180 protein-coding genes, 2 tRNA genes and 3 pseudogenes (1 of these 185 cut by a window edge) are annotated in these 199620 nt (G+C 65.7%); 77 read left to right on the top strand and 108 right to left on the bottom strand.

Going from position 1 to position 199620, the window contains the following annotated elements; translation table 11 throughout:
* The 7 genes from QX126_RS02880 to QX126_RS02910 all read right to left on the bottom strand — a co-directional run.
* Window positions 1-1007: the 5' portion of a CobW family GTP-binding protein gene (locus QX126_RS02880; protein ID WP_409999065.1), read on the bottom strand. Its footprint begins 31 nt before the window's first position; only the first 1007 of its 1038 coding nucleotides appear in the window; the start codon lies at window positions 1005-1007; its stop codon lies off the left edge, out of view.
* Between the two features lie 70 nt (window positions 1008-1077).
* A complete protein-coding gene (locus tag QX126_RS02885) occupies window positions 1078-1953 on the bottom strand; it encodes a metal ABC transporter substrate-binding protein (RefSeq protein ID WP_315779195.1) in 876 nt (291 codons plus the stop codon).
* An 11-nt stretch (window positions 1954-1964) separates the two neighbouring features.
* Window positions 1965-2837 carry a metal ABC transporter permease gene (locus tag QX126_RS02890; protein WP_409997648.1) on the bottom strand — a complete coding sequence of 291 codons (873 nt, stop codon included), beginning with the start codon at window positions 2835-2837 and terminating at the stop codon, window positions 1965-1967.
* A complete protein-coding gene (locus QX126_RS02895; RefSeq protein ID WP_315779196.1) occupies window positions 2834-3595 on the bottom strand; it encodes an ABC transporter ATP-binding protein in 762 nt (253 codons plus the stop codon). Before QX126_RS02895 ends, QX126_RS02890 begins: the two co-directional genes overlap by 4 nt.
* Entirely contained in the window at window positions 3595-3789 is a 195-nt protein-coding gene (locus tag QX126_RS02900) for a hypothetical protein (RefSeq protein WP_315779198.1), read from the bottom strand. Before QX126_RS02900 ends, QX126_RS02895 begins: the two co-directional genes overlap by 1 nt.
* A 159-nt stretch (window positions 3790-3948) precedes the next feature.
* Window positions 3949-4335, bottom strand: coding sequence for a fluoride efflux transporter CrcB (crcB, locus tag QX126_RS02905; protein WP_315736440.1), 387 nt, complete (start codon window positions 4333-4335; stop codon window positions 3949-3951).
* A gap of 174 nt (window positions 4336-4509) precedes the next feature.
* Complete coding sequence (locus QX126_RS02910; protein ID WP_015669496.1) at window positions 4510-5109, bottom strand: superoxide dismutase; 600 nt, start codon at window positions 5107-5109, stop codon at window positions 4510-4512.
* A gap of 105 nt (window positions 5110-5214) precedes the next feature.
* Here QX126_RS02910 and QX126_RS02915 point away from each other — a divergent pair, with 105 nt between their 5' ends.
* Both QX126_RS02915 and QX126_RS02920 read left to right on the top strand, forming a co-directional pair.
* Window positions 5215-5748: a GNAT family N-acetyltransferase gene (locus tag QX126_RS02915; protein ID WP_315736439.1), complete on the top strand. Its 534-nt coding sequence runs from the start codon at window positions 5215-5217 to the stop codon at window positions 5746-5748.
* Between the two features lie 1037 nt (window positions 5749-6785).
* Window positions 6786-7220: a DUF2147 domain-containing protein gene (locus QX126_RS02920; RefSeq protein WP_315779200.1), complete on the top strand. Its 435-nt coding sequence runs from the start codon at window positions 6786-6788 to the stop codon at window positions 7218-7220.
* Window positions 7221-7227: 7 nt separating this feature from the next.
* Here QX126_RS02920 and QX126_RS02925 read toward each other — a convergent pair whose 3' ends face one another.
* Window positions 7228-8376 (bottom strand): DUF3095 domain-containing protein, encoded by a 1149-nt coding sequence (locus QX126_RS02925; RefSeq protein ID WP_315779201.1) that lies wholly within the window; start codon window positions 8374-8376, stop codon window positions 7228-7230.
* Window positions 8377-8528: 152 nt separating this feature from the next.
* On the opposite strand from QX126_RS02925, the gene QX126_RS02930 reads away from it, so the two are divergent.
* Window positions 8529-9329 carry an RMD1 family protein gene (locus QX126_RS02930; protein WP_409999066.1) on the top strand — a complete coding sequence of 267 codons (801 nt, stop codon included), beginning with the start codon at window positions 8529-8531 and terminating at the stop codon, window positions 9327-9329.
* Window positions 9330-9542: 213 nt separating this feature from the next.
* Here the strand turns inward: QX126_RS02930 and QX126_RS02935 are convergent, their stop codons facing one another.
* A complete protein-coding gene (locus QX126_RS02935; RefSeq protein ID WP_315736435.1) occupies window positions 9543-10259 on the bottom strand; it encodes an MgtC/SapB family protein in 717 nt (238 codons plus the stop codon).
* A 156-nt stretch (window positions 10260-10415) separates the two neighbouring features.
* On the opposite strand from QX126_RS02935, the gene QX126_RS02940 reads away from it, so the two are divergent.
* On the top strand, window positions 10416-10823 hold the full coding sequence (locus QX126_RS02940; RefSeq protein ID WP_315736434.1) for a hypothetical protein: 408 nt from the start codon (window positions 10416-10418) through the stop codon (window positions 10821-10823).
* Window positions 10824-10833: 10 nt separating this feature from the next.
* Here the strand turns inward: QX126_RS02940 and QX126_RS02945 are convergent, their stop codons facing one another.
* The 5 genes from QX126_RS02945 to QX126_RS02965 all read right to left on the bottom strand — a co-directional run bounded on the left by QX126_RS02945 (window position 10834) and on the right by QX126_RS02965 (window position 17505).
* Entirely contained in the window at window positions 10834-13128 is a 2295-nt protein-coding gene (locus QX126_RS02945) for a heavy metal translocating P-type ATPase (RefSeq protein ID WP_315779202.1), read from the bottom strand.
* A gap of 99 nt (window positions 13129-13227) precedes the next feature.
* Entirely contained in the window at window positions 13228-13959 is a 732-nt protein-coding gene (locus tag QX126_RS02950) for an SDR family NAD(P)-dependent oxidoreductase (protein ID WP_315736432.1), read from the bottom strand.
* Window positions 13952-15340, bottom strand: a complete 1389-nt coding sequence (locus QX126_RS02955; protein WP_315779204.1) for an AMP-binding protein — start codon at window positions 15338-15340, stop codon at window positions 13952-13954. Before QX126_RS02955 ends, QX126_RS02950 begins: the two co-directional genes overlap by 8 nt.
* Window positions 15327-15572 (bottom strand): acyl carrier protein, encoded by a 246-nt coding sequence (locus QX126_RS02960; protein ID WP_315716519.1) that lies wholly within the window; start codon window positions 15570-15572, stop codon window positions 15327-15329. Before QX126_RS02960 ends, QX126_RS02955 begins: the two co-directional genes overlap by 14 nt.
* A 127-nt stretch (window positions 15573-15699) precedes the next feature.
* The gene (locus QX126_RS02965; protein ID WP_315779206.1) at window positions 15700-17505 is read right to left on the bottom strand and encodes a long-chain-acyl-CoA synthetase; all 1806 of its coding nucleotides are present in this window, start codon (window positions 17503-17505) and stop codon (window positions 15700-15702) included.
* A 176-nt stretch (window positions 17506-17681) separates the two neighbouring features.
* On the opposite strand from QX126_RS02965, the gene QX126_RS02970 reads away from it, so the two are divergent.
* Window positions 17682-18668, top strand: coding sequence for a tripartite tricarboxylate transporter substrate binding protein (locus QX126_RS02970; protein WP_315779208.1), 987 nt, complete (start codon window positions 17682-17684; stop codon window positions 18666-18668).
* 26 nt (window positions 18669-18694) lie between these two features.
* On the opposite strand, the gene htpG is transcribed toward QX126_RS02970, so the two are convergent.
* Window positions 18695-20566 (bottom strand): molecular chaperone HtpG, encoded by a 1872-nt coding sequence (gene htpG / locus QX126_RS02975; protein ID WP_315779210.1) that lies wholly within the window; start codon window positions 20564-20566, stop codon window positions 18695-18697.
* Window positions 20567-20634: 68 nt separating this feature from the next.
* Complete coding sequence (locus QX126_RS02980; protein WP_315736427.1) at window positions 20635-21153, bottom strand: MarR family winged helix-turn-helix transcriptional regulator; 519 nt, start codon at window positions 21151-21153, stop codon at window positions 20635-20637.
* Between the two features lie 135 nt (window positions 21154-21288).
* Between QX126_RS02980 and QX126_RS02985 the strand changes: the two genes are divergently transcribed.
* The 5 genes from QX126_RS02985 to QX126_RS03005 all read left to right on the top strand — a co-directional run bounded on the left by QX126_RS02985 (window position 21289) and on the right by QX126_RS03005 (window position 25146).
* Window positions 21289-21831, top strand: a complete 543-nt coding sequence (locus QX126_RS02985) for a VOC family protein (protein ID WP_315736426.1) — start codon at window positions 21289-21291, stop codon at window positions 21829-21831.
* Between the two features lie 51 nt (window positions 21832-21882).
* Window positions 21883-23520, top strand: a complete 1638-nt coding sequence (locus QX126_RS02990; protein WP_315779212.1) for an FAD-dependent oxidoreductase — start codon at window positions 21883-21885, stop codon at window positions 23518-23520.
* The gene (locus tag QX126_RS02995) at window positions 23517-23711 is read left to right on the top strand and encodes a DUF2783 domain-containing protein (protein ID WP_315736424.1); all 195 of its coding nucleotides are present in this window, start codon (window positions 23517-23519) and stop codon (window positions 23709-23711) included. The genes QX126_RS02990 and QX126_RS02995 overlap by 4 nt, the downstream gene beginning before the upstream one ends.
* Window positions 23712-23958: 247 nt before the next feature.
* Complete coding sequence (locus tag QX126_RS03000; protein WP_315777682.1) at window positions 23959-24609, top strand: Mpo1-like protein; 651 nt, start codon at window positions 23959-23961, stop codon at window positions 24607-24609.
* 126 nt (window positions 24610-24735) lie between these two features.
* Window positions 24736-25146 (top strand): hypothetical protein, encoded by a 411-nt coding sequence (locus QX126_RS03005; RefSeq protein WP_315736422.1) that lies wholly within the window; start codon window positions 24736-24738, stop codon window positions 25144-25146.
* 716 nt (window positions 25147-25862) lie between these two features.
* Here QX126_RS03005 and QX126_RS03010 read toward each other — a convergent pair.
* The 3 genes from QX126_RS03010 to QX126_RS03020 all read right to left on the bottom strand — a co-directional run bounded on the left by QX126_RS03010 (window position 25863) and on the right by QX126_RS03020 (window position 28753).
* Window positions 25863-26036: a hypothetical protein gene (locus QX126_RS03010; protein ID WP_315736421.1), complete on the bottom strand. Its 174-nt coding sequence runs from the start codon at window positions 26034-26036 to the stop codon at window positions 25863-25865.
* A gap of 86 nt (window positions 26037-26122) precedes the next feature.
* Window positions 26123-27823, bottom strand: coding sequence for a hypothetical protein (locus QX126_RS03015; protein ID WP_315779213.1), 1701 nt, complete (start codon window positions 27821-27823; stop codon window positions 26123-26125).
* A 126-nt stretch (window positions 27824-27949) separates the two neighbouring features.
* Window positions 27950-28753 (bottom strand): MBL fold metallo-hydrolase, encoded by an 804-nt coding sequence (locus QX126_RS03020; protein WP_315736419.1) that lies wholly within the window; start codon window positions 28751-28753, stop codon window positions 27950-27952.
* A 118-nt stretch (window positions 28754-28871) separates the two neighbouring features.
* On the opposite strand from QX126_RS03020, the gene QX126_RS03025 reads away from it, so the two are divergent.
* The 6 genes from QX126_RS03025 to QX126_RS03050 all read left to right on the top strand — a co-directional run bounded on the left by QX126_RS03025 (window position 28872) and on the right by QX126_RS03050 (window position 37072).
* A complete protein-coding gene (locus tag QX126_RS03025; protein ID WP_315779215.1) occupies window positions 28872-29990 on the top strand; it encodes a ring-opening amidohydrolase in 1119 nt (372 codons plus the stop codon).
* Between the two features lie 460 nt (window positions 29991-30450).
* Window positions 30451-32982 (top strand): TonB-dependent receptor, encoded by a 2532-nt coding sequence (locus tag QX126_RS03030; RefSeq protein WP_315779217.1) that lies wholly within the window; start codon window positions 30451-30453, stop codon window positions 32980-32982.
* A 43-nt stretch (window positions 32983-33025) separates the two neighbouring features.
* Complete coding sequence (locus tag QX126_RS03035) at window positions 33026-33715, top strand: Fe2+-dependent dioxygenase (RefSeq protein ID WP_315779219.1); 690 nt, start codon at window positions 33026-33028, stop codon at window positions 33713-33715.
* Between the two features lie 1054 nt (window positions 33716-34769).
* Window positions 34770-35804: a tonB-system energizer ExbB gene (gene exbB / locus QX126_RS03040; protein ID WP_315779221.1), complete on the top strand. Its 1035-nt coding sequence runs from the start codon at window positions 34770-34772 to the stop codon at window positions 35802-35804.
* 3 nt (window positions 35805-35807) lie between these two features.
* Window positions 35808-36257 carry a TonB system transport protein ExbD gene (gene exbD / locus QX126_RS03045; protein WP_315779223.1) on the top strand — a complete coding sequence of 150 codons (450 nt, stop codon included), beginning with the start codon at window positions 35808-35810 and terminating at the stop codon, window positions 36255-36257.
* A 26-nt stretch (window positions 36258-36283) separates the two neighbouring features.
* Window positions 36284-37072 (top strand): TonB family protein, encoded by a 789-nt coding sequence (locus QX126_RS03050; RefSeq protein WP_315779225.1) that lies wholly within the window; start codon window positions 36284-36286, stop codon window positions 37070-37072.
* 274 nt (window positions 37073-37346) lie between these two features.
* Here the strand turns inward: QX126_RS03050 and QX126_RS03055 are convergent, their stop codons facing one another.
* From QX126_RS03055 to QX126_RS03090, 8 genes are all read right to left on the bottom strand, one after another.
* On the bottom strand, window positions 37347-39203 hold the full coding sequence (locus tag QX126_RS03055) for an outer membrane beta-barrel protein (RefSeq protein ID WP_315779227.1): 1857 nt from the start codon (window positions 39201-39203) through the stop codon (window positions 37347-37349).
* Window positions 39204-39299: 96 nt separating this feature from the next.
* A complete protein-coding gene (locus QX126_RS03060; protein ID WP_315736411.1) occupies window positions 39300-39641 on the bottom strand; it encodes a cupredoxin domain-containing protein in 342 nt (113 codons plus the stop codon).
* 625 nt (window positions 39642-40266) lie between these two features.
* Window positions 40267-41040: a cytochrome b/b6 domain-containing protein gene (locus QX126_RS03065; RefSeq protein WP_315772417.1), complete on the bottom strand. Its 774-nt coding sequence runs from the start codon at window positions 41038-41040 to the stop codon at window positions 40267-40269.
* A gap of 10 nt (window positions 41041-41050) precedes the next feature.
* Window positions 41051-41329: a PepSY domain-containing protein gene (locus QX126_RS03070; RefSeq protein WP_315736410.1), complete on the bottom strand. Its 279-nt coding sequence runs from the start codon at window positions 41327-41329 to the stop codon at window positions 41051-41053.
* A gap of 592 nt (window positions 41330-41921) precedes the next feature.
* Complete coding sequence (locus tag QX126_RS03075) at window positions 41922-42152, bottom strand: hypothetical protein (protein ID WP_315777693.1); 231 nt, start codon at window positions 42150-42152, stop codon at window positions 41922-41924.
* Between the two features lie 173 nt (window positions 42153-42325).
* Window positions 42326-42934 (bottom strand): DUF4399 domain-containing protein, encoded by a 609-nt coding sequence (locus tag QX126_RS03080; RefSeq protein ID WP_315736408.1) that lies wholly within the window; start codon window positions 42932-42934, stop codon window positions 42326-42328.
* Between the two features lie 9 nt (window positions 42935-42943).
* The gene (locus tag QX126_RS03085; protein ID WP_315779229.1) at window positions 42944-44419 is read right to left on the bottom strand and encodes a formylglycine-generating enzyme family protein; all 1476 of its coding nucleotides are present in this window, start codon (window positions 44417-44419) and stop codon (window positions 42944-42946) included.
* A gap of 32 nt (window positions 44420-44451) precedes the next feature.
* Window positions 44452-49746, bottom strand: coding sequence for an AAA family ATPase (locus QX126_RS03090; protein WP_315779230.1), 5295 nt, complete (start codon window positions 49744-49746; stop codon window positions 44452-44454).
* Between the two features lie 742 nt (window positions 49747-50488).
* Between QX126_RS03090 and QX126_RS03095 the strand changes: the two genes are divergently transcribed.
* The 3 genes from QX126_RS03095 to QX126_RS03105 all read left to right on the top strand — a co-directional run bounded on the left by QX126_RS03095 (window position 50489) and on the right by QX126_RS03105 (window position 55733).
* Window positions 50489-51496 carry an efflux RND transporter periplasmic adaptor subunit gene (locus tag QX126_RS03095; protein WP_409999067.1) on the top strand — a complete coding sequence of 336 codons (1008 nt, stop codon included), beginning with the start codon at window positions 50489-50491 and terminating at the stop codon, window positions 51494-51496.
* Window positions 51489-54641 (top strand): efflux RND transporter permease subunit, encoded by a 3153-nt coding sequence (locus QX126_RS03100; RefSeq protein WP_315779234.1) that lies wholly within the window; start codon window positions 51489-51491, stop codon window positions 54639-54641. Before QX126_RS03095 ends, QX126_RS03100 begins: the two co-directional genes overlap by 8 nt.
* Before the next feature lie 321 nt (window positions 54642-54962).
* Window positions 54963-55733, top strand: coding sequence for a hypothetical protein (locus QX126_RS03105; RefSeq protein ID WP_315779237.1), 771 nt, complete (start codon window positions 54963-54965; stop codon window positions 55731-55733).
* 1101 nt (window positions 55734-56834) lie between these two features.
* On the opposite strand, the gene QX126_RS03110 is transcribed toward QX126_RS03105, so the two are convergent.
* The 3 genes from QX126_RS03110 to QX126_RS03120 all read right to left on the bottom strand — a co-directional run bounded on the left by QX126_RS03110 (window position 56835) and on the right by QX126_RS03120 (window position 62753).
* Window positions 56835-58082, bottom strand: a complete 1248-nt coding sequence (locus tag QX126_RS03110; protein ID WP_315779239.1) for an amidohydrolase family protein — start codon at window positions 58080-58082, stop codon at window positions 56835-56837.
* A 119-nt stretch (window positions 58083-58201) separates the two neighbouring features.
* Window positions 58202-61855, bottom strand: a complete 3654-nt coding sequence (gene putA, locus QX126_RS03115; protein ID WP_315779242.1) for a trifunctional transcriptional regulator/proline dehydrogenase/L-glutamate gamma-semialdehyde dehydrogenase — start codon at window positions 61853-61855, stop codon at window positions 58202-58204.
* Between the two features lie 79 nt (window positions 61856-61934).
* Window positions 61935-62753 carry a lytic murein transglycosylase gene (locus tag QX126_RS03120; protein ID WP_315779244.1) on the bottom strand — a complete coding sequence of 273 codons (819 nt, stop codon included), beginning with the start codon at window positions 62751-62753 and terminating at the stop codon, window positions 61935-61937.
* A gap of 277 nt (window positions 62754-63030) precedes the next feature.
* Here QX126_RS03120 and QX126_RS03125 point away from each other — a divergent pair, with 277 nt between their 5' ends.
* Window positions 63031-63543: a hypothetical protein gene (locus tag QX126_RS03125; protein ID WP_315777704.1), complete on the top strand. Its 513-nt coding sequence runs from the start codon at window positions 63031-63033 to the stop codon at window positions 63541-63543.
* Between the two features lie 399 nt (window positions 63544-63942).
* Window positions 63943-64263, top strand: a complete 321-nt coding sequence (locus QX126_RS03130) for a hypothetical protein (RefSeq protein ID WP_315736399.1) — start codon at window positions 63943-63945, stop codon at window positions 64261-64263.
* 97 nt (window positions 64264-64360) lie between these two features.
* On the opposite strand, the gene QX126_RS03135 is transcribed toward QX126_RS03130, so the two are convergent.
* A complete protein-coding gene (locus tag QX126_RS03135; RefSeq protein ID WP_315779389.1) occupies window positions 64361-64735 on the bottom strand; it encodes a thiol-disulfide oxidoreductase DCC family protein in 375 nt (124 codons plus the stop codon).
* Window positions 64736-64954: 219 nt separating this feature from the next.
* On the opposite strand from QX126_RS03135, the gene QX126_RS03140 reads away from it, so the two are divergent.
* Window positions 64955-65191 carry a hypothetical protein gene (locus QX126_RS03140; protein ID WP_008963614.1) on the top strand — a complete coding sequence of 79 codons (237 nt, stop codon included), beginning with the start codon at window positions 64955-64957 and terminating at the stop codon, window positions 65189-65191.
* A 146-nt stretch (window positions 65192-65337) separates the two neighbouring features.
* Here QX126_RS03140 and QX126_RS03145 read toward each other — a convergent pair whose 3' ends face one another.
* The 6 genes from QX126_RS03145 to QX126_RS03170 form a co-directional block, all read right to left on the bottom strand.
* On the bottom strand, window positions 65338-66273 hold the full coding sequence (locus tag QX126_RS03145; RefSeq protein WP_315779246.1) for a DUF817 domain-containing protein: 936 nt from the start codon (window positions 66271-66273) through the stop codon (window positions 65338-65340).
* A gap of 288 nt (window positions 66274-66561) precedes the next feature.
* Complete coding sequence (locus tag QX126_RS03150; protein WP_315779248.1) at window positions 66562-66795, bottom strand: hypothetical protein; 234 nt, start codon at window positions 66793-66795, stop codon at window positions 66562-66564.
* Window positions 66796-66925: 130 nt separating this feature from the next.
* The gene (gene rpoD / locus QX126_RS03155; RefSeq protein ID WP_315736396.1) at window positions 66926-69034 is read right to left on the bottom strand and encodes an RNA polymerase sigma factor RpoD; all 2109 of its coding nucleotides are present in this window, start codon (window positions 69032-69034) and stop codon (window positions 66926-66928) included.
* 412 nt (window positions 69035-69446) lie between these two features.
* Window positions 69447-71453, bottom strand: a complete 2007-nt coding sequence (dnaG, locus tag QX126_RS03160) for a DNA primase (protein ID WP_315779250.1) — start codon at window positions 71451-71453, stop codon at window positions 69447-69449.
* Between the two features lie 165 nt (window positions 71454-71618).
* Window positions 71619-72017 (bottom strand): gamma-glutamylcyclotransferase family protein, encoded by a 399-nt coding sequence (locus tag QX126_RS03165; protein ID WP_315777709.1) that lies wholly within the window; start codon window positions 72015-72017, stop codon window positions 71619-71621.
* A 59-nt stretch (window positions 72018-72076) separates the two neighbouring features.
* Window positions 72077-72889 carry a transglutaminase family protein gene (locus tag QX126_RS03170; protein ID WP_315736393.1) on the bottom strand — a complete coding sequence of 271 codons (813 nt, stop codon included), beginning with the start codon at window positions 72887-72889 and terminating at the stop codon, window positions 72077-72079.
* 203 nt (window positions 72890-73092) lie between these two features.
* Here QX126_RS03170 and QX126_RS03175 point away from each other — a divergent pair, with 203 nt between their 5' ends.
* On the top strand, window positions 73093-73896 hold the full coding sequence (locus tag QX126_RS03175; RefSeq protein ID WP_315777710.1) for an N-formylglutamate amidohydrolase: 804 nt from the start codon (window positions 73093-73095) through the stop codon (window positions 73894-73896).
* A gap of 4 nt (window positions 73897-73900) precedes the next feature.
* Here the strand turns inward: QX126_RS03175 and QX126_RS03180 are convergent, their stop codons facing one another.
* Window positions 73901-75310 (bottom strand): PLP-dependent aminotransferase family protein, encoded by a 1410-nt coding sequence (locus tag QX126_RS03180; protein WP_315779252.1) that lies wholly within the window; start codon window positions 75308-75310, stop codon window positions 73901-73903.
* A gap of 86 nt (window positions 75311-75396) precedes the next feature.
* Between QX126_RS03180 and QX126_RS03185 the strand changes: the two genes are divergently transcribed.
* Both QX126_RS03185 and QX126_RS03190 read left to right on the top strand, forming a co-directional pair.
* A complete protein-coding gene (locus tag QX126_RS03185; RefSeq protein ID WP_315737087.1) occupies window positions 75397-75540 on the top strand; it encodes a hypothetical protein in 144 nt (47 codons plus the stop codon).
* Between the two features lie 25 nt (window positions 75541-75565).
* On the top strand, window positions 75566-76402 hold the full coding sequence (locus QX126_RS03190) for a PhzF family phenazine biosynthesis protein (RefSeq protein WP_315779253.1): 837 nt from the start codon (window positions 75566-75568) through the stop codon (window positions 76400-76402).
* Window positions 76403-76630: 228 nt separating this feature from the next.
* Here the strand turns inward: QX126_RS03190 and QX126_RS03195 are convergent, their stop codons facing one another.
* On the bottom strand, window positions 76631-77251 hold the full coding sequence (locus QX126_RS03195; protein ID WP_315736389.1) for a LysE family translocator: 621 nt from the start codon (window positions 77249-77251) through the stop codon (window positions 76631-76633).
* Between the two features lie 131 nt (window positions 77252-77382).
* Between QX126_RS03195 and QX126_RS03200 the strand changes: the two genes are divergently transcribed.
* Genes QX126_RS03200 through QX126_RS03210 form a run of 3 tightly spaced genes read left to right on the top strand, consistent with a single transcriptional unit; the run spans window position 77383 to window position 78667 of the window.
* Window positions 77383-77697: a helix-turn-helix domain-containing protein gene (locus QX126_RS03200; RefSeq protein ID WP_315717502.1), complete on the top strand. Its 315-nt coding sequence runs from the start codon at window positions 77383-77385 to the stop codon at window positions 77695-77697.
* A complete protein-coding gene (locus QX126_RS03205) occupies window positions 77690-78151 on the top strand; it encodes an SRPBCC family protein (protein WP_315736388.1) in 462 nt (153 codons plus the stop codon). Before QX126_RS03200 ends, QX126_RS03205 begins: the two co-directional genes overlap by 8 nt.
* 3 nt (window positions 78152-78154) lie before the next feature.
* On the top strand, window positions 78155-78667 hold the full coding sequence (locus tag QX126_RS03210; RefSeq protein WP_315779255.1) for an SRPBCC family protein: 513 nt from the start codon (window positions 78155-78157) through the stop codon (window positions 78665-78667).
* Window positions 78668-78680: 13 nt separating this feature from the next.
* Here QX126_RS03210 and QX126_RS03215 read toward each other — a convergent pair.
* The 4 genes and pseudogenes from QX126_RS03215 to QX126_RS03230 all read right to left on the bottom strand — a co-directional run bounded on the left by QX126_RS03215 (window position 78681) and on the right by QX126_RS03230 (window position 82487).
* Window positions 78681-79104 (bottom strand): annotated as a pseudogene (locus tag QX126_RS03215) (hypothetical protein).
* Window positions 79105-79190: 86 nt separating this feature from the next.
* Window positions 79191-79967: a DUF2189 domain-containing protein gene (locus QX126_RS03220; RefSeq protein ID WP_315736385.1), complete on the bottom strand. Its 777-nt coding sequence runs from the start codon at window positions 79965-79967 to the stop codon at window positions 79191-79193.
* A gap of 285 nt (window positions 79968-80252) precedes the next feature.
* Complete coding sequence (locus tag QX126_RS03225) at window positions 80253-81860, bottom strand: acyl-CoA synthetase (RefSeq protein WP_315736384.1); 1608 nt, start codon at window positions 81858-81860, stop codon at window positions 80253-80255.
* 171 nt (window positions 81861-82031) lie between these two features.
* Window positions 82032-82487, bottom strand: coding sequence for a GatB/YqeY domain-containing protein (locus QX126_RS03230; protein ID WP_315736383.1), 456 nt, complete (start codon window positions 82485-82487; stop codon window positions 82032-82034).
* 181 nt (window positions 82488-82668) lie between these two features.
* Between QX126_RS03230 and carA the strand changes: the two genes are divergently transcribed.
* The 3 genes from carA (at window position 82669) to QX126_RS03245 (ending at window position 85114) form a co-directional block, all read left to right on the top strand.
* Window positions 82669-83865 carry a glutamine-hydrolyzing carbamoyl-phosphate synthase small subunit gene (gene carA / locus QX126_RS03235; RefSeq protein WP_315779257.1) on the top strand — a complete coding sequence of 399 codons (1197 nt, stop codon included), beginning with the start codon at window positions 82669-82671 and terminating at the stop codon, window positions 83863-83865.
* 147 nt (window positions 83866-84012) lie between these two features.
* A complete protein-coding gene (locus QX126_RS03240; RefSeq protein ID WP_315779259.1) occupies window positions 84013-84504 on the top strand; it encodes a PaaI family thioesterase in 492 nt (163 codons plus the stop codon).
* Window positions 84505-84571: 67 nt separating this feature from the next.
* A complete protein-coding gene (locus tag QX126_RS03245) occupies window positions 84572-85114 on the top strand; it encodes a cupin domain-containing protein (protein ID WP_315779261.1) in 543 nt (180 codons plus the stop codon).
* Here the strand turns inward: QX126_RS03245 and QX126_RS03250 are convergent, their stop codons facing one another.
* On the bottom strand, window positions 85115-85441 hold the full coding sequence (locus QX126_RS03250) for a metalloregulator ArsR/SmtB family transcription factor (RefSeq protein WP_315737046.1): 327 nt from the start codon (window positions 85439-85441) through the stop codon (window positions 85115-85117).
* Window positions 85442-85530: 89 nt separating this feature from the next.
* On the opposite strand from QX126_RS03250, the gene QX126_RS03255 reads away from it, so the two are divergent.
* From QX126_RS03255 to QX126_RS03270, 4 genes are all read left to right on the top strand, one after another.
* On the top strand, window positions 85531-85953 hold the full coding sequence (locus QX126_RS03255; RefSeq protein ID WP_315736379.1) for a YeeE/YedE family protein: 423 nt from the start codon (window positions 85531-85533) through the stop codon (window positions 85951-85953).
* A gap of 6 nt (window positions 85954-85959) precedes the next feature.
* Entirely contained in the window at window positions 85960-86412 is a 453-nt protein-coding gene (locus QX126_RS03260; protein WP_315779263.1) for a DUF6691 family protein, read from the top strand.
* Window positions 86413-86423: 11 nt separating this feature from the next.
* A complete protein-coding gene (locus tag QX126_RS03265) occupies window positions 86424-87317 on the top strand; it encodes an MBL fold metallo-hydrolase (protein WP_315736377.1) in 894 nt (297 codons plus the stop codon).
* A 107-nt stretch (window positions 87318-87424) separates the two neighbouring features.
* Window positions 87425-88219 (top strand): sulfite exporter TauE/SafE family protein, encoded by a 795-nt coding sequence (locus QX126_RS03270; RefSeq protein WP_315736376.1) that lies wholly within the window; start codon window positions 87425-87427, stop codon window positions 88217-88219.
* Between the two features lie 94 nt (window positions 88220-88313).
* Here the strand turns inward: QX126_RS03270 and QX126_RS03275 are convergent, their stop codons facing one another.
* Window positions 88314-88841, bottom strand: coding sequence for a DNA starvation/stationary phase protection protein (locus QX126_RS03275; protein ID WP_315717516.1), 528 nt, complete (start codon window positions 88839-88841; stop codon window positions 88314-88316).
* Between the two features lie 108 nt (window positions 88842-88949).
* On the opposite strand from QX126_RS03275, the gene QX126_RS03280 reads away from it, so the two are divergent.
* From QX126_RS03280 to QX126_RS03300, 5 genes are all read left to right on the top strand, one after another.
* Window positions 88950-89654: a class I SAM-dependent methyltransferase gene (locus tag QX126_RS03280; protein ID WP_315772343.1), complete on the top strand. Its 705-nt coding sequence runs from the start codon at window positions 88950-88952 to the stop codon at window positions 89652-89654.
* Window positions 89655-89762: 108 nt separating this feature from the next.
* A tRNA-OTHER gene (locus QX126_RS03285) sits at window positions 89763-89839 on the top strand.
* A 235-nt stretch (window positions 89840-90074) separates the two neighbouring features.
* Window positions 90075-93539 carry a carbamoyl-phosphate synthase large subunit gene (carB, locus tag QX126_RS03290; protein WP_315779264.1) on the top strand — a complete coding sequence of 1155 codons (3465 nt, stop codon included), beginning with the start codon at window positions 90075-90077 and terminating at the stop codon, window positions 93537-93539.
* Between the two features lie 207 nt (window positions 93540-93746).
* Window positions 93747-94223: a transcription elongation factor GreA gene (gene greA / locus QX126_RS03295; protein ID WP_315736372.1), complete on the top strand. Its 477-nt coding sequence runs from the start codon at window positions 93747-93749 to the stop codon at window positions 94221-94223.
* 256 nt (window positions 94224-94479) lie between these two features.
* Complete coding sequence (locus QX126_RS03300; protein ID WP_315777725.1) at window positions 94480-94878, top strand: DoxX family protein; 399 nt, start codon at window positions 94480-94482, stop codon at window positions 94876-94878.
* An 82-nt stretch (window positions 94879-94960) separates the two neighbouring features.
* Here QX126_RS03300 and QX126_RS03305 read toward each other — a convergent pair whose 3' ends face one another.
* Entirely contained in the window at window positions 94961-95440 is a 480-nt protein-coding gene (locus QX126_RS03305; protein WP_015664493.1) for an Lrp/AsnC family transcriptional regulator, read from the bottom strand.
* A gap of 289 nt (window positions 95441-95729) precedes the next feature.
* On the opposite strand from QX126_RS03305, the gene trxB reads away from it, so the two are divergent.
* The 4 genes from trxB (at window position 95730) to QX126_RS03325 (ending at window position 99326) form a co-directional block, all read left to right on the top strand.
* The gene (gene trxB, locus QX126_RS03310) at window positions 95730-96695 is read left to right on the top strand and encodes a thioredoxin-disulfide reductase (RefSeq protein ID WP_315779266.1); all 966 of its coding nucleotides are present in this window, start codon (window positions 95730-95732) and stop codon (window positions 96693-96695) included.
* Between the two features lie 7 nt (window positions 96696-96702).
* Entirely contained in the window at window positions 96703-97626 is a 924-nt protein-coding gene (locus tag QX126_RS03315; protein ID WP_315717522.1) for a LysR family transcriptional regulator, read from the top strand.
* Between the two features lie 445 nt (window positions 97627-98071).
* A complete protein-coding gene (locus tag QX126_RS03320; RefSeq protein ID WP_315779268.1) occupies window positions 98072-98995 on the top strand; it encodes a 4-hydroxy-tetrahydrodipicolinate synthase in 924 nt (307 codons plus the stop codon).
* A 160-nt stretch (window positions 98996-99155) separates the two neighbouring features.
* Window positions 99156-99326: a hypothetical protein gene (locus tag QX126_RS03325; protein WP_315777727.1), complete on the top strand. Its 171-nt coding sequence runs from the start codon at window positions 99156-99158 to the stop codon at window positions 99324-99326.
* Window positions 99327-99437: 111 nt separating this feature from the next.
* On the opposite strand, the gene QX126_RS03330 is transcribed toward QX126_RS03325, so the two are convergent.
* From QX126_RS03330 to QX126_RS03350, 5 genes and pseudogenes are all read right to left on the bottom strand, one after another.
* Entirely contained in the window at window positions 99438-100115 is a 678-nt protein-coding gene (locus QX126_RS03330) for a ParA family protein (protein WP_315736367.1), read from the bottom strand.
* 274 nt (window positions 100116-100389) lie between these two features.
* Window positions 100390-100740 carry a hypothetical protein gene (locus QX126_RS03335; RefSeq protein WP_315736366.1) on the bottom strand — a complete coding sequence of 117 codons (351 nt, stop codon included), beginning with the start codon at window positions 100738-100740 and terminating at the stop codon, window positions 100390-100392.
* A gap of 297 nt (window positions 100741-101037) precedes the next feature.
* Window positions 101038-101114: transfer RNA gene (locus tag QX126_RS03340), tRNA-His, on the bottom strand.
* A 260-nt stretch (window positions 101115-101374) separates the two neighbouring features.
* Entirely contained in the window at window positions 101375-101809 is a 435-nt protein-coding gene (locus QX126_RS03345) for a phasin (protein ID WP_315736365.1), read from the bottom strand.
* 205 nt (window positions 101810-102014) lie between these two features.
* Window positions 102015-102290, bottom strand: a pseudogene (locus QX126_RS03350) (phasin family protein); the annotation flags it as partial.
* 224 nt (window positions 102291-102514) lie between these two features.
* Between QX126_RS03350 and QX126_RS03355 the strand changes: the two are divergent.
* Window positions 102515-105862: a PAS domain-containing sensor histidine kinase gene (locus tag QX126_RS03355; RefSeq protein WP_315779270.1), complete on the top strand. Its 3348-nt coding sequence runs from the start codon at window positions 102515-102517 to the stop codon at window positions 105860-105862.
* Here QX126_RS03355 and QX126_RS03360 read toward each other — a convergent pair.
* A complete protein-coding gene (locus QX126_RS03360; protein ID WP_315779272.1) occupies window positions 105847-107058 on the bottom strand; it encodes an NnrS family protein in 1212 nt (403 codons plus the stop codon). The two genes, QX126_RS03355 and QX126_RS03360, sit on opposite strands and share 16 nt — an antisense overlap.
* A 170-nt stretch (window positions 107059-107228) precedes the next feature.
* Here QX126_RS03360 and QX126_RS03365 point away from each other — a divergent pair, with 170 nt between their 5' ends.
* Window positions 107229-107945 carry a Crp/Fnr family transcriptional regulator gene (locus QX126_RS03365; RefSeq protein ID WP_315779274.1) on the top strand — a complete coding sequence of 239 codons (717 nt, stop codon included), beginning with the start codon at window positions 107229-107231 and terminating at the stop codon, window positions 107943-107945.
* Here QX126_RS03365 and QX126_RS03370 read toward each other — a convergent pair whose 3' ends face one another.
* Together QX126_RS03370 and hemN are read right to left on the bottom strand one after the other, a co-directional pair.
* Window positions 107946-108149 carry a DUF1858 domain-containing protein gene (locus QX126_RS03370; RefSeq protein WP_409997646.1) on the bottom strand — a complete coding sequence of 68 codons (204 nt, stop codon included), beginning with the start codon at window positions 108147-108149 and terminating at the stop codon, window positions 107946-107948.
* A 72-nt stretch (window positions 108150-108221) separates the two neighbouring features.
* The gene (gene hemN, locus QX126_RS03375) at window positions 108222-109574 is read right to left on the bottom strand and encodes an oxygen-independent coproporphyrinogen III oxidase (protein WP_315779276.1); all 1353 of its coding nucleotides are present in this window, start codon (window positions 109572-109574) and stop codon (window positions 108222-108224) included.
* A gap of 214 nt (window positions 109575-109788) precedes the next feature.
* Between hemN and QX126_RS03380 the strand changes: the two genes are divergently transcribed.
* The 4 genes from QX126_RS03380 to QX126_RS03395 all read left to right on the top strand — a co-directional run bounded on the left by QX126_RS03380 (window position 109789) and on the right by QX126_RS03395 (window position 114294).
* Window positions 109789-109998, top strand: a complete 210-nt coding sequence (locus QX126_RS03380) for a hypothetical protein (RefSeq protein ID WP_315777734.1) — start codon at window positions 109789-109791, stop codon at window positions 109996-109998.
* A gap of 346 nt (window positions 109999-110344) precedes the next feature.
* Window positions 110345-111439: a copper-containing nitrite reductase gene (gene nirK, locus QX126_RS03385; protein ID WP_315736359.1), complete on the top strand. Its 1095-nt coding sequence runs from the start codon at window positions 110345-110347 to the stop codon at window positions 111437-111439.
* A gap of 51 nt (window positions 111440-111490) precedes the next feature.
* Window positions 111491-112372: a formylglycine-generating enzyme family protein gene (locus QX126_RS03390; protein ID WP_315779278.1), complete on the top strand. Its 882-nt coding sequence runs from the start codon at window positions 111491-111493 to the stop codon at window positions 112370-112372.
* Window positions 112373-112572: 200 nt separating this feature from the next.
* Window positions 112573-114294 carry a hypothetical protein gene (locus QX126_RS03395; protein ID WP_315779279.1) on the top strand — a complete coding sequence of 574 codons (1722 nt, stop codon included), beginning with the start codon at window positions 112573-112575 and terminating at the stop codon, window positions 114292-114294.
* 8 nt (window positions 114295-114302) lie between these two features.
* On the opposite strand, the gene QX126_RS03400 is transcribed toward QX126_RS03395, so the two are convergent.
* Both QX126_RS03400 and QX126_RS03405 read right to left on the bottom strand, forming a co-directional pair.
* Complete coding sequence (locus QX126_RS03400; protein WP_315736356.1) at window positions 114303-114953, bottom strand: CoA transferase subunit B; 651 nt, start codon at window positions 114951-114953, stop codon at window positions 114303-114305.
* Window positions 114953-115681 carry a CoA transferase subunit A gene (locus QX126_RS03405; RefSeq protein WP_315736355.1) on the bottom strand — a complete coding sequence of 243 codons (729 nt, stop codon included), beginning with the start codon at window positions 115679-115681 and terminating at the stop codon, window positions 114953-114955. Before QX126_RS03405 ends, QX126_RS03400 begins: the two co-directional genes overlap by 1 nt.
* A 310-nt stretch (window positions 115682-115991) precedes the next feature.
* Between QX126_RS03405 and QX126_RS03410 the strand changes: the two genes are divergently transcribed.
* The 5 genes from QX126_RS03410 to QX126_RS03430 all read left to right on the top strand — a co-directional run bounded on the left by QX126_RS03410 (window position 115992) and on the right by QX126_RS03430 (window position 122289).
* Window positions 115992-117941: an AsmA family protein gene (locus QX126_RS03410; protein ID WP_315779391.1), complete on the top strand. Its 1950-nt coding sequence runs from the start codon at window positions 115992-115994 to the stop codon at window positions 117939-117941.
* 142 nt (window positions 117942-118083) lie between these two features.
* Complete coding sequence (locus QX126_RS03415) at window positions 118084-119466, top strand: ABC transporter substrate-binding protein (protein ID WP_315717541.1); 1383 nt, start codon at window positions 118084-118086, stop codon at window positions 119464-119466.
* Window positions 119467-119568: 102 nt separating this feature from the next.
* Complete coding sequence (locus QX126_RS03420) at window positions 119569-120444, top strand: sugar ABC transporter permease (RefSeq protein WP_315736354.1); 876 nt, start codon at window positions 119569-119571, stop codon at window positions 120442-120444.
* Complete coding sequence (locus tag QX126_RS03425) at window positions 120441-121292, top strand: carbohydrate ABC transporter permease (protein WP_172109925.1); 852 nt, start codon at window positions 120441-120443, stop codon at window positions 121290-121292. Before QX126_RS03420 ends, QX126_RS03425 begins: the two co-directional genes overlap by 4 nt.
* 7 nt (window positions 121293-121299) lie before the next feature.
* Window positions 121300-122289: an alpha/beta hydrolase family protein gene (locus QX126_RS03430; RefSeq protein ID WP_315779281.1), complete on the top strand. Its 990-nt coding sequence runs from the start codon at window positions 121300-121302 to the stop codon at window positions 122287-122289.
* Window positions 122290-122316: 27 nt separating this feature from the next.
* Here the strand turns inward: QX126_RS03430 and QX126_RS03435 are convergent, their stop codons facing one another.
* From QX126_RS03435 to QX126_RS03455, 5 genes are all read right to left on the bottom strand, one after another.
* Entirely contained in the window at window positions 122317-123129 is an 813-nt protein-coding gene (locus QX126_RS03435) for an ABC transporter permease (protein ID WP_315779282.1), read from the bottom strand.
* A 171-nt stretch (window positions 123130-123300) separates the two neighbouring features.
* The gene (locus tag QX126_RS03440; protein ID WP_315779284.1) at window positions 123301-124215 is read right to left on the bottom strand and encodes an ABC transporter permease; all 915 of its coding nucleotides are present in this window, start codon (window positions 124213-124215) and stop codon (window positions 123301-123303) included.
* Window positions 124212-125384 carry an ABC transporter ATP-binding protein gene (locus tag QX126_RS03445; protein ID WP_315779286.1) on the bottom strand — a complete coding sequence of 391 codons (1173 nt, stop codon included), beginning with the start codon at window positions 125382-125384 and terminating at the stop codon, window positions 124212-124214. The genes QX126_RS03440 and QX126_RS03445 overlap by 4 nt, the downstream gene beginning before the upstream one ends.
* Before the next feature lie 50 nt (window positions 125385-125434).
* Window positions 125435-126985 carry a glycerol-3-phosphate dehydrogenase gene (locus QX126_RS03450; RefSeq protein ID WP_315779287.1) on the bottom strand — a complete coding sequence of 517 codons (1551 nt, stop codon included), beginning with the start codon at window positions 126983-126985 and terminating at the stop codon, window positions 125435-125437.
* A 131-nt stretch (window positions 126986-127116) separates the two neighbouring features.
* Complete coding sequence (locus QX126_RS03455; RefSeq protein WP_315779289.1) at window positions 127117-129822, bottom strand: EAL domain-containing protein; 2706 nt, start codon at window positions 129820-129822, stop codon at window positions 127117-127119.
* Window positions 129823-130034: 212 nt separating this feature from the next.
* Here QX126_RS03455 and QX126_RS03460 point away from each other — a divergent pair, with 212 nt between their 5' ends.
* Complete coding sequence (locus tag QX126_RS03460; RefSeq protein ID WP_315779290.1) at window positions 130035-131138, top strand: NAD(P)/FAD-dependent oxidoreductase; 1104 nt, start codon at window positions 130035-130037, stop codon at window positions 131136-131138.
* Window positions 131139-131339: 201 nt separating this feature from the next.
* Here QX126_RS03460 and QX126_RS03465 read toward each other — a convergent pair whose 3' ends face one another.
* The gene (locus QX126_RS03465; protein WP_315736346.1) at window positions 131340-131525 is read right to left on the bottom strand and encodes a YdcH family protein; all 186 of its coding nucleotides are present in this window, start codon (window positions 131523-131525) and stop codon (window positions 131340-131342) included.
* Between the two features lie 290 nt (window positions 131526-131815).
* Between QX126_RS03465 and QX126_RS03470 the strand changes: the two genes are divergently transcribed.
* From QX126_RS03470 to QX126_RS03480, 3 genes are all read left to right on the top strand, one after another.
* A complete protein-coding gene (locus QX126_RS03470) occupies window positions 131816-132022 on the top strand; it encodes a YdcH family protein (RefSeq protein ID WP_009028242.1) in 207 nt (68 codons plus the stop codon).
* 142 nt (window positions 132023-132164) lie between these two features.
* Window positions 132165-132377, top strand: a complete 213-nt coding sequence (locus QX126_RS03475) for a hypothetical protein (RefSeq protein ID WP_315736345.1) — start codon at window positions 132165-132167, stop codon at window positions 132375-132377.
* Between the two features lie 81 nt (window positions 132378-132458).
* Window positions 132459-132710 carry a hypothetical protein gene (locus QX126_RS03480; protein ID WP_315736344.1) on the top strand — a complete coding sequence of 84 codons (252 nt, stop codon included), beginning with the start codon at window positions 132459-132461 and terminating at the stop codon, window positions 132708-132710.
* 78 nt (window positions 132711-132788) lie between these two features.
* Here the strand turns inward: QX126_RS03480 and QX126_RS03485 are convergent, their stop codons facing one another.
* Window positions 132789-133520 (bottom strand): GGDEF domain-containing protein, encoded by a 732-nt coding sequence (locus tag QX126_RS03485; RefSeq protein WP_315779292.1) that lies wholly within the window; start codon window positions 133518-133520, stop codon window positions 132789-132791.
* Window positions 133521-133607: 87 nt separating this feature from the next.
* Here QX126_RS03485 and purE point away from each other — a divergent pair, with 87 nt between their 5' ends.
* From purE to rpsU, 3 genes are all read left to right on the top strand, one after another.
* Window positions 133608-134096, top strand: coding sequence for a 5-(carboxyamino)imidazole ribonucleotide mutase (gene purE, locus QX126_RS03490; protein WP_315736342.1), 489 nt, complete (start codon window positions 133608-133610; stop codon window positions 134094-134096).
* Entirely contained in the window at window positions 134093-135202 is a 1110-nt protein-coding gene (locus QX126_RS03495; protein ID WP_315756070.1) for a 5-(carboxyamino)imidazole ribonucleotide synthase, read from the top strand. Before purE ends, QX126_RS03495 begins: the two co-directional genes overlap by 4 nt.
* Window positions 135203-135368: 166 nt before the next feature.
* Window positions 135369-135671, top strand: coding sequence for a 30S ribosomal protein S21 (gene rpsU, locus QX126_RS03500; protein WP_011924350.1), 303 nt, complete (start codon window positions 135369-135371; stop codon window positions 135669-135671).
* A gap of 224 nt (window positions 135672-135895) precedes the next feature.
* On the opposite strand, the gene QX126_RS03505 is transcribed toward rpsU, so the two are convergent.
* From QX126_RS03505 to QX126_RS03560, 12 genes and pseudogenes are all read right to left on the bottom strand, one after another.
* The gene (locus QX126_RS03505) at window positions 135896-136804 is read right to left on the bottom strand and encodes a hypothetical protein (protein ID WP_315779293.1); all 909 of its coding nucleotides are present in this window, start codon (window positions 136802-136804) and stop codon (window positions 135896-135898) included.
* 238 nt (window positions 136805-137042) lie between these two features.
* Entirely contained in the window at window positions 137043-137327 is a 285-nt protein-coding gene (locus QX126_RS03510; protein ID WP_315717559.1) for a cupin domain-containing protein, read from the bottom strand.
* Between the two features lie 15 nt (window positions 137328-137342).
* Window positions 137343-138439: pseudogene (locus tag QX126_RS03515) on the bottom strand (calcium:proton antiporter).
* Window positions 138440-138554: 115 nt separating this feature from the next.
* Window positions 138555-139892 carry a sodium:proton antiporter gene (locus QX126_RS03520; RefSeq protein WP_315779295.1) on the bottom strand — a complete coding sequence of 446 codons (1338 nt, stop codon included), beginning with the start codon at window positions 139890-139892 and terminating at the stop codon, window positions 138555-138557.
* A gap of 94 nt (window positions 139893-139986) precedes the next feature.
* Window positions 139987-140787, bottom strand: coding sequence for an alpha/beta hydrolase (locus QX126_RS03525; RefSeq protein ID WP_315779296.1), 801 nt, complete (start codon window positions 140785-140787; stop codon window positions 139987-139989).
* Between the two features lie 18 nt (window positions 140788-140805).
* Window positions 140806-142203, bottom strand: a complete 1398-nt coding sequence (locus QX126_RS03530; RefSeq protein WP_315777751.1) for an NAD(P)(+) transhydrogenase (Re/Si-specific) subunit beta — start codon at window positions 142201-142203, stop codon at window positions 140806-140808.
* Window positions 142204-142248: 45 nt separating this feature from the next.
* Window positions 142249-142566, bottom strand: coding sequence for a proton-translocating transhydrogenase family protein (locus QX126_RS03535; RefSeq protein WP_284420324.1), 318 nt, complete (start codon window positions 142564-142566; stop codon window positions 142249-142251).
* Between the two features lie 11 nt (window positions 142567-142577).
* Window positions 142578-143705 carry a Re/Si-specific NAD(P)(+) transhydrogenase subunit alpha gene (locus QX126_RS03540; protein WP_315779298.1) on the bottom strand — a complete coding sequence of 376 codons (1128 nt, stop codon included), beginning with the start codon at window positions 143703-143705 and terminating at the stop codon, window positions 142578-142580.
* A gap of 140 nt (window positions 143706-143845) precedes the next feature.
* Window positions 143846-143998, bottom strand: coding sequence for an aa3-type cytochrome c oxidase subunit IV (locus QX126_RS03545; protein WP_315779300.1), 153 nt, complete (start codon window positions 143996-143998; stop codon window positions 143846-143848).
* Window positions 143999-144103: 105 nt separating this feature from the next.
* Window positions 144104-144499 (bottom strand): type II toxin-antitoxin system death-on-curing family toxin, encoded by a 396-nt coding sequence (locus tag QX126_RS03550; protein ID WP_315736333.1) that lies wholly within the window; start codon window positions 144497-144499, stop codon window positions 144104-144106.
* Complete coding sequence (locus QX126_RS03555; RefSeq protein ID WP_315779303.1) at window positions 144496-144720, bottom strand: AbrB family transcriptional regulator; 225 nt, start codon at window positions 144718-144720, stop codon at window positions 144496-144498. The genes QX126_RS03550 and QX126_RS03555 overlap by 4 nt, the downstream gene beginning before the upstream one ends.
* Window positions 144721-144801: 81 nt before the next feature.
* The gene (locus QX126_RS03560; RefSeq protein ID WP_315779305.1) at window positions 144802-146781 is read right to left on the bottom strand and encodes a M3 family oligoendopeptidase; all 1980 of its coding nucleotides are present in this window, start codon (window positions 146779-146781) and stop codon (window positions 144802-144804) included.
* Window positions 146782-146901: 120 nt separating this feature from the next.
* Here QX126_RS03560 and QX126_RS03565 point away from each other — a divergent pair, with 120 nt between their 5' ends.
* The 3 genes from QX126_RS03565 (at window position 146902) to QX126_RS03575 (ending at window position 152768) form a co-directional block, all read left to right on the top strand.
* Window positions 146902-148395 (top strand): sigma-54 dependent transcriptional regulator, encoded by a 1494-nt coding sequence (locus QX126_RS03565; protein ID WP_315779306.1) that lies wholly within the window; start codon window positions 146902-146904, stop codon window positions 148393-148395.
* Between the two features lie 386 nt (window positions 148396-148781).
* On the top strand, window positions 148782-150842 hold the full coding sequence (locus QX126_RS03570; RefSeq protein WP_315779393.1) for a murein L,D-transpeptidase: 2061 nt from the start codon (window positions 148782-148784) through the stop codon (window positions 150840-150842).
* Between the two features lie 270 nt (window positions 150843-151112).
* A complete protein-coding gene (locus tag QX126_RS03575) occupies window positions 151113-152768 on the top strand; it encodes a DUF882 domain-containing protein (protein WP_315779308.1) in 1656 nt (551 codons plus the stop codon).
* Window positions 152769-152916: 148 nt separating this feature from the next.
* On the opposite strand, the gene QX126_RS03580 is transcribed toward QX126_RS03575, so the two are convergent.
* Together QX126_RS03580 and QX126_RS03585 are read right to left on the bottom strand one after the other, a co-directional pair.
* On the bottom strand, window positions 152917-153192 hold the full coding sequence (locus QX126_RS03580; RefSeq protein WP_008961835.1) for a DUF2312 domain-containing protein: 276 nt from the start codon (window positions 153190-153192) through the stop codon (window positions 152917-152919).
* A 290-nt stretch (window positions 153193-153482) separates the two neighbouring features.
* The gene (locus QX126_RS03585; protein ID WP_315736329.1) at window positions 153483-153779 is read right to left on the bottom strand and encodes a DUF1244 domain-containing protein; all 297 of its coding nucleotides are present in this window, start codon (window positions 153777-153779) and stop codon (window positions 153483-153485) included.
* Between the two features lie 200 nt (window positions 153780-153979).
* Here QX126_RS03585 and QX126_RS03590 point away from each other — a divergent pair, with 200 nt between their 5' ends.
* The gene (locus QX126_RS03590) at window positions 153980-154576 is read left to right on the top strand and encodes a DUF1036 domain-containing protein (RefSeq protein WP_315736328.1); all 597 of its coding nucleotides are present in this window, start codon (window positions 153980-153982) and stop codon (window positions 154574-154576) included.
* Window positions 154573-156009, top strand: a complete 1437-nt coding sequence (gene pyk, locus QX126_RS03595; RefSeq protein ID WP_315736327.1) for a pyruvate kinase — start codon at window positions 154573-154575, stop codon at window positions 156007-156009. Before QX126_RS03590 ends, pyk begins: the two co-directional genes overlap by 4 nt.
* A gap of 6 nt (window positions 156010-156015) precedes the next feature.
* Here pyk and QX126_RS03600 read toward each other — a convergent pair whose 3' ends face one another.
* The 3 genes from QX126_RS03600 to QX126_RS03610 form a co-directional block, all read right to left on the bottom strand.
* Window positions 156016-157629 (bottom strand): glycosyltransferase family 87 protein, encoded by a 1614-nt coding sequence (locus QX126_RS03600; protein WP_315779310.1) that lies wholly within the window; start codon window positions 157627-157629, stop codon window positions 156016-156018.
* 131 nt (window positions 157630-157760) lie between these two features.
* Window positions 157761-158435, bottom strand: a complete 675-nt coding sequence (locus tag QX126_RS03605; RefSeq protein WP_315717573.1) for a helix-turn-helix domain-containing protein — start codon at window positions 158433-158435, stop codon at window positions 157761-157763.
* Window positions 158436-158593: 158 nt separating this feature from the next.
* Window positions 158594-159820: a glycosyltransferase family 87 protein gene (locus tag QX126_RS03610; protein ID WP_315779395.1), complete on the bottom strand. Its 1227-nt coding sequence runs from the start codon at window positions 159818-159820 to the stop codon at window positions 158594-158596.
* Between the two features lie 178 nt (window positions 159821-159998).
* Here QX126_RS03610 and QX126_RS03615 point away from each other — a divergent pair, with 178 nt between their 5' ends.
* On the top strand, window positions 159999-161204 hold the full coding sequence (locus QX126_RS03615) for an alpha/beta hydrolase family protein (RefSeq protein WP_315779311.1): 1206 nt from the start codon (window positions 159999-160001) through the stop codon (window positions 161202-161204).
* Between the two features lie 209 nt (window positions 161205-161413).
* On the opposite strand, the gene ftsH is transcribed toward QX126_RS03615, so the two are convergent.
* The 17 genes from ftsH to QX126_RS03700 form a co-directional block, all read right to left on the bottom strand.
* Window positions 161414-163330, bottom strand: a complete 1917-nt coding sequence (gene ftsH, locus QX126_RS03620; RefSeq protein WP_315777758.1) for an ATP-dependent zinc metalloprotease FtsH — start codon at window positions 163328-163330, stop codon at window positions 161414-161416.
* A 234-nt stretch (window positions 163331-163564) separates the two neighbouring features.
* The gene (tilS, locus tag QX126_RS03625; RefSeq protein WP_315779313.1) at window positions 163565-164638 is read right to left on the bottom strand and encodes a tRNA lysidine(34) synthetase TilS; all 1074 of its coding nucleotides are present in this window, start codon (window positions 164636-164638) and stop codon (window positions 163565-163567) included.
* Between the two features lie 62 nt (window positions 164639-164700).
* Entirely contained in the window at window positions 164701-165747 is a 1047-nt protein-coding gene (ybgF, locus tag QX126_RS03630) for a tol-pal system protein YbgF (RefSeq protein ID WP_315779315.1), read from the bottom strand.
* A 202-nt stretch (window positions 165748-165949) separates the two neighbouring features.
* The gene (pal, locus tag QX126_RS03635; protein ID WP_315736319.1) at window positions 165950-166444 is read right to left on the bottom strand and encodes a peptidoglycan-associated lipoprotein Pal; all 495 of its coding nucleotides are present in this window, start codon (window positions 166442-166444) and stop codon (window positions 165950-165952) included.
* 278 nt (window positions 166445-166722) lie between these two features.
* Window positions 166723-167445, bottom strand: coding sequence for an N-acyl amino acid synthase FeeM domain-containing protein (locus QX126_RS03640; RefSeq protein WP_315779316.1), 723 nt, complete (start codon window positions 167443-167445; stop codon window positions 166723-166725).
* Window positions 167446-167807: 362 nt separating this feature from the next.
* Window positions 167808-170147 (bottom strand): putative bifunctional diguanylate cyclase/phosphodiesterase, encoded by a 2340-nt coding sequence (locus QX126_RS03645; RefSeq protein ID WP_315736317.1) that lies wholly within the window; start codon window positions 170145-170147, stop codon window positions 167808-167810.
* A gap of 248 nt (window positions 170148-170395) precedes the next feature.
* The gene (gene tolB / locus QX126_RS03650) at window positions 170396-171676 is read right to left on the bottom strand and encodes a Tol-Pal system beta propeller repeat protein TolB (protein ID WP_315779397.1); all 1281 of its coding nucleotides are present in this window, start codon (window positions 171674-171676) and stop codon (window positions 170396-170398) included.
* Between the two features lie 68 nt (window positions 171677-171744).
* Window positions 171745-172776: a protein TolA gene (locus tag QX126_RS03655; protein ID WP_315779318.1), complete on the bottom strand. Its 1032-nt coding sequence runs from the start codon at window positions 172774-172776 to the stop codon at window positions 171745-171747.
* Complete coding sequence (locus tag QX126_RS03660) at window positions 172773-173252, bottom strand: biopolymer transporter ExbD (protein ID WP_315736315.1); 480 nt, start codon at window positions 173250-173252, stop codon at window positions 172773-172775. The genes QX126_RS03655 and QX126_RS03660 overlap by 4 nt, the downstream gene beginning before the upstream one ends.
* A 39-nt stretch (window positions 173253-173291) precedes the next feature.
* Window positions 173292-173975 (bottom strand): protein TolQ, encoded by a 684-nt coding sequence (gene tolQ / locus QX126_RS03665; protein WP_315717584.1) that lies wholly within the window; start codon window positions 173973-173975, stop codon window positions 173292-173294.
* Window positions 173976-174432: 457 nt separating this feature from the next.
* On the bottom strand, window positions 174433-174918 hold the full coding sequence (locus QX126_RS03670; protein ID WP_315736314.1) for a DUF2852 domain-containing protein: 486 nt from the start codon (window positions 174916-174918) through the stop codon (window positions 174433-174435).
* Between the two features lie 129 nt (window positions 174919-175047).
* Window positions 175048-175773 (bottom strand): TetR/AcrR family transcriptional regulator, encoded by a 726-nt coding sequence (locus tag QX126_RS03675; RefSeq protein WP_315779320.1) that lies wholly within the window; start codon window positions 175771-175773, stop codon window positions 175048-175050.
* Between the two features lie 258 nt (window positions 175774-176031).
* On the bottom strand, window positions 176032-176400 hold the full coding sequence (locus QX126_RS03680; RefSeq protein ID WP_315772332.1) for a hypothetical protein: 369 nt from the start codon (window positions 176398-176400) through the stop codon (window positions 176032-176034).
* A 33-nt stretch (window positions 176401-176433) separates the two neighbouring features.
* Entirely contained in the window at window positions 176434-176850 is a 417-nt protein-coding gene (locus QX126_RS03685) for a YciI family protein (RefSeq protein ID WP_315779322.1), read from the bottom strand.
* A gap of 30 nt (window positions 176851-176880) precedes the next feature.
* Window positions 176881-177294: a YciI family protein gene (locus QX126_RS03690; protein ID WP_315772328.1), complete on the bottom strand. Its 414-nt coding sequence runs from the start codon at window positions 177292-177294 to the stop codon at window positions 176881-176883.
* A gap of 112 nt (window positions 177295-177406) precedes the next feature.
* The gene (locus tag QX126_RS03695; protein ID WP_315779324.1) at window positions 177407-178057 is read right to left on the bottom strand and encodes a glutathione S-transferase family protein; all 651 of its coding nucleotides are present in this window, start codon (window positions 178055-178057) and stop codon (window positions 177407-177409) included.
* Between the two features lie 187 nt (window positions 178058-178244).
* Complete coding sequence (locus tag QX126_RS03700) at window positions 178245-178796, bottom strand: dihydrofolate reductase family protein (protein WP_315779326.1); 552 nt, start codon at window positions 178794-178796, stop codon at window positions 178245-178247.
* Between the two features lie 106 nt (window positions 178797-178902).
* Between QX126_RS03700 and QX126_RS03705 the strand changes: the two genes are divergently transcribed.
* Complete coding sequence (locus QX126_RS03705) at window positions 178903-179421, top strand: helix-turn-helix domain-containing protein (RefSeq protein WP_315736307.1); 519 nt, start codon at window positions 178903-178905, stop codon at window positions 179419-179421.
* A 46-nt stretch (window positions 179422-179467) separates the two neighbouring features.
* Here QX126_RS03705 and QX126_RS03710 read toward each other — a convergent pair whose 3' ends face one another.
* Window positions 179468-180676 (bottom strand): hypothetical protein, encoded by a 1209-nt coding sequence (locus QX126_RS03710; RefSeq protein WP_315779328.1) that lies wholly within the window; start codon window positions 180674-180676, stop codon window positions 179468-179470.
* A 931-nt stretch (window positions 180677-181607) separates the two neighbouring features.
* Here QX126_RS03710 and QX126_RS03715 point away from each other — a divergent pair.
* Both QX126_RS03715 and QX126_RS03720 read left to right on the top strand, forming a co-directional pair.
* Window positions 181608-182408, top strand: a complete 801-nt coding sequence (locus QX126_RS03715; RefSeq protein ID WP_315779330.1) for an SDR family oxidoreductase — start codon at window positions 181608-181610, stop codon at window positions 182406-182408.
* Between the two features lie 4 nt (window positions 182409-182412).
* Window positions 182413-182859, top strand: coding sequence for a hypothetical protein (locus QX126_RS03720; RefSeq protein ID WP_315779331.1), 447 nt, complete (start codon window positions 182413-182415; stop codon window positions 182857-182859).
* 5 nt (window positions 182860-182864) lie between these two features.
* Here the strand turns inward: QX126_RS03720 and QX126_RS03725 are convergent, their stop codons facing one another.
* The 5 genes from QX126_RS03725 to QX126_RS03745 all read right to left on the bottom strand — a co-directional run bounded on the left by QX126_RS03725 (window position 182865) and on the right by QX126_RS03745 (window position 185868).
* Window positions 182865-183284, bottom strand: coding sequence for a VOC family protein (locus tag QX126_RS03725; RefSeq protein ID WP_315779333.1), 420 nt, complete (start codon window positions 183282-183284; stop codon window positions 182865-182867).
* 31 nt (window positions 183285-183315) lie between these two features.
* Entirely contained in the window at window positions 183316-183729 is a 414-nt protein-coding gene (locus QX126_RS03730) for a DoxX family protein (protein WP_315779334.1), read from the bottom strand.
* Between the two features lie 97 nt (window positions 183730-183826).
* Window positions 183827-185098, bottom strand: coding sequence for an RNA polymerase sigma factor (locus QX126_RS03735; protein ID WP_315779336.1), 1272 nt, complete (start codon window positions 185096-185098; stop codon window positions 183827-183829).
* Complete coding sequence (locus QX126_RS03740) at window positions 185095-185463, bottom strand: YciI family protein (protein ID WP_315779338.1); 369 nt, start codon at window positions 185461-185463, stop codon at window positions 185095-185097. The genes QX126_RS03735 and QX126_RS03740 overlap by 4 nt, the downstream gene beginning before the upstream one ends.
* A gap of 99 nt (window positions 185464-185562) precedes the next feature.
* Window positions 185563-185868 (bottom strand): hypothetical protein, encoded by a 306-nt coding sequence (locus tag QX126_RS03745; RefSeq protein ID WP_315779340.1) that lies wholly within the window; start codon window positions 185866-185868, stop codon window positions 185563-185565.
* Between the two features lie 88 nt (window positions 185869-185956).
* On the opposite strand from QX126_RS03745, the gene QX126_RS03750 reads away from it, so the two are divergent.
* Window positions 185957-186922 (top strand): glyoxylate/hydroxypyruvate reductase A, encoded by a 966-nt coding sequence (locus QX126_RS03750; RefSeq protein WP_315779341.1) that lies wholly within the window; start codon window positions 185957-185959, stop codon window positions 186920-186922.
* A gap of 4 nt (window positions 186923-186926) precedes the next feature.
* Here QX126_RS03750 and QX126_RS03755 read toward each other — a convergent pair whose 3' ends face one another.
* A complete protein-coding gene (locus QX126_RS03755; RefSeq protein WP_315779344.1) occupies window positions 186927-187598 on the bottom strand; it encodes a TetR/AcrR family transcriptional regulator in 672 nt (223 codons plus the stop codon).
* A gap of 90 nt (window positions 187599-187688) precedes the next feature.
* Here QX126_RS03755 and QX126_RS03760 point away from each other — a divergent pair, with 90 nt between their 5' ends.
* From QX126_RS03760 to QX126_RS03770, 3 genes are all read left to right on the top strand, one after another.
* Window positions 187689-188333 (top strand): glutathione binding-like protein, encoded by a 645-nt coding sequence (locus QX126_RS03760; protein ID WP_315736298.1) that lies wholly within the window; start codon window positions 187689-187691, stop codon window positions 188331-188333.
* A 147-nt stretch (window positions 188334-188480) separates the two neighbouring features.
* Window positions 188481-193250 carry a DUF3320 domain-containing protein gene (locus tag QX126_RS03765; RefSeq protein WP_315779346.1) on the top strand — a complete coding sequence of 1590 codons (4770 nt, stop codon included), beginning with the start codon at window positions 188481-188483 and terminating at the stop codon, window positions 193248-193250.
* A gap of 175 nt (window positions 193251-193425) precedes the next feature.
* Complete coding sequence (locus QX126_RS03770; RefSeq protein WP_315779348.1) at window positions 193426-194610, top strand: cytochrome P450; 1185 nt, start codon at window positions 193426-193428, stop codon at window positions 194608-194610.
* 83 nt (window positions 194611-194693) lie between these two features.
* Here the strand turns inward: QX126_RS03770 and QX126_RS03775 are convergent, their stop codons facing one another.
* From QX126_RS03775 to QX126_RS03790, 4 genes are all read right to left on the bottom strand, one after another.
* The gene (locus QX126_RS03775) at window positions 194694-195833 is read right to left on the bottom strand and encodes a sensor histidine kinase (RefSeq protein ID WP_315779350.1); all 1140 of its coding nucleotides are present in this window, start codon (window positions 195831-195833) and stop codon (window positions 194694-194696) included.
* A 166-nt stretch (window positions 195834-195999) separates the two neighbouring features.
* Window positions 196000-196686, bottom strand: a complete 687-nt coding sequence (locus tag QX126_RS03780) for a Crp/Fnr family transcriptional regulator (RefSeq protein WP_315779352.1) — start codon at window positions 196684-196686, stop codon at window positions 196000-196002.
* Window positions 196687-196933: 247 nt separating this feature from the next.
* Window positions 196934-197473, bottom strand: a complete 540-nt coding sequence (locus tag QX126_RS03785; protein WP_315779354.1) for a cupin domain-containing protein — start codon at window positions 197471-197473, stop codon at window positions 196934-196936.
* 50 nt (window positions 197474-197523) lie between these two features.
* Window positions 197524-197913 carry an HPF/RaiA family ribosome-associated protein gene (locus QX126_RS03790; RefSeq protein ID WP_315779356.1) on the bottom strand — a complete coding sequence of 130 codons (390 nt, stop codon included), beginning with the start codon at window positions 197911-197913 and terminating at the stop codon, window positions 197524-197526.
* A gap of 313 nt (window positions 197914-198226) precedes the next feature.
* Between QX126_RS03790 and QX126_RS03795 the strand changes: the two genes are divergently transcribed.
* Together QX126_RS03795 and QX126_RS33535 are read left to right on the top strand one after the other, a co-directional pair.
* Window positions 198227-198433, top strand: a complete 207-nt coding sequence (locus QX126_RS03795; protein WP_315736291.1) for a hypothetical protein — start codon at window positions 198227-198229, stop codon at window positions 198431-198433.
* 395 nt (window positions 198434-198828) lie between these two features.
* The gene (locus QX126_RS33535) at window positions 198829-199299 is read left to right on the top strand and encodes a S41 family peptidase (RefSeq protein WP_409999069.1); all 471 of its coding nucleotides are present in this window, start codon (window positions 198829-198831) and stop codon (window positions 199297-199299) included.
* Window positions 199300-199620: the final 321 nt, after the last annotated feature.

The following is a 199620-nucleotide window of genomic DNA, read 5'->3' on the forward strand; positions in this document are numbered from 1 at the left end:
CGGATGGCGTCTTCCGGCAGCTCGCGGCCGATGAAGACGACGCGGCTCTGGCGCGCCTCGTCGGGCTTCCACCTCCGCTGATGATCGCCTTCGAGCATCATGTGCACGCCCTGGAAGACGTAGCGGTCGTCATCGTCCTGGAACGACAGGATGCCCTTCGAGCGCAGGATCTTGCCGCCCTCGGTCTGCACCAGGTTCTGCAGCCACGGCATGAACTTCGACGGATCGAGCGGCTTGTCGGAGCGCAGCGACAGCGATTGCATCTCCTCGTCGTGATAGTGCTTCAGGCCGTGATCGTGGTGATGGTGATCATGGCCGTGGTCGTGATCATGGTGGTGATGATCGTGATCGTCGCCCGCTTCGAGGAATTGCGGCTCGATCTCCAGAATGCGGTCGAGATCGAACGCGCCGCGCTCCAGCACATCCGAGATCGCGATCTGGCAGCGCTCGGTGCGATGCAGCTTTGCGTAGGGGTTGATGGCGCGGATGCGCGCCTCGACCTCGGCGAGCTCCGGCTTGGTGACGAGATCGGTCTTGTTGAGCACGATGACGTCGGCAAACGCGATCTGGTTCTTGGCCTCCGGCGCATCCTTGAGCCGGTCCGACAGCCATTTGGCATCGGCCACCGTCACCACGGCATCGAGCCGCGCGTTCTTCTGCACGTCCTCGTCGACGAAGAAGGTCTGCGCCACCGGCGCCGGATCGGCCAGCCCCGTGGTCTCGACGATGATGGCGTCGAACTTGCCCTTGCGCCGCATCAGGCCAGAGATGATGCGCACGAGATCGCCGCGGACGGTGCAGCAGATGCAGCCATTGTTCATCTCGAACACTTCCTCGTCGGCGCCGACGATGAGGTCGTTGTCGATGCCGATCTCGCCGAATTCGTTGACGATGACGGCGTATTTCTTGCCGTGGTCTTCCGAGAGGATGCGGTTCAGAAGCGTGGTCTTGCCGGCCCCGAGATAGCCGGTCAGGACCGTCACTGGTGTCTTGCTCGCGTCGGACATGCTCACTCCGAAAACCTCAGATCGCGTCGAAAATGGCTCAAAAGCGCACCGCCGCGAGGGCTCGAAAACCCTAACGGACCAGCGCGCTCGTCAGGGCCCTTATATTGTGCCTGACCATGGCAATGTAAGTGGGAACGGGGCCCTTTTCATCGCTCAGGGCGTCGGAATACAGCGTCCCGCCGATCTTCGCGCCGGTCTCGGCGGCGATCCGGCCGACCAGCCGGTCGTCGTTGAAATTCTCCAGGAAGACGGCCGGAATCCCCGCTTTTTTCACTTGGCGGATGATCTCGGCAACGTCGCGGGCCGACGGCTCGGTCTCGGTGGAGACGCCGAGCGGGGCGATGAACTGGATGCCATAGGCATCGGCGAAATAACCGAAGGCGTCATGGGTCGAGATCACCTTGCGCCGCTCCGCCGGGATCTTGTCGATCTCGGCGCGGACCTCGCGGTCGAGTGCATCGAGCTCGCCGAGATAGCGCTCCGCATTGGCCTTGAAGACTTCCGCGTCTGCGGGGTCGGCCGCGACCAGCGCATCGCGGATGTTCTTCACATAGACCTTGGCATTGCCGACCGACTGCCAGGCATGCGGATCGGCATCCGAGCCGCGCTTGCGCGGGGTGATGCCCCGGGTGGCGACGACGATCGGCGCCTTGCTGCCGGAAGCCTGCTGCAGCCGTGGCAGCCAGCCCTCCAGCCCGAGGCCGTTGACGATCAGGAGCTGCGCGGCGCCGACATCCTTCGCATCATGCGGCGTCGGCGTGTAGACGTGCACGTCGCTGTCCGGCCCGACCAGCGAGGCGACATTGACCTTGTCGCCGCCGACCTGGCGGACGAAATCGGCGAGGATCGAGAAGCTGGTGACGACGTTCAGCCGGGTCTCGGCCGATGCGGGGACAATCAGAACAAGGCCGAAGAGCAGGCTCAGCGCGGACAGCAGGCGTTTCATGGGCATCGACTTCAAGCTTCGAGATGGCGTCCCGGAAACAGTTGCGGAAGCACGCCGCCCACGCGTCCGAACAGCACCGAGGTGAGATAGAGCAAGGACGCGACCAGGATGATCGCAGGCCCCGAGGGAATGCGGGTCTGGAACGACAGCACCAGCCCGACATAGCCGGAGACGATCGCAGAGGCGACCGCGATGCAGATCATCGGCGTGACGTCGCGCGACCAGAACCGGGCGATCCCCGCCGGCAGGATCATCAGGCCGACAGCGAGCAAGGTGCCGAGGGCCTGGAAGCCATTGACGAGGTTGACGACGATCAGGGCGAGGAAGATCAGATGCGCCGGCGCACCGGCCCGGCTCACGGTGCGCAGGAACAAGGGATCGACGCTCTCCACCACCAGCGGGCGGTAAATCACGGCGAGCACCACGAGCGTGATGGTGGCGTTGGTCGCGACCATCAGCAGGGTCGGGTCGTCCATCGCCAGGATGTTGCCGAACAGCACGTGCAAGAGATCGACGTTGGTGCCCTTGACCGAGACGATGGTGACGCCGATCGCGAGCGACGCCAGATAGAAGGTCGCGAGCGACGCGTCCTCCTTCAGCCCGGTCGAGCGCGACACGAGGCCCGATAGCAGCGCCACGGCGAAGCCGGCGATCAGGCCGCCGGTCGTCATCGCGAACAAATTGAGCCCCGACAGCAGGAAACCGATCGCCGCGCCGGGAAGAATCGCATGTGCCATGGCGTCGCCGACCAGGCTCATGCGCCTGAGCATCAGGAAGACGCCGATCGGTCCGGAGCCGAGCGACAGCGCGATGACCGCCGCGAGCGCGCGGCGCATGAACTCGAAATCCGAGAACGGAGCGAACAGCACCTCGCGCAGCATCATGCCGCCTTGGAGGCTTGCGCGGGCACGCAGGGCGCGGCGGCATCGTCGAACGCCTCGCACATCCGACGCGCCTGCGACAGATTGTCGGCGGTCAGCACCTCCGCCGTCGGTCCCCAGGCCACGGCCTCGCGCGCCAGCAGCAGGGTCTGCGGGAAATGCGCGCGCACCATCTCCATGTCGTGCAGCGCCGCCAGCACGGTGCGCCGCTCGCCATGCCAGTGCTCGATCAGTTGCAACAGGTCGGCCGAGGTCTTCGTATCCATCGCATTGAACGGCTCGTCGAGCACGATCACCCGGGCATCCTGCAGCAGCACGCGCGCGAACAGCATGCGCTGCATCTGGCCGCCCGACAGCGTGCCGATGCCGCGGCCCTCGAATCCGGTGAGGCCGACGGCCGCGATCGCCTGCGCGATCTTCTCGCGCGCGACCGCGCCGATGCCGCCGAACATGCCGGTGCTGCGCCACAGTCCGGTGCTGACGAAATCGAACACCGAGATCGGGAAGGAGCGGTCGATATCGGCAATCTGCGGCAGATAGGCGATCTCGCGCGGCTTTAGGCCGGCGGCCGTGATGGTACCGGCGAGCGGCTTGAGCAGGCCGACAAGGCCGCGGAACAGGGTCGACTTGCCGGCGCCGTTGGGACCGACCACGGCGAGCAGCGCGCCCGTCGCGACCTCACCGGTGAGGTGATGCACGGCGGGGTGGCGGTCGTAGCCCAGAGTCACGTCGCGGAATTGCAGCTGGACCATGACCGTCATCACCGCATCGCCAGCCAGACGATCAGCCAGAGCACCGCGCTCGCCGCCAGCGCCGCGCCGAGCCGGGTGGTCACCGGCATGCGCAGGATCGACCACGGTGCAGGCTGCGCCGGATGCGGCGCCGCGGGACCGTGGCTGTGGCCATGCCCGTGGGCATGGGAATGGCCGTGGCTATGGAGGGCAGGCTGCGTCATTTCGTCATGATGTTACATTATAACATCACCCCTGTCCACCGGCCGGCTGGGCGGTGTTTCTGAGGCCGGAGGTCTTCGCCCCATCCGTCATTGCGAGCGCAGCGCGCTGCGCTCGCAATGACGGATGAGAGATCGTGCCTCGCTCTGCCCGCCGATCCGTCAGCTCAGATACCGCATCAGCGCGAGACCGCCGAACAGGCCGGCGATGGAGATGCCGACCGAGCCGAGCACATACAGTGCGGCCAGCCCAAGCGCGCCGCGCTCATACAGCAGCGCGGTGTCGAGCGAGAACGCCGAGAACGTGGTGTAGCCGCCGAGGATGCCGGTCATCAGGAACAGCCGCCAATGCTGGGTCGCTTCGCCCTTGAAGGCGAGGTAGCCGGCGATCAGGCCCATCACGGTGGAGCCAGTGATATTGATGATGAAGGTGCCGTAGGGGAAGTCGGTGCCGAGCGCCCTGGCGCTCGCCATGTTGATCGCGTGCCGCAGCGATGCGCCGCAGCCGCCGCCAAAGAAAACGAGAAAATATCCGACCAGCTGATTCACGGGACCTCACCTGCAGACCACATCGCGACAATGGATGCCCTGCCCTTGCCACAAAAGATGCAAAACTTTTGCCGCAGAGGCTTCCGCCTTGCAAGGATCGCCCGCATCAAACCGCGTCGGGCATGAAAAAGGGCGGCGAGCCGAAGCCGCCGCCCACACCTCGCATGCGAGGAATCAGATCGCCTTGCCGTAGAGTTCGTCGACGTAATCCCAGTTGATCAGGCTGTCGACGAACGCCTTCAGATAGTCGGGACGACGGTTGCGATAGTCGATGTAGTAGGAGTGTTCCCAGACGTCGCAGCCGAGGATCGGGGTCGCGCCGTGCACCAGCGGGTTCTCGCCGTTCGGCGTCTTGGAGATTTCGAGCTTGCCGTTCTTGACCGAGAGCCAGCACCAGCCGGAGCCGAACTGGCCGACGCCGGCGGCGGCGAAGTCGGCCTTGAACTTCTCGAAGCCGCCGAGATCCTCGTCGATCTTCTTCTCGAGCCGGCCGGGCAGCTTGGAGCCGCCGCCGTTCGGCTTCATCCAGGACCAGAAATGGATGTGGTTGAAATGCTGGCCGGCATTGTTGAACACGGCGGGGTTCTTGCCGAACGAGCCCTTGACGATCTCCTCGAGGGACTTGCCTTCGAATTCGGTCCCCTTGATCGCATTGTTGCCGTTGGTCACATAGGCCTGATGATGCTTGTCGTGATGGTACTCGAGCGTCTCCTTGGACATGTAGGGTCCGAGGGCTTCATAGGCGTAAGGCAGGGGGGGAAGCGTAAAGGTCATGGGGGCGGTTCCGCAACTTGTGGAAGACGGGATTTAACGGGACCTTCTTATAGAAGGTTCCGACACCGTAAAACACCGTGAATTTGGAAAAAGCGAGCCGCTTTGATGAGCATCGAGATCGACATATTGAATGGTGACGCCGCCTGGCCGCTGGTCAAGCCGCTTTACGACGCGGTTTGGCCGCCGGAGGTGGTCGCCGGATTACCGTGGGCAGGTATCACATTTGCGCATGCCGACCTGCGGGTGCTGGTACAGGACGAGAGCGGCGAGGTGCTCTGCCATGTCGGCATCTATCGCCGACTCGTGAAATGGAACGGTCAGAACGTCAATGTCGGCGGCATCGGCGGCGTTTTGACGCGCGCCGACATGCGCAACCGCGGTCTCGCCACGGTGGGACTGAACGCGGCGATCCAGACCCTGCGGCACGAGGACTCGATCAACTACGCCGTCCTGTTCTGCGCGGCGGATCGCATCCCCTTCTATACGGCACGCGGCTTCATTCCGTTCGACGGCGACGTCTACGCCGAGCAGCCCGAGCAGGGCCGCATCCGCTTCGACACGCTGTCTGCGCTCGTGCACGACGTCAAGCGCACCGCGCCGACGCGCGGCACCATCGACCTCTGCGGCCTGCCGTGGTGAGGCCGCTCTCCCCTGTCGTCCCGGACAAGCGCGCGGCACGCGCGCGCAGATCCGGGACCCATACCCGCAGGGAGATGTTTGAGGCACGCTGGTCATTGGCGCTTTGCCCATGATGTCCGCTGCGGAGGATGGGTCCCGGCTCAAGGCCGGGACGACAGCGGAGCACATGGCAGTCTTCCGAAAAAAATAATCTTCTTGCGTTTTTTACGAAATCATGATTGTATCCCGGCATCCCGCCTCACCGCAGAGGGGCGTTGCGCGCGATCGTCACGACACGCGAGGTGGGGATGCGATGGCCGCGTTGCTGCCGCAGCATGCTTATCGGCGTGCGGACGAACGGTAGCGCGCGGACGTGAAGTCGCAGCGTCCTGACACCCCGAAGCTGGTGTCAACCTGGCGCAATGCGAACGCATGGCGCTGGGGATGGTGGCCAACAAGCCCGGCGCACCAGGGAGACTGCGTATAAGCGTGAAGACCGTCGCGCAGGGAATGCCGGAGTGTTCGGCTTTGCCTGTGGTACCTGCCGCCTGCATTTTTTCAGCAGGCGGGCCATGGGTGAGGCCTTCACCCGGCATTCCCTGCGCCCTCTGCATTTTTGCAAGGGCCACAATGATCGCAGACCTCGGGCGTGAAGGGCCGCGAGACTGCAAAGCTATGTCCATCGCTGTTTGAACCGTGAAACCGCCTCACCCGCCGTCGTCGTCCCGGACAAGCCGTGACGCGCGCCAGCGCAGCATGGCGCCGATCCGGGACCCATACGCCGCGGCGGACGTGAGATGCGAAAAGCCAATGGCCGGCGTGCCTCAAACCGCTCCCTGGGGGTATGGGTCCCGGCTCAAGGGCCGGGACGACAGCGGAGTTTGTTGCGGCAGTCAAAACCATTTCCCGACACATGCCATGAGACAATCGAACAACGGATTGAGACGGCCCGTCGGCAATGCACCTGATCGTGATGATCATGCCTTGGACAACCGCACCTCGACGATTGCAACTGCGCCGTTTGCTGTTATGGAAACGCGGCTTCAACGGGGGGTAAGATGATTTGGAAATTGCGTTTGGCTGGTCTTGCGCTGGCGACCGTCGTGATGGCGCAGCCCGCTTTGGCCGCCGATGATCCGACCGGCACCTGGCTGACCCAGGCGGGCGACGCCAGGATCAAGGTCGCCAAATGCGGCGCCAATCTCTGCGGCACCGTCGTGTGGCTGAAGGAGCCGATGGACACCGACACCGGCAAGCCGGCCGTCGACAACAAGAATCCGAATCGCTCGCTGGCCAACCGCCCGATCATCGGGCTGCAACTGTTCGAAGGCGTTCACTCGGAGGGGCCGAACAAATGGTCCGGCAAGATCTACAACGCCGACGACGGCCAGAGCTACACCAGCCACATCTCCGTTTCCGGCCCGGATACGCTGAAGGTGGAAGGCTGCGTCGGATCGCTGTGCGGCGGCGAGACCTGGACCCGCTCCCGCTGATCCGCGCTCAGGCGACCGCGGCTTTCAACGCGGTCGCAGCCGACGCGTAGCCGCCTCGTGCGCCGTCGATGAAGTGGACGTGATCGGGCCGGATCGCGGACGGCGTGAAGCAGGTCATCATCGCGGCATCCTGCCGATGCAGCCCGTAGCGGACGATGCCGCGCGAGGCCGCCGCGCCGAGCCGGCGCTCCAGCTCCTGCGCGAGCTCGTCGGTGCAGTCGAGGATCATGCGCAGCGCATCGTCATATTTGCGGAAGTCGGAATTCTCGACCACCTGCTGCTTGTAGAGATCCGGCACAAAGCCGCCGATGCTGATGTTGAACCGCATCACGGCATAGACGAACAGCGTACGTCCGAGCACGCGGGCCCAGCGCGAAAACAGCGGTCCGCGCGCGGCGCGGACCTCGTAGCCAAATCCCTGCGGCGGCCATCGCAACGCCGGCGCACCGGCTGGCACCGGCCGCCCGGCATCGGGGCTGCGCTCGGTGAGGGTGATGATCTCCTCGATCACCTTGCGATAGGCCTGCGCATCCGCGCCCGGGGCCGGCAGCACCAGCACAGACAGAATGACCCCACGCGCCGCCGGAATCTCCTCGAAGCGGCACGAGAGTCCGGACAGGTCGGGCTGCGCACCGGACGGCGCCGGCGGAATCGCGAACTCGCCCCGCTTCATCGCGGCCTCGGCCCAGCCCAATCCGCCGCCCGCGAACATCGCGTAGGACAGATTGGCCGATGGACCGTAGCGCGCCACGCGGACGTCGAGCCCCTGCGCGCGGATCGCGCTCACGGGCACCAGGGCGACGCGCATCGCGAGAGCGAGATCCTCCCTGACCCAGGTCGCGGTGGCGGCAAGGGCTTCGCGCGCGGCCGCTTCGTCATCCGGGCTGACGGCGAAGCTGGCGCCATCGCCCCCGAACACGAACGGGAATTCGCGCCCCTCCAAGGCATTGGTGACCGCGGCGATGACCGCCGCCCCGGCCATGTTGACCGCCTTGTAGCGCTTGTCGGCGATCGCCTTGGTCGACTCGACGATGTCGGCCGTGCCGATCAGCCAATCATCCGGCACCGGCTGGTAGAGCTGCGGCTCCATCAGGCGCGCAAAGCCGCGAAACACCGGAATCGAGGCATAGTAGTCCGCAGCGCTGGTCTTCGACATCGAGAGGCATCCGTCCGGGGTGCGCGTCCAATGAGGAGCTACGTTCATTCCTGTCAAGCGGGTTCAGGGAGCGATATTCGGCAGCGAACGTGTCGCCAGGATTGCGCCGCGTTATCGTTCCATCGGCAATGACGTGCTAGCCTTTCGCCATCATGGCCGACTCCTCCCCCGTTCCACAACTCGCCGCCCGCGCGCTCCAGATCGCGGACCGCATCAATACCGCCGGCTTCGAAGGCCAGGTGCTGTCGGCGACGCCGCTTGCGGTCCGCATCGGCGAGACGGGAGTCGCCGTGGTCTTCCGCTATGGCGTCGTCGTCTTCATCGGCCTGTCGGTGGCCGAGGAGATCAACTTCCTCGACCGGCTGAGCGCGCGGCTGTTCGGCCCGATCGCGCCGCACGAGGAAGAGACGGCCAAGGTCCAGGTCGCGCGCGAATCCGACGAGCCAATCCCGGTCGGCGGCCCGGTCCTGGTCAAGGAATTGTCGCTGGAGCGACTGCTCATCGTCGCCGATGCGCTGGCGAAAAGCGTCGTGCTCGGCCGCAGCGAGCGCGAGATCGCCAACGTGTTCGACACCATCGAGCCATTCGCGCGCGAGCTGGCTATGCTGGGGCGAACCTCGAAGAGCCGGGTGGCGATGCTCAAGCTGCTCGGCGAGGCGCTGCTGGTGCAGCACCGGGTCTCCGGCCGCGTGGCGGTCGGCGAGAAGCCGGACGTGTTGTGGGACCGGCCCGATCTGGAGCGGCTCTATGCGCGGCTCGAGGACGAGTATGAGCTGAAGGAACGGGAGGAAACCCTCAACCGCAAGCTCGCGGTGATCGCCGAGACGGCGACCACGCTCGCCGACATCATCGACACCAAGCGCTCGCTGCGGCTCGAGGTGATCGTCGTCATCCTGATCGCCTGCGAGATCGTGCTCGGCTTCTACGAGATCTTCGCCCGCGGCGGGCACTGACGACGGAGCTGCCGCACGCCCGACGACTGACGGCGCTGCATTCAGCGATGGTTCAGGCGCGACATGGAACTTTCGCATGGGCGCGATGAGCGATGCGGGGGATGTCGAACCATGACGTGGGTGGGGAGCTTGCGACGACCGCCGGCGGCCGGCAGCCACGAGGTGTGGCGAGCGCCCCGCCGCCGGTGCGGCGATGCTAGTCGGCCAATGCCGTCACACCAGCGCTCTGACGTTCCAGGTCGCATGACGGACCCCGGCGAGCTTCGCCAGCTCGGACACGACGCGGTCGAGATCGACCGTATCGACCGCGAGCGGCACCAGCGTCGCGACGATCTCGACGATGTCCTCCGACCGATAGACGACCTCGGTCTCCCGCACCGGGTATTTGGCCGCCTCCAGCCGCTCGTCGAGCGCCTCGCGCAGCTCGGCGGCGCGCAGCCCGTCGGTGGTCAGGACGATCTCGTAGTGCGCCTCCGACGTCTGCGCATTGAGCGGGATGCGATCGATCGCGTTGACCAGCGGCCGCAGCAGCGTGTTGCCGGCCAGCACGAACACGGTCAGCGCCACCGATTGCGCGATCAGGTCGGCGCCGGCGCAGGCGCCGACCGCGGCGGACGCCCACAGCGTCGCGGCGGTGTTGAGCCCGCGGACGTTCATGCCCTCCTTCATGATCGTGCCGGCGCCGAGGAAGCCGATCCCCGACACCACATAGGCGATGATCCGCACCGCGCCGTCGGCGCCGGTGAGGCGGTTGCCGAGGTCGACGAAGGCGGCCGCGCCGACGGCCACCAGCACGTTGGTGCGCAGCCCGGCGCTGCGCTGCCGGTATTGCCGCTCGGCGCCGATCAGCGTCCCCAGCACGAAAGCCGTGAACAGGCTGACGAGCGTGTCGAGGAAATCATAGACCTGGAAGGTGTGGAGGAATCGCATGGGCTTGCCGACTGTCTGCGGTATTGTGCTCCGTGGCCCGCCTGGCGGCAGCGACACGCGTGGCATCCGGCGGCGGAACCGCCGCGAGAAGCCGCTTTCTTAGGACGTCCTTGATCGAAATCAAATCCCAGTCCCTCCCGCATATTTTAGGCTAATATGATCAACAGGCAGATGACGTCCGGCAAACACATGACGCCATTCTCCGACGTCCGCAGGGATCACAGCCCGGCCGTCCGGCTGGGGCATGATGCGGTGAGTGCGGTGAAGCTGTCCCAGGAGCTCACCGCCGAGATCGACGCCTGGGCGGAGGCCCACCAGATGACACGCTCCGACGCCATCGGCCAATTGCTCACGATCGGCCTGCATGCATCGCGGCCGGCAGCAACAGGGCAGCTCACGTCGCGGGATCCCGTCGCCATCGAGCAGAATGCGATCCGGCTGATCGATCGGATGCTCGACCCGAACCTGGCGGCCGACGAGCGCCAGCGGCGGATTCGCCGCCTGATCGAAGGTCCTGCGGAATTTGCCAACGAGCGGATCGACCTGCCGCGGCATCCGGGCTGACGCGAACGGCTCAGGCGGCCGAGCGCGCCACCACGGCCTCGTAGATGTCGTCCTCCTGCGCCGTGTGCATGCGCACCAGCGTCTCGATCGCCTCGATCACCCGTTGCGCATCGCGGATCAGATAGCGGTCCACATGCTCGGACGGCAGATCCTCGACCAGCCGGCCGAGCAGCCGCGCCAGATGCAGGATCTCGCGATGCGCCCGGCTCATCGCCGACAGGCCATGGCTCTCCTGCAGGAGCCGCGCGAGCTTCGGATAGACCGAGCCTTCGTCGTCGCGCTCATGCGCCACGACCTTGTCCTGCACCAGGCCGTTCGCCTCCATGATCAGCGCGACGGCGCCGTCGGGCGAGGCCTCGTCGAGCGCATCGACGATCGAGCGCAGGCGGTCGAGGCCGCGCAGCAGCGCCTGGTGATCATGCCTGAGCCCGCGGCCGTCTTCGGCCGTGATCCGGCCGGCCTTGCTGCGGCCAGCCGGGAACAAAGCGCGGAGCGCGTTCAGGATGACGGCGACGTCGATGGCCTCCTGGGCCAGTGCGGCGGGCACCGGCTGCAGCAGGCCGAAGGCGGCGGCCCCCATCGCGACAAACGACAGGCCCATGCCGACGAAGATGCTCTCCAGGGCGATGCGCCGGGCGCGCTGCGCGATCACGATCGCCTCGCCCACCCGATCGAGCCGATCGGCGAGAATGACCACGTCGGCGGCTTCCGACGAGGCGCTGGCGCCGCGGGCGCCGAGCGCGATGCCGACATCGGCGGAGGCCAGCGCAGGGGCATCGTTGATGCCGTCGCCGACCATGATCGTGGGATGCAGCCGCTGCTCGGTCTTGACCGCCTCCACCTTGTCGGAGGGGACACGGTCCGCCAGCACGGCGTCGAGGTCGAGCGCCGCGCCGATCGCCTGCGCGGCCGCGGCGCGGTCCCCGGTCACCATGACCATGCGCGCGATGCCGGCCTCGCGCAGCCAGCGGATCGCCCGCGGCGTATCCGCGCGCAGCTCGTCGGCCAGCAGCAGCGCCCCGATCGGGCGCCCCTCGACGGCAACGAAGACGATCAGGGCTGAACGCCATGACGCCCGGCGGATCGCGCGCGCCGCCCAAGCCGGCGGCGTGCGGCTGCCGAGCACGAGGTCGCGCGAGCCGGCCATCACAGGGCGGCCATCGATCAGCCCTTCGAGGCCCGAGCCCATGGTCTCCCTGACCTGTTCGGGCACCTTCAGCTTCAGCCCGCGGGCCTGGCCGGCCTGAACGATCGCGTGCGCCACCACGTGGTGCGAGGCCTGCTCGAGCGATGCGCAGAGCAGCAGTACCGCATCGGCGTCCTCGCCCGGTGCCGCGTCGACCGAGAGCAGCCGCGCGCCGCCGACGGTCAGCGTGCCCGTCTTGTCGAACAGCACGGTATGGGCACGCGCGAGCGCCTCCAGCTTGCCGCCGCCCTTGACCAGGATGCCGCTGCGCGCGGCCTGCGCGACCCCCGCGATGAAGGCCACGGGTGCGGCGAGGATCAACGGGCAGGGCGTCGCGGCGACCAGCACCGCGAGGCTCCGGATCAGATCGCCCGAGGCGAACCAGGCGGCCGCCGCAATGGCGAGGCTGACGGGCAGAAAGATCAGGGCATAGCGGTCGGCAAGCCGCACGAACGGCGCCTTCGCGGTCTGGGCCGTCGTCACCAGCTTGACGATGCCGGCATAGGTGCTTTCGCCCGCGGTGGCCGTGACCACCATTTCGAACGTGTCGCCGGCGTTCACCGATCCCGAAAGGATCGCCATCCCGCGCGTCTTCGTCACCGGGATCGGCTCACCCGTGAGCGCCGACTCGTCGACGACGGCGATCGTCGCTTCGACCATGCCATCGACCGGGATGATTTCGCCGGCGCGGACCATCAGGCGATCACCGACCGCGACGCTGGCGATCGGAACGTTGTCGATGTCGTCGCCACGGCGGCGATGCGCCTCGCGCGGCGCGCGATCGACCAGCGCGCGCAGATCGTGCTCGGCGCGGGCGACGGCAATGTCTTCCAGCACGTTGCCGCCAGCATACATCAGCGCCACGACAGCGCCGGCCAGCGGCTCGCCGAGGATGATTGCCGCGCTCATCGACACCAGCGCAATCGCGTCGACGCCGATGCGGCCGGCCAGGAAATCGCGGACGATCGAGACGATCAGCCCGAGGATAACAGGAACGGTCGAGGCCGTGAACGCGATCCCGGCAAGATCGGGGCGACCGACCACATGCGCGAGCCCGCCCGCGGCGAGGCCCGCGATTGCGATTGCGACGAGGCTCCACCGCAGAATGCGCTCGAACATGGATACCGGTTCCGAATTGCGCCGGCACTATCGCTGCTGCCGCCCGTCGGACGCTTGAGCGAAATCAACGGCAAGAGCGACCGATTGCCGCAAATGGCCTCAGGCGGTATTGCCTGCGTCGACCGTCAGCACGGTGCCGGTGACATTGCGCCCGCCGTCGCCGAGCAGGAATTCAACCATCGCGGCCACGTCATCGGTTTCCGGCAGCCGCCGCAACGCGCTCCGGCCGGCGATGCGCCGCTGTTGCTCCTCGTCCATGCTCTGCGTCAGCTCGGTGGCGATGAAGCCCGGCGCGATCGCGTTCACGGTGATGCCGACCTTGCCGACCTCGCGCGCCAGCGAGCGCGTGAAGCCGTTGGCGGCCGCCTTGGTCGCGCCGTAGACGGACAGGCCGTTGTAGCCGGTAGAGGCGATGATCGAGGAGATGTTGATCACCCGCCCTTCGCCCGCGGCCATCATGTGGCGAACGACGTATTTCGTCAGGATCATCGGCGCCAGCACGTTGAGCCGCACCAGCGCCTCGATCTCCGAATTGTGCATGGTCGCGAGCAGCCCTTCAGTGCCGAGACCGGCATTGTTGACGAGACCATAGAGCGGACCGAACTCGTCGCGGACCGACTTCACGAAGGCCGGAAGGTCGTCAACGACGCTGAGGTCGCAGGCGCGGAAATGAATGCCGGCGCTGCTGGCGCTGAACTCGGCCATCGCTGCGCGCAGTTCGTCGCTCTCCCGGCGGGCCACCGCGATGACGTCATAGCCCGCTCCCGCGAGCCTGCGCGCGATGGCGAGCCCGATGCCACGGCTGCCGCCGGTGACGAGAACATTATGCATCGGCGCGCGCCAGCTTGCCGGCCGGTGTGACGTCGAGCGCTGGCACGACGCGGATCATCGCCGGCACCTTGTGAGCCGCGAGACGCGCGCGACACGCGGCGAGGATCTCGTTGCGAACCGTCTCACTCCGCGCCGGATCGGCATCCACCGTCAGCACGACCTCGGCCACGACGATGCCGCCGGTGATCGGGCTGCGTCGCGACTTGGCGCGCGACATCCGCACCTCGGGATGGCCATTGATCACGGCTTCGATCTCTTCGGGATGGACCTTGAGCCCGCCGACATTGATGATGCCGTTCCGGCGCCCGACGAAGTAGTAGCGATCGCCGCGCAGCTCGACCATGTCGCCGGTGTCGACATAGCCGTCCGTATCGGTCAGGGCAGCCGCAGCGCGTCCGACATAGGCGTGCGCCGCGCGCCTGGAGCGGATGCGCAGCGAACCGTCGACGACCTTCATGTCGACGGCACCGCGGCCCTCGCCGAGCAGCGTCGCAGGAAAACCCTCCAGCCCATCATTGACCGCGAAGCCGACGCCGGCCTCCGTCGAGGCGTAGGCATGACCGATCGAAGCGTCGGGAAATGCCTGCTTCAATCCGTCGAGCACGGCCTGGTCGGCGATCTCGCCTGAGAGACGCACATAGCACGGCGCAAAGCCGTCGACCGATCCGCTCATCAGCAGCTTGCGCCAATGCGACGGCGTTCCGGACATGTGAGTGACGCCGCGTGCGTTGAGACGCGCGATGTGGTCCGTGAGCCCCTCGCCCGGATCCGACAGCACCATCGAGCCGCCGCCGACGATGGCACGCAGGAAGATCTGCAGGCCGCCATAGCGGCGAATGTCGTAGAAGGTCGCCCACACCGGCATCGCTTCGCCAGGACCTGGACGGTCGCCGATGATCGCGCCGCACAGGCCCTCGAGCGTATGCCCGACAATCTTCGGCACGCCCGATGTGCCTGATGTCAGCATCAGCCATTCGGTGGCGCGCACCGTCTGCACCACCTCGACAGAAGGTTGCGGCAGGGCGACCTCGATCACGAGATCCACGCCGCAGGCGTCGAAACGCTGGACCTCATCGGTCACAATGACGTCGATGTCCGCATCGGCGATGATGCTGGCGAGATGCTCGCCCTTGAGATCCGGCGGACACAACAGCAGGCGCCCCGCGACGCCGTCGATCTCGATCAGCGCGAGGCCGGCGAGCAACTGGCCGGAGGTCGCCAGCAGCACCGAACGTCCGTTGAGCTCTTTGGTGCGGCCGCCGAGGCAGCTTCCACGCGAGAGCTCGGCGAGCGATAGGACGTGACGCGGATCGGAGATCGTCCGCTCGGTCAGCGCGGTCCCGAGATGGTCGCGAAGGGCGAAGATCTCACGCGGGGACATTCTCATAGGCCCCGATGAAGTCGCCTATCGTGTTGGGGAACGTCACATCCTCGGACAGTGTGAACGGATCGACGCCGAGATCGTCCTCGAGACGGGCGACCAGGATGGCAAAAGCGAGCGAGTCGAAGCCGGTCTCGTGCAACGTCAGCTCGTCGGTCAGCGGCGGCAGCTTGACCTTCTGCTCGTCCGCAATCTGCTTGATCGCTGCAATGATTCTTAACCGTACCGACATGGGCCAATCCGCTCACTGTTCAAACGATGAAACCGACCATAGGACGAGAAGGTGAAGGAAGCCGGACTTCCCAGCCATCTTTCGGGACCGTTGGTAAATACCCATCATGGCCTATGATTAAAATCATCTACAAACGAACCTCGCCGGCGAGGATCCGCGCATGGAGAGCCCGATCGAGCGGGCAATAGGCACCCGTCCCGGCGTCCCGCACGTAGAGCGGCTCGTGCACGATCGACGGATCGAAGCCGTCGCGCATCAGCTCCTGCTTCTTCTGCTTGAATGTTTCGGTCGACTGCAGCGACGACGTGATGCGGAGCGCCACCGGCCGCGCATAGGGCGGCAACCGGCAGGCAAGTTCTACGGAGAGGCGATCGAGATCGAAGCTGTCGCCGACGACGAGCGCAGCCATGCCGGCACGTCCGTCCCTGCCGGGCACGACGACACCATAGGTCGATGCTTCCAACACGCCGGGACATTGCAGGATCGCCTCGTTCACCTCGCTGGTCGCGACGTTCTCGCCCTTCCAGCGGAAGGTGTCGCCGACGCGATCGACGAAATAGAAGAAGCCTTGGTCATCCTGGCGCATCAGGTCGCCGGTGCGGAACCAGGCATCGCCCTTCGCGAAGACGTCGCGCAGGATCTTCTTCTCCGTCTCGCCCGTGTCGGTATAGCCCTCGAAGCGGCCGCCTCCCTGGTCCGCCGTACCGATGCGGCCAATGGCTTCGCCGATCTCGCCGCGCGCGCAGACCAGGCACCGCCCATCGGGTCCGCGCAAGGGTGCGCGCTGGTCGGCGTCCAGCTTGATGATTTCGGCGGGAAAGCGATGCGCGAGCAGCGACGGCACGCGCCCGATCGATCCCACCCTGCCCTCGACATTGTAGAGTGAGAAGTTGCCTTCGGTCGCGGCATAGAATTCCAGCACCTGGGGAATGACGAAGCGCGCCTGGAACGCCTCCCAGACGTCACCGCGCATTCCGTTGCCGCAGGCGAGCCGCAGCCGATGGGCGCTGTCGAAATCGGATGGCGCGGCGGCCAGCAGGTAGCGGCAGAGCTCGCCGATATATTGCACCAGCGTGCAATCGTGACGAACGATGTCGCGCCAGAAATTGCTCGCCGAGAATTTCTCGGCGAGCACCGCCGCACCGCCGGCGCGCAGCATGCTGCAGGGCGCGACGATGCCGCCGACGGAATGATAGACAGGCAGACAGTCATAGAGGCGATCGTCGGGACCTGCACCGGTGAGGCCGGCAAACCAGCCGCCCCAGTTCATGATGCGGCGATGGCTGATGCTGGCAGCCTTGGGCAGGCCCGTCGTGCCGGAGGTGTAGATCAGCAGCGCGCGGTCGTTGATCGTCACGGCGCGGCGCTCAGTTGCGTCGAGCGCGTGCGTATCCATCGCGGCGACCGCGACGTCGAGATCGCCGCCATCGGCAACCCAGACACGCGGCCCGCCCGCGATCACCGGCGCAACCTCCGTATAGGCTTCGTGGAAGTCCTTGGAGACGATCACATGGACTGGCCGAGCCACATTGATGCAATGCGCGAGCGACGGTCCGATCAGATTGGTGTTGATGAGCGCAACCACGCCGCCGACGCGGCTGATCCCAAACCAGGCGGCCAGGTAGTCGGGTCGGCTCGGCATCATCAAAGCGACCGTGTGACCAGGCCCGATGCCGTTGGCCAGCGCCCAGCGGGCGTATCGGTTGATGCGCGCAGACAGGGCGGAATAGCTCAGCGTCTCGCGATCGGAGACCAGCGCCGGCCGTTCGGGCTGCTTCGCAGCCCAGTCGTCCACCACGTCGGCGAACAGCCGCGCCGGCTCTGCCTCGATGCGCGAGGTCAGCTCGATCGCCTTCAGCCAGATCTTTGCCGCCGACGGCCTTCGAGGGGACGTGCTGAGTTCCACAGACCGGTCCGCCCGCTCGGAGTTCATGACTGCCCCCACCTCAATCCGGGGCGCTTATAAGCCCACCGGCCTGACCAGCCGTTAACCGGGAGGGTTAACCGGCCGAGAGTGCGTCGCTGTTGATGCGAATGCGATCCTTTACGAAGTTCTCGGAAATGCCGGTTAGCGTACCGCTCCCAGAACATGCCAACGCGAAGGCCGGCATGCCCAAGGACACGATGACACGACGCGCATTGCTGCGCTGCGCCGCCTGGAGCAGCGTTGCAGCCATGACTTCGACCACGGCGTTCGCCGGAGTTGATGCGCCCTATCCGGCTCAGCCTGTCACCTGGGTCATTCCGTTTGCTCCGGGTGGGGCCACCGGCCGGCTGTCGCTCTTGATCTGCGACCGGCTGACCCGCCGACTGGGCCAGCCCTTCGTGCTCGATCACCGGCCGGGTGCGGGCGGCGCGACCGCCACCAAGAACGTCGCGAGCGCCCCGCCGGACGGTTACACGATCCTTGCGACCTCGACCGCCAACGTCATCACGGCCTCGACCGACGGCCCGCCCGGCGCCGACGGCGATCTCATCCCCGTCGCGGGCATGGCGCGCATGCCGCTGCTGCTGTTGGTCAGCCGGCAGCTGCCGGTCAAGACGCTGCCCGAATTCCTGGCCTATGCCAAGGCCAACCCGGGCACGCTCAGCGTCGGCTCCGCCGGCCCCGGCACCGTCCAACTGCTGTCGGCCGAGCTGTTCCGGACCCTCGGCGGCATCACCTGGTCCACCGTGCACTATCGTGGCTCGGGGCCGGCCTTGACTGACCTCGCCTCCGGCCACATCCACGCGATGTTCGACAACGCCGCTTCCGCCGTCGACCTGTTGCGCAGCGGCAAGGTCCGGGCGCTGGCGGTGTCGACCCGCGAGCGCGCCGCCGCCTTCCCCGATCTGCCGCCGGTCGCCGACGTGCTGCCGGCGTTCGAAACCTCCGGCTTCTATGGCGTCGCAGTGCCGCACGGCACGCCGGAAGCCATCGTTGAGCTGCTCAACCGCGAGATCAACGCCGCGCTGGCCGATCCCGACATCAGCAGGCAGTTCGCGGAGGTCGGCGCCACGCCGCTCACCGGCGACGTCGGCGTCTATGCCGCGACCTACCGCGCCGAGATCATGCACTGGCGCAAGCTGGTCCCGCAGGTGAGCGCGAAGAACTGACCTCTGCGCCCGGCGACCCGCCTGCCTCAGGCCGCCGCGACGCCCTGCAGCACCAGCCGGTTGAGCCGGGCCGCGAACGCGGCCGGATCCTCCGGCAGTTCGCCGTCGAGAATCTGCGCCTGCTCGAGCAGCAGGAACGACAGGTCGCCGACCTTGGCCTTGTCGGCGGCGGCCTTCGCGACCGCGACGACCAGCGGATGGCGCAGATTGATCTCCAGAATCGGCTTTGTGCGGGCGCCGCGCGCCTGCTGCGACAGGATGCGCTCCAGCTCGCGATCGGGACCATGGCTGCCGGCGACCAGACACGAGGCACTGGTGGTAAGCCGGGTCGAGACCTTCACGTCGGTGACGTGGTCGCCGAGGCTTGCCTTGATCAGCGCGATCGTGTTGGCCTCGTCGGCGGCCGGCTGTGCCTCGTCCTCAGGCTTCGGCTCGGTCACCGGGATCGGATCGAAGTTGATGTCGCCCTGGCTCAGCGACTTCAGCGGCTTGCCGTCATATTCGAGCCTCGCCGAGGTCCAGAACGCATCGACCGGATCAGTGAGCAGCAGCACCTCGACGCCGCGCGCCTTGGCGGCTTCGAGCCGCGGATTGGACTTCAGCCGCTCGATGCTGTCACCGACCAGGAAATAGATCTCGGTCTGGTTCTCCTTGAGCCCCTCGACATATTGCTTCAGCGAGCGCTTCTCGCCCGATGTCGTGGTGAAGCGCGCCAGCGCCAGCAGCTTGTCGCGGCGCTCGAAATCCTCGTACAGACCTTCCTTGATGACGGCGCCGAACGAATCCCAGATCTTGTCGAAGTTCTCGGCGTCCTTGTCGGCGAGCTGCTCCAATTCGCTGATCACCCGCGTCGTCACGGCTTTCCGGATCTGCGCCAGTTGCGGATTGTTCTGCAGCATCTCGCGCGACAGGTTGAGCGGCAGGTCCTCGCTGTCGATCACGCCACGGATGAAGCGCAGATAGGCCGGCATCAGGTCGGCGTCGTCGGTGATGAAGACGCGCCGGACATAGAGCTTGACCTTGCCCTTGCGCGCGGGCTCGAACAGGTCGAACGGCTTGGTCGACGGCGCGAACAGCAGCACCGCATAGGAATAGCGGCCCTCGGCGCGGTAGTGCAGCGTCATCGCCGGCTCGTCGAACGCATGGGCGATCGACTTGTAGGCCTTGCTGTAATCCTCCGAAGTCAGCTCGGACTTCGAGCGCTGCCACAGGGCGCTGGCGGAGTTGATCTGGCGCGGCTCTCCCTCCTCCGGCACCAGCATGATCGGGAACTGGATGTTGTCGGAATAGGCGGTGACGATGCGCTCGATCTCGTAGGCCTCGAGATACTTCTTGGCGTCGTCCTTGAGGTGCAGCACGATCTCGGTGCCGCGCGCCACCCGCTTGGCGTCCTCCTCGGACGCGGGCGCGACCTCGAAGCCGGCGCCGCCGGAGGAGGTCCAGGTCCAGACCTCGCTGCCGCCGGCACGGCGGCTGATCACGACGATGCGGTCGGCGACCATGAAGGCCGAGTAGAAGCCGACGCCGAACTGGCCGATCAGGCCGGTGCCGTCCTTGGCCTCGGCCAGCTTCTGCACGAACGCCTTGGTGCCGGAGCGGGCGATGGTGCCGAGATGATCGATCAGTTCCTGGCGCTCCATGCCGATGCCGCTGTCGGCAATGGTCAGCGTATCCGCCGCCTTGTTCGGAATGATGCGGATCTGCGGCGGCTCGCCCTCGCCGATCAGGTCGGGCCTGGCGATCGCCTCGTAACGCAGCTTGTCACAGGCGTCGGAGGCGTTCGAAATCAGCTCGCGCAGGAAAATGTCGGTCTCGGAATAGACCGAATGCACCATCAGATGGAGCAGCTCGGAGACTTCGGCCTGGAAGGAATGGCTAACGGTCGCGGTGTCGGTCATCGTCGTGCGTTGGCCCATGCTATCAAGGGTGGAGAGAGACCGTCGATATAGCGCGGCGGCGGCACCGATCAAGCCTTCCGACCGGGGGGATCACCGGCCGATCGTTCGGCGGCCGCGAGCAGCTTGTCGATGACCGCGTCCAGGGTGGCGATCTCGGCGGCCGAAAGCACGCTCAGCAGATCGGCCTCGCGCGCCAGCGCATGGGGCACGATTCTGCGGTACAGCGCCCTGCCGGCGGCCGTCAGCGCTACGATCCGCTCCCGTCCATCCGCGAGATCGCGGCTGCGGCTGACGATGCCGCGTGCCTCCAGGCTCTGCATGGCGCGGCTGACGTTCATCTTGTCGAGCGTCGTCAGCCGGCCAATCTCCTTGGTCGGCAACCGCGGCTGCTCGCCGAGCGCCGCCAGGATCCGCCATTCCTGGCGCGACAGCGCGAAGCGGTCGGCATAGACCTCCGCCACCGCCAGCGACACCTGTTCGGCGAGCCGGGCCAGCCGGTAGGGAAAATAGCGCTGCAGCCGGAGCTCGCGCTCCGTGGCCGCTTCGCCTTGCTTGCGGTCGCGAATGTCGGTGACCGGCTTTGTCATTGCGTCCTCTGCCCCTCGTTCCTTCCAACGATCCCGGCGACCTCGATCCGATCCTGATCCGGTTGATCTGGATCAAAGCCAAACGATCGTATCATTCGTTACTATTCTGCCAACAACGATCATGGGAGGACAATCATGCAGATCGAGAAGATCCATCACGTCGCCTATCGCTGCGTCGACGCCAAGGCCACGGTCGAGTTCTACAAGAAGGTCCTCAACATGGACCTGCTCGGCGCCATCGCCGAGGACAAGGTGCCCTCCACCAAGGCGCCCGATCCGTACATGCACATCTTCCTGGATGCGGGAAACGGTAATATCCTCGCCTTCTTCGAGCTGCCGAACTCGCCGCCGATGGGACGCGATCCCAACACCCCGGAATGGACCCAGCACATCGCCTTCCAGGTCAAGGACATGGAGGAGCTCGAGGAAGCGAAGGCACGCGCGGAGGCCGCCGGCCTCGACGTCGTCGGGATCACCGACCACACCATCTTCAAGTCGATCTATTTCCACGATCCGAGCGGCCACCGGCTGGAGATCGCGGCCTGGACCGCGACGCCCGACCAGATCGCGCGGATGAAGTCGGTCGCCCACGCCATGGTGGACGAATGGGCGACCACCAAGAAGCCGCCGCGGCACACCGCCTGGATGCACGAGAAGGAATTCGCAGGCAGCGACTGAGCGATTGCTCGTCCCGACAGTCCCGACCGCAACGCGCCAGGCGAGGCAGCCATGAGCAACTATGTCTATCCGCGATTTCCCTATGTCTGCTCGGCGGAGCAGCGCAGCGGCGAGACCCGCCGCCATCCGATCGTCGTGATCGGCGCCGGGCCGATCGGCCTGACGGCGGCGCTCGATCTCGCTGCCCGCGGCCAGCCCGTCGTCGTGCTCGATGACAACGATACCGTCAGCATCGGCTCCCGCGCCGTGTGCTACGCCAAACGCCCGCTCGAGATCTGGGATCGGCTCGGTTGCGCCGCGCCGATGGTCGAGAAGGGCGTCAGTTGGAACATCGGCAAGGTTTTCTTCCGCGACCAGCTCTCTTATCAATTCGATTTGCTGCCCGAGCCCGACCATCGCTGGCCGGCAATGATCAACCTGCAACAATACTATCTCGAGGAGATTCTGGTCGATGCTTGCAACAGGACGCCGCTGATCGACCTGCGCTGGAAGCATCGGCTGGTCAGCCTGAAGCAGACCGACGACTGCGCTGGCCTCGCGGTGGAGACGCCCGACGGCATCTTCACCATGGAGGCGCAATGGGTGATCGCCTGTGACGGCGCCAATTCTGACACCCGGCGCATGGTCGGCGCTGAGTTCAAGGGCCAGTTCTTCCAGGACCGCTTTTTGATCGCCGATGTCAGGATGAAGGCGGAGTATCCGACCGAGCGCTGGTTCTGGTTCGATCCGCCGTTCCATCCGGGGCAGTCGGTGCTGCTGCATCGCCAGTCCGACAACATCTGGCGCATCGACTTCCAGCTCGGCTGGGACGCCAATCCGGACGAAGAGAAAAAGCCCGAGCGCGTGATCCCGCGCATCCGGGCGATGCTCGGCGAGACCGCCGAATTCGAGCTGGAATGGGTGTCGATCTATCAGTTCGCCTGCCGCCGGATCGACAATTTCCGTCACGGCCGCGTCCTCTTCGCGGGCGATGCGGCGCACCAGGTGTCGCCGTTCGGCGCCCGCGGCGCCAACACCGGCGTGCAGGACATCGACAACCTCGCCTGGAAGCTGGCGCTGGTGCTGCGCGGCGAGGCGCCAGAGAGCCTGATCGACAGCTATCACGAGGAGCGCGCCTTTGCCGCCGACGACAATATCCTGAACTCGACACGGGCGACCGACTTCATCACGCCGAAGACGCAAGCCAGCCGCCTTTATCGCGACGCCGTGCTCGACCTCGCACAGAACCACAGCTTTGCGCGGCCGCTGGTCAACAGCGGCCGGCTGTCGACGCCGACGCCCTATGTCGCGTCGTTGCTGAACACGCCTGACGACGGGAGCGTCCCCGGGGCGATGACGCCTGGCACCAATGCCGCCGATGCGCCGGTGACGATCGCGGGACAGCCCGGCTGGTTGCTGAACTGCCTTGGCTCGGGCTTCACGGTGGTCACCTTCGACAACGCCGTCACGGCCGAGCAGCTCAGCATCGACGGCATCACGGCGCGGGTGATCGTCGTCGGCCGCGACATCGCTGATGCCAAGGGCCTGCTCGCGGCACGATACGGTGCCTCGCCCGGCACGACCTATCTGTTCCGTCCCGATCAATATGTCACCGCCCGCTGGCCGCAGTTTGACGAGAACGCGATCACGGAGGCGGTCCGGCGCGCCTGCGGCAGGCGCGGCGCGGTCCAGCAGGAGCTTGCGGCATGAGCCTGACCCTCACCCCGAACATCAGCGATCCCGACGACTTCTATGCCGAGCTGATCGGCGGCCAGCGCGACCTCAGCGAGGACGAGGCCCTGCGCATGAACGCCAGGCTGGTGCTGCTGCTAGCCAACCATATCGGTGACCGCGCGATCCTGAGCGAGGCGATCCGGCTGGCAAGGTCGCCCGCCGGCTGATGCAGGCCACAACACGCCACATCGGCAGCCGGCTTTGATCCGGATCAAAGCCGCTTCTCCGCATTTTGCGGCAGACAGAGAGACCAGCCGGCGAGTCGTGCGCCGGCGCAGAGTCCGCTCGCTTGCGCACATTGCGGCTCCCGATCCGATCCCGGTCGGTTTCATTGTGACAACATCATAATGTCACGCCACCTTCACTGAAGGCCTCTACGTCTTCGCCTCGTTCCACAACGGCACGGGGATTCGCATGTCGCGCTACTACAAGACGCTGCAGACGCAGCGCTTCGACGACTATCGCTACTATCATCAGAGCCGGATCAATCAGACGCTGCACCTGATCAGCGCCGTGATCTTCCTCGTGTGCTATGCGCTGCTGTTCAAGGATCCGGCGATGGCCGGCCTGGTCGGCTGGCTCGCGATGCTGACGCGGCAGACCGGGCACTTCTTCTTCGAACCGAACGGCTATGACCACGTCAACGGCGTCAGCAACGACTACAAGGAGGCGGTCAAGGTCGGCTACAATCAGACCCGCAAGATCGTGCTGCTGACGGTGTGGGGTCTGGTGCCGGTGGCGCTGTTCGCGTTTCCGACGCTGTTCGGCCTGTTCGCCGAGCCGGCCAGCCGGATGGACTTCGTCCGCCACGTCGGCCTGCTCTGGCTCGCGGTCGGCATCGGCGGCGGTCTGTTTCGCGTTATCCAACTGTTTGCAATGCAGGATGTCTCGACGGGCCTGATCTGGGCCTTCAAGGTGCTGACCGACCCGTTCCACAACATTGCGCTGTATTGGAAGTCGCCGCTGGCGCTGCTGCGCGGCGAGCTCATCGATCCGACCATCAAGGACGCCTCGCATTGGGGCGCCGCCGAGGACGAGGCCGAAGAAGCTGCGCATCTCACCTGATCGCGAGTTCCCGCCGCCGGCCGGTCCTGCGGCGGGAGTTCTCGAACAGAGGGGCTGCAACAACATGGAACAACTCTCCTGCTACGCCGTTGCGGCCTCAGTGCTGGCGGCCTTCAGGAGCTCCCCATGTGTGACTACAGCCTCCATACTGTTGCTTCCCGCGATGCCAAAACTGCCGACGTGCTGGTCTCCTGTCGATTTCCCGGCACGGAGACCCGCGGCTTCTGCACCAAGGACGACCCGTTGACCGCCGTCTGCCTGCGGCCGGGCACGGAGCTCGCCTTCGAAGACGATGTCCGCATCAAGGGCTTCTTCTTCCGCCGCAAGGTCGGCGCCCATCTCGCCCGCTTCCGCCAGGTCGACACCAACAAGCCGACCGAACATCACGATGCGCTCGAATTCTCCAATGGCCGAATCGTCAAGGTCACCGACCTCGCCGCCGGCCAGCGCGCCCGCGTGCTGCAGATGCCGGCCGATCCGGCCGCCAAGCGCACGACGGCGCCGCTCACGATCGAGCTGCGCGCCACGCAGCTCTGAAGGCTTCGACATTGACTTCGACATGGACGATGTCGGCGCCGCGGCGCTGGCGTCGCCCATGGCCAATCGAAATGCTCGGCTCATCGAACGCGATGCGTTGCGGGAGTGAGGTCTTGCTGCGGATATCATCGACATGCGTCGTCGCGTTCCCGCGGCCCGTCGGACCCGAGTGATACGGCAGTCGTCCCTCTGAAAATGAGAGGGCGCGGGGAAGGCCGGGTGCTGACCGCGGCCCATGGCCCGCCTGCAACAAGAAAAGCAGGCGGCAGTCACCACAGGTCGGGCCTGACAACCGGCCTCCCCCGCGCGATCGGTTTTAACGGTGTCCTTCGTGCTCTCCCTGGGGATCGGCTTTCTTGCCCCCATCGCCCGCGCGTGCCGTCAAGCAACGCTTGCGGACTTGACCTCAGCGTCGAGAGGCCAGGACCACACGACTTCGCCGTCCGCGCCGGACTGCGCTCGTCTGGCACAGCCGTCACGTCCATCGCAGCCCACCTCCACGTTCGTGACGACGCGTACGTCCCTCTGCACGAGGCGGGATGGGAGGAGATAAGCATTGTTTCGGAAAAATAGCAAGAGCAATTTCGCGAAATCCGCAAGCGCCCCCCCTAGAGCAGGGGCGGTGCGCTCCCCTTCCCCTTGCGGGGAGGGGAGCGCACGGCGGGGCCGGCGCAGAAGGCGGAGGCTCGGGAAGCGCCGTCCGACGAATGCCTGGTTCAATCCGGCAGGTTCGTGAACCGCGGCCGCCAGACGCCGAGGATGACGTTCACGGTGGCGACGCCGAGCATGACCCAGATCGCGCCTTGCTCGGTGCCGAAGTTGGGCTGCAGCGTCGCCGGATCGATCTGGCCGGCAACGGCGCGCGCGGCCTCGTCGGCCGCTTCCTGCATCGGTCCCTGCACGGCGGCAAAGCCCCATTCGAAGACGAGGATGCCGGAAGCGAGCTTGGCGAGCGCCCAGCCGCCGCTCTCCGGCCTCAGGACGGTGAGGCCGTCCGCGGAGCAGGCTCCGGCTTCTGCACCGCCGTGGTGCCGGTGCCGCCCTGCCCGACGCGGAACAGTTGGATGTAGCTGCCGAGATAGAGCGGTGTGAGGCCGGCGACCGGCTGCTCGGGGAGCGGCGGGTCGAGCAGCAGAACGGCATCGAAGTGCGACCGCCAGCCGGCCAGATAGCGCGCGAGTTGCAACACGTCGGCGGACGGCGTGTCCGGCTGCAGCCAGCGCCACGCGGCGGGCTCGGCCAGCGGCTGCGCAAGGCGCGCGAAGGAGGGACGGACCGCCACGGGCTGCTGGCTCGGATGGGCGAACATCAGCGGCCAGAACGCCCGTCGCTCGATCACGAGCAGCGCCGCCATATGGGAATCGACATAGCGGAATCCAGGCAGGATCCGCTCGCGCCGGCTGGAGACGGGCTGCTCATGGCCATGCGCGGCGATGACGCGCGCGCCGGGCTGCACATGCGCGATCGCCGCGCGCAGTTCGGCGAGGTCGACCCTGTGATCGATCCATGCCGATGCGATGTCCACGGTACGAATCAGCGTCAGGCCCGCGAGGACGATGCCGACGAGCGCCGCCGTCCTGCCGGACACGACCGGCTGCAGGCCGGCGAACAGCAGCAGGCCGCACATCGCGGCAAAGCGCATATCGATGAACGTTCCGCCCAGCGCGCTCCATGGCGCCGCGACGAAGGCAACGAACAGCGCCGCCAGCGCCAGCGGCATGCCCGGCGCGACGACGATCTGGCGCCGGACGAGGATCAACACCGAGAGCACCGCGACGGTCGTTATGACCGTCAGCTCGGCACTGGTGGTCAGGAACGGCGTCATGATGCGCCACAGCTTCGGAGGTCCGATCCAGGCGCCGAGTTGCAGCCCGCCCTCACCCAGCGGACAGAGCCCGTAGAGCAGCACGGCCGGGCTGAGCGTGATGCCGAGCGCGCAGGCGACGACCACCAGCTCCCGTGCAAGGCCGGGCGACCGGCGCAGCCGCCACAGCCGATCGGCCTCTCCAGCGCCGATCAGGACCGCGAAGAACAGCAGGCCGAAGATGTGGCAGAGGAAGGCGGCCGCCGCGGCGCTGGCCCCCCACGCGATCGCGGGCAGCCAGCCGCGACGGCGCAGCGCCACCCAGCCGGCGGCGCCGCCGAGCGCGAGACCAAGCGAGAGCTGGAAATTCATGAAGCCGAGCAGGAAGACGCCGTCATAGGCGATGATGCCGGCCGCCAGCGGCCACAGCGACAAGCGGCCGAACACCGCGCGGTGATAGGCGATCACGCCAAAGAGCGGCGCGAACAGGCTGAGCGCGAGCAGGATGCGGCCGCCGACATGAACGTCGGTGACGCGCAGCAGCGCGACGCCGATCACATCCATGCCGAGATTGGGCAGGATGCGCCAGTTCGGCGCGTACATCTGCGACAGCACGGGATCGTCGGGATGCGCCAGCACGAACAGGCGCGCGAGGTGGTTCGGATAGTCGAGCACCGGCGGCACATCGACCAGCAGGAACGGCAGCGCGAGCACGATGGCGAGCACGAGCGCCAGCACGGCCCAGAGCCGCTGCATGTGGCTGGCGGTGGACGCGAACGCCGGATCGTGCAGGCCCGGGAGAGTATCTGAATGCAGGATGAGGCCGGCCGGCGCGATGGCGCCGGTCACCGACGAGCACGATTGCGAACGCATTGAGGTACCCCACTCCGCCCGGGATACTTCGATACCATCCGACCAAAGACTGCAAGACGCTCAAATACAACCTTATGGTTGTGCCTAATGCCCCGTTACTTTACGGGGGTTCGTGGAACCAGCGGCTCAGGCGATCGCCTGGAGATAGCGCCGCACCGAGCGATCGAACGCCGCCTTCGCATCGTCGCCGATGTTCTTCTGCCACCACGCGCCGTAGATGCGGTCGAAGGCGAGCGGCGCGACCGCATCGGCGATGCGGCGCACGGCGGCGGCGCCGAGCGGGATGTAGTTCGGATAGGAGTACATGAAGCTGACGTGGCGGCGATCCATCGCCACCATCGCGATGTCACCGGTCAACAGCGCGCCCTTGCCACCGGCACCTTTGCGCCAATGCAGGATGGTGGCGCCGGCGAAATGCCCGCCGGTCCGCAGCAGCACGACGTCATCCGAGATGGCGAGGCGATCGCCCGTCCATGGCACGATGGCCGGATGCGGCCGGGTGACGAAGGCGCGGTCGTCGCCATGGAGATAGACCGGCGCGTTGCCGAATGCCTCGCTCCAATCGGCGACCGCGCCATAGTAGTGCGGATGCGACACCGCGATGGCCTTCAGGCCGCCCAATGAGCGGACGCGGGCAATGGCTGCCTCCGTCGCCAAGGGAATGCAGTCCCACATCACGCAGCCGTCCGGCTCGGGAACGAGCAGCGCGCGCTGGCCGATCGCAAAGCTGGGATCCAAAGCGAGGCCGGTCAGGCCGTCATCCTCGCGCCAGATGACCTGATGCCGGCCAGCAAGGTCGTCGCGGCTGAGGAAGCTCTGTCCCTTCCAGTTCACATATTGCCGCTCGTCCTCGCAGACGACGCAATGGCCGGGCGGCGCCTTCGTATCGGGAAACTGCGCGCCGCATTGAAAGCAGGTCCAGAGAGGCATGGATCACCGGTCGTCGAGATGGGATTGCGGAGGATAGCACGCGGACCATCCCGGAACACCGTCGCGCGCGGCTTCGTGATTGCCTAGTGTCGCCGGACGCCCGACAGGAGTTCTCGACATGCCGACCACGCTGCGCCGCGCCTACGTTCACCGCCTGCCGATGCGCAGCCCGGACGATGTCGGCGCGCTCGAGGCCGGAATCGCGCAAGGCGCCATCGATCCCGCCGGCATCGTCGCCATTCTCGGCAAGACCGAGGGCAATGGCTGCGTCAACGACTTCACCCGCGCCTTCGCCGTGCGCTCGCTGGAGGCGCTGCTCGGCCGATATCTCGCGGCCGACGCCGTGCGGCAGATCGCGATGGTGATGTCCGGCGGCACCGAGGGCGCGCTGTCGCCGCACATGATCGTGTTCGAGGCACGCGACGGCGGCGACGCCGTGGCGCCGCGCGCTTTCCCGGCATCGCTGGCGCTCGGGCGCGCGCGCACGGCGGCGCTGGCGGGCGAGCATCTCGGCCGCATGCAGCAGGTCGAGCTCGTGGCGGACGGCGTGCGCGCGGCGATGGCTGACGCCGGCATCAGCGATCCCGCCGACGTCCATTACGTGCAGGTGAAATGCCCGCTGCTGACGATGGAGCGGATCGAGGCGGTGGAGGCGCGGGGAGAGCGCACCGCCGTGCGCGATACGCTGAAGTCGATGGGCTTTTCCCGCGGCGCCTCGGCGCTCGGTGTCGCCGTCGCGCTCGGCGAGGTCGCCGCTGCCGATCTCTCCGATGCGACGATCTGCACGGATGTCTCGCGCTACAGCGGGCGCGCGGCGACATCGGGCGGCGTCGAGCTGCTCGACCACGAGGTCATGGTCGCCGGCATGTCGGCCAAGTGGAGCGGGCCGCTGGCGATCGATCATGCGGTCATGGGCGATGCCATCGACATCGAGCCGGCGCGGCAGGCGCTCGCCCGACTCGGCCTGAACGTGCCGGGCCAGGTGCCGGCCGCCGATCGCAGCCGCATCGCCGCGGTGCTCGCCAAGGCGGAGGCAGCGCAGAGCGGCCGGCTGCGCGGCCAGCGGCATACCATGCTTGACGACAGCGACGTCTCTTCGACCCGCCACGCCCGCGCCTTCGTCGGCGGCGCACTGGCCGGGCTGTTCGGCTTCACCGACCTGTTCGTCTCGGGCGGCGCCGAGCATCAGGGCCCCGACGGCGGCGGGCCGGTCGCGATCATCGCCGAGCGCCGCTGATCTCACGGTCGAAATCCCGGGCCACGCGTTCTACCTGATCACCACGGCGAAGTTCTGAGCCGCATACGCGTCCCGATCGGGAAACAGATTCGCCAGATTCCCGCCGCATCTCGCGACGCGGCGGGGAGCAGCTCGAACCGAAGATCGACCGAAGTGATCGTCAAGCGCACGATTCACCTCGCGAGACGACGTGAAAGACCACCAACTCTCCCATCAGCAATTGAATGATGGAGATCAGCTCAACCCAGGAGGTTTCAACTGTTGCCGTGAGGCGACATTTTGCGAACAAGTCTCATTTTCAGAAATGGATGGAAACTTTTCGTATTCCGGCCACCAGCGGAACCAGCTTTGGACCGCTTTCCCTCGCTTCTTGACTTGCATTCGCAACAGGCCCGCGCCCGTTGCGGGCGTTCAAACGAACCCAAGTCAAAGTTTTGCGTAACGAATGGGGTGGTCGAGTATGGGTAAGGCAATCTTTCCAAGGAGCTTGCGAGGGGCAAGCGGGCACGAGTGGGATCCATCTCCCGAGATTTCCGGTGTGAAAGTCTCGGCGGTCGCGAGCCTGATCGCGGTTGCCTCGTTCTCCAGTGCCGAAGCCCAGCAGGCGCCGCTGCCGTCCGTCAACGTCGAAGCCCCGGTGGCGCGCCCCAAGCCGGCCGCCTCGCGCCCGACCGCGGACCAGGTCCGCGCGCGCGACGCAATGCGCCGCGCCGCCCGCCAGCAACAGCAGCAGCAGGCCGCGGCGCCGAAGAGCAATCTGCCGCCCGACCGCAACCCCTATTCCAGCCCCGCTTCCGACTACAAGGGCGAGCGGCTGCAGGCCTCCGGCAAGTTTCCGGAGAAGCTGCTCAACACGCCAAAGACCGTCACCGTCCTGAGCAAGGAGATCCTGGCGGACAAGAACTCCACCAGCCTCAAATCCGCCGTGCTCTCCACCGCCGGCGTGACGCTCGGCACCGGCGAAGGCGGCAACGCGTTCGGCGACCGCTTCTTCATCCGCGGCTTCGACGCCCGCAACGACGTCTTCATCGACGGCGTGCGTGACGCCGGCGTCTCCGTGCGCGAAAATTTCTTCACCGAGCAGGTCGAGATCCTGCGCGGCCCGGCGTCGTCGTTCGCCGGCCGCGGCACCACCGGCGGCGCGATCAACATCGTGACCAAGCAGGCCACGACCGAGAACAGCTTCTACAACATGGACACCACGCTCGGCACCGACAGGACCAAGCGCGTGGTGATCGACGTCAACCAGAAGATCACGCCGACCTTCGCTGCCCGCGTCGGCGGCCTGTTCCAGGATGCCGGCGTTGCCGGCCGCGACTACGTCACCGACAACCGCAACGGCGGCTTCATCGCCACCAAGTGGACGCCGCTCGACACCGTCACCCTGTCCGCCAACTACATCCACAACGAGGTGACCGGCCGTCCGGACTTCGGCGTGCCGTATTATCGGCCGAGCACGCTCACCGCCGGCGCGCCGTTCCCCGAGGTCGGCTCGCCGCGCAACGCCTGGTACGGCTTCGTCAACCGCGACTTCTCGCGTGTCGGACAGGACATCGGCTCGTTCAATGCCGAGGTGAAGGTCACGCCCGACCTGACGATCTCCGACAAGGTCCGGGTGTCGCGCTCGACCTTGAACTACATCGGCACGCTGCCGGAAGGCCCGACCAACATCAATCCGCCGTCCGGCGCGCTCATCAGGGCGAATCCGCAAAGCCGCTTCCAGCAGACGGACGTGCTCGCCAACCAGCTCGAGGCGACCTACAAGTTCAACACCGGCAACTTCAGGCACACCGTGCTCGCCGGCCTTGAGGTCTCGCAGGAAAAGGCGCGCATCAACAGCTACACCGGCCTGACCTCCGAGCAGCAGGGCTTGGCGTTCGCGGGCAGCGGTTCGCTCTCGGGCGTGAGCGTGTTCAACCCGCAGTTCACCAACCTGCCGTTCGGCATTCCATCGTTGGGGCAATTCCCGACCAACGTGAAGATCGACTCGGCGAGCGTCTACGCTCTCGACAGCGTCAACTACCGCGATCTCGTCATCCTCAACGGCGGCGTGCGCTACGACAAATACGACGTCCGGGTCGACGGCTTCGGCACCGTCAACGGCGTCGCCAACACGCCGGGCTCGACGGCGGCCTCCAGCGGCATGCCGAACTTCAACGTCGGCATGACATTGAAGCCGGTGCCCTACGCCAGCTTCTATGCGGCCTACGCCACCTCGTCGAATCCGGTCGGCGCGGAGTTCGACGGCCTCAGCCCGCAATATGGCGGCCTGTCGGCGGTCACCAATGGCGGCGCAAACCAGATCTTCGGGCCCGAGAAGAACACCTCGATCGAGATCGGCACCAAATGGGAGCTGCTCGACGGTCGCCTGCTGGTCACGGGAGCGCTGTTCCAGACCGAGAAGGAGAACGCCCGCGAGTCGCGCAACATCACCAGCGCCGCGCAGGCCACCGCGGACTGCCCGTATCCGGCAGGCACCATCGGCTCCGTGCCGTGTCTCTCGGCCGGTGCCGCCTACCGCATCCGCGGCATCGACCTGCAGGCCGGCGGCAAGCTGACCGACAAATGGAGCATCTTCGGCGGCATCGTGCTGATGCAGTCCGAGGTGACCAAGTCGAACATCCCGCCAGCCAATACCGCGCTGTTCGCCAGCAATGTCGGCCTGCAGCTCGCCAACACCGCGCACCAGTCGTTCAGCCTGCTGACGAAGTACCAGATCAACGACACCTGGGAGATCGGCGGCCAGGCGGTGTACCGCTCGAAGATCTTCGGCGGCACCTGGCTGGCGGCGAACCAGGGCACGGAGCTGCCGAGCTACTGGCGTTTCGATGCGTTCGCGGAAGCCAAGCTCGACAAGAACTGGACGGCGAAGGTGTTTGTTGCCAACATCTTCGACAAGCTCTACTACGACGCGCTCTATCAGAGTGCCACGCCGTTCGTGCTCGTCGGTCCGGGACGAAGCGCTTCGATCGTCCTGTCCGGACGGTTCTGATCGCAGACCACCCAGCCGGGGGCATACATCAAGTGATGAGTTCATGCTGATCTGTGTCCCCGAAATTCTGAGCAAAGACGATGTGGCGGAGTTTCGCCGCATCATGGACTCCAGCGACTGGGAGGACGGCCGCTCGACGGCCGGCGCCCAGTCCGCCATGGTCAAGCGCAACGAGCAGCTGCCGCCCGACAGCGAGGTGGCGCGCAAGCTCGGCCACCGCATCATTTCGGCGATGACCGCCAATCCGCGCCTTCTCGCCGCCGCCATCCCGCAGCAGATCTTCCCGCCGCTGTTCAACCGCTACAGCGCTGAGTCGTGTCATCATTTCGGCATCCACGTCGACAACGCCGTGCGCGGCGACAAGCTCACGGGCCTGCGCATCCGCACCGACCTCTCGGTCACGCTGTATCTCTCCGAGCCGGAGGATTACGACGGCGGCGAGCTGGTGATTGAGGATCTCTACGGCTCGCACGAGGTGAAGCTGCCGGCCGGCGACCTCGTGCTGTATCCCTCCTCGAGCCTGCACATGGTCACCCCGGTGACGCGCGGCGTCCGCGTCGCCTCGTTCTTCTGGCTGCAGAGCATGATCCGCGATCCCCTCGCGCGCAGCATGATCTTCGATCTCGATACGACGATCCAGGGATTGTCGCAGCGGATGGGGCGCGACGATCCGGAAATGGTGCGGCTGACCGGCCTCTATCACAACCTGATCCGCTACTGGGCCGAGAACTAGAGGTTCTCCTTCGGTCGCAACGATCTGGTTGAGTTCGATCGTTTACGAGCCGGGTTGCACGCGATGCAGCCCGGCTCATTCGTTTTGGTGATGATCCCATTGCTCAAGCGCAGTCCCCAGCGCTCGCGACAGACCGCCATCCGAGCTCACATGCGGTCAGCTGGTCCGTTTCTCGGAGCTGTCGATCCATGTCTTTGACCGCTGGCGGATCGTCGTTGGCGAGCTCTGCGACTTTCCGTGGCGGTGAGCGCGTGCGCCTCGCGAACTTGAGCCCCCATCACGACCGCGATGGCCGTTGATCACGACGTGATCAGGGGCGCGCGGCGCATGTTTCTTGAACGACGCCGATCTCATCGACATTCTGATTCGGACTCGACGCCCTCAAGCTCCTTTCGGACGGCATCCCGTCCCGAAAGCCGCACGGCATGCCCTCGTACCAACCGAACAGGATCATCACGGCGGTGCCGACTAATTAGAATCGATGGAAGACCGAACGGAGGCAATTGCGTGACGCGCGGCCGCATCGGCGGCGTCATGCACGGCTAGCTCCGTCTCGCATCAGGACTTTCAGGGAGTTAGGACGTCACGTGCGGCATCGACGGCCGATGAACAGGCCGCACGATTCGATTTTTCATTTGGCATCGCACTCACCGGAGTGACTGCCGACCTTGATGTTCCCGCTTTGAGTCAACGGGCCGTCTCAAAACAGCCGGGTTACGACTAGAAACATTACAGAGAAGATAACTACCAAGGGGTATGCAGCAACATGTTCAGGATCGTTCTTCATGTAGGAGCGGTGATCGCAGCCGTTTCGGCCGGCGCCATGGCGCATGCCGAGCAGCCGGCCACATCGCCGAGACCTGGCCAGGCTGCAACCGCCCCGCAGACCACAGCACCAAATCCGGCGAATGCGACCGGAGCGAAATCCGTTCAGCCTCTGGCTACAGCGGCCGCCACGCAGGCGCCTGCCGTTGCGCCCGTCAACGCCGCCGCGGCCAGCGCGCCGGCTCCCGTTGCGCACGCAGCTCAAACTCAGAGCGCGGCGCCGAAGCCAGTGACCATCGGACAGGCGCAGACGGCCCCCGCTGTTGCCCAGCCCGCGCCGCAGACGGCCGCGCCTGCTCCCGCGGCAACGGCTCCGGCCACCGGCGGCGCCGCCACGGCGGCCGCACCGGCACCGGCTGTCACCACGCCGCAGGCTGCCGCAACGAGCCAGGCGCCGGCAGCCGCAACGAACGACGCCCAGCCGTCGACCGCTGCCGAAACCGTTACTGACGCGTCGGTGGGCGACAAGGCGAAGGATCAGGCAGAGAAGCCGACGCAAGGCGGTGCGCAGGCGGCATCACACGTGCCGCACGATCTGTCGCCATGGTCGATGTTCCTGGCCGCCGACATTCTCGTGAAGTCGGTGATGATGGGGCTGGCGCTCGCCTCGCTTGCGACCTGGACCGTCTTCATCGCCAAGACCATCGAGTTCTCCATCCTGCGCCGGAAGCTGAGCAGCGCGCTGCGCAAGGTCGACGACGTACGCTGGCTGTCGGAAGCCAAGCTCGCGCTGGGATCACGCCAGAACGTGCTGACGGCACTGATCGATGCCGCCATGCACGAGATCAGGATGTCGTCCGAACTGCCGTCTCACGGCGTCAACGAGCGCGCGGCGTCGAGTTTCTCCGAGATCGTGCGTGCCGAAGGCCGGCGTTGCCGGACCGGCATGGGGCTGCTCGCCACGATCGGCTCGATCTCGCCCTTCGTCGGCCTGTTCGGCACGGTCTGGGGCATCATGAACAGCTTCATCGGCATCTCGAAGTCGCAGACCACGAACCTCGCCGTGGTCGCGCCCGGCATCGCCGAAGCGCTGCTCGCGACCGCCATCGGCCTCGTCGCCGCGATCCCGGCCGTGATCATCTATAATCACTTCACGCGGGTGACCAAGGGCTACATGGAGCTCGTCAACCGGTCCTCCGGCGCCACCGCCCGCATGCTGTCGCGCGATCTCGACCGCGGCCAGAGCCACCACAGCCATCACGGCGAGCGCTTCGAGCCGATCCACGTCCACTCCGCGCCTCCGATGGCGCTCGCAGCGGAGTAGGTCATGGCCGTTTCTCTGTCTGAAGGTGATGGTGACGACGATCTCGGCGAGACCAGCGACATCAACGTCACCCCGTTCATCGACGTGATCCTGGTGCTGCTGATCATCTTCATGGTCGCGGCACCGCTCTCCACGGTCGACGTGCCGGTCGATCTTCCGACCTCGACCGCCACGCCGCAGAAGAAGCCAGACAAGCCGATCTATGTCAGCATCAAGCCGGATCTGACGCTGTTCGTCGGCGAGGAGCAGGTGAGGCGGGCGAGCCTGGTCAGCACGCTCGAGCACATCCCCGAGGCCGCCAAGGACAAGTTCATCTTCCTGCGCGCCGACCGGGGCGTGGCCTATGGCGAGCTGATGGACGTGATGGAGCTGCTGCGGACCGGCGGCTATCCGAAGATCAAGCTCGTGACTGTCGAAGGCGTCTCACAGGCCGCCGCCCAGGCTGCACATTGAAACCAGTGAAACGACGGAAGTGAAGAATGGTCGAACACAAGTATCAAGGAGCGTCGCGCCGCTTGTGGATCTCAGCCGCGATTGGCGCCGTGATGTTGCACGGTGGCGGCGCCGCACTCGCGGTCGTCCATCTCAGCGGCAATGATGCGGAAGGTGGCCTCGGCGCCGCCGGCGCCGAGTTCGCGCTCGAGATGGCCTCGCCCCAGGTCGAGGACAACGATCTTCCGCCGGGTCCCGACAGCGACGCGGCCGAAGCTGCGCCGGAGCAGGTGCAGCAGACCGCCGAAGTCAAGGAGTCCGACGCCGTCAAGGACAAGCCGACCGAGACCGAGGAAGAGGCCGATCGGGTCGTCACGCAGAACGACCCCAAGAAGCCGGAGAAGGAGGAACAGCAGCAGGCGACCCAGCAGGCCGAGGCGTCGGTCGCGTCTGCCGCGCAGGAAGAATCGGCCCGCAAGGCGCTGGACGAGGCCGCGCCGCCGGCGGAGACGGCCAAGGCCCCCAATCCGGGAATGGGCAAGGACAAGCAGAAGCTGACCAACGATTGGGGTCGCAAGATCAGCGCCTATTTCGAGCTGCACAAGCGCTATCCGGAAGGCAAGAAGCACAATGGCACGGTCAAGGTCGCGCTGGTGCTAAGCCGGGCCGGCAAGGTGGTGTCTGCGTCCGTCATGCAGTCGTGCGGCGACTCGATGTTCGACGATGCCGCGCTTGCGATGATCCGCCGCTCCGACCCGGTGCCCGCGCCGCCGTCCGGACTGACGGACGATCAGTTCAGCTTCAGCCTCGACGTGAACTTCAATCAGAAGAAGTAGTCGTGGCCGAACTGACGCGCAGATCCGGAGTTGGCAGCGCTCACCTCGTGGGCGCTGCATTTCGTTTTGGAGACTGGAGCCAGCCACTCCCGCCGCGCGTCCACCCGTCGCTGGGTGGCTATACTACATGGCGAAGCCGGCGCGAAACTCCAGCTTCCAGGCTTGCGGCCCTGCCCCGGAATGACTGTGGCCGCGTCACGACAGCAGGCGTGATCTCCAGGCGCGCGCTCAGAAGACCGCAGATGCCGCGCGCGGGCGCCTGCCGGGCAGCCGATCAGTACTGTACCCGCGCGCCGACCTGCACCACGGTCGCCGACAGATTGTTTTCGCGGAAGTTGGAGCGCGTCTCCTCGCGCCGGACGCTGGCCCTGAGCTGCAGCAGGCGTGAGAACTTGTAGAGCATGCCGAGCTCGACCAGGTAGCGGTCGTCGACCCGCGTCGTGCCCGTGAAGGCGTCCTGACCAAAGCCGGCGAGGAAGGTGCCGATCAGCCACGGCTCGAACTGGTGCTCGACGCCGACCGTGACGTCGCGCTTGAGCACGCCGGAGATTCCGGGCTCGGTGATCTCCACGACCTGCGACTTGGCGCCGAACATCACCGCCGTCTCCTTGGCATACTGCCAGGTCAGGTTGGCGTCGGCGATGAAGCCGTTGACCGGTTTCAACATCGGATCCTGATAGCGGCGCGTGAGATAACCCACCGCAACGTCGCCGGTCAGCTTGTCGGCATAGTTGAAGGTCACGCCCGCCTCGACCGCGGTGCCGGTGGAGTCGCGGCGAAAGCCCTCGGCATCGACCGCGATGTCATGAACGCGGCGGTCGACGGCGACGTCGACGAAGGGCCGGATCTCCGGGGTCAGGTTGTAGGTCACGCGGCTCTGCGAGCCGTACTGGACGAAGTTGCGATCGGCGTTGCTGACGATCTGGCCGTCCATCAGCGGCGCGTTCTGGAAGGCGACACGGTCGATGGCGGCCTTGGTCGAGATTTCGACCTCCTCGAACCGCTTGGTGACGCCGGCCGAGCCGCCGACGGTGGAGGCCAGCGGAATCTTGGCGAACCGGCCGGCGAAGCGCGGCGTGCCGGGATCATCGGCATCGACGGCAACGTGCCCCTCGCCGTTGAGCGCAAACGTATCGGTGATGTCGTAGCGTCCATTCACCTTGGCGTCGACGGTAGGCCTGCTGAGCTGCCGGAGCTTCGCATAGTCGATGTAGCCGACGCGCACATCGGCGTTGAGCAGATGCCGCTCGAACTGAGAGCGCACGAGCAGGACCGGCGCAACGCTGACGAACGCCGAGCCCTTGCCTTGTGGTACACGGCCGGGATTGCTGTCGAAGCCTGACGACATTTCGAACGCAGGCTTCAGGATGAAGTTTCCCACCGTGATGCCCTTGGGCTCATAGGGGTCCTCCTCCATCATCGGCGGCTGCGCCGGCGGCTCCTGCGGCTTCTGCCCCTTGTTCACCGGCGGCAGCCGCATCTTCGGCTTATCGGCCAGAACGGGAATCGGCTGCGCATCCTGTCGCGGAATTGGCGGCAGGTTGCGCGGCAGCACGCCACGGGTGGCCGGCGGCGGACTGACGGCGAAGGCCAGCGCATCCAGACAGCGATTGGGGACGTTCGTCGTCGACAGCCGGCCGGGCGTCGACAAGCAGCCGCCAACCAGGAGGCCGGCGGACGGAGCACCGAAAAAGCCGTTTCGAACCGGAGCCAGACGCGGCGCCGGTTCGCGGCGCGCGGCCTGAGGGAGCGCGCCCGCGCCGGCATCGATCGGAGACCGGGGCCGCGGCGGTGCAGCCCCATCCACCTGCGTTGCCGCCTTGGGCTCCGGCTCGACGCCGCCAGGCGAAACGATCACCTGCGGAATGACCAGCGGTCCATTGCCATTCGCGGGCCGCGCCGGCTGGCGGCGGCGGTTCGGCACGACCACCACCGGCCCACCCTCGGCGGCCCCGGGATCTGCATAGGCTCTGACCTGGCTCCCCGGAACGACGGTCTGACCGTAGGACGGCGCGGCTCCAAACAGCGTCACGAGCAGCACGGTGATCGCAACCGACTCCTCCTGGCACCATGAGACGTCGCGACCGATGCCACGTCTGGAAGCGACCGTCTCTCGTGCTGCCCGTTCCAAAAAGCCTCGTCTCCGTCGAGTTCGGCAACCTGCGAAGCGCCCCCCCGCGGCGTGACACGTTCCGGCATCACGGCGCCGCGGGGGCCGAAGGCCGGATCACTCGATGATCAGCGTGCCCTTGTTTCCCTGATGGAAGTCGTCGAAGAATTCGTAGCGTCCCGGCTTCTGCGCCTTGACCTTCACGACGCCTTCCATGTTCGGCTTGATCACCGTCTCGAACTCCAGGGGCTCGCTCTCGAACTCGACCGGCGCGCCATCCAGATTCTTGACCTTGAACACGATCGGCGTGTCGGCCGGCGCCTTCATCTCCGTCGGCTGAAACTTGTTGTCCTTGACCGATATCTCGATCGTGGTCTCCGCCGCGCCCGCCGGAAGCGCGAGCGCCGCGATCAACAGCGCGGCGGCTCCTGCTGCCTGTACCTTCCCAAAGAGATTCATGGTGTATGTCCCTGTCCCGAATTCACCCGAATGTGCCGGACGGCTTCCAGACGCTCGCCTGTTTCGACGAGTCTCCGACACTTCATAGAACGACTATAAAGTCCCGAATGCGGCAATTTGCCGTGTCCAAATTTGACAACATCGTTGTGTGCGACAAAGCGCGCGACTTTATTAGTTGCGTAGCGTCGCGGCGCCGCGCAGATGCATCGGCTTGAGCATCGCCGACGCGCGGCACCGAATGACAGCGACGAAAATCAGCGGTTTCTGCGGTCGAGAGCAGCATGATCGCCTTGGTTCGCATCGCGGCTGTGCTGATATGAGACACGACAGGTCATGCAGCGTCGTCGCACACCCCGCGAACCACACGAGACTCACGTTCGACCGCGCGCGCTGCGCGCAGCACATGCATGATCCTCATGCGCCGGCTCGTCGAGGCGACTGCGAGCGAGATACACGCATAGGAACGCGCTCGCGCTGGTCCCGCGCGGCATGGACCGAAATGTGCGTGTGCCTCCATCCAGCTCGAGCCGTGCGCGGACAAGCCTTGCGCGCACCAGAAATGAAATCAGACGCGAGCCCGCCCGCCCATATCGGCGGCGAGCGCACACGACCGATGCCCGCCGCCTCACCTGCCGACCCCCAGCCGCTTGTCGTGAATGCTGAGGGACCGCGGCATGCGTGCGGGCTTCGCGGCGCCAAGCGTCGGATTCACGCGCAGGGGCGGCAGATCGGGCACGACGGATACGTGCTCCTCGTTCGCCATCGGCTCGGGCTCCGGGTTCTGCCGTGCGACGCTGCGCGCCGCCGCCGCACGCACGATTCCGGGCACGCGCTTGCGTCCCGTGACCATCGCGCGCATCAGGTTCTCCCGCTGCAGCACGCTCATCCACACCGTGCCGAGCACATGCACGGCGATCAGGGCGATGATGGCATTGGACGACAGCGCATGCGCCTGTTCGATCCAGCCGACGCCGAAGAACCGGACCGAGACCTGCATGACGCCGCTGATGGTCGAGACGATCAGAAGCGCGAGCATCACGACCAGCATCGCGGCGCCTGCCGGGTTCAGCCCGAGATAGCGTCCCGTCTCTCCGCGCAGCATGCCCACGATGTATTGAGGCGCCGCCCGCAGCTTGAGGCTGATCCGCGCGAACAGCGAATGGCGGCTGCCGATCAATCCCCAGATCAGCCTGAAGGCGAGCAGACCGATGACGGCGTAGCCCGCCAGCCGATGCAGGCGGTCGAACGTGTTGGGCGTGACGCAGGCGACGAGCACGAAGGCCGCGAGCGACCAGTGCCAGACGCGCAGCGGAAAATCCCAGACCGCCACGGTCCCCGAACTTGAGTTCGCCGGCGTCTCGGAGGAGACGCTCCGCTGCGCCCGGCCTGCGTCACGCATGACCATCAGATCACTTCGCCTTCGTATGCTTCAGTGCGAGGTCCTCGGGGCTGTAGAACAGCTCATAGAGCTTGCCGCCCTTGACGCCGTAGACCTCGTAGCAGGTGCCCTCGATCTTGGTCTGGCGGACCTCGTAGCCGGCAGCCTTCGCCTTCGCTTCGGCCTCGGCCGTTGTCTTCCACGACGCCTTGTCGAGCTTGGTGCAATCCTTGTAGCCGTCGGCGAGCGCAGCGGAGCCCGACGCAAGACCCGCCGCCAATGCCACAACCATTATCTTGATGACCTTCATTATCAAATCCCTCCTCGAAGACTGCGCCATCGGCGCCAACAGCGCTCGATGCGCGGGCTACAAAGGGGAGGGAGATTTCAACGAAACTTGGACATCGCATTCCGCGGCGGACGGCCTCGAACACGCATGCGCGGCTCGAAACAATCCGCATCCGGCCGCAATGTCGCTGAGATGCGAACTCATATACGTTCCAGTCAGGATCGAACCGTGTCGGCAGGCTGCTGATCTTTTTCCGGAATCGGCAACGTGCGTAGTTCCCCGTACGTTGCAACTGATATTGATTCGCAAGGATGTAGCAGCACTGGCGCGAGGCGCACGCGCCTTCCTCGCGCATAAGGCGTCACTGGCGATGCGCGCGGGACCACACTCCTGCCCGATTGCGGCTGTGACCAGGGTGAGGCGAGAAAGGAACCGACAGCTACACGGCTGCGACCTTAAGCCTCAGAAAAAAATATTCTGAGCGCTGCGATCGTTCACACGACCGGAGCGATATCGGTACCGGAAAATGACAATGCGGCTGTGCGCACGCATCTACCAACCGTCAAGCGCACATGCGTGCGAACCGCGGTATACCGAAGAAGCGATCCTGATCTCAGGGCCGGGCGCTGCCCTTGCCGACACCGACCACCGGCCAGGATGGCGGATCGCTGCAGGGAAACGACTTGTCGGATGCCTCGGCAACGACGTCCCAGCTCGCGTCGGGATCTGCCATGGAATCGCGCCCGGACGAGCGGCCACGGCCGGGTGAGCTGCCCTTGCTCTCGCCGCCGCTGCGGAGCGCGACGTCGGCGCGCCTCGCGAGCCTTGGCGCGAATTTCGACATGCTTCATTCCATCGCTGCGGCAGACAGGATGATGATGGATCGCCCTTGCCGCTATGGAGCGACAAGCGCCGCCCTCGGCGATGGTTCCACAAGGAGCGACCGAGCTTGCGTCCCACGGTCGCGCGTAAGCAGACGCACATCAACGCGCCCGGCCACCGGGAATGGAGAGGTCGTCACTTCGTCCCGGAGAAGACGCGGCTGATGAAGTCGGAGCTCTCGGGCGACTTCGTCGTCTCCGGCGACGGCTCGGGCTGGGCCGGCGGTTCGGCTGGTACGGATCGGATCTGCGGTCTGTTTCGGGCGCTGACGCCACGCGTCGCGCGCGCCTCCTGCTCGCCTCCGTTCGGCTTGCTCACCGTGATCATGATCTTCTCGGAGATCACCGGCGGATCGAAGTTGAGATGCCTGGTGTCGCCCAGCACGAGCTGCAGCGTGTGCTTGCCGGGCGACAATTCGATCCGCGCCTCCGTCTCCCCCGCTGCGTAATGAACGTGTTTCTTGTCACGCGGAATCTCCTCGCCGGCCTGCATCGTCTCGTCGACGTCGACCAGAAGATGATGATGGCCACTGCCGGCGAAATCGTCACCCGCATGGGTAACGCCCATGTTGCGAAGCCCGAAGCGGGCGATGACGGGCCCGGTCACCGTCTCCCCGTCCGCAGGGGAGATGAAATAGACGCGGGCATCCTTCGCAGCCTTCGTTCCCTTGGCCGGCGCCAATGACGGCGCGAGCACGAGCGATGCAGTCAGGATGAGGCAGAGTCGCGCAGACCTCGGCAGCATGCAAATCCCCTATGGTGAGAGCGCGACGCGGAAACCCAGGGTCGGATGCCGGATGCGGCCGTCATAGCGGTCGCGGCTGCCGGCCCGCGCATCGGCGGCGCCGTTCTTCCACGATCCCGAGCGGATGACGCGGGCATAGCTGCTCTCCTCGAGCCAGGCCGATCCGTCCGCCGGCGCGCCTTTGTAGTTCTTGTGCCAATTGTCGGCGACCCACTGGCCGATGCCGCCGCCCATGTCGAACAGGCCGTAAGGATTGGCCTGGACGCTGCCGATTTTCGGCGGCTGATCCGTCTCGGCCTCGCCGGCGCCGTTGCAGCCCTTGCAACTGGCCATGCCCGGGCGCATGCGATCGCCCCACCAATAGCGGGTGCGCTGGCCGCCGCGCGCGGCGTATTCCCACTCGGCCTCGGTCGGCAGCCGGAACGACTTGCCGGTCGCCTTCGACAGCCAGCCGAGATAGGCCTGGGTGTCGTCGTAGCTCAGGTTGGTGACCGGACGATCATCCGCACCGGTCGCGATGTCGGCGCAGCTTGCCGCCGCGACACACTGCCTCCACTCGCCGATCGTGACGGGATACTTGCCGAGCGAGAACGGCCGCACGCTGACCTGATGCGCCGGCTGCTCGGACTCGTCGTCGCCACCCATCGCAAAACTGCCGCCGGCGATCGCGACCAGCTCAGGCACGCGCAGTTTCGACTCGGCTTCCGGCGCCGGCGCGGGCCGCGAGATGGCTGCGGTGTCGGATGATCGCGCCAGCGTCGCCTCGAGGGGCGGAGCCGCCTGGCGCGGCGCGATGAAGGCGCTGGACGGCGATCGCGAGGCGTCCTGGGGCGTGCTGGCGGCTTCCAACAGGATCCGGCGCGGCGAAGGCAGCGGCGCGGCAGACTGCGCCTCCCGCTGCGAGCTCGACGATCCGGCCGACCCAGGCGGCGCCTGAATCAGCAGCCCGATCTCGCGTAGCGGCAGCAGCACGCCGCCGAGGAAGACGATGCCGAGGACCACGACGCCGAGCGCTCCACGGATCAGCTTCTTGCGAGCTCCTGCAGCCGGTGCGAACAGGGCCTTCAGCCGGCCGCCCTCACCCTTCTCCTCCTGATCATCGTCGCCGCCGTCGTCCCATCTGTCCGGAAGGGACGCCGCCGGCGCGAGCGACGGGCGCGGACGCACCGGAGAGACAGCTGCAGGTTCTCGTCGAGCCGCACTCTCCGGCTCTGCGATCTCCCATTCGGCGTCGAGCGACTGCTCGAGCGCGCCGCACATCATCAGCAGCAGCCCGCCTTCGCTCTTGCCGGTCCAGCGCTCCTGCACCTCGGGACACTCGACCTGATCCTCGACGCGCAGGAAGCTCGGCGGACGCATCGGGCTGAGCGAGACCTGCACCGTACGGCCGCAGCGCCGGCAGGCCACCGCGCGGGAATCCTCCGGCAGCGCATCCTCGGCGAGCTTGGGAGCCCGCAGCCATTGCAACGCTGAACTCTCGCTCATGCTGTCCTCGCTCGTGATGCCCGCCAACCCCGTCACTGACCCCAGCTGGCGAACACGTCCTTGAACACGCGGTCGCCGTCGGATCCCTTCTCGATCGACAGCAGCGCCCGGTTGCCGCCCTCGTAGACGATCGGAATGTCGAACCACTGCTTGCCCTTGAGAAGCATCAGGTTGCGCTTGGTATCGACCTCGTTGGCGGACAGCGCGACCATGAAGTATTTCGGTGTCACCCTGGCGGTCTGGGTCACCAGCGCCGTCCCGCGCTCGGCCTCCTCGCCCTTCAGGCCGATGCCCCTCAGGCTGTTGAGGCCGCTCACCGACTGATCCGGCCAGTCGAACTTGAGCTCCATGACGTGGCTCGCCGGCATCTCCATGTCGGCGTTCCGCCGCAGCGAGATCGTGGCCTTGGCGCCGTTCTCGATCTCGATCTCACCCTTGATCGCCAGCGTCGCATCGAGTCGCGGCCCCTTGCTCTGCTCGATCGACCAGGTGACCTTGCCCGGATAACGCTTGCCCTTCGGATCCTGCGGATCCTCATGATAGAGGAACGCCTGCGCCGGTATGCTAACCGGCACGCTCATGCCGACCGTGGCATGCTCCTCGGCCGCGGCGACAACCACCGGCTTGGCCTCCGGCGTGATCCGCTCTGCATTGACCTTATGGGCGCCCGGTTCGCTCGGCAGAGCCGACGCTGCCGTCGCACCGCTCAGGGACAGCTGGATCCGTTCCGACGCGCGCTCCCAGGACACCGCCGCACCGACGACTGCCAGCAGTCCGGCCGCGGCAAATGCCATCACCCGCCGGCTCGGCCGACGGCGGCGTGGTGCCGCGGCGTTCTCCGTCGACTTGAACGCCATCTCGACGAGGGAGGGATGAATCTTGATCTCTGTCGCCGGCGCTGCAGAAGTCGCAGCAGAGGCTGGAGCCGCAGCAGCGGCGGCGGGCTCAGTGGTGGCAGAAGCCGCTGCCGCAGCGGGTATCGCAACGACGCCAGGCTTCACGGGCTCTGCCGGCGCGGCGCTCGTGGACTCCGCCTCGATCTCCGCCGTGACCACCTTCTTTTCGGCAGGGCGCTGCGGCACCGCAAACCGATCGGCGACAATGACCGGCGCTTCAGTGACGGCGGCCGCGCGCGGTTGGGTCTGCTCGGCCGTGGCCGGCTGCGCGACGGCCGGAAGCTCAGGCGGAGCCGGAGTCACAACCGGCGTCACCATGTCCGCGGCCGGCTCGCGCGGCGGACGCCGGCGCAGAACGCGAACCTCCGGCGAGGGCTTGGGCGCAGCCGCGCGGCTCTCGGCCCGCTGCGGTATCGCGGGCGCGCTGGGCTTGGCCGCGACAGCCGTGACGATGTCCGTCCCCGAGCGGCGGGCCATCGACAGATATTTCGCGACGGTGGCGATCTCCTCTTCGAGCGAGTGCGTCGTGATGACCTGCCGTGGCTGCGGCCGCTGCTTCGGCGCCGGCGCGCGGGCCGGCCGCGGCAGCTCGGCGGCCGGTGCATCGGCCGGCCTGGACGTATCAGCGGGCAACAGCGGAGCTGGGACCGAGGCTGCCCCGACGCCGGCAGGGCGCGCACGCAGCTCGATCCTGCGATCGGGAAAGAGGATCTCGGCGAGATCGCGCAGCGAGGCACCCGGCATCAGCAGCCGCCGCAGCGCCGGCCGAACGCGGCGCAGCGTGTTCGTTTCGGTGCGTTTGACAACAGTATCGTTGCGGCCGGCTTCGACCACGGCCCCGTCGTCGTGAAGCTCGTCGCTGATCAGAACCTTGCGGGCCCGCAGCATCGCCGTCAGTTCGCGCAGATCGGAGCGGGAGGCGTGGTCGATGACCAGAAGATCGAAGGTGCCGATCCGGGCCGGCAGCAACTCGGCGACACGCCAGGCCGGCATCACGTGACAGGGAATCTCCTCGAGCCAGCCGTCCAGAGACCTGCGCGCGGCAAACCGAAGTCGGCGCGCGGTCGGGCCGGAGCAGGCCGACGCCATCTTCTGCATCGAGTCCCTGAACCGCTTCACCGCTTGCCTGACGGCGCCGCCCGCATTCTGCGCGATGCCCAGCGACATGCGGGCGCCGATCACCGCTTCGAACAGGGCCAGCGACCGCGTCTCCAGCCGCGCGCGCTGAGCCGCGAGGTCATGCAGCAGCTGCCGCTCCTCCGCACTTTCGATCCGCATCAGCACGGCCCAATTCCAGGCCGCCACCCATTCCGCGAGCGTCGCCGCATCCTTCGCCTCGCCCGCGGCCGGCGCGGACCGCAGCCGCTGCGCCAGACTCGGCGCGCCCGCTGCAGTCGCCATCCGGCAGGCGGTCCTGACGAGTTCGTAGTCCGGGCTGGCCTCGCGGATCTTCTCCATGGTCGCGAGAATGCCTGTCCACCGCGTCTCGAGCTCCTGGGGCTCCGTCTCGGCGTCACCGACCCGCGACAGCACGTCATCCTGAACGGAGACGGCGAGCTCTCCCGCCCGGGCGAACAATTCGCCCAGCCGCGCAAGCTCGACCAGCGGACCCGATACGCGCGTCATGACGGTCCGGATAGCCGCGCCGAACGCGGCCAGCCGCTGCGCATCCGCCAGCATCGCCCTGACCTCGCCGTCCGGCATCGACAGCTTGCAGCAGGCATCGGCCACGTTGCGGACGGCGAGCGCGGCCGTCACGATGGCGGCCTCGACGCTCTTGACGATGTGCTCGAGGTCATCGAACGTCCGTGCCGATTCCAATTGAAGCGCGGGTGCATCGATCTGCGTCGCGATCGACGTCCAGCGCGCGCGCAACGCATGCAGGTCGTGGCGCCACAGCAGGAAGCGCCCGACATATTGCCAGTCCGCCGGCTTCGACGGCGCGGCACCGTCCACCGTGATCGCTTCGACGGCGGCCTTCAGCGCGCGGCGCGAGGGCGAGAACCGCGCGAACGGCTTCTCGCCGGCCGCAAGCCGCTCGACCACGCGGATCGCGTCCTTCCTGGTGAACGCCTCGACCGGCGCCTGCACCTGGCGCCTCGCGAATTCGGCGCTCCGCGACAGTTGGAACGAGGCATCACGCGCCCAACCCACGACCTTGTCGAGACCTGCGGGAGCGTCAGCCTTTGCGGCACCGAGCGGCGACAGCCGCGCGAGCCAGGTCTCTTCGGCGATGACGCGATGGCCGGCTACCAGCGCATCGAGGTCGGCCGCCAGGCGGGTGGTTGCGTCAAGCCCGAAGGTCGCGATGGCGTCGAGCGCGAGATCCTCGTCGCGGCCTGCGTCCGACGTCAGCCCTGCCTGGTGCTGCAGCTCCGCGTGCAGACGCAAGATCGCGGCGGCATCGGGAAGCGCCGCGAGCTCCGGCAACTCGTCATCGATATGCTTGAGATCAGTGGCAAGCCGCAGCCGCGCGTCGCGCGCCTTGTCGACCGCCGTGACGAGCGGGTCCGTAGCCGCGAGCAGGCGCTTCGGCCGGTCGGCGAACCAGGCATGAATGTCCAGCTCGCCGATCAGCGCATCGAACAGATCGAACGGCAGCTCCGGCAAGCCGCCGGCGAGCCGCAGATTGCGCCCGACGATCTCGGCGATCTCGTCGTCCAGCGATGCGATCTGCGTGCGCTTCGAGATGATGTCGCGCTCGAGCCGGCCGATCTGACCGACATGGTCGCGCAGATTGGTCGCGTCCAGGATCGATTGCAGCCGGCCGGCCAGGGCTTCGGCCTTCCTGAGCACGTCCTTGTCGGAGCCGGTCGAGCTGACGGTCAGCTCGCGAATGGCCGGCGGCAGCTTCTGATGCAGCAGGGAAAGTGCAGCCTCGTCCCTGGACACGACGAGGACGCGCGAGCCGAGCGCGAGGTGATGGCAGACGACGTTGGCGAGCGCCGTGATCCGATCGTCCCGTGCGACGGACTGGACCATCAGGCCATCCGACCGGGACAGCTCGCGCACGATTTCGACATCCTCCACGACCGCCGGCAACGGGAAGAACAGATCTCCCTGCTCGACGGCGGCAGGCTTGGGCGCAGGCGCAAGGTCGATCGGGCCACCGACGACACTGGACAGATGCCGGCGCAAATTGGCGTGCCCTCGTCCATCCGGCTGCGACAGCAGCGCGCTCACGGCTTCCGACAGACAGCACTCGCTTTGCGGCGCATGCACGATCGCGTTCTTGAGGCAGTCGATGTCGCGCAGGGCGAGGCTCTCCGGCCGACGCCGCGCGGAGATGGCCCAGCGTCCCGACGTGAGCGTGGCCTCCGCGGCCTCCATCGCCGGCGCGCCGTCCGAAGACGCAGGATTGCGCGACGGCTTGTGACCGGATTGCACGCCCGCGGCGCTCAGGATCTGATCGAGGCCGATCGGCGTGAATGGCGACAGCTCTGCGCGCTGCTCCAGCACCTCGACCAGGCGGTCCGACCTGTCGCGCACGGCAAGCGCCGCGTCCGGTGCCACGGCATCGAGCGCCCTCAAATTGACGGTTGCGCCGACGAAGCGCGGCCGGACCCTGACCTCGGCATCCGGACGCGCGATGATCTCGATCTCGACCGCGCGCTCGAACAGCGGCAACTCGAATTCGCGCCCGCCCTGCCGCCACGATGACAGCGCGATGCCCCACAGGACCTCCATCGCCTGATCGGCGCGGATCGCGGCGGCCATGTCGCGCAGCCGCTGGTGGATCGCCATCGTACGGCGGCGCATGCGCTCGGTGTCGGCCCAGACGGTCCATGGCCCGCTGATATAGCGCTCGATCCGCTGCACGAGGTCAGGGCGCTGCTCCAGGCGCAGCCGTCCGGTCCAGGCGCCCAGCGCCGGGGCCGGCGAAAAATCCTCGGGCCGTGCGTGGCGGGCAAAGGTGAGGCGGTTCTTCTCGATCTCGTCGACCGTGACCAGGATGCTCTCGTGCTGCGATGGACGACGGTCGGGGTCGGACGACGGCTCGACCCAGGTTTTGAGATCGTCGTCGATGGCGGGCGACTCCGTCGCGGCGAGCGCCTCGACGGCGAGCCACACCGGGCCGTCGACATCGAAGGTATTGAGCACCACGCCCGGCAGACCCGCCAGCTCCTGCTGGTCGAGCGTGAAGCCGTGATCGTCGGCGAATGGATGATCCGGCTGGCGCTCCGCCGGGGAGCCCTCGGCACGAATGATCTCGGTCAGACTGCCGAGCACGTCCTGCAACGGCTCGACGGCCGATCCCGTGCCGAGCACTTCGCTCGTCGAGAACGCCCAGGCGTTGGTCGGCGACTGCGGCTCCAGGGCCGCGGCGCCGATAGCACCAAGCAGCCGCATGCCGTGATCGGCTGCACTGTTCTGCGCCTTGCGATCGCCCGCGCCGGCCTCGTTGGGCCGCACATTCACCAGCTGGCTCATCGCGCAGATCCTTCTCTGAAGTCGGCCGCGACGTCGGCACGAGCGCGGCGAGAGGCTGACCGACAAGGATGGCCCTGCGCGTGATCACGGTGCGCCGGGCGATCGGAGAGTGGGTTCAGAGTGGACAAGCTTGCCTCGCTGCAACGTCGACGGAACTCCCGACTCGTTGCGGAGGCGTATGGCGAAGTGAGGTCACATCAATGACCCGACAGGTAGATGAATGTGACGATTCTCGCTCCCGTAGGAGAATCGGGAAAAAATCCCGGGTCATTCGATGAGGAAAATCGTGCGTAAGAAGTTTGTTGGTCTTGGCTTTTCGTGTAGCGCGGCGCGTGTGGCCGGCAACAAGCTTGGGTTGCGGACGAATACGCTGGAATGTGTCTAAGAATACTTCTAACGCTCAAGAAGAAATATCGGGACGCATGCCGAACGCCCGATCTCCCCGCCGCAGCGCGGCTGCGGTCCAGGTTCGGCCACTTACCTGCCGCGCATGCGGCTCGCTTGCGAGACAGGCGCCACAAGCATCGGTGCCGGCGTGCATTGCACTGCGTCGCTCCCTCCGCAGGTACCGTGATCGCATCGACGGAAGCGGCGCGGACAGGACGCGCGCGATGGCCCGACGAAGTCCTATGCGGTGGCTCCCGGCCGGCGCTGCTTGAAACACCCTCGAAGCTGAAGTAGCTGTTGTCGCAATGACATCGACGTCGTCCAGACGTTTCCCCGATCGATGGGCCGGGACTGCATGGTGAGGCAACGGACGAGAGCTGCGGCCGCATGCGGTGCCATGCTGTTCACGCTGGTTTCCCTGTCGTCGCGCGCGCAGGCGCAGTCTGACGGCGCGGCAGGCCGTGAACCGGCAACCGTCAAGCTTTCTGCAACGCAACAGAAGCAGATCGGACTCCAGACCGCCGTGCTGGCTGCGGAATCCCATCCCGAGCAGTTTCGCGCCTACGGCACGGTGCTGGACGTCGGCAGGCTGACCGACCTGACCAACAACTACGCCAATGCCCAGGCGCAGCTGCAGACGGCGCAAGCGAAACTCGACGTCGCAAGGCTCGCATTCGAGCGCGCCCGCGACCTCGTGCAATCGGCAGCAATGCCGCGCAAGGACGCCGAAGCGGCGGAGGGCACGTTCCGGACTGATCAGGCCACCCTGGCTGCCGCGGAATCGCAAGTGAAGACCCTGATGGCGACGGCGCGGCAGGAATGGGGCGCGGTCATCGGAAAGGGCATCATCGAGCGCTCACCGCAGGTCGTGCAATTGATCGAACGCGAGCAGCTGCTGGTGCAGGTCACGCTGCCGCCCGGCGTGACTCTGGCCGGGCCGCCGCGCGCCGCGCTGGCGCAGGCGCCGACCCGCAGCGCCAACATCGATCTGCGCTATCTGTCGGCCGCGCCGCGAACCGATCCGCGCATCCAGGGCGTGAGCTATTACTTCGTCGCCGCCGGCGACAGCGGATTGCTGCCGGGGATGAACACCACCGCCTATGTGCCGTCGGGCAAGTCGTTCGACGGCGTGTTCATCGAGGACACGGCGATCGTGCAATGGCAGGGCCGCTCGTGGGTCTATCTGCGCGCCGGTCCCGATATCTTCAAGCGCCATCCGATCCGCACCGATCAGCCGGTCTCTGACGACGACTATGTCGTGCAGGACATTCCGTCGGGCTCCGAGATCGTCCTGCGCGGCGCGCAGGTGCTGTTGTCGGAGGAGGCCAAGAGCGAGCTGCGCGGCGGCGGCGACGATGATTGACGGCGTTCGCGGCGCCGCGGCCGGCCCCCAGGCGGCGCTGATCTCGTTTGCCATCCGCTTCCGCGGCATCGTGCTGGCGCTGGCCTGCACCATTCTCGGCTACGGCATCTTCTCGCTGGGCAGCGCAAATTACGCGGTCTTTCCCGAATTCGCCCCGCCGCAGGTCTCGATCCAGACCGAGGCCCCCGGGCTCAGTCCCGAACAGGTCGAGGTGCTGGTCACCCAGCCGATCGAAACCGCGATCAATGGCCTGGCCGGCGTCGAGAGCATGAGGTCGTCGTCGATCCAGGGCCTGTCCGTCATCTCGGTCATTTTCCAGCCCGGCACCGAGGTCTTCCGGGCGCGGCAACTGGTGACCGAGCGGCTCGCGGTCGTTGCCGGCAGCCTGCCACAGGGCGTGCGGGCGCCATCGATGACGCCGCTGGTGCCGGCGGCCGGCACCGTGCTGGCGATCGGGCTGACCTCCGAGCAGCGCTCGCTGATGGATCTGCGCACGATCGCCGATTGGACCGTGAGCCGGCGGCTGCTGGCCGTCGCGGGCGTGGCGCAGGTCACGACCTATGGCCGGGACATCCGGTCGCTGCAGGTGCAGGTGAGAGCCGACGACCTCGTCCGCTTCGGCGTCGGCATGAACGACGTCGTCGCGGCCGCGCGCAAGGCCACCGGCGTGCGCGGTGCCGGCTTCGTCGACACCGCCAATCAACGGGTCATCCTGCAGACGCAGGGCCAGTCGCTCACACCCGAGCAGCTGGCGCGGACCGTCCTGCTGCACCAGGGCGGCGCCAGCGTGGTGCTCGGCGACGTCGCGACAGTCGTGAACGCGCCGGAGCCGTCGATCGGCGGCGCGCTGATCAACGGCCGGCCCGGCATCATGATGATGATCAGCCAGCAGTTCGGCGCCAACACGCGCACCGTCGCGGCGCGCGTCGAGGCCGCGCTGCGGGAGCTGCGCCCGGCGCTCGACAGCGAGAAGGTCAGGCTGCACGCCGATCTGTTTCGTCCGGCGACCTTCATCGATGCGGCAACGGAGAACGTGCTGTTCGCGCTGCTGATCGGCGGCGCCCTGGTCATCATCGTGCTGTTCCTGTTCCTCTATGACTGGCGCACCTCCGTCATCAGTTGCACCGCGATCCCGCTGTCGCTGTTATCGGCCGTGCTGGCGCTGCAGTGGATGGGACAGAGCCTGGACACGATGACCCTCGGCGGCCTCGCCATCGCGATCGGCGAGGTCGTCGATGATGCCGTGATCGGCGTCGAGAACGTGGTCCGCCGGCTGCGCGAGAACCGCGGCCTGCCGTCGCCGCGCAGCGAAGCCCGCGTGGTCTACGATGCCATGCTCGAGGTACGCAGCGCGGTCGCCTATGCGACTTTCGCCGTGCTCCTGGTGTTCGTGCCGATCCTTGCGCTGCCGGGCCTCGCCGGCCGGCTGTTCGGGCCGCTCGGCATCGCCTACATCCTCGCCGTGGTGGCCTCGCTGATCGTCGCGCTGACGGTCACACCGGCGCTATCGATGCTGCTGCTGGCCGGCCGGAAGCCGCGCGAGGAACGCGAGCCGCCGCTGGTGCGCTGGTCGCGCGGCTCCTACGAGACGCTGTTGCGGCGGCTCGGCCGCTTTCCCAAATCCGTCATGTTGACGGCCGTGCTGGTGACCGCCGCCGGCGCAAGCCTGGTGCCGTTCTTCGGCGGCACCTTCCTGCCCGACCTGAAGGAGGGTCATCTGATCCTCCATGTCTCGACGCTGCCAGGCACCTCACTCGACGAATCGCTGCGGCTGGGCACGCTGATCGCCGAGGCCCTGCAGGGCGTGCCGGAGGTCCGCAGCGTGGCGCAGCATGCCGGCCGCGCCGAAGCCGGCGTCGATACCGCGGGCACGCATTCGAGCGAGATCGAGGTCGACCTGAAGCCGGGCCTGTCCGGCGAACAGCAGGAGCTGGCGCAACAGCGCATCCGCGCCGCGCTCGCCAACTTCGCCGGTATCAACCTGTCGATCAAGACCTACCTGACCGAGCGCATCGAGGAGACCCTGTCCGGCTTCAACGCCGCCGTGGTCATCAACGTGTTCGGCCCCGATCTCGACGATCTCGAGCGCGCGGCGCGCGACATCGCGCGCGAGCTCGGCGAGGTCTGGGGCGCGATCGACATTCAGCAGCAGTCGCCGCCGGGCATGCCGCAGGTCAACGTGACCCTGCGCCCGACCGATCTGCAATCCTGGGGCCTGGACGCGGTCGAGGTGCTGGAATTGATCCGCACCGCCTATCAGGGCGACGTCGTCGGACAGGCCTATGAAGGCAACGTGGTCTTCAACGTCATCGTCAAGCTCGACCCCGATGCGAGCGCCCGACCGACCGAGATCGGCAACATGCCGATCCGCACGCCGAGCGGCGCCTACATTCTCCTGAAGCAGGTCGCGGACATCTACGGCACCGCGGGGCGCTACGTCGTGCTTCATCGCAATGGGCAGCGCGTTCAGACCGTGACCGCCAATGTCGCCGAGCGCGATCTCGAATCCTTCGTGGCCGCGGCCAAACGGAAGATCGCCAAGGAGGTCAAGCTGCCGCCGGGCGCGCATGTCGAGTTCACCGGCGCGGCCGAGGCGCAGGCCAAGTCGCGGCGCGACCTGCTGGTGAATTCGCTGCTGGCGACGATCGGCATCGTGCTGCTGCTGTCCTTCGTCACCGGGCACTGGCGCAACCTGGTGCTGGTGCTGATCAACCTGCCGTTCGCCTTCGTCGGCGGCGTCATCGCCGTCGCATTGACCGGCGGCGTGCTGTCGCTGGGCTCGATGGTGGGCTTCGTGACGCTGTTCGGGATCGCGCTGCGCAACTCGATCCTGATGATCTCGCATTACGAGCATCTGGTCGTCGTCGAAGGCCGCGCCTGGACTCTGGAGACCGCGATCGCCGGGGCCGCCGACCGCCTGGTGCCGATCCTGATGACCTCGCTGGTGACCGGCCTCGGCCTGCTGCCGCTCGCCCTCGGCGCCGGCGAGCCGGGCCGCGAGATCGAGGGACCGATGGCCGTGGTCATCCTCGGCGGACTCCTGACCTCGATGGCGCTGAACCTGCTGGTGCTGCCGACGCTGGCGCTGCGCTTCGGACGGTTCACGCGCGGCGTGCACGCCCGCGGAGATGTCGCGGCGAGCTGATCTTGGGCGTGAGACGTCCGCGACGTTCGCCGCACGTGGCTGCGCGACGCTTCACCGTGCGGGCCGGATGAAGGAGACTAAATTCCGACCCGTGTTGACGAGCTTGCCACTGGTCAACTGCAGACCTTCGCGACCGAATGACCGGCGTCCGCATTCAGCCCTAAACAGACATGAGGACAATATCGTTGGCTCTCCCTGAGGGAAGTGCACCTGGCCGTACATGGCACCTTGGAAAGGTCAATCTTCGCGCAAGAGCACTATTTTCACACCCCTAGGTGGCATGTAAGCTATATTGTTTGGCTAGGCAGGGTCATCACATCAATGTCCGACGCGATCGAGAGCACGCCTCAAGGTGCAACACGAGTCCTATTCGGCTCGCTTGCCTTCATCTTCTTGCTGGTCGGCATTGAGGCGCTAGCCGAGAAGGAGCACGCCCGACTTGGTTTCGGCATAGTCATGACAATGCTCGGGGTACTTTGTAGTTATGCTGCGTTCTCTTGGCTTTTGGTACAAAAAGCCTTGAGCGTTGAAGCGCAAGTTGCGGTCGGAAGAATTGCGCAGAGCCGCCTTACGTGGTCACTCATCATACTCATCCTGGCGCAGATGATCGCCCTTTCACGTTTTGTCGAAGAACGGAGGTGGCCGTTCTCCTATCCCGCCGATCCACGTGTTGGCGCGGAGAACAGCCGGCTTGAGAATGCTCTGAACAAGGCAAATAGCGAACTGCAAGTGGAGCACTCAATCGCCGACAAGTGGCGCTTCTCCGCTTTGCTTCGGCAGCGCTCGCGAAACGAGTGCTACTTTAAGCTGGTCTATTCTCCCGCTTCCGCTCGCTCCGAACCGTTTTGGCTAGAACTCTTACTAGCCGGAGGTTGGCGCCAAACGGACCCGTCGTTACCAGACGGCGCTCTGCCTCCAAACATAACGCTTCGAATTAAGGGAGATCGCTCGGAATGCGCGGACGCCGCTCAACGCACCCTAGGCGACATCTATCCCAATCCGCCATCCAAAGTGGCCGTCAACCAGCAAACAGCCTATCTCGTCAATTGCCCGGTAAATCATGAATGCGTTCAGGTCGAACTCAATTATTAGTGGCTAGCACGCGCCACGTGAAGGTCGATACGCTGAAGGAGTACGACCGGCGTGAGAACAATTTCGACGATCACGTCGGGCGGAGTTTCTCTAAAAGCGAAGGGCCCTGGTCTCCCAAGGCCCTCTTGCAAGCGCTGCTTTCCCACGTCTCGTTCGAGCGCGTGTGCCAATAACAGTCCCGGGCACCGTGGTTATCCCGCGCTTGTGCGGGTGTTTCGGGATATCACAAAAAGTGGGTCATAGACCGCACCGTGTCCGCAAGAAATGGCGACAGATGCGTCGAATTCAACTGCTGACGTCCGATAATCGCCCTTCTCGGACCTTCCGGCCGCCGCCAAAGACGTCGGCCTGCTGGGCTTGAGCGGATATGCTTCTCGAGACTCGTGCGGGCCCGGAGCCAGGCGCGCGCGACCGACAAGGAGACCTCTGATGCGATGCGCCCAAAATCTGATTTTACTCACCGCCTCAAGCACATCACCCTTGTCCAGTCCTCCCACGGAAAATATTCTACTTTCGTTTTTCAGAAAAACATGATTGACTCTGCGCATCCCGTCCCGCCATGAGGGGCGCTTCGCGATCGTCACGAGACGTGGGTGCGGGATGCGGTGGGTGCATTGGATCGCAGCGCGAGCAATCGTGCGGACGAACGAGCCCAATGCGCCGGCGAAATCGTAGGGTCCTGGCCTCCCGGTGCTGAGGCCAAGCGGACGGTGACGATGATCCGTTCGTGACGGGGGCAAGACAGCCGGTCCCCGGGGAGAGGACGTATAAGCCGCCCAACCATCGCGCGGGGAATGCCGGGATGTCTCGGCTGAACCTGTGGTACCTGCCGCCTGCATTTTTTTCGCAGGCGGGCCATGGGGGCGGCCAGCTCCCGGCATTCCCTGCGCCCTCTTCGTCGATGAGGGCGAAACGACCCGCACAACTCGGACGCACGGAGCGCCGCGAGGCCGAATGACTGCGTTCCAAGAAGCACTCATCGCAGATGTCGGCGCCCGCAGCGTCGAGGCGGCGGAGAGACGATGGACATCCCGCATGACAGCGCGCACAAACGCTGGGACTGTCGACCATTGGCCCGGTGGACGTCGGCGCCGAGCTGCCTCAGGCGTTCAGCCTGTCGATGTGGACCTTGCCGGCCTTCATCACCAGCGGAATGCGATCGCCCTGGCCGAGCAGGCACGAGACGTCGCGCAACGGATTGCCCTCGACCACGAGCAGGTCGGCGAAGGCGCCAGGCACGATGCGGCCGAGCTTGCCTTCCATGCCGAGCACCTCGGCGCCGATCACGGTCGCGCTGGCGATGACCTCGCGGGGCCCGAGAATCTCGGCGCGGATCCGGAATTCATCGCTCTGCAGGCGCTGCGACGGACCGAGCAGGTCGCTGCCGAAGCCCATCTTGACGCCGGCGTCGCGGTAGATGCCGAGCGAGCGCAGGCCGGCATCGCGCACATCGGCGATCTTGGCGACGCTCTCCGGCGGCAGGCCATACTGCGCGCCCTCATTGGCGAGCGCCTCATAGGTGACGAGCGTCGGGATGACATAGACGCCCTTCTCGGCCATCAGGCGCGCGGTCGGAAGGTCGACCAGATTGCCATGCTCGATGGTGCGCACGCCGCAATGGACGGCGCGGGCGATGGCTTCCGCCGTGTAGGCATGCGCCAGGACGTAGGTCTGCCGCGCGCGGGCCTCGGCGACGATGGCGCGGATCTCGTCCTCCGAGTAGCCGAACGCACCGACGGGATCGGTCGGCGAGGCCACGCCGCCGGACGCCATGATCTTGATCTGGTCGGCGCCCATCTGCAGCTCCTCGCGCACCGCCTTGCGCACGGCATCGACGCCATCGGCCACCCGGGCCAGCGCGCCGACACGCACGCAGCAGGGACAGGGCGCGTTGTCGGAGAGGAAATCCGTCCGCGCCCGCATGTCGCCATGACCGCCGGTCTGGCTGAGCGCCCGGCCGGAGACGAACAGCCGCGGGCCCTCGGTAAGGCCGGTGTCGACCGCCTGCTTCAGCGGATAGCCAGCGCCGCCGGCGTCACGCACCGTGGTAAATCCCCGCCGCAGCATGCCGCGCAACAGCAGCGCCGAGCGCAGGGTCACCAGCACGTTCGGCATCTGCACTTGCTGTGCAAGATTGAGCTCGACCGCGATCGCATGGACGTGCAGGTCGATCAGCCCCGGCATCAGCGTCTTGCCCTCGAGGTCGATGGTCTGATCGGCGCTGGTCTGCAGCGGCTTGTCCGAGACCTCCTTGATCAGATTGCCCTCGACCAGAACGTGCTGCCCCTCAAGCAGGTCGGGCTGCAGCGGGTCGAGCAGTGCGGCATTCTTGAACAGGATGGTCGACATCGGGAGTCCTCGATCGGAGCGAAGCGTGCGTCAGCGGGCGGAGCGGGCCGACGATGACGGTGTTCTCCCCTATCCTGTCCTACGGCCTCGAGCCAGCCCGGGACGGAATACCTGTCTTCTCAGCCGATCGACATCAGGCTGGCATTGCCGCCGGCGGCCGCGGTGTTGGTGGAGAGACTGACCTCAGTGACCAGCCGGTCGAGATCGTAGCAGCCGTCGCTGGCGCGCGGCGTGACGAGCGGGACGATCGGTCCGGGGCGCGTGGCGAGGTCGCGGCCGAGCGCGATCAATTCATCCGCCTCGCCGTCGGCAAGCACGGCCTGCAGATCGCCGAGAGCCCGCCAGCTGTCGACGATCCGCAGGCGGCCGCGCAGCCGGCTGGTGAGCGGTCCCAACACCGCACAAGCAGGGCTGGCGCGTTCGACGAACGCGTCGTTTCCGGTCATCAGAATGACGCCGATCTGGACCAGCAACGCCTGCTCGCTTCTCGCCAGTGCAGCGACGACGCCGCGCGCGGTGATGCGATAGATGTTCTGTTCGCCGACGGGTCCTGGCAACTCGATCTCGAGGCCGGCCAGCACCTGGGGCCCATGCGCCTCGCACGCCAGCGCCGCCTCGGCATGTCCGCTGGCGCGCAACCCGTCGAGGTAAGAGCGCAAGACCGCGTCAGACTGCGACGCCATGAGCCGCTGGCGCGGCGGCATCGCGAACAGCCGGCGCAGATACAGCGGACCGCCGGCCTTCGGCCCGGTCCCCGACAGGCCGGAGCCGCCGAATGGCTGCACGCCGACGACCGCGCCGATGACGTTGCGGTTGACATAGATGTTGCCGGCGGCGCTGCGGCTCGACGCACGCGCGATCGTCTCCGTGATGCGCGAATGGATGCCGAAGGTCAGGCCATAGCCGGTGAGGTTGATCGCGTCGATGAGGTCAGCGAGCTGCTCGCGACGGTAGCGCAGGACGTGGAGGACGGGGCCGAACACCTCGCGCTCGACATCGAATATGTTGCCGATTTCGATGATGGTCGGCGCGACGAACGTGCCATGCGCCGCCTGCGGCGGCAGCGGCAGCCGCTCCACGGCATGGCCGCGCGCCTGCATCGTAGCGACATGCGCATCGAGCGTGTCGCGGGCCTCGCCGCTGATCACCGGGCCGACATCGACCGACAACGACGCGGGATTGCCGAGTTCAAGCTCGCGCAGCGCGCCGCGCAGCATCGACAGGATGCGGTCGGCGACGTCCGCCTGCAGGCAGAGGATGCGCAGCGCCGAACAGCGCTGGCCAGCGGAGTCGAAGGCGGAAGCGATGACATCGCCGACAACCTGCTCGGCGAGCGCCGAGGAATCCACGATCAGCGCGTTTTGGCCGCCGGTCTCGGCGATCAGCGGCACGGGCTGTCCATGGACGGTGAGGCGCTCGGCAAGCTGTTTCTGGATCAGCCGCGCGACGTCGGTCGATCCCGTGAACATCACGCCCTGCACGCTGTGATCGCCGACCAGCGCGGCGCCGACGCGGCCATCGCCCGGCAGCAGTTGCAGGACGTCGGCCGGCACGCCCGCCTCGTTGATGATGCGAACCGCTTGGGCGGCGATCAGCGGCGTCTCCTCGGCAGGTTTCGCCAGCACCGGATTGCCGGCCGCGAGTGCGGCTGCGACCTGGCCGGTGAAGATCGCGAGCGGAAAATTCCACGGGCTGATGCAGACCACGGGACCGAGCGGCCTGGGAATGTCGCCGTCGGGCAGCGCTTCGATCTCGCCCGCATAATAGCGCAGGAAATCGACGGCTTCGCGCACCTCGCCGACGGCGTTCGCAAAGGTCTTGCCGGCCTCGCGGACGATCAAGCCGATGAGGACGAGGCGACGCGCCTCCATCGCCTCGGCCGCGGCACGCAGGCATGCGGCGCGCGCGCGGGGGCTGGTCGCGGCCCAGGCCGGCGCGGCGTTCGCCGCACGCGACAGCGCCGCCTCGATCTCGGCAGGCGCGGCATCCCTGACCGCGCCGACGACGTCACGGCGATCGGCGGGATTGCGAATGCGGCGCGCGCCTTCGCTGCCCGTCGCTCCCGACGGCGCGGCTTTCCAATCGAGGCTCGCGCTCGTGACCAGACCTTCGCCGAGACGCGCCAGCGCGCGCTGATCGGAGAGATCGAATCCGGCCGAGTTCACGCGGTCCGGGCCGAACAGCTCGGGCGGGCGCCTGATCTTGTCGTGCGGCGCGCCCGAGCGTTCCGACGCGCGAACGATGGCGACGGGGTCCGCGATCAGATCGTCGACGGACACGGCCGGATCGGCGATGCGGTTGACGAAGGAGGTGTTGGCGCCGTTCTCGAGCAGCCGGCGCACCAGATAGGCCAGCAGCGTCTCATGCGAGCCGACGGGGGCGTAGATGCGGCACGGGCGGCCGAGCCGTGCCGGCCCGATGACCTCCTCATAGAGCGGCTCGCCCATGCCGTGCAGGCACTGGAATTCGTACTGGCCGCGCTCGTAGTTGGGGCCGGCCATCTCGACGATCGATGCCAGGGTTCGCGCATTATGCGTCGCAAACTGTGGGAACACGGCGTCCGGCGCGCGCAACAGCTTGCGGGCGCAGGCAAGGTACGACACGTCGGTATGGCTCTTGCGGGTGAAGACCGGGAAGTCCTCCAGGCCATCGACCTGCGCGCGCTTGATCTCGCTGTCCCAATAGGCGCCCTTGACGAGGCGCACCATCAGCCGGCGCTGCGAGCGCCGCGCGAGGTCGATGAGCCAATCGACGACGAAGGCGCAGCGCTTCTGATAGGCCTGGATGACGAAGCCGATGCCGTTCCAACCGGCGAGGTCCGGATCGCGGCAGAGCGCCTCGAGCAGGTCGAGCGACAAATCGAGACGGTCGGCTTCCTCGGCGTCGATGTTGAGGCCGATGTCGTATTCCCGCGCGAGCAGCACCAGCTGCTTCAGTCGCGGCAGCAGCTCGCCCATGACGCGGCCGCGCTTGATGCTGACATAGCGCGGATGCAGCGCCGAGAGCTTGATCGAGATGCCCGGCCCATCGTAGATGCCGGCACCGGCCGAACGCCGCCCGATCGCATGGATCGCCGTCTCGTAGGCCGCGAAGTAGCGCGCGGCGTCGTCCGCCGTCGTCGCCGCCTCCCCGAGCATGTCGTAGGAGTAGCGGAAGCCCAGCGCTTCCCACGGCCGGCCGTTGGACAACGCCGCGTCGATGGTCTGCCCGGCAACGAACTGCTCGCCCATCAGGCGCATGGCGAGCGTCACGCCCTTGCGGATGATCGGCTCGCCGCCGCGGGCGATGAGCCGCGTGACAGCCGAGGCCAGGCTATCCTCGCTTGCCGCGGCCGTCAGCCTGCCGGTGACGATCAGGCCCCAGGTTGCCGCGTTCACCAGCAGCGACGGGCTGTGCCCGATATGGGCGCGCCAATCGCCGGTCGCGATCTTGTCCCGGATCAGCGCATCGCGCGTCGCGGTGTCCGGAATCCGCAGCAGCGCCTCGGCCAGACACATCAGGGCCACGCCCTCCTGGCTCGACAGCGAATATTCGTGGATCAGTCCCTCGACGCCGCCGGATTGCGCCTTCCCGCGCAGACGCAGGACGAGATCGCCCGCGAGATCGGCCGCTCGCGCCGACGATTCCTCCGGAAGCGCGGCGAGATCGAGCAGCGGCCCGATGCACTCCGGCTCGGCGCGGCGATAGGCCGAGGTGATCGCAGCGCGCAGCCCGCTCTGGTGCTGAACCTGGGCATCGAACGTGGCGAACGGTCGTGGCGACAACTGCGACATGACCCGTCTCCTCTGAAGCGATCCCCGTCACTCGCCACGCCTACGCGGCGTTGGCGCACGTCGCGAGCGACGGATAGCGCTACCGCCCTATCAACTGATCGGCGTAGTAGCCGATGGTCTTGCGGTAGATCACCGCCCTGTTCCACTCGCGCATCGCCTCGAAATTGGCCGAGCCCTCGTCATAGGGCGCGCCCATCTTGAAGCCGTTGCTGTGCAGCAGGTTCGCGGTCGAGGCCAGCACGTCGGCGGTGGAGTGGCGCAGATCGACGCGGCCGTCGCCATCGAAATCGACGCCGTATTTGATGTAGGACGACGGCAGGAACTGGGTCTGCCCGATCTCGCCGGCGAACGCGCCGACGAGGTCGCGCAGAGTGAGATCGCCGCGCTGGACGATCTTCAGCGCCGCCAGCAACTCGCCCTGGAACAATTCGGTGCGGCGGCAGTCATGCGCCAAGGTCGCGAGCGTGCGGATCACCGGCAGCTTGCCCATGTCGCCCTTGCCGAAATCAGTCTCCAGCCCCCAGATCGCGACCAGGATCTGGCGCGGCACGCCATATTGCTGCTCGATGCGCGACAGCAGCGCCGCGTGCCGCTGCAGCATGGCACGGCCGCCATTGATGCGGCCCGCGCCGACGCGGGTCGAGACGTACTGCTCGAAGCTCTTGTTGAAGGTGTAGCGCTGGCGGCGGTCGAAGGCGAGCACGGCCGGATCGAGCGTCACGCCCGACAGCGCCTGGCTGATCGTGCCGCCCGAGACGCCGGCGCTCTGCGCCTCCGCCGAGACGCCCGCGATGAAGGTATTGAAGTCGCCGCCGCAGCGCGCCGCCTGCGCGGTGCTTGCCGCTGAGAGGGCCGAGAACGAGGCCGCGAGCAGCACGGCAAGACGACGCAAGAGCATGCGGGATCCTTCGTCAGTTCAGAGCTTCGTGATTCCAAGTGCAGCGCGATCATGGCACGGGCGAAATGCTCGCGTCAAAACTGCGGCGGCGTGCCGCAAAGCGCCGATCACGGAGCCGGTACGCTCCCTCTCCCGCCTGCGGGGGAGGCGCACACCGCGCACGCGGCACGATGCGTGATCACCCCCTGCCTGCAGCTTCCATCGCCCCCGCTTGATCCTCGTCAACACCGCGCCATCATGGCTCCCTAAGATCCACGGTCGGAATGGAGACGACGCCATGATCGGGATTACGCTATCTGCCGACCAGATCCGCTCGGCGCCACCGGAGGTGCGGCGCTGGATCGAGCATCAGGTGCTGTCGGGCCTCGGGCTCGGCCCGGAGGCGCCGCCGACGCCTGCCCTCCCCGCCCAGAGCACGCATCTCGTCGCCTGCAGCGTCGAGGATGCGGCGAAGGTGCTGGCGCAGATCCAGAGCGCGCTGCCGGCGGTGAACGTGTTCTTCGAGTTCGGCCGGCCGGGCATTGCGATGGGCCAGCCGCCGATCATGATGTTCCGCCTGATCGACATCCTGCATCACACGCGGCTGCAGAACATCGGCCAGGTGATGGCGTCGCTGGAGATGATCAACAAGGCGCTGATCGAGGTGAGGCACGATCCCTCGGTGCGCTTCTGCGGCTTCGACAATGAGGGCCACTGCCTGATCGCCCCGGAGACGCAACGTGCCATCGCCAGCGTCTGGCAGAGCGTGATCGCCAGGCAGCATGGCGTGGCGGAGGGCGAGGCGGCGTGAGGGCTGCGGTGGGCCGAGGCTACGCGACAGAGACGGCCGTCGATTTGAGTCTGTGGTGTTGAGCATGGCGCCTTGTTCCGTCATTCCGGGGCGCTCTCTCCGCAGCAAATCAGCAAAGCTGATTTGCTGCGGAGAGAGCGAACCCGGAATCCGGAGCTGAGGAACGCATCTGCATACCAAGCTCGAGATTCCGGGTTCGCTCGCTGGCGCGAGCGTCCCGGATTGACGGCATGAGGTGAGATCACGGCTCGTATCCCGACGAGGTCAGCCTGCCTGTCCCGAAACGACGCGCCCTCGCCGCGACACAGCCATGTCCGCCCCAGGCGGCTCGGGCCTTGAGCCTGCCGCCGTCGATGCTACGATATCATTGTCGTTCACGATCCCATCGGGAGATCGCCGATGCAGCACAATCAACGCCAGCGCCGATTGCTCCAGATCCCTCTGTTCCGCCTGCTCGCGATCAACCTCGCGCTCGGCCTCGGCATGGCCGTGGTGCTGGTCGGCGGATTGCTGCTGCTCGATCCCTGGGGCCTGCGTCACCTGATCTTCGCCGACCACTCGCCCGGCGTCGCCATCGGCCTCTTGCTCGGCTCGTTCTTCGTCACCTTCGGCTCGACCGCGATGGGCACCGCCATCATGGCGCTCGGCCGCAGTGATGATGAGGACGGTCCGAGCGGCGGCACCCGGGTGCATGCCCAGGTCAAGGTGCGGCGGCGTTAGAGTCGAACTGTTGCTGCACAGACGGTGCGCTCCCTCGCCCCGCTTGCGGGGAGAGGTGAAAAGCTGAGCTCGGCGCGAGATCCTCTCAATCGTCGCCTCACCAATGCCCCCTGCGCTTGTTCCAGGCGAACAGCACATCGGCAAACCGGTCATAGCCGAAGCGCGTCAGCGGGCGCACCAGGCGGTTGCCGAACAACGTCGCCAGCCAGCCCTCGCCCGGCGTCAGCGCCCACAGCAAGAGCGCCACGTCGGCGCCGGTGATCAGCTGCCCCTCCTCGTCGGTGGCGTGCAGGCGGCGGCGGACGTCGTCGACGTCGACACCGAACTCAGCCAGCGCCTGCGGCTCCTCGTTGATGTCCTTGAACGCGACCCGCCCCGACTTCACCAGCGCCAGGAGCTTGTTGCGCTGCCAGTCGATGCCGGCGTCGCAGACCGGGCAGCGCGTGTTGTACCAGATGGTGAGTTGGGGCATCGACATGGGCTGCATTCGCGGCGGGGTGAGACGTCCACGATGAACGCACTTTCATCCGGCAAAATCGAGGAGTTTCGGGATCCCGCCGGCCGGTCCGTGATCGCTCTGGCTGCCCCGCCGATTCCGCGAAAACCATATGACAAAAAAGTCAAATTCGGGCAGCGGATAAGCATTTTCTGGCATTGACCGGACCGGCCCCGCCGCCGTAAAGCGCCATCCATGGCGAAAAAACCCGGCTCCAATCCCAAAGGCGAATTCGCCTTCTTCAACGTGACCTACGAGGACGGCTCGCAGCGCTCCAACCGCCGCGTCCCGGCCGAGCTGCTCGGCGGCCTCGACGGCGACGAGCCCGCCCGCGGCTTCATCATGGAGCAGGACCGCGACATCGCCGAAAAATCCGGCCGCCCGCCGCTTCAGATCAAGTCGCTGGAGCGCGTCGGGGCGAAGAAGAAGTAGATCAGCCGCGCCGCCGTAGGGTGGGCAAAGCGCGCAGCGCGTGCCCACCATCAGGTGCCTGCCGCGACACTCGGTGGGCACGGCGCGCCACATCGTCCCCAGCCTAACCACCGTGCCAGCGCCTTTGCCCACCCTACGGCAGTGCGCTATGCCGCTTGCTTCTGGCGCTCCCGCAACAGAGCGCTGTCGCCAGCGTCCATCTCCCTCGGCCGGTTGATCAGACTGACCAGCGTGTAGCTGATGATCAGCAGCAGAAACCACGAGCCGAGCTTGGCCGGCGACACCATGGTCCAACCATGCGCCTGCTGCGGATAGAGCCAGACCCGCGTGAAGGTGCCGATGTTCTCCGACAGCCAGATGAACAGCGACACCAGGAAAAGCCCGAGCAGCAGCGGCATCGCGCGGTGCACGCGCCAGACCTTGAAGTGAACCGTCGCCGGCGCAAACAGCAGCGCCGCCCAGCCGAACAGCACCAGCCGCAGATCGAGCCCGTAATGGTCGGTGAAGAAGTTGAGGTAGACCGCCGCGCTCAAGCCGATCAGCCAACGCCGTGACGGATGGCCGGTGAAGCGGAAGTCGAACAGGCGCCAGACGCGGCAGAGATAGCTGCCGATGCAGGCATACATGAAGCCGGAGAACAGCGGCACACCGCCGAGCCGGATCAGGCTCGGCTCGGGATAGATCCAGGAGCCGGTCGCGGTCTTGAACAGCTCCATCACTGTCCCGACGAGGTGATAGATCAGGATGATCTTCGCCTCCTCCCAGGTCTCGAGCCTTGTGGCGAGCAGCGCGGCCTGAACACCGAGCATGCAGAGAAAGAGGAAATCATAGCGCGCGAGCGGCGCGGTCGCCGGATAGAACTGCCACGTCAACAGCATCAGCGCCACCGCGATGCCGCCAAACAAGCAGGCCCAGCCCTGCTTCACGCCGAAGCGGAGGAATTCGTAGAGGAAGGTGGTCGAGGGCGTTTCAGCTGCGCGCGCGGCGAGACGTGCTTCAGCGGCGATGAAGGGACGCAGCGGCACCCAGATGGCGGCGGCGCTGGCGCGCGCTGCGGCCGATGAAAACTCGTCGTCATGCATGGGAATCGGCTTCCGGTGAGACGCCAATTCCTAGCAGTCGATCGCCCAACGCCGTGTGCGCAAAGTTCGGCCAATTGCGGCAAGGATCCGGACATTTGCGGACAACACGTCGTGTCGGCCCAACCGTGACACCTCGACGCCGCCCTTCGTCATTGCGAGCGAAGCGAAGCAATCCAGAGTCGTGCGCGCAGCCCTGGATTGCTTCGCTTCGCTCGCAATGACCGACAACTAAAGTATGCAACACGAACTACGCGGGCACCGCGTCCAGCGACAATTGGATGCTCATGCTCACTCCCCTTGAGACTGCAAAAAGAGCATCGGCTCTTCGTAGCCGCCCTCTACACTCTCGTCGCCGCGGAAGCGGCTGAATTCGAGATGGCCATCTTCGAACACATCGATCTCGAGCCGCTCGCCTACCAACGTCACCGACAGGCGGATCGTATCGGGGCGCGTTCGTTCAATGAAGAAGTGAAGGCCGAGTTTGTCGAGCAGGCGCATGGTCGCGAACAGAGTCGAGGACATCGGAAGCTCTTCTTTCGTGCGCTGGAACCATGAGCAGAACAAACAAAAAGACGGGCCTTTCGGCCCGCCGTTGATGTCTCTATGGATTGCCGGGTCAAGCCCGGCAATGACGACAAAGATCGAACGTCAATTAGTTATCCAAGAAGCTCCGCAGCTTCCTTGACCGGCTCGGATGCTTCAGCTTCCGCAGCGCCTTGGCCTCGATCTGACGGATACGTTCGCGCGTCACCGAGAACTGCTGGCCGACTTCTTCCAGCGTGTGGTCGGTGTTCATGCCGATGCCGAAGCGCATGCGAAGGACGCGTTCCTCGCGCGGGGTGAGCGAGGCCAGCACGCGGGTGGTGGTTTCGCGCAAGTTCGACTGGATCGCGGCGTCGATCGGCAGGATCGCGTTCTTGTCCTCGATGAAGTCGCCGAGATGAGAGTCCTCCTCGTCACCCACGGGGGTTTCGAGCGAGAGCGGCTCCTTGGCGATCTTCAGGACCTTGCGCACCTTCTCGAGCGGCATGCCGAGCTTCTCGGCGAGTTCCTCCGGGGTCGGCTCGCGGCCGATCTCGTTCAGCATCTGGCGCGAGGTGCGGACGATCTTGTTGATCGTTTCGATCATGTGCACGGGGATGCGGATGGTGCGGGCCTGATCGGCGATCGAGCGGGTGATCGCCTGCCGGATCCACCAGGTGGCGTAGGTCGAGAACTTGTAGCCGCGGCGGTACTCGAACTTGTCGACCGCCTTCATCAGGCCGATGTTGCCTTCCTGGATCAGGTCAAGGAACTGCAGGCCGCGGTTGGTGTACTTCTTGGCGATCGAGATCACCAGACGGAGGTTGGCTTCCACCATCTCCTTCTTGGCCTGACGGGCCTCGCGCTCGCCCTTCTGCACCGAGTGCACGATCTTGCGGAACTCGCCGATCTCGAGACCGGTGAGCGCAGCCATGGCCTGCACCTCCTGGCGCAGGTCCTTGATGCGGTCCTTCTCGTAGTGGACGAAGTTCTTCCAGCCCTTGGCGGAGAGCTTGGAGACGCGGTTGAGCCAGCGCGGATCGAGCTCCGAGCCCTGGTAGTTGCGCAGAAAGTCCTCGCGCGCCACGCCGTGGGAGTCGGCCAGGCGCATCAGCCGGCTCTCGAACGAGACTAGCTTCTTGTTGATGTCGTAGAGCTGCTCGACCAGCGAGTCGATGCGGGCCTGGTTGAGGCGCAGCGACTTCACCTCGACGATGATCTCGTCCTTGAGCTTCTTGTACTTGCGCTCCTGCGACGGCGACAGCGACTCGCTCTGCAGCTGGTTGGCGATGTCCTGCTCCTGCAAGCGGCGCAGCTTCTTGTACTCGGACGCGATCTTGTCGAAGGTCTCGACGACCTTCGGCTTCAGCTCGGCCTCGATGGCGGCGAGCGACATCTGGTTCTCGAATTCGTCGTCGTCCATGTCGGCTTCGGCCGCCGCCTCGCCGGGGTCCTTCTCCTCGGCGGGCGCGCCGTTCGGCGCGGCACGGAACGGGGTCGGCTGCTGCGGGGCGGCCGGCGGCGCCACCGCGGCCTGGACGTCGCCGCCCTCGGCCGGAGCGCCCTCGCCATTCACGGGCGCGGCGATCTGCGGATTCATGCCGCCCTTGGCCTCAGGGCCGGCATAGGTGGCTTCGAGATCGATGATGTCGCGAAGGAAGATCTTGCCTTCGTTGAGCTCGTCGCGCCAGATGATGATGGCCTGGAACGTCAGCGGGCTTTCGCAGAGGCCCGCGATCATCGCCTCGCGGCCGGCCTCGATGCGCTTGGCGATGGCGATTTCGCCCTCGCGCGACAGCAGCTCGACGGTGCCCATCTCGCGCAGATACATGCGCACGGGATCGTCGGTGCGCTCGCCGGGCTCCGACTTCTTGACCTCGGTGACGGCCTTCTGGGTGATCTCGACGAGCTCGTTGTCGGTCTCGTCCTCGCCGTCGTCCTTCTCGTCGGAGTCGTCGGCCTCCTCGGCCTCGGTCACGTTGATGCCCATGTCGGAGAGCATCGACATGATGTCTTCGATCTGTTCCGGCGAGGTGGTGTCGGAAGGCAGGACCTCGTTGAGCTGATCAAAGGTCACGAAGCCGCGCTTCTTGGCCTGCTTGATCATCTTCTTGACGGCGGCGTCCGACAGGTCGAGCAACGGCGAAGGCGCATCGGCGGCGTCCTTCTCGGGAGCGTCGGCCGCCTTGTCGTCCTTTTCCTTGTCCTTCACCTGCAGCGTCTTTGCCTTCGTGGCCATTCATTGCTCCCGAAACGCGCCCGCTCCGCCCATGGCATCTTCGCCCTTGGCATCGCGGCGCCCGCCTGCTCTACTCAAACTGTTCTCGACGCGGAAAGGGCGGCGCACTTTTAACGTCGCCACCCCCTGAAGTCTGTCGCTGGTGTCGTCCCGTTTTCGGACCGGCGCGCGTTTCTTGCAAAAGCGATACCGGTTTTGCAATCGAATCCGGCGCCCGACATGCAGGCGCGGCGTCCGACAGCGAAACCAACCCATCTGCTGCAGAAAATGCCCCGGACCTCTTAAACTTCGATTAACCCTGTTTTTGCAGCCAAACCATGGATTTGGCGAGTCTTTTCGCGCGGACCTGATACCGCGCGGGCGGACCGGGCCGAAATGTGCTCAACTGGCGACTGGGCGCCGGGCGTCCAGTCTACACGTTGCGGTTGGTACGTCCGGACAGTTCCCCGAAGCCTTCGATCAGCGCTTCGGTACCGTCCATCTCGGCCATCCTGGCCTTCACGTCCCTCAACCAGCCCATGTTCGGCTCGCTCGGCTCCTCGCCCAGCGCCAGCTCGGCATCCTTCAATTCCCTAAGTAAGGAGTGCCATTGCCGATGCAAGGCAACAAGCTGATGCCAGGTCGCAAGAACGTCATCGCGCGCCGCCCCCGACTTGGTCGCCCACACCGCCGCGGTCGTGATCGCCCGCTCAACCCGTTGAAGAAGCTCAGAAAAGCCAGACTTCTCCAGATCGGCCCGCATCTTCTCGGCCTGCTCGTCCGGGTCCGGCGAATGGTGGTGGTCGTGGGCGAAGGCGGCGATGACGGCAGCGCGGAGCTTGTGCGCCTCGGGATGGGCCAGCTCCAGCGCGGCGACCTCCTCCAGGTGATCGTGCAGGAGCCAAGGGTGGTTGATCAGGCACTGCAGGATCAGGGCCTCCCGGCGCGAGATCGCCGAGCGCTGGCCGCGCATGATCGGGCTCATGGCGAGCTGCGGGCTGGCCGCCTGGTAGGGGCCGCGGGCCATCACCGGGCCTGTGGATGGCGGTCCGCCGCGGCGGCCGCCCCCTGTGGATAACCGCCCCGGTTGTCCGGAACCGGGACTGCGGGGGCCAAACCGCCGTCCTGATTCGGCACCGTAGCCGCGGCCAAAGCCCCGGCCGCCGTCCGGGGCGAAGGCCCGGTACAGCCGGTCGCTGAGGTCCTGCTTGTAGTAGCGCCGTACCACCTCGTCGGCGATGCCGCCGGTGAGCTGGCCGATCCGCGCCTCCAGCGCGGCACGGCGCTCCGGCGTGTTGAAGCTGCCGCCCTCGACCTCGCGCGACCAGATCACCTCGGCCAGCGGCTTTGCGACTTTGAGCACCTCCTCGACCGCGCCGCGGCCGCCGGAGCGGACGAGGTCGTCGGGATCCTGTCCTTCCGGCAGCAGCGCGAAGCGGAGACTCTTGCCGGGCTTGAGATGCGGCAAAGCAAGGTCCGCGGCGCGATAGGCCGCCTTCTGGCCGGCGCGGTCGCCGTCGAAGCACAGGATCGGCTCGTCGACCATCTTCCAGATCAGCGAAAGCTGGCTCTCGGTGAGCGCGGTGCCGAGCGGCGCCACGGCGCCGGCAAAGCCGGCCGCCACCAGCGCGATGACGTCGACATAGCCCTCGACCACGATCAACGGCGCGCCATTGTGCGCGGCCTGGCGGGCGCTGGGGAGATTGTAGAGGTTGTCGCCCTTGTGGAAGAGCGGCGTCTCCGGCGAGTTGAGATATTTCGCCGGCACGTCCTTCTGCAGCGCGCGGCCGCCGAAGGCGATGACGCGTCCGCGGAGGTCGGTGATCGGGAACATCACGCGGTCGCGGAAGCGGTCGTAGGGCACCGGAATGTCGTCGCCACCGACCAGCAATCCCGCCTCGACCATGTCGGCCACCGGCACGCCCTGGGCGCCGAGATATTCCTTCAAGCCGAACCGATCCGGCGGCGCGTAGCCAAGCCGGAATTGGAGCTGCGTCTGCGGCAGGATCGCGCGATCGGCAAGATAGCCGCGGGCGCGCGCGCCATGACGGGACGCCAGCGTGTCAGAAAAGAACTTCGTCGCCAGCTCCATCACGTCATACAGCGTCTTGCGCTGGCGCTCCTGGCGCGCCGCGTCGGGCGTCACCGCCGGCAGCGCCAGGCCGGCGATCCCCGCCAGCCGCTCGACGGCTTCGGGGAAGCTGCAGCCCTCGGTCTCCATCACGAAGTCGAAGATGTTGCCGTGCTTGCCGGACGAGAAGTCGTGATAAAAACCCTTCTGGTCGTTGACGTAGAAGGACGGCGTCTTCTCCTGCTGGAACGGCGACAGCCCCTTCCACTCGCGCCCGGCCTTCTTGAGCTTCACGCGCTTGCCGACGACGTCCGAGACCGGAAGCCGGGCGCGCAGCTCATCGAGAAATTCCGGCGTGAAGCGGGCCATGAGCGGGGCGGAGGTCCTGTGGTGATGGCCTAGGCATATAGGCAGCCGTGTACGAAATGTGAACTTCCTCCGGCTTGTCCGGGCTATTCACAGGCCAGCTCGATCCTCCGGTCATTCCGGGGCGCCCGCAGGGCGAGCCCGGAATGACCGCGTGGAGAGACCGGGTCACGGCGCCAGGAAGCGCCCCGAGACGATGCGGCCGGCTTCGTCCACCGGCCAGTTGTAGACATAGGTCCAGGCTTGGCTGACGCTGCCGTCGGCCAGCGTCACGGCGAGGCACCGGCGCAGATATTCGGTCGGCTGCTCAAAACCCTCGCCGCAGGCCTCGTACATGTCGAACTCGCGCAGCATGGGCTCGGGCTGGCGCAGCCGGAACAGCTCGCCGTGCACGATATCGGCGGCATTGTCCGACAGCACTAGGCCGGGATAGTGCTGGATGCGGTAGAGCCGGCCGCGGCAGCTGGCCTCGGCGACGAAATCGGCATTGGCCGACAGCAGCCGCGCCATCGGATGGTCGAAGCCACGCATCAGGGTGCCGTAGACGAAGAGCAGATCGGTGGTCATGGCCCGTCTATAGCGGCGATCGCCGGTGATGCGAAGCGCCCGGCCGCGCCCTGCTCCGCTCAGGCAGCCATGATCTCGTCGCTGACGACGTGAAATTTGGTCAGGGTCATCAGGCCAAACGAGGTCGACAGCGCGACGTCGGCGGCGTCCCGTCCGGTCGCCATCAGGATGCGACCAATGCGCGGAACGTTGTGGCGGGCATCGAACGTGTACCACCGGCCCGAGAGATAGACCTCGAACCAGCCCGAGAAATCCATCGGGACGGGGTCCGGCGGCACGCCGATGTCGCCGAGATAACCGGTGCAATAGCGCGCCGGAATGCCCATGCAGCGGCAGAAGGTCAGCGCGAGGTGGGCGAAGTCGCGGCAGACGCCGGCGCGCTGCTGATAGACGTCGTGCGCCGACTTCATGGCGTGGGCGTGCTCATAGCCGAAGGTGACGTGGCTGTGCACGAAGTCGCAGATCGCCTGCACGCGCGCCCATCCCGCCGGCGCACGGCCGAACAACGACCACGCGACCTCGGCCAGCTTGTCGGTCTCGCAATAGCGGCTCGGCATCAGATACAGCAGAAGCTCATCGGGCAATTGTTCGATCGGCAGTTGCTGGGCGCCGGGATCGATCGCGTCCGGCCGCCCACTGTCGCGGACGATGGCGCTGCCATGGAAGGTGACCCCGCCGGCAGGCGCCACCAGGCGTCCACAGAGATTGCCGAAGCTGTCGTTGTAGAACTTGATCGGCACCTTCGGCTCTGTCGTGATCGTCTCGGTGCCGACGATGTCCGGAAAGCGCGACGGATGGATCGACAGCATGATCACCATCGGCGTCGCCGCCGGGGCCGCATAGGCGATCTCGAATCCAACCTTGATCAGCATGAAGCCTCCCTGCCTCGTTCGGGCGGCACGATGCGCCAGCCTCATCCAGCCCGGACCGTAGGCCCATTGCGAACTTCTGTCTTGTGAATGATCGCCAGAATCAGCAACGTTTGGGCGACCATCATGATGTCCGCCGGCCAAATCCTCATCTGTCTGCCCAATCCGAGATCGGTCTGCCGCTTCATGAAGCAACGAGAGGCAGCATGACCGTGTCCGGCACGAGCAACACTCATCTACTCCTTCAGCCAGACGAAGTTCCGCCTGTGCTCGAGCGCAACGCCGGTGGCGCGTCGGCATTGCTCTTCACGTGCGATCACTACGGCCGCCTGCTGCCGCGCGCACTCGGCGATCTCGGCCTGCCCGAAAGCGAGCTCGAGCGGCACATCGCCTGGGACATCGGCATTGCCGAGGTCGCGGAGCAAGTATCGCGGGCACTCGATGCGCATCTGGTGGCGCAGCGCTATTCGCGTCTGGTGATCGACTGCAACAGGTCACCGAAGGCGCCGAACTCGATTCCGATGATCAGCGAGCGCACCACGATCCCCGGCAATGAGGGCCTGACGCATGAGGACGCCGAGCTGCGGCGGCGCGTCGTCTTCGATCCCTATCACGACCGGATCACTGACGTGCTCGATGCGCGCAAGGCCGCCGGCCGGCCGACCATCCTCGTCTCGCTGCACAGCTTCACGCCAGTCTATGCCGGCATCGCGCGGCCCTGGCACATCGGCACGCTGTACCAGCACGACCGCGTGCTGCCGCCGCTGCTGTTGAAGGCGCTGCGGGCCGAGCCCGATCTCGTGGTGGGCGACAACCAGCCCTATGCGGTCGGCGACGGCACCGACTACACCATCCCCGTGCATGGCGAGGCGCGCGGGCTGATCAATTCCGGCATCGAGATTCGTCAGAACGAAATCGCCGAGCCCGAGGGCCAGCAGCGCTGGGCCGAGCGGCTGATCCGCATTCTCGGCGAGATCGAGGTCGAGCTGCGCAGCAAGGGTCTCGCGTAGCTCGCTACTCCGTCATGTCAGAGGCGTCGTGATGCGCGAGCAGGCCGGCAAGCCGCCACAGCGCTGTCCGCAGATCGTCATGGCTCGGCAGGCCGAGCGCGAGCCGCACCGCGTTCGGTGAATGGCCGTGTGCCACCGCAAACGCGCTCGCCGGCGTGATCGCGATGCCGGCGCGCGCGGCCGCGGCGGTCAAGGCTTCGGCGCGCCAGCCCTCCGGCAGATGTAGCCAGACATGGTAGGAGCGCGGATCAGCCTCGATGTGATGACCGGCGAGGCACTCGGCGACGATCGCCTGCCGCACCAGCGCATCGGCACGCTTGCGCCTGGTGATCTCGGCCGCCGTGCCGTCGGCGAGCAGCCCCATGCCGGCGGCCAGCGCCAGCGACGTCACCGACCACGCCCCGGTGCGCACCGTGGCAGCGAATTTTTCGCGCATGGTCGAGGGGACGTACAGGAAGCCGACGGCGATGCCCGGCGCCAGCCGCTTGGCAAGGCTGTCGACCACGACGACGCGCTCCTCGGCCTGCGTCGCCAGCGAGACCTGATCGCTGAGGAAGCCGTAGACCAGATCCTCGATGATCATCAGCTCGTGCTTGCGCACCAGACGCACGATCTCCTCGCGCCTCGCCTCGCTCATCGTCAGGCCGAGCGGATTCTGCATCACCGGCTGGATGTAGATCGCGTTGAGCGCACTGCTGCGATGCGCCTTGGTCAACGCGTCCGGGCGGACGCCCTCGCCGTCCATCGCGAGCGGCACCAGGGTCACGCCGAGCCGCGCCGCGATGCCCTTGATCATCGGATAGGTCACGGCCTCGACGCCGAGCCGGCCACCGACCGGCACCAGCGCCGAGATCGCCGCAGCCAGCGACTGCCGTCCGCTGCCGGCGAAGACAAAGTTCTCCGCGCGCGGGCGCCAGCGCTCGCTCGCGAAGAAGGCCGCGGCGGTGCGCCCGGCCTCGGCCAGCCGGCGCTGCGTGATCGGCGCCAGCACCGGCGCGAGCTTCTCCGGCCGCTGCCAGGCCGCCATCGATTTCGCGATCATGGCCGCCTGGTCGGGCAGTGTCGGAAAATTGAACTCGAGATCGATGCGGCCGTCGAACGGCTCCAGCCGCAGCGAGGACGGCACCGGCACCGCCTCTCCTGCGACGAAAGTGCCGCGCCCGACCTCGCCCACGACCAGGCCCCTGCGCAACAATTCGGCATAGACACGGGCTGCCGTGGAGGCGGCAATTCCTCGCTCGTAGGCGAACTGGCGCTGCGGCGGCAGCCGGTCGCCGGCCTTCAGCCTGCCGTTGGCGATGTCCTCGGCGAGGTCGTCCACCAGGACCGTATACGAAGCATTCATGCTATATTGCACCGAGAGCAATGTTTCGATTGCACCGAGATATGTACTGCGCGATTGCTCTTCGAACAACGCAATTGAAGAGCAATAGGTGACTCATGGCATATTCCCTGGCGCAGCGTTGGGCAACTCCGCAAGTTGCCCATGGAAAGAGCAATTTGCTCGGGGTGCCGCAACTCTGGCTGCAGCGCCTGTTCTGGCGGTCCGAACTGGCGATGCTCGATCGCGAACAGATGCGTGATTGCGGCCTTGATCCGGCGATCGTCCAGGAAGAGGCCAACAAGCCGTTCTGGCGCGACTGACAACGAGACCTGGGAGGACACAGCCATGCCGATGCTTCCGTTCCATCAAGTCGACGTGTTCTCCAAGGTCGCCTTCAAGGGCAACCCGCTTGCCGTGATCGCCGAGGCCGACGGCCTCGACGATGCGGCGATGCGGGCGATCGCCAACTGGACCAATCTGTCCGAGACGACCTTCCTGTCACGCGCTCAGAATCCGGGCGCCGATTATCGCGTGCGCATCTTCACCCCGCAGCGCGAGCTGCCTTTTGCGGGCCATCCGACGCTCGGCTCGTGCCACGTATGGCTCGCGCTCGGCGGCCGGCCGAAGGGCGAGCATGTGGTGCAGGAATGCGGCGCGGGTCTCGTGCGCATCAAGCGTGACGGAGACCGGCTCGCCTTCGCAGCCCCGCCGCTCAGGCGCTCCGGCGCCGTCGATGCCGAGCTGACGAGCAGGATCACTGCAGCGCTCGGCATCCAATCGAGCACGGTGCGCGCCGTGCAGTGGGTCGACAACGGCCCGGGCTGGATCGGCGTGCTGATCGACTCGCGCCGCGCGCTGCTCGACATCCGCTTCAATCCGGCGGCGCTGCCGCAACAGCCGATCGGCGTGGTTGCGCCATGGGATCGGGCGCAGGATGGCCCGGAGGCCGACTACGAGGTCCGCGGCTTCATGTGGGGCGGCGGCGAGGACCCGGTGACGGGCAGCCTCAATGCAAGTCTGGCGCAATGGCTGATCGGAGCCGGAATTGCTCCGAAGCAATATGTCGCCTCCCAGGGCACGGTTCTCGGCCGCGCCGGCCGCGTCCATGTCGCGCAGGACGGCGAGACGATCTGGATCGGCGGTGACGTCGCGCCGGTGGTGAAGGGAACGATCAGCCTGTAACGCGACCGCCGCAGAACCTCGAGTCGGTCGCAGACCGGTCCGGTGTCAGTGCGGCCTCATTGCTCTCCCGGCGATGCGAAGCATCGTCCGGAGACGCGCCACGCGCGGCGCTCCTCACCAGGAGGTTTTAGACTGCGCGGCGAATTTGCCTTCGTCCTGAGGAGCTCGCCGAGGGCCGGCGTCTCGAAGGATGATGGAAGGAAGGCTGGGGCTGCGGAGGCGAGCTCGTCAGCGCGCCCGCGTCAGCGCCAGCCACACGCCGCCGCCGATCATGAAGCCGCCGGAGATGCGCGACACCAGCCGCGTCCGCCTGGCCGAGAACAGTTTTCGCGCACGGCCCGCGAGCAGCGCATAGATCGCGTCGGTGAGACCCGCAATCAACATGAAGGTGACGCCGAGCAAACCGACCTGCGGCACGTGATCCCGGCTCATGTCCATGAACTGCGGCAGGAACGCGCCGAAGAACACCATCACCTTCGGGTTCGAGAGCAGCACCAGCAGCCCCTGCAGGAAAAAGCCGCCGCGCGGCGGCGGTGGCGGCGCCTCGCCCGCAGAGATCCCCTCGATCGGCGAGCGGATGAGCTGAATGCCGAGCCACACCAGATAGGCCGCACCGATCAGCCGCACCCATTCGAACCAATAGCCCATCGTGGCCATCAGCGACGTCAGGCCGACGGCGACGATGCCGATCGCGATCGCCAGCCCGGTCTGCACGCCGGCGATATTGATGAGCGCGGCGCGGGTCCCGTGGCGCAGACCGTTGGCGATCAGCAGCGTCACGACGGGACCCGGCAGCAGCGCAAGCCCGATACAGGCGGCGACGAAGGCGAGATAGACTTGCAGGGACATGAGGCGCCTCGATGCGAATGAGGCGCTCACTAATGCACGAGATGTCTGCTGAGGGAAGCCTGCTTGTCCTCGCGCGATCCACACCGCAGCGCTCTTGACACGCAACCATTTGGTTGCCTATTCTTTCTCACATGGATGATGTCTTCAAGGCGCTTGCGGACGGCTCACGACGCGCCCTGCTCGACAGGCTCCACGCGCGGAACGGGCAAACCCTGACCGAACTCTGCGACGGCCTCGCGATGACGCGACAGGCCGTGACCAAGCACCTTGCCATTCTGGAAGCGGCCAATCTGGTCGCGACGATCCGGCATGGCCGCGAGAAGCTGCACTATCTCAATCCGGTGCCGATCCATCACATCGGGGAGCGCTGGATCAAGAAATTCGAGCGCGGCAAGCTCGCCGCGCTCAGCGAGTTGAAGCGGCAATTGGAGGAGCGCGATGAGTAAGCCCGAATTCGTCTACGTCACGTATATCGCGACGACGCCCGAGAAATTGTGGGAAGCGCTGACATCAAACGAATTCGCGAAGCGCTACTGGTTCGGCACCGAACTGCATTCCGATTGGCGCGTCGGCTCGCCGTTCACGCTGGTGACCGACGGGATGACGACGGATGTCGGCCAGATTCTGGAGTTCGATCCGCCACGCCGGCTCTCCTACACTTTCCAGCACGTCCTGAAAGACGAGTTTCGCAACGAGCAGCCGACCAAGGTCGTGTTCGCGATCGAACAGCACGGCAACTCCGTCAAGCTGACCCTGACGCATGAAGGCTTCGAAGGAGCGGGGAGATTGCTCGATGCGGTTTCCAACGGCTGGCCCGCGATCCTGTCCGGCCTAAAAAGTCTGCTGGAGACCGGAACGGCGCTGGCGATCCCGATGTCAGCGCTCGGCAAAGGAGTCTGAGCGATGGATCTTGCAAAGTTCAGGCCCGCCACCGTCTACACGATCTACATCGCCGCCAGCCCTAAGAAGGTGTGGCAGGCGCTGACCTCGGCCGAGTTCAGCCGGCAATATTTCTTCGGCTTCGCGGTTGAAGCCGAGCTGAGGGCGGGTGGCGCCTTCATCGTGCGCGCGCCGGACGGCTCCGAACACATCAGCGGCCAGGTGATCGTCTGCGAGCCGCCGCACCGGCTGATCGTCACGTGGGACGTCAACTGGCCCGGCCTCGTCGAGGCACTGGGCCGCACGCTCGTGACCTATGAGATCGAACCGGCCGGCGACGCCGTCCGTCTCACGATGACTGAAGCGCACGAGCGGCCGCTCTCCGACGACATCCTGTCCGGCGGACGCCAGGGCTGGCCGGCCATCCTGTCGAGCCTCAAGAGCGTGCTCGAGACGGGCAAGCCGCTCGCGGTGAAGATGACGCCGCCGACGCGCATGCTGGCGGCCCTGAAGGCGATGGGGATTGCAGTGCCTTAAACGACAAGGCCTGCTACGACACCGCGGCGATCTGTGGGATGCTGGCGAGGACGGCGCCGACCTGGACCGCATTGCCCAGCATGCCCCCCCCAATGCAGCCACCGCAGCCGGCGCACGGCCGTCGTATCGCCGGAATCCCTGTCGCGGATGCGCGCGTCCATCTGCTGCAGAAACCAGCGGCGCGAGACCAGCGCGAACGCCGCGATCAAGCCAATGCCCAGCCCCAGAACGGGACGGCCGTCGGCCAGCACGGCGAGTGTGCCGATGCCGCCGGCGATCGAAAGCGCCACGAAGTAGGAGTCGAACATGCCGCGCAGGAGCCGGGTGACCGGCACGATGTCGAGCCGCACCAGCAGGAACGCCGGCGCGGCCAGCAGCAGATAGAACATCGGCAGCAATAGGACGATCGCGGCAAACAAGGCGACGTTATCCGGCATCATCCTTCTCCGACATTGGGACCGGCCGACCATTGGCGAGCCGCGGTTCGAACCAAACCCGTGCGATCGTCGCGGCAGTCCTGGCCTTACGCCGGAGCTACGATCCGGCGGTACAGATGCCAGCTCGCATGGCCCAGCACCGGCACAGTGACCAGCAGCCCCAGGAAGTACGGCAATGCCGAGATGATCAGCAGCACGGTGATGACGGCGGCCCAGCCGATCATCGGGCCGGGACTGGTCACGACCGCGCGCACGCTGGTGATCATCGCCGTCACGAAATCGACGTCGCGCTCCAGCAGCAGCGGAAACGATACGACCGTGAGCGAGAACAGCACCAGCGACAGGGCGGCGCCGTCGAGATTGCCGATCGCCAGGAAGAGCAGACCCTCGTTGGTCGTCAGCACCACCGTCATGAACTCCTTGATGCTGGAGAACGAGGCATTGAGCCCGAGCAGCAGCGCGATCAGGAGGCGCACCTGGTACATCCAGATAATGAAGAAAAATAGCGTCACGAACGCCATCCAGGCAATCTCGCCGCGTGACGTGATCGTGCGCCAGATCGCGCCATAGGTGATCGGCTGGCCGAGCTCGCGGCGGCGACTGACCTCGTAGAGACCGATCGCGACGAACGGGCCGATCAGCGCAAAGCCCGCGGCCAGCGGATAGGCCAGGTAGACCATGCCGAACGCGGTGACGCACAGCACGATGCTGATGCCGCCGAGCACGTAGATCAGCCCGAAAGCAAGGCCGAACATGGGCTGAGCCTGAAAATCACGGAGGCCTTGCGTCAAGGCTTCGGCGATATCGGCCGTCGTGATGCGGCGCACCACGGGATCGGATCGTCCCGAGACGGATGCGGTCATCGGCGTACCCTCCTGACTGTTCTTGTTGGCGATGATGCTAACAGCGGTAGGGCGAGGATTTCAATTTCAACTTGTAGGCAGCGGACAGGGTCTAAGCCGTGGCGTCCCGTGAGGCGAGATGCGAAGCCGCGCGGCGCCGCAGGTCCCCTCTCCCCCGTCCTTACGGGGCGAGAGCTGGGGTCAGGCGCGGCCACATCCGACGCATGTTGTTGGACCCGTGCTCGTCACCAAGCGGGGGGAGCCTCGCAAGCCGCGCCATCGGGCTCGCACGGCAGCAAGCTCGCCCTACCCCCGCGCCCGCAACTCGCGCCTCAGCACCTTGCCGGTCGCCGTCATCGGCAGGGTGTCGGTGAATTCAACGTGGCGCGGGTATTCGTGCGCAGCGAGCTTCACTTTGACGAAGTCCTGGATCTCTCGCGACAGAGTGTCATTTGCAATGAAGCCGGGCCGCAGCACGATCCACGCCTTGATGGCCTCGGTGCGCACCGGGTCGGGAATGCCGACGACGGCCGCCAACGCGACTGCCGGGTGCTTGAGCAGCGTGTCCTCGATCTCGGCCGGGCCGATGCGATAGCCGGCCGACGTGATGACGTCGTCCTCGCGGCTCGCATACCAGAAATAGCCGTCGTCATCCTGGGTGCCGAGATCGCCGGTCAGCAGCACGTCACGAGCGAACTTCTTCTGCGTCGCCTCCGGATTGCGCCAGTATTCGATCATGGTACAGGGATTGGGCTGGCGCACGCCGATGATGCCCCTCTCTCCGCGCGGCAGCTCCTCGCCCTTGTCGTTAACGATCAGAACCTCGAAGCCCGGCGTCGCCTTGCCCATCGAGCCCGGCCGGATCGGAAACAGCCTCGCATTGTTGCCGACGACGAGATTGCATTCGGTCTGGCCGTAGATCTCGTGCGCATCGATGCCGAAGGTCGCGCGCACCCAGTCGAGCAGCTCGGCGCCGAGCGACTCGCCGCCGGTGAGGATGCTGCGCAGCTTGACGCCCTCGTGCTTGACATTGGCCTGGCGCATCAACTTCAGCGCGGTCGGGGGCAGGAACACGTTGCGGACGCCGTAGTCCGCCATCAGTTGCATTGCGGCCTGCGGCTCGAATTTCCTGGCGCGATAACCGATCACCGGGATCGCGTGATACCATGCGGGAAACAGCGCGTCGAACAGGCCGCCGATCCACGCCCAATCCGCCGGCGTCCACATGACGTCGCCGGGCTTCGGCAGGAAGCCGTGCACCATCTCGACATTGGGCAGGTGGCCGAGCAGTACGCGATGGGCGTGCAGCGCGCCCTTGGGATTTCCGGTCGTACCCGACGTGTAGATGATGATGGCAGGGTCGTCGCTCGACGTGGCGACGGTCGGGAATTGATCCGAGGCGCGCTCCAGCGTCGGCCAGAAGGCTCGGGCGCCGAGGCCGTCGCCGTCAGTGACATAGATCGTCTTGAGCTCCGGCAGGTGGTCGCGAATGCGCGCAAGCTTCGCAAGGCCCGTGGCGTCGGTGACGACGACCTTGGCGCCGGAATTCTGCAGCCGGAATTGCAGCGCGTCCTCGCCGAACAGCGTGAACAGCGGCACGGAGACGAGACCGGCGCGGAACGCCGCCAGATGGACGATCGGCAGCTCCAGCGACTGCGACAGGAACACCGCGACGCGGTCGCCCTGCGCGAGACCATCGGCCTTCAATACGTTGGCGAAGCGACAGGAGTAATCGCGCAGCTCATCGAATGAGACGCGCCGGGCGGCGCCGTCCTCCTCGACGACGACCAGCGCGAGGCGGGCGGAGCCGTCGGCGTGGCGATCGCAGGTCGCGACCGCGATGTTGAACTGCGCCGGAATGTCCCAGCGGAAGTCGCGAGTGAGCTGGTCGTAGTCGGACGTTTCCTTGAGCATTGTTCTCTCCGTCATGGCCGGGCGAAGACCCGCCTGCGGGGCCGAAGCCCCTCCGGCGCGGCGACGGCCCGGCCATCCACGTCTTTACTCTTGATGATAGTCTTAAAGACGTGGATGCCCGGGACAAGCCCGGGCATGACGATTTGGGGATGGCTCGGCGCTTCGCGCGGCCTAGCCCGACAGCGCCGCCTTCACCAGTGCGCTCGCCTTGGCAAAATCCATCTGTCCCGTGTACTTCGCCTTCAGCACGCCGATCACCTTGCCCATGTCCTTCATGCCGGCGGCGCCGGTCTCAGCGACGGCGGAGGAGATGGCCGACTTCACCTCATCGTCGCTCATCTGCTTCGGCAGATAGGCCGAGATGACCGCGATCTCCTCGCGCTCGCCCGCGGCGAGCTCGGCGCGGCCGCCCTTTTCATACAGCTCGACCGACTCCTGACGCTGCTTGATCATCTTCTGCAGCACCGCGAGCACGTCGGCGTCGGTCAAGGGCGGCTTGCCTTCGCCGCGCGCCGCGATGTCGGCATTCTTCAAGGTCGAGTTCACCATGCGAAGGGTGGACAGCTTGCGCTCGTCCTTGGCCTTCATCGCCTCCTTGACCGCATTGTTGATGTCGTCACGCAGCATGATCTCGCCCTCTCAAAATCCATTGGCGCTGGTCTAGGCGGTTCGCCCACCCGAAACAACACGGTTCCGCATCCGTTCCGGTCGGATGCCTCGAAACTCCAGTCAAATTGACCGATATCGCGTGTGAATCGGCCGCTTCCCGCTTTGACGCCGCGCGCCAGGGGCACTATGTAGAGGCCTCATGACACACATCGATACTGACGCCGCCTGGCCGGACCATAAACCGACCGCGCTCCTCGTGCTCGCCGACGGCACGGTGCTGGAAGGCTACGGCCTCGGCGCCGAAGGCCACGCCGCGGGCGAGGTCTGCTTCAACACCGCAATGACCGGCTACGAGGAGATCCTCACCGATCCGTCCTATGCCGGCCAGCTCATCACCTTCACCTTCCCGCATATCGGCAATGTCGGCACCAACGACGAGGATATCGAGACGGTGAACATGGCGGCGACGCCGGGCGCGCGCGGGGTGATCCTGCGCACCGCGATCACCGACCCCTCAAATTATCGCGCGACGCGCCATCTCGACCAGTGGCTGCGCGCGCGCGGGATCATCGGGCTGTCCGGCATCGACACAAGGGCGCTGACCGCGCTGATCCGCTCCAAGGGCATGCCGAACGCCGTGATCGCGCATGCCAGGGACGGCAATTTCGACCTCGACGCCCTGAAGAAGGAAGCGCGGGAGTGGCCGGGGCTGGAGGGCATGGACCTGGTGCCGATGGTGACCTCCGCCCAGCGCTTCACCTGGGACGAGACCCCCTGGGTGTGGAACGTGGGCTTCGGCCAACAGACCAATCCGGAATTCAACGTCGTCGCGATCGACTACGGCATCAAGCGCAACATCCTGCGCCTGCTCGCCGGCGTCGGCTGCAAGGTGACCGTGGTGCCGGCCACGACGTCCGCCGAGGACATCCTCGCGATGAAGCCGGACGGCGTGTTCCTGTCGAACGGACCGGGTGATCCCGCGGCGACCGGCAAATATGCCGTGCCGGTCATTCAGCAAGTGATTTCGTCGGGCACGCCGACCTTCGGCATCTGCCTCGGCCATCAGATGCTCGGGCTTGCGGTCGGCGCCAAGACCAAGAAGATGCATCAGGGCCATCACGGCGCCAATCATCCGGTCAAGGACGAGACCACCGGCAAGGTCGAGATCACCTCGATGAACCATGGCTTCGCGGTCGACCAGGATACGTTGCCGTCGGGCGCGACGCAGACCCACATCTCGCTGTTCGACGGCTCGAATTGCGGCATCCAGCTCGAGGGCAAGCCGGTGTTCTCCGTGCAGTACCACCCGGAAGCGTCGCCCGGCCCGCGCGACTCGCACTATCTGTTTCAGCGCTTCGCCGAGCTGATGCGCGAGAAGAAGCGCAGAGCGGCCTGAGGTCGGCAGCTGGACACGATTCGAAATGCCCGGGCTGGTCCCGGGCATTTTTCTGTCCGCAATCTTGTGATCGCCGGCATCTGTTTTGCCCTCGATCTTTTCGCACCACATTCATATGATGATCAACATACATTGGAGATCGACGATATGAGCGAGACGGATTCGCGCGCTGAATTCGGCGTGGTGCCCCTGGCGGCGCTGGCCTCGATGCCCGGGCTCGATTTCGTGCGCGGCATCTTTGCCGGGACTTTGCCGCAGCCGCCGATCATGCAGACGGTCGCGCCGTTCGACTGCAGCGCCGAGCCCGGCCAGGTCGTCATGCACAGCGTGCCGGCCTTGCGGCATTATAATCCGATCGGTTCGGTGCATGGCGGCTACGCCGCGATCCTGCTGGATTCCGCGATGGGGCTCGCCGTCCACACGATGTGCCCGCAGGGCAGCGGTTACACCACGCTGGAATTCAAGGTCTCCTTCATCAAGGCAATGACCGAGGCCACCGGCATCGTGAGAACGGAGGGCAGGACGCTATCGTTCGGACGCCGCGCCGCGACGGCCGAGGCACGCATCGTCGATTCGCAAGGACGCCTGCTGGCGCATGCCACCACGACTTGCCTGGTGTTCGAACTGCCCAAGGCGTGAGCCTGGAACGGCGGCCGCGCAGGCCGGTTGATAGGGCGAGGCCCCATCCGCTTGTTCCGAGGTCGCCATGCCTGCCGCCCCCTCGCCCCGCGTCAAGTCGATCGAACCGCTCAGCATCGTGTTCGCGGATGACGGCCTGGTGCCCAATAATCCGATGCCGTTCCTGGTCTACAAGGCCGTCATCGATCTGGACGGCGCCGATCCGGCGGCCGACATCGAGCGCGTGTTCGCCGCCAGTGGCTGGGGCAGCATGTGGCGCAACGGCGTCTACGACTATCTGCACTATCATGCGACCGTGCACGAGGCGCTGGGTGTCGCCGGCGGAACGGCGCGGGTCCGCTTCGGCGGCGATCAGGGCCAGGAGCTGGAGCTCAGGCCCGGTGACGTCACCATCCTGCCGGCCGGCACCGGGCATCAATGCATCGCTGCCAGCAGCGATTTCTGCATCGTCGGCGCCTATCCGCCCGGACCGAAGATGCAGGTCACGCGGCCGACGCCGGAAAACCGCGCGCGCGCATTGAAGACGATTCCGGAGGTGCCGCTGCCCGCGACCGATCCCGTGCTCGGCGCGGGTGGCCCACTCACGCGCCTGTGGCAGCAGGCGCGCTGATCAGGCGCAATACAGCCGATACAGCGTCTGCAGGATCTCGCGGACCTCCCGGCTCGCCAGCCGATAGTAGATGGTCTGGCCATCGCGCCGGGTGGCGACGAGATCGAGCGCGCGCATCTTGGCGAGATGCTGCGACAGCGCCGCCTGTCGCAACCCGACCTGCTCGGCGAGATCGCCGACTGCGCGCTCGCCGTCGATGAGGTTGCAGAGCACCATGAGGCGCTTCGAATTCGCCATGGCAGCGAGCAGGCCGGCCGCCTCCTCCGCCTTGTCGTCGAGCGCCGCCACCATGGTCTCGCGGGCTTTGCGCCTGGCCTGTGTTGTCATCATTGTTACTTCTTCAATTTCGTATATATGCAATAATGCACATGATAGCCGATTGCAACATGCGCCCAACGAGGGAATCAAGGGACGATATGATCACGGAGTATACGGCGGTTACGGCGCTCGCAGGCGGCGCCCTCATCGGCGCTGCAGCCGTCATGCTGATGGGCCTGACCGGCCGCATCGCCGGCGTCAGCGGCATTGCCGCGCGGCTGTTGCCGCCCTGGGACGGCGCGCTCGCTGGCCGGCTCGCCTTCATAGGAGGGCTGGTCGCGGCCGCCCTTGCAGTCCGCATCGTCAGCGGGAGCCTGCCGCCGCTGAAGCTGGAGGTCGGTCCGATCGATATGGTTGCAGCCGGGCTGCTGGTCGGCTTCGGGGCGGTCTGGGGCAACGGCTGCACCTCGGGTCATGGCGTCTGCGGCATCGCCAGCCTGTCGCCGCGCTCGATCGTCGCCACGCTGATATTCATGGCCACCGCGGTCGCGACCACCTTCCTCGTTCGCCACGTGCTGTGAGGCACCATGATCATTTTCGTCCAGTTCACCGTCGGCCTCATCTTCGGACTTGGGTTGCTGCTCTCGGGCATGTCCAATCCGGAGAAGGTGCTCAACTTCCTCGATTTCGCGGCGATCCGCTCCGGCGGCTGGGATCCGAGCCTGATCCTCGTGATGGCTGGAGCGGTCGGGGTCACCTTCGCCGGCTTTCGACTGGTTTTGCGGCGCCGGCGTCCCGTCCTCGGTGACCAATTCCACCTGCCATCCTCGCAGACGCTGGATTGGCGGATCGCAACCGGCCCTGCCGTCTTTGGCATCGGCTGGGGCCTCGCCGGCATCTGCCCGGGCCCGGCCTTCGTGGCGCTCGGCTACGGCTCGCCTGCCATCGTCCTGTTCGTCACGGCCATGATGATCGGAATGGCCGCAGCCCGCATGCTCGCGAGCCGCCGGCCCTCGCTCGCCGCGGTCGCTTCAGAATGAGGGAGGCTTGAATGTCCGGCATTCCACATCCGGTCGACCTGTCGGTGAAACCCGAGGTCACACCGTTCTTCGATCCCGCCACCAACACCGTCAGCTACGTGGTCAAGGACCCAGGCTCGCGGGCCTGCGCCGTGATCGATTCGGTCATGGATATCGACTATGCCTCGGGTCGCATCGCGCCCCATTCCGCCGACAAGATCATTCGCCTGATCGAGGATCGCGGCTGGCAACTGGACTGGCTGATCGAGACCCATGTCCATGCCGACCATCTGTCGGCGGCGCCCTACATCCAGTCAAGGCTGGGCGGCAGGATCGGCATCGGCGCCAATATCAGGATGGTGCAGGAGACGTTCGGCAAGATCTTCAACGAAGGCACCGAGTTTCAGCGCGACGGCAGCCAGTTCGACCGCCTGTTCCATGATGGCGATACCTACCGGATCGGCGCAATGACCGCCTTCGCCATGCATACGCCGGGGCACACGCCGGCCTGCATGACTCATGTAATCGGAGACGCCGCCTTCGTCGGCGATACGCTATTCATGCCGGACGGCGGCTCGGCACGCGCCGACTTTCCTGGCGGCGACGCCCGCACCCTGTATCGCTCGATCCGCCGGGTGCTGGAGCTGCCTGACGCGACGCGGCTGTTCATGTGCCACGACTACGGTCCGAACGGCCGCGACATCCGCTGGGAAACGACGGTGGTCGAGCAGCGCGCGCACAACATCCACGTCCGCGACGGCATCACCGAGGATCAGTTCGTCGCCGCCCGCGAGGCGCGCGACCGCACCTTGGACATGCCCAAGCTGATCATCCCGTCGTTGCAGGTGAACATGAAGGCGGGACGGCTGCCGACGCCCGATCAGGACGGCCGGCGCTTCCTGAAAGTGCCGCTCAACACGCTCTAAGACCCCCCTCCGCCCCGCCGAGCACGCGGCAGACGTCGCGGCTCGGCTTTCCCATTTGGCCGCGTCCACGCACCCCGGCGCGGCATGCCACGCCGGAGCATCACAGGATGACGTTGTCCGCTGCCGAGCTTGCGCTCGGCTCGCTGTCCGGCTCTTTCGTCGGATTCACGCTCGGCCTGATCGGCGGGGGCGGATCGGTGCTGGCCGTGCCGCTCATGGTGTATCTGGTGGGCGTCGGCAATCCCCACGTGGCGATCGGCACGAGCGCGGTCGCCGTGGCAATCAACGCGGCGGCCAATCTCGCCAATCATGCCCGCTCCGGCAACGTCAAATGGCGTTGCGCGCTGGTGTTTGCTGCAACGGGCGTGGTCGGCGCCTTCGCTGGCTCGACGCTCGGCAAGATGGTTGACGGCCAGAAGCTGCTGCTGCTGTTCGCCCTGGTCATGATCGTGATCGGCCTCTTGATGCTGCGCAAGCGCGGCACGGACAGCCAGCTGGACGTCAAGCTTTCACGCGACAATCTGTTGCCGCTAGTGGCATTCGGCTTCGGCACGGGAATGCTGTCCGGCTTCTTCGGCATCGGCGGCGGCTTCCTGATCGTTCCGGCTCTGATGTTTGCGACAGGCATGCCGATCCTCTACGCGATCGGCTCCTCGCTCGTGTCCGTCACGGCGTTCGGACTGACGACCGCAGCAAACTACGCGCTGTCGGGACTGGTCGACTGGGCGCTGGCGGCGACCTTTCTCGTCGCCGGCATCGCCGGTGGCCTGGTCGGTGCGAAGCTGGCCGCTCGCCTGTCCAGTACGCGCGGCACCCTGAACAAGGTGTTTGCCACCGTGGTGTTCGTGGTGGCGGCTTACATGATCTATCGGAGTTGGTCGGCACTCGGCCACTCCGGATAGTGCGGCGTGGATATGAGCCGGAGCCGGCATCGAGGCCGGACGGGCGCCCCACGTCCTCGCAGCGCGCCCGGAGCTCAACTCAACGCGGGCCCGCTTATGCCGCGTTGCTGCCTTCCTGGCGGCTCGCTTCGAACAAGAACCAGGTGCGGCGTTCGGTCTCGTCGATGAAGGTCTCCAGCAATCCCGCGGTGGCCGGATCGTCATTGTCGTCGCACAGCCCGTGCGCCTTCCGCATCGCAGCCGCGACGTGCTTGTTGTCCTCCATCAACTCCCGCAGCATCTCGCGCGGCGGCACATACTCCTCGTTGTTGTCCTTGATGGTCTGCAGCTTGCTGATCTGGCTGATCGATTTCAGCGTCGTGCCGCCGAGCTTCCGCACCCGCTCGGCCAGTTGGTCCGTGGTGGCAAAGATCGCGTCCGACTGCTCGTCCAGCATCTCATGGTAGTCATGGAAATGCCGGCCGCTGACGTGCCAGTGGAAGTTCTTGGTCTTCAGATAGAGCGCAAAGGCGTCGGCAAGCAGCGTGTTCAAAGCTGTCGAGATCTTGTTTACGGCGTCCGGCGACAGATCGGTCGGGGTATCGAGCTCGGGGGCGGTCTTGTCGGTCTTTGCTTTACTCACGGCCTAACCTTCCTGTTAGAAGCAGCGATGGACACGGGTGATCGGACCCGTTAACGCTCGCTGACCCCTCCAGTTCCGATCAAGGAACTGTGTTTGCCGGAACACGCCATGGACGACTGGATCGACTATTACGATTCCACGCACACGATCTATGCGAGCAAGCTGCATCGCGACCTGCACTTCCAGGGGATTGCGCGCGACATCGTCAGGTATATTCCCTCGCCCGACGCGGTCGTTCTCGACTATTCCTGCGGAGAGGCCTTATCGGCCGCCAAGGTCGCCGACGCATGCATGACGCTGATCCTGGCCGAGCCGGCGCCGGGCGTGCGCGGCCGGCTGATCGCGCGTTTCGCGCCCAACACCAAGATCCGCGTGCGCTCGCTGGACGAGCTGCGCAACATGCAGGAAGGCTCGATCGACCTCGTCGTCATGAACTCCGTGGCGCAGTACATGAGCGAGGCGGAATTCGACGCGGCCCTGGCCGTGATCAGGCGGCTGCTGAAGCCGTCGGGAAAGTTCATCCTCGGCGACGTCCTGCGTCCGGACGTTGGCATGGGCCGTGACGTGCTCGCGCTGCTGATGTTCGCCGCACGGGACGGCTTCCTCAAGGATGCCCTGGTCGGGCTGGTCGCCACGGCGCTGTCGGATTACCGGCAACTGCGCACCAAGGTCGGCCTGCAGCACTACAGCGAGGCCGAGATCCTGGCGAGACTGAAGAAGGCCGACCTCAGCGCCGTCCGGGCGCCCAAGAATATCGGCCACAATCCCTGGCGGATGACCTTCGTGGCTCGGCCGATGACGGGAACCGGGTGACCGCGTGGGCCGACCAGCCCGCCGCAACTGCCAACATCAAGCAACTGGATTAGGGTTAACTGAAACACGGGGCTGGCTCACGCGGCCGTGAGAGGTAAGATCACCCTCGGCCCGGTGGCGGAAGCTACGACGCGAAGAGCGGTGCAACGCTCTTGAACCTGGTTCAAGTCCAGGCCGGGCCTCCAGCCTTCGCTGCTGCGCAGCTTCGGCTCGGCGAGCCAGCGACGGCAGGGCGCCCCTCCGCCCCTCTCCGCCAAATTGGCCGTTGATTTCGGCCCAAAACCCTTTTCGCTCAGAGGAAACTGGTCTAAAGACCGCTCGCGCGCGAGCACTGGTCGCGCCTGGGCCTTACGGGGACGCGCGATACGCGCGCCCTTTTTTTGTGCCCAATTCCTGCCCGTTCCTTGCCCGTGAGCTTGAATGCCGAAACGAACCGACATCTCGACCATCCTGATCATTGGCGCCGGTCCGATCGTGATCGGCCAGGCCTGCGAATTCGACTATTCCGGTACGCAGGCGGTGAAGGCGCTGAAGGAGGAGGGCTATCGCGTCGTCCTCGTCAACTCCAATCCGGCCACGATCATGACCGATCCGGAGCTGGCCGATGCGACCTATATCGAGCCGATCACGCCCGAGATCGTCGCCAAGATCATCGAGAAGGAACGCCACGTCATCCCCGGCGGCTTCGCACTGCTGCCGACCATGGGCGGGCAGACCGCGCTGAACTGCGCGCTGTCGTTGCGCCGGCAGGGGACACTGGAGAAGTTCGACGTCGAGATGATCGGCGCCACGGCTGACGCGATCGACAAGGCCGAGGACCGCCAGCTGTTCCGCAACGCGATGGAGAAGATCGGGCTGCAGACGCCGAAGTCGCGGCTCGCCAACGCCTCCGCGCTGAAGAAGCAGTACCGCGACAAATATCTCGCCGAGCGCGAGAAGCTGTCCGGCGCCGAGCGCGACGAGCTCGACCGGCAATGGACGCTTGGCGAGAACGAGCGCCGCAAGCGCTACCAGGAGCATGCGCTCGGCCAGGCGCTGATGGCGCTGTCCGAGATCGGCCTGCCCGCGATCATCCGTCCCTCCTTCACGATGGGCGGCACCGGTGGCGGCATCGCCTACAACAAGGAAGAATATCTCGACATCATCGAGCGCGGGCTCGACGCCTCCCCCACCAACGAAGTGCTGATCGAGGAATCGGTGCTCGGGTGGAAGGAGTACGAGATGGAGGTGGTCCGCGACAAGAAGGACAACTGCATCATCATCTGCTCGATCGAGAACCTCGATCCGATGGGCGTGCACACCGGCGACTCGATCACCGTCGCGCCGGCGCTGACGCTGACCGACAAGGAATACCAGATCATGCGCGACGCCTCGCTGGCGGTGCTGCGCGAGATCGGCGTCGAGACCGGCGGCTCCAACGTGCAGTTCGGCGTCAACCCGACCGACGGCCGCATGGTCGTGATCGAGATGAATCCGCGTGTGTCGCGCTCCTCGGCGCTGGCCTCCAAGGCGACCGGCTTCCCGATCGCCAAGGTCGCGGCCAAGCTCGCGGTCGGCTACACGCTGGACGAGATCGCCAACGACATCACCGGCGGCGCGACCCCGGCCTCGTTCGAGCCAACCATCGACTACGTCGTCACCAAGATCCCGCGCTTCGCATTCGAGAAATTCCCGGGGGCTTCGACCACGCTGACGACCTCGATGAAGTCCGTCGGCGAGGTCATGGCGATCGGCCGCACCTTCCAGGAAAGCCTGCAGAAGGCGCTGCGCGGGCTGGAGACCGGTCTCACCGGCCTCGACGAGATCGAGATCGAAGGTCTCGGGCGCGGCGACGACAAGAACGCGATCCGGGCTGCGCTCGGCACGCCCACGCCGAACCGTCTCCTGCAGGTCGCGCAGGCGATGCGGCTGGGCTGGTCGAACGAGGACATCTTCAACTCCTGCAAGATCGACCCGTGGTTCCTGGCGCAGATGCGCGGCATCGTCGAGATGGAGGACAAGGTCCGCCGGCACGGCCTGCCGCCGAACGCGAGCGGCATGCGCACGCTGAAGGCGATGGGCTTCTCGGATGCACGGCTCGCGGTGCTGACCAACACCACCGAAGCCGACGTCGCGGCCAAGCGGCAGGCGCTGGGCGTCCGTCCGGCGTTCAAGCGCATCGATACCTGCGCGGCGGAGTTCGCTTCGCCCACCGCCTACATGTATTCGAGCTACGAAACGCTGTTCGCAGGCCAACTCGCCGACGAGAGCGCGCCGTCCGACAAGAAGAAGGTGATCATTCTCGGCGGCGGTCCGAACCGGATCGGCCAGGGCATCGAGTTCGACTATTGCTGCTGCCACGCCTGTTTCGCGCTGTCCGACGCCGGCTTTGAGACCATCATGGTCAACTGCAATCCGGAGACGGTCTCGACCGACTACGACACCGCCGACAGGCTCTATTTCGAGCCGCTGACCTCCGAGGACGTGCTGGAGATCATCGCGACCGAGCGCAAGAACGGCACGGTGCATGGCGTCATCGTGCAGTTCGGCGGCCAGACGCCGCTGAAGCTGGCGCGTGCGCTGGAGGCGGCCGACGTGCCGATCCTCGGCACCTCGCCGGAGGCCATCGACCTCGCCGAGGACCGCGACCGCTTCAAGCGCGTCCTCGACAAGCTGCATCTGAAGCAGCCGAAGAACGGCATCGCCTATTCGGTCGAGCAGGCCCGCCTGGTGGCTGCCGATCTCGGGCTGCCGCTGGTGGTGCGCCCGTCCTACGTGCTCGGCGGCCGCGCGATGCAGATCATCCGCGAGGACAACCAGCTCAGCGACTACCTGCTCGGCACCCTGCCCGAGCTGGTACCGGCCGACGTCAAGGCGCGCTACCCGAACGACAAGACCGGCCAGATCAACACGGTGCTGGGCAAGAACCCGCTGCTGTTCGATCGCTATCTGTCGGACGCGACCGAGATCGACGTGGACTGCCTTTCCGACGGCAAGGATACCTTCATCGTCGGCATCATGGAGCACATCGAGGAGGCCGGCATCCACTCCGGCGATTCGGCCTGCTCGCTGCCGCCGCATTCGCTCGACGAGGCGACCATCGCCGAGCTGGAGCGGCAGACCCGCGAGCTGGCGCTCGGGCTCGACGTCGTCGGCCTGATGAACGTGCAATATGCGATCAAGGACGGCACGATCTACGTGCTCGAGGTCAATCCGCGCGCCTCGCGCACGGTGCCCTTCGTCGCCAAGGTGGTCGGCACGCCAGTCGCCAAGATCGCCGCCCGAATCATGGCCGGCGAGAAGCTCGCCGATTTCGGCCTGAAGAAGCGCGCGCTCAGGCATGTCGGCGTCAAGGAATCGGTCTTCCCGTTCGCCCGTTTCCCGGGCGTCGACACCGTGCTCGGCCCGGAGATGCGCTCGACCGGCGAGGTGATGGGCATCGACCGCTCGTTCGCCGTGGCGTTCGCCAAGAGCCAGCTCGGCGGCGGCACACGCGTGCCGCGCAAAGGCACGGTGTTCGTGTCAGTACGTGAAAGCGACAAGGCGCGCATCACCGAGGTGGTGCGGATGCTGCACGAGCTCGGCTTCAAGGTGGTGGCGACATCCGGGACCCAGCGCTTCCTGACCGACCAGGGCGTGCCGACCGAGAAGATCAACAAGGTGCTGGAGGGACGGCCGCACATCGTGGACGCCATCACCAACGGTGACATCCAGCTGGTCTTCAACACCACCGAAGGCCCGCAGGCGCTGGCCGACAGCCGTTCGCTGCGGCGCGCTGCCCTCTTGCATAAAGTGCCGTATTACACCACTCTTTCGGGTGCCGTGGCGGCCGCGCAAGGCATCCGTGCCTATCTCGGGGGAGACCTTGAGGTCCGCACCCTGCAGAGTTACTTTTCCGAAAACTAATCGCAGCGCGCGGGCGAACGCCCGCTAAGCGGTTGGCAACAATCGGCAATAGAAGCTTTCAGGAACCCGCCGCCCCGTTCGATGTTGTACCGGCCTTTGACGGGACGGTCTTGCCGGGCCTTCAGGCTTTGCTTTGAGCCGCAAAGGCCTATTCTGAAGCTGCTGATCGTGCGCGCCCCCGCCCGCACGACTGAAGGACGAGAAGAGATGGTGGAAAAGGTTCCCATGACTTCGATGGGCTACGCCGCGTTGGAGAACGAGCTCAAGCAGCGCCAATCGGTGGACCGTCCGCGCATCATCGAACATATCGCGGAAGCGCGTTCGCATGGCGACCTGTCCGAGAACGCGGAATATCACGCCGCCAAGGAAGAGCAGTCTCACAACGAGGGCCGCATCGCCGAGCTCGAGGACAAGCTCGCGCGCGCCGACATCATCGATGTGACCAAGCTCTCCGGCGACACGATCAAGTTCGGCGCGACGGTGACCCTGATCGACGAGGACACCGAGAAGAAGGCGGTCTGGCAGATCGTCGGCGAGGTCGAGGCGGATGCCAAGAAGGGCAAGATCTCGATCACCTCGCCGCTGGCGCGCGCGCTGATCGGCAAGAAGATGGGCACCACCGTCGAGGTCATGGCGCCCGGCGGCGCCAAGTCCTACGAGATCGCCAAGGTCGAGTGGCGCTGAGGACCCGAGGCATCGGAGCGGTGCCTGTGACCGTTCGGACGAAACCAAGGGCTGCGCGAAGGCGCGGCCCTTCGTCGTTTGGCCGGCCGCACTGCGGCGCAATGGCGTTCGGCAGCACACGGTCAATTCATCGGACTGCAGGCCACACGCCGGTGACGGGCTTTCAGGAATGAGCTAGTGCAGAACCGACGAGCCGTGCCGGGAGGATGGGTCCGGTCCGTCGCATCATGATGGCTTTGATTGGGGGATGATCGACATGGAGCAGATGTTCTCGAAATGGCAACCGGCTGTGCTCAGCCTGTTTCGCTTCGTCACGGGCCTGTTGTTGTTTCAATACGGCGTGGCGAAGATCTTCAAGTTTCCGGCCGTGGACATGTTTGCCAAAGTTGAGCTGCTGTCGCTGTACGGTGCGGCCGGTTCGCTCGAACTGGTGCTCGGCGGATTGCTGATCCTTGGGCTGTTCACGCGCCCGGTCGCCTTTATCCTGTCCGGCGAGATGGCCTTCGCCTATTTCATTGGCCACTTCCCGAGAGGTTTCTTCCCGGTCGTCAACAACGGCTCGCTGGCGATCGCGCTCTGCTTTGCCTGCCTCTATCTGACGACCTCGGGCGGGGGTTCGATCAGCCTGGACGCGCTGCTGCGCAAAAAGAACTGAACTCTCTCGCGTCCTGTTCGCTTCGCGACCTCGAGCTTCCGGGTTCAGCCTTGGCGAGGCTGGCCCGGAAGGACAGCCGGGCCTAGCTGCGCCCCTTGACCTCGAGCGGCACCGCCGCCTCGTATTTCGAGTTGTGCAGCACCAGGGACGTTCGCACGTTGCGCACGTGAGGTGCCGCCGTCAGGTGGGTCACGAACTCCTGAAACGTCGCCATGTCCGGTGCCACGCATTTCAGGATGAAGTCCACCTCGCCGGACAGCATCCAACATTCCCGCACCAGCGGCTCGGACCGCACGAACTCTTCGAACGCCTTCAGGTCGGCGTCCGCCTGGCTCGACAGGTGGACCGAGGCGAACACGGTCACGTCGAAGCCGAGCTTGCGCGGGTCGAGCAGGCCCCGGTAGCCGGTGATGTAGCCTTCCTCCTCCAGGGTCCGCACCCGGCGCAAGCAAGGCGGCGGCGAGATGCCGACCCGCTTGGCGAGCTCGACATTGGTGATCCTGCCGTCGGCCTGAATTTCACTCAGGATTTTGAGATCGATCTCATCAAGATTCTTGGACACGGGGATTGTGGGCTCTGGCGGAACAGGAGGGGGGCGCAGGGCGCCGGGGAGACGATGGGCAACTCTCTTAGCGCAAGCCGGTCAATTTGCGCAATTTTATTACTTTAGATTTCCCCTGTTGACCGGGTCGTGAAGGGAAAATTCGCCGAGATGCGTTGCAATTCTTGCATAGCTTGCCAGATCGCTTAGACTTGGATTTGACATTTTCGATGGGGCTTCGGAGCGTTTCTTCCGCGCATTCCGCTCGCTGCGTCGTCAATCCTCCCTTTTCCAGCGAGTCTTCGGCCACATGCAAGCTCCGATCCATGCCAAAGTCGTCATCATCGGTTCCGGCCCTGCCGGCTATACGGCGGCGATCTACGCGGCACGAGCTATGCTGGAGCCGGTGCTGATCCAGGGCATCCAGCCCGGGGGCCAGCTCACCATCACCACCGACGTGGAAAACTATCCGGGATTTGCCGACGTCATCCAGGGTCCCTGGCTGATGGAGCAGATGGAGCAGCAGGCGACGCATGTCGGGGCCCAGATCAAGACCGACCTCGTGACCAAGCTGGAGCTGGGACAGCGTCCGTTCCGCCTGACCTGCGATTCCGGTGACGTCTACCTCGCCGAGACCGTCATCCTGGCGACCGGCGCGCAGGCGCGCTGGCTCGGGCTGCCGTCGGAGGAGACCTTCAAGGGCTTCGGTGTCTCGGCCTGCGCGACCTGTGACGGCTTCTTCTATCGCGGCAAGGAAGTCATCGTCGTCGGCGGCGGCAACACCGCGGTCGAGGAAGCGCTGTTCCTGACCAATTTCGCCTCGACCGTCACCGTCGTGCACCGGCGCGACCATTTCCGCGCGGAGCGCATCCTGCAGGAGCGGCTGTTCAAGCATCCCAAGATCAAGGTCGTCTGGGACAGCGCCCTCGATGAGATCTGCGGCGCCAGCTCGCCATCCAAGGTCACGCATGTCCGACTCAAGAACGTCAAGACCGGCGCGCTCACCGAGCTGCCCGTCGACGGCGTCTTCGTCGCGATCGGCCACGCGCCGGCAACCGAGCTGGTCGCGGGGCAACTGAAACTGAAACCGTCCGGTTATGTCGAGGTGATGCCGGGCTCGACCGCGACCTCCGTTCCCGGCGTGTTTGCAGCCGGCGACGTTGCCGATGAAACCTATCGGCAGGCGATCACCGCAGCCGGCATGGGCTGCATGGCCGCCCTCGAGGCCGAACGCTTCCTCGCCCACGCCGCGAGCGAACGCGCCGCGGCGGAATGAACTGACGATGCCACGATCACGGGATGGATTTACGGATATGGATTGGGACAAGCTGAAGGTGTTTCACGCAGCGGCGGAAGCAGGCAGCTTCACGCATGCCGGGGAGCAGCTCGGGCTGTCGCAATCGGCGGTGTCGCGCCAGGTCAGCGCGCTCGAGCAGGAGCTCGCAGTCTCGCTATTCCACCGCCACGCCCGCGGGCTGATCCTGACGGAGCAAGGCGACCTTCTGTTCCGAACCGCGCATGACGTCTTCATGCAGCTGCAGGCGGCGCGCGCCAAGCTGACCGACAGCCGCGAGCGCCCGAGCGGCGACCTGAAGATCACGACCACGCCGGGCGTCGGCATCAACTGGCTGATCCCGCGACTCGGCGAATTCACCGCGCTCTATCCGGAGATCCGGATCTCGCTGATCGTCACCGACGAGGAGCTTGATCTGTCGATGCGCGAGGCCGACGTGGCGATCCGCACCCGCAAGCCGACACAGCCGGACCTGATCCAGCGCAAGCTATTCGCGATCAGCTTCCACGCCTATTGCTCGCCGGAATATGTCAAGCGCTTCGGCACGCCGCGCACACTCGACGAGCTCGATGATCATCGCATCATCATGCTGGCCGACGGCCAAGTCGCCCCGCATCTCCAGAACCGCAGCTGGCTGGTCGATGCCGGCCGCAACGGGTCCGGTCCGCGCGAGGCCTATTTCAGGGTCAACAACATTCTCGGCCTGGTCCGCGCCTGCCAGCAAGGCCTCGGCATCGCGGCTCTGCCGGACTACCTCGTCGAGGAAAACAGCCGTCTCGTGCAATTGTTCGGAGAGTCGGATTCGATCCAGCTCGACACCTACTTCGTGTATCCTGAGGAATTGAAAACGGTCGCACGCGTTCAAGTGTTCCGTGACTTCGTCGTGAGCAAAGCGCAGCGCTGGCCGGCGTGAGATTGTGCATGTCTGACATGCGGCTTGCATGGTTGCTGCGACGCCATTGAGCCCATACTGAAGTTCTGCTGAGCGTTGGCGTTGCGCATTGTCCCCCTCCTCCAGTGGCGCGAGCGTTCAGAAATCCCTCTTGGAAGGTGATTGTGTCGGCCTCGTTGGCCAGTACCTCCAGCCGGGCTCATTTGGGCCCGGCTATTTTTTTGCCGAATGTTTCCGTGTCGTGCCCGATGCGGCGTTGACAGCATCGCCTGCACTGCGCATCTAGATCGGATGTCCACGTCTTCGCACGCCAAGCTGTCGTCGAAAAAAGCTCCCCTCCCGGGGACATGTGGACGCGCGCGCTAGAATCTCTCGAATTCACCGCCGCATCACCAGCCCCGCCGCGAGGACGGGGCTTTTTTTTGCGTGTCCCGTCTCCGGCTCCTGCCACCCAAGGAGATGGACCATGACCAACATTACGACCCGACTGCAGGGCCTCTGGCTGCCCCTGATCACGCCGTTCCGCGATGGCGCGCTCGACGAGCCATCCTTACGCAATCTGGTTCGGCACTACGCCGCCAAGCCGATCGATGGACTGGTGCTCGGTGCCACGTCAGGCGAAGGACTGGCGCTGTCTTGGGACGAGCGCGCCCGCCTGATCAGCGTGGTCCGGGACGAGCTCGACGCCACCGGCCGGTCGCTGCCGATCTGTCTCGGCGTCGGCGGCGTGGCGACGGCCGAGGTGAGCGCATCGCTCGACCGAACCGCGGAATGGCCGATCGACTTCTATCTGATCTCGAGTCCGCCTTACGTGCGCCCGTCGCAGCGCGGCCTGCTGGCGCATTTCACCGCATTGGCTGACCGCACCACCCATCCGATCGTGCTCTACAACATTCCCTATCGCTCGGCGGTCGGCCTCGACAACGAGACGCTGCTGCGGCTCGCGCAACATCCGGCCGTCGCAGGCCTCAAGGATTGCTGCGCCAATCGCATGCAGACGCGCGACTTGATCGCACGCCGACCGCCCGGATTTCGCATCCTCACCGGCGAGGACGCCCAGAGCTTCGATGCGCTGCAGGCCGGTGCCGACGGCGCCATCCTGCTCTCGGCGCATCTGGAGACCGAGACGTTTGCCGCAATCCTGCAGCACGTAAAGGCCGGCCGTCACGACGCGGCAGCAGCGTGCTGGGCGCAGGTCGAGGATCTCACGCGGCTGCTGTTCACCGAGCCGAGCCCGGCCCCGGCCAAGTACTGGCTGGCGCGAACCGGCATCATCGCGAGCCCCGACGTGCGACTACCTATGGTGGAGATCGGTGCCGGCCTTGCCGTACGCCTCGACCAGGAGATCGAGCGCCGCACGGCGACAAGGACGCAGAGCTGCGTCGCCTGAGCGCTCCCCGAAACGATCGTCGGACCGAGAGACGAAGCCGCAGCGCGGCCGCGGGCCACATCGGAGACCACGGAGGCCGACACCTCCGTGGTTAATCCGAGCTAACAAACGCGATCAAAAGCGGCGCAGTCCGCAACCTCGTGTTTAAAGATGTTCCGCTATGGATGTTGAAAACGTCAAAGAGCGCGGGGGCGTCGTGGCTTTGCAGGATCATCCATACCCTGAGCATCAGGGATTCAGCGTCGAAGACATTCTCTGGGCGGTCGGGATCTGGTCCGTGATCCTGACCCTGACGCCGGCTATCGCCTTCTATTTCCTGATGGTCGCCTGACCTCGCCGCGCCCTCTCGCGCGGCGCGAAATCGGCACTCACGCGAGATCGTGTGACCCGACGCAAAAAACGCGCGGAAGACCGCGCGTCGATGCCTCATCTGATGCCGCGATCAGGCCGCCTGCTTGTGCATGGCGCCGTTAGCCGACACGGTCCCGCGAATCGCCCGCACCGAGCGCTCGATCGCAGCCCAGAGGCGCGCGATCTCGGCTGCGGCACGCCCCTCCGCATAATATTCACGCACGCCTTCGCCCTGGCCCAGCGCCATCAGCAGATCGGCGCGGTTGGTGATCTGGCCGCCCCACACCGGCGCCTTGAACTTCGCCAGCGCCTCCCGGGCGATGGTCACGATCGGGCTTTCGGCATCGTCGCGGCGCGCCGGTGCGCCATTGAGAACGACCGCGTAGGGCTTGCGCGCGGCGCGGCAGGTCTGGATCGTCTCCTGCACCGCGTTGACGTCGAACACGCCAGGGCGGGCCGGGATGATCACCATGGTCGCGTTCTTGATCGCATCCTCGACGACGGCCGAGATGGTCGGCGGCGTATCGATCAGCACCCACTCGACGCCGTCACGGCGGGCGGCGGACACGATCGCGCTCACCGAGTTCACGGCCGTCTTGATCGGCGGCTCGTTGGTGCCGCGCAGCTTGTGCCAAAGCGTCAGCGACCCCTGAGGGTCCGCATCGATGAGCAGACTAGACTTGCTCGACTTGATCTGCGCAGCGAGATGGGCGGCCAGGGTGCTCTTGCCTGAGCCGCCCTTACGCGATGCGAAAACAATGACGTTCATACCTTGGCCTCCAGATTGACCCCGGCAGCGAAAATGAATCAGCGGACTGATTCGCGGAAGAAAAATTTAGCGATTAATAAGACGTAACTCCTGATTGCCGAAACGGATTGGTTTTTGAGTCACACCAAAGCAGGCAAAACAGCAGATCCGGCCGCGATGTTCGACAACATCCGGTCATGCCCCATCGCATTTACATGTTGAGGCTGCGCATCGAGGTGCGCATCCAGGGACCTCGGTCATTCCGAGTGCCGCCAAATGCGGCCATCGGCATCGCTCAAGTCGCGTCCGGTCGCGTCCACTTCTTCGCTTTGCCGGCGCGCGCAGTGACCGGCTTGGTGACAGGACGAATGCTCATCGGCCGTTCCGCGCGGCCAGATGACGCTGCCTGGCGCTGCGGTGGCCCGAATTGGGCGCGGCATGGCGGCGACAGCTCCGCCTTGCGGCGGACCATGCAGGCGGTGACACGATCGACGTCGGGAATGTCGGAACTACAAAGCCGGAACGCATCGCCCGTGCACGCCTGCTCCTGCTCGGGGGTATAGGCCCGTGCGGTTACGGGGACTAACAGCGCGGCTACTACGATCAGTACGGCAGAGATGCATGGATCGAGATCAATCCCTCTCATCGTCCCCTCCCCCTCGTTGCCGCAAAGTGTGATTGAAGGAGACAGGATTCGCAAGCAACAGCGCCACGCCGTGCTTCTGATCCGGCGCAGCAAACCGCAAGCGAGCGCACGCCCCGGCGATATATCCGTCGAAATACGGAGACCGGGCTCAGGCTTCCGCACAGCTCTGCGCACACGCCCAGCCTACAGCCATACGCGAGAGGTCGCGACAGGGCTACAAGTCACGGCACACGATCAATGGGGCGCGGAGCGCGTATAGAGGTGAGCTAGCGAACGGCACAGCGATGGTCCTGGCCATGGTACAGTTGGGTGGGCTCGAACCACCGACCTCCTGTTCCACAGACAGGCGCTCTAACCAACTGAGCTACAACTGCATCCGCCATGGACTGCCCGCCAGGGGGCGTCCGAACGGGCCGGAAACTAGGTGCAACGGGCCAATTTGGCAAGGCCGAGAACGGATAAAGTCCCCGGCCATGCCGGCGTTTTTTGACGCTGTTTCGGCCCGAGTGAGCCCCCGTTCAAGCGGGAGCCCAGAAAGCATCGAACCCGGCCGCAACGCGTCCGGGTCCTGGATCTTCCGCTGGCCTCACCGGCGCACCGCCGTACCGCGCACCTGGCTCGAATCAGGCCGGCCTCAGGCCGCCGTCTTGAACAGCTTGCTGGCGCTTTCCTTGATCGGCTCGACCGTCTCGGCCGCAACCTTCTGGCCGAGCTCGCCGAGCTCCTTGGCCTGGGACGTGAAGGTCTCGAACTGCTTGCGCGCGAAACCGGTCCACAGCTCCATCGCCTCCGACGGCGACTTCACGCCGAACAGCTCCTGGGCGAAGTCGAGCGAAGCCGTCGTATTGGCCTTCGTAAATTCCATGACCTTGGACGAGTAGACGCCGGCGCCCTTGCTGGCGTTGGCGAAGAAGGCCTCGATGGCCGAATTGTGCGTTTCCGCAGCGTCCTTGAACTTGGCGTAGTTCTCACGGGCCTGCGACACGCCTTTTTCGGCGAGCGCGCGCACCTGCTCGGGAACCTCAAACGGAATGATGGACGCGGAGAACGGATCGGTGGCATTGGTCATGGCATGTATCCTTCGAAACATTGAGACTGGACCGTCCCGGCAATCGGGAAGTCACTTCGGATCACGCAGAGGAACCGCCCCTGGGAGATAACAACCTCGCGTAGAGCTATATCGTGTCGTTTTTGTGCAACGCAATGGAAATTCCATTATCAGGAACTCTTTGTCGCGCCCGCTTCCAGAATTTACGGGAGCGGAGAACGTCCCCTCAGGCCTTGGGCTTGGTGGTGTCGATCGCAGCCTTGCCGATGGCTTGGCCCATTTCGCTTGCCTGTTCGGTGAGCGACCGCATCTGGCCCTGAACAAATTCGCTGTGAAGCCGCAGCACCTCGGGCAGGTCCTTGGCGTGCACCAGCGATTGGGCGTCGTCGAGCGATGATCGAACGCTCCTTTCGGCATAGGACAAGACCTTGGCGCCGATGTCCTTGGCCCCGGCCCGCACCGTCGCGCTGCGCTGTTCGAGCGAACCGGCCGTCGCCTCCGCCGTGGTCCCCAACGGGGGGATTGCAACGGGCCATGCCCGGGTTCGCCGCGATTCCGTGCGCTGCGCTCACGAGGAACACATTAAGGTTATCCAAGCTTTAGCAGGACAGGGGTACGGCCCCGCCGTGGACCTTGGCCCTCAAAACGCGCGATAGTAACGAATTCTTAACGCCACCAGTTCCGGCCGCCGATCAACATCACAAGAGCCGTTCGCCGTCGTCGCCCATGACCTACGCCGATCTCGAATTGCAGGCCCTCAGCGACCCCCGGCTGGCTGTCCACGCCGCCGGCAGTCTGCCGGCTTGGCTATGGTCGGCCGATGGCAGCCGTGTGCTGTGGGCCAATGCGGCCGGTGCACGCGCCCTCGGCGCGGCGAGCGCAACGGCGCTGATCGCGAAGACGCTCGGCCCCGCCGACGCGCATCGCCGCCAGGTCGCTCAATTGGGACGGCGTCTGCCCGAGACCGGCGCCTTGCGACTCGAACGCCTCCGTGGCTTCGGCGCGCCGCTCGGCACGCTCGCGACCTGCGGCTGCACCAGGATCGATCTGCCGGATGGCACGCGCGCGGTGCTGATCACCAGCACCGACGGGGGCGGACGCAGCGTCCCGCTGGCGGAACGCCTGAAGCGGCTCGTGGAAGCCAGCGGACACGCGCTGATCGCATTCACCCAGGATGGCCAGTTCGCCGGCATCAGTGCAGCCGGACGGCGCCTGTTTGGCACGCGCGACCTGAGCGAGCCGGATTTCGCCGAGATCCGCAGAGCGGCGCTTATCGACGGCATGGCCGAGGTGACGTTCGGCACCCAGCGCGCAGCGCTCTACCGCATCGGCAGCGGCAACCAGGTCGGGCTGGTGGCCGTCCCGATGCCGGCCCTAGCCGACGGGATGGAGGCGCCAGGCTCGGCGCAGACATCAGAGCCAACCGCAGATGCCGCCCCCGCATCACCAGCCCCCGCGCACGTTGCCGCTGGGCCCGTGGTCGTGATTTCGCCTCCTCTTCCGGTGGATGCAATGACTGAACGCCGAACCGATTACGAATCCCCCGCGCTGTCGAACGAAGCGCCGGCCGAGTTCCTGCTGATCGACGATCCGGCCAAGGCCGACCTGTTCGAGGCGCCGGTGCCGGTGCCGCAAACGACGGATGAGACGCATCCTGCCGAGTCCGGCGCGGCGGAGCCTTCAGTCGGCCGCCGCCACCCACTCCGATTTTCCTGGCAGATGGATGCCGAGGGACGGTTCTCGATCGGCTCCGACGAATTCACCCGCCTGATCGGGCGGCACAGCGCCGCCAAGCTCGGCCGTCCCTGGCATGAGCTCACTGCATCGCTAGGCCTCGATCCAGACGGGCGGGTCGGTGCGGCGATCGAAACGAAAGAGACCTGGAGCGGGCTCGTCGTCAGTTGGCCCGCGGACGGCGAGCGGCTTGCGGTCGAATTGTCGGGACTGCCTGTCCTGACGGAGGACAGGACCCATGCCGGCTATCGCGGCTTCGGCGTCTGTCGCGACCTCGACGCTCTCGACCGGCTGGCCGCACTGCGTCGCCCCGCATTGGCCGATGCAGACGCGGCCGATGCTCCGGACGCCGACGAAACCGATCCTGCCCAATCCGACCATGTGCAGGCCGCAGACGTGCCGCCGCAGCAGGAGAACGTCACTGCGTCATCGCGTGAGGCTTCCATTGCGGCGGACGTACACCACATCGACGGCATCGGGCTCGAAACGACCGGGAACGTGGTCCCGTTCCGCGCTCCGGGCGAGTCCAAGCATCCGGTGCTCACGCCGGTGGAGAACAGTGCGTTTCATGAACTCGCGCGTCAGCTGTCGGCCCGGCTCGAAGGCGAGATCCGCAACTCAGCCGCGGACGTCGCGAGTACGGCGTTCGAGCCGGGATCGCGCGTGAGCGATCCGTTGGTCCCGCCGCAGCAGCAGGCCCCATCGGCCACGGAGACGGCGACCGATCATGGCGCGGGGCTGCAGACCGAATGGCTCATCCCCGAGGAGCCGCCGGCCCAGGGCGACAGCCAGCGCGACCGCATCCTGCTCGACCTGCTGCCAACGGGCATGCTGATCTACCGGCTCGATCGCCTGCTCTATGGCAATCCGGCCTTCTTCAGGCAGATGGGCTACGCCGACCTTGCGGCCCTGGAGCAGGCGGGCGGGCTCGATGCGCTCTATGTCGAGCCGGGCGTGTCGTCAGCGTCGAACAAATCCGAGGCCGGCACCCCCGTCACGATCTCGGCAGCCGACGGCTCCTCCAGCGAGGAGGTGAAGGCGGAAGCCCGCCTGTTCACGATCACCTGGGACGGCGATACCGCCCATGCCCTGATCTTCGCTCCGGTGCCCGGAACCGCGGCCGCGGTTCCGACGGCGGCCGACGCTGCGCCGATGCCGGTGCCGGCCTCGGCTGCACCAGCCCCCCTGGTCGTGGCCCCGCCTCCGGCCGCCGGCCACGCCGAAGCCGAAGATCTTGCGGCGATCCTCGACGTCACAGCCGAGGGCATCCTGATGTTCGACGCCGGCGGCAACATCCACGCCTGCAACCGCAGCGCCGAGGCGCTGTTCGGTCACGACGGCGCGGCGCTGGTGCGCCGTAACCTGATCGAGCTGTTCGCGCCGGAAAGCGCCCGCCTCGTGCTCGATTACCTCGACAGCGTGCAGCAGGCCGGCGCGTCGAGCGGGTTCGATCAGGGCCGCGAGGTGCTCGGGAAGATCGCTCAGGGCGGCCTCATTCCGTTGTCGATGGCAATTGGCCGGACCAGGCCCGACGGCCCGAACTTCTTTGCCGTGTTCCGCGATCTGTCGCAGCTCCACCGCGGCGAAAGCGAGTTGCTGCAGGCTCGTCGCGTGGCCGATCGGGCCGCCAACGCCAAGGCCGACATGCTGGCCCGGATCAGCCACGAAGTACGCGCGCCGCTGAACGCGATCATCGGCTTTGCCGAGGTGATGATCGGCGAACGGTTCGGCACGATCGGCAACACCCGCTACGCCGAATACATGAAGGACATCCGCACCTCGGGCGAGCGCGTCGTCTCCCTGATCGACGATCTGCTGGAGCTGTCGCGCATCGAGACCGGCAAGCTCGAGCTCGCTTTCACCAGCCAGAATCTCAACGAACTGGTGGAGAGCTGCGTCGCAGCGATGCAGCCGCAGGCCAACCGCGCCCGCATCATCATCCGCACCTCGCTGTCGCAACTGCTGCCGCCGGTCATCGCCGACGCCAGGGCGCTGCGCCAGATCGCGATGAACGTGATCTCGGCCTCGATCTCGCTGGCCAATCCCGGCGGCCAGGTCATCGTCTCGACCGCGCTGACCGATTTCGGCGAGGTCGCGCTGCGTGTCCGCGACACCGGTCATGGCCTGAACGATCAGGAGGTGGCCGCGGCGCTCGAACCGTTCCGTGCGCCCTCAGCTTCCGAGCAAGGCTCCGATGGCGCCGGTCTCAGCCTGTCGCTCACCAAGGCGCTTGTCGAAGCCAACCGGGCGCAGTTCCATATCAAGGCCGCGCCGAAATCCGGCACGCTGATCGAGGTGGTGTTCTCGCGCGCCATGGCGCGCAATCAGAGCACCGGCTGAACCGATCCTGCCCGGCGTACGGCCAGCGCACGCCGCTTGAGACCGAGCAGCAGCGGACCGAACGCCAGAACGAAGCCGGCGAATGCGACCACCCAAGCAAGCGCCGCGACGTGCAGCAGCACCTCGGTATGCGCCGGCGCCAACACGGCGCAGACCCGCGTGACCGCTGCGACGATGATCGCCAGATAGATCACCTGGGTCGCGGGCGCGGCCGTCAGCGCCTGGCCGGTGTGGCCGAGCGTGGCCCGCGTCATCACTGCAAGCGTCGTGATGCCGGCGGCCCCGACCATCCAGGCGTGCAGCCCGGCGCTTGGCAGAATCCATCCGAGGCTGGCAGCCGCCGTGAGCAGGAAGCCGAGCGGAACGAACACGTAGCCGACATGCAGGATGACCAGCAGCCGTTCGCGCAAGGTGCGATCGCCGGCCCAGCGCGCGAGCCTCACCACATGCAACAATCCGGCCGCCGTGAGCGCAAGCGCGGTCGGCGCGCTCTCAGGAACCAGAATCCAGCCGAGCAGGCTTAGCGCACTGAACAGCACGACGGCGATGTCGAAGCGGCCGAACGGCGCCGGCAGCCGACCGGGATTGTGCTTGACCAGCCAGTTGCGGGTGAAGCTCGGCGTGATGCGGCCGCCGATCAGTGCGAGCAGCAGCACGATCACGGCAACACCGACGCGAATGGCGTAGTCGGCCGAGCCACGCAGATGAGCCTCGACGTGGAACGCGATGTTGCCGGCGCACAGCACCGCGACGATTGCGACCACCGGCAAATTCCGCCAATTGCGCCCGGCGACGATCTCGCGCGCGGCGGCCAGAACGACGAGCACAAGGAAGCTCGCATCGATCAGCAGCGCGGCCCACCAGGGGCCCAGCGCGGACATCGTGACGGCCAGTCGTCCGGCCGTCCACACGATCACGAGGGTGAGCAGCGGCAGGCCCCGGATCGGCAGACGTCCGGTCCAGTTGGGGATCGCCGTGAACAGGAAGCCAGTGACGACGGCCGGCAAATAGCCGTAGAGCATTTCGTGCACATGCCAGTCGCGGGGAGCGAAGCCGGAGCTCAGCTTCAGCTCGCCGTAGAAAGCCGGGACCCAGATCAGGATCGCCAGCGCGGCCTGGAGCGCGCCCAGCAGAAAGAACGGCCTGAAACCGTTGGCGAGAACGGTCCAGCCCTGATAGTTGCGTGGAATGGCCATGTGCATGCTCGCTCGATGAAGGACGGGAACCGCACCGATCGCGGCGTTGTGCTTAACATGTAGTTGCGCGTCGCCCACTATGACTTGCGCCAGCACAAACTTCCGACGGATCGCAAAAACGTGCTATTGAGCGCCGCAAAATTGAGCCGAATCCGGCCCCGGAGAACACCATGGCTTCCATCGACCGTTCGCTGGTCGCGCATCTGCCGCTGTTTGCGGGGCTGTCCGCGGAGGATCTCACGGACGTGCTGCGGGAAGCCCGCTCCCTTCGCGTCCCCCGCAACGGCGCAGTGTTCGAGCAGGGCGCCGATGCGACCTCGTTCTTCCTGCTGCTCCACGGTCATGTCCGCGCCAGCAAGACGACGCCCACCGGCGACCAGATCGTGGTGCGCTATGTGGTGCCAGGGGACACGTTCGGCGTCGCCCCGGCCATCGGTCTCCAACATTATCCGGCGACAGCGACAGCCGTCGACGACAGCATCGTGCTGGCCTGGCCGTCCGCCTCATGGCCGCGGCTGGTCGCAAAGTTCCCGTCGCTGGCGGCGAACACGCTGCAGACGGTCGGCCAGCGGCTGCAGGAAACCCATGCGCGCGTGATCGAAATGTCGACGCAGCAGGTGGAGCAGCGCATCGCGCATGCCCTACTCCGGCTCGCCAACCAGGCCGGCCGCAAGCTCGATCACGGCGTTCAGATCGACTTCCCGATCAGCCGGCAGGATATCGCCCAGATGACCGGAACGACCCTGCATACGGTAAGCCGCATCCTCTCGGGCTGGGAGCAGCTCGGCCTCGTCGAAAGCGGACGTCAGAAGATCGTGCTGCGCGAGCCGCACAAGATCGTGCTCCTGGCGCAGCAGAACGCCGGTGACGCGGCGTCGCGGACCTGATCACGCGCAGGCACACAGGGCCGCGAGGAACGCGTCGGGATCGACGCCATGCTCGTGGCAGGCATCCGCGACGTTGTGAAAACAGGCGATCGGGCAACCGACGCAACGCATCTGGAAAGCAAGAAAGACGCGGATCGTCTCCGGCCTTCGCCGCATGACGTCGTCGACCAGTTCATCGAAGGAGATTGGCATGCGCGCCTCCATTCCAGCGCGAATGGTAGCGGGCATGCCCTTGGCAGTCTTTGTCGCGGCACAAGCACCGCGGCAGCTGGCCGGTCAGACCGCCCGGCTGTGCAGCTGCTTCGACGCGTCGAGATGCGCATCGAACGCCGCAGCGACGCTGCGCACCAGGAACCGGGAATGCTCGGTCACCGCGAGCGCACCGCCGTTGAGCTCGACCACACCGTCGGAGATCAGCGATTGCAGCCGCGGCGCCGATCTCAGCATGTCGTCGGTGTCCGTGCCATGGCGGGTGCAGATGACGTCGAGGTCCACGCCATAGTCGCACATGATGCGCTCGATGATGTCGGCCCGTAGGCGGTCGTCATCCGTCAGTCCATAGCCTTTCACGGTCGCGAGGCTGCCGGACGCGATCTTCTGCTCATAGGCCCGGACCTGCGGCGCGTTCTGGACATAGCCTTGCGGCAGTTGCCCGATCGCCGAGGCGCCGAACCCGAGCAGCAGATCGTTGGCATCGGTCGTGTAGCCCTGGAAATTGCGATGCAGCCGGCCTTCGCGGAACGCGATGGTCATCGGGTCGGTGGGCAAGGCGAAATGATCGAGCCCGATCTGGACGTAGCCTGCGTTCTTCAGCGCATCAGCGATCGCACAGGCCTGATCGTAGCGTTCCAGACTGTCCGGCAGCGCCGAGTCCTGAATCTTGCGTTGGTGCGTCTTGAACGATGGCACATGAGCGTAGCCGAACACGGAGAGCCGGTCGGGGCGAAGGTCGATGGCACGCCGGACGGTGTCGAGACAGGACGCCACGCTCTGATGCGGCAGCCCGTAGATCAGGTCGAAATTGATGCCGGCAACGCCGGCCTGACGCAATCCATTCGTGGCCGCCGCGGTCTGCTCGAAGCTCTGTACCCGGTTGATGGCCTGCTGCACCCGCGGATCGAAGCTCTGCACGCCCAGGCTGGCGCGATTGACCCCGCTCACCCCCAGCGCGGCGATCATCTCCGGCGTCAGCGTGCGGGGATCTATCTCGATGGCGATCTCCGCCGATGGCAGCACGAAAAATGAATGACGCAGCGATCCGACGAGATCCATAAAGGACTCCGGCGCCATGATGGTGGGCGTGCCGCCGCCGAAATGAATGTGCCCGACCTGCAGCCGCCGGCCAATCTGGCGCGCCACCATGTCGATCTCGCAGCGCAGTGCCGATTCGTAGACCGCAATCGGCTCGTCGCGCTTGGCGACCATGGTGTTGCAGCCGCAATACCAGCACATCGAGCGGCAGAAGGGCACATGCAGGTAAAGTGATGCCGTCGCGCTCGCCGGTATCGCGCGCAGCCATTCTGCGTAGGTGGACGGGCCGACCGCGGCGGAGAAATGAGGCGCCGTGGGATAGCTGGTGTAGCGCGGAAGGCGCTCCTGTCCGTAGCATGCCGCAAGATCTGGTCTCATGTCCTGCCTGTCACCTGAGCGTGTCGACCTGGGGTTCGGAGGTCCTTGACATAAGGCAAGAGGGGCGGCCTTGAGCTTTCTCAAGGCGCGGCCGGCAGATGCCCCGTTGGATAACCAGTAGAACGCCGGTTATCGCCTCGGACTTTGCGCTTCCTCAAAGTGGCCGGCTCATTTCACATCATCATTGATTCATTGACGATTCGAGGAAACCGCAATGGAAGCTCTGCAACTGCTGATCCGTTCATTTGCTCTCCTCGCCGGCATCCGCGGCCATATCCCCCAGTCCGACGGATTCGAATCGTTCCGCGACGAGTCGGGGCCGACAGGCCTGCTCGGCAATATCGCCATGTTCATGACCACGATGTTTTGCCTCGCGGCGGCAGGGGCCTTCGCCGCGTTGCTGGCGGTGCGCTGGCTGAGCTGACGAGTTTGGTAGCCCATCGTCGACCGGGGCAATGCCTTGAACCTCGCATCCTAGTGCTCGTAACTGTCCGGCCATCTCGGCAAACGGATGGATCATTTCTCGGCGCGTAGTTGCGCGAGGACAGTCCAGCCCCCCTTTTGCTCCGCGCCCCGTCCGGACTCCCCAAGAACTACTCGCCGATGCAACTCATTCGCGCGCTGCGCTGGGCGCAGCCGCGCCAACTTCGCTCCGAACCCGCCATCGCATTCCGCAAATGCGAAGTTGCTTGTTGCAGCACAAACAAGCCGGGTTCCAACGGGAGCATGATGATTGCGGCACTACAACAGATCCAATGAAGGAGCGATCCATGTTGACCCGCCGCACCGCCATGTTCAGTGCAGCCATCGCCGCGATGATGCTTGCGGCTCCCGCGATGGCCGAGGACCTCAAGCTGCCGCGCCAGAAGGTCGATCTGGTGGCTCCGCCGTTCGTGCATGCGCACGAGCAGGCGACGAAGCAGGGGCCCAAGATCATGGAGTTCAAGCTCGTGGTCCAGGAGAAGAAGATGGTGATCGACGAGAAGGGCACCACCTTCCAGGCCATGACGTTCAACGGCTCGATGCCGGGCCCGCTGATGGTGGTCCATGAGGGTGACTATGTCGAGGTGACCCTGGTCAATCCCGCGACCAACAGCATGCCGCATAACATCGATTTCCACTCCGCGACCGGAGCGCTGGGTGGCGGTGCGCTGACCCTGGTCAATCCCGGCGAGCAGGTCGTGCTGCGCTGGAAGGCGACGCGGACCGGCGTGTTCGTCTATCACTGCGCCCCAGGCGGACCAATGATCCCCTGGCATGTCGTCTCCGGCATGAACGGCGCCGTGATGGTGCTGCCGCGCGACGGTCTCAATGACGGCCGCGGACACGCGTTGCGCTACGATCGCGTCTACTACATCGGCGAGCAGGACCTCTACGTCCCGCGCGACGACAAGGGCAACTTCAAATCCTATGACTCGCCCGGCGAGGCCTATAGCGACACCGAGGAGGTCATGCGCAAGCTCACGCCGACCCATGTGGTGTTCAACGGCAAGGCCGGCGCGCTCACCGGAAAGAATGCGCTCACGGCCAATGTCGGCGAGAACGTGCTGATCGTGCACTCGCAGGCGAACCGCGACAGTCGCCCGCATCTGATCGGCGGCCACGGCGATTATGTCTGGGAGACCGGCAAGTTCTCCAACGCGCCGGAGACCGGGCTCGAGACCTGGTTCATCCGCGGTGGCTCCGCCGGTGCCGCGCTCTACAAATTCCTGCAGCCCGGCATCTACGCCTACGTCACCCACAACCTGATCGAGGCGGCCAATCTCGGCGCAACGGCCCATTTCAAGGTCGAAGGCAAGTGGAATGACGACCTGATGATGCAGGTGAAGGCCCCGGCCGACATTCCGACCGGCACGACGAACTGATCGGCCCAGGGGGCCGGCATGTCCGGCCCCCACTCTTCTCAGTGTGCTGCCATGCTGCTCGCTTTCAAGATCAAGCTCACCCTCGCCTGCGTCGTCGGATTGGCTGGCCCGACCACAATGGCCCCGATCCTTGCAGGGCTGCCAGACCGCGCCGCCGGTCTCGACGGCCCCGCCCTCACCGAGATCGCACCTGGGACGATCAGCTACCGCGACTCCGGCGACCATCTCCGCAACGGCCGCCAAGCCGAAGCTCCCATCACGACGGTCCGCTTTGATCGTCCGCTGACCATGATGACGAACCAGGTCAGCGCCGCCGACTACCACGCCTGCGTCGAAGCCCATGCATGTCGCGCGCTCGATCGCGACGTCCCCATCGCCATCGATCGTCCGGCGGTGCAGGTGAGCTGGCACGACGCCGTTGCCTACGCCGAGTGGCTCTCGCACAAGACCGGCGATAGCTATCGGCTGCCGACCGATACCGAGTGGGCCTATGCGGCCGGGAGCCGATTCAAGGACGATGGCATCTCGATCGACGACGCCGATCCCTCGCTGCGCTGGATCGCCCGCTACGAACGGGAAGCCGCCCTGCAAGACGATCCCAAGACGCGCGGCTTTGGCGGCTTCGGCATCAACGAGCACGGCATTGCCGACCTCGCGGGCAATGTCTGGGAATGGACCTCGACCTGCTTCACACGCAAGCTGCAGGATAGTGCCGGTCGCGTCATCAAGACCGTCAGCAATTGCGGCGTCCGTCTGGCCGAAGGCGCGCATCGAGCCTACGTGACCGACTTCATCCGCGATGCGCGCGCCGGCGGCTGCGCCTCCGGCACGCCACCTGCCAATCTCGGTTTCCGGCTTGTCCGCGATCAACCCTCATGGAGCCGCAGCATGACGCGGCGCCTCGGCCGGCTACTCGGCGCCATCCGCGCCTGACATGCTCGGCCTCCATAAGTCCGCTCGAAAAGTGCGCTCGAAGCACGCTTGCCTGCAACCTACGCCGGCGCTGGATCGACGGTGCCCTGACACTGGCACAAATGACAGTCACGCAAAAACAACTTTCGGTTGCGAAATCTGAGTTGCAAACGTTAGACAATTGCCGTTGAGCGACGCGATGAGCGGACCAGGAGGCGAGTGTGATTTCTCGACATCCGCCGGTCTTCTTCACGTCCGACCTGCATGGTTACGGGATCGGCAACACCAGCTGGTTCGACGACGATTCGCCGAGCGCACTGGCTGGACGCTGCCTCATCGACGCGCTCGAATATCTGCGGACGTCGCCTAAATTCGCCGCCAAGGACTGGCACGTGGTGAATGCGGGCGCGGCGCGTCTCGTGCACCAATGTCTCACGGACGGCGCGCTGGCGCGCAGCGATATTCTCGATCGCGTGGCTCCCGCCATCGAACGGGTTTGCGCACGGATCGTCGCGAGCCGCCAATATCGCATTCCGTTCTATGGCGACGACTTCTGGGACTGGGCCAGTGTGGTCGACGGTTTGTGCGAGGTACAGCAGGTTTCGGTGACCGCGGCCCAGGTCGCAAGACGCGAGCTCGACCAGTTTCGTAGGACCGTCCACATCCGCATGCCGAGCGGTCTCTCGGTCGGCGACCTCGAGCACGAATGGTTCGGACCGGCGATCGCAACACGCGCCTATCGTGTGCTGGATTCCCGCGCATCGGGAATAGATCCCGACCTGCGCAACGAGTTGCAGGCGCAATCGCTCGAACGCATCGAGCGCGGCAGGTATCGCGGACGGCAGGTGACGCCGTGGCAATTGAGCTGGCACTACGGTCAGGTCGTCGGCGAATTCCAGCGCGCCGCAAGCGAGCAGGCGGCCGAGCTGGCTGATTTTGCCTGGCTCGCCGTTCCCCTCGAACTCAGCAAGCGCGCCCAAGTTCTCGCGCGCATCCTGCAAGGCGCCTGCGCGGTGAAGGACCGCAGGACCGTCCTGCAGGCCTTCGAAGAGCTCTATCGCTGCGAGACACCCGGCCGGCCGCTCGGCCAGGGCGTGATCGGCGCCGACATCGAGGCCTCCCTGGACGTGCTCGAAGCGCTGTGGCAGCAGCTCGACGGTCGTGAGAAGGCCAGCATCAACGCGATGCTCGACGCGCTGCGATTTCTCCATGCCAAAGCCAACACGATCGGTTTCGTGGTCGAAACGCCGGAGGATATCGAAGCCCTGGTCCAGGCGATGGGCCCGGGCACGCTGATCGAACAGCGCAACGCGGCGCGCGCCATCATCAGGCATTCCTGCTTCCATGCAGTCGTGTGCCTCGGGCGATCGATCGCCGAGGTGGCGAGCGCGGCCGCAGTGGCGATCGAAGAGCATGGGGCGCAGTGGCTGATCATGCCGGGACGGGCCGACGCCCTGGGAGCGAATCTCCCGCAAGTGGCCCGCGGCCCGCGATTCGTCGGCGCCGGCCCCGGCGATCTCGTCATCGCCACCTCGGTCGCGCCATTCCGGATTCAGATCAAGCTGCGCGACGCGCTCAGCATGGCCGAGCCGCCCTCGGTCGATGACAGCGGAATGATCATTCCGGCCGATCCCGAGCTTTGCCGCCTCGCGCACGAGGCCGCAAATGGCATGCTGGACGACATCGACGTGTTCTTCGAAGGAATGACAGTGACGTGCGATGGCGACGGCACCGACGCCGAAATCTCGGCGGCGTTTCCAGGCGCGCTTGCGACGGATGACACGGCCTATGCGATGGGACTGATCTGCCTCGGCCGCAGTGTGCCGTGCCTGATCATTCAGGGGTTGGCGGAGACGGCGCCGCCCGCTGCTGCGAGCCGGGCGCGGCATGCGGCATGCCGGCTCGCCGTCAAGGTCGCGGAGATGCTCTGCCGGCGCTGGTAGTCGCGCCCTCAGGCATTCTTGAGCGCGACCCGGAACTCGGCTTCGGTCTTGGCCTTGACCTCGTCGAGCGTCACGCCATCGGCGAGCTCGATCAGGGCCATGCCGTCATTGCCATGCTTGTCGATCGTGAACACCGCCAGATCGGTCACCACCATGTCCACGACGCGCTCGCCGGTCAGCGGCAGCGTGCACTGCTTGAGCAGCTTCGGACCGTCCTTGGCGCTATGCTCCATGACCACGACGACGCGCTTGACGCCGGCGACGAGATCCATCGCGCCGCCCATGCCCTTGACCATCTTGCCGGGGATCATCCAGTTGGCGAGGTCACCGTTCTGGGCGACTTGCATGGCGCCGAGGATCGACAGGTCGATGTGGCCGCCGCGGACCATGGCGAAGGAATCGGCTGACGAGAAATAGCTGGTGATCGGCAGCTCGGTGACGGTCTGCTTGCCGGCATTGATGAGGTCGGGATCCTCCTCGCCCTCATAGGGGAACGGACCCATGCCGAGCATGCCGTTCTCGCTCTGCAGCGCCACGTCGACGCCCGGCGGGATGTAGTTCGAGACGAGCGTCGGAATGCCGATGCCGAGATTGACGTAGTAGCCGTCCCGCAGCTCCTTGGCGGCGCGCGCCGCCATCTGCTCTCGCGTCCAGGCCATCAGACTTCCTCCCCGGCTGCAGCGGCGGCTTCACGTTTGCGCACGGTGCGCTGCTCGATGCGCTTCAGTTCGGTTCCGACCTGGATGATGCGTTTGACGAAGATGCCGGGCGTATGGATGTGGTCGGGATCGATCTGGCCGGCCGGCAGCAGGTGCTCGACCTCCGCGACCGTCACCTTGGCCGCAGTTGCCATCATCGGATTGAAGTTGCGCGCAGTCTTGCGGTAAACGAGGTTGCCGGCGGTGTCGCCCTTCCAGGCGTGCACGATCGCCAGATCGGCAAACAGGCCGCGCTCCATCAGATATTTCTCGCCGTCGAACTCCCGCACCTCCTTGCCCTCCGCGACCAGCGTGCCGACGCCGGTCTTGGTGAAGAAGGCCGGGATGCCGGCGCCGCCGGCGCGGATGCGCTCGGCCAGGGTGCCCTGCGGGCAGAATTCGAGCTCCAGCTCGCCGGCCAGATATTGCTGGGCAAACAGCTTATTCTCGCCGACATAGGACGAGATCATCTTCTTGATCTGCCGCGTCTCCAGCAGCCGGCTGAGGCCGATGCCGTCGACCCCGGCATTGTTGGAGATGACGGTGAGGTCCTTCACCCCGGACTCGCGAATGGCGTCGGACAGGGTTTCTGCGATGCCACAAAGACCAAACCCACCCGACATGATGGTCATGCCGTCCTTGAGGAGGCCAGCAAGGGCGGATTTGGCGTCCGGATAGACCTTGTTCATACGGGAATGACCTGCTGCAGAGCGGCGATCGCGCGGATATCGACCGGATTATTAGGCGAAATCTTCGCAATGCGTCAATGATGCCTTCCCAACGCGCACATCCTGCTTTAGCTGTCGCACCAGCCTGCGCCTCCGAGGCGATCCGGAGTCCGGGATATCAGGGCTCCGCCGCAATCCGGCCACACCGGCGGCATGGCCTTGAAAGCGTCAAGAAAGCGCATCAAGTTGTTGATGTTGGCAGGGGTTTTCGGCGCACCCTGCCCATCCCGAGTAACCAGCGATCCGACGATCCCAGGACATGTCCGTGACCATGGCCCAAGGAATGAGGCGCCTCGGCACACCGATCGCGGTGCTGCTGGGCATCGCGTTCGTGGGCCTGCTGGCGAGCTCCTGGCTGGTCAATCGCGAGGCATTGCGGCAGGCGGTGGAGAGCCAGATCCGCGCCGTGACTGGGCTCGAGCTCGTTGTCAAGGGACATATCGACGTCTCCTTGTTTCCGGGCAGCTATGTCTCGTTCCACGATGTCGGCCTGAAGGGCAGCGGCACCGAGGATCCGGCTCTGCGCGTCGACGTGCTGACCGCCAATCTGCAATTGCTGCCGCTGCTGTTGCAGCGGTTCGAAATCGCCGACGTCATGATGCTGCGGCCGCAGATCAACGTCAGCCGCGAGGCCGACGGTAACAGCAACTGGACGCCCTTCATCGAGACCATCGCGCGCACGATGCGCCCGGGGCCCGACAGCCAGATGTCGTTCTCCGAGATCCGCATCCAGGATGGCATCCTGGTCTACGAGGACACCGGCCATCATGCTTCCGAGCGGCTCGACGATATCGACCTGTCGCTCGCCTGGCCGTCGATCTCGCGCTCGTTCGCGGCGACCGGACAGTTCGATTGGCGCGGTCAGCGCATCGAGGGCTCCATCAGCGTCAGCGACTTCCTGGCTGCGCTGTCGGGAGACCGGTCCGGCTTGAAGATGCGGCTCGCCAGCCCGCCGCTGAAGGTCGCCTTTGACGGCACGGTCGCGAATCGCACCAGCGCGCTGATGGAAGGTACGCTGACGGTGGACAGCCCGTCGCTTCGCGACGCGCTGCGCTGGACGGGGCAGACGCCGCTCGGCGGCGGCGGCTTCGGGCGCTTCGCCTTGCGTGCGCGCGCCAACGTGGTCGGCGCCTCGATCGCACTCACCAATGTCAATGTCGAGCTCGACGGCAACACCGCCGAGGGCGTCATGACCTACGCCAATAACGGCCGGCAGACGCTGCAGGCGACGCTGGCGGCCGACGCGCTCGACTTCACCCCCTACATTTCGACGATCCGGCTGCTGGCCAATGGGGCCCGCGACTGGAATCGGCAGCTCTTCGACCTCAAGGCCTTGTCCACCACCGACCTCGACATGCGGCTATCGGCCGCAAAGGTCACGGTCGGCTCCTCGAAAATCGGACGCACGGCGTTCGGCGCCAACCTGCGCAACGGCGTGCTCGCCCTCTCGGTCGGCGAGGCGCAGATGTATGGCGGCATCGTGCGCGGCTCGTTTGGGATCGCCCGTGCCGACACCATGGCCGACGTGAAGGCCGAGCTGCAATTCAACGACGTCGATCTGCAGGCCTGCGCCAACGAGATGTTCGGCGTGTCGTCTCTGTCGGGACGCGGCAATCTCAACGTCTCGCTGACGGCTTCGGGCTCGAGCCCGTTCGGGCTCGCCCAGTCGCTCGATGGCAGCGCCAACCTGCAGGGCCGCGATGGCGCGATCTCCGGCTTCAACGTCGAGCAGCTCCTGAAGCGCCTCGAGCGCAGCCCGCTGTCGCGCGGCGGCAATTTCCGCTCCGGTTCGACGCCTTACGACTCGCTGACGATCGCGGTCAAATTCTCCGAGGGCATCGCGACCGCCGAGGACATCCGCGTCGAGAGCCCGACCGCGCGCATCACCATGACGGGCACGGCCTCGGTGCCGACACGGGAATACGATTTCAAGGGCGTCGCGAGCCTGCTGTCGTCAGGCAATGGCAGCAACGGCTTCGAGCTGCCTTTCGTCGTCCAGGGCCCCTGGGAAGATCCGCTGATCTTTCCCGATCCGGAAAGCCTGATCCGCCGCGCCCCGGCCGCCGCCCCTCTGCTCGATGCGGTCAAGGACCGCAAGACGAGGGATGCGGTGCGCTCGGTGCTGGAACGATTCACCGGCGGCGGATTGCGCCCGGCCCAGCCGGACAACGTGCCGCAGGCTGACGCTCCGACAGGCGACACTCCCACCAAGCAGAACTGACCAACGCGGCTTGCTTCGCGTGCCGATACACGGCCGCCGCCCCGACCCATGTCTGATATATTACTTCTGGATCGCGTCGGGTCCCTGGGCTAGTGTCCCGCCACAACCGATCAAGCAAGATCGGCGGATCAGGGAGAGACACGTGAAATCCAGGGGAATGGGTGCGCTTTCGATCGCAGTCGCAGCCGCCGGGCTTTTTTGCGCTGCAGCACCAGCCATCGCGCAGGACACCATCACGATCTGGTGGAGCAAGGGCTTCTACAAGTCCGAGGACGATGCGCTGCTCAACGTCGTCAAGAAGTTCGAGGCCAAGACCGGCATCAAGGTCGAGCTGTCGCAATACGCGATCCAGGACATGATTCCGAAGACAGTCGCCGCGCTCGATTCGGGCACCGTGCCCGACGTGGCCTACGCCGACACCTACGACGTTCAGGCCCAGGGCAAGTGGGCCTACGAAGGCAAGCTCGAGGATCTCACCGACATCCTGGAGCCGATGAAGTCGGCGTTCGCTCCGAACACGCTCGAGACCGCCTACCTCTACAACAACGTCACCAAGAAGAAAGCCTATTACGGCTTCCCGCTGAAGCAGCAGAGCATGCACGTCCAGATCTGGGGCGACCTGCTGAGCAAGGCCGGCTTCAAGCAGAGCGACATCCCCACCAAGTGGGAAGACTACTGGACGTTCTGGTGCGACAAGGTGCAGCCGGCGGTCCGCAAGGCCACCGGCCAGCGCATGTATGGCGTCGGTCAGCCGATGGGCGTGGAATCCACCGACTCGTTCCAGTCGTTCTACACCTTCATGGACGCCTACAACGTCAAGCTGGTCGACGACGACGGCAAGCTGCTGGTCGACGACCCCAAGGTGCGCGACGGCCTCGTCAAGGCGATGAAGGATTATACCGACACCTACATCAAGGGCTGCACGCCGCCCTCGTCCACGACCTGGAAGGATCCGGACAACAACGTCGCGTTCCACAACAAGACGATCGTGATGACCCACAATTTCACGATCTCGATCGCGGCCAAGTGGTTCGAGGACTCCACCAACCCGGCGCTGACGCCCGAGCAGCGCGCGGCCGGCAAGAAGGCCTATGAGGAGGACATCATCACCGCGTCCTTCCCCAACAAGCCGGACGGCACGCCGATCAAGTACCGCTCCGACGTCAAGACCGGACTGATCTTCGCCAATGCTCCTCACAAGGCGCAGGCCAAGGAATTCATCAAGTTCCTGATGCAGGAGGAGAACCTCGGCCCCTACATCGAGGGCGCGCTGGGCCGCTGGTTCCCGGTGACGACCGCAGGCCAGAAGAGCCCGTTCTGGCAGGCCGACCGCCATCGCAAGGCCGTGTACACCCAGTTCACCGGCGGCACCACGCCGTTCGACTTCACCAAGAACTACAAGTTCACGATCCTCAACAATGAGAACGTCTGGGCCAAGGCGATGAACCGCGTGGTCAGCGAGAAGGTGCCGGTCGAGAAGGCCGTCGACGAGCTGATCGCGCGGCTGAAGGAGGTCGCCGGCTAGTCTCTCGCCTCGCGAGGCACTAGCTTGAGCTCCTGACAACGACAACAAGTGCCGGCCGCAGTGTCTGCGGCCGGTTCGGCAATAGGCTTGGAACAGACGACCATGGCGATCACGCTCTCAGCTTCCGATTCCGCGCTCGCGGAAGCGCCGCGCCCGGTGCTGCTGACACCGTCACAGGTATGGGGCATCGTCATGCTTGCCCCCTACTTGCTCGTCTTCCTTGCCTTCGTCGTCTATCCCGTCGGCTACGGCCTGTGGCTCGCCCGCGAGCCGGCCAGCTACGTCGCGCTGTACAACGACCCCATCTTCGCGCGCGCCGCCGTCAACACGCTGATCTTCCTCCTGGTCGGCATCAATCTGAAGATGGTGATCGCGCTGTTCCTGTCCGGCTTCTTCGTGCAGCAGCGCGGCTGGATCAAATGGCTGTCGGTCATCTTCATCCTGCCCTGGGCGGTGCCTTCGATCCCGACCATCCTGTCGGTGCGCTTCATGCTCAATCCCGAATGGGGCGTGGTGAACCAGCTGATCTTCAAGTTCACCGGCGAAGATGGCCCGAACTGGCTGAACGACCCGACGGTCGCGCTGTCGATGGCGATCGGCATGCACATCTGGAAGTCGCTGCCGTTCTGGACCTTGATCCTGATGACCGGGCGGCTGGCGATTTCGCACGATTTGTTCGAGGCGGCCGAGGTCGACGGCGCCACCTGGTGGCAGAAGTTCCGCTACATCACCTGGCCGTCGATGCAGACGCTCTACATCACCTGCACGCTGCTCTCGATGATCTGGACGCTCGGAGACTTCAACAGCGTCTATCTCCTGACCGGCGGCGGTCCGGCCGATCTCACCCACGTGCTGGCGACGCTCGGCATCCGCTATCTCCGGCTCGATCAGCTCAGCCTCGCCATGGCCTCGATCGTCTGCGCGATGCCGCTGGTGCTGCCCCTGGTCTATTTCATGATGAAGCGGTTGTCGCGATGAAGCTCCCCACCCTCCGCGAAGTCGGCACCGAGGCCCGGCTGCTGCTGATCGGCATTCCCGTCTTCATCTGGACGATGATCCCGATCTACCACATGTTCCTGTTCGCGATCTCGCCGAAGGAGGACGCGTTCTCGGGCAAGCTGTGGCCGGACCATCCGACGCTGCACAATTTCTCGATCGTGTTCCACCAGCAGCATTACTTCCTGCGCGATTTCTGGGTCCAGTTCGGCAACTCGGTCGTGATCGCCATGGCCGTGGGCGCGCTGACACTGATCATTGCGACCTGTGCGGCCTATGCCATCTCGCGCCTGCGCGTGCCTGGCAGCCGGGTGGTGATGAACCTCGCGCTGTTCACCTATTTCATCCCCGCTGCGTTCCTCGCGGTACCGATGTATCGCACCATGGGCAAATACGGCCTGCTCAACAACGACTGGTCGCTGATCCTGGCGATGGTGACGATTGCCTCGCCCTACGCGATCTGGGTGCTGAAGCAGGCCTCCGACAAGCTGCCGGTCGAGCTGGACGAGGCTGCCGTCATGGACGGCGCCAGCCCGCTGCAGATCTTCCGCCTCGTCTATGTACCGCTGATGATGCCCTCGCTGGTCGCGATCGGAACGTATGCGGTGCTGCTGGCCTGGAACGAATACCTCTACGCGTTCCTGCTGCTGTCGAACGACAAGGATATCACGCTGCCCGTGGCGCTCGGCAACTTCCTGGCCGCCGACGATTCGCCGTGGGAGCTCCTGATGACCACCGGCTTCATCTACGCGTTGCCGCCGGCGGCGGTCTATTACGCCTTCAAGCGCTACATGGTGGGCGGCCTCACCGCCGGCGCCGTGAAGTCGTGACGGAGCGATGAGGGTCGGATTTCGTCAGGGACGGTTCGAGGACGCTTCGCGGCCGAACTGGGATGGCGACGGGCCGCGCCCGATCGACTGGTTCGCTTGGTATCCAGCCGCCAACGGCGCCGTGGAAACGGCGCTCCCTATCGCACCATGGCCGCAGGGCTGGTTCAAAGCGGGACCAGCGGCTTTGAATGCGCCGCTCGCTGCAAGCGCGGGCGCCTGTCCTCTCGTCGTGTACTCTCACGGCACCGGCTGCAACGGCCTGCAGTCCGAATGGCTGGCGCGCGAGCTGGCAAGCCGCGGCTTTGTCGCGGTCGCCGTCAATCATCATGGCAACAGCAATGCCGAGCCGTACCGAGCAGAGGGCTTCCTCTGCTCATGGGAACGCCCGCGCGACGTGTCCTTGCTGATCGACCACATCGTCGCTCATCCCGATTTCGAAGGCCGCATCAACCTCGACCGCATCTACGCCGTCGGCTATTCGCTCGGCGGCGTCACGGCCACCGCCCTGCTCGGCGCCATCATGATCCGCTCGCCGTTCGAGCCAGGCGCCAATCTCGGCCGCGGCCCCCGCGAGTTTCCCGATCTCGTCGATCATCTGCCGCGGCTGATGGAGAAGAGCCAAATCTTCCGCGACTCCTGGGCGCGCATGTCCGCATCCCATCGCGATCCCCGCATCAAGGCGGCGCTGCTACTGGCGCCGGGGCGCTCGGTGCAGGGCTTCTCCGAGGACAGCATCGCCGCGATCAACGTCCCGACGCGCATCATGGTCGGCGGCGCCGATGCGCTGCTGCCGGCCTCACGCTGGCTGCATGAGCGACTGAGCGGCAGCGCATTCGAGATCGTCGCCGACGACGCCGGGCACTACGTCTTCCTGCCGGAGAGTACCGAGCTCGGCAGACAGAGCGATCCGGCTTGCTGCGTCGACCCGCCATCGGTCGACCGCGGCACGATCCATCGCGCGGTCGTCACCGCCGCCTTGCGTCTGTTCTCGCGTTGATCAATGCTGTCTCAGCATTCTCCGTCATTATAGCGGAGCTGCGCTCTCGCCGCGATCACTCGACAGCTTCGAGGCCAGCGACGCGATGATGATCACCACGGCAATCAGCCCGATCACCAGCGTGCAGATCGCATTGATCTCCGGCTTCACCCCGAGCCGAACCTCGGAATAGATCCGAATCGGCAGCGTCGCCGAACCGGGGCCGGTGGTAAAGCTCGCGATCACGAGATCGTCGAGCGACAGCGTGAAGGCCAACATCCAGCCCGCGACCACCGCAGGCGCGATCAGCGGCAATGTCACCATCACGAACGCGTGCAGCGGATCGCAGCCGAGATCCATCGCGGCTTCCTCCAGGCTGCGGTCGAGCGAGACCAGCCGCGACTGCACGACCACCGCGACGAAGCACATCGTGAGGGTGGTGTGGGCGACCGTCACCGTCCAGAAGCCGCGCTCGGCGTCCAGCGCCACGAACAGCAGCAGCAGCGACAGGCCGGTGATCACCTCGGGCATCACCAGCGGCGCATACAACATGCCGGAGAACAGCATGCGGCCGCGAAATCCCTGGCCACGCGACAGCGCCACCGCAGCCAGCGTGCCGAGCACCGTCGCCGCGGTGGCCGAGGTGGCGCCGACGCGCACGCTCATCCAGGCCGCATCGATCATGGCGCGATCGCTGAAGAACTCGTGATACCAGCGCAGCGACCAGCCGCCCCACACAGTGACCAGGCGCGAGGCGTTGAACGAGTAGATCACCAGGATCAGGATCGGGAGGTAAAGAAAGGCGAGCCCAAGCGTCAGCGACGCGACGTTGAAGCGCGACAGGCGGGAGGGATTAGGCACGATCTCCTCCTCCCTCAATCCCAGTGAAACCCTCTCCGTTCCCTCCCCCCTTGTGGGGGAGGGTCAGGGAGGGGGGCACCCAGCAAAGACCGCCAATGCGGACCCCCACCCCCACCCCCTCTCCGCAAGGGGGAGGGGAGCGAGAGAGCGTGCCTTGCTGTGCGCCATCCATCACCTGCTCTCCTCCAACTGCCGGCGCTGCAGCCGGTCGTAGAGCAGAAGCGGCAGCAGCAGCACGACCAAGAGGACCACGGCGATGCTGGAGGCCACCGGCCAATCCTTGTTGGTGAAGAATTCGAGCCAGAGCGTCTGGCCGATCATCAGCGATTTCGACCCGGCGAGCAGATCGGGAATGACGAACTCGCCGACCACCGGGATGAAGCACAGCAGCGCGCCCGCGCCGACGCCGGGCAGCGACAGCGGAAACGTCACCAGCCAGAAGATCTCGCGCGGCGAGGCGCCTAGATCGGCGGCGGCTTCTTCCAAGGCCGGCTCCAGCTTGGTCAGCGTCGCGAACAGCGGCAGGATCATGAACGGCAGATAGGAATAGACGATGCCGACATACATCGCGCTGTCGGTCGACAGCCACACCGCCGGCGTGGACACCAGATGCAGCGCGAGCAGGATCTGGTTCAGGAGGCCGTCATGCTGCAGGATGTTGACCCAGGCATAGATGCGGATCAGGAACGAGGTCCAGAACGGCACGATCACCAGCATCATCGCGATGCCCTGCCAGCGCCTGGGGAGCCGCGCCATGCCATAGGCGATGGGGTAGCCGATCGAGAGCAGGATCGCCGTCGACGTCGCCGCGACGACGACGCTGCGCAGATAGGATGAAAGATACAGATCGTCAGACAGCAGCAGACGGAAATTGTCGAGCGACAGCGCCGCAAAGGCGTCGCGGAGCGACGACAAACCATCAGCCAGCGAGAACACCGGCGTATAGGGGGGCTGCGCGATCGCAGTCTGAGACAGGCTGATCTTGGCGACGAAGGCGAACGGCACCAGGAAGAACAGCACCATCCAGATGTAAGGCGCGATCGCCGCAAAGCGGGCCGGGCGCGAGAAGATGCGGCGCGCGCTCATCGCTCCAGCACCAGGCAATCGTCGGGCGTGAACCAGGCGACCACGCGCTGGTTCAGGCCATAGCCGTCGGCATCGAGCCGGGCGGTGTTGGCCTGCGCAGCGTGAAGCACGGCGCCGCCGTCGAGCTTGATCTTGTAGACGGTCCTGCCACCGAGATAGCTCGCATCGGTGATGGCGCCCTCGACACAATTGATCGCAGCAGCATCGCCGGCCGGTCGACGGAGCGCGAGGCGGATCTTCTCCGGACGGATCGCGACCGCGACCTTGCTCTCGCTGATCGGAGCCATCGGCTGCGCCACGACCAGCTCACCCGCAGTGTGGGTCACGACCCTGAGCCGGAGCGGCTCCCGCGCGGTCACCTCGCCCTCGAACAGATTGATGTCGCCGACGAACTCCGCGACCCACCGCGACGCGGGCTCCTCATATAGACGTCGGGGGACCGCGACCTGCTCGAGCCTTCCCGCGTTCATCACCCCGATCCGGCTCGCCACCGTCATCGCCTCCTCCTGGTCGTGGGTGACGATGATGAAGGTCATGCCGAGCTTGCGCTGCAGCTCCATCAGCTCGACCTGCGTGCTCTCGCGCAGCTTCTTGTCGAGCGCAGCCATCGGCTCGTCGAGCAGCAGCACCTGCGGCCGGCGCGCCAGTGAGCGCGCCAGGGCGACGCGCTGCTTCTGCCCGCCCGAGAGCTGATCCGGCTTGCGCTTCTCCAGCCCTTCGAGCCGCACCAGCGCCACCATCTCGGCAACGCGCGTGGCGATCTCGGCGCGCGGCATGCCGGCGCGCTTCAGGCCGAAGGCGATGTTGTCGCGCACGTTCAGATGCGGGAACAGCGCGTAGTTCTGGAACATCATGTTGACGGGCCGCTGATGCGGCAGCACCTGCGCGATGTCCTCGCCCGAAAGCAGGATGCGCCCTTCATCCGGCGTCTCGAAGCCGGCCAGCATGCGCAGCAAGGTCGTCTTGCCGCAGCCGCTGGGGCCGAGCAGCGCGAAGAACTCGCCGGCGCGGATGTCGAGCGAGACGCCGTCGACGGCGCGGAAGCTGCCGAATGTCTTGACGAGGTTCTCGATCCGCAGGATCGGCGGCTGAGCATCGGGACGCGGTTCCGGCGCTGGTGATGCTGCCGACTCTCCGGCAGGCGCTGGGTTTGCGATGTCGTCAGCCATGTCCCGATCAAATCACCCTGCCCGGCCACAACGGCCGACCGGTCGGCAAGCTAGCCGCCCACGGATTGCAGCTCAACCGCGCGGGCCGGACTATCCCCGCTCGCGTCAGCGGCCTGCGGCGTGCCCCGGCCACAGGTCGCAGTGGTCATGAACGCAGCGAGCGCATCGCGTTCGGCAGCGGGAAGCGTCAGACCCAGCTTGGTCCGCCGCCACAGCACGTCGTCGGGAAACCGCGCCCATTCGCGCGCCATGAGGTAGCGGACCTCCGCCTCGGTCAGCTGCGGCCCGAACGCCTGCCCGAGATCGGCCCGGCATCTCGCCTCGCCAAGGATCTCCGCCAGCCGGGTGCCGTAGGCGCCGAGCAGCCGCCGGGCCTCGGCTTCGCTGAGAAAGCGCCAGCGCTCCCGTGCGTCATCGACGAGATCCTCGAACCGGTCCCAGGCGAAGTCGCCACCCGGAAGCGGCGCTCTCGCAGTCCAGCGTGGCGACATCGGATAAAAGCGCGCGAGGCGGGAGACCGCCTGCTCGGCCCGGTGCCGGGCTGTCGTGACGTCGCCGCCGCACATGGTCAGGAGCGGCGCCTTGGCGCGGCCAGCATCGAGGCTCACGACCGTTTCCAGCCGCCCGCTGTCGGCGGCGCGCAGCACCATCATGTTGGCGCCGGCCACGCTCCGGACCACGTCCGCAGGCTGGATGTCCGAGCGGAAATAGCGGTTCGCCGCCTTGCAGAGATAGGCCACGTCTGCCGCCGGCACCGCCACCACGGCTGGGTCGCCCTTGAAGCCGTGGACCACCGTGCCGATCAGGGTGAAATCCTGCTCGTAGGGCTGGGCAAAGATCAGCCGTCCATCCGAATTCTGAAACACGTAGACCGCTTCGACATCGAACAGCCGCGGCACGATGATCTGGCTGACCTGCCGCGCGGTGACCCGCGGCGGCGGCTGACGCAGCACGGTCTCCGCCGTCGAGACGCTCCACGCGCCGGTGGCGTTGGCGAGCGCGCGCGAGGTGACGATGCGTCGATGGCCGCGGTCGATGATGGCGAGACGCCATATATGGTCGCGGTCGGCCCGCACGCAGCGGGCGCCGGTGCGGATCGACGCGCCGCGCTCGGCAGCATCCATCGCGGTCAGGACCACCAGGCGGGAATCGTCGACCACGCAATCGGAATAGTCGAATGCCGTCCCGATCGGACGCTTCAGGGCATCTCCGATCGGATGATGCGTGACGTCGAGCGCCGACGCTGACGGCAGCCGGTTGCGCGCAGCGAGGCGGTCGTAGAGCCAGAGTCCTGCGCGCAGTTGCCATGGCGGCCGCTCATTGGCGTGAGCTGGAATAGCAAAGCGGATCGGTCGGACCAGATGCGGCGCGACCGTGAGCCAGACGTCGCGCTCGGCGAGCGCGCGGCGCACGCGCAGAAAGCTGCGGCGCTCCAGCGCTGCGAGATCCCCATGCACCAGCCGCGACGTGGCCGACGAGGCGCCGCCGCCGAGATCGCCCTGCTCGACAAGGAGCACGCGCAGACCGCGGCCAGCCGCATCACGCGCCAGGCTGACGCCGTTCAGACCTCCGCCGATGATCGCAAGATCGTAGTCCGCCATACGCAAGGTCTTCGAGCGTGCCAGGACGAACGATCGTAGACCGGCGGAGATGATTCTCGTAGCGGCTTAGCTGTCATGCGCGCGGATAAATTCGCGCTGTTGCGCAACGGCCTCTGACCACGAGTGCCCGGTCAGCCGGTCTTGCGAACGGACGCGTCGTCGTCGTCGTGAGCGCGACCGACGATGCCGTCGTATTTGTCGATCGGCAGGGGCTTGCCGAGCAGATAGCCCTGAACCGAGTCGCAGCCCTGCTCGGCGAGGAAGCCGAGCTGCTCGGGCGTCTCGACGCCTTCCGCCACGATCGACATGTTCATGCCGTGACCCAGACCGATGACCGCACGAATGATCGCCGCCGATTGCGGGTTGCGGCCGATATTCATGACGAAGGCGCGGTCGATCTTGATCTTGTCGAACGGGAAGGCCTGCAGGTAGCTCAGCGACGAGTAGCCGCTGCCGAAATCGTCCATCGAGACGCGAACGCCGAGCGCCTTCAGCCGGCGCAGCAGCGCGACACCACGATCGAAATCCTCGATCAGCACACCCTCGGTGATTTCGAGCTCGAGCCTGCCGGGCGCGAGCCCCGTCTCGAGCAGGATCGAATGGACCAGTGCGACAAGGTCGCCATGAACGAACTGGGCCGGAGACAGGTTGACCGCGACCTGCAGCGGCTTCGGCCACGACGCCGCCTCGCGGCAGGCCTCGCGCAGGATCCACTCGCCCATCTCGACGATGAGGCCGCTCTCTTCCGCGAGCGGAATAAAGTCGCTCGGCGGCACGAAGCCGCGGACCGGGTGCTGCCAGCGCGCCAGCGCCTCGAAGCCGATGATCTCGCTGGCGTCGACCGTGCGGCCGGAGGCGGCCTGCGGCTGGAAGTACAGCGAAAGTTCGCCATGCTTGATCGCGACAGACAGCTCCTGATGCAGAACGCGGCGGTCGCGGATCTGCTGATCCATTTCAGGCTCGTAGAAGGTGATGCTGCCGCGCGATTTGGCCTTGGCGCGGAACAGAGCGGCACCCGCATTGGCGAGCAGCGACGCCGGATCCGAACCATTGTGCGGGAACACCGAGATGCCCGTCGTCAGCGCTGTGCGAATCGACTTGCCGTCGATCTGGAAGTCCACCGCGATCGCCGCCGCCAACTGCTCGGCCAGCGCCCTGCCCATCTCCGGTTGCTTGCCGTCGATGATCAGCCCGAACTCATCGCCGGAGAGACGCGCGACCACCCCGCCCCGGGCAACGGCATGGACGCGGCGGGCGACCTCGATCAACAGCTTGTCGCCGATGGCGTGGCCGAAGACGTCGTTGACGTCCTTCAGGCCCTTGAGATCGACGTTCAGGACCGCGAACTCCTCATCCGTGTCCGCGCAGGCCTCGATCATCTGGCTCAAGGCCTGCAGGAACGCGGCGCGGTTAGGCAGATCGGTCAGGCCGTCGTGATAGGCCATGTGCGCCATCCGCGATTCGGTCTGGCGCCGGTCGGTGACGTCCTCATAGGTCTTGATCAGATATTGCGGCTCGCCGGTCTCGCCCAGCACGGTTGCCCGTCGGGTCAGGAACAGCCGCAGACCGTCTTTGGTCGAGATCGGATGTTCCTCGGTCAGAAGGCTGCGCTTCTTGATAGCGGCTTCGTCGCGCGCCATGATCAGTCTGGCCTCGCGCGGATTGAAAATGTCGGCGGCGGTCAGGCCCGTGGCATCCTCGCGCTTGCGGTTGAGGATGATCTCGGCGCTGCGGTTGGCGAGCAGATAGCGGCCGTCGCTGACGCTCTCGACGATGAGCGAGACCGGAATGTTGTCGACGACCAGCTCCAGGAACTTCTTGCTGTTCTCCAGCTCGCGGCTCAGCGATCGCCGCTCCGTGGCATCGTCGAACAGCGCGATGAGGAACTGCGGCTCATTCTTGTCGTTGCGTGCAACGACCCGATGGGCTTCGAGGATGCGCTTGTCGTTGCCGCGTTGAACGACCAGCTCGCTGCAATAGGTGGTGCCGGGCGCCAGCATCGCTTCGCGGTCGGCAGCCGCGATGTCGGCCGCGGTCGCGTCGCCGAAGAGATCGCTCGGGCGCCGTCCGATGATCTGATCCCGCGGCATCCGAGAGAACTGCTCGAATGCTCGGTTGGCGAAGATGTAGCGGCCGTCGTCGATGTTCTTGGCGGCGACGCAGACGGGAACCTGATCGACCACCGATTCCAGGAACTGCTTGGTCGAGGCGAGCTCGCGCTCCAGCCGGCGCTGCACCGTGCAGTCTTCGTGGATGCCGATCGATCCGCCGGTCGGAAGACGGAATATCTGGGCTCGCACCACACGTCCGCCGGGCAGCTCGGTCAGGCACCCGTCCGGCTCCCGCGCCTGGCGCGCATAGTCTTCGACCGTCAGATTGAGCAGGCCGCGCTGCCGCCGCAACTCGACCAGATCCCGGCCGGTGCAACCGGGCGGAATGTCGGCCCGGCTCATGCCGTAGATTTCGAGGAAGCGATGGTTGTAGAAGACGACGCGGTTGGCGGCGTCCGTCAGCATCAATCCCTGGCTCAGATTGTTGAGCGCGGAGCTGATGAAAACATTACGCCGCAGTTGTGCCCGCTTGGCGCGCCGCAAGGCCGAATGGATCCAGATCACGACCGAGGCGAGGAAGGCGCAGACGACGACCCCGGCGATCAACACTTCCCAGAGCACGTCCGGCTCGATGGTGCCCAGGTAGCCGGAGGGCGAGAAATCGGACGACGCAGCCCAGGCGCGCGTCGGCGCAGCCGCCCACGCTGCCATGGCGGCCATCGAGGCCGCAACGACGCACGCAGAAAACGCGTTTCGGTCGCTCGCCTGCCAATTCTTGCCAGCCATCAATCACCCGCGGTATTCGGCGACAGTATCTGGCTTCACCTATTGGGATCGGGTAAACGGGTTCGGCAAACTTCGAAAAAGACGAAGCAAATTTGGTCAATGGCCTCCCTATGATGAACGGTTTGCTAAGGGCGTGCGCACTCCGGACCGAGGCTCCACCCACCAGGGGTTGCAGCAAGCCATGATTTCTCCGAATCGTCTCAGGACCGCGCATGGATAGAGTGGATTGCGTCGTCGTGGGCGCCGGCGTCGTCGGACTTGCCGTCGCACGACAGCTGGCCCGCGCCGGACGCGAGGTCATCGTTCTCGAGGCGGCCGAGGGCATCGGCACCGTCACTTCGTCTCGCAACAGCGAAGTGATCCACGCCGGCATCTACTACAAGGCCGGGAGCCTGATGGCCCGCTTCTGCGTGGCCGGCAAGCGCATGCTTTACCGCTATTGCGACGAGCATGGCGTGCCCTACCGCAATTGCGGCAAACTGATCGTTGCAACCAATCCGGCCGAGACCGAGAAGCTGCAGGGCATCCGCGCGCACGCCGAAGCCAACGGCGTCGAAGGAATGCGGCTGCTGGCTGGATCCGAAGCGCTGGCGCTGGAGCCGGCCCTGGCCTGCGAGGCGGCCCTGCTGTCGCCGTCGACCGGCATCCTCGACAGCCATGCCTTCATGCTGTCGCTGCGCGGCGAGATCGAGGACGCCGGCGGCGCCTTCGCCTTCCACACGCCGCTGCTGCGGGCCAAGGCAGCCGGAGAATCAATCGAGGTCGACGCGGGCGGCGCGCAGCCGATGACGCTGAGCTGCCGGCTGCTGGTGAACGCTGCCGGCCTCGACGCGCCCGCGGTGGCCCGGCGGATCGACGGCATGCCGTCGCCGCTGGTGCCGACGACCTATCTCGCCAAGGGCAACTATTTCAGCTGCAGCGCCCGGGCACCGTTCAGCCGGCTCATCTACCCCGTGCCGGAACCGGGCGGGCTTGGCGTTCACCTTACGCTCGACATGGCAGGCCAGGCCAGATTCGGCCCCGACGTCGAGTGGATCGACCGGATCGACTACACGGTCGATCCGGCGCGCGCCGAGCGCTTCTACCCGGCGATCCGCAAATACTGGCCGTCGCTGCCGGATGGGGCGCTGATGCCGAGCTATTCCGGCATCAGGCCGAAGATCGTACCGCCGGCCGTGGCGTCGCAGGATTTCGTCATTCAGGGCCCGCGCGATCACGGCGTGCCCGGACTCATCAATCTGTTCGGAATCGAATCGCCTGGATTGACGTCATCGCTCGCGATCGCGGCTCACGTCGGCGATCTCGCCTCGAGCTGAAGACCCTCGATATCGCGATGAACAGCCTGTCGCGATAGACACGCTGGGAGACAACGCAGGCAGATGCGTTCGCGTCGTCGCGTATCGAAACTAAGTCGTGTATCGCAACTAATTCGATTGAAGTTGCGTCTGGGATGGACTCGTCGCCATCCCAGGCGCACGGTCTTGCGATCAGATGATACGGCGGATGATGGTCACATGTCAGTGAAGTGTTTCGCTGGTTACCTGTCTCAAGCGCTCGATCTCATCCTTCACCATCAGTTTGCGTCGCTTCAGTTCGGCAATTCGCAGGTCGTCCGTCGATGGATGCAGGAGAGCTTGATGCAATTCGTTTTCAAGAACTTTATGCTTACGCTCCAGTTCAACGAGATGCGCCTGAATAGCCATTCGAAACCTCCTCGGTAGGTGAACCTGAGATTCGACCAGGGCTAATGAGTGTACACTAGTCGCTTGACCTGTCGATGGGGCCAAAAGACCGCACATGCAAATTTGAGCGCCGTGTGTAACGAAGCGTGAGCTGATCCGGGCGAATCTAACGCCGGCGCCAACCTGAAATTCACGGGACAGCTGCACGGATCTTGAGGGGTGCGACTTGCTTATCAGCTTCGCAGGCGCAATATTTGCGCCCGCCTTCGCAAGGCTTTCCACTTCCTTCCGCTTTTTTGCTATCATAGATCATGGCTGACCAAGATGAGCGCGAACTGCAGGCCGAACTCGCGCGCCTGCAGCAGGAGCACCGCGACCTCGACGCGGCGATCGACGCTTTGCATCAATCGCCCGCCCCCGATTTGTTGCGGCTGCAACGACTGAAGAAGCGGAAGCTTCTGCTACGCGATCGGATCGCCTTCATCGAAGACCAGATCACGCCCGACATCATCGCCTGAGGCGAAGCGTCAGCACGGCTGACCGTATGCCCACAGGCAATACGGCGATGCAGGATTTGCCGAAGCGCCTTGACAAAGGGAACAAAAAGGGAACAATTGGACCATCCCTCGTAGTCCCCGGACAACAACAAGGATGGTTGTGATGCCCGCCTCCTTCTCCCCACAGGATCGCCTCTACGAACAGGCGTGTGACCAAGCCATCGCGATGTGCGACGGCAATCTGCGCTCCACGATCAAGGCGCTGATCATGGCGAACGAGTATCTCGAGCTGGAGCTGCAGGAGCTGCGGGCCGCGATCTCCTGCGGCTGCATGCCCAACACCGCCTCGGACGCCGCGCAGAGCGATGCGGCCTGAGCCCGACGGCCTTTGAGGCTCTCCAGGCGATGACCCATGCACTCGCTCGGAGCTTCGGCGAGAGGTCAGGAGGAGCGTGCAATGCCCGATATCACCTACTACGTCGCGATGCCGTTCAGGCGGGACGAGGGTGGCATGCTGGTCGCGGGAACGGCTGAGGAATGCCAGAGCTCGTCGGCCGCGCTGCGTCGCGCGGAGGCCATGTCGCGCTTATCAGACAATATCGGCGCCATTGCCTTCAGCCGCAGCGGCGATCCATTGAAGGGGGAATTCAGCGACGCCCGGCTGCTGCACAAGTTCGGCGAGTTGCCTGACGATCTCGGCGAGCTGTGAGCGCCGTGTTCCGCCAGCTCGGTCATCGGCGCGGATGGCCGGCGAGCGTCACCGCTTGTCGCCCGGCAGGGTCGTTCGTTACGCGGGGCTCTCGTACCTTCGCTGGGCCTTGCGCATGTACATCGCGCGGTCGGCTTCCTCCAACGCACGTACTGGGTTGACGCGCTTGTCGAGAAGGGCAACCCCGGCCGACGCGCCGGCACGCACGGTCTGATCGCCGAAGGTGAAGGTCAGGCTGTCGATGGCCTGCTCCAGCTCCGCCGCCTTGGCATGCGCCTCCGTCGCGCTGAGGTGCCAGAGCAGCACGCCGAACTCGTCGCCGCCGAGCCGACCGATCACGTCGGAGGATCGGACCCGCTCGCCGAGGACACGCGCAACCGCCTTCAGGACCTCGTCACCGGCCGCATGGCCGAAGGTGTCATTGATGGGTTTCAACCGATCGACGTCGAGCACGACCAGGGCACCGGTCGCATCGTAGCGCTTGATGAACGCGATGGAGCGATGGAGCTCGCGGGCGAAGCCGCGACGATTGAAGATGTCGAGCAGGAAATCGCGCTCGGCGGAGGCCGTGAGCTCGGCGATCCGCGCCTGCGCTGCCCTCAGCTCGGCCTTCAGGCGTCGGATCGTCTGCCGCGTGCCCGCCGATGCGGAACCAGGTTCAGGTGAGCGCACGCCCCGAAGAACCCTATGACGGTACCGGGTTCTTCGCTTCCCGGCCCGCCACGCGGCCGCCATGCGCTTCTTTTTCATCGGACACCTGCCGCGCCGTCGTTTGGGCTTGCCGGGCTTAACCAAGACAGGATAGTCCATTCGGGCCTCCATGCCATGGCTTGCCGCTGTCGGGACCGATCCTATACTCCGGCCCATGCTGATGGATTCCCGAGAAGATTTGAGGTTATGACCGCCCCGATCGCCATTATCATGGGAAGCCAGTCGGACTGGGATACCATGCGCCATGCCGCCGACACACTCGGAGCGTTGGGCGTGAGCTACGACGCCCGTATCATCTCGGCGCACCGCACCCCGGACCGGCTGTATGCCTTTGCCAAGGGCGCCAAGGCGGCCGGCTACAAGCTCGTCATCGCCGGTGCAGGCGGCGCCGCCCATCTGCCGGGCATGACGGCCTCGCTGACAGAGCTGCCCGTGTTCGGTGTTCCCGTCGAGTCGAAGGCGCTGTCGGGGGTCGATTCGCTGTATTCGATCGTCCAGATGCCGGCCGGAATTCCGGTGGGAACGCTCGCCATCGGCAAATCCGGCGCCATCAACGCAGCGCTGCTGGCGGCGAGCGTGCTCGCTCTCTCCGATCCCGCGCTCGCCGGCCGTCTGTCGGCTTGGCGCCAGGCGCAGACCAATGCGATCGCCGAACGTCCGGAGGGCACGGCGTGACCGACTCCAATCGGGTGAAGCTCAAGCCCGGCGACACCATCGGTATTCTCGGCGGCGGCCAGCTCGGCCGTATGCTGGCGCTTGCTGCGGCGCGGCTCGGGCTGCGCTGCCAGGTATTCTCGCCGGACCCGGACTCCCCCGCCTTCGACGTGGTGCTGAACGCAACCTGCGCCGAATATGCCGACGTCGAGGCGCTCGAGCTGTTCGCCAATGACGTCGACGTCGTCACCTACGAGTTCGAAAACGTCCCCTCGGCCGCGGCCATGGTGCTGGCGGCGAGGCGCCCGGTGCTGCCGCGCCGCTCGGCGCTCGAGACGACCCAGGATCGCCTCACCGAGAAGGATTTCGTCACCTCGCTGGGCATCAGCACCGCGACCTATGCCGACGTGTCCTCGGTCGCCACCTTGCGCGAAGCCGCGTTCCGGATCGGCTTGCCGGCCGTGCTGAAGACGCGTCGGTTCGGCTATGACGGCAAGGGCCAGATCAAGATCCGCCCGGGTGACGATCTCGAGCGCATCTGGGCCGAACTCGGCACCAAGTCGGCGATCCTTGAGGCGTTCGTTCCGTTCGAGCGCGAGATCTCGGTCGTGGCGGCCCGAGCGGCCGATGGACAGGTCGAGTGCTTCGACGTCACCGAGAACGAGCATCGCGATCACATCCTGAAGGTGTCGCGGGCGCCGGCGCGCATCCCGGATGCGCTCGCCGACGAGGCCAGGGACATTGCGAGCCGGATCGCCACGGCCCTCGATTACGTCGGGGTGCTGGCCGTGGAGATGTTCGTGGTATCGGATGGTCCCACTCCAGGCGTCCTGGTCAACGAGATTGCCCCGCGGGTGCATAATTCCGGCCACTGGACCCTCGATGGCGCCTCGATTTCCCAGTTCGAACAGCACATCCGGGCGATCGCCGGTTGGCCGCTTGGCAAGCCGCTGCGCCACGGCCACGTCACGATGACGAACCTGATCGGGGACGAGATCGACAGCTACGAGCAGTGGCTCACGGTTCCCGGCGCGACCGTGCATCTCTACGGCAAGGGCGCCGCTCGTCCGGGCCGCAAAATGGGGCATGTGACCCAGGTCTCGCCACTGCCGCCGAGGCAGGGCTGAAATAAACCGCTCCGGCGAGGTTAAACTTGCGGTCAAGAGCCCGTCAGCGGGTGGACAGCGACGGTGTCCTCTGATACACGGGCGCGCTCAAGGTTAAGGGCGCGGGCATTTGCCAGCCCTGGCTTCACCAGATTTCAAACCGATAGACTGAGAAAGAGGATGCCGCGTGCAGGTTCTCGTTCGCGATAACAATGTCGATCAAGCCCTCAAGGCGCTCAAGAAGAAGATGCAGCGTGAGGGCATTTTCCGCGAGATGAAGCTTCGCGGCCATTACGAGAAGCCGTCCGAGAAGAAAGCCCGCGAGAAGGCCGAAGCCGTGCGCCGTGCGCGCAAGCTGGCCCGCAAGAAGTTGCAGCGTGAAGGCCTGCTGCCGATGAAGCCGAAGCCGGTGTTCGGCGCTGGCCCCGGCGGTGACCGTGGTGCTGGTCGTGGTCCGGGCGCAGGTGCCCGTCCCGGCGCGCCGCGCTGATCTGGCCACTTCAATTTGACGTCGTCTGAAGCGCGGGCCTTTGGCTCGCGTTTTTGTTTTGGGCGCTCCTTTTTGATTTTGCGCCTCTGGCCATCCGGCGACCGGATTGAATCCGGGTTGCTGCGCCCGCCCCTCGCATCGCTGCAGAGCTCGCCACTCCAAAGAAAAAGCGGCAGACCGGCCAGGCCCACCGCCTCGATCACGTCCGCGAACGATTCGACCGGCTATTTCGGCAGCACTGAGTGGAACACCGATTTCGCCGCCGACATCATGTCCTGCGCCACGCTGGACATCTGGTCCTTGATCGATGGATCAGTCTTGTCGGCGCGCAGGTCGAGCGGACGCAACTGCTGGACAGGGATCTCCGCCGGCGGGGTCGGGCGCCCGTCCGGCTGCAATGATCCCGTGTAGGTCGGGCTCGAGGCCGACGGCAAGGCAAAGCCCTGCTCGGCCGGTGGCGCAGAGACCGTCACGGGAGGCGGCAGCGGACGGACCGGCGACACCTGTGGCGCGACGGTCGCGATGCGCGGGGTCTCGCCAGCGCCCCGGGCTGCGTCGCTCGACGGCTTCTCGGCAGCCGTCCTGCCGGCACCTTCGCTCGCGCGCAACCGCTCGATCGCCGCGCGGGCGAGATCAGCAGCATCCCGGCGATCATCCTGCTGGGCCGCTGGGGCCTCGGCCGGAGTACCGCGCGCAATCAGCTTTTCCCGCGGCGACCCGGGATGGCGCGCGGCCTGCACATCGGTCGGGAGGCTCGCTGTTTCGGTCGGCTTCACTTCGACGGCCTTCTCCGCAGCCTTGTCGGCGAGCGACTTCTCCGAGACCCCCTTGGCCTTGATGCCAGGAGCGGGAATGCTGGAGACCTCCGTCGACGTTTCCGCCGGCTTGGCGTCGGACCTGGGATCGGCCTTCGCTTCCAGCTTGGCGGGGTCGATCCCCTTGCCCGTGGATTTCGGAGCGTCGCTCTTTGAGCCGGTGAGCTTGGCGTAGGCAGCCGACGCCACCGCCGCCACGGTCGATGGCGGCGAGTCGGGCTTGGTATTGATGTAGTGGTTGACGATGTAGGCCCCGATGATGGTGGCAACCACCGACGGGACGATCTCCATGGCGAACTTTGTGAGATATTTCAGCATGCTGACCACTCCCGCGCGGTATTTGCGGGAACTTTGAGGCACAATTAAGGGACCATCCCAGTACCTTCCGGAGCCCGCAACCTGCGATCCCTGCAGGCGCAACCGCCGAAAAGTCGTTCTCCTGAAGCCCTTTGAGACCGAAGCCGTGCTGCAATCCAAGATCGTATGGGCGCTGCCAACCGCTTCCGGATCGCCGGCTCAAGATACCACAATCAGCGGCATCCCGGTAAACAAATGGTTACGGCTTCAATTCAACTTCGAGGAAAACGATCTCGGAACCAGTCTCATTCAGTACATCGTGTTCGACACCGGCTTTGCGGAAATAGGATTTGCCGACCGCGAGCTGCGCCTTCGAGCGCTCGCCGGACGGCGCCACGATCGTCATCTCGCCCGCGGTGACCGGCACGATGACGTAATCCATCTCATGAACGTGGCGCCCCGTGGCACTGCCGGGCAATAGCCGCCACTCCGTGACGCGGACTTCGGGCGTATCGACCTGGACGTCGGACTGGGCGCTGAGCATGGGGGATCTCTTGAATCAGGGGACGAAGAGCAGGAACAGGATATCGCGAACACCACCATGTGCACCAGCCCGAACAGGATGTTCGTCCGTCCCGTGCCGAAGGTCAGCATGCTTAGGACGAAGGTCAGGACCAGCAGCACTATTCCCTGCGGGTCCAGCCCGAGGACGAGCTGCTTGTCGAGCACATGGGCGGCGACCGCCACTGCCGGGATGGTCAGCCCTATGGTGGCGAGCGAGGAGCCAAGCGCGAGATTGATGCTCTTCTGAAGGTCGTTGGCGCGGGCGGCCGAGAGGGCGGCGATACTCTCCGGCAGCAGGATCAACAGCGCCACGAGCACGCCTGCGACCGCCTGCGGCGCACCCGTTGCGGCAACGCCGGCGTCGACCACCAGCGAGAACTTCTTGGCAAGCAGGACCACAGCGAGCAGTGCGACCAGCAGCAGCCCGACACTGAGCAACAGCTTCGCACGCGGCAGCCGGACATCGTCATCGGCGAACCCAGCCGAGCCGCCGACGAAATAATCCCGATGGCGGGTGGTCTGCGTATACAGGAACACCGCGTAGAGCAGGATCGTCACGACGCTGACGAAGGCGATCTGCACGGCAGAATACACCGGACCAGGCGACGTCAAGGTATAATTCGGCAGCACCAGTGTGATGGTTGCCATCGTGAACAGTACGCTGAGATACAGATTGGCACCGGAGACCAGCACGTCCTGCTCGCGATAGCGCAGGCCGCCGATGAAGATGCAGATGCCGGCCAGGCCGTTGCACACGATCATGACGACCGCGAACACGGTGTCGCGGGCCAGCGCGGGCGCAGCCTTGTCGCCGAGCATGATGGTGGCGATCAGCGCCACCTCGATCACCGTCACCGCCAGGGTCAGGAGCAGCGTGCCGAACGGCTCGCCGATCTCATGCGCGATCACCTCGGCATGGTGCACGGCCGCGAACACCGTGCCGAACAGGATCACCAGCAGCACCGCGGCGAAGACCACGCCGGCGGCCGAAGGCGTGAAGTCATAATGCGTCGCCGTGACGATCGCGACAAGCGCGACCGCCAGGCCGGGAAAGATCACCGATGATGCGGGCGTTGCGCCCTTCACGCTCATGATTCGCGTCCTTCGATCCGTTCTGTCCGACTATGCGCGACAGCGAGGCGATCGTCACGCGGTCCGGCCGTGACAGGGTCAACCAGGACGGTCTCTGAAAGTGCCGTCGATCAGGTCAATGCGGGCTGAGCAGCGGATGGATCGGAAGCACGGTCAGCAGCACGAACAGCGGAATGAGGACGGCACCTGCCCGCAGCATGTAGCCGAAGAAACTCGGCATCTTGATGCCGCGCTCATTGGCGATCGCTGCGACCATGAAGTTCGGCGCGTTTCCGATATAGGTCAGCGCACCCATGTAGACGGCGCCCATCGAGATCGCCGCCAGCGTGCCCGAGAGTTCGCCCATCAGCACCTTGGGATCGCCGCCCGCCAATTCGAAGAACAAGAGATAGGTCGGGGCATTGTCGAGGAAGGCCGACATCAGCCCGGTGAACCAGAAATAGGCGACCTCTCTCGGCGCGCCGGCGGGTGTCGTCACGGCATCCAAGAGCCAGCCGAACGAGCCACTGCGCCCCGCGTTCAGCATGGCGATGACCGGGACGATCGCGGTGAAGATCGCCGCGAACAGCTTGGCGACCTCTCGGATTGGCTCCCAGTTGAACCCGTTCGCCTCGCGGTGCTCGTCCGGCGTGAGCCAGAGCGACAGGCCGGCGATCGCCACGAGGATGGCATCGCGCACGAGGTTCTGAAGCTCGACATGCGTGCCGAAGACGTCGAAGGAGATGCCTGGCTTCCAGGTCGCCGAGAACAGCGTATTGGCAACGATCGCGGCGATCAGAACGACATTGATGAGGCCGCGAATGCGCACCGGCTCCTTCGTTACGAACGCTTGCGACGCAAGCTTCTCCGCTCGGAAGCGCCACCAGTCGATAGCGGCAAAGACGATGAGCAGCAATCCGGCGACGATCGCGGTCTGCAGCCGGAGGTGTTGCGTCGTCCAGAAGAAATCGACGCCGCGCAGAAAGCCGACGAACAGCGGCGGATCGCCCAGAGGGCTGAGCGCGCCACCGACATTGGCAGCCAGGATGATGAAGAAGACCAGCACGTGCACGTTGTGCGGCCGCGTCAGATTGGCACGGATCAGCGGACGTACCAGGATCATCGCGGCACCCGTCGTGCCGACCACGCTCGCGATGATCGTGCCGAGTGCCAGGATGGCCGTATTGGTCGCCGGCGTACCTCTGATGTCGCCGGTCACCAGGATGCCGCCGGCGACGGTGTAGAGCGCAAACAGCAGCACGATGAAGCTGAGATACTCCGCGAGCAGCGCGTGGATGAAGGACGCGAGCGAGGCCGCCAGTCCCGCCTGCCAGGTCAGCGCCGCCAGCGTCACCACGGCCCATGCCAAGGCGATCTTGCCGTAATGGTGATGCCAGAGGCGGGCAAACAGCAGCGGGCCGAGCGCGATCGATAGCAGCAATCCCGCAAACGGCAGCGCGAACGGCCAGGTCATCGCAGCGCCATCGAGGCCGGCGGCGGCATACGCGGGGATCGGCAGACCTGCGACGATCGCGACTACAAGCAGAGCTGGCCACCGACCGAGGACATTACGGGCTGTCGATGAAGCTCTTGGCCGTACCTGTCGCACCATAGAAATCCAGATCATTATGTCCGCCGTCGGGAAACCGTACGAAGCGCTTGGGGTCATGCGCAAGCGCGAACAATCGTTCCCCGAAGCGGATCGGAATCCCCGGATCTTTGGCGCCATGCATGATCAGCAGCGGCACATGCACCTTGGCGATGCGCTGATCGGATTGGAAGCGGTCGCGCATCAGCAGGCTGACGGGAACCACTTTGAGCATGTCGGAGGCGACGTCGACCGTGGACGTATAGGGCGCCTCCAGGATCAGCCTGGCCATGGGACGCTCAGCGGCGATCGCGGCGGCCACGCCGCTGCCCAGTGAAAAGCCCCAAGCCACGATGCGCTCCGCCGCGTAGCGCTCGCGCGTGAAGGCATAGGCGGCTGCGGCATCCTGAAGCAGCCCCTGCTCACTGGGGTTGCCGCTCGAGCCTGCATAACCGCGATAGGACAGCGCGACGAGGCCGGTCCCGTCGGAGGTCAGCGCCTTGAAGCGCGAGACCACGCCGGCGAGGAAGTCGCCATTGCCTGGGAAATACAGCACGACCTTGCGGCCGGGCTGCGCCGGCACATGCCAGGCGATGACCTTCTCGCCGTCGGCCGAGGTCAGCACGTGCTCTTCAGCCTGCGGAAATCCGGCCGCGTCCGGCGCGGTGCGACCGACCGGCGGGATCGGAAACAGCATCGCGCGCTGGCGCATGAACAGCACAGCAAGCACGGTGGCGTAGATCGCCACCACGACGATCAGGAGCCATTTCAGGACCGCCATGGCTCCCAATAATGCCAGCTACATGCCCTTGACGATGTTCTCGGTCATCTTCTTGGCGTCGCCGAGCAGCATCATCGTGTTGTCGCGGTAGAACAGCGGATTGTCGATGCCGGCATAGCCCGAGGCAAGCGAGCGCTTGATGAACATCACGGTGCCGGCCTTCCAGACCTGCAGCACCGGCATGCCGTAGATCGGCGAGGACTTGTCCTCCTCAGCCGCCGGGTTGGTGACGTCGTTGGCGCCGATCACGAAGGCGACGTCGGCCTGGGCGAACTCGGAGTTGATGTCCTCGAGCTCGAACACCTCGTCGTAGGGGACGTTGGCCTCGGCGAGCAGCACGTTCATGTGGCCGGGCATGCGGCCCGCGACCGGATGAATGGCGTACTTCACCTCGACGCCTTCCTTCTTCAGCGTGTCGGCCATCTCGCGCAGCGCGTGCTGGGCCTGGGCCACTGCCATGCCGTAGCCGGGCACGATGATCACCTTCGAGGCGTTCTTCATGATGAAGGCCGCGTCGTCAGCCGAGCCGAGCTTGGCCGGCTTCTGCTCACCGGTACCACCGCCGGCCGCTGCGGTCTCGCCGCCGAAGCCGCCGAGGATGACCGAGATGAAGGACCGGTTCATCGCATGGCACATGATGTAGGACAGGATCGCACCGGACGAGCCGACCAGCGCGCCGGTGATGATCAGCGCCGAATTGCCGAGCGTGAAGCCGATACCCGCCGCGGCCCAGCCCGAATAGGAGTTCAGCATCGAGATCACGACCGGCATGTCGGCGCCGCCGATCGGGATGATCATGAGCACGCCGAGCGCCAGCGCCAGCAGCGTCACCATCAGGAAGTCGAACCCGCCGCCCGTCATCACCAGGCGGACCACGAAGAAGACGAGCGCAACGGCGAGCGCAATGTTGATGATGTGGCGCGCCGGCAGGATGATCGGCGCGCCGCTCATCCGTGCCGAGAGCTTCAGGAAGGCGATGACCGAGCCGGTGAAGGTCAGCGCGCCGATGGCGACGCCGAGCGACATTTCGACCAGGCTCTGCGGATGGATGTTGCCGGGCGTGCCGATGTCGAAGGCTTCCGGCGCGAAGAACGCGCCGGCGGCGACCAGCACCGCTGCCATGCCGACCAGCGAGTGGAACGCCGCCACGAGCTCGGGCATCGACGTCATCGGCACCCGGCGCGCGATCACCGCGCCGATGCCGCCGCCGATCGCAACGCCGAGGACCACGAGGATCCAGGCGATCGCATCTGCCGGGGGATGCCCGGCCAGCGTGGTGGCGACCGCAATCGCCATGCCGGCCATGCCGAAGAAATTGCCTTGCCGGCTGGAGGCCGGACTCGACAGCCCGCGAAGAGACAGGATGAACAGCACACCTGCCACGAGATAAAGGAGTGCCGACAGATTGGCGTTCATTGCAGATGCCCCGTTGTGCCTGTCATCCCGCGTCGTGCGGCGTTGTTACTTGGACTTCTTCTTGTACATCGCCAGCATGCGCTGGGTGACGAGGAAGCCGCCGAAGATGTTCACACAGGCGAAGATCAGCGCGATGAAGCCGAAGGCCCGCGCCAGACCGCTGCCGCTCGACAGCATGGGAACGCCAACCGCGAGCAGCGCGCCGACCACGATCACCGAGGAGATCGCGTTGGTCACCGACATCAGCGGCGTGTGCAGGGCCGGCGTCACCGACCACACCACGAAATAGCCGACGAACACCGCCAGCACGAAGATCGACAGCCGGAAAACGAAGGGGTCGACGGCTTGGACGACATGTTCCATGGCTCTGCTCCTTAGGCCTTCGGCTGGAAGTTCGGGTGGACGATGGCGCCATCCTTTGTCAAAGCCGTGGCCTTGACCAGCTCGTCGTCCCAGTTGACCGCCAGTGTCTTTTCCTTCTTGTCGATCATGGTCTCGATGAAGGAGAACAGGTTGCGGGCGTAGAGGCTGGAGGCGGAAGCTGCGACCCGGCCGGCGAGATTGGGGTAGCCGATGATCTTGACGCCGTCGATCTCGACGGTCTCGCCGAGCTTGACGCCCTCGACATTGCCGCCACGCTCGACCGCGAGGTCGACCAGCACCGAGCCCGGGCGCATCGACTTCACCATCTCCATGGTGACGAGGCGCGGCGCCGGACGGCCGGGAATCAGCGCCGTGGTGATGATGACGTCCTGCTTCTTGATGTGTTCCGCCGTCAGCGCCGCCTGCTTGGCCTGGTACTCCTTGGACATCTCCTTGGCGTAGCCGCCGGCCGTCTGGGCGTTCTTGAACTCCTCGTCCTCGACCGCCAGGAACTTGGCGCCGAGGCTCTCCACCTGCTCCTTGGTGGCCGGCCGCACGTCGGTCGCAGAGACCATGGCGCCGAGCCGGCGCGCGGTCGCGATCGCCTGCAGGCCGGCGACGCCGACGCCCATCACGAACACCTTGGTCGCCGGCACGGTGCCAGCCGCGGTCATCATCATCGGGAAGGCGCGGCCGAAGGCCTCGGCGCCCTCGATCACGGCGCGGTAGCCGGCAAGGTTGGCCTGGCTCGACAGCACGTCCATCACCTGGGCGCGGGTGATGCGCGGCATCAGCTCCATCGCGAAGGAGGCAATGCCGGCATCGGCCATGGCCTTGAGCGCCGCGTCATTGCCGTAAGGATCCATGATCGCGAACACCAAGGCGCCGCGCCGGTAGTTGGCGAGTTCGGAGGCTTCCGGCCGCTTCACCTTGATGATGATGTCGGCATCCTTGAGCGCGTCCGCGCTCACGGTTGCGCCCGCCGCCGTGAATTCCGAGTCCGGCAGGCCGGATTTGATGCCGGCGCCGGGCTCGACCGCGATCTCGGCACCCAACGCCTTGAACTTCTTCACCGTGTCGGGAGAGGCGGCAACCCGCGGCTCCAACGGGTCGATTTCCTTGGCGACGGCAATCTTCATGAGGCCTCCGGCGCGAATGCGCGCGCGAGCTTTAAGAGGGCGGGACGTCCGTGGGCTACAGCCTGACGCCAAGTTAGCACTTGGCTTCGGCAGTCAGCTGAAGGCCCGCCGGCGGGGATGCCGGCGGGCCGAGAGCGACATTAAGCGAGGAAAATAGCCATCAAGATGACGATGAGAGCGACGCTGATCGTGCCGTACTTCACCAGCTTGATGAAGCCCTCGTAGGTGGCCTCATGCGCCACATGGTCGTTGCCGTCAGCCGTCGAGTAGGCGATCTCGCCATGGTTTGCCATCGGGGTCCCCCAGAGAAATATGCTTTGTTAAGGTCGCATACCCCAAAGCCGATGCAAGGGCAACGGCTGGCATGCAAGGCAGTTTTATCGCGTTTTCCGATCGCCCTATTGGCGAGGCCAATTGTCACGGATCCAGCGCGTCAGGCTGGCCTCGCTGACCTCGCCGGCAGCGAGGGCGAGGATCATGGCGGTGGCCTGAGCCGGCTCGGGCGCGAACGCGATTTCGTTTCTCCGCAGAAACGTCATCATCGCCATGAAGGCGATCCGCCTATTGCCGTCTACGAAAGCGTGGTTCTTGGCCAGTCCGAATGCATAGGCTGCGGCAAGCTCGGGAAGCGTCGCCTGCTCATAGCTCCATTTGTTAATGGGCCGCTCCAGGGCCGAGCGGAGCATGCCCTCGTCGCGCGGCCCGGGCGCGCCGCCGAAGCGGCGCAACTGTCGGGCGTGGATCGCGACGGCCTGCTCGTAGGTGATCCAAAGCGGCCCCTGCTGCTCGCTCATTTGGCGAGCACGGCCAGGGTGTCGCGATACTCATCCATGATCTCGTCCGCGATCTCCATCGTCCGCTCGAAATCCGGATCATAGGGCAGCGCCTGGAAGCCGCCGCCGGGCAATTCGACGATGTGCAGTTGCTGACCGCGTTTGAGATCGAGCCGCTGCATCAGTTCGCGCGGCAACAGCAGGCCGTCGGAATTGCCGATCTTCTTGATTTCGATCTTCATAGCAGGCCGCTCCGAAAAAGAGGCGCGTTATACAAATGTATAACGCGCCTCTTCAATCCGTTCAACAAATGTTTTACGCCCCTACCCCATCGCCTCCAGCTCGTCGATCATGCCGGCGATGACTGAGAGACCGCCGTCCCAGAATTTGGGGTCCTTGGCGTCCAGGCCGAACGGCTTGAGCAGTTCGGAATAATGCTTGGTGCCGCCGGCCGCGAGCATCGCCAGATAGCGCTCGGCAAACCCCTCGGCGGCGTGCTCGTAGACCGCATAGAGCGAGTTCACGAGGCAGTCGCCGAACGCATAGGCGTAGACGTAGAACGGCGAATGGATGAAGTGCGGGATGTACATCCAGAAGTTTTCGTAGCCCGGCTTGATCTCGATCGCCTCGCCGAGACTCTCGGTCTGCACCGAGAGCCAGAGCTGCCCGAGCCGCTCGGCGGTCAGCTCGCCGTTCTTGCGCTCGGTATGCACCGCGCGCTCGAACGAATAGAACGCGATCTGCCGCACCACGGTGTTGATCATGTCCTCGACCTTGCCGGCGAGCAGCGCCTGACGCTGCCTGGCGTCCTTGGTCTCGGATAGCAGCCGCTTGAACGTCAGCATCTCGCCGAACACGCTCGCGGTCTCCGCCAAGGTCAGCGGCGTCGGCGCCATCAGCGCGCCTTGCCTCGCCGCCAGCACCTGGTGCACGCCGTGGCCGAGCTCATGCGCGAGCGTCATGACGTCACGCGGCTTGCCCTGATAGTTCATCAGCACATAGGGATGCGCCGACGGCGTGGTCGGATGCGAGAACGCTCCCGGCGCCTTGCCGGGCCGCACCGGCGCATCGATCCAGCTCTGGTCGAAGAAGCGCTGCGCGATGTCGGCCATCTCCGGCGAGAAACCGCGATACGCCGTCAGCACCATGCTCTTCGCCTCCGGCCAGGCGATCGTGGCATTGGCCGCGAAGGGCAGCGGCGCATTGCGGTCCCAATGCGCGAGCTTCTTCTTTTTGAACCAGCGCGCCTTGAGCTGGTAGTAGCGATGCGACAGCTTCGGATAGGACGCGCGTACCGACGCTACCAGCGCATCGACCACCTCGCGCTCGACGCGATTGTTCAAGTGGCGGGAGTCGGCGACATCCTGGAAACCGCGCCAGCGGTCCGAGATGTCCTTGTCCTTGGCGAGCGTGTTGGTGATCAGCGCGAAGGTGCGCTCATTGGCCTTGAACGTCTTGGCCAGCGCTTCGGCTGCGGCCTTGCGCTTGGCGCCGTCGCGGTCCTGCAGGAAATTCAGCGTCGGCTCGATCGCGAGCTCCTTACCTCCGACCTGAAACCGCAGGCCAGCGATGGTCTGGTCGAACAACCTGTTCCAAGCCGAATAGCCGGTCTGCGATTTTTCGTGGAACAGCTGCTCGACGCGGTCCTCGAGCTGATACGGCTTGTCCTTGCGCAGGTCCTCGATCCACGGCCGGTAATGGCCGAGCGCGGGCGTCTCCATCGCGCGCTCGATCACGGCGTCGTCGATGCGGTTGAGCTCGAGCGGGAAAAACAGCAGATGCGTCGACGCCGCCGTGAGCCGCTCCGAGATGTCGCCGTAGAATTTGGAGATCGCCGGATCGACGCTGTCGCCGGCATGCGCAAGACCGGCGAACGAACCGAGCCTCCCGGCGAGATCGTCGATCGCCTCGTAGCGCCGCACGGCTTCTGCGAGCCATTCGCCGCCATCCTCGCGCGCGACATGCTCGGCGAGCTTGCCCTTGTAGTCGGTCTCAAACGCGACGCATTCGGAATCCATCTTCGCGAGATCGTGAGCGATCTCAGGGGCGTCGATGCCCATATAAAGGTCGCCGAGATTCCATTCGGGCAGCACGCCGATGCCGGCCTTTGCCGCGACGGCCTTCTTTGCCGGTTTGGCCGATGATTTGGCCGTCGCACCGCGCGCAGCCTTGACCTCTACCGGCTTCGGCTTTGACGCGGGCTTCTTGGCCGGCTTGGCCTTGTTGGATTTGGTCTTGGCGGATTTGGTCTGGGGGGCGGATCTGGTCGGCTTGCGAAGGGCAGAAGAAGCGCGCGAGGTCATCGGATGGGTAACCTGTTGTTCGAACGTGTATCCCGATCAGCGAGGTTTAAGGTTGCGTTAATCGGCGTCGGCGAGAGTGCCCCGATTCGAGACAGATAGTCGTAGCGTGCAAGGAAAGCCATGGCTGCCAGCATTTTGATTGCCGATGATGATCCGGTCCAGCGCCGGCTGGTGGAGAACATGGTGCAGAAATGCGGCTACGAGGCGGTCGTCGTCGAGACCGGCGATGCCGTCATCGAGAAGCTGACGAATCCTGATGCCGGCCCCATCGACGCCATCGTGCTCGATCTCGTGATGCCCGGCCTCGACGGCATGGGTGTCCTCTCCAAGATGCGCGAGATGGGGATCTCGATACCCGTGATCGTGCAGACCGCGCATGGCGGCATCGACAACGTCGTCTCCGCAATGCGCGCCGGCGCGCAGGACTTCGTCGTCAAGCCGGTCGGCATCGAGCGGCTCCAGGTCTCGTTGCGTAATGCGCTCAATACCTCGGCCTTGAAGGGCGAGTTGCAGCGCATCCGGCACAGCCGCGAAGGGCGCCTGACCTTCGCCGACATCATCACCCGCGCGGAGGCGATGGCGCCGATCCTGCGCATCGCCGAGAAGGCCGCGGCCTCGTCGATCCCGGTGCTGATCGAAGGCGAATCAGGCGTCGGCAAGGAGCTGTTCGCCCGCGCCATCCACGGCACCAGCGAGCGCAAGACTAAACCGTTCGTTGCCGTCAATTGCGGCGCGATCCCGGACAATCTGGTGGAATCGATCCTGTTCGGTCACGAGAAGGGCGCATTCACCGGCGCGACCGAGCGTCACATGGGCAAGTTCGTCGAAGCCCATGGCGGCACGCTGTTCCTCGACGAGGTCTCGGAGCTGCCGCTCACCGCCCAGGTCAAGCTGCTGCGCGCCCTGCAGGAGGGCGCCGTGGAAGCCGTCGGCGGCCGCAAGCCGGTCAAGGTCGACGTCCGCATCATCTCGGCGACCAATCGCAGGCTGCTTGACCGCGTCAAGGAGGGCCACTTCCGCGAGGATCTGTTCTACCGGCTGCATGTGCTGCCGCTCACCGTTCCGCCGCTGCGCACCCGCCGCGAGGACATCCCGCATTTGTTGCGGCATTTCCTCGCGCGGTTCGCGGCCGAGGAGAACCGCGTCATTTCGGGCATCGCCGGTGAGGCCGTCGCCTATCTGACCAAGCTCGACTGGCCCGGCAACATCCGCCAGTTGGAAAACGCGGTCTACCGCGCCGTCGTCATGGGCGAGAGTGACCAGCTCGGCGTGGCCGATTTTCCGCTGATTCCCACCCACGCACCGCCGGTGGAGCCTGCGCCGGCCCTCACCGTGGAGCGGCCTGTTCCGGCGCTGCCTGCGATGGTGCCGGGAAGTGAAGTCCCCATTGCCCCTCTGCCCTCGCACGGGTTCCTGCCGCTGCTCACCGCAAGCGGCGAGGTGCGGCCGCTCGAGGAGATGGAGCATGAGATCATCCGTTTCGCCATCGCCCATTACCGCGGCCAGATGTCGGAGGTGGCGCGCCGCCTCAAAATCGGACGCTCGACGCTCTACCGCAAGCTCGACGAAGCCAATGACGAGACCCCCACGACGGAAAGCCCGCCGCTCGGCTGAGCCGCTCGGATCCGCACCATGGTTGCGCTTGGCTGTCGTCCGAAAAAGGCCGCAAGTCTTGGCAACACTGGAACATCTGAACCGTTGCCTTGCGGTGACAGACAAAGGAAATAACGCGTGGCACAAACGCACGATCGGTTTGGCCGGGGTTTCCCAAGAGTCAGTTTGTCGTGAGTTGTCCCGTGTGGCGCTGGCCGCAGAAATGGGGCTTGAGTATCGTTTGGGCGTGAATCATTGCGTGCAGATGTGAACCATCCTCACAGGCGGTACCCGCGCCGAAGCTGGCGGATCGACCTTGTTACCCCTGTTCCAGCCGGGACAGATCATCCGAGGGATTGATGATGCGAGATTGTGTGACCACCCGTGGCGGATATGACCGCGTGCTCATGGCTGTCGCGGCGACCTTCCTCGCGGTGTCCTCGACCTCTGCTTTCGCCCAGAGCGGTCCGCCCCGCAACAGCGCGGCCGAGCTCGCCATCGATGCGGCGATCCCGTTCCCCGAGCCGGCCAACGTGCCGCCGCCGACCGCCAGTGACTTCAAACTCGACACCACCGCCACCGTGTCGCCCGACCAGGCCAAGTCGCCCGAGACGACGACCAAGCCGCTCGACTCTGCCGCGGCGCCTGCGGCCGATCCCGCCAAGACCGTCGCCACGCCGCCGGCAGCGGCCCCTGCGACCGCGACAGTCCCAGAGCCGGTCAAGGCCGCCAGCACCGTTCCCGCCGCCGACCAGCCCGTTGCCGACCGTCTGCGCGACCTGATGGCGAGCAAGGCGACAAGGTATTTCGACCGCAAGGCCGAACGCGCCGCCGTCGAGAAATTCTACACCGGCCGCGACTACGCGCCGATCTGGACCCAGGGCGGCAATCTGACAGCCGCCGCGAAGGGCGTCATCGCCCGTCTCAGGGATGCAGCAGCCGATGGCCTCAATCCCGGCGACTATCCGGTGCCGGATTTCGCAGCCGCAGCCTCCGCACCGGACGCGCTGGCGGAGGCGGATCTCAGACTCACCGAGAGCATGATGGACTACGCGCGCCAGGCGCAGAGCGGCCGCATGCACTGGTCGCAGGTCTCAGCGGATATCCAATATCCCGAGCATCCGGTCGATCCGAACGAGGTGTTGGCCAACGTCACCGGCGCAAAGGATGCCTCCGCGGCGCTGGAGAGCTACAACCCGCCGCACAAGCTCTACAAGCTGCTGAAGGCCAAGCTCGCCGAGCTGCGCGGCGTCAGCGACGGCGCGCCTGTTATCATCGACGACGGCCAGCCGCTGAAATACATTCCTGCCCGCGGCAAGAATGCGCCGGAGGCCGAGGCGCAGATGTCCGACCCGCGCGTGCCTAAGCTGCGCGCCAAGCTCGGCATCACCGAGAACGCCGACGACATCCGCTATGACGCCAAGGTCGCCGCCGCCGTCCGCAAGTTCCAGGAAAGCGTCGACCTCAAGCCGACCGGAGTGCTCGACGACCGCACCGTGAAGGCGCTCAACACGCCCAAGCGCGACAAGCAGATCGATACGGTCCTCGTCAACATGGAGCGCTGGCGCTGGCTGCCGCGCGACCTCGGAGTGCCCGCGATCGGCGACGCTTATGTGATCCTCAACATCCCCGACTACACGCTGAAGGTGATGCAGCACGGCGCGCAGGTGTGGACCACCCGCGTGGTGACCGGCAAGCCGGGGCAGCATGCGACGCCGTTGCTCAGCGAGACGATGAAGTTCATCACGGTCAATCCGACCTGGAACGTGCCGCCGTCGATCATCTACAACGAGTATCTGCCGGCGTTGCAGCAGGATCCGACCGTGCTCGACCGCATGGGCCTGCGGCTGGAGCGCGCGCGCGACGGCTCGATCCACATCTCGCAGCCGCCGGGCGAGGCCAACGCGCTCGGCCGCATCCGCTTCAACTTCCCGAACAAGTTCCTGGTCTATCAGCACGACACGCCGGACAAGAACCTGTTCGCCCGTGACGAGCGCGCCTTCAGCCATGGCTGCATGCGCGTGCAGTATCCGGATCAGTACGCGTCGGTCCTGCTCAACATCACCATGCCGAACGAGCGCTACACGCCGGAGCGCATCCGCAGCATGTACGGCCGCAGCGAGATCGACTTGAAATTCCCGACGCCGATCCCGGTCAACATCACCTACCAGACCGCCTTCGTCGACGAAGCCGGCAAGCTGCAATTCCGCAAGGACATCTACGGCCGCGACGCGACCATGATCTCGATCCTGAAGAACAACCGCGGCAAGGATCTCGAGAACGTCGTCGCCCACGCCCAACCGAGCTACGCGCGTCCGAAGGGGCCGCTGCCGAACTCGGTCAACATCAGCGACAACAGCTTCTCCTCCGGCCCGAACTTCTTCGAGCGCCTGTTCGGCGGCGGCGGCGGCCTGCCGACGCCGCCGGCGCCGGTCGGCCGCCCTGCCCGGCGGGTCTTCACCCGCTGATCAGGCCGCCGATCACGGTCAAAATTTCCATCTTGAGATCAAAGGCCTCGCCGATCGGCGGGGCCTTTGCTTTAGGTTAACCACAATGATCAACCAAGATTCGATGGCTCTTTTTCGCCACACTCAAGAGTATATGTTAAGGGTAATTGGGGGGCGGGTCGGTCAGTATCCCTTAACCATCCCGCCTTAGGTAAGCGTTTCCTCTCTCTTCCGCCGGACGGGCCGCAAGAGGGTCATCGAGTAAACGCTCGTCGACGGGGTGGCTGCATCTTGCTGTCTGTTTTCGCGCGCCAATCTGTTTCGCTCACGAGGGCGGGTTGGAAGGCTGGATGCCAATGCGGGCTGGCGGCGCTGCTGCTGCTCATCGGCGCCGGATCGGTGCATGACGCGGCGGCGCTGAATGAAACCCACACCCTCTCCTTCCACCACACCCATTCCGGCGAGGACCTGACGGTCACCTTCAAGCGCGAGGGCCGCTATGACGAAGACGCGCTGAAGAAGCTCAATCACTTCCTCCGCGACTGGCGTACCCAGGACGAGACGGTCATGGACCGCCGCCTGTTCGACATCCTCTGGGAGGTCTATCGCGACGTCGACGCCAAGCAGCCGATCCAGATCATCTCGTCGTACCGGTCGCCCGCCACCAACTCGATGCTGCGCCGTCGCTCGGCGCATTCCGGGGTGGCGCGGCACAGCCAGCACATGCTGGGCCACGCGATGGATTTCTACATTCCGAACGTGCCGCTCGAGCAGATCCGCTTCGCCGGCCTGCGCCTGCAGCGCGGCGGCGTCGGCTTCTACCCGACTTCCGGCTCGCCCTTCGTGCACCTCGACACCGGCAACATCCGGCACTGGCCGCGGATGACGGCTGACCAGCTCGCCCGCGTGTTCCCGGACGGCAAGACCGTTCACGTGCCGAGCAACGGCGTTCCGCTCAAGGGCTATGAGCTGGCCAAGGCCGAGATCGAGAAACGCGGCAATGGCGATGACGCGTCGTCCAGCCGCCCCAACCTGTTTGCAAGGCTGTTCCGCGGTCGTCCGAGCGAGGATGACGAGGAGTCTGGCGAGAGCGAGAGCAAGGTCGACGCCAAGCCGGTCCAGACTGCGGCACTCGCCGCGAAGCCGGCTGACAAGAGCTCCGACAAGGACGGCCGGACCGTCGAGCGATCGGTGGACAGCAAAGCCGCCACCACGCGCGGCAAGATCGCCAATGCCCTGCAATTGGCCTCCGCGGATGCGCAATCTGCCGCTCAGCCCGCGGCGACCAAGCCCGAGACGAAGTCCGAAACGACAAGCGCCGTCGGCAGCAAATCCAGGGACGGCGCGCCGCAGAGCGTCGCCGACATCATCAATTCGCGCGGCTTCTGGGGTGACAATCCCAGCACGCCGAAGCAGGCCACCCCCGAGCAGGTTGCCGCGATCACGGCGCGCCGTGCGCTGTCATCGATCGATCAGCAGCAGACCGCAAGCCTGATGCAGGCCATGGCCTTCGCACCCCCGGCCTCCTCTCCGCTCGATCGCGCCAATGTCGCCTCCACGGCCCCCATCCCGGTGCGAAACTCCCGCCCGGCGACCCGCAGCGTCGCGCCGGTGCCTGAGGCCGCCCCGGCGGCCGCGAAGAACGGCCAAGGTCAGGACGGCGCCATCACGATGGCGACGCGAATCTCGGCGGCCAAGGGTCCCGATTCGACCTGGATGCGGGCCATCATGCTGACGCCGAGCGCATCGTCATCGATGTCCGTGACGAAAATGGGCGACGTGGACCTCACCGTGATGCGCAGCTATTTCGTCAAGCCGCAGGTCGCGCTGGCGATGAGCTTCACCGCCGAGCCGACGCCGGGACTGAGCTACGATCAGTTCACAGGGCCGGCGATCATCAAGCTCGAAACCAAATCCTTCGCCATGCGCGCGGCAGCCTTGCGCTGACACCGCGACAGCCGGTTCGTCGTTCTCCTCAGCATTGACGAGCTGGAGTGCAGCGTCGATGGCCGCATGCCGCCGGCGCGAACTGGGAGAAAGCGAATCCCCCGTCAGGGGCAGCCGAGGTCTCCTCCAGGTGAGCGAGGCCGGCTGCTCAGATCATTCCGAGCGCCTGCATATAGGTCTCGAGGATGCTTTCCTCTTCCTGGCGCTCGTTCGGGTCCTGCTTGCGCAGCCGAATGATCGTGCGCAGCGCCTTGACGTCGAAGCCATTGCCCTTGCTTTCGGCGTAGACGTCCTTGATGTCTTCGGAGATCGCCTTCTTCTCCTCCTCGAGACGCTCGATCCGCTCGATGATCGACTTGAGCTGGTCTACGGCAAAGCGGGTCGCGGGCGAGTCGTCGTCCTTCGCGGCGGCGGAGGTGGCCATCTGATACTCCTGAGCGGAACTCGTGTGTCCAAGGAAGGCGCCAAAGGGCGCTACATGTTCGCCGCGACCCTCAAATCTGGCGTGCCCCGCGTCAAGGCGACATCGTCCTCATCCACAGAGCGGCCCACATCTTGTTGGCCTGCGTAGCGTGAAGCCCACAGAAGCCGGCCGCGCCACTTGTGTTTCGTCGCCATCCTGCGCAGGACCCGATTCGCCTTCGAAGCCCCTGCCAAGTCTGGGCTCGCGCGCGAACGGCAGTAAAGCGCGTCTCCTGCGCGCTCGTTTAGGAATCAGTGGCCCGGATGCGCCTTCTTGAAGGCTTCGCGCTGCTCGGCGCTGGCCTCGCGCTGGTACTTCGCCTTCCATTCCTCGTAAGGCATGCCATAGACCGCCTCGCGGCTCTCGTCCTTGGTCATTGGCGCCCCCTGGGCGTCGGCGGCGTCCTTCAGCCAGTTGGAGAGGCAGTTGCGGCAGAACCCCGCCAGATTCATCAGATCGATGTTCTGAACGTCGGTTCTGGTCCGCAGATGCTCGACGAGCCGGCGAAAGGCGGCGGCTTCGAGTTCGGTCCGGGTGGTGCTGTCCATCGTCATCTCTTTGTTCCCTGTTCCGCGCCATGACGGATGTCTGCTATATAATGAGGCTTCGTCGCAGATTTGGCCATATCGCAGCGCCGTCAGGAGGAGCGAGGCGCTGGATCGCAGCGGCTTCGCACGAGATCGTCATGGCGTTGACAGCCGCAGCCAAGCCCAGCGACATCGTTCAACGGTTGATATAGCGTCGCGCAATGATCCCCAAAATCTCCTCTCTCCTGCATCGCAATCCCTTCCGCCCTGGCTACGGACTGCTTTCGCTGCTTGGGCTGGCCGCGCTCTGTCTGTCGTCCACTCCGGCGGCCGCCGATTTCCGGCTCTGCAACAACACCTCCAGCCGGGTCGGGATCGCCCTCGGCTACAAGGACGCTGAAGGCTGGACCACGGAAGGCTGGTGGAACGTGTCGTCACGCAGCTGCGAGACCCTTCTCAAGGGCACGCTGGTGGCACGCTATTATTACATCTACGCGCTCGACTATGACCGTGGCGGTGAATGGTCGGGACAGGCCTTCATGTGCTCGCGCGACAAGGAATTCACCATCAAGGGCACCGACAATTGCCTGGCTCGCGGCTTCGACCGCACCGGCTTCTTCGAGGTCGACACCGGCGACCAGCGCGCCTGGACGGTGCAGCTCACCGAGGCCAATGAGCAGCCGGCGCAGCAGCGCGTGCCCGGAATTCCCGGTACGTTGGGACCCGGAGGCAACGTTCCAGGTCTGCCCAATGGGCCGCAAGGTGCGCCGCCGGCAGCCGCACCGGCCCTGCCGCCAGGGCAAGCACCCAAGCCATGAGGCGGCTGCGACGCATCAAGATCCTCGCGACGCTCGGCCCCGCCTCCTCGGACAGCGCGATGATTCGCAAGCTGTTCGAGGCCGGGGCCGACATATTCAGGATCAACATGAGCCACACCCCGCACGACAAGCTGCGGGAGCTGGTGACGACGATCCGCAGCGTCGAAGCGAGCTACGGCCGCCCGATCGGCATTCTGGTCGATCTCCAGGGTCCGAAGCTCAGGCTCGGCACCTTCGCCGACGGCCCGGTTCAGCTCAACAACGGCCAGAGCTTCGTGCTCGATTCCGACAAGACACCGGGCGATGCGACGCGGGTCCATCTGCCGCATCCGGAAATCCTGGCCGCCCTGCAGCCGGGACATGCGCTGCTGCTGGATGACGGCAAGGTGCGGCTGATCGCCGAGGAGACCTCGCCAACCCGCGCCGTCACCCGGGTCGTGATCGGCGGCAAGATGTCCGACCGCAAGGGCGTGAGCCTGCCGGACACCGACCTGCCGGTCTCGGCGATGACGCCGAAGGACCGGGCCGACCTCGATGCAGCCTTGAACATTGGCATCGACTGGATCGCGCTGTCCTTCGTGCAGCGCGCCGACGACGTGCTGGAAGCCAAGAAGATCATCCGCGGCCGCGCCGCCGTGATGTCGAAGATCGAGAAGCCGCAGGCGATCGACCGGCTCAACGACATCGTCGACGTCTCCGATGCTTTGATGGTGGCGCGCGGCGACCTTGGCGTCGAGCTGCCGCTGGAGCGCGTGCCCGGCCTGCAGAAGCAGATGACGCGGCTGGCGCGCCGCGCCGGCAAGCCGGTGGTGGTCGCGACACAGATGCTGGAATCGATGATCCAGTCGCCGGTGCCGACGCGCGCCGAGGTCTCCGACGTCGCCACTGCGGTCTATGAAGGCGCCGACGCGATCATGCTGTCGGCCGAGTCGGCCGCCGGCAAATACCCGGTCGAGGCGGTCTCGACCATGAACCGCATTGGCGAGGAGGTCGAGCGCGACGTGGTCTATCGCTCGGTGATCGCGGCGCAGCGTCCCGAGCCGGAATCGACCGCGGGCGATGCGATCGCCGAGGCCGCACGGCGGATCGCCGAGAATCTCGATCTTCCTACGATCATCTGCTGGACCTCGTCCGGCTCCACCGCGATCCGCGTCGCGCGCGAGCGGCCGAAGCCGCCGGTGGTCGCGATCACCCCGAACCTGGCAACCGGACGCCGCCTGTCGGTCGTGTGGGGCGTGCACTGCGTGGTGGCCGAGGACGCGCGCGACCAGGACGACATGGTCGAGCGCGCCGGCTCGATTGCCTTCCGCGACGGCTTCGTCCGCGCCGGACAGCGCGTCATCATCGTCGCCGGCGTGCCGCTCGGCACACCCGGCACCACGAACATGGTGCGCATCGCCTATGTCGGGCCGTCGAGCGACGCCCATATCTGAGACGACCTATTGGGTCCTATCGATCGCGCCCAGTCCGGCCGTGGACGGGGGCTTGGCCCGCGCGATCACCGGACAGGCCTCGATGGCAATGCCGGCGGCGCCGGGGATGCGCTCGCAGCCACGCGACGCATCGATCTGGAGATCATAGTCCGCAAGCACCTCGAGCCGCGGCGGGTTGTCGGCCGGGCTCTTGGAGAAATACAGCGCCCACACGCCTCCCGGCAGCGGATTGGCCAGGCCGTTGCGAACCCGGCGGTCCAGCACGCCGCCGGACACGATCGGCACCACGAGCTCGGACAACTGATAGACGCGCGAGCCCTGTGGCAGGAACGACGTGACGTAGCCGAGCGGCTTCTGCAGCAGCAGGAACGTCGCGGGACGTTGCAGGTCCGCCGCGAGCTGCGGCCGGTAGGGATCTGACCATGGCCGCCGCATCCAGTCGGTCGGCTGCGACGCCAGCGCGATGCCGAGCGCGGCCATCACCGTGACGGCCTGCGTCATCCGCCGCGATGGTGACGCGACCGGCCCAGCGTCTGCACGCCAAGCATCGACCAGGCGGATGAGCAGCAGCACGATCAGCGGCGCCGACAACAGCTCGAGCGGCATCAGATAGCGCTGGATCGAGAAGGCCAGCATCCACAGGACGTAGCTGAGCCAGAAGAAGATCAGGAGGCGCCGGTCGCGCAGCGGCAGCACCTCGCGCCGCTGCCACAGGCCGGTGACGATCAGCGCGATGAGCAGCACGATCACGACGGCGAAACGCGGATCGCGGAACGGCCATTCCGACGAGGGATGCTTGCCGATCACCCAGTAGAACGGATAGGCGAGCGCATCGAGCAGTCCCTGCGGCATGAAGCGCGTATCGACGATCGAGGCCTGCGGCGCTTCGGGCGAGCGGAAGATCGTGTTGTAGAATGGAAACAGCGGGCTGCCGTAGTCGCGCGCCATCTTCAATGCCCACGGCCCCGCGGTCACGATCACGCCGGCCGAACTGCCCGCGCCGAATGCGACGATCGCGCGCCACGGCCGCGCCACCAGGAGCAGCGAGACGCCGGCTCCGACCAGAAACGTCGCATTGGTGAGCTTCAGTCCCGTGGCCGCGCCGATCAGCAGGCCAGCGGCGACGAAACGTCGGCCGCGCTCATCGTCCTCCCCGAAGATCAGCGCGATGCCGGCGAGGATCGGAATGGTCGTGAGAATGTCGGCGAAGCTGGTGCCGACCTCGGACAGCGCCATCGGACTGAGGGCGGCGATGATGAGCGCGGCGCTGAGCGTGAACGCGTCAGACGCGCGCCGGAGCAGCACGCGCGCAACCCAATAGACCAGCGCGAGATTGAGGCCGTGCAGCGCGCCCAGCGCGACGCCCCACCACGGCGCATCGAGCCCGTGGCGGACCGCGTAAGGCAGCAGGTAGATCAGCGGATTGAGGAAGCTCTGAAAGCCGCCAGGCGCGACGTCGATGTCGAAGCGGCCATGCAGCAGCGCGAAGCCGGCATAGTCGTGATAGTTCTGCCAGTCCCAGTTGATGTCCTCGCCGGCGAGATATGCATAGACAGCGCCGGCGGCGGCCGATCCGGCGATGACGAGGCGCGTCGCCAGAGGGTTGCGTGCAATCGACATCGTCTGAGGAGGCACCTGGAGTGGGGCAAGGCGGTGCTCTCGCGGCACGCCAGCCTCACCATCGCCGCGACGGGTGAATCCTTGCTTAAGCGCGGCCTTGCGTCCCAAGGGTAAGGCATGGGCGGCGCGGACTACGCGCCGACCAGGCTCCTGACCGGCAGCACGGCCTGCACGACGAGACCGCGCGCACGCGCATCCATGACGCCGACCGCGCGCAGCGCCAGCAGGGTGACCGCCTGAACGGTGTCGCGGAGCTTGGCAGGGTCGTCGGGATTCTCGGTCGCCAGCGGCCCCACCAGCGCCTCGTGCAGCGCGCCGAGCAGCGCGGTCGCGGCCAACTGGGTGTCCTGCGCCGGAAGATGGCCGGCACGGACGGCCGCGTCGATCCGCGAGGCGATCTCGCCGACGATCTCGCGGCGGCTCGCGATCCGTGACGCCGTCACGTCGACGTCGACCGGCTCGGCCAGGATGCCCCAGGCGAGCTTGCGCTGCGACAGGATGTGCACTGCGACCGTGGACACCGCGGCAGCCAGCGCCGAGGATGGACCGGGAGCGGCATCGGCGGCGCGCCGGACGGCGGCAAGCTCATCGCGCGAGACTTCCGCGATCAGCTCCGAGATCAGATCCGCCTTGGAGGGAAAGTAGCGATAGACGGTGCCGGCTGCGACATTGGCCCGGATCGCCACCGGGGCGATCTGGACGGCAGACATGCCGCCTTCCGCGGCGGTTTCGCGGGCGGCAGCCAGGATCGCGCTGCGGCGAGCCGCGAGCCGCTTCACGACCTGATGGGTTCGCCGATAGACCATGGCGTTTCTCGTCCCGGACGCGCTCGTCCAGGGCACCCGGCGAACGCTGGTTCAGTGTTTTTGGAGGATCGACCTCACAAATGGCTGGGAAGAACTGAACACCTGTTCACGAAGGAAGACAAGGGAAATCATGACCCTGCCCGGCCCCAACCGGTGTGTCAGGCGCTCGCGAGCGCCGCCGCGGCGGGCGCCGGCTGCCGACGCCACCACGAGCCGGCGCGCGCCAGCACCAGGCCGGCCAGGATCAGATTGGCCGCAAGCCCGAGCGGAATCCCGGACAGCATGAACGTGATCTGAAGCGCCGCGATGCCGCCGAGCGCGGGCAGCTCGTAGCGGCGAAAGCCCTCGGCGAGGCCGATCCGCACCAGCCATGCCACCGCGATGGCCTGAACCATCATGTCGTACATGAACAAATAGGGCGTCGTCAGCAGCAGCCCGACGGCCAGCGCCGCCGCCTTCAGCGCGTAGCGCACCGGGCTGCGCCACAGCGTCACCAGCACGACCGCAACGGCCGCGGTCAGCACCCATTGGAAGGTCCAGCCAAGCGCTTCCGAGCCGCCGAAATAGCGCACGAGCGAAAACAGGCTCTGCAGCTTCCACCAGGTCGCCTTGCCCTCGGTCAGGAACGCCTGCGAAAACATCGGCAGCCAATGGAAAAAGGCCTGCCAGCTCTCCAGCCCGAAGGCGAGCCATGACAGCAGCGCCAGAACGATCGCGGTGACGCTCGCAGAGACGAAGGCTGTCCAGCGTTGGGTGGCGATCAGCACGATCGGGAAGAGCAGGCCATATTGCGGCTTGTAGGTCAGGAGCCCGAGACAGATCCCCGCCAGCACCGGCCGCACCGGCAGCAGATAGAGCGTGCCGCCGACGAGCGCGGCGGTGAGGCATCCGTTCTGCCCGACCAGCGCGTTCGAGAACAGGGCCGGAAAGCCGGCTGCGAGCAGCAGGCCGAAGCCGCGGCCGACGATCGCGCGCATCGCGAGCGCATAGGGAACAAAGCTGGCATAGACCCAGCCGACGAAGGCGAGCGTGTAGGGAAACTGCGCCAGGAACGCTGCGACGAACAGGAACGGCGGCGGATAGTGCCAGGCAAAGTAGCCCGGGAAATCCTGCCGCAGCAGGTCGAGCTCGACCTGGCGCTGCACGTCCCAGTCCCAGGCCAGCGCCGGATGTCCCTGCAGCGCCAGCTTGCCGGCCGCCCAGACATTGACGAAATCGGTGGGAATGCCGAGACCCGCCTGGTCCCAGATCCAGGTGCCCGACCACAGCCCGGCCGGGAAGAACGAGGCGTTGATGCAGGCGAGCGCGAAGCAGGCCGCGAACAGGCCGAGCGGAACGTCACGACGCTGCGATGGGATCGCGGCGGCATCAGGATTGTCAGCCATCTGGACCTCGCCCCGCGCCTGCATGGGCGCCTCCCGATCGAGACATAGGCGGGGACGCTTGAAGAAGGCTTAAGCGTGGGCGACGGCGCGCGACCGCCGGCGCCGCACCGATTGTTTACGCGCGATCTGTATCGCAGGGGTCCGAATGCAACCAACGGCGGCAGGCCGGGGAGATCCCATGTTCGTTTATCGCGCTCTCATCGCGCTGCTCGTTTGCGCCCCTTGGCCGGCCGCAAGCCGCGCCCAGGACAAGGGTCCGGTCCGCGTCTCCTCCGACGTGAGCTATGAGTATCTGGCCCGCTGGGACGTCGCCCGGCTGAACACCATCCTCACCGTCGACACGCCGAAATTCGCGGGCGTTTCGGTGACCTACACCCCGGCCCGCAACGCCGTGCGACTCTATCGCGTCACCTATGCGTCCGTCGTCCCCGAGCGCGGCAACAAGCCGATCACGGCGAGCGGCCTGCTCGCGGTGCCCGAGACCGGCGAGACCAGCCTGCCGATGGTGTCCTATCAGCACGGCACGGTGTACGGAAAGCAGGAGGTGCCGTCGTTTCCGGAGCAGTCGCCCGAGACGCAGCTGATGATCGCGCAGTTCGCAGGACAAGGCTATCTGCTGATCGGCGCCGACTATTTCGGAATGGGCATCTCGACCGAGCCGGAAGGCTACATGGTGAAGGCCAGCCATCAGCAGGCCACCTACGACATGCTGCGGGCGAGCCGCGCCGTGCTCAAGCAGATGAAGCTGACGAGCGCCAGGCTCGACATCGCCGGCTGGTCGCAAGGCGGCTTCGTGACCATGGCCTTTCTCGAGAAGCTCGAAAGCGCCGGCGTGCAGGTCGCGGCAGCGGCGACGGCGAGCGCCCCTGTCGACGTGTCCGTGGCGCTCAACGGCTTCCTGAGCTTCCCGCGCAAGAACGACGCCGCCTGGGTCAATTCGCTGTTCATCCTGTCGGCGTTCGCGTTCGAGAACTACTATGCGGTGCCGGGGCTGGCGCGCTCGGTGATCAGCGACACCTATTACGACGTCGCCCGCAAGGCCTATGAGCGCGAGCCCTTCAACGTCGCCGACGTTCCGACCGATCTGCACGAGCTGCTCAAGCCCGACTATTTCGATGCGCAGTATTTCGCGGCGTCGGCCTACGGCCGCCTGGTCGCGCAGACGCAAGCCTATCGCTGGATCATCAAGACGCCGGTGCGCAACTATTACGGCGAGACCGACGAGGCAATCTCGACCGGTCTCGGCCGGCTGGCGATGACCTATCAGCAGGCGATCGGCGCCGGCAACAGCAAGGTCGAGGCGGTGTCGACGGGACCAACCAGCCATCGCGGCACGTTCGCCACCGCCGTCCCGCAGTGGAAGGCCTGGTTCGACAAGCCGTGATGCGCGGCGCTGGAGGCGGTCCGCGGCGCGGCAACCCGTCAACGAAAGACCTGACAAACAGAACGCGCGCCCACCGCGCGCGAATCGGACTGCCGCCGGCACGACTCCAAACAAACGAAAAGCCCGGCTGTAAGCCGGGCCTGTCGTCTCTCTCGATCTTCCGGATCAGATAGGCTGACCGTCGGAAGTCCGTTGCATATCACCCTGGCTCACGCCTGCGGCTGTGGCTCCAGGCCCGGATCGGGCCGCGGCCGCGGCTTGCCGGCCGGCGGCACGGCCGACGCGCGCGGCGTCGACGGCTCGACCGCCGATTCGCGGTTCGGCTTCTTGCCCTTCAGGAGGTCGTTGATCTCCTCGCCGGTCAGCGTCTCGTATTCGAGCAGCGCCTGGGCGATCGCTTCCCAGTCGTCGCGCTTCTCGGTGATGATGCGGCGCGCCTCCTGCTCGCCGGCCTCGATCAGGCCGCGAATTTCGGAGTCGATCAGGCGGGCGGTATCGTCGGAGATGTTGGTCGAGCGCGCCACCGAATGACCCAGGAAGACCTCCTGCTCATTGCTCTGGTAGCGCACGCGGCCGAGCTTGTCCGACATGCCCCATTCCATGACCATCGCGCGGGCGAGGTTGGTGGCCTGCTGGATGTCGCCGGTGGCGCCATTGGTCACCTTCTCCGCACCGAACTTCTGCACCTCGGCCTCGCGGCCCCCGAACATCATCGCGAGCTTCGAGACGCACCACTCACGCGTATGCGAGTGACGGTCGGCCTCGGGCAGCGACTGCACCATGCCGAGCGCGCGGCCGCGCGGAATGATGGTGGCTTTGTGGATCGGGTCGTGGCTCGGGACGTTGAGGCCGACGATCGCATGTCCCGCCTCGTGATAGGCGGTCAGCATCTTCTCTTCCTCGGTCATCACCATCGAGCGGCGCTCGGCGCCCATCAGCACCTTGTCCTTGGCCTCCTCGAACTCGGACTGCGTTACCATCCGCTTGTTGCGACGAGCGGCGGTCAGAGCAGCCTCGTTGACGAGGTTCATCAGGTCGGCTCCGGAGAAGCCGGGCGTGCCGCGGGCGATGGTCTTGAGGTTGACGTCCGGCGCCAGCGGCACCTTGCGGACATGAACCTTGAGGATCTGCTCGCGGCCGATGATGTCCGGGTTCGAGACCACGACCTGGCGGTCGAAGCGGCCGGGACGCATCAGGGCAGGATCGAGCACGTCGGGCCGGTTGGTGGCTGCGATCAGGATCACGCCCTCGTTGGCCTCGAAGCCGTCCATCTCGACCAGCAACTGATTGAGGGTCTGCTCGCGCTCGTCATTGCCGCCGCCGAGACCGGCTCCGCGATGGCGACCGACGGCGTCGATTTCGTCGATGAAGATGATGCAGGGCGCGTTCTTCTTGGCCTGCTCGAACATGTCGCGGACGCGGCTGGCGCCGACGCCGACGAACATCTCGACGAAGTCAGAACCAGAAATGGTGAAGAACGGCACGTTGGCTTCACCGGCGACGGCGCGCGCGATCAGCGTCTTGCCGGTGCCGGGAGGGCCGACCAGCAGCACGCCGCGCGGAATGCGGCCGCCGAGCCGCTGGAATTTGCCGGGATCGCGCAGGAATTCGACGATCTCCTGCAGGTCCTGCTTGGCCTCGTCGACGCCGGCGACGTCCTCGAACGTCACCCGGCCGTGCGCCTCGGTCAGCATCTTGGCGCGCGACTTGCCGAAGCCCATCGCCTTGCCGGCGCCGCCCTGCATCTGCCGGGAGAGGAAGATCCAGACGCCGATCAGCGCGATGAAGGGCAGCCACGAGACCAGCAGCGACACGAACCACGGCACGTTGTCGCCGGGCGGCTTGGCCTGGATGTTGACCTTGGCGTCGTACAGGCGCTTCACGAGGTTCGGATCGCTCGGCGCGTAGGTCTGGAACGACGAGCCGTTCTTGAAGGTGCCGTGAATCTCCGGCCCCTGGATCACAACGTCGCGCACATTGCCCTGATCGACCTCGGTCAACAACTGCGAGAAGTTGATGTCGGTCGAGGACGCGCGTTGCCCCGGGTTCTGGAAGAGTGTGAACAGCGCCAACAGCAACAGGACAATAATGACCCAAAGGGCGAAATTGCGCAGATTGGCGTTCATCGATTTTCCTTCGTGGTCGCGCGGATCGCGGCCGTTCGTCCTCGGACTCATCCCTGGGTAGCCACGAGGGAATCCCCCGGTCGACCGTCTCGTAATCTAGGTACCACTCGCGGCAATGCCAAGGGAACTAGAAAGGACTATTTATCGCATCCTAGCCCGATTCCCGCTCAAAAAAAGCGCGGGAAACCGCTGCCAGGGCCGGTGGTTAAGGGTCCGCGAAAGCGACGAGCCGCTTCAAGTCGCGCCCGACCGCCGCGGCGGCGCGGGCGTGATGCGGATCGCGCCTCGCGTCATGCTTACCAGTGCACCAGCCAGGGTCTGTTTTAGCCTGCCCGGAGCAGACGTACCGCCATCGGCGTTCCCCGCAAGAGTCCGGTCCAGCCGCGCCAGCAGCGCCTCGGCCTTGCCGAGTTCCACGGGACCTTCAGTGCCAATGCGATTGATGGCGCGCATCAGCAGCCTCAGTTTGATTTCTGCCGGGAGTGCGACAAAGGCGCGCGCCTCGAAGGTCTCGCCGTGATCCGCCTGTCCGGGCCCGGTGCCGGCCGCTCGCAATGCGAGATAGCGTTCGGCGCCATCCGCCATCAATTCGATCGCGGCATTGGCCCGTCCGAGCCGGTCGGCCAGCGTCGCCAGCGTCCGGGCATCACCGCCCTCGGCGGCCAGAGCCGGCATCAGAGCGCGCAGCCGCGGCCGGGTGAAGGCGGGATCTTGATTGGTCGGATCATCTGCGAAGGGGATCCCGGCCGAGCGCAGCGTCGCCACCAGCCTGGCCTTGGCAACGTCGAGCAGAGGCCGCGCCAGCAACAGCCCTTCCCGCTCGCTGAGCGGTGCCATCGCCGCGAGCCCCGCAATGCCGCTGCCACGCAAGAGCCGCATCAGCACGGTCTCGGCCTGGTCGTCACGGGTGTGGGCGGTGACGACGTGTCCGGCGCCCGCCTGCCGCGCCGCGCGCGCCAGCAGGCGGTATCTTGCCAGGCGCGCCGCTTCGGGAATCCCGGTGTCCGGCTTCTCATCGTTCCAGCGCAAGGTCCGATGTGGAATTGCGAGCCGCCGCGCGGTCTCCTTCACCATGCGGGCTTCACGGGCGGAGTCGCGCCGCAGAGCATGGTCGACCGTCACAGCCACAAGGCGCGGCCCCTGCGCAAGCCCCGCGCGCCACCGCGCCGCGAGCCACATCAGAGCCATCGAATCCGGACCGCCCGATACGGCGAGCACCAGCACGGGCGCCGCCGAAAGCGGCGCGAACAGGCGCTCCGCTTCGGCGGCGGAGATCGCAAGATCATCTTCGGAACCGGCCTTCGACATGGCGCCGCAGCCTACCCGCCCCGTCGGTCGTAAGCGAGAGGCCTACCCTCGCCCGGGGGCGTTCAGCACTTCACCCGCTTCTGCTCGCGATCGACCGTCGCCTTCACGCCCGCCGACGCGCGCGGATATTTGCGCGTCACTTCGCCGAACGCGGCGCAGGCCGCCTCCTTCTCCTTCAGCGCGGCCAGCGACTGGCCGAGCCGGAGCAGCGCATCCGCCGCCTTGCCCGACTTCTCGTATTTCGTCGTCACGGCGAGGAAGACCTCGGCGGCATCGCGATATTGCTGACGCTGGTAGAAGCTCTCGCCGAGCCAATATTGCGCGTCGCCGACCATCGGATCGTTCGGATATTTCTGGGTGAAGTTGCGCATCGTCTGCTCGGCCAGCGCGTAGTCGCGGCGCTGCATGTAGCCGATGCCGAGGTCGTATTCGTCGCGCGGCGTCTGCCGCGGCGGCGCGGTCTCCAGTCCAACTGCGCCCGGAGCGGCGGCCGGCGGCGCACCCTGGGGATAGCGACCGCCCGTGTTGGCGAGAGTCGTGGGATCGCCGGCGGGACGGCCGGCGGCCTGGCCGCCACCCGGCTGGATCGGCAACTGGCCGCCGCCGAGCGCTTGCGGGGCGCCGGGAGCCGTCGGATTCTGGCTCGGATCGAACGCATCGCCGCGGCGGCCCCGGCCAGGGGCCGCCGGCTCCTGGACGATTTGCACCGGCGCGCCGGCCTGCGGCTGCGCATAGCCCGGCTGCTGCTGGGGAGAGGCCTGTTGCGGCTGGCCGTACTGCTGCTGGCCATATTGCTGCTGCCCGTAGGCCGGCTGTGGAGGCTGGCCGTAGGCGGGATTGGCCTGCGCCGGCGCGGCCGCGCTCGGCTGCGCCGCGGGGGCGCCGCCGGGTGCTGCGCTCTGCAGTTGCCGCAGCCGCTCCTCGAGCTGGCGATTGCGATATTGCAGCTCCTCGTTCTGACCGGTCAGTTGCCGGAGCTGGTTTTCGAGCCGCTGAATCCGGATCTCGGGATCATCGTCGGTCTGGGCGAGCGCCCGCGACGAAAATGCCTGGCACGAGAAAACGACGAGCGCTGCGAGGATCGCGGCGGCGCTCCGTGGAAGAAACATGAATGACATGCTGCCCTGACGACCGGATCGGCGAGACATTGAAAACAAGCCTGTGAGCGAGGCTGTAAAGCAGAAATGCGATAGAGACAAATGACGTTCAAGCGAAGACAAGACCAAGCCCGGACAAGACCTGCCGATCACAAACAATGAAGCCGGCGTCGATGGGCGACGCCGGCTTCATCAGCAACGGATTCGTTCAGCTTTATGAACTGGCGTTCAGGACCGTCACCGCACGACGGTTCTGCGACCAGCACGAGATATCGTTACAAACCGCCACCGGCCGCTCCTTGCCGTAGGAGATCGTGCGCATGCGGCCCTGGTCGATGCCGCGCGACACCAGGAAGTTGCGGACCGACTGCGCGCGCCGCGCGCCCAGCGCGATGTTGTACTCGCGGGTGCCGCGCTCGTCGGCATGGCCCTCGATCGTGAAGGAGTAGCGCGGATAGCTCTGCAGCCACTGCGCCTGCTTCTCCAAGGTCGCGATCGCCTGCGGCGTGAGATCGGTCTGATCGCTCTCGAAGAAGACGCGATCGCCGACATTCACGACGAAGTCCTGCTGGCTGCCTGGAGTCGCAGCGCTGGCCATCGCCCCGTCGGCCCCGGTGAGATTCTTGTTGGCGCAGGCGCCCATCGACAGCGCCACGGCCAGCACGGCGGCCAACTTCAATCCCTGGAGGATACGCATCTGATATTTCATTCCCGGAGCCTCCACGCTCACGTTCTTAGACTGCCATCCGGTCTACAGGGCGATGGTTAAGCGAACGTTCCGTCAACCTTGATGGGGTCTTGCCGAACCCCGTCAAATGCTAACGAAACCCGAAAAGCGACCGCGATGGTTAATGGGTTGTAAATGTGGCGCCAGGGTGAAGGCAAGCGGCGCGACGCCTGCAGCAGGGCGCTTTTTCGCTGAATTTGCATCAGGGCCACGGTGTGAACCGGCCAGACGGCCGAACTGGCCCCGATATCGGCCGATGATCAGCCGGCCTTCGCGACCGCCTGAATCCTGAACGAATCAGTGAAGGCGTCCGGCGCGGGACGATCGAACAGCATCCGCCGTTCGAACGCGCTCGAGCGCATGAACGGAAAGCGCTGGAACACGCGATCGCGGATCGAAGGGTAATGCGCCGCCACCAGGCCGACCGGCTTGGTGAGGCCGGAGTAGAGCCGCGGCTCACCCCATGGTTCCTGCAGGAACACCTTCTTGTAGAAGGCGCGATGCTCGGGGCGGACGTTGGCGAGACCGATGTCCGCATTGAAGTGGGCGCAGGCGACGTAGCCGAGCCGGACCGTCACATAGGGAAGCGCCGGAAACAGCCGCGCCTTCTCATGGTCGGCGACGAACCGTGTCGGGTCGATGACGACCTTCCCGCGATCAAGCTCGGGATGCAGCAAGTCGGCGAACATGTCCGAGGACAACGATCGGCGCCATTGCGAGTTCACGACGCTGATGCGGATCGAGCTGTAGAGCTCGCCATTGACGTAGACGCCGAAGATGAAGCTGTTGGGAAGATCGTCATATTCGTCGGTGACGCGTTCGCTGGGCGACGGGAGGATGGCGCCTTCACGCAGATAGGCGCGGTAGCGCAGCCGATAGATCTCGTCCTTGTCCTCAACAGTCAGCGCCAGTCGATAGTCCACGTTCTCCAGCACATCCGACTTCTGTTCAGCAACGGCACTTACTCTAGCCGCCGACTTCATCCGCAACCCCTTCTCACACAACTCCTACGAGCAGTATGAGCTTAACAGCGGGTTAATGCCGACGCAAAGCTTTCGGCGGTACAAAGTTAACGGCTCGCAGAATCCCGGAGGCGCAACCGTGACTTACGGGATTGGACGCTGCAGCGGACGGATTGCTTCGGATCACTTGCGTGTCAAATCGAAACGGATTCGCTTGGTAGACGCGTGCAATGTTTCCGAATGGTGCGACGTGGGGTTGTCACATCGCCATTCACGTGCGAGCCACGCTCGTAGAGAGGACCGACGGGATGCTACGCACAGAGCTCGCCTCCAGCGCCGGTCGATCTTCGCGGCACGTCCGCATCAAGGCGGAGGTCGGGTGATCATGCGATCGAACGTGTCCCGCCGGCGGCCGCGATCGCCCCGTCGCTCGAACGGCGCCCATGCGAGGCATTCAGGAGCTGTCGGATGCGGATTGCGGGGACGGGCCGGCTGAACAGATAGCCCTGCGCCTCGGTGACCGTGCCGTCGGCGCTGACCAGTTCGAGCTGCTCGTTGGTCTCGATGCCCTCCACCACCACCGACATGCCGAGATCGGCGGACAATCTTGCGACACCGCGCAACAGGGTCAGCGGCCGATCGCTGTCGATGCCTTCGAGGAAAGAGCGATCGATCTTGACCTTCTCCAACGGGAAGTTGTGCAAATAGCTGAGGCTCGAATAGCCGGTGCCGAAATCGTCGAGCGAAATACGAACCCCGAGCATGTGCAGTTGCGACAGCACATCGTGCGTGAGCTGGGTGTTGCGCAACAGCGAGGATTCGGTGATCTCGATCTCGAGCCGATGTGGCGGCAGCCCGGACACTTCGAGCGCGTAGCGGACCTCACTGAGCACATCGCGCTGATGGAACTGCTGCGGCGAGAAGTTGACGGCGACGCTGACCGCATCCGGCCATTTCATGCATTCGAGGCAGGCCTTGCGCAGGATCCAGCGGCCGAGATCGACGATCAGGCCCATGTCCTCGGCGACGGGAATAATGTCGACCGGCGAGACCGTGCCGCGCACCGGGTGGTTCCAGCGCAGCAGCGCCTCGCAGGTCGAGATCTTGCCGGACTTCAGATTGACCAGCGGCTGATAGAACAGCTCGAACTCCTCGTTCGCCAGCGCCTTGCGCAGATCGAGCTCGAGGATGCGACGCGCCTCGACCGTCTGGGCGAGTTCGTCGCGGAAGAAGCAGAAGGTGCCCCGTCCCTCGGCCTTGGCGCGGTACAGCGCCATGTCGGCGTTCTTCAATAGCGTGTCGGCGCTGATCCCCGGCCCAGTCATGGCGATGCCGACGCTGGCGCCGATCTCGACCAGGTGATTGTCGATCTTGTAGCGCTCGCTGAGCTGATCGACGATCCGGCGCGCCAGCATGGCCGCGTCATCGTTGGAGCGGATGTTGCGCTGGAACACCACGAACTCGTCGCCGCCGAAGCGCGCGACGAAGTCTTCCGGACGCAGCATGTCGCGCAGCCGCTCGGAGACCGCGCAGAGCAGTTGATCGCCGCAGGGGTGGCCGAGCGTGTCGTTGACCTGCTTGAAGCGGTCGAGATCGACGAACAGCAGCGCGGACAATTCGCCGTGCCGCTGCGGAATCCTGAGCAGCCGTTCGATCTCGTCGCGGAAGCTGACGCGGTTCGGCAAGGTCGTGAGCTCGTCATAGCGCGCCAGATGCGAGATGCGCGCCTCCGCATGCCGGCGCTCGGTGATGTCCTCGAGCAGGACCACTGCGCCGCCGTCGGCCATCGGCTGGAAGGTCCAGGACAGCGACCGATCGCGCGCGACGTCGGGATCGCTGGTAATGACGTTATGGGTCTTGGTGTGCTCGATCTCGGCCAGGATCAACCGGCCGCTCGAAGCGGAGATCGAGCCTGCGATCACGCAGGCGTTGATGATGTCGGCCGCCTTGCCGCCACGCTGCAGGATGTCATCCGGCAGGCTCATCATGTGGCCGAAGCGGTGGTTCATCACGGCCAGACGCCCGTCGGAGCGGAACATGCACAGGCCGTGCGGCATGTTGTTCAGGGCCGTATCGAACTGCTTGGCCAGCGCAGCCTCGCTTTCGCGCGCCACGAAGGCCTGAACGAAGATCCTCTGCAGATTGGTCGAGATATGTTTCAGCGACACGAAGAACAGGACGCAGAACGCCGCCATGCCCAGGTAATAAGGGCTGCCGTGGATCGCGAGAGCCACTGCAAGCGGTCCGCAGGCGAGCAGGATCTGGACATGGAATATCCAAGGCCGCCCGTAGGTCCGGCCGGCGCCCGCCGACATGTAGCAGAGCGTCACCGTGATCGCGATCAGGTGCACCACCGGGTCGCTGTTGTCGACAAGGGCGACTACGCACCACACGCCGAGCACCAGCGCATAGATCATGGCGCCGATCTGGTAGCGAACCTCCCAGCGCTCGACCGCCTCCTGCGTGAGGCGACCGTTGTCGCAGAGGCTCCGATAGTAGCGCATGTCGAGCGAACGGAACGCCCCTGCGATGATCAGCATCGCGGCACACGGCCACAGATTGACGTCGCCGCTCTTGATCGCGGTCATGACGGCGGCGACGGCGGCGCAGAGTGCGCCGGCGAACATCGGGCCGGGATCCTGGAAGAGGGAGTCGACGAGAGCCGCCTGGATCGCAGGCGACAACTTTCGATCGTCTTCTCCATTCTGAGTGGCAAGCTGCATTCGTGCGCACGCGTCCTGTTCGGTGCACAAACATTACCGCTCGCAGGTGAAGTCTTTCTGAGGGAACATCGTTAGCGGAGCGTTTCCGCGCTCGCGAAATGCACGAATTCGCTCGAAAATTCAGAGAACTAGGCAAACACTACCCGGCTACTACAACTAATAGTTCCACCTTTCCACAGAACACGCCTCGCGCGACTCGAAAAATCGCGTCCACCACGACGTGAGCGGGCCCAGAGCCTCGCTCACCGTCACGACAACAGCGGCGACCAGGCCGGATCCGAGGCGAAGCCCGGCGTCGGCACCTTCTGCTCGAAGCGGCCGGAGACGTCGATCGAGTACAGCGACGGACCGGCGGTGCCGCCGGGGTCACGGAAGAACATCAGCACGCGGCCGTTGGGCGAGAAGGTCGGCCCTTCGTTGTGGAAGCCGGCGGTGAGGATGCGCTCGCCCGAGCCGTCCGTCTTCATGATGCCGATCGCGAACTGGCCGCCGCCCTGCTTGGTGAAGGCGATGAAGTCGCCGCGCGGCGACCACACCGGCGTCGAGTAGCTGCCCTCGCCGAACGAGATGCGCTGCGCTGCCCCGCCACTGGAGGACATCACGTAGATCTGCGGCTTGCCGCCGCGATCGGACTCGAAGCAGATCTGGCTGCCGTCCGGCGAGTAGCACGGCGAGGTATCGATCGCCGGCGTGTCGGTGAGCCGCGTGGTCGTGCGCGAGCGCAGGTCCATCACGAACAGGTTGGAGTTGCCGCCCTGCTGCAGGCTCAGGATGATGCGCTGGCCGTCCGGCGAGAAGCGCGGCGAGAACGACATGCCGGGGAAGTTGCCGACGATCTCGCGCTGGCCGGTCTCGATGTTGAACAGATAGACCTTCGGGTCGCCCTGCCCGAACTCCATGTAGGTGATTTCCTGGCTCGACGGCGAGAACCGCGGCGTCAGCACGAGGTCGGCGCCGCGGGTGAGATAGCGGACGTTGGCGCCGTCCTGGTCCATCAGCGCGAGCCGCTTGACGCGGCGATCCGACGGGCCGCTCTCGTCGACGAACACGACGCGGCTGTCGAAATAGCCCTTCTCGCCGGTCATCTGCGTGTAGATCTGGTCCGAGATGATATGCGCGATGCGCCGCCAATATTCCGGCGCCGTCACATATTGCTGGCCGGTGAGCTGCTGGCCCGAGTTCGGGTCCCACAGCCGAAACTCCGCCTTCAGGCGCCCGTCCGGCTGCCGCGTCGCGCGGCCCGTCACCAGCCCGCGCAGGTCGAGCGGACGCCAGCTCGCGAATTGCGGCGGCGCCTCGAAATTGCTGATGCGCTCGGGAAACGCAGCCGGGTCGACCGGCACGAACAGCCCGCTGCGCTTCAGATTGTTGGTGATCACCTGCGCAATGCCATTGCCGACATCGGCATCCCCTGCCCCGCCGGGCACGAAGGGCGGAACGGCGATCGGGATCGGCTTGAACTCGCCGCTCGGGATGATCTCCAGGCGTTTTTGCTGGGCGAGCGCGGGCCCAGCGCCCAGCGTCGCCATCGCGGCGCCTCCGGTCAGCAACAGCTGGCGCCGCGTGAAAAATCCGGTCGTGCGCGTTGGAGGTGTCGTCAAGTTCGGCCTCGCATCGAATTCATCATTTTGAGATTGAATGTCGTCGGTACGAGCTTCCACTCATTGTACCGGTTCTTCGGCAGGAACGAATAAGGCTGGCAATTCTCCACCGCGCGCTTGGCATTCTCCGCCATGGCTACGCTGACCCGCGACGGTCCTCGCGTCCCAACGACGGCCGGCACGGCGGCCAGCGATCCATCCGGACGCAGCTGGATGTCGATATCGACCTCGATCTTGTCCTCATCGACGCCGGTATAGGGAAGATTGAAGCAGCGACCGACCGCCTGCTGGAATGCGATCTGCCAGCTCGCGACGTTGCTCTCAGCCGTTCCCTGCGTTGCGCCCAGCGCGGCATTGGCGTTGAGCTCCGCCCCCGTGGCAGCCTGCCGCGTCGGGTCCTTCTGATTGATCAGGCTCGCGATCTTCTCGGAGTCGTATTTGCGCTCGCTCTTGTGCTTGGGCGGCTCCGGCGGCGCGGCGGCGGCCTGCGGCTTCGGCGGCTGCTTCGCCTTGTCCTTGTTGAGCACGCTGGCGATCTGGTCCGGATTGAACGGATCGGGCTTCTTCTCTTCCGGCTTCGGCTTCTCGGCCGGCGCGGGCTTCGGCGGCTCCGGCTTCTTTTCGGCCACCGGCTTCGGCGTATCCGGCTGCTTCTCGACCGGCTTCGGCGGGTCGGGCTTCTTCTCGACCGGCTTCTCCGGCTTGGGCTGCGGCGTCGGCGCGGCGTCGGTCTCGGTGACCTGCTTGGTGTCGACCTTGCCGACGATGTCCTCGGTCGGCTTCTTCTCGCCGATCTTGTCGGCCAGCAGCTTCTGGGATTCCTTCTTGCCCGTCAGCGCGCCGGCCTTGGCCTTGGACGAGTTGTCCTCCGAGATCACGTCGACGGGCACCAGGTCCTCCGCCGGCACCACCATCGAGCGCGCGGAGAAGCTGAACAGACCCCAGCACAGCACGAGCACGTGCAGGGCGACGGACAGCACCGTCCCCTTGCGCGTGCGAACGAACCGGATGAGGTCTGCCGACGTCATGAGCCCTGATCCGGCAGCACGACGATGCTGGCGCGATAGCCGGCGTCGCGCGCCAGGCCCAGCACCTTCATCATGTCGGAGTAGCAGGCGTCGCGGTCGCCGCGGATCTTGACGACGTTGTCGGCGCCACCGGCGCCCGCCTCCTTCATCGCCTTGATCTTCGGCCCAAGCTCGTTGATCGCGATCGGCGAGTCGCCGAGATACACGTCCACCTTCGACGCGCAGCCGCCGCCGGTCTTCTTGACGGTGACCTCGAGCGGCGGCTTGGCGTCGGCCGTCGAGGCCGAGCCGCCTTGCGCCTGGGGCAGGTCGACCTGGATGTTGACGGTGAGCAGCGGCGCCGCGACCATGAAGATGATCAGCAGCACCAGCATGACGTCGACCATCGGCGTGACGTTGATCTCCGCCATCACGGCCGCCTTGCGCCGACCGCGGCGACCACCGCCGCCGGACGCGCTGCCCATGCTCATGCCCATGCTGTGGTACTCACGATCCGAATGCCACTATACCTGCCCTCATCCCCGCTCGTCGATCTGACGGGACAAGATGGCTGAAAATTCATCTGCGAAGCCTTCCAACCGCTGCGCCTGCCGGTTCACCTCCGAAGAGAACTTGTTGTAGAAAATCGTCGCCGGGATGGCCGCTATCAGGCCGATGGCGGTAGCGAACAGCGCCTCCGCGATGCCCGGCGCGACCACCGCCAGAGAGGTGTTCTTCGAAGCCGCGATCGCCTGGAAGCTGGTCATGATGCCCCAGACCGTGCCGAACAGGCCGACGAACGGGCCGGCGGAGCCGACCGTGGCGAGCACCAGGAGACGGCGTTCCAGCCGCTCGACCTCGCGCGCGATCGACACGTTCATCACCTTCTCGATGCGCATCTGCAGCCCGGCGAAGGAGCGCGCATGGCCCTCGAACGAGCGTTTCCATTCCCGCATCGCCGCCACGAAACACGCCGCCATCGACTGCGTCGGCTTCGCCGACAGCACCCGATACAATTCCTCGATCGATTCCCCGGACCAAAAGGCCTGCTCGAACCGATCCATCGAGCGGCGGGTCCGCGAGAACAGGAACATCTTGTCGATCGCAATCGCCCAGACCCAGATCGAGCAGGAGATCAGGCCGAGCATGATGATCCGAACCACCCAGCCGGCATTGCCGAACAGATCGATCAGGGACAGGCCGCCGCTATCGACAGACATCTGCAGTATCCTCTCAACCAATCATCCCGGGACGCCCGGGACCATGCAGCCGCCGTTCCATGCCGGATGCCGTCGCGGCGGAAAGCGCCTGCGCGAGAAAACCCTGAACTGATCGCTTTAAGAGGCCCGCCGAAGCCATAAGCGGCCTGCTTCCTCTGCCAACGTGTCAAAACAAGGGCTCTTGGCGCGCGTAAGCGCCCCTTAACCAAACCCCCTCCGGGGTTAAGGCGGGGTTACCGCGGAGTATTGCCGAGGTCAAAGGTCCAGCCGGACCAGCCAGATAGAGCCTTTGTGATCAGCAGCTTGACCATTTTGGCCGCCAGCGGGCAGCGGCCAGCCGCCGCAGGCGGGCGGTATCGGAGAACGCAAAACGCCCGCCGGCGGGGGAAACCGCAAGCGGGCGTCTTATGCCGTCAGGGCGGGGGCTGAAAGCCCTGCGCCGTCAGGTGAGAGGCGATCAGCTCTGCGGCTGGTCGTTCGGCGGGGTCGGACGCGGCTTGTGCTGGGCCATGAACGCGTCGAACTCCTCCTTGTCCTTGGCGTGGCGCAGCCGGGTCAGGAAGTCGCGGAACTCCTGCTGCTCCTCCTCGAGCCGCCGCAGGGTCTCCATGCGGTACTCATCGAAGGCGCGGTTGCCGCTCGAAGCCGGCTGCGAGAACCCGAAGCCGAAGCCGCGGCGCTCCATCTTGTCGCGCATGCGGTCCATCTTCCACTGCATCCGCTCCATCTTGTTCGACCAGCGATCACCGCCGTTCCAGCACGCCATCTTTCTGCTCCCGAGTGTAAAAAAGAGAAGGGCAAGTCCGATCGGCCACCAGATGATGAAGCCGAGCACGGTCACGGCGATCCAGCCGGGATGCCAGGGCGACTCCATCATGCGGGGCCGGTACCTCTGCTCCTCCTCCGAACCGCGCCATCGATTGACATCTGCGGTGTAGGCCATCTCCCTCTCCATTCGCGGCGCCATGCCGTGTGAATGTAAATAACATTTACATAGCTAGCTCAACCCGGGATTTTGTCAAGGCGACCGCCTGACGCGTCGCTCGAATTATTTTTCGGCGTTCCTTGAACCTTATTTCGGGCGGCCCCAGGGCCCTGCCGGCTTGTCATCGTCCGGCAGCGGCGGCGGCTCGGCAGCGGAGGACGGCGCAGGCCGGCGGTCGGTCGGGAAGCCGAGCCCGCGCAGATAGATCAACACCTCGGCCTCCAGCAGCTCCTCGGGCGACATCGGCAGCTTGCGCCGGGCGGCATCGCCGCGCGCGAACAGCGAGGCGATGCCATGCGCCATCGACCAGATGTGCAGCGCCATCATCAGGGCCGGCGGCCGCGGCACCCCGGGCGGCGCCAGCGCCGCCAGCCGCTCCGCCGCAGCACGGATGACGCCGAAAGCGCGCTCCCCCGCCGCCAGCAGACCCGCGGTGGAGTCGGCCGGCACACCGGATTCGAACATCGCCGAATAGAACGCAGGCTCCGAACGGGCAAATGCGAGATACGCCTTGCCGACGCGCTCGAACGCCGTGACGGTGTCGGGCCGGCCGTCGTCCCACGCCGCCGAGAGCTGCGCCTCGAACTGCTCGAAGCCGCGCTGGGCGATGCTCGACAGCAGTTCGTCGCGGTCGCGGAAGTGGCGATAGGGCGCGGCCGGGCTGACGCCGGCCATGCGGGCCGCATCGGCAAAGGTGAAGCCGGCAGCCCCCTTCTGCGCGATCAGGTCGAGCGCCGCCTGCAGCAGCGCCTCCTTGAGGTTACCGTGATGATAGCCGCGCTCGGCGCGGCGCTCTTCCTTGCGCCAGCTCATGTAAAAGGCTTTTACATGAGCTGGGTCAAAGGAAGCCAGCGACTTTTGGGCGGGGTCAGCCGCCGATGTGCGCGGGGGGCCGTCCCGTCGTCCCGTTAAGCCCCCAGCGAAACAGGCGCCACCCTCGCCTGGAGGGTCGCGCAAGGGGCAGGCTGGCACCGAAGTCGCCGCGAGATCAGCGCGCCCGGCACAAACGCCGGGCGCCGAAGCAAGCGCGATGTTCACCTCAGCCGACGTTCCGCCCTGCAGGCCGCTCAACTAACCGCCCGGAATCGGCAGCACCGGCATGATCTCGACCCGCTCGCCCGGGAAGATCGCAAAATGCGGATGGTTGACGAACATCTTCGCGGCATCCTCGTGCGACGCGGCGCGGACCACGGTGAACGCGCCCATCTCGTTGGCGATGTCGTTGACGCCGCCCTTGTCGACCCGCTTGGTCTTGCCGAGCGGCCCGCCCATCGCGACGATCGCGTCCTTGTATTGATCCGCCCAGGCATGCCAGGCCGCCATGCCCTGCTGCCCCCTGGCATTGCGCTCCGTTTCGGACAGCGCCTCCCAGGCTTTCCAGGCCGGACTGGTCTTGCTGCCGAGAAAGACGGCGAGATAGGTGTTGCTGTTGTCGCTCATTGCACTTCCCTCTCCTGCTGTGAAACGGATCGATCAGACACGGCCGGCATGCGGCAGCTCGGCGAAGCCGGCCGCGGCCTGCTGCACCTCCTCGGAAAAGTCGGCCATCTCCTGGACCTGGCGAATCTCGATGATCTCGTTGTCCGAGGCCGGGCACTGCTTGGCCCAGGCGATCGCCTCGTCGCGCGAGGCGACCTCGATCATCCAATAGCCGCCGAGCACCTCCTTGGCCTCCGCGAACGGGCCGTCGGTCACCACAGGCGTGCCGCCCGCGAACGAGACCCGCGCCCCCATCGACAGCGGATGCAAGCCCTCCAGCGTGATCAGCACGCCGGCGTCCTTCAGGGCCTCGTTGTAGCGCATCATCGCTTTGACGCGCTCGGGATCGAGCTGCACGTCCGGCGGCGCGCTCTCATAGCCGAGCGGGATCATCAGCATCATGAATCGCATGGCGTTCCTCCTCTCCTGATCAGGGTCGGTTCAGCTCTTGGCGGCCTGCGCACGCAGCCGTTCGACCCGCTCACGCAATTCGGGCGTGAACGTCTCGCCGAAATCCTCCGCGGCATAGACCTGGCGGATCTCGATCTGGCCGCTCGGGAACGGCGCCCGCTTCATATGCTCGATCACCTCGTCGAGCGAGCCGGCCTTGAGCATCCAGAAGCCCGCCGCGAGATCGCGGGAGAGATCGAACGGACCGCGCGCGACGCTCGGCGTCCCGTTCGAGAAGTCGATGCGCGCCCCCTTTGCGGTCGGATGCAGGCCCTCACCCGCCTCCATCATGCCGGCCTTGACCAGTCCCTCGTTGAACCGGCCCATCGCCGCGAACTCCTCGGTCGTCGGCAGGATTCCGGCTTCGGTGTCCCTGGTCGCCTTCACGATCACCATGAACCGCATGGCGCCTCTCCCCTGATGCTGTCCGGCAGGACTGCCCTGCCCTCATCAGCAAGACGATCCGGCCCTGGTGCCGCCGACACGCTCCCGCAATTATTTTGGCCGGGTTCCCGATTCAGCCCGGCTCCTGCGGGAACATGTGGAAATAAGGCTCGGCCTCTGCGAGCACCCGCGCCACGGATGGCCTCGCCTTGAGCCGGTCGAGATGGGCTGTGACCCGGGGGAGCCCATCACCAAGCGGCTCCACTCTGTCGGCGTAGAACAGCGCCGGCACGGCCGCGCAATCCGCCAAGGTGAACGGGTCTCCCATCGCCCAGCCACGCGGCGGCAGCTTGGTCTCGAGCATGGCGTAGGACGTGCGCAGCCGGCTTCGAGCGTCGGCGACGCCGAGCGGATCGCGGGCATCGGCCGGCCGCAGCCGGTCGAACACGACGGTCTGCGTCGGCATGTGCAGATAGAGGTCGAGAAAGCGATCGCGCAGACGTGTCCGCAAAGCGAGATCGGGATCATCGGGAATGAAGCGCGTCCTGCCCGCATAGTGCTGGTCGAGATATTCGATGATGATGCTCGATTCCGGAATCGTGCGCTGCTCGTCGCGCAGCACGGGAAATTTACCGACCGGCCAAAGCTTCAAGAACGCCGCGCGCTCATCCGCGTCACCGAGATTGATCAGCTTCGGCGTGAACGAAACGTCGTTCTCATACAGCGCGATCAGCACCTTCCAGCAGAACGACGACAGCGGATGATAGTAGAGGGTCAGCGACATCCTACGCTCCTGATGAGTTGAGTGAGAACAAGTTGTTTGGTCCCGAACGCGCGGCCGCAGGGATGGTGCGCTCCCTCGCCCCGTTCTTCACGGGGAGAGGGTTGAGGTGAGGGGCTAGACGCACCGGCGGTGTGGTTTATAGACCTGCACTCCCCCGGGACACGGAGCGCGCCCGCGAGAGCTGGACTCACACGTCCCGAACGGGGGCATAGCGCGCGATGACAACGCCGTTGGACAGCGCCCGGCTGTCGATCAGGCGGAGCTTCACGGCCTGACCCGGCTTGAACAGCGGCCGTCCGGCGCCGAGCACGCGCGGATTGATCGCGATACGAAACTCATCGATCAGATCGTGCGCGACGAGCGTCGACGCGAGGTCCGCGCTGCCGAACAGGAACAGGTCTTTGGCATTCTCCTGCTTGAGCTTGTCGACCTCGGCCGCGAGCTCCGGACCCAGCAGATGCGCGTTTGACCATGCCAGGCGAGACAGCGTGCGGGAGGCAACATATTTGGGGATGCTGTTCATGACGTCGGCGATCACGCCCTTCTCGGTCGGCCAATAGCCGGCCATCAGATCGTAGGTCACCCTGCCGAACAGCAATCCGCCCGCCTCGTGCAGTTGCGTCTCGGAGATCTGCTCCAGCTCCGGGCCCCACACATCCTCGTGCCAGGAGATGTCGCCGTTCGGGCCCGCAACCATGCCGTCCAGCGTCATCATGTTCCACATCACCAGTCTCGCCATCGACTGCCTCTCCCTGACCGCTTTCATTTTGCAAGCAGTTGGAGAATGCCCAGACCGGTGCAATATTGCAAGCGGTTTATGCGCGATCCCTGCTCACGAGACTTCGATGTCCGACCCTCAGCGCTCCGGCTGCCCGATCAACCTGTCGCTCGAAGTGGTGGGAGACAAATGGAGCCTCTTGATCATCCGCGACATGATGTTCGGAAATCGCCGGCACTATCGCGAGCTGCTCGGCGGCTCGGAGGAAGGCATCTCCTCGAACATTCTCGCCGACCGGCTGAAGACACTGCTCGCGGCCGGCATCATCAGCCGTGAGGACGATCCGAGCCACAAGCAGAAGGGCATCTATTCCCTGACCGAGCAAGGCATCGAGCTGTTGCCGATCCTCGCGCAGATGGCGGGCTGGGGTTACAAATATCTCCCCGTCTCGGAGGAGCTCGGCATCCGCGCCAAGCTGTTGATGGAAGGCGGCCCGAAAATGTGGGCCGAATTCATGGACGAGCTGCGCGAGACCCATCTCGGCGCGAAACGGCGCAGGAAGGCTGGACCGAGCGTCGGCGAGCGGCTGCAGGCGGCTTACCAGAAGGTCGTCGCTGCCAAGACAGCCGAGGCAGGCGGCAGGTGATCGTGCGCCTCGCAACGCGCACGGATCGTGCGCGCCGCTTCCCGCATCAGAACCGTGTGTTGTCGGCCCTGTAGCGCGATGATTTGCGCGGGGCGCGCTCGGGGGCCTGCTCGAGCTGCGCGATCGGGCGGCGATAGGTCTCGGCGCGACGCAGCCAGCCCGCCTCCCACACGCGGTTCGAGGGCAGGTTGCGAACCCGCTGCTGCAGCACGATCTGCACCGCGTCGGAATATTCGGCGAGCACGGCCTTGGACTCGTTAGTGGTGCCGTTCATCTTGAGCAGCACCTGCTTGAGACCCCAGCCCTGGCGCTGGCCCGTCTCCTTGTCCACGGCCGTCTCGGACGGATTGGTGCCCTCGCCCTTGAAGTTGATGTAGTCGATCAGCGGATAGAGATCGTTAGAGGCGCGGACGACTCGCGAATACTGCGCGACGATGTGCTCGCGTTCGGCGCTGTCGGGCGTGTTGGCGAGGATCTTGTCCATCGCGCCTTGCGCACGCGCCACCAGGAACTGCGTCTGCTCCGCAATCGTGGCGAGCAGGAACTGCCGCAATTGCCGCATTTGCGGCGAGTTGAAATTCCGCTTGAAGTCGGCCCGGCTCGTCCACGGGCATGCCGGAATCGGCGTCTTGTCGAGCCATGCAGGCAACGGCGTCTTGCCCTTGCGCAGAAACGCGATCAGCCCCGGAAAGCCCTCCTCATAAGGCGGCTTCGCCGTGGTCGGGTACCAGATGAAATGCCCGATTCCCAGCGAGGCGAATTCTTCACCCGCATTCCACGACGTGATCGCGTCGCGCCGTCCCCCGGCCTCGTTGAGCCAGATCTTGCGGCCGATCATCTGCGCGACGTCGGCCGGCAGCGCGCGTTGAGGCACCGACAGATTCTTCGTGGTCTTGGCGTCGCTCCGCGGGTCGCCCTTGCGCTCGGCCGCGACCGGCTTCGCAGGCTCGGTCGATGGCACGACCACCTTCGGAGCCGGCGTCTGCACGTCCGACGGCCGCCCCACCGTCTCGGGCTCCGCCGTCTGCGGCTGCTGCGGCGGCGCGCCATCGTGCGCAGCCTGCTCGGTCTCTGCCGGTTTCGCAGCAACGCTGCCATCCGCTCCGACGGCGCCGGACGCCGCGAGCCCGAAGACGATGCACGACAACAGCAACGCGCCGAACACGCGCCTCAGACCGTTCGGCCCGTGCGACGAAGCGTTCAGCTCCGTGGCTCTGACGAGAGTGATTCGCCGGCTGATGAATTGATCGCCCATGTCGATTCTACCGAGACTCTTAAACTCTACGCTACCGGTTCAGATTCGTCCCAGACACGTCCGAGAGCGCCCCGGCGACGGGCAAGTCAGCCGACGGCGGGACTGTCCAATTCCACGGGGGGGATGCGCCTTTGGAGGCTGCGGCGCGGCCGCGAGACCGCTGCGCCACTGAGCCTTTTTCGTGAAGACTTTCAAGTCGATCACCCTTGTCCAGTCCTTCCCGTAAAAATATTCCAATTTCGCCTTTCCAGAATTTCCGCCCTTTTAGCCACGTCCTATTCCCGAGCGGGAGGGACGTTTCGCGGTCGTCACGAACGTGGGGAGCAGGATGCGGTGGACGCGTCGATGTTGCAGCGTGGAGCATGATTCGGAACCGGAGGCCGTTGACGCGCATTGCGCCACAGCTTTCCGACAAGATCATGCCCATATGAGGACACGCAGACGAACAACGCGGCGCGTACGGCGAAATCGTGTGGTCCTGGCATCCCGATGCTGATGCCGTGTCCGATGCGCGAGCGTATTGTGGCGGAAACGGGGGCAAGACAGCCGGTCCCCGGGGAGCGCGTTATATGCCGTCAGACCATCGCGCAGGGAGGGCCGGGATGTCTCAGCCGAACCGGTGGTTCCTGCCCCGTGCATTTTTCCCGCACGGGGGCCATGGGGGCGGCGAACTCCCGGTCTTCCCTGTTCCTCCGATCGAGAGGGAGGCCAAGGCGAGCATGACTCGGGTGCGTCTCCACCGCGAGAACGCGACCGTTACTACCCCTGACTGTTTGACAACGCCTGCGAACTTCGCTGGCTATACGCATCGCGCGGAGCTGGATTGAACGTACACCGACGGATGTGACGGCCTTCACAGCTCATCCGCGCAGCGCATGTTAGAACTCAACGAAGAGAAGAGCCGGGCTGCCGGCCCGAGGAGTCGACCGCCGTGACGGAGACATCGACGACGACGCTGACCGACAAGGTTGCCCTGATCACCGGGGCGGCGCGCGGCATCGGGCTGGCGACAGCAAAGAGATTTCTACACGAGGGCTGGCGTGTGGCCCTGCTCGACATCGAGAAGAAGCTGCTCGACGACACCACGGCCGCACTCGAATCTCCCGATCGAACGCTCGCGCTGCATTGCGACGTCGCGGAAGCCGCGATGGTCGCCGATGCGTTGGCGCGCCTCGCAGACCGGTTCGGCCGTCTCGATGCGCTGGTCAACAATGCCGGCGTCGCACGCTTCGCTCCGATCATGGAAACCACCGAAACCGACTGGCAACGCATCCTCGACGTCAATCTGACCGGGCCGTTTTTGTGCACGCGAGCCGCGGTCCCGATGATGCGCGAGCGCGGCGGCACCATCGTCAACATCACCTCGATTTCCGCCGTCCGCGCCTCCACGCTGCGCTCCGCCTACGGCACCAGCAAGGCGGCGCTGGCGCATCTGACCAAGCAGCTCGCGGTCGAGCTCGCCTCCGCCGGCATCCGCGTCAACGCGGTGGCGCCGGGCCCGGTGGAGACCGCGATGGCCAAGGACGTGCACACGCCGGAGATCCGCGCCGACTATCACGATGCCATTCCGCTCAACCGTTACGGCCTCGAGGACGAGCTCGCCGAGGCCATCTTGTTTCTCAGCTCCGAACGCTCCAGCTATATCACCGGACAGATCCTGGCCGTCGATGGCGGCTTCGATGCCGCGGGAATCGGATTGCCGACCTTGCGCGGCCAACGCAGGAACACATGAAACGATGCCGAGCCGGATGCGCATCATCCTGACCTTGCTGCTCGCGGTCGTCTTGTGGGGAATCGCGACGATGCTGGCGCGCGCCGACGTCCGCATCATATCTTCGCCCGGCGGCGAGGTGGGGCCGTTCCTCGATCTGTTCGAGAAGGTGCGCGCCTCCGGCGAGCGTGTCATCATCGACGGCCCCTGCCTGTCGGCCTGCACGCTGGTGCTCAGCGTCGTACCCGGGGACCGCATCTGCGTGACGCGGCGAGCCGCCCTCGGCTTCCACGCAGCACGCTCGGTCGACCGGCGCGGCCGCGTTTATGCGGAACCCGAGGCTTCCAAGCTGGTGCTGCAGACCTATCCCACGCCGGTTCGCGGCTGGATCGAGCACCGCGGCGGCCTGACGTCGCGGCTTCTGTTGTTGCGCGGGCGCGAGCTCAAGGCGATGTACGCCTCGTGCCGCTAGCGGCGTCACGCCTCATAGCCATCCGCCGGGGAATTGATTATCCACGGAATGCCGAAGCGATCGACGCCCATGCCGAAGCCCTTCGACCAGAAGGTCTTGCCGAACGGCATGGTGACGGCACCGCCTTCGAGCAGCGCGTTGAACTTGCGCTCGGCCTCGGCCGGGTCTGCGGTCTGGAGCGAGACCGAGATTCCGTGCGGCTTGCCTTGATAATATTCGGGCGGCGAATCGGAGGCCATCAGGACGTCGCGGCCGATCGAGAAGCGGACATGCATGATTTTGTCCTTGTGCTCCGGCACACACGGCATCTCCGGCGGCGCCTCGCCATAACGCATCATCATGTCGACCTTGGCGCCGAGCACCTCGCCGTAGTGCTTGAGCGCCTGCTCGCAATCACCGTTGAACGTCAGATAGGGACAGATCATCGTCATCCTCCTTGGTTGAAAGATCATTTTGTCAGCGCAGCAGCGGCAGCAGCGCGCGCAGCCGGCGGTCGCGCAGCCACAATCCGCCCCACAGCAGCAGCCCGAGATAGAGGCCGAACAGGACGTGGCTGAACAGCGGACTGCCAATACGGACATGCGAGGCGATGGCGCCGCCGAGATAGCCGGTGAGCAGGATCGCGCCGACGAACGATGTCGGCGGCAGGATGTAGAGCAGGGTGCAGAGAAGCGTGATGAGGCCGAGCCCCCGCGCCATCGCCTCGCCGGCTCCATAGCCCATCTGATCCAGCGTCTGGGTGACGACGGGCAGAGGAACGAGCTTGATCGCGCCGTCGAACAGTAGAAACAGGGTCACCAGCCCGCTCAGGATGCGGCCGCTCCACAATTCGGCGCGCGAGACCGGCTCTTCCAACGTGATCGTCGTCATCTGCAGTTCCTCCCCGTGATGCCGCTCCCAGGACGAATGAAGGATCGTGCCGCCGACAGCCCGGTGCAAAAAATTTAGATCGAATCTCGGCAGAATTTCACTGCCCGACCCGAGCCTGGGCCGTCGCGCTGTCGCGCATCAGGCGGTCGAGCTGCATGCGGATATGCGCGGCCTCCGCCGAGCTGTGCGCCAGCGCGATGGCGCGGTCGAAGGCGGTCCGCGCCTCGTCATTGCGCCCGAGCTGCATCAGCAGCGCGCCGCGCACGCCGAAGAAATAGAAATAGTTGGCGAGCCGCCCCTCCAGCGGCGCAATCAGGTCGAGCGCCGCTTCGGCGCCGCGGACCTTGGACATCGCAACGGCGCGGTTGAGCGTCACCACCGGCGAGGGTTGCACCACTTCCAGCGCGCCATAGAGCAGATCGATCTGCGTCCAGTCTGTGTCCTCCGGGCGCGCGGCGCGCGAATGCAGCGCCGCGATCGCCGCCTGGATCTGGTAGGGGCCGCTGCGGCGGTGGCGTATCGCCTTGTCGATCAGGGCCACGCCTTCCGCGATCATCGGCTGGTTCCACAACGAGCGATCCTGGTCGTCGAGAAGGATCAGCGTCCCCTCCCCATCGAAGCGTGCGGCGCAGCGCGCGTGTTGCAGCAGCAGCAGCGCCGTCAACCCCATGACCTCCGGCTCGCTCGGGAACAAGCGCAGCAGCAGCCGCGCCAGACGAATGGCCTCCTCCGACAGCGGCTGGCGCAGCGCGGCAGTCTCGCCGCTGGCCGAATAGCCCTCGTTGAAAATCAGGTAGACCATGGCGGCGACCGCGGTCAGACGCTCCGACCGCTCGACCGCGCCGGGCGTCTCGAACGGCACGTCCGCCTGCGCGACGCGCGCCTTGGCGCGGGTGATGCGCTGCTCCATGGCGGCCTCGCTGACCAGGAAGGCGCGGGCGATCTGCTTCACCGTGAGCCCGGACACCACGCGCAGCGCCAGCGCGATCTGCTGGGTCGCCGGCAGATCCTTGTGGCAGCAGATGAACAGCAGACGGAGGATGTCGTCGCGATAATGCGAGCCGTCGAGCCGGTCGGCGAGCGCGCTCTCGGCGTCGTCGAGATCGGAGATCGTCTCGTCATCCGGCAGCGGCTGCTCGCGGCGGACCCGGCGGACATCGTCGATGGCCGCGTTGCGTCCGACCATGATCAGCCAGGCCGCAGGATCGCGCGGCGGACCGTTCTGCGGCCAGCTCTTCAGTGCGCGCAGGCAGGCGTTCTGGAACGCCTCCTCCGCCGTGTCGAGATCGCGGAAATAGCGCAGCAGCGCGCCAACGGCCTGGGGACGTGCTGAGGTGAGTGCCGCATCGATCCAGGCCGTATCGGTCATGCCAGCGCTCCACCCGGCCTGAAGGTGCCGACGGGACGAATCTCGTAGGAGCCGCCGGGATTGGCCTCGCCGAGCTCGCGCGCGACCTCGAGCGCCTCGTCGAGATTGGCGCAGTCGACGAGATAGAAGCCGAGCAGTTGCTCCTTGGTCTCGGCATAGGGGCCGTCGATGACGAGCGGCGGATCCTCCTTCCGGAGCGTCGTCGCAGCCGTGGTCGGCAGCAGCCGCGCCACCGGCCCGAGCCGCCCCTGCTTGGCGAGTTTCTCCTGCACGACGGCAAGCTTGGCCATGACGGCGGCGTCCTGGTCCTTGCTCCAGGTGCAGACGACATCCTCGTCATGATAGCAGAGCAGCGCATACAGCATCGGCAAGCATCTCCTTTCGTTTTCAAGACGGCGGAGTATGCCTCCGGCCGACAGGCCCACGAAGTATTTTCGCGGGTTCCGCCTGCAGGGACAAGCCGCCTACCAGGAGATGCCGTACTTGGCCGCGATGGTGCGCGCCCGGGTCTCCTGCGCGCTCTCGCGCGGCTGCCTGGCCCGGCCGGCCTGGCGCTGCGACTTGCCTTGGCCTTGCCCCGCAGCGCTCTGTCCACCTTGGCTGCCCGCGTTCGGGAACATACCGTCCTGCGCCTGGCCGCCGGCCTGCGGCTGACCGCTCTTGCCGACGGAGATGCCGTTGGCCGACAGGAGCGACCCGACATCGATGGTCTGGGCCTGGACCGAAGCAGAGGCGACGACGAAAGCGGCGGCGAGAAGCAATTTGCACATGACGTTGTCTCCGTGTTGATGGGCGGAGATTGGCGTGCCCGCGCGATCTGGTATGTGGAACACGTCACATAAGCTCGAGGACCCTCCGATGACCAAAGGCGCGCTGGCGCTCCTGATCCATGGCGGCACCGACAACTGGTCGCCACAGCGCTGGAAAGCGCGCTTCGACGATGTCTGCGGCGACCGCCCGGTGGTGCTGCTGCCGGACGCCGGGCTCGATCCGGCCGAGGTGCACTACGCCGCGGTGTGGAAGCCGGTCCCCGGCGAGCTCGCCGGCTTTCCGAACCTGCGCGTGATCTTCAACCTCGGCGCCGGCGTCGACGCGCTGATGGCCGACAAGACGCTGCCCGGCGTGCCCCTGGTCCGCGTCGCGGTCGACGATCTCACCGCGCGAATGACCGAATATGTCGTGCTGCACGTGCTGATGCATCATCGCCAGGAGCTTTATTTGCGCGAGTCGCAGCGCTTGAAGCGCTGGGCGCCGAAGTACCAGTGGCCGGCGGCCGCGATCGGCGTCGGCGTTCTCGGACTGGGCACGCTCGGAATCGACGCAGCCGAGGTGCTCAAGCGATTGGGCTTCCGGGTCGCCGGCTGGAGCCGCAGCGCCAAGCAGGCTGACGGCATCGAATGCTTCCATGGCGCGGCGCAGCTCGACGCGTTCCTGGCGCGGACCGACATCCTGGTGTCGCTGCTGCCGCTGACGCCGGATACGCGCGGCATTCTCGACCGCAAGATGTTCGCCAAGCTCAGGCGCTCATCGCCGCTCGGCGCCCCCGTCATGATCAATGCCGGCCGCGGCGGGCTGCAGAACGAGGCCGATATCCTCGCCTCTCTCGACGACGGCACGCTCGGTTCGGTCTCGCTCGACGTGTTCGGCCAGGAGCCGCTGCCCGCCGACAGCCCGTTCTGGACCCACCCGAAGGTGGTGCTGACGCCGCACAATGCGGCCGACACCGACGCCGACGCGATCTCCCGCTACGTCGCCGAGCAGATCGCCACCTTCGAGGCCGGCGGGGCGCTGCGCAACCTGGTCGATCGCGTCAGGGGATATTGAAACGCTATCCTTTGCCGACCATCACATCGATTGCGCCGGCGACGATCGCCTCCAACTCCTGACGCGGCACCTGCGCGCGAGCGCGGACCGCGATCGAGTGGATCGTCGCCGACGCCAGCCGCGCCAGCACGGCGGGGTCGGCGTCGGCAGGCAGCTCGCCGTTCTCCTTGGCGCGGCGGAAGCAGTGCGCGAAGGCCTTGTCGAGCTCGGTCAGGGCGTTCTGCACCATGGCCCGGATGTCGGGATCGGCGACCGCCTCCGAGCCCGCCGTCATCACCGTGAAGCAGCCGCGCGGCCCCTCATTGCCGGAGAGATAGATGTCGAGTGCGGCGGCGAAGATCTTCTGCAGCTGCTCGCGCACCGGCCAGTCGTGACGGAAGATCTCGCCCATCACCGCGCGGGCATTGTCGCGATAGCGCTGATAGCTCTTGATGTAGAGCTCGCGCTTGTCGCCGAACGCGCCATAGAGGCTCGGCCGGTTCATGCCGGTGGCGGCGCTGAGATCGTCAAGCGAGGTCGCGGCGAATCCGGTCGACCGGAACAGGTCGAGCGCCTTGCCGAGCGCGACATCCGGCTCATACGCCCGCGGCCTCCCGCGCCGCTTCGGCTCGACCGGGGCGGTTGCCTTTTTTAGGGGAAGGTCGCCCTGCGGCGGACCTTTCTTTTTTTGTACCATTTCGCAATAAATTCCTTGACCGACCTTATATTATGCGAGACAGTATAAAAATCAATCAACGCTCCGGTCCGGAGCCCGAGGGAGACGTCCATGGACCTGTATTTCTCGCCACTCGCCTGCTCGCTTGCCACCCGCATCGCGCTGTATGAAGCTGGCGCTGCGGCGAATTATCTCGAGGTCGATCCGAAGACGAAGATCGTCCTCAACGACGGCTCCGATTTCCGCGCCGTCAATCCGCTCGGGCTCGTCCCGACGCTCCGCACCGATGACGGCGACCTGCTGACCGAGAATGCCGCGATCCTGCAATATGTCGCCGATCGCTTCCCCGAGGCGAAGCTCGGCACCGGCCCCGGCATGGACCGCAGCCGGCTGCATCAATGGCTCTGCTTCATCGGCACCGAGCTGCACAAGGGACTATTCATCCCGATCCTCGACAAGACCGCGCCCGAGGAGATGAAGGCCCATGTCCTGAAGAAGAACCTGTCGCGGCTCGATCATCTCGAGAACCACCTGCGGGATCGCGACTATCTGCTCGATCATTTCACGGTCGCCGACGCGTATCTCGTCACCGTGATCAACTGGACCATGGCAACGCCGCCGGTCCAGCTCGCGAAATGGCCGGCCGTGAAGGCGTACTACGAGCGCCTGCGCGTGCGGCCGTCGATCGCCCGTGCCATCGCCGAGGAGTTCGAGCTCTACAAGGCGGAACTGGCGCGGCATAAGGCGGCGGCGTAGGCCGCATACGAGTTTCATCTCCCTCTTATGGGGAGATGAAATTCTGCGAGGAGATTAAACATTGCTCAATGAGCACATCTCCATCGTGCCGAACGCTTGACCGCGATCACTTCGGGTTGCAATCCTCGAATCGCAGGAGGATTGCACGTGGCAACCACATCCGTACGAGACCGATTGCTGGCGGACCGGCGCGCGCTGCTCGATCTGGGCACGCGCAACCGGCTCGTGCACATCCCGCTCAAGACCAAGACCATCCGCACCATCGACATCGTCGGCGCGCGCTCTGCTGCGCTCTTCGAGCTTCTCGGCGAAGGCAAGCGCTTCACGTTCCTTCCGACGAAGGCTGAGACTGCGGAGACGGACGGCACCCTGCCCTTGAGCGAGCCGGCGCCGCGATCCGACACTCCGACCACCAAGGGGGACCAGGGAGGTGATGATTCGGAGTCGCAGACGCGGCAGCCGGACACCCGGCTCAAGACCCGGCTGTCATCGGAGGCGCTGCAGAAGCGCCTGCTGGATATCTGGTACGACGCACGAACGCTCGAGGAAGAACAGGGCGTCAATATCCTTTATCTCGCCTTCGGGCTGCTGAAATGGTTCGAGGACGACAAATCCGACGTCGAGCGCTTCGCGCCGCTCGTCCTGCTGCCCGTTCGCCTCGAACGCAGCAGCGCCGCCGATCGCTTTCACCTGGTCTCGCGCGCTGAGCCGCCGTCGCCGAACCTCTCGCTCCAGGCCAAGCTCGACGCCGAGTTCGGACTCAAGATCGAGGATTTTGGCGACGAGGACGACGTCGACATCGCGACCTATCTCGCCGGCGTCGCGGAGACGGTCGCCAACAAGCAGAGGTGGGAGGTCAGGGCGGACGCGATCGTCCTCGGCTTCTTCTCGTTCTCCAAGTTCCTGATGTATCGCGATCTGGACCCCGACAACTGGCCCGCAGATGGCAGCCTTGATCGTCATCCCCTGATCTCAGCGCTGCTTCAGGACGGCTTCGAGGGCGCGGAGCCGATCGTGGCCGACGACGGCAAGATCGATTCCGTCATCCAGCCGGTGGCGATGAACCATGTCGTCGACGCGGATTCATCGCAGGCCGTGGTGATCGAGGAAGTGGTCCGTGGACGCGACCTCGTCGTCAAGGGACCGCCTGGGACCGGCAAATCGCAGACCATCACCAACATCATCGCGTCGGCGGCCGCCGAGGGGAAAACGGTGCTGTTCGTGGCCGAGAAGATGGCGGCGCTCGAGGTCGTGCACCGGCGGCTGAAGCATGTCGGTCTCGGCGCGCTCGCGCTGGAGCTGCACTCCAACAAGGCCAACAAGCGCGTTCTGCTCGAAGAGCTGAAACGCTGCAAATCGGCTGAGGTCCCGGTCCCGCGCGGCGAAGCCACCCTGGTCCAGCGCCTGAGCGACAGCCGTGATGGCCTCAACCGGCATGCGGACATGATGCACCAGCCGCACCAGCCGAGCGAGCTGACGCCATTCAGGCTGCTCGGTCACCTCGTGCGCTGCGGGGACATCTCCGCGCAGCCGCCCTACCCGTTGCAGGGCGCGCCCTCCTGGTCTCCCCTGGATCTGGAGCGGCGGCGTGAGCTGATCGCCGAGTTCGCCGAACGAATCGCGGCCGACGGCGCGCCGCACCTGCATCCCTGGCGCGGCGTCGACCGCGACGCGCTCGATCCAGCCGAAATGACCGAGCTGCGGAGATCGCTGGGCGACATTTCGAACGTTGTCAGCAACGCATCCTCAGGCGCGGCCCGCCTCGGCACGCTGCTCGATCTCCCGCCGCCGGCCACCTTGGCCGATGCCGCGGAGATACTCGCCTTTGCGGAGGCCGCGGCCGCGATGCCGGAGTGCGATCGGACTGCCTTCCGCGAGGCCGTCTGGAGCCAGGCCGGACTCATCACGGACATCGTCGACAAGGGACTGCGCTACGCGAAATTGAGGACGGCCTTCGAGAGCGCCTTCGTCGAGGCCGCCTGGGATGCACCGATCGCCGATTGCCGCAAGGTCATCGCCGAGAGGGGCCGCTCCTGGCTGCGCCTGCTCAGCCCGCGTTATCGCCAACAGGTGGCGCTGCTGGCCTCGTACCTGAAGGTGCCGATGCCGAAAACGCTCGAGCAGCGGCTTCTGCTGATCGACGGCCTGATCGCGGCGCAAGCCGCTCGCCGGTCCTTCGAGGAGGTCGAAGCCGCCGGCAGCACCGCCTTCGGGACCGCGTGGCAGAAGGAACGGTCGGATTGGGATGCGCTTTCCAAATTGGCGACCTGGTGGACTGCATTCCCCAAACCGTTGGCAGGCGATGAAACGCGCCAGCGGCTGACGCAGCTGACGCTGTCGGCCGATGATCGGCGATCGATCGAACAGCTCAACCACAGCCTCGCAAGTCTGATGTCCGGCCTGCGCGGGCTGATCGACTCTCTCCAGTTGGAGCCCGCCCGCATCCCACTCGACGCCGGCGACCAGATCCGGCTGGACGAGCTGTCGCAGACTTTGTCGGAGTGGCAGAACGCGACCGAGCGCCTCACCCGCTGGATCGCGTTCATGGGCCGGGTCCGCCTTGCGCGCGCGCAAGGTCTCGCCGCGCTGGTCGATCGCACGCTCGACGGCTCCTTGCCGGGCGAAGCGCTCGAAGCCGCTTTCGACCGATCCTATTACGATGCCATGCGCAGCGTGATCTTCGCTGACCATCCTGAACTGAAACGTTTCGACGGCGAATCGCACGATCGGCTGGTCGACGGCTTCCGCAAGCTCGACGTCGCGCGGATGCAACTGGCCCGCGATCAGATCGCCCACGAGCATGCCGCGGCGCTGCCGCGCAACGCCGGCGGCATCGGGCCGCTCGGCGTGCTGAACGGCGAACTTGCCAAGAAGCGCAACCATCTGCCGATCCGTCAACTCCTGGAGCGCGCCGGCCCGGTCGTCCAGCAGATCAAGCCGATCTTCCTGATGAGTCCGCTGTCGGTGGCGCAGTTCCTGAAGCCCGGCGCGATCGCCTTCGATCTGCTGGTCGTCGACGAGGCCTCGCAGATCGAGCCGGTCGATGCGCTCGGCGCCGTCGCGCGCTGCCGGCAGATGGTGGTGGTCGGCGACGAGCGGCAACTGCCGCCGACGCGCTTCTTCGCGAAGCTGACAGGCAATGATGACGAGGACAACGACGACGAGGATCAGCCGACATTCCAGGTCAAGGATGCGGAAAGCATTCTCGACCTCTGCCTTGCCAAGGGCCTCTCGCATCGGATGCTGAACTGGCACTATCGCAGCAAGCATCAGTCGCTGATCGCCGTGTCCAACAAGCAGTTCTACGACAACCGGTTGTTCATCGTGCCGAGCCCGTACGACGCCGTCGCGGGAATGGGGTTGAAGTTCAACTACAACCCCGATGCACACTACGAACGTGGAAGCAGCCGGACCAACCCCAGGGAAGCGCGGCTCGTCGCCGAGGCCGTCATGCGCCATGCGCGCGAGACGCCGGACCGAAGCCTTGGCGTCGCGACCTTCTCGGTGGCGCAGCGCCAGGCGATTCAGGATCAGCTCGAAATCTTGCGTAAAGAGAACCCGGAAACGGAGACGTTCTTCGTCCGCGGTGCCAGCGAGCCGTTCTTCGTGAAGAACCTCGAGAACATCCAGGGCGACGAACGCGACGTCATCTTCATCTCCATAGGCTATGGGAGAACGAAGGAAGGCTTCGTCTCGATGAGCTTCGGTCCCCTCAACTCCGACGGAGGCGAGCGCCGGCTGAACGTGCTGATCTCGCGCGCCAAGCTCCGTTGCGAGGTCTTCTCCTCGATCACCGGCGACGACATCGACCTGTCGCTCGCCAAGGGCCGCGGCATCGCGGCGCTGAAGACGTTCCTGACCTTCGCGCAGACGGGGCAGCTCGGCATCGCGCAGGAGACCGGGCGCGATCCCGACTCGGTGTTCGAGGAGCAGGTCGCCGACAGGCTCCGGGCGCTTGGTCACGACGTGAAGACCCAGATCGGCACCGCCGGATTCTTCGTCGATCTCGCTATCGTCGACCCCGACAAGCCCGGCCGCTTCCTGCTGGGGATCGAATGCGACGGCGCCCAGTACCATGCGTCTCGTTCGGCGCGGGACCGCGACCGCCTGCGACAGAACGTGCTGGAAGCGCATGGCTGGGTGCTGCATCGCATCTGGTCGACGGACTGGTTTCTCCGACCCAAGGAGGAAACCGAGAAGGTCCTCCGCGCGATCGACGCTGCGAAGGCGCATTGGCGGGACATCGACCAAGGGACTGCTCGAGCTGAACCCGAGCCTCCGGCAAACCCCGATGTGCCGGCGCCGGAGCAGACCGAGCAGCGCCCTCTGGAGATCCTCGCGCAGGCACCAACGGTGGCCTCCTATGAAGAGGCAAAGCTGCGCGTCCGTCGGGAGATCGAGCCGCACGAGACGCCGCTCGCCGACATGACGCGGCATGTCGGCGAGATCGTCGCCATCGAAGGGCCGGTGCATGAATCGGAAATCATCGTCCGGATCAGATCGGCCTGGGGCCTTGCCCGCGCCGGCAATCGCATCCGCGATGCCGTGCGAACGGCGCTGAGATCGGCAGTCGCGAAGGGACAGATCGCTGGAGGCCCGTTCTACGCCGTGCCGGGCCAGGCGATCGTCGTTCGAAGCCGCGAGGACGTGCAGTCGCAGTCTTTGCGCAAGCCCGAGATGCTGCCGCCGGAGGAGATCAAGGCGGCCATCGTGCAGGTCGTGGAGCAAAACTACGGCGCCGAGGAAGACCAGTTGATCCAGGCGGTCGCCCGGCTGTTCGGCTTCGGTTCGACCAGCGCCCAGTTGCGCGAGGCGTTGCAGGGCAGCCTCAAGGATCTTCTCGCCGCAGGAAACCTGCGCCGCGAGGGAGAGCTGCTGATCAAGCCGCAGGAGGTCTCGCCGGCTGCGCAGGACTGACCGGCTGAATTGGTGCTAGGAACTCACAGCCCGAACGCCGCTTGCCAGCCGCCGAAATCAGCGATCCGGCCGCGCCCCTCCCGGCCAAGACATCGGACCAGGATTGCACGGGTCCGTCCCTGCCACTATCCTTGAGGCGAGACACGCGCTGGCCCGCATCCAATAGGAGCGCCCCATGCCGACCGCGACCCTGGCTCCCCTGGACGAGACCATCACGATCGCGGAGCTGACGCGCGATCCCTATCCGATCTACCAGCGCCTGAGACGCGAAGCCCCCGTGTTGCGGGTCAAATCCGTGGGCCGTACGTTCCTCACCAAAGCGGTTGATACCAAATATGTGAAGGACAATGCGGCGCTGTTCTCGTCCAACGATCCGAACACGCCGATGAAGCGCGCCTTCCTCGCGCATACCTTGATGCGCAAGGATCACGACGAGCACCGGACCGAGCGCATGGCGATGATGCCCGCTTTGATGCCGAAGACGATCGAAGCCGTCTGGGAGCCGCTCTACACCAAATTCGCCGCTGATTATCTCGACCGCCTGCCGCGCGCCGAGGTCGTCGACCTCTTCCCCGCCCTCGCCGGCCCCTTGGCCGCGCGCATTCTCGCTGAAGTGATGGGCATTCCCGACGCCGGCGATGCCGACATGCAGCGCTGGTCGCAGGCCCTGATCGACGGCGCCGGCAATTTCGGCTGGACGCCGGGGCCGTTCGACGCGTCTGATATCGCCAACGCGGAGATGGACCGCTGCATCCGCGCCAACATGGAGCGCGTGCGCGCCGAGCCGGATTCCTCCGCGCTCTCCTTCATGGTCAACGCGAAGAACCCGATTCCCGAGAGCCAGATCATCGCCAACATCAAGATCGCGATCGGCGGCGGCATCAACGAGCCGCGCGACGCGCTGCTAACGATCCTCTACGGCCTGCTGACCAATCCGGAGCAGCTCGCCGCCGTCCGCGCTCAGGACAAATGGCGCTCCGCGTTCGAGGAAGGGGTGCGCTGGGTGGCGCCGATCCAGGCGAGCTCACGCCTCGTGATGGAAGACACCGAGATTCGCGGCTGCCTGATCCCGAAGGGCGACACCGTGATGACGATCCAGGCCTCCGCAAACCGCGACGAGGACCTCTTCGACGATGGCGAAACCTACAACGCGCTGCGCGACCCTAATCCCCACCAGGCCTTCGGCAACGGCCCGCATCATTGCGCCGGCGCGCACCTCTCGCGGCGCACCGTCGGCGCCATCCTGCTGCCGATGCTGTTCGAGCGCTTCCCCGACATGACGCTGCCCGATCCCGCGAGCGTGCGCTGGCACGGTTTCGGCTTCCGCGGCCCGCTCAATCTGCCGGTTCGGCTGCAGTAGGACCGAGCCCTGGGGGCATGCGGATGGAGCGGCGTCGCGCGAGGAGACGAGTTCGGGCGATGCTGGACTGATCGGCGACGACGTCACGATCGGCTGACGGTCCGCGATCCGGCCGCGGATCCTGCCCTGGATTCGGCCCTGGATCGGATCGCGGGAGCGGACGGCACGCTTGCTCCGGTCAAGTCGTCGCATGTCGCCACGGCGGCGTGACGCACCGAGACGGTCGTGCCGGGCCGGCCGGCCACGGTCGAGACCTCGGCACCGAGCTGCTTCGCCAGGGCCATGATGATGCCGGTGCCCAGGCCCCCCTTCGGCCGGCCGTTCACCTGCAATTTCCCCGTTCCATTGTCCGAGACGGACAGGGTCCAGCCGGCTCCTGAGGACTCGTAGATCACGGTGATCAGCCCATTCGCGGTGTCCTCGGGAAAGGCGTGCTTGAGGGAGTTGATGACGAGCTCGGTGACGATCAGCCCGAGACTTTCAGCTTCGCTCGTCGTCGCCTGGCCGTCGCCGCGGGTTTCGATCCTGGTCCGCTGCTGGTCGGCGATCATCGATTGCGAGATCGCCTGGCAGAGCCTCGCGAAATGCGGTCCGAGCGCGATCACGCCGCTGCGCGCGGAGGTGTGGAGACTCTGCTGGATGTTCGCGAACGAGATGACCCGGTCGCGGGCGTCGTCCAGGTGGCGTCGCGCCTCCTCGGAGCCGACGGACCGTGCCTTCAACGAGATGATGCTGGCGATGATCGCCAGGCTGTTGCCGACGCGGTGCTGAAACTCCTCGAGCAGCATGTCCTTCTGACGCAGCAGCTCCTCGTTCCGGCGCGCCATCGCGCGCTCGCTGGTGACGTCCTCGAGGCCGAGCAGGATGGTCGTATGGGACCCGACCGTGTAGGACACCTGCCGGGCGTTCAGCCGCATCGCCCGGGGTCCGACGGCGGGAAAAACGTGCTCCACCTCGAAATCATGCAGCGCGCCGGTGTTGGAGAAGATCTGGCCCAGCCACGACTTCAGCGCCGGAATATTCCAGGCGCCGTCATCCAGCTCATAGAATAGTTGTCCCAGCACATCCTCGGGCGCCGCGGAGAAGGTGAGATAGAACGAACGGCTGGCGGCAATCACGCGGAGATCGTGGTCGAGGACGAGCAGCGGCTCCCGGACCGTGTCCACAATGGCTTCGGCAAGTGCGCACGCGTCAGACGCGTCGGAAAACTGCTGCTTGAACATGTGGTCCCCTCCCTACGCAACACTTCACCCCGTCACGAACGCTTCGCGTGTCCCGCCTTCAAGCGGCGAAACGAAACGCGGAGCCCGGCGGCGAGTTATGGGCAGCTAGCGACGCGGACAGAGCCGTCTGTGCAAGACAGACCACCCGCGCGCTGCACACCCGCAGCTAGTTCTGCTGCTCCGCCTGCAGGTTGTCGTTCAGGACGGCTTGCAGCAGCGCCGGATAGACGACGATCTCGCCGTCATATTCGATCAGGCCCGCTCTTCTGAACTTGTTCATGAAATGACTGACGCGCGACCGCGTCGTGCCGATCATTTCGGCCAGCGTTTCCTGGCTGATTCTTGGAATGACCGGCAGCGGCGTTTCGTCACGGCCGTAATTGGCCATCGTCAGAAGCAGCCGCGCCAGCCGCTTTTCGCTGCTATGGAAGAGCTGGTCGATCAGGTCCGCTTCGAACCGGTCGATCCTGGCCAGCAGAAACGCGATGAACATCTCCGCAAGCTCAGGGTAGAGGCGAAGCGCTGCGATCATCGTCTTCTTGGCGATGGCGGTGACCACGCAATCCTGCAGCGCGAATGCCGAGCCGGTATGCACCGCCTGCCGCGTCAGACAGCCTTCGCCAAGAAACTGCCCGGCATCGACGATGCCGATGACCGCTTCCTTGCCGACGTCGTTGACGACGGACAGCTTGATCTTTCCCTGTTGGAGAAAGAACAGGGCGTCGGCCGGATCGCCCTGGGCGAACACGCTTCCCCCCTTGGGAACCTTCAGGACCTTCTGGCCCGGGCAAACCTTGTCGAGAAAGGCCTTCGGATCAAATCTGGCGAGGTTCGAACTCGGCACAGCCCCCATCCCGCTCGATGGACATGTTGATGGACATGCCCAACTTTTACGGTGGAAACCGCTTCCCGCTTTGCGCTAGATCAATCTTATTATCACCCTCCGATTGAGCTCTCGGCGAGGCCGGGGCGCCGCGAGCGCCATTCTGCAATCGATGCGAGACCTTCCATGCGATGTCGCCACTCACACGATGGAGGATGCTCACGGCGGAGCCGCCTCGTACGAGAGACCGACGTGCACCAGACCCCGCGCCGTTCGATCATGTCCTCAGCGCGAGCCGGCCGAGCGAATGAGGCCTCATCGCATCCTCGCGGTCGTTCATCCGTGGTGATCGACCACCTGTTTGGGTTGCACGGACCAGGCCGCGGGCGCGATCGTCACGATCGGCTGCGGCCGCAGCTGCCGTCGCCTGCACCTTGCCGGGCGTGTGATGGGCCGGCGCATAGATCGCATAGACCTGCATCGGCGTCGGGCCGGTGTTGGCGATGTTGTGCCAGGTCCCGGCCGGAACGAGCACGCACCAGCCGTTCGACACCGTCTGGTCGAATGTCAGCCTGTCCTTCGCGGGCCCCATCTGCACCCGGCCGCGGCCGGCATCGAGCCGCAGGAACTGATCGGTTTCCGGATGCGCCTCCAGGCCGATGTCGCCGCCGACCGGAATCGACATCAGCGTCACCTGCAGATAGCGCCCGCTCCAGGCGACCGACCGATAATTGGCATTGTCCCGGGTCGCCCGCGCGATGTCGAACGCCTGCGGCTGCGGCCCGATGTCGCTGATCTCATCAGCAAGCACATCCATCACGGATCTCCCAACCGGCGGCATTGCCGGCAAACCGTCCCGCCACGGGTCTAGCGATGATCGCGAAGCTGATCGGACACCGCCTCCTTGCCGAAGGCGTGGTCGAGCGCGCGCTTCAGCTTGTGGACCGCGCCACGCACGGCCTGCTCCATGAAGCTGTCCTGATGCGCCGCGACGATGGGCTCGCCGCCGTCACGGTGCACCTCGATCTTGCAGCTCTTGTCATCGTGACTGGGCTTGTGGCTCACCGCGTCGCTGAGCTGCACGTCGATCCGCCTGACCTGATCCTCATAGCGATGGAGCACCGCATGAAGCGACGCCTTCACGTCCTGCGACAACTGCTCACCGCCCTCGACGTTTCCATCGGCCCTGACATCGATCAACATCCGTGTCTCCATCAGGTGAAGCGTCAAACGTCGCAGGATGGAATTCGCGATCATGATCGGCTCCCCGGCATGGTCGTCATCCAGGCTTCGACGGCGCCGCACGGCACGCGACGCTATGACACGTCGTTCGCGGGCGGCGGCCACGAATGGACGCCCCGTGATACAGCGGGTCTGAAGCGCCGCCTGATCCGCCTCGGGGCCTTTCGGGCGGGGCGAAGCGGCTGTTCAAGCGCGTCTCCCAATGTCTCCCGCGACCAGACTGCCAGAGGCGAACGCGAGCGGCTGATCAATATTGCTCAGTCAACCCCGGAGAATCAGGCGCAACCTGCGGCGACCCAATTTTCGAGTCTGCACCGGAGATGGGACGATGGATTGTCCGATCACATTTCGCTGCCCCCAGACCGGGTCCGAGGTCGATGCCATCCTGCACCAGCCGAAGGACGACTGTCGGTTCGAGACCGTGACCTTCGAGACCGTGAGCTGCCCGGCCTGCACGAGATTTCACTTCATCCACGCCATGACCGGCGCACTCATTCCTCCGACCCTGTTGGGCCCGGCGAACTGGACGCCTTAGCCGCAGTCCCTGAAGGGAACGCGCTTCGTTCGGCGACATCCGCCAAACGCCGATATTCGTCGGACCAGAGACGATAGCAGGGGCGATGCGACGAGCAGTTGGGCGCGCGACGACAGGTCATCGGATGAAGGCGAAGCAGGTCGGATCGGCAATGTTGTGCAGCGTCAATGTCATCCCCGGGGCCTTGAGCGTCTTCATGGAGCTTTCGGCAACTGCCGCTCGCAACCTCAAGATTGGGTTCATAGCGAGTATGATCAACAAGCACGTCGTAGGTTACGTCGCACATTTGTCGGGAAAGCAACATGAACCGGTTAATCGCGATATTGCTCAGTCTGACGCTCGCCTTCTTCGCGGTGATCGCTTCACCTGCACGGTCTCAGACGCATGAAGGATCAATGGAACACAGCTTTTCTGGCATCGGGATTAGGCTTACACAGCAGGGGCCTCGTTTTGTTATTGCATTTGTAATTCCGGACGGCCCCGCTGCCAGATCGGGACTAAAGGAAGGGGACGAGATCATTGGTGTGGGCGGCCGGTCGCTTGCAGGCAGGAATTTGAGAGAAATTGTCGAGTCGATCCGCGGCACGCAAGGGACGAGGGTCCGCCTTACGATTGCCAATCCGCAGCGAAGGAGTAAACTTTTTACTATCGAGCGGTCACCGCTTCGGTTTCTTCATGAAAGAAAAAGTATAGAGGCATTGCCAGCACCGAAAACGGGATCATGCGTATCGAATAGATGGGTCTCGTGCAGTTGTCCCGATGGTTGCGGTCAAGGTTATTGCGATAGGCTGTGCAGCTTTCTCACTCAAAGCGGTGGCCAGTGCTTTTACAGCTGTCCTAGTTGTTCCTGCGAGGCGTGCGCGTAGTCTATCGAGAGCGCTCCCCTGAATTTCGAATTCTCCGGATGATACAGGATCATCACGGCCAACAAACCGGCACTACGGTGACGGTATGGGACCGCACCGGCATCAGGCATTGCAGTGACTTTACTGGACTGCACCTGTATATTTTTATCGGAAGGTTGCCGAAGGGCTCACGCCTCGAACTGACGCATTCCATCCATGCCCAAACTGCCCGTCGTGCCAGTTTGCCGCACGAATTCCGCTTGCGCCGTCGAGGCTGGGCAAGAATCCGAATTAGGGGGGTGAGAGGGCTCGGCGCGGTGCAATTTCGAGCCATGACTGCAT

Source organism: Bradyrhizobium sp. SZCCHNPS1003 (assembly GCF_032381555.1).
GTDB lineage: Bacteria > Pseudomonadota > Alphaproteobacteria > Rhizobiales > Xanthobacteraceae > Bradyrhizobium.

What these genes read in the sequence shown, in the direction of transcription:
- QX126_RS02885 (WP_315779195.1), bottom strand. Translation starts at nt 1,953, where the DNA reads ATGAAACGCCTGCTGTCCGCGCTGAGCCTGCTCTTCGGCCTTGTTCTG.
- QX126_RS02890 (WP_409997648.1), bottom strand. Translation starts at nt 2,837, where the DNA reads ATGATGCTGCGCGAGGTGCTGTTCGCTCCGTTCTCGGATTTCGAGTTC.
- QX126_RS02895 (WP_315779196.1), bottom strand. Translation starts at nt 3,595, where the DNA reads ATGACGGTCATGGTCCAGCTGCAATTCCGCGACGTGACTCTGGGCTAC.
- QX126_RS02900 (WP_315779198.1), bottom strand. Translation starts at nt 3,789, where the DNA reads ATGACGCAGCCTGCCCTCCATAGCCACGGCCATTCCCATGCCCACGGG.
- QX126_RS02910 (WP_015669496.1), bottom strand. Translation starts at nt 5,109, where the DNA reads ATGACCTTTACGCTTCCCCCCCTGCCTTACGCCTATGAAGCCCTCGGA.
- QX126_RS02915 (WP_315736439.1), top strand. Translation starts at nt 5,215, where the DNA reads ATGAGCATCGAGATCGACATATTGAATGGTGACGCCGCCTGGCCGCTG.
- QX126_RS02920 (WP_315779200.1), top strand. Translation starts at nt 6,786, where the DNA reads ATGATTTGGAAATTGCGTTTGGCTGGTCTTGCGCTGGCGACCGTCGTG.
- QX126_RS02925 (WP_315779201.1), bottom strand. Translation starts at nt 8,376, where the DNA reads ATGTCGAAGACCAGCGCTGCGGACTACTATGCCTCGATTCCGGTGTTT.
- QX126_RS02930 (WP_409999066.1), top strand. Translation starts at nt 8,529, where the DNA reads ATGGCCGACTCCTCCCCCGTTCCACAACTCGCCGCCCGCGCGCTCCAG.
- QX126_RS02935 (WP_315736435.1), bottom strand. Translation starts at nt 10,259, where the DNA reads ATGCGATTCCTCCACACCTTCCAGGTCTATGATTTCCTCGACACGCTC.
- QX126_RS02940 (WP_315736434.1), top strand. Translation starts at nt 10,416, where the DNA reads ATGATCAACAGGCAGATGACGTCCGGCAAACACATGACGCCATTCTCC.
- QX126_RS02945 (WP_315779202.1), bottom strand. Translation starts at nt 13,128, where the DNA reads ATGTTCGAGCGCATTCTGCGGTGGAGCCTCGTCGCAATCGCAATCGCG.
- QX126_RS02950 (WP_315736432.1), bottom strand. Translation starts at nt 13,959, where the DNA reads ATGCATAATGTTCTCGTCACCGGCGGCAGCCGTGGCATCGGGCTCGCC.
- QX126_RS02955 (WP_315779204.1), bottom strand. Translation starts at nt 15,340, where the DNA reads ATGTCCCCGCGTGAGATCTTCGCCCTTCGCGACCATCTCGGGACCGCG.
- QX126_RS02960 (WP_315716519.1), bottom strand. Translation starts at nt 15,572, where the DNA reads ATGTCGGTACGGTTAAGAATCATTGCAGCGATCAAGCAGATTGCGGAC.
- QX126_RS02965 (WP_315779206.1), bottom strand. Translation starts at nt 17,505, where the DNA reads ATGAACTCCGAGCGGGCGGACCGGTCTGTGGAACTCAGCACGTCCCCT.
- QX126_RS02970 (WP_315779208.1), top strand. Translation starts at nt 17,682, where the DNA reads ATGCCCAAGGACACGATGACACGACGCGCATTGCTGCGCTGCGCCGCC.
- htpG (WP_315779210.1), bottom strand. Translation starts at nt 20,566, where the DNA reads ATGACCGACACCGCGACCGTTAGCCATTCCTTCCAGGCCGAAGTCTCC.
- QX126_RS02980 (WP_315736427.1), bottom strand. Translation starts at nt 21,153, where the DNA reads ATGACAAAGCCGGTCACCGACATTCGCGACCGCAAGCAAGGCGAAGCG.
- QX126_RS02985 (WP_315736426.1), top strand. Translation starts at nt 21,289, where the DNA reads ATGCAGATCGAGAAGATCCATCACGTCGCCTATCGCTGCGTCGACGCC.
- QX126_RS02990 (WP_315779212.1), top strand. Translation starts at nt 21,883, where the DNA reads ATGAGCAACTATGTCTATCCGCGATTTCCCTATGTCTGCTCGGCGGAG.
- QX126_RS02995 (WP_315736424.1), top strand. Translation starts at nt 23,517, where the DNA reads ATGAGCCTGACCCTCACCCCGAACATCAGCGATCCCGACGACTTCTAT.
- QX126_RS03000 (WP_315777682.1), top strand. Translation starts at nt 23,959, where the DNA reads ATGTCGCGCTACTACAAGACGCTGCAGACGCAGCGCTTCGACGACTAT.
- QX126_RS03005 (WP_315736422.1), top strand. Translation starts at nt 24,736, where the DNA reads ATGTGTGACTACAGCCTCCATACTGTTGCTTCCCGCGATGCCAAAACT.
- QX126_RS03010 (WP_315736421.1), bottom strand. Translation starts at nt 26,036, where the DNA reads ATGCAGGAAGCGGCCGACGAGGCCGCGCGCGCCGTTGCCGGCCAGATC.
- QX126_RS03015 (WP_315779213.1), bottom strand. Translation starts at nt 27,823, where the DNA reads ATGCGTTCGCAATCGTGCTCGTCGGTGACCGGCGCCATCGCGCCGGCC.
- QX126_RS03020 (WP_315736419.1), bottom strand. Translation starts at nt 28,753, where the DNA reads ATGCCTCTCTGGACCTGCTTTCAATGCGGCGCGCAGTTTCCCGATACG.
- QX126_RS03025 (WP_315779215.1), top strand. Translation starts at nt 28,872, where the DNA reads ATGCCGACCACGCTGCGCCGCGCCTACGTTCACCGCCTGCCGATGCGC.
- QX126_RS03030 (WP_315779217.1), top strand. Translation starts at nt 30,451, where the DNA reads ATGGGTAAGGCAATCTTTCCAAGGAGCTTGCGAGGGGCAAGCGGGCAC.
- QX126_RS03035 (WP_315779219.1), top strand. Translation starts at nt 33,026, where the DNA reads ATGCTGATCTGTGTCCCCGAAATTCTGAGCAAAGACGATGTGGCGGAG.
- exbD (WP_315779223.1), top strand. Translation starts at nt 35,808, where the DNA reads ATGGCCGTTTCTCTGTCTGAAGGTGATGGTGACGACGATCTCGGCGAG.
- QX126_RS03050 (WP_315779225.1), top strand. Translation starts at nt 36,284, where the DNA reads ATGGTCGAACACAAGTATCAAGGAGCGTCGCGCCGCTTGTGGATCTCA.
- QX126_RS03060 (WP_315736411.1), bottom strand. Translation starts at nt 39,641, where the DNA reads ATGAATCTCTTTGGGAAGGTACAGGCAGCAGGAGCCGCCGCGCTGTTG.
- QX126_RS03065 (WP_315772417.1), bottom strand. Translation starts at nt 41,040, where the DNA reads ATGCGTGACGCAGGCCGGGCGCAGCGGAGCGTCTCCTCCGAGACGCCG.
- QX126_RS03070 (WP_315736410.1), bottom strand. Translation starts at nt 41,329, where the DNA reads ATGAAGGTCATCAAGATAATGGTTGTGGCATTGGCGGCGGGTCTTGCG.
- QX126_RS03075 (WP_315777693.1), bottom strand. Translation starts at nt 42,152, where the DNA reads ATGTCGAAATTCGCGCCAAGGCTCGCGAGGCGCGCCGACGTCGCGCTC.
- QX126_RS03080 (WP_315736408.1), bottom strand. Translation starts at nt 42,934, where the DNA reads ATGCTGCCGAGGTCTGCGCGACTCTGCCTCATCCTGACTGCATCGCTC.
- QX126_RS03085 (WP_315779229.1), bottom strand. Translation starts at nt 44,419, where the DNA reads ATGAGCGAGAGTTCAGCGTTGCAATGGCTGCGGGCTCCCAAGCTCGCC.
- QX126_RS03090 (WP_315779230.1), bottom strand. Translation starts at nt 49,746, where the DNA reads ATGAGCCAGCTGGTGAATGTGCGGCCCAACGAGGCCGGCGCGGGCGAT.
- QX126_RS03095 (WP_409999067.1), top strand. Translation starts at nt 50,489, where the DNA reads ATGGTGAGGCAACGGACGAGAGCTGCGGCCGCATGCGGTGCCATGCTG.
- QX126_RS03100 (WP_315779234.1), top strand. Translation starts at nt 51,489, where the DNA reads ATGATTGACGGCGTTCGCGGCGCCGCGGCCGGCCCCCAGGCGGCGCTG.
- QX126_RS03105 (WP_315779237.1), top strand. Translation starts at nt 54,963, where the DNA reads ATGTCCGACGCGATCGAGAGCACGCCTCAAGGTGCAACACGAGTCCTA.
- QX126_RS03110 (WP_315779239.1), bottom strand. Translation starts at nt 58,082, where the DNA reads ATGTCGACCATCCTGTTCAAGAATGCCGCACTGCTCGACCCGCTGCAG.
- putA (WP_315779242.1), bottom strand. Translation starts at nt 61,855, where the DNA reads ATGTCGCAGTTGTCGCCACGACCGTTCGCCACGTTCGATGCCCAGGTT.
- QX126_RS03120 (WP_315779244.1), bottom strand. Translation starts at nt 62,753, where the DNA reads ATGCTCTTGCGTCGTCTTGCCGTGCTGCTCGCGGCCTCGTTCTCGGCC.
- QX126_RS03125 (WP_315777704.1), top strand. Translation starts at nt 63,031, where the DNA reads ATGATCGGGATTACGCTATCTGCCGACCAGATCCGCTCGGCGCCACCG.
- QX126_RS03130 (WP_315736399.1), top strand. Translation starts at nt 63,943, where the DNA reads ATGCAGCACAATCAACGCCAGCGCCGATTGCTCCAGATCCCTCTGTTC.
- QX126_RS03135 (WP_315779389.1), bottom strand. Translation starts at nt 64,735, where the DNA reads ATGCCCCAACTCACCATCTGGTACAACACGCGCTGCCCGGTCTGCGAC.
- QX126_RS03140 (WP_008963614.1), top strand. Translation starts at nt 64,955, where the DNA reads ATGGCGAAAAAACCCGGCTCCAATCCCAAAGGCGAATTCGCCTTCTTC.
- QX126_RS03145 (WP_315779246.1), bottom strand. Translation starts at nt 66,273, where the DNA reads ATGCATGACGACGAGTTTTCATCGGCCGCAGCGCGCGCCAGCGCCGCC.
- QX126_RS03150 (WP_315779248.1), bottom strand. Translation starts at nt 66,795, where the DNA reads ATGTCCTCGACTCTGTTCGCGACCATGCGCCTGCTCGACAAACTCGGC.
- rpoD (WP_315736396.1), bottom strand. Translation starts at nt 69,034, where the DNA reads ATGGCCACGAAGGCAAAGACGCTGCAGGTGAAGGACAAGGAAAAGGAC.
- dnaG (WP_315779250.1), bottom strand. Translation starts at nt 71,453, where the DNA reads ATGGCCCGCTTCACGCCGGAATTTCTCGATGAGCTGCGCGCCCGGCTT.
- QX126_RS03165 (WP_315777709.1), bottom strand. Translation starts at nt 72,017, where the DNA reads ATGACCACCGATCTGCTCTTCGTCTACGGCACCCTGATGCGTGGCTTC.
- QX126_RS03170 (WP_315736393.1), bottom strand. Translation starts at nt 72,889, where the DNA reads ATGCTGATCAAGGTTGGATTCGAGATCGCCTATGCGGCCCCGGCGGCG.
- QX126_RS03175 (WP_315777710.1), top strand. Translation starts at nt 73,093, where the DNA reads ATGACCGTGTCCGGCACGAGCAACACTCATCTACTCCTTCAGCCAGAC.
- QX126_RS03190 (WP_315779253.1), top strand. Translation starts at nt 75,566, where the DNA reads ATGCCGATGCTTCCGTTCCATCAAGTCGACGTGTTCTCCAAGGTCGCC.
- QX126_RS03195 (WP_315736389.1), bottom strand. Translation starts at nt 77,251, where the DNA reads ATGTCCCTGCAAGTCTATCTCGCCTTCGTCGCCGCCTGTATCGGGCTT.
- QX126_RS03200 (WP_315717502.1), top strand. Translation starts at nt 77,383, where the DNA reads ATGGATGATGTCTTCAAGGCGCTTGCGGACGGCTCACGACGCGCCCTG.
- QX126_RS03205 (WP_315736388.1), top strand. Translation starts at nt 77,690, where the DNA reads ATGAGTAAGCCCGAATTCGTCTACGTCACGTATATCGCGACGACGCCC.
- QX126_RS03210 (WP_315779255.1), top strand. Translation starts at nt 78,155, where the DNA reads ATGGATCTTGCAAAGTTCAGGCCCGCCACCGTCTACACGATCTACATC.
- QX126_RS03220 (WP_315736385.1), bottom strand. Translation starts at nt 79,967, where the DNA reads ATGACCGCATCCGTCTCGGGACGATCCGATCCCGTGGTGCGCCGCATC.
- QX126_RS03225 (WP_315736384.1), bottom strand. Translation starts at nt 81,860, where the DNA reads ATGCTCAAGGAAACGTCCGACTACGACCAGCTCACTCGCGACTTCCGC.
- QX126_RS03230 (WP_315736383.1), bottom strand. Translation starts at nt 82,487, where the DNA reads ATGCTGCGTGACGACATCAACAATGCGGTCAAGGAGGCGATGAAGGCC.
- carA (WP_315779257.1), top strand. Translation starts at nt 82,669, where the DNA reads ATGACACACATCGATACTGACGCCGCCTGGCCGGACCATAAACCGACC.
- QX126_RS03240 (WP_315779259.1), top strand. Translation starts at nt 84,013, where the DNA reads ATGAGCGAGACGGATTCGCGCGCTGAATTCGGCGTGGTGCCCCTGGCG.
- QX126_RS03245 (WP_315779261.1), top strand. Translation starts at nt 84,572, where the DNA reads ATGCCTGCCGCCCCCTCGCCCCGCGTCAAGTCGATCGAACCGCTCAGC.
- QX126_RS03250 (WP_315737046.1), bottom strand. Translation starts at nt 85,441, where the DNA reads ATGACAACACAGGCCAGGCGCAAAGCCCGCGAGACCATGGTGGCGGCG.
- QX126_RS03255 (WP_315736379.1), top strand. Translation starts at nt 85,531, where the DNA reads ATGATCACGGAGTATACGGCGGTTACGGCGCTCGCAGGCGGCGCCCTC.
- QX126_RS03260 (WP_315779263.1), top strand. Translation starts at nt 85,960, where the DNA reads ATGATCATTTTCGTCCAGTTCACCGTCGGCCTCATCTTCGGACTTGGG.
- QX126_RS03265 (WP_315736377.1), top strand. Translation starts at nt 86,424, where the DNA reads ATGTCCGGCATTCCACATCCGGTCGACCTGTCGGTGAAACCCGAGGTC.
- QX126_RS03270 (WP_315736376.1), top strand. Translation starts at nt 87,425, where the DNA reads ATGACGTTGTCCGCTGCCGAGCTTGCGCTCGGCTCGCTGTCCGGCTCT.
- QX126_RS03280 (WP_315772343.1), top strand. Translation starts at nt 88,950, where the DNA reads ATGGACGACTGGATCGACTATTACGATTCCACGCACACGATCTATGCG.
- carB (WP_315779264.1), top strand. Translation starts at nt 90,075, where the DNA reads ATGCCGAAACGAACCGACATCTCGACCATCCTGATCATTGGCGCCGGT.
- greA (WP_315736372.1), top strand. Translation starts at nt 93,747, where the DNA reads ATGGTGGAAAAGGTTCCCATGACTTCGATGGGCTACGCCGCGTTGGAG.
- QX126_RS03300 (WP_315777725.1), top strand. Translation starts at nt 94,480, where the DNA reads ATGGAGCAGATGTTCTCGAAATGGCAACCGGCTGTGCTCAGCCTGTTT.
- trxB (WP_315779266.1), top strand. Translation starts at nt 95,730, where the DNA reads ATGCAAGCTCCGATCCATGCCAAAGTCGTCATCATCGGTTCCGGCCCT.
- QX126_RS03315 (WP_315717522.1), top strand. Translation starts at nt 96,703, where the DNA reads ATGCCACGATCACGGGATGGATTTACGGATATGGATTGGGACAAGCTG.
- QX126_RS03320 (WP_315779268.1), top strand. Translation starts at nt 98,072, where the DNA reads ATGACCAACATTACGACCCGACTGCAGGGCCTCTGGCTGCCCCTGATC.
- QX126_RS03325 (WP_315777727.1), top strand. Translation starts at nt 99,156, where the DNA reads ATGGATGTTGAAAACGTCAAAGAGCGCGGGGGCGTCGTGGCTTTGCAG.
- QX126_RS03330 (WP_315736367.1), bottom strand. Translation starts at nt 100,115, where the DNA reads ATGAACGTCATTGTTTTCGCATCGCGTAAGGGCGGCTCAGGCAAGAGC.
- QX126_RS03335 (WP_315736366.1), bottom strand. Translation starts at nt 100,740, where the DNA reads ATGAGAGGGATTGATCTCGATCCATGCATCTCTGCCGTACTGATCGTA.
- QX126_RS03345 (WP_315736365.1), bottom strand. Translation starts at nt 101,809, where the DNA reads ATGACCAATGCCACCGATCCGTTCTCCGCGTCCATCATTCCGTTTGAG.
- QX126_RS03355 (WP_315779270.1), top strand. Translation starts at nt 102,515, where the DNA reads ATGACCTACGCCGATCTCGAATTGCAGGCCCTCAGCGACCCCCGGCTG.
- QX126_RS03360 (WP_315779272.1), bottom strand. Translation starts at nt 107,058, where the DNA reads ATGGCCATTCCACGCAACTATCAGGGCTGGACCGTTCTCGCCAACGGT.
- QX126_RS03365 (WP_315779274.1), top strand. Translation starts at nt 107,229, where the DNA reads ATGGCTTCCATCGACCGTTCGCTGGTCGCGCATCTGCCGCTGTTTGCG.
- QX126_RS03370 (WP_409997646.1), bottom strand. Translation starts at nt 108,149, where the DNA reads ATGGAGGCGCGCATGCCAATCTCCTTCGATGAACTGGTCGACGACGTC.
- hemN (WP_315779276.1), bottom strand. Translation starts at nt 109,574, where the DNA reads ATGAGACCAGATCTTGCGGCATGCTACGGACAGGAGCGCCTTCCGCGC.
- QX126_RS03380 (WP_315777734.1), top strand. Translation starts at nt 109,789, where the DNA reads ATGGAAGCTCTGCAACTGCTGATCCGTTCATTTGCTCTCCTCGCCGGC.
- nirK (WP_315736359.1), top strand. Translation starts at nt 110,345, where the DNA reads ATGTTGACCCGCCGCACCGCCATGTTCAGTGCAGCCATCGCCGCGATG.
- QX126_RS03390 (WP_315779278.1), top strand. Translation starts at nt 111,491, where the DNA reads ATGCTGCTCGCTTTCAAGATCAAGCTCACCCTCGCCTGCGTCGTCGGA.
- QX126_RS03400 (WP_315736356.1), bottom strand. Translation starts at nt 114,953, where the DNA reads ATGGCCTGGACGCGAGAGCAGATGGCGGCGCGCGCCGCCAAGGAGCTG.
- QX126_RS03405 (WP_315736355.1), bottom strand. Translation starts at nt 115,681, where the DNA reads ATGAACAAGGTCTATCCGGACGCCAAATCCGCCCTTGCTGGCCTCCTC.
- QX126_RS03410 (WP_315779391.1), top strand. Translation starts at nt 115,992, where the DNA reads ATGGCCCAAGGAATGAGGCGCCTCGGCACACCGATCGCGGTGCTGCTG.
- QX126_RS03420 (WP_315736354.1), top strand. Translation starts at nt 119,569, where the DNA reads ATGGCGATCACGCTCTCAGCTTCCGATTCCGCGCTCGCGGAAGCGCCG.
- QX126_RS03425 (WP_172109925.1), top strand. Translation starts at nt 120,441, where the DNA reads ATGAAGCTCCCCACCCTCCGCGAAGTCGGCACCGAGGCCCGGCTGCTG.
- QX126_RS03430 (WP_315779281.1), top strand. Translation starts at nt 121,300, where the DNA reads ATGAGGGTCGGATTTCGTCAGGGACGGTTCGAGGACGCTTCGCGGCCG.
- QX126_RS03440 (WP_315779284.1), bottom strand. Translation starts at nt 124,215, where the DNA reads ATGAGCGCGCGCCGCATCTTCTCGCGCCCGGCCCGCTTTGCGGCGATC.
- QX126_RS03445 (WP_315779286.1), bottom strand. Translation starts at nt 125,384, where the DNA reads ATGGCTGACGACATCGCAAACCCAGCGCCTGCCGGAGAGTCGGCAGCA.
- QX126_RS03450 (WP_315779287.1), bottom strand. Translation starts at nt 126,985, where the DNA reads ATGGCGGACTACGATCTTGCGATCATCGGCGGAGGTCTGAACGGCGTC.
- QX126_RS03455 (WP_315779289.1), bottom strand. Translation starts at nt 129,822, where the DNA reads ATGGCTGGCAAGAATTGGCAGGCGAGCGACCGAAACGCGTTTTCTGCG.
- QX126_RS03460 (WP_315779290.1), top strand. Translation starts at nt 130,035, where the DNA reads ATGGATAGAGTGGATTGCGTCGTCGTGGGCGCCGGCGTCGTCGGACTT.
- QX126_RS03465 (WP_315736346.1), bottom strand. Translation starts at nt 131,525, where the DNA reads ATGGCTATTCAGGCGCATCTCGTTGAACTGGAGCGTAAGCATAAAGTT.
- QX126_RS03470 (WP_009028242.1), top strand. Translation starts at nt 131,816, where the DNA reads ATGGCTGACCAAGATGAGCGCGAACTGCAGGCCGAACTCGCGCGCCTG.
- QX126_RS03475 (WP_315736345.1), top strand. Translation starts at nt 132,165, where the DNA reads ATGCCCGCCTCCTTCTCCCCACAGGATCGCCTCTACGAACAGGCGTGT.
- QX126_RS03480 (WP_315736344.1), top strand. Translation starts at nt 132,459, where the DNA reads ATGCCCGATATCACCTACTACGTCGCGATGCCGTTCAGGCGGGACGAG.
- QX126_RS03485 (WP_315779292.1), bottom strand. Translation starts at nt 133,520, where the DNA reads ATGGACTATCCTGTCTTGGTTAAGCCCGGCAAGCCCAAACGACGGCGC.
- purE (WP_315736342.1), top strand. Translation starts at nt 133,608, where the DNA reads ATGACCGCCCCGATCGCCATTATCATGGGAAGCCAGTCGGACTGGGAT.
- QX126_RS03505 (WP_315779293.1), bottom strand. Translation starts at nt 136,804, where the DNA reads ATGCTGAAATATCTCACAAAGTTCGCCATGGAGATCGTCCCGTCGGTG.
- QX126_RS03510 (WP_315717559.1), bottom strand. Translation starts at nt 137,327, where the DNA reads ATGCTCAGCGCCCAGTCCGACGTCCAGGTCGATACGCCCGAAGTCCGC.
- QX126_RS03520 (WP_315779295.1), bottom strand. Translation starts at nt 139,892, where the DNA reads ATGACCTGGCCGTTCGCGCTGCCGTTTGCGGGATTGCTGCTATCGATC.
- QX126_RS03525 (WP_315779296.1), bottom strand. Translation starts at nt 140,787, where the DNA reads ATGGCGGTCCTGAAATGGCTCCTGATCGTCGTGGTGGCGATCTACGCC.
- QX126_RS03530 (WP_315777751.1), bottom strand. Translation starts at nt 142,203, where the DNA reads ATGAACGCCAATCTGTCGGCACTCCTTTATCTCGTGGCAGGTGTGCTG.
- QX126_RS03535 (WP_284420324.1), bottom strand. Translation starts at nt 142,566, where the DNA reads ATGGAACATGTCGTCCAAGCCGTCGACCCCTTCGTTTTCCGGCTGTCG.
- QX126_RS03540 (WP_315779298.1), bottom strand. Translation starts at nt 143,705, where the DNA reads ATGAAGATTGCCGTCGCCAAGGAAATCGACCCGTTGGAGCCGCGGGTT.
- QX126_RS03545 (WP_315779300.1), bottom strand. Translation starts at nt 143,998, where the DNA reads ATGGCAAACCATGGCGAGATCGCCTACTCGACGGCTGACGGCAACGAC.
- QX126_RS03550 (WP_315736333.1), bottom strand. Translation starts at nt 144,499, where the DNA reads ATGAGCGAGCAGCAGGGGCCGCTTTGGATCACCTACGAGCAGGCCGTC.
- QX126_RS03555 (WP_315779303.1), bottom strand. Translation starts at nt 144,720, where the DNA reads ATGAAGATCGAAATCAAGAAGATCGGCAATTCCGACGGCCTGCTGTTG.
- QX126_RS03560 (WP_315779305.1), bottom strand. Translation starts at nt 146,781, where the DNA reads ATGACCTCGCGCGCTTCTTCTGCCCTTCGCAAGCCGACCAGATCCGCC.
- QX126_RS03565 (WP_315779306.1), top strand. Translation starts at nt 146,902, where the DNA reads ATGGCTGCCAGCATTTTGATTGCCGATGATGATCCGGTCCAGCGCCGG.
- QX126_RS03570 (WP_315779393.1), top strand. Translation starts at nt 148,782, where the DNA reads ATGGCTGTCGCGGCGACCTTCCTCGCGGTGTCCTCGACCTCTGCTTTC.
- QX126_RS03580 (WP_008961835.1), bottom strand. Translation starts at nt 153,192, where the DNA reads ATGGCCACCTCCGCCGCCGCGAAGGACGACGACTCGCCCGCGACCCGC.
- QX126_RS03585 (WP_315736329.1), bottom strand. Translation starts at nt 153,779, where the DNA reads ATGGACAGCACCACCCGGACCGAACTCGAAGCCGCCGCCTTTCGCCGG.
- QX126_RS03590 (WP_315736328.1), top strand. Translation starts at nt 153,980, where the DNA reads ATGATCCCCAAAATCTCCTCTCTCCTGCATCGCAATCCCTTCCGCCCT.
- pyk (WP_315736327.1), top strand. Translation starts at nt 154,573, where the DNA reads ATGAGGCGGCTGCGACGCATCAAGATCCTCGCGACGCTCGGCCCCGCC.
- QX126_RS03600 (WP_315779310.1), bottom strand. Translation starts at nt 157,629, where the DNA reads ATGTCGATTGCACGCAACCCTCTGGCGACGCGCCTCGTCATCGCCGGA.
- QX126_RS03605 (WP_315717573.1), bottom strand. Translation starts at nt 158,435, where the DNA reads ATGGTCTATCGGCGAACCCATCAGGTCGTGAAGCGGCTCGCGGCTCGC.
- QX126_RS03610 (WP_315779395.1), bottom strand. Translation starts at nt 159,820, where the DNA reads ATGGCTGACAATCCTGATGCCGCCGCGATCCCATCGCAGCGTCGTGAC.
- QX126_RS03615 (WP_315779311.1), top strand. Translation starts at nt 159,999, where the DNA reads ATGTTCGTTTATCGCGCTCTCATCGCGCTGCTCGTTTGCGCCCCTTGG.
- ftsH (WP_315777758.1), bottom strand. Translation starts at nt 163,330, where the DNA reads ATGAACGCCAATCTGCGCAATTTCGCCCTTTGGGTCATTATTGTCCTG.
- tilS (WP_315779313.1), bottom strand. Translation starts at nt 164,638, where the DNA reads ATGTCGAAGGCCGGTTCCGAAGATGATCTTGCGATCTCCGCCGCCGAA.
- ybgF (WP_315779315.1), bottom strand. Translation starts at nt 165,747, where the DNA reads ATGTTTCTTCCACGGAGCGCCGCCGCGATCCTCGCAGCGCTCGTCGTT.
- pal (WP_315736319.1), bottom strand. Translation starts at nt 166,444, where the DNA reads ATGAAATATCAGATGCGTATCCTCCAGGGATTGAAGTTGGCCGCCGTG.
- QX126_RS03640 (WP_315779316.1), bottom strand. Translation starts at nt 167,445, where the DNA reads ATGAAGTCGGCGGCTAGAGTAAGTGCCGTTGCTGAACAGAAGTCGGAT.
- QX126_RS03645 (WP_315736317.1), bottom strand. Translation starts at nt 170,147, where the DNA reads ATGCAGCTTGCCACTCAGAATGGAGAAGACGATCGAAAGTTGTCGCCT.
- tolB (WP_315779397.1), bottom strand. Translation starts at nt 171,676, where the DNA reads ATGGCGACGCTGGGCGCTGGGCCCGCGCTCGCCCAGCAAAAACGCCTG.
- QX126_RS03655 (WP_315779318.1), bottom strand. Translation starts at nt 172,776, where the DNA reads ATGACGTCGGCAGACCTCATCCGGTTCGTTCGCACGCGCAAGGGGACG.
- QX126_RS03660 (WP_315736315.1), bottom strand. Translation starts at nt 173,252, where the DNA reads ATGGGCATGAGCATGGGCAGCGCGTCCGGCGGCGGTGGTCGCCGCGGT.
- tolQ (WP_315717584.1), bottom strand. Translation starts at nt 173,975, where the DNA reads ATGTCTGTCGATAGCGGCGGCCTGTCCCTGATCGATCTGTTCGGCAAT.
- QX126_RS03670 (WP_315736314.1), bottom strand. Translation starts at nt 174,918, where the DNA reads ATGGCCTACACCGCAGATGTCAATCGATGGCGCGGTTCGGAGGAGGAG.
- QX126_RS03675 (WP_315779320.1), bottom strand. Translation starts at nt 175,773, where the DNA reads ATGAGCTGGCGCAAGGAAGAGCGCCGCGCCGAGCGCGGCTATCATCAC.
- QX126_RS03680 (WP_315772332.1), bottom strand. Translation starts at nt 176,400, where the DNA reads ATGAGCGACAACAGCAACACCTATCTCGCCGTCTTTCTCGGCAGCAAG.
- QX126_RS03685 (WP_315779322.1), bottom strand. Translation starts at nt 176,850, where the DNA reads ATGCGATTCATGATGCTGATGATCCCGCTCGGCTATGAGAGCGCGCCG.
- QX126_RS03690 (WP_315772328.1), bottom strand. Translation starts at nt 177,294, where the DNA reads ATGCGGTTCATGGTGATCGTGAAGGCGACCAGGGACACCGAAGCCGGA.
- QX126_RS03695 (WP_315779324.1), bottom strand. Translation starts at nt 178,057, where the DNA reads ATGTCGCTGACCCTCTACTATCATCCGCTGTCGTCGTTCTGCTGGAAG.
- QX126_RS03700 (WP_315779326.1), bottom strand. Translation starts at nt 178,796, where the DNA reads ATGGCGAGACTGGTGATGTGGAACATGATGACGCTGGACGGCATGGTT.
- QX126_RS03705 (WP_315736307.1), top strand. Translation starts at nt 178,903, where the DNA reads ATGTCCGACCCTCAGCGCTCCGGCTGCCCGATCAACCTGTCGCTCGAA.
- QX126_RS03710 (WP_315779328.1), bottom strand. Translation starts at nt 180,676, where the DNA reads ATGGGCGATCAATTCATCAGCCGGCGAATCACTCTCGTCAGAGCCACG.
- QX126_RS03720 (WP_315779331.1), top strand. Translation starts at nt 182,413, where the DNA reads ATGCCGAGCCGGATGCGCATCATCCTGACCTTGCTGCTCGCGGTCGTC.
- QX126_RS03725 (WP_315779333.1), bottom strand. Translation starts at nt 183,284, where the DNA reads ATGATCTGTCCCTATCTGACGTTCAACGGTGATTGCGAGCAGGCGCTC.
- QX126_RS03730 (WP_315779334.1), bottom strand. Translation starts at nt 183,729, where the DNA reads ATGACGACGATCACGTTGGAAGAGCCGGTCTCGCGCGCCGAATTGTGG.
- QX126_RS03735 (WP_315779336.1), bottom strand. Translation starts at nt 185,098, where the DNA reads ATGACCGATACGGCCTGGATCGATGCGGCACTCACCTCAGCACGTCCC.
- QX126_RS03740 (WP_315779338.1), bottom strand. Translation starts at nt 185,463, where the DNA reads ATGCTGTATGCGCTGCTCTGCTATCATGACGAGGATGTCGTCTGCACC.
- QX126_RS03745 (WP_315779340.1), bottom strand. Translation starts at nt 185,868, where the DNA reads ATGTGCAAATTGCTTCTCGCCGCCGCTTTCGTCGTCGCCTCTGCTTCG.
- QX126_RS03750 (WP_315779341.1), top strand. Translation starts at nt 185,957, where the DNA reads ATGACCAAAGGCGCGCTGGCGCTCCTGATCCATGGCGGCACCGACAAC.
- QX126_RS03755 (WP_315779344.1), bottom strand. Translation starts at nt 187,598, where the DNA reads ATGGTACAAAAAAAGAAAGGTCCGCCGCAGGGCGACCTTCCCCTAAAA.
- QX126_RS03760 (WP_315736298.1), top strand. Translation starts at nt 187,689, where the DNA reads ATGGACCTGTATTTCTCGCCACTCGCCTGCTCGCTTGCCACCCGCATC.
- QX126_RS03770 (WP_315779348.1), top strand. Translation starts at nt 193,426, where the DNA reads ATGCCGACCGCGACCCTGGCTCCCCTGGACGAGACCATCACGATCGCG.
- QX126_RS03775 (WP_315779350.1), bottom strand. Translation starts at nt 195,833, where the DNA reads ATGTTCAAGCAGCAGTTTTCCGACGCGTCTGACGCGTGCGCACTTGCC.
- QX126_RS03780 (WP_315779352.1), bottom strand. Translation starts at nt 196,686, where the DNA reads ATGGGGGCTGTGCCGAGTTCGAACCTCGCCAGATTTGATCCGAAGGCC.
- QX126_RS03785 (WP_315779354.1), bottom strand. Translation starts at nt 197,473, where the DNA reads ATGGATGTGCTTGCTGATGAGATCAGCGACATCGGGCCGCAGCCGCAG.
- QX126_RS03790 (WP_315779356.1), bottom strand. Translation starts at nt 197,913, where the DNA reads ATGATCGCGAATTCCATCCTGCGACGTTTGACGCTTCACCTGATGGAG.
- QX126_RS03795 (WP_315736291.1), top strand. Translation starts at nt 198,227, where the DNA reads ATGGATTGTCCGATCACATTTCGCTGCCCCCAGACCGGGTCCGAGGTC.
- QX126_RS33535 (WP_409999069.1), top strand. Translation starts at nt 198,829, where the DNA reads ATGGAACACAGCTTTTCTGGCATCGGGATTAGGCTTACACAGCAGGGG.